The sequence below is a fragment of the Thermosporothrix hazakensis genome, from assembly GCF_003253565.1.
Classification (GTDB): Bacteria; Chloroflexota; Ktedonobacteria; order Ktedonobacterales; family Ktedonobacteraceae; genus Thermosporothrix; species Thermosporothrix hazakensis.
In genome coordinates this window covers 1-191,375 of the sequence record NZ_QKUF01000012.1, presented here as the reverse complement: position 1 = coordinate 191,375, position 191,375 = coordinate 1, and the positions used below count along the sequence as shown (strand labels likewise).

Sequence of the window (191,375 nt, the reverse complement as noted above, 5' to 3'; positions counted from 1 at the left end):
GAGGGCGGAATGCACCCAACCTCGGTGGGGTAAAAGAGTGCAAAGGGGAGGAGTAATGCACCCAACCCTGGTGGGGGTAAGATGCACAAAATGAGAGCGTAATGCACCCAACCCTGGTGGGGTAAAAAGATGCTTTCTGCTGTAGAAATGATAACAATTTCCTCTTTTTAGCTGTTTGGTTTACTGTGGATATATGCTCGAATGTGCCCAACCCTGGTGGGGCTATTTTACCGATCTCATCGGGCCTGTAAGCGCTTGTAAGCCTGCTTTTTTTAGAGAATTATGGAAGCGGATGAACCGAACCCCGGTGGGGTTGCACACAAAAAGAAAAGCGCCAGTCTGCTGACGAACTGACGCTTTAAGGAAGAATATCTGCGCTATTCTTTTGTCTCTTTGGGTGCACGAATGCGACGTTGTCTTTTCCGTGGCGTGTTCATCGCCTGATATTCTTGTATCAATTTGAGAGGGGGAAGAATTTCCCATCGTGAAGCCAGCCAATCTTTACTCCAGCGCGTTTGCTCTTTATTGACTTCAGTCAGGCAAATTTGCTTACCCAAAATTCCCATATTTTCGAGCTTTTGCAGGGCCGCCTCAATACGAGGCACGAAGCGTGAGGTCATATGCCGCTCGTCAACCTCTATCATACTGGAAGCAAGCAGCTCGGACATCGTGATAGGCGTGCTGAAGTTGCCGGTCTTTGCCTGCTCGCGCCAACGTTCAGTCAGATAGAGCGCCAGCCGGAGCGCGTAGCGGTCGTTCTGCGGATTCAGTTTGAAGATCTGGTTATCAACCTCAGCCAGATAGTAGTTCTGGTGTTGCTCATAGGTGCTGATCCAGTCGCCGGGCGAGACCAGAAAGCCGATAATAATCTTTTCGCCTTTGAGCGTCTTGCTGACCGTTGAATAGCGCATGTATGGGCCATCTACCTGAATGGGAACAGATTTCCCACGAATGCTGATCGTGCAATTTCCGCGTACATTACAGGCAGCCAGCAGCGTCATATCCTGAAGGACACGCCGCTTCTGCTCTGTACGATAGCCGTCTGTATATCGCTTGTTGGTTCCTGGATGGGCCACACGGCTATGTTTCTGGATACCCTGCCATTGCAGGATCTCTTCCAGCAAAACGGCCACACTGCCATTTTTAGAGACGCGCTCATTATGACGCCGAATGTTCCAGAGTCCCAGAACGATACGGGCCGTCAGGACGGTGCTTTCACTGAGCTGACGTATCTGTTTCAGAGCCTGTGGTATTTCCAGCGGGCGCTCTGGTGTGCCGAGATACACTTCCAGCGTATTTGAAGCCAGATACGAGATCTCGCCATCTCCCGGACGCCACATGTGTTTCTGCGCCAGCGACGCCTCGCGCACTGCCTGGTCCGGTCGGTAGTTCGTGACCTTCAGCCGATCCATGACATACGGGGTCACGCGATCAAATAGTGAGGCCTCGTGCTCGATTTCGCCTGTTTCCAGAATAGAGGCAATATACTCTGTTGCCTCTTCTTCTGTCATATATCCAGTGATATCGGTAAATGCGCCATCAAAGAGAGAAGAGACCTCGTTCTCTTCCTCGTCTCCCTCTACGATTTCTGCATCTACTACTTGCTGTTGAGGTTCGATGTTCTCCGTTGCTGGCATAAGGTCCAGTTCCTGTTGTTTTGGCTCTTCCATATGTATGATCCCGCTCTACTGCTTCAGGCAGCAGGCAAGTCGCCCTCCTTTCCTGAAATAACCACGGTCTCTTTTTAGCATACCACCAACCCTTCGGGGAGGTAGACTTTTTTCCTGATGCTGCTATTCTCATCTTGAAGGGTAGCATAAAAAGGCTATTGATGTGAACCCTTCTCATACCTTTTGGAGCATGCTTGTTTGCTGAACGACTTTTTCTCTGTCTCAATCTTGTCCGACAAAAAAAGCGAGCGACCTGGGGGAACAGGCCGCTCTGGATGCTGAAAGCTGCTACTGCGAAAAGGTTGTGTTCCATTTGCCCTGGCCGCCGATGATAAACCAGGAGGTGATAGCGGGATCACAGGCAAAATCGAGGCGCTTGACTTGAATGGTGCCGCTCACAGCTCCTGGCCCTGTAAATGCACCTTCGAGTGTGACAAACGGCCTGGGCGAAGCAATCGTACAGGTGCCATTTGTGCCGTTTTCTGTCGTGTATTTCAGCGTGCTCTTGATCACCATTTCTTTATATGTCAATTCGCCGCTTTTATAGGTGAGTTCACAGGAGAGGGTGCGCTGCTCCTGATAGTCTGCTCCGGTATTTTTGGTTGAGCCAGACAGGGTCACAATGTAGGTCTTGCCGGTCCCACATGGATGACCATTAGCCACATTTGGCTGTTGTGGCTGACCGGAAAAATGGAACGTAAGCTGAAAGGCGCGGCTGGTACCCCCATCTTCTGTGTATTGCTGCTGTATCTGAAGTTGAAATGCCGAGGTATTGGAAGGGGAGCCATGTGGGCCGGGTGTGTTTGCCTCTCCAGGAGGCACAATTTGAATCGTGACTCCTTCATCTGTGCTGTTCGCGGTATCCCTGGCCGTCAGCGTATGCTTGCCTGGCTTCCAGCTCTCAGAGATGGTCAGATTGGTGGCGATATTGCCGTTTTCATCACTCCGAACTTCTGCTGTTTGCAGTGGCCTGTTATCCAGTAGAAAGGTGATGGGTGCGTTCGCGGCAAAATACTGCCCGGTAACATGCAGGGTTGTACTGCTTGCACCCGCCGGAGTTGAGCCAATATGATACTTGCTGGTTACGCTTAAAGTTGGCTTCGGTTGCGATAGGAAATAGTAGACGACAGCCGCACCAATGCTTCCCAGAATAATCACTCCTGCAATAATCAGGCTGGTTGCTTTGCCTGCCGGCGTGATGATCCAGGGAATAGTGTTCGTTTGGGACTGTGATTCGGGCGGTTTTGCAGCCTGGGTGTTGGCTGTATTGGTGGAGTCACTGCTTATTTTCTGGCCACAGCGCGTACAAAAATGGGCCGCTGTGCTCTGTTCAGCGCCACATCGTGGACATGTTGCCATACTTCCTCCCGGGTAACCTTCCTGTATTCAGGGTACTCAGCATACTCCTTTGCTACGTGTGCTCTGCTTCCTGTGTGGAATGAAAGGACCATAAGGTTTTTCATGAATAGAACGTACTTCAAAAAAAGATTTTTAGCGACTGCACTAAAAAAGAGGATTCTACGTTTCTTGTGACGAATATACAAACCAGTATACCGGGTGTTGCATGCTGAGAGAAGTGCATTTTTCACAAAACGACTGTTGAGTATTTTGAGGCTTGCATGAAAGCAGAAGGTTCTGTTGCCGCGTCTTTGGTGCTCAATTCAGAAGAGCGTAGGGTCTCTTTCTCCCGCTAAGCATTTCCTATAGTTGTGGGCAGTGCATGGTGATGTGGCTTTCCGGGCTACCTCTTTCCTTTTTGTGCAAAAATGACTACAATAGAGGAGCCATTTTGTTAGAAAGAAATAGTATGTATCGATTATAGAGGAACTGAATTCAAAAAGAACCTCTATAGTGGAAATAGGAAGAGTGATAGCGTTTTATGGAATTAGGCCAAGCGATCCGCCGACGAAGACAGGCTCAAGGATTAACGCTTGAAGAATTGGCCTCGCGGTCCGGGGTCAGCCGGGCAATGCTTTCAGACATCGAGAGAGGGATTAAAAATCCAACCATCAAGGTAGTTAGCCAGATCGCGAAAGCACTGCAATGTACCGTTTCCTTTCTTCTGGGGGAGCAGCCTTTTGAGCCGCGTAGTTCTGTTGAGCTCATCAAGCGGCATGAGCGACAGGTTCTGGTTGATCCTCAGACGGGGATTGCGCGTCAGCTTTTGATTCCAGCGTTGCTACGTAAGGGGTTGGAGGTGCTCTGGTATTCTCTCCCTGCTGGAAAAAAAACCGGCACGTTCCCCCCGCAAAAGCATGGAGTTGAGGGACACCTTACAGTTATACAGGGACATATGCAGTGTACGATTGGTTCAGAGGAAATCGCTGTAGAGGCTGGTGATACGCTCTCTTTTCCCGCTGATGTCTCGTATGCGTTTTATAATCCCGGGCCGGGCCCCTGTCACTACATTGTGATCGTCGATTCTTATGATGCAAAAGTATTCTGACCGCTTTCAGATTTCTCCGTGCCCACGATGATTCTGCTCCTCTCTCGATCAGAAAGAGGAGCAGCGTATTGCTTGCTTCTGCTTGTCTCTTTCAACACCGTTATAGTCGCTCTTTTTCTGCTATAGCGATTCCTCTGGCAAGCGATAGAAGGCCCGCGCGTTCTCGACCCAGAGTTTGCGTTTGGCCTGCAGTGAGAGATTTGAGGTCAGCTCGTCCAGCGTCTCAATCCAGCAGCCATAACTGCATGTCTGGGTCAGTACCGGCCAATCTCCTCCGAATAGCACACGATCCTCTCCGAACTCCTGCAACGCGTAGTGGATATAGGGAGCCAGATCATCAGGTGACCAGAGTTCCAGATCCGCTTCTGTGACCAGACCACTGATCTTACACATCACATTCGGGTAGCCTGCCAGCTCCTTGATGTGCTCATGCCAGGGTTCGAGCTCCTGTCTGAGGATATTGGGCTTGCCACAATGGTCGAGAATAAAGGCTGTCTGTGGGCAGCGCTGGACCATCTTGACCACCGCTGGTAACTGCTGATGAGTGACACAGATGTCAAACGAGAAGTCATATTCCGGGAGTATCTGAAGCGCCCGTATGAAGTCTGGCCGTAGACAAAATTCGGGGTCTTGTTCTCCCTGAAGCAGGCGGCGCACTCCCTTGACACGTGGATCGATAGCCTTCAGTGCTTCCAGATAGGCACGGGCCTGCTCTCCATATTCTAGCGGCGCGTAGGCAACAATCGCCTGTATTCGGGGTTCCTGCCGGGCAAGTTCCGCGATCCATCGAGTTTCCAGCAGGCCATAAGGCTCCTCAACGTCTGCTTGAATAAAGACCATCGCTTCTAGTGCAAGTTCTCGCGTTGCTTCCGCGAATTCAGGCAATCCAAAAGGATGGTTGAGTTGTTCATTCTTGTCAAGCCAGCTCATCCGATAGCGGGTCGGATCCCAGATATGGAGGTGGGCATCAATAAAGGGAAAAGCGGGCATGGCATGTCCTCTCTAGCAGCTTTCCTGCGCTGCATCCTTTCATTCAGCGGCTCTCTACTGCCTCGCTCATCATATGTTGATAATCATCTCCCTGTCAACCAGGATGTTCACTATATCGCAGCAGAAATAAGGTTCATTTCTATTGTTTTTACCGGTAAAGAGGACTACAATAATTTTGTAAAGTTAAATTCGATAATGTTTCTAAAGTATTGTTGTTTCTCTTCTTAAGGGAGGCCCTGTGCCATGCCTGCACTGACCTTTTGTTCCCACTGTGGTGCCGCAAATGAAACAGCCAACGATCACTGTACGGCCTGTCAACAGCCGCTGGCCGCCGAATTGAGCGAGGAAGCCCCGCTTCTCAACGATCGCTATCGCCTGCTTACCATTCTGGGCATGGGCGGCTATGGGGCCGTCTATCGAGCAGAAGATACCTTTCAGGCGAATCGACTGGTTGCGATCAAACAGGTGAGGTTCAGGGGACTCTCCGCCGAGGAACAGATAGAGGCGACCGAGACGTTTCACCGGGAGGTAGAGGTGCTCTCGACGCTCTCGCACCCTCGCTTGCCACAATACTATGAGCAGTTTCAGGATCAAGGAAACTGGTATGTCGCGCTTGAGTATTTGGAGGGGGAGACGCTGGAAGCGCGCATGAAGCAACGGCAGCGTGAGGGACATGATGGGCTGGATGTGGAGGAGGTGGTACGGATTGGCCTGCAACTCTGTGAAGTGCTCACCTATTTACATAACAGGCAACCGGCAGTGATCTTTCGCGATCTCAAGCCAGACAACGTGATGGTGATGGCGGGAAGCGAGGTGGCCCTGATCGATTTCGGGATAGCGCGCCGCTACAAGCCGGAGAAGCAGCGAGACACGATCCCGCTAGGTTCACCGGGCTATGCGGCTCCTGAGCAGTACGGTAAGGCGCAGACCTCACCGCAATCGGACCTCTATAGTCTTGGGGCGCTGCTCTATCACCTGCTGACGGGCTATGACCCTGCCGAGAACCCGTTTTTCTTCCCGCCGATGGAGGAGCGGAAGGCGCCACGCAAGTTACGAGCCTTGATTGAGCAGATGACGAGGCGAGAGCGGGGGCAGCGCCCAAGATCAGCAGAGGAGGTGGCGGAGGTGTTGCGAGGAGTGGCAGAGGGACTTCAGCAGAAGCGGGTGAAGGGAAGGATCTGGGTGCCGCCGCAGGGGAAGCCGCTGCCGGGGACTGGTGGCGGTCAGATCCAGCTTCAACGGCAGTTGCAAACGGCGGCCCGGAGGCAGGCTCGCCGTCAGGTGCTCATCTCGGGGGTTGTGCTCGGGACGCTGGCCTGTACCGGGATCGGTGCATTGATAATGAGTAATAGCATGAAACCGAAGCGGCTCAATGAGAGAAGCACAACAGAGGATCAGATCAATAAGAGAAGCATGGCAGAGGACCGGGATATAATCCTCAGATATGCGGTAAGGACGGCTTATTCTGCTGATCAGCTATATCTGGCAGTGCTTTTATATTATGGTGAATACGGGTACTATATCAATATATATGAGGAGAAAACATTCAAAGAAATAAAGAGATTGAAGGTAGAAGAACGATATCTGGAGTATACAACGCGACTCATCTGGTCCCCGGATAATCGCTATGTGGCGTTCTACTCTGGAAAAGCCTTTCTCTACTGGGATTGGGAAGCGTCGTCTGATCCATCCCCTGTATATATCAATGTTTCTCAATTGGGAGACGAGCGCCGGGGCGTCGGGCAGATTCACGATACCTGGCCCGATAAGGGGAGTGACATTGTTGCGCTCTATGACCATCATCTCCTTGTATTTGATCTCAACGCGGAGAAGCAAAAGGCATATCTCAAATTCTCGGACGGGTGGTATCCTGTCCTCTCCTGTGCCTGGTCCCTTGATAAAGCGGTCCTGGCGATTGTTGACGCAACAGTGGGTGACATGCACTTCCTGGATGTCGAAAGAGGTCGAGTATATGAGAAAATACACATCGCAGCAGCGGCAGGGGCAAATGATGGACAGAGACAGTTCTACTGGACAAAGCACTATTGCGTGCTGTATCTCTACGCTGAAGTTTATCTGATGCCCGCGAAGCAGGTGAGGGAGATGCTCGCGGTCAATACGTTTCTGCATTTGCGGCTCGGGATCAAAACGTTTGCGCTCTCGCCTGATGAGACCATGATTGCGGTCAGCTCCTATGAAGAGGTGCTTGTCTGGCATATCGAGCAACGTCGAGTCATAGTCAGAACGCCGCATTCTGAAGAGAAGCCGCCTGAGTTACACTGGGTTGCCAACAACCGGGAACTATGGTGGCAGAGCGGAGGGAAAGAGCGTTATCTGTCACTTCCATAGGGAGTGTGCCTGTTCCGGTGGCTCATCTCTGCCGAATTCAGGTATAATGGCTGCACACACAAACAGCAACCAACAAACCTCACCCGACACCTCTGAAGGCTCGGGTGCTCAAAGGAGTGCTTGAGAGAATGCGTCACAGCTCATGGCAGAGTGACCAGCGGTACAGGCGTACCGTGATACTGATATTCCTGTTTTTGCCCCTGCTGGTTGTCCTGGTGCTTGGCGGCATCGTCTTTGCGATCGGTTCGCTTTCCAGACAGAACCAGCTTCCGACGTTGGCCCGAGCCGAACAGACCGCCATTTTTCCCGTCTCGGGGACGCTGGAAAATAGCTCGCTTGATCCCGGTCGTATCTTTGATTCGTCGGCGAATTTTGTTTCGCACCTGCTCTATACCGGCCTGGTGCAGCTCGACAGCAAGCAGCAGGTACAGCCACAACTGGCGCAAAGTTTTGATCTGGAAAAGGACGGTGTCACCTGGACCTTCCATTTAAAGCCACATCTGCGCTTTAGCGACGGCTCACCCATTACCGCAGAAGACGTTATTTACAGCCTGGATCGCTCGCTGAAGCCTGATAGCAGAGCCCTCTATGCGCCGCTCTCCTATGGGCCAGCAATCAAAGATGCGGAGAAGCTGCGACAGGGCAAGCTCTCCACGCTGATCGGGGAGAGTCTGTTCGCACCAGACAAGCAGACAGTCAAGATCGTCATGAGTGGGCCGAATCGCTATTTTCTCTCCTCGTTAACAACTGCGAATTCGTTTGTTGTCTCGAAACAGTTTCTTCAGAAATATGGCGAGAACTGGACCACCCATCTGGCCGAGGGCGGCACCTCTGGCCCGTGGAAGCTTGCTCGTATCTCGAATACCGCGATACGGTACCTTGAGCTTGTGCCCAATCCCAACTACTACGGTCAGAAACCAAAGCTGAAGAAGCTGCTGGTCCCGTTCTATCAGAATGCACAGACGTTGTTCCGGGCGTATGAGACCAATCAGATCGATATCGCGCCGGTGCCAGCCGACAAGATGCCGCGTGCACAGCAACACTATGCAAATCAGTTGGTACAGGTGCCAGGGACAACAATCGCCTATTACGCGCTCAACTACTTTACGAAGCCGCTGAACAACATCAAAGTCCGGCAGGCGCTGGCGCTGGCGATAGATAAGGATGCCATCGCGCACAATGTCTATGCCGGAACCGTTATCCCGACCAATCACCTGATTCCGACCGCTATTCCCGGCTATGATGAGAACGTTACCGGCCCGGCAGGCGTCCAGAGCACAAAGGGTGATCCCGCGAAGGCGCGACAGTTGCTTGATGAGGGCTTACGCGAGGAGGGCATGACCCGCGACGTCTTCAAGCAGAAGAATATCTTGCTCGAAGTGGCAACCGGTATTCCTGTTGATGTCACCCTTAAAAATGAGTACACTGCAATCGTCAATATGTGGAAGAAGAACCTTGATATCAGTGTGCCAACCTTTGACGCGCCTACCGATAAATTTGCCCGGGACATCAACAGCGCGGCGAAGGATACCAGCGGCCCGGGCATGTGGCGCTATCAATGGAACTCCGATTTTCCTGATCCACGGGCGGCGCTGGCTTCTCAGTTCGGCAAAGATGCCCCGATCAATAATCAGAACTATGGACAGAATTCCGGCTCGAACCTGAGTGAGCAACAACAGACCCAGAACCTGTTACAACAGGCCGATACCGTCTCCAATCCGACTGAGCGCCATCAGCTCTATCAGACAATTGAGCAGCGCCTGATTAACGATGTTGCCTGGATTCCGCTGTATCAAAGTACCCACACCTTTCTACAGAAGCCCTGCCTTCAGGGGCTGGAAAAGAGCGCCGTCGATACCATTCCGCCCGACGATTGGAGCAAGATCTACCTCTCGGAAGCTGAGCCTTGCGCCACACGCCTCTAAGGCCTCTCAAGGAGCAAAAGCAAGCCCGTCATCATAGCGAGACGGGCTTCTTTGTTTTAGTACCAGCGAATTGGTCCCTGTGCGTTGGGATGGCGGGCAAACGGCGGGTAGGTAATAGGTGCGGGTGGTTGTAGCCTGTTCTTGAGCAGCATCGTGATCAGCAACCCGAACACGAAGCCACCAATATGCGCGAAGTAGGCAACGCCGCCCATGCCCTGCTGGGTGTGGGCCAGTCCTGCGACACCATCAAACAATTGCAGCAGGAACCAGAGCCCGATCAGCAGAACGGCCGGAACCGTGACAATGGTAAAGTAGATGAAGATGAAAACAATTGTCCGCACACCCGACCACGGGAACAGGACCAGGTAGGCCGCCAGCACTCCCGCAATCGCGCCGCTGGCTCCAATACTGGGAACGAGCGAGTCCGGAGCCACAAACACCTGCGTCAAGCCTGCCACCAGACCCGCGAGCAGGTAGAAGATCAGGTACCCGATGTGCCCCATTCTGTCTTCAACATTGTCGCCAAAGATGAAGAGAAAAAGCATATTACCTATAAGATGCATCCATCCTCCATGCATAAACATAGAGGTAAAGAGGGTGATATAGACAGGATCGGGAGTAAGGTTTGTTTGAGGCACACCGCGTGAAATCGCCGCTGGTACAACGCCATAGACAGTGATAAAGCCCTGTACGGCGTCTCCAAGCGAGAGCTCGTAGAAGAAAACAAGCACATTCGCAAGAATGAGGCCCCAGGTCATCCAGGGCACAGAGCGCCGTGGACCGGGGTTATCATGAATCGGGATCATACACTGCTTTCCTTCCTCTATTCGGTGCATTTGACCTTCTACTAAACAACACTCTCTGTCGCTTAAATTCGTTGAGAGCAGTTGAGAGCGGTCACCGGAGGAAGAAAGCGCAGAGACCGCCCACGCGAGGCGATCTCTGCTTGTATGTCTCTCAGTTTAACAGGTTACGAACGGTCAGGCCAAAGCGCTCAACGACCGGTCCGAGGGTTGCCAGCAGGATAGAACCAAGCACCGCCGTAATAATGCAGTTCGTGAGAATCCAGCCAAATACGCCGACGTAGAAGGTGTTCGGTGCGGCAACGCCTGTCTGAACCAGAATGAAATTACCATAGAACGCGCCCAGAATGTTCGGGAGCAGGACCGCGCATACCAGGAAAAAGATAAATCCTTTGATCGTGAAAACATCCTTCCCGATGCTGCTCAAGCCGAGACGCGGGGCCAGCAGGCGATACAGAATCATTGGCAGACCCAGTTGCACCAGGTCCACGGTGCCAAACCATGCTGCTGTTGGGAGTGCCTGCCCGACCAGCAGTCCGGCACCCAGAAAATTACCGATATACGCAATAACGAAAGCCCAACCTCCAAACCAGATTGCGAACGGAATGCCGAAACCAATCGCCAGAAACACGCTGGACACGCCCGGCACGCTTAACGGAGCAGCGTTAATTGCGATCATCGAGAGGACGGTATAGACGGCGGTCGCCACGGCTACACCTACGAGCTGATTGAGCGTCGGCCAGCCGGTGAAGCGCAGACTGTACCGTATGCCGCCTGTATGCTCGTGTTCCACATCAGGAGGCGCTGTGGGGCGCTCTGCTCGGGGCTTGTTGATTGATTCTTCCATGCTGCTTATCCTTTCATCTGCTGTGATTCTGCACATTTCCTATGCAGAGGATATTATAAATGTCTTATACCTGATAATGAAAGAGAATTCAAGATATTTCACTTGAAAACGAGTGCTCATCATGTTTGTCGCGATGAAGCACAAATCTGCGTAAAGTATCTATTTTTGTCAGCATCTCGCGGGTATTACCGACGCTATCGAGGCTGGCAGAGAAGCTCGCCCAGCTTCCCTGACAGTGCTCTCGAATCTCGTCACAAAGCGCCTGTTCATCGATACGCGTCGCGTTACCTCGCTCAATCACAATCGTGCCATTGACCAGAACGGTATCAACAGCACTGCCGTTTTCACAATAGACAAGATGCAAATATGCGTCGCGGAACGGCAAGAAGCTGGTCTGGCTCAAGTCAAGCAGCACAATATCAGCCAGCTTGCCCGCTTCGATGGTGCCGATATCGCCGCTCAGGCCGATAGCCGTGGCTCCGCCGCAGGTGGCTGTATGCAGAATGCTGCTGGCGGCAGGCCACTGCTTATAGTCCAGGTGTGGGAAGTTGTGCATCAGCCCGGTGAGCTTGAGGACATCGAACATGTTCTGATTGTCGTTACTGGCCGCTCCATCGCAACCAAGCGCGATCGTGACACCCATATCCAGCGCCTGACTGAACGGGAAATGCCCGCTTCCCAGGCGCAGATTGCTGACCGGATTATGCACAAGGGTCGCGCCCGTTCGCGCCAGGCGTTCCAGATCGCCGGGATCAAGCCAGATCGCGTGTGCCAGCGACGTGCCGGGTTTCAGCACGCCTTGCTTTTCCAGATAGGCAATACCGCCTTCTCCCAGTTCCTTGTGTATGACCTGTGCCTGTACCTCGGTTTCGACGGCGTGCAGGTGCATCTCGGTCTGGTAGGCTGTTGCCAGATCGAGACAGCGCTGTAGGAGCGTCTCGCTGCACCAGTGAATCCCGCTTGGACCAACCAGACAGCGTAAACGGCCCTGATCGCGATTATGCCACATCTCAAGAAACTGCTCGACTGTTTCGAGCTGTGCATCAATAGCGGGCCACTCCTGGAAGCGGCTGACAAATGGATGATGCGGAAAGTCAATGCCACAGGCCGCGCCATGTTCTAGCACCATGTCCCGATCTTCAATTGAGGGAGCAACAGCGGCCCGAATGCCGATATCATGATAGGCCTGCATGACGGCATCCAGATAGCACCCGGTCACCCCGCTCACGGTCCAGAGGTGGTCCAGTACGGCGGTGGTGCCGCTTTTAAGCATTTCGAGCGCGCCAAGCATTGCACTGAGATAGGCAAGCCGGGGTGTCCATGTGATGCTGCTTCCGAAGAGCGGAATAAGCCACAGTTCGAGAGGCAGTGACGGAGAGGTGGCTTTTAACATGTTTTCCAGGGAGTGCGTATGAGCGTTGATAAGACCCGGGATCGCGAGTCGATTCTTCCCCTCAATCACTTTCTCTACCAGCAGTGGATTATACTTCAAAGTTCCGCTTGCGCCAACTGCCTTGATACGATTCCCCTGTAACAGGATATCCTGTTCCGGTAGAAGGTGTCCCGGAGCGTCAGGAGAGAGAAGTGCACACTGTTGAATCAGAACCAGGGATTCATGTTGCATGCTTTCACCTTTACATTCTACGTTGTTATCGGCTGAGTTGCTCGGCTCGTTCATAGCACTCTGTTGCCTCCTGATGCTTGCCCAGTGCATCCAGCGTCGCACCGCGGTTTGTCCAGCTTTCGGGGTCAGCGGGGTCGAGCTGGATCGCCTGATTGTAGGCGTCGAGCGCGTCTGGGTAGCGTTCCAGCGCGAAGTAGGCGTCTCCAAGTGCCAGCCAGAGCGAGGAGCGGCGCCCGTCCAGTGAGATCGCCTGCTGATAGGCATGAACTGCGCCGTTGTAATCGCGGTTGGTAAAGAGCTTGCCACCGAGCTTCTCCCAATCGTCTACAGGCGAGCGGGGTACGCTTGCGCCCAGGTTATAGACAGCCATCTTCTTTAACTGCTCCACATCGTCCTGCGTCAGTTGGGGGGTGACTTTGGCCCCGAGGAACTGCCGCTTGACTGGAGCCACACCGGGAAAACCGGGCATAGAGCCCGAACGCGCTGTGGGAGCCATGCCGCTCTGTGCAAGCAGCTCATGCAGGAAAATGTCGATGCTGGCAAAGCGCTGTGTGGGCTGTGCGTGCGTCGCACATTGCAGCACGGAGCGCATCACCTCATATTCTTGCGGAAGGAGCAAGCGAGTAAAGAGCTGCTGACAGAGCACACCGAGCATGTATTGATCGCTCAAGGGCGTAACTGCGTCCCAGTACAGCCGCAGCCTGCCCGTTTGCAGACTGGTTTGGGCGATATCGTAAAGTTCGGGCGCGAGATAGGGAACCGCCGGCGGATGCATGCGCCCGAGGCCAAAATCAGCCAGCCAGAGGCGGTCCCTGCCATCGACAAGAATATTGCCGGGGGTGAGCGCTCCATGCACAATATTCTTTTCGTGTGCGGCGCTCAGTGCGGCCCCCGCTTGCTGGATCAGTTGAAACAGGAGTGGGCGCAGAGATGGTGCCTGTCGCTCTTGTGAAACACGCTTTTGCTGCTCATAATGCAGGAGAAGCTGCTGTATGTTGCCGGGCGCATACTGACAGAGCGTTAGAAGATAGACCGCGGTCTCGTTGTAGGTGCTCAGGAACTCATGCAGAGGTCGGGTGCTTGCCTGACGCTGATCGGGCTGCCAGGGTGCGCAACTGAAAACCGCCTGAATCGAGGGATGACGGAGCAAGGTCGCCCGTCGCACCTCGCTACGGGCCTCTTCCCACAGGCTGCTATTCGCTGGATCTGGATACAGCAGCTTGAGCGTGACCGGTTGCTTTGAGCGCACATGAAACGCCAGGTAGGCCCGGCCAAACCGGCTGCTCCCGAGGTGACGCTGTACCTGATAGACGCCCAGTTGAGCGCCTGCTACCAGATGGCCACAGAGGCGGCAGATAATCGTATCGGAGCCCACTGTATGCGCGGGTTGCCCCAGACAGAAAGCCGTGGTTCTCGCCTGTGTTCCCGAGCTAGAATACCCTGAGTTCGGTTGCTTCATAAACATGTTCGCTCCGGCCTTTCCGCGCATTGCATCACTCTGCCCTGCATATCGCCTCGGCGAAAGACGATATGCAGGTTGCACTACTCCTTGCTATTCGGCTGATGGCTTTTTAAACTGGCGAAAATGATCGTACAGGGTAAATGATCCGCCTCCCTGCTGGTCTGGCAGCAGCGAACCGCTTGTCACGCGCTGCTTGCCTCCTCCGTTGGATGAGGTTTCCAGCTCAAAGGGACGCATAGGCGCGGTATCCATAGGGCCTGGCCGTCCCGCCTGCTTCGGCAGCAGCGAGTGTTGCTGTTGAAAGAGCAGGTCGAGCTCGCGGATCATGCGATCAAGTAGCATGCGTTCAAAGCTGGCATGCCCGTTCTGATCGAAGAGCGGAGAGCGACGCACCTCATAGAGCGAGTCACGGAAGCGGCGCAACAGATTGCCCATTGTTTCCAGGTTGCTTGTCTGGCGTCGCTGCTGATTCTCCAGCAGGCGTTGCAGGTGAATCAGGCCGGTGATAATCGGGCGTAACTCGGAGGTGCTTTGTGGTGGCGGCTGATCGAGCGTCCAGGCCGGTTGACCCTGAACAATGCGTTCCAGCGCCTTTTGAATCTCCCGGCTATCGCGTGCCAGCCGGTCGTATCGCATGCCCCGCTCCGACATGGCGCTGAGCCGGTCAAGCATCAGGTTCAGGCTGATCGCGATAGGCAGCAATGGTCCCGGGACGGTCGGAGCACGGGCCGAGAAATCGCCGCGCGCCACACGAGCATGCACTTCTCGCAAAATACCGATGCCCTCTTCAAGCACACGCTTTTCCTGCGCCGTGCGAGTCGCTTCATCGGCCTCGCGCTTTGTCACCTGAAGCTCACGCCGTGAGATGACCAGCTCACCGCGAATCTGCATGGTCAGACGGTTGTTTTCGATCAGTGTCAGCGCCTGACGAATAATGACGATGAGAATCAGGGTCAGGGCTATGATGCAGGCCAGAACAAGCTTATTCCCTCCTTTTGGTGCCACATAGAGCAGCAGCAATGCGCAGGTGAACAGCGCCAGCACGAAGGGGGAAATGGCCTGGATGGTTGCGACCAGTGGCGAATAGCGCCGGCGAAGCGTTATCTGTGAGGCTACAAGCCGCGAGCTGTTTAACGCGTCCTGTCCCTGCTCATGCGCGATACTACGCGGATATTCAATCGCCGCCAGACCGACCAGCGACATGCTGAGCGGCCAGAGGATATCCTGTATGGTGCCGGTATTAAAGCCAGTCGTGATCGAGTAGAAGCCCATCAGGCTATCTGTGATTGCCAGACAGAAGAGGCCCAGGCAGAGCCGCAGAAAGACTGGCTGCTGTTCCCGGTTCGAGAGCGGGCTGAACATCAGGAATGCGCCAACCGCGACCAGAAAGAGATCTCCTGTCGGAAAATAGACGGAGAGGAAGGCCGCGCCGGGACTGGGGGCCTGCGAAAGCCCTGCAATGGCCGGTTCGAGCTGGAAGAACCATGAGAGCGCCAGAGCCGCACCGATCACCGCCAGCGCATCCAGCAGCAGGCGCACTCGTCCGACGGCGGCTTTATTGCGTCGGGTCAGCAGAATTGTGCCCGTCAGGAAAAACGGGTATGAGAGCACAAAGCCGATATCGTAGACCCCTGGATAGGGGACTGCCGAGGAGTCCATGCGCACGTCATAGCTGGTCCAGATGGCCTGGCCACTTGCATAAACGGCGACCGCGATGGCAAGGAAGGTCCAGGCAAAGAAGGAGCGGCGGGCCGCCAGGTAGTCGGCGCGTGCGCTGGCAACCTCGTTCGGACTATGTTTCCAGCCCTCTTTCTGTTGCAGATCGTGCTTTAACAGCCGTGTCAGACGGTACAGACGAAAAGTGATGCGCAAGCAGAAGAAAAGGCCAATCGCCTCACCGGTAAATTGAAGAATATCTGAGGTACTTTTCAGGAAAAAGCTTCTTCCCGGTGTCTGCCCGATCAGGTTCATCAGGATGAGAAAGAAGGCGAAACCGGTAATAAAGCAGAAAACAATCCAGGTGCCGTAACGCTCGCCCCAGAGGTCACGGGCCAGCGCCTCGCCATGAAAGATGTTGGTCTCGTCTTCGGCGTTGTCTATCTGGCTTACTGGTCCCTGAGCAAGCGGCTGAACGTTGAGCATGTCAAGCCCGGATGTTCGATAGAGCGCCTGCCCGCTCTCGTTAAAGCTGATGGGGTTATTTGAAGACATGAGGTTGACCCCCTTTCTGCACCTGCGCTTCTCGCGTCAGGGGTGCGAGCCGTTGCCCGCGTATGCCCTGCAAACGTGACATGACAAGGACCTCTTCCTCTGGTCTCTCGTTTGTTTGCCCGACAAAGGACGTTTCAAAATCAGTGATAATCTCGATCACAGGGATCTGGTTGTATGGATCGTTCAAGTCTATTGGCGGTGTCTGCCTGTTGTCGCTCCTCACTGGACCAGATGCCAGAAAGTTCCAGCGCCCGAGTATCCTGTTCAAATAGCGATCCAACCCAAAGGAAAGCTCTGAATTACTGAGAAAGAGGCCGAGAAAAAAGAGCGCGTACACAAGCGCCAGGCCGATATCTGTTGTGTCCTGGAAAAAAATGGAGCCGCCAAAACCTTTGATGGTTGACCAGACGAAGAGCGAAAAGCATAGACCGATCAGACAGATCGTGTTCATCCAGGCTCCCAGGATCAGACAACAGCCGATGAGCGTTGCCAGCCCCGCCAGCAGCGGTCCAGCTATCTGTGGAGACTGATTGATGGTGTGTTGCCAGAAGGAGAGCCAGACGGCCAACCAGGCCGGTTGATCTGCACTGGCTATTCGCTCCTGTAAGTGAGCCTGAAAGCCGGGCTGCCAGGCAGTAAAGGCATGAAAAAGCCAGATACACCCGAAAAGGATGCGCAATCCTGTCAACCCTTTGACCCGCCATCGTGCCAGCATGGGCGAGACATCCGGCTCTTTTCGGTACGGCAGTTGCTTGTTCACGATGGCCCCCGGTGAGAGAACGGCTGCATGACGCTTGCGGGCACCCGCGGGTCTTTGCTCGTCAAGCTGCCATACAGCCCGATGCTCATCGCACTCTTGAAGCTCTCAAAAAGCCGAGCGCATGGAAGGGGAATGAACCGCTTTACCCTGCTCGAATCGATACCACAGAATCCGAGCGGGCCCTGTCCTGTAGAATGCAGCATGTCTTCCATAGCGCCAACTTCTATGAGTGTTCCGACACTCAGTGTTCGGATGTGCCCCGAGGCGATGTCCTTACAAGAACGCACTACGAAACTATTTGCAGTCACAGCACTATCGGTAGTATAAAGGGTAACAATTTTCACTATCTCCTTCTTTCCTTCCGTGGCTTTCGAGTGCGCTGTATAGTCGGTTGCTCTTCCAGTGTTGGGGGCTTGTATAAGACAGTGAAAAGACATGTATCGAAGCGGGAAGGGCTGTCTGTCAAGCCGGCGAAGTTGATGGCAGAAGATCAGGCTGCGTGGGGTTCTATTGGAGCGTGTGGAAGCCGCTACCTGGCTTGCTGGTATCGTGTGGCCAGGTGAACATGGCTGTACGCCGCATAAAAAGATAGATGATTCTCGCTTGCGCGTATTGAGAAGCGACCTGACTTCGTATTTCGTTGTACATATTCAGAGAAACACTTCTTGAAAAGAGCTATGGCAGTGAAAAAAAGACGTTGTTTTGTCTTATACCAGTCTTATGTAGCACAGTGTCGCACATTTTTTAATATGTTTTTTATACAAAAAAGTAGCATTTCGTTAAAAAATGTGTTATCCTATGTGGAGCAGCGAATATATTCGCTATGTGTAAACCGGAAACGACTTCCATTCGTTGCAGAAGCAAGCGAAAGGGTGGGATGCAACGAGACATAGCGGCTATATTTGCTGCGGGGGCTTTCTTTCAGGCTCCAGAAATGCAACAGTGACAACTTGTGGTGTGGGTAAGCTGTTTAATATAATGTGCTGCAATGTCATACATCTGGAAGTGTAGGGTGTGTGGTCAAAAATGGGGATATTTTTTCGGTGCTACCGAGGGAACCGGTGCACCGAAAGCTGGATAGATGTTTAGCCTTCTTTCTCGCGCTTTTTGTGGCCGGGAGAGTACATCAAAATGTAGCCCGTTTCCAGTATTGAAGAAATCTCAATACCGAAGGTTCGGGTCTTGATCCGGGTACGCGAGAGGACGTTGCGCACAGGTCGCATTTCCTGATCCCATACCCCCTCTTCCTGAGCCTCTTGCAGTCGTTGGCGGCAGCGCTCAATTGCCGCTTCGGTCACTCTTCCGGTGGTGAAGCTGGCGAGGAGCACTTCGTATGGACAATAGTACGGATACGATTCAAGGAGTGGAAGCAGCACACAAATTTCACTGGTCGTAAACTGCTGCTCCATGAGCATATGAGGACGATCATGCATAATGGCGAGGTGGGAAAGTGTGCCCAGTGTCGTATTCAGCGCAAGTGTATGACCCGTTGGTAGCAGCCCTTGCAATGAGAAGTGCAATACCTCCTCTTCCATGTCTTGCACATAGCTCATTGGGGTTTTAACTTTGCGTATTGACACTTTGTGCATACTGTTTCTCCTTTTGTGTGGATTGAACTGTGTTTTTGGTCGTTCCCCGTAAAATAGCTCTCGCACTGGTAGGCCAACCGTTGTGCCTGCCAGTTCGCTGAGAGCCCCTTTCCGCCAGCGCTTTGACCGCTGCTCATTAAGAGTTTGCGGGACGCAGAAGAAGCGATGATGAGCGGAGAGGCGTGCGATCCCGGGATGCGATGAGGTGTGTCCAATGAGCAAGAAGGGTGCCAGTTCAGAGGCCATTTCCCTATGAATGGTGTGCACAAGCAAGTGCCGCAATGGCTCATGCTTTGACACTCCCTCCGCTCCAAAGGGGAGGGATTTATCTTTCAACCGAGGGGCTGGCGCATCATCGCGGCACGCTGTCCAGAAGCGTTTGACGAGGGGCGCTCGCCGGTTCTCATCTGCCCGACGGGATCTATTCATGAAAAAGGTTATAGCACAGGTAGAGCCCCTGTCGGGCGGTCTCCTCGTCCTCTGCCCGGAGTTTGCAATTGCGTCATTCATCACCTGGTTCAATCCCGGATCTTTCTGACGCATTTTTGTAAACCTTCCATTGTTTGCCTTTCGCCCAATATTGAGACGTCGCTAGCACACAGAGATGACCCTACCTGATGTCAAGAGCCAGCCAGTATGGAAAGCCCTCCGTCACTGCGCTTGATAGGTGCTTCCAGGAGAAAAACGCCAGATGGCGCAATTCTGTAATCTGGTACTGGAAATACGATCTATTTATACATTACATGATATATTTGGAAAAATCAATGCTGTCCCGCTTTTCGCTTCTTATTCCTTACTTGAAGTATGTGAATAATCTGTGAAAGAGCATCAGAGGATTCCATTTTCTACTATTGTTGTTTCTTTTTCCTCTATAGTAACTCTTTGAAGCTCCCATTCGCTTTGGTCTGGCTTCAGCGGGTCTTTTCCTCTGGCAGCAGTGCCTTTCTTTCTTGTTTTTGTTGAGTTCGGAGCGCCTGTTATTGCCCCTGACAGGACGTTGTACATGATTTATGCGCAAAAGGAGTCTTGACGAACTTTCGATTACAAACCATACTCTAAATAAAGGGGAGAAAAATTCCAGGAGAAGGATTGTTCCTTCTCAAAAAAAGTGGGGGTACCCCTGATATTCACCCGTTGCCTACCCATTTCTGTCTGGCGAGTATCAGTTCTGTACCTGGTTTTGACCCAATCTCACCCGGTGTTATACCAAGTTTCACAGTTTGGAGTACATTTGTTCATGACCACACACCACCACACTACAGATGTTGCGATTATTGGCGGCGGCGTATCTGGCTGCGCGATTGCCTATCAGTTACGTCAGGCTGGCGTCTCTGTGACGGTAATTGAGCGCGAGGATATTGCTTCCGAGTCGTCGGGCGCGGCGGCAGGTCTCCTTTCTCCCCTGGGAGCGCTGTTAAAGCCATGTCCGCTTACTGATTTGCTGCTGGAAAGCTGGCGGCTTCACCCGCAGATTTTCCCGATTATCGAACAACTGAGCGGTGTCCAGACCGAGTACTATCGCCTCGGCTCTCTCCGCACTATTTCGGCTGGCGATGATCCCGAAATCCTGCGTCAGAAATTACGCTATTGGGAGCAGCTTGGCTTTGCTGTCACCTGGCAGTCAGGCGATGAGGCCCGACAGCGCGAGCCATTGCTTGGATCAGTGGTTGCGGCGGCGGTCTATGCTGAGGATGAGGGGAGCATTCGTTCGCCTCAGGTCACTCGTGCCTATGCCGGAGCTGCTCGTAAGCTTGGCGCAACCTTCTTCGACCATACTGAAGTGACCGGAATCGAGCGCTCGGGCTCACGGGTAACCGCGGTCCACACCTCGCAGGGAACCACCATTTCATGCGGTCATCTGGTTGTAGCCGGTGGCGCATGGTCGGATCGTTGCGGCGAGTGGCTGGATCTGGCAATCCCGGTGCATCCACTGCGCGGGCAGATTCTCTCGTTGCATCAGCCGGACGTGCCCTTGCAGCATATTGTCTTTGGTGAAGGTGTCTACCTGATCCCCAAGCGCGATGACACGATCTATGTGGGGGCGACCGTTGAGCCGGGAAGTTACGAGAAACGTCCCTCGGCGGAAGGCGTTGCCTGGTTGCTCAATAGCGCGATTCGATTGGCTCCAGAACTGGCGAAAGCCTATATTGCAAATATCTGGGTCGGTCTACGCCCGGGGACGCCCGATGGCAACCCGATTCTTGGGACGGCTCCCGGTTGGGAGAATGTGACGCTGGCGACTGGTCATAATGGTGTCGGGTTTGAGCTGAGCGCAATCACCGGCAAGTTGATCGCCGAGCTGATTACAAGCGGTCAGACACCTGAACTGTTGCTTCCGTTTGCGCTGACACGATTCCAGCAGACGGTGTAGCATTTCTTGTAGCACACGGGCGGAGCTGGTTTTTCCTCTCTCTGCCCGCTGTGCCCGAAAAACAGACCAGGTAGAAATTATTCCTACCTGAAAGAAAGAACGCTTCTTCTGGTCTGCCTGTCTCTTCTGCTTACAAGAATCCTCCTCTTTCTTAGCTTTCCTCTGGATTTTTCTCTTCTATCTCGAAGTTGAAAAAGCGCGTGCAGTGAGAGAGACTAGCCATTTTGTATTTTCCTTTGACTATAGCCGCGAAAACGCGTACAGTATCGTTATGTTTTGCGAGTCTATTCATGTGTGAATAGATGTACTTCGGATTCTATCCCGCCTTGTATATCAATGTATAAAAATGTGCAGGTTTATCAAGTGGTAAGGAGACGATGAATATGGAACAAGCAGAGCACAGCTTCCCGGATGAGGGTAGAGATAGTCAGATGGAGGCATATTCCCATTTTAACCAGGGCAGGCTACTGTACGAGGAGGGACAGTACAAAGAGGCGCTTCAAGCCCTACAGCGCGCGATGCGGCTTGCTCCCGATGTTGCACCTATTTATGTCTATATTGGCATGTGTTTTGAGAAGGCCGGGCATTCGGAAGAGGCGCTCAAGCTCTATGAACATGCGCTGACGCTCGCGCCCGAATTCGCCGAGGGCTATTATCATCGTGGCGTTGCTTTGGACACACTTGGTCAACATGAAGCGGCGCTGGAAGCCTATGAAGAGGCGCTTCGCCTGAAGCCCACCGTCCCGGAGTTCTTCATGAAGAAGGCGTTGACGCTTGAGCATCTCGGTCGCGTTGAGGAGGCGCTGGCCGCTTTCGATCAGGCAATCAGCGTTGACCCCGATTATGAGCCTGCATACTATAACAAAGGTGTCACGCTGATGTACCTTGAACGTCACGAAGAGGCCCTTCACGCCTATCAACATGCCGATCAGCTTAAGCCGGACATGCCCGCGACCTTGCTACATAAGGGGCTGGTGCTTGGCAAGCTCGGTCGGTATGAAGAGGCGCTGGAAGACGTGTCACGTGTGATTGCATTGAATCCTGCTGAAATACTGGCCTACTTCCACAGGGGCAAATATCTGGCCGAGCTCGGGCGCTATGAGGAGGCACTGGAAGCCTATGACGAGGTCTTGCGACGGGATTCGACCTTTGTCGAAAGCTATATCTACAGGGGCATTTGTCTGGCCCGGCTTCAGCGGCATGAGGAGGCCTTAGCGCTCTTCAATCAAGCCGTTGAGCTACGCCCCGACGATGCTATGACCTATTACAACCGGGGTCGTACCCTCTATGAGGTTGATCGATATGAAGAGGCGCTGGCCGATTTCAGCCGTGCTGCCGAACTGGACCCGCAGAACGGCAACGCGTTTTACAATAAGGCCGTGCTGCTGATGCTGATGCGACGCTATGAAGAGGCGCTTCCTGAGCTGGATGAGGCGATCCGCCTGCGCCCTGAGGTGGTGGGCTATATCATGAGCCGGGGCACCGCTCTCGAAGCGCTCGGACGCTATGAGGAGGCGCTTGCTGCCTATGAGCGAGCGATTGAGCTTGAGCCCGAAGAGGCAATCGGCTATATCAGAAAAGCCTCGGTTCTCCATGAGCTGAAGCGTTATCAGGAGGCGCTGCTGTATCTTGATCGGGCGCTGCTGTTGCGGAAAGATATCAGCATGGGTTGGTATCAGAAGGGGCTTGTACTCTGGAAGTTGCAACACCTTGACGAAGCGGTCGACGCGCTCAGCAACGCGCTTGAGCTTGAGCCTGAGGCTGTTGATGCCTGGTCGCTGAAGGGACTTGTACTGACGCAGCTTCAACGGCCAGGGGAGGCGCTACTATGCTTTGAGCAAGCCCTTGAGCTTCAGCCCGACAATGCCCTGTTCTATCACTATAAAGCGAACATCTTATGTAATTTGAGTCGCTATGAGGAGGCTATAGCGTGTTTTAAGCAGGCAGTACAACTCAATCCGCATGAGGTTCGCACCTTTTTTACGCTTGGAATGGTGCTGAAGATGCTCAAGCGTTATGAGGAGGCATTGGAGGCCTTTCGACAGGCGATTCGGCTGGCTCCGGCATATGCAGGCGTCTACTTTCATCAGGGGGAAGTGCTTTCCGCATTGCAGCGCTATGAGGAGGCTCTGATAGCGTATAATAAGGCAATAGAGCTTGCTCCTGACTATGCCGGTTTCTATTATGCGAAAGGGCTGACCTTGCAGAAGCTCAATCGCGTGGCCGAGGCAACTGATACACTCTTGCAGGCAGCAGAACGTGATACGCGTTTCGCTCAACCCACTCCCTCGGCACAGGAAGCCTGATGCGGTAAGACAGGATGATTGATACAGGATGTTTATCTTTCACGTCGGTGTATCAATTGCGGCTCAATCTCGTAATGAAGGTAAAAAGAGAGTATGCCGTATAGAATCAGACGACGGAGTAAAGCCGCATATACGACCAGCCGTCTGACCTTAGAAGGCTCACGCAGAATCGGGCTCGGGAAGACGCTCCTCGGGATGCTGCGTAGTCGTTGGGAAGATCTGCTTGACGGTTTCTGGCTGGTTCCCGGGTTGGTCGCCGCTACCGGTTTTTTGCTGGCGCTGGCGCTGCTCGGGCTTGATCATCTGTTTCCTTTTGCCAGGCTGCCCATTGGATTTAGTGGCAGCGCTGCAACCGCACGCTCGTTGCTCTCAACGATTGCGGGCGCATTGATTACCGTTGCTGGTCTTGTCTTCTCTGTGACGATGGTGGCCCTGCAATTGGTGTCGAGCCAGTTTACATCTCGTGCACTACGAGGCATTCTGAGCAATCGCCTGAATCAGGTAGTCACTGGCGGACTGGTGGGCATTTTCACGTACTGCATGTTCATTCTGGTGGCGATTCGTGATAAAGGCGAGGGCGATAGTACCCAGTTTGTCCCGGCGTTGAGTGTCTCAATGGCGTTTCTGCTTGCGTTTGTCGGGTTGATCCTGCTGATGATGTTTATCGGCTATACCTCGCAATCGTTGCAGGTTTCGCACATTACTGCCGATATTGCCGGAAAGACACTGCGTTCCCTCGCACACCGCTATCCCGGCGTCGGGTATGAGCAATGGAATGATGATGGGAAACAGTTGCTCAACGAGTGGGAGAAGAGCGAGTCACCAACAGGCATTTATGCAGCGAGTGCGGGCTATGTTCAGACAATCTCACTGCAACTGCTGGCGAGCGTGGCTCACAAAGCTGATCTGCGGCTCTCGCTGCGCGTTTGCCCGGGCGATTTTGTGACTCCTGAGACAATTGTTGCGGATGTCTGGCCTGCCGATGCTGTCGATACTGCCATTGTGGAGGCGATTCAGAACTGTATCAGCGTCTCTCGTGAGCGGGATATGCTTCAAGATCCCTCTTTTGGTGTTCGCCAGCTCGCGGATATCGCGCTCCGTGCCCTGTCACATGCGATTAATGATCCGACCACTGCTGTACTCGCTATTGGCTATCTGGAGGCCATTTTTGAGCGTATAGCGGGCGAAGATCCCCTTGCGGATATCCTGCGTTTAAAGGGGGATGAATGTGCCATTGTGGCTCGTTATGTGACCTTTGAGGAATATCTTCAGGTGTTTGTCGAGATCGGGCGCTATGCATGGGAGAACGCGCGTGTCGTGAATGTTCTCCTCGACGCTGTTGCCCATATTGCCGAAGCTGTGGTGTCGCATAATCGACCTGAGCGGTTGCTGCTGCTGGGGAGAATCGCGGCTGCCATTGCACTTCCTGCGATCCAGCAGGCAAAGACGACGCTCGATCGGACGAGTATCCGCGAGCATTTGCACAACGTTGAGCGCATTACCGGAACAGAGTCCATTGTCCTTGAGCGGCGGGGGTGATGCTCCCACCGATTGTTGAAGGGGCTGTTGTAATGGAAAAGGGGACTATCTGGGTTGGCGCGTCGGGTTGGGTCTATCCGCACTGGGTCGGCCCATTTTACCCGGCAAAGCGTTCCGAAAGCGATTATCTGGCGTTCTACACGCGCCATTTTCCGACCGTGGAGATCAATCGCAGCTTCTATCGTTTGCCTGAGCGCAGACATTGTGAGGCCTGGGCACGACTGGCCCCGCCCGGTTTCCGGTTTGCGGTCAAAGCCAGCCGCTATCTCACACATATGAAGAAGCTGAAAGACCCACAGGAGAGCCTCCAGCGGCTGGTGACGGCGGCGGAAGGGCTTGGTGAGCATCTGGGACCATTCCTCTTTCAGCTTCCGCCACACTGGCGGGCGAATCTGGATCGCCTGGCTGACCTGGTTGCGCTGCTGCGTTATCCTGCTGCCTTTGAGTTTCGGGATGCTTCCTGGTTTGCTCCCGAGACGCTCTCGCGGCTGTTGAAGGTGCTGGAACAGGCTCCGGTTCCCTGTACGGTGGTGATCGCGGTCGGCGGCTCGCTCCCCACTCCGCCGGATCTTCCCTTGTCTGGTTCCTTTGGCTACTACCGTTTTCATCAGGGGAGCGAGGGCATCGGCTTTTCTGATGAGGAGCTGATGACGTGGGCCGAGCGGCTCCGCAAGGATCGTCGGCGTGAAGCCTATGTCTACTTCAATAACGATCCGAAAGGCTATGCCGTGCGTGATGCCACTCGTTTGCGTGAGCTGCTTGGCCCGCTGGCTGTCAGGCCGTTTGTTCCGGCTAGTGTCGCTGATGGACGGCGTGCTTGATCAGATGATGGGCGCGCGCATGCAGAATATGCATCTCGGGCTTTCGCTCCTGTGGCGTTGTAGCCGTCAATTTGTAGAGCGTTGCCCGAATCTCTTGCAGGCTTTCTTCCAGCGGTGAGAGCTGTTCTGGCCGCTCACCAAGTGTGACCGCCCGCTCAACTTGCGTCAGCACCTCATCGGTATGCTGTTTGAACGCCTCCACTCCGGGAATGGCCGGGCTCTTGGGGTCGGGCAGATGTGCCGCCAGAAAGGTAATGCTATCACAGAGCCGCTGATTATAGGCGACCAGCGCGTAGAAACGCTCGACCGATCCCTGTTGCTTGCGAGGCTCATTGAGCAGGCGCTGAAACGCGGCAGCGGCGTTGATATTCCGTAGATGAGCCTGGGCACTTGCCTGATGAAGATCGGCCCGTTTCTCATGCTTGCCCGCATAGATGTCGAGAACGCAGTGCAAGAAGGAGCGATTCGCGGCCAGCGCTTCAGCGATATACTGCGGCAGGCGCTCGCGCTCCCATTGGGGCCAGAACAGGTAGCAGGCTATCATGGCGATGACGCCACCCATCAGGGTATTCATCATACGCAGCATCGCAATCCCCCAATCACCCGGGTGCCCCAGATCTGTAAGCACTACCATAAAGGGGGTCAGGAAGATGACGAAGGCGCTATAGTTCCTTCTCAGGCGGCTGTAGGCCAGTAAGCAGAAGACCACCAGCAGCGCAAAGAGCAGCAGACGATCTCGAATCGCGTAGGCTACCCATGCGCCAAGCATCCCGCCGAGTACGGTTCCAATGACGCGCTCAAAGACGCGGGTACGGGTTGAGGCAAATTCTGGCTTCAACGAGAGCATCACCGTGAGAGTAAGCCAGTAGCCGTGATCGAGCTTGAGCAGCGAATAGATCACAACGGCCACCGTGGTTGCCACGCTCACGCGAAGCGCATGTCTGAAAGTCAGCGATTGGAAGGACAGATTGTCGCGAAAGAGCGTCCACGCTTCGCGCGGGCCGGTTCGTTTCTTTAAAACTGGCGTTGTAAGCGCTTCCAGCCGCTCATCATCAAGCTGTGCAAGGGTATACATGGCCTCTTCGCCGATCGTGCAGATTTGCCTGAAGATGCGTAGCACTCGCTGGACACTGGCAAGCGCCTGAGTATCTCCTGTCAGCCCGGGCAGCTTCTCGCGGAGCTCCTGCAAGCTGGTTTCCTGGGCGTTGTGCAGTCCCTCCCACTTTGTCATATCTAGCTTGTTCTGTGTAATGCTTTTCGCAAGAAAGGTGCACATGGTGGCGGTCTGTTGCAGGAGCCGCTTCATGGTTGGCCAGAGTGCATAGTTGTGGATATGGTGCTTTGCCCCTTGAATGCCCTCCGCAAGCGCGATAGTGGCATCGAAGAGCCGGTCGGCATCGAGCGTCAGCATGAAGAGCTGTTGCAGGGTGACATTGGAGCCGTTTCGGCTGGCTCGCAATGTCATCACGGTATTATGAGCTCGCTTGTACGCTTCGAGTACAAGCGCTCGCTCGTTCTTGGCGGCATCGTTCCACCAGCGCCCACTTGTGTAGCTGGCACTGCGTCCGGCTTTCAACAGGAAGAGGGCAAGTGAGCGATAGTAGGCCGAGGTTGCCATGCGAACGGGCTTGTAGGGCCTCAGTGGCCAGAGCCAGAGCGAAACAATCATCGCCCAGACACCCCCACATAGAAGCGCGATTCCCTGTTGCAGAGCGATAGCCGGGCCATGAGGTTGCCCCAGAAAGATCAGAAAGGCGCCTGATGTCATCATGCTCACTTTGGCCCCGATATTGCCATAAATGCTGAACATGTTGAGCAAGAACATGAAGAGGAAGGCAAGCGGCACCGCAAGCCAGATTGAGCCTCCGCTGATGGTGCCAAGCACGCCTACAATTGAGATGCTGAGTGTTGCCAGTAGCATCGAGAGCGCCCGCGTGCTGTAGGCTCCACCGACATCTGCGAGCGCCACATACAGGCCTCCCAGAAAGCCGCTGCTCATCATCAGCGGGTTCTTGAGCAGCATGCCAGCAACAATAGGAACGATACAGATAATGGTAAGACGAATTCCATAGGTGAGATCTTGTTTTTGAATATCGAAAAGATAGTTTTTCAATCGCTGTAGAAGAGAGATAAGACGCTTTTTCAAGCGATAAAGCAGTATTGGGAGAATCCTTCTCTGTTTCGTCTGTTTACTGGCTGTTGTTGGTATATCCATTTGCATACTTGTTTCCCGATTGTACCCCTTACCCTTTTTCAATCAATCATTTTACAAAAGAAGAAAGAGAAAATTCCATAAGAAAGACATGCAAAAGCAGCAGATGTGCGCCTCTGCATGACATCATGTGTTCGTTGTTGCTTCTAGAACAGTGCTAGAAAGTGGATAGCGTCATTGCCGTCCCCATGCGCAAGAGGCACTCGCCTGGCACTGGCAGACCTCTTGTGGACAGAATGAACCGGAGAAAAAGCGAAAAGATACCAGATGGTTCTATCGATTAAGAGCGGTTTCGCTGAAGGAGTCCATGAGTGCAACAGGAAGATGTCGTCGCGCTCGCCTGTCCCCCTCCACGTTTTCAGCCTGCTATTTTCGAGCCGCCCTTGTGCCTCGCAAATCCATGCGTTCTCTGCCTTGTGGGTGAACTTTCCCTTCTCATTGTAATACAAATATCGACATAAATGCAAGTCTCTTTCGTTTGAACGTATATCAAATCGTGTCATTGTTCAGCCCGGGAGCGCCTGGCAAGCGGCTATAGTCAAAACGTCCTGTTTGTTGTATGCTGTGAGTGCCAGATAGATATCTATTTTTGAGTATAGGATGGACTATGCAGGAGCTTTTACAGGAGTTGCAGCGGACGCTGCTGACGTCTATTCCGTTTACGCAGCATCTTCATCTAACAGTGCAACGATATGATACACAGGGAGTGGCGCTGGCGGCTCCGCTGGAAGGCAATAGCAACCATGCAGGAACAGCCTTTGCGGGCAGCCTGAACGCTTTGGTGACGCTTTCGGGGTGGGGGATGCTCTGGTTGTTGCTCAAAGAGCTCGCGCTTGATGGCGAGATTGTGATTCAGGATAGCCATTGTGACTATAGAGTTCCGGTGACGCGTGATTTTACCGCCTTCTGCTACAAGCCCGATCCCGCTGCTGTTGCCCGCTTTGGCAAGGTACTGCGAGCCAGAGGGAAGGCGCGTTTAGAGATTCAGAGCGTGATCTATGAAGATGATCGTGTGGCGGTTGCTTTTTCGGGTCGCTATGTTGTGCAGCAGCGGGTTCCACGACGCTAGCCAGCCGCCCGTTTTTCTTATTCCCGCGATTTTTCATCCCCTTCCTCCGTTCTAACGTGATGAGGTACATGAATGGATATGTGTCTGCTTGTCTCTTTCCCCGGGTAGATGGGAGGGAGGACTGTATTTTTTTCTATCTCAGTGAGAATTTGTGAGGAATACCCGCAATTATCCTGAAAAAAAGTTGTTCTATATTGGAGAGGTGTATGCACAAACCTGTTCGACGTTTCTCCGTGCGTATGCTGCCTGTGCTTTGCTGCCTGCTTGTGTTGCTGGCAGGTTGCTCAGGTGTGGGTGATGCCAGCGGCAATAATCAGGCGCCGACGCCGAGCCCGGAGACAACGAAAGCACCGCAGATCACGCCGACGCCCACTGTTGACCCGAATGTGGCCCGCGTGCGAGAGATCATCAAGGGGATGAGTATTGATGAAAAAATCGGGCAATTGATCATTGTAGAGTATATCGGTGCTGGCTATACGCCGGAACTGCAATATATGGTTACAAAGCAGCATGTGGGTGGCTACCTGTATCAAGAGGTGAATCATAACTTTGACGCGCCCAATAATACGATCCAGGCCGTTTCCCAGATGGCAGAGCAGGTGAACAAAGATGCCAAAATTCCGCTGCTCAGCACGATTGACGAAGAAGGTGGCCTGGTAAACAAGCTATCGACCTTCTATGGGGCGAAGCCAAGCGCTCGCGATATGGCTCAATCCGGTGATCCTGAGACCGCTTTCCAGGAGGGCTCAAAGATGGCGAAGGAGATGCTGCAACTGGGTATCTATGGCAACCTTGCCCCGGTGGTTGATGTCGAGTCTGGTTCCCCTCCGTTGCTGGCCTCGCGCACCTTTAGCAGCGATCCAGCTGCGGTTGCAACCTATGCGGGCCGCTTTGTGGATGGCTTGCAGCAGAATGGCGTCATTGCCACGCTGAAGCATTTTCCCGGTCTTGGCTCGCTGACCACCTCCGATGATCCACATGAGACCCTGCCGACGGTGAATCGCTCGCTGGATGATCTTCAGAAGATTGATCTTGCACCGTACAAGGAGCTGATCGCCAAACATAAGCCCGCCATGATTATGACCACCAACGTGGTGACGACCGCACTTGATCCCGAGCTGCCCGCCGAGCTGTCGCCGAAAGTGGTTGACGGCGTGCTGCGTAAGCAACTTGGCTATGATGGCGTGGTGATCACGGATGGACTGTATATGAAGGGGATCTCGAATCGCTGGAATATTGGCGAGGCGTCTGTGCTGGCAATTATTGCCGGAAACGATCTGGTCGAGGGACCCTTTACCTCTGATCAGGTTGCCTCTGTGATTTCCGCCTTCAAAGAGGCGTTGCAAACTGGCCGCCTGACCGAGCAGCGCCTTGACCAATCATTGGAGCGCATTCTGCTGATGAAGCTGCGCTTCAACATGTTGCACTAGCTCTGCTGCCTTCCGGGGGAGGCATTTGCCTCCCTCTACCGGATGTATTTTCGGGGAAAATAGAGCCGGTAGAGAGACACACACCATCGTGTTTGCTTGAGATAGCCGGAAAGGCGTTCGCATCACCGCGCTGTGATAACCGAGATGAGAGGCTACAGCGCTGCCTTGACTGTTTCCTCTGCGGGAAGTCGAAGTTTTTGCAGCTTTGCGGTATTGTTCCTGCATTCTGGCAGCTTTCCCCGACAGAATACCCGAATCCCTGGCTCGATCCTGGAATGTTTGGGAATGTAAATCTCACTCCTCTGCATATCAATCATCAGGATGGCTGGCTCTTCCAGTATATCGGGCTGGACCTGCTCTAGCATCTCTATCATCTCCTCCGCCACCCATCCTTCTGCCCCGTGAGCCTGCGGGCCTAGAATGTTCTCATTTATATGTAATACATGTTGGGGATAGCGTGCCGCCACTGCCAGCAGGCAGCATTGTAGACTATCATGTAATTTCATCGGTCGCATAGCGCCATTACTCCCTTTCCATTCTAGAGTGCATTTGATGCAACAACGGTACTACAAAGAGCAACGTTTACTACATCTGTATCACCTTCCTTTACACTGCGTCGAATGTGCTCCTTGTGACGCTTTATCCTCTCAGAGGCGGAGTACAGGTTTTCTCTCTGCACGATGACAGGGTAGAAGAGGTACTGGCATCAACTCTGGTTACTATCATCTGTAGCTGCCTGACGGGCAACCAAAGCGGAGTAAAATATCCATGTATCCTTATAAAGTGTGTACTCGATGTGACGAAAAGTCAAGTCTTTACTGGATTATAGAGTATGTAAGTATGCAATGCTTTGAATATGATTGATGAGCTATAATAGATATTTACTGGATCGTGTCCTTATGAGTTGCCGTCTTTCCAGACTTTCTTATAGGGACCTGAAGGGGTAGTGTAGAGCGCTCGTTTCTTCCTGTGAATGAACTCGATAATCAGACTATCGAGGATACAGCAGAAGAAGAGAAGATCAACTACGAGTGCAGTTGAAAGAAGCTGTGGGAGTTCCAGCGGAGGATCAGCCGCATTGGAGCTCAACCAGTCAAGTAGCATGGCAAGCATATTGCCTGCGATCAGCCCGATGAGGATGCCTGCCATTGTTACCCGTCGCTTGCGCGTCTCCTCCAGCGGTTCCGGTTTCTCCTGGGCAATGCGCTGATAGCGGCGTACCAGGGGAAGCAGCACAAATAGAGCCGCACCGATACAAAAGAGACCGCTGAGGAACAGGGAAACGGCTGGCGGAATCGTGTTCATGTGATGCTCCTTTCACGTCGCCTGATGTGGGCGCGTGCCGGCTTTCCTTTCTGTCGATTTTTTTCTGTTTTATTATAGGGAGCAGAGGGAATATATAGAGTTAAGTGTATATATCTATCGGTGTATCTCCTTCTTGAACGGTGGAAATGAAGAGGACGCATCACTATTTCCGTTAAGGGAAGAATTGCTGAGAACTGCTGATATCTACCCTAAACTCATGCAAACACGCTTAAAAATAGCAGATATGATATACTGAATACGTTAAGACGTGAATCTGTTTTCGATCTGTGGGAGAAGAGATGATGACCGAGGTAACGCCTTTGCTGCTTACCCTTCAGAGCGTGCTGGATCAAGAGGGAAGCCGTACCGAGAAGGCGCAGCGTGTCGCAGAGCTGATTCGCGTGTCCGGGCACTATCGCTGGGTCGGGCTCTACGACTACCTTGAGGCCGAAGATATGCTGAACCTGATTGCCTTTAGCGGCCCGGCGGCTCCTGCTTTTACCAGCTTCTCGGCTGAGACGGGGCTTGGTGGCTCTGCGATTCATTCCGGGTCTACGGTGATGGTCGGCGATGTGCGGCTTGATCCACGTTATATCACCACTTTTGGCAACACGCTTTCTGAGATCGTTGTACCGATAAAACATCCGATCACCGATCATCCACTTGGCTTGATCGACGTTGAGAGCGAGTGCCTTGATGCGTTCAAACCGCACGATCGCATTTTGCTGGAACAATGTGCGCATGATCTCACCAAACTCTGGACGTAGCTGTCAGTCACTTCCACGTGAAGGAGGAGGCCTGTGTCTGGATTCCCCCGCACCTCAGCCCCCTTCACCGGGGGACTGCTTTAGCTTCCCTGTCCGACACATCAGGGGCAATTGACACGTGCCCCGGTCCTGCCGGATGAGAAGCGTTCTCCGTTTGACGCGTATGGCATTTCAATGCGCAACCAGCTCTTGTTGCATGTCGTCGATGGTATCATCTAAGGAAGAGTGTGTCAGGTATTCTGAAGAGCTTGTTGTTTTTGAGAGGAAGCCTCTGCTTTTCTCTCTTTGACACTCCTATGACGCTGTTGCAGCGGGTCTATTCCTCCCCGGCTTTCAAGCTGTGGGCATAGCTGTGAAGGGATATTGCATGGAACCATTTGCTGTGGGCTCGACTGTTCGTCGTGCTGCTGGCAGTGCAGAGCAGGCGAGCTGTCTTACTATTGCGCTATCGCTCCCTGACTTTTTTACCCGTGAGGCCGTTGAAGGCGCGATGCGTCTTGACCTTGCCCGGCATGAGACCTTTGTGGCCGAGCGAGAGGGACAGATTGTCGGTTTCCTGGTCGCTCGGCGCAAGTCTCAGGCGCTGGCCGAAATTCTCTGGCTTGCGGTCTCCGAGGCATTTCAGCGGCAGGGAATCGGCTCAATGCTTATGATGACGTTTCTGGCCTCCTGTCGGCGTCAGGGCGTTCGCCTGATCGAGGTCAAGACGCTGGCTCCGCTGGCGAATGGTGATAACTATCAGCCGACTCGCGCCTTTTATGAAGCTCATCACTTTGAATGCCTTGAAATTATTGATCCATTCCCCGGCTGGATGCCCGGTAATCCCTGCGCGATCTATGTGCGTACGGTTGATATGCCTCAGCAAGAAGCCAGGCATTGAGCAAGCTCTTAATGCGGATTCAGTGCCAGATGGTGTTGAGGTGAAATAGATTTTTTTTGAAGATTCGAATAATAGAAGAGGAGGCATATTTAAGTAATAGATTTGGCTTTTCGCGTTTTATTCTTATAATTGATGTGGTGGTATCTTTATTCTCTACCCTGATAGGAGGTTTCGGGTGCAGTCATTGTGCGGGCTGTACCACTTGAGGCGGGGCATAGGGAATACGCCGGGGCGCGACACCCTGGTGCATGATTTCCACTTCCTTTCTCCTTACTTAAAAAGGAGGGAGAGCGAGACAAAGACGGCTCGTTCTCCCTTTTGTTGTCTTATGCGGTCGGTGGTGCGTTGTTATCGGGGGCATGGTTGTAGGGATTGCTGTTGTATGGCTGCTGCACAGGTGGCATCATGTGAGCTGGTGTGCGCGGCTTGCCGATTGCTCCCCCAATAGCGCCGACGCCTGCTCCCAGGCCCACAGAAAAAAGCGCCCCGACACTATAGCCGATGATCAGGCCTGTAACGAATGCGTTTTCGAGTGCCTCCTTGCTGGCTGCGTTCCCTTGCGATTGCTGCACAATTTGCGCTGTCTGGCTTGCGAGGGTATGCACCATATCGGGATTGAGCGTTACAAAAAGAATAGAGCCAAGCAGACCGATCAGGCCGCTTACCATTCCTGCTACCAGACCTGCAAGCGTTCCGGTGCTGATCTTACCTGTCTTCCGGGTCGCCAGAAAGCCAGCGAAAAAGAGAACAATGACGGAGATAAGCACGTTGAGCAGCTTCGATACGGGAAGCACCGCGTCAATGAGAAAGACAAAAATGAGCTGGATCGCTCCCAGGATGACACCAAAGAGAGCACCTGTTTGCCAGATGACCCGGCTACGGGGTTGAGTCACAGGGGAATTCACAGTTATTACCTCTTCCTTTTGATGATGGAAGAGTATAAAACAAACAGAAGCAAAAGTAAATATGCTACCTTATTTTTAAGGAAAACCCTTGAAAAGACTACATAAAAAGAGAGGATAAAAACAGGAGGGAATATACACCTCTTCCTGTGCGCATGGTTACCATTGCTTTCAGTGCTCGGGAGTGATTCCTTCCGCATGAGAAGCAGTTTCAGTTGCCTGCTATGAAGGGGCAGAACAAAACCCCGCGCTCGCGAGGAGGCGGGGCGTTCTCTGCTGTATTGTCTTTCATCCTGCTCAAGCGCAGAGAATCTCTCGCTTGCTCTCTTTATGCGACAGGCGTCGGAGGAGCGTCGTTATGGGGTGTGCTTTGTTTGCCGACAACACCACCAATCGCGCCGACTCCGGCTCCCAGGGCAACCAGGAACAGCAGGCCGATAATAAAGGCGATGATCAAACCACCCATGATTGCTGCTTGAATATCGCCTTGAGAGAGGTTGCCGGTGTTTCCGGACTGTTGTACGATGTTTGTTGCTTTCTGAATCAGTTCCGGGTTAACCAGCACCACGATGATAGAGACAATCAGCCCGATAATGCCGCTGATGGCTCCGGCAACCAGACCTGCTAGCGCTCCGGTGCCGACCGTAAAGGTCTTCTGCGCTGCCAGATAGCCGGCAAAAAACAGGACGATAGCGGAGACAATGATATTGATAATCCCCGCGAACGGGATCACTCCATTGAGGAAAAAGAGAAAAACGAGCTGGATCACTCCCAGAATGATGCCGAAGAGAGCACCTATCTGCCAGATCACACGGCTACGTGATTGAGTCGTCGGATAATTCACTTTATACCTCTTTCTTCATACAACAATAGAGTGTAAAACAAGTAAAAATTTTTTTGTATCGTATATATACATACGTCATTGCTCAGGAAACAGTTTCAGTCAAAGCGGTGCATTGCGGGGAGATCAAACATAGTAATTGAATGAAGGAGAACCGGGGTAATAAGCTAGAGTTTTGGCGCTCTGGTTGCTCGATTGTGTCCCATTGAGCCGCCGATAGTCCCGGCGCACAGCCCGAGCAGCAGGCTGATGAGAAAGCCGAGGCCCGCAATCAGCAGCATCGCCGTGAGCAATGGGTCCAGGGGCGTATAGCTTGCTGCCAATGTGCTTTGTAGTTGCTTCTTGAGCATGCTGAGCTGGCTATAGTTGAACCACATCGAGATGAGCGAGACCATGAACGCGATTACTCCCGCGACAAAGCCTGCCCATAGACCCACCCCTGTGCCGGTGCGCGTTCTGCCGGTCTGCCGTGAGGCCAGATAGCCCGCGATCAGGAACAGGAGAAAAGGACAGACCAGGTTAATGGCAAGTGCGTAGGTGCTAATTTGCGGCAGAACCAGCGAGACGAGGATATTGAGCAGAGCAGCAAAGAGCCCGAAAATCAGCCCGAGACGCCATGTAAGCCCACGGGGACCGATATTGATAGGGTTGTTGCTTCGTGATGTTGTGCTCATGGAACTGCGCCCCTTCGCGTGCAATGTGCTGCATAGAGACAGATGCTCTCTTCGATCTAGTTTGAGTATAGCACATGCTGAAAGCGCAGAGGTTCTATCAAGGTAACAAGAGATGCTCTTGCTACCTTGACCGTTTAGAACCAATCACTTGCCGGGATAAAGGTATGATCTGGCGGGAAGAGTATCGAGAGTGCCTGCTGTGCTTCAAACGGCAAGCGCTGGCCTGTCTCGCTCAGCACGTGTTGCAGGGAGCGATAGCCGAACGCCAGTTGCAGGAACAGTTGTGGTGTGAACTGGAGTGCGGGTGCCTGTGCAGCGGTGTCGCTCAACTCGACGCTTCTGCCTGCACAGTGCAGCGTGCAGCTTTCCTGCTCGATGATGAGCGTGATGCTGCCGTTCCAGTGAGCAAGCGAGCGTTCCCAACGCGCCTGAAGCTCTGGAAGGATAGCGTGCAGGAAACCGGCCAGGCTGTTCAGACGGCCCATCCAGCCTGCAAAGCGCTGATGATTGATCTGGGTTTGTACTGACCATTCGTTGGCAGCGAGCTCCTTATGCGGCCCTGTTGCTCTGAGAAGCTGGATCAACCAGTCTGCCATCAGCGAGCGTTGAGGAAGCAGACAGGTGAGCGGCTCGGTGACCTGTGCGCTGCGGCGGTCCTGTTCCTGCAACAGCGCAAGCAGCGCCTCGGGCGTCTCGGCGGCGATTTCCGTGATCCGTTCCGGCTGTTTCTCAGGAGACGTAGCATAGCCCGCGACCTGTCCATCTGGCCTGATTGCAAGCAGGTACTTTTGTGGTGAGAACCGATGCTGGAAGATCTCAAGCGAGAAATCGAAGCTGCCTGTATAGCCCGCGTAGTGCTGCTGATAGAGCGTATACACGGTTGCCGCATCTTCCGCGGTGGCCTGCCGGGTTGTATAGCCGGAGAGCGAATCTGCCCATTGGCGCAGTGAGCCGCGTTCTACCCGTAGCATGGTAGTATCGTAAATATCGATGTAGCCAAAGCGATAATAAAAATTAGGGATACCATCCAGCAGCAACAGTGGAAGGCGGTTCGCGTTGGCAAACTCGATAGCATCCTGCATCAGCGCCCGGGCAACTCCACGCTTGCGATACTCGGGAGAGGTGACGACTGCTCCCAGGCAGCCAGCCGGGATACGCGCTGCGCCCATACGCAACGTGCGTTTGAGGAAAAGATAGCCCCCTGCCTGCTGTCCATCGGCGAATGCGCCGCGCATCATCTCAGGGTAGAAGTCTGGTGCAGCTGTCAGGTAGGTTAACCAGCGCCGCGCGCTTTCCTCCGAGGGTTCGGAAGAGAACGCCCTATCGGCCATATAGACCTGCGTGCGCATTTCTTCAAGGGTGGTAAGGGGACGTACGAGAATCGAATCACTCATATATTGCTTTATTCCTGTATTGCTTTGTTGTTTTCAGGCATGCCTCGGGCTTCAAGCGCCTCTCGAAGCTGTACTGCGATCTGGTCCAGTTCTTCGCGTGGAGGCTCTTTCTCCTCGACAAGCAGGGCAAAGCCATCACCACTAAAGCGCGGAATAATGTGTATATGCGCGTGAAAAACGGATTGAAATGCAACTTCACCTTCGGCCAGAAAGAGATTGAGCCCTTCACAGCGGAGCCCGGAGCGCCTGAGCGCTTTTGCCACCCGCATCGTGACGGCAAACAGGCGTGCGCCGGTTTCTTCGTCCATATCCGTCAGCTTCTCGAAATGCTGTGTGGGAACAATCAGGACATGACCGGGATTGATCGGACCAATCGTCATAAAGGCGCAGACCTGGTCGTCTTGATAGACCATACTCGCCGGTGCTTTTCCTGCAATAATATCGCAGAATATACACTCACTCATGCGCTGCTCCTGTAGAGATGGAATGCGGGAGAGCAAAACGCTCTCAATTTTGCTCTATCATATCATCTTTTGCCGTCTGGTTGCCAGCGCATGGGCCTTCGGTGCGTTCTCGTATCAGTCTGCTGGCATCATCCCAGACGTCGTTGGAGGGGAGCGAACCCAGTTGAGGCGCTTTTTCCATGCGGATATGCTGCAAAAATCCTTTCTGCCGCTGCACCTTGATATCCCAGTAGATAAAGCGACAGAGCAGATGTTTTTCTTCATCGGACAGGGTGTGGAAATAGCGCATACTGAAGCCTGACTCGGTTGCCGGATGATGGACTGTAGGCATTAATCCAAGCGCATGGTAGGCTCCGTCCTGTAAAACATAGGCGCTCAACGGCTTCCCTGTCTTATTGGAGATCGTGACAAAAATCGTGCGATTTCCCTGTTTCTGAATCACAATTGGCGCGAGCTTCATATCCTCACGCGGCTCAAAGCGGGCTCTGTATTCTTCAGCTTGCTGAAACTGTTCAAGCTCATTTGCCGCAAGCAGCAACTCATGAATGAAGTGTTCAAGATAGGTCATTCCGGTATGGTTACGCTCGTACATTCCTAAGGCCTCTTCAGGAAGAGGGGGCATTTTTTTGTCACTCATTCGGCATTCCTTCTTTTTTACTGATAACGAGCGAAAGATCTATCAATAGCGTACGCTATTCTGTGCTTCCTTGCAAGTGTAAGTAGAACGAAACACAGAATAGAGAAAGCGTAATTGCTACAATTTGAATGATTGCTTTGCTTTCTGTGTGGTATGCTGGCAGATCGCTTTCTCTGCAGTATCAGTATCTGGCTGTTCGCTTTCATGGAGAAGGAAGGGTTTGGCGGTGTGTGAGGGCGCAAGCAAAGAGACTTTTACATGTACTTTCGGGCTATATTCTGTCTCATGCACGGGAGGTCTTTTTCCATAAAGCATGCCCTATCTTCCAATCGCCCGGCTGTGCTACAATACTGCCTGATTGGATTCTTGCTTATGACTACTACTAGAAGGAACCGGGTATTATTGGCACCTGGAATCAGAAAGGGATACAGAGTATTTGAGGCAGCAACACGTAGAAAGCAATAGAGAACAACTCGCGCAAGAAAATCACCTGGGGATCTATATGCGGGATGCTCAGGGGAGCGCCCGCCCGACCGGTTTTCAAATCACTATTTTTCTGATTTTTGCCCTGGTTTTTGCCTTTGGTGCGCTCATCTTTCTCATGACGACCGTTTCTGTGCTGCGTATTCAGAACTGGTATCTTGCCGCGGTTGGCCTGGTGGGCACGCTTGTCTGTGGCTATTTTGCCTATACATCGTTTCGTTCTATCTTACGCCGAAAATATAGCCTCTACCTCTATCAACGCGGCTTTATTTTTCAGGAAAGAAGCTTGCTGACGGTATTTCGGTGGGACGATATCAGCGCCATTCTTCATACAGAGAAGCTCGATAACCTGGGCCATACCAATCATGTTTTCGCTTTCCAGCGCAAAGATGGCAAGCAGTTGATGATTGATAACACGTTTGCGGACGTGCTTGAGATCGGTGAGCAGGTACAGCGTGCAGTCAACAAGGCGTTGATCCCTGAGGCGCTGGCACAGTTCAAGGCAGGCAAGGAGCTCCCCTTTAATGGACTGACCGTTTCACAAGCTGGCCTGAAGAAGGGCGAAGAGGTGCTCCCCTGGGATGAGGCGGACGTAGAGATTTTCTCTGAGGTCACGATCTCAAAGAAGGGCGAGAAACGATCATGGTATCAGATGCCGCTTCAGAAGTTTGCAAATGTGCCAGTCTTGATTGCGTTGATTCGTTATGTACGCAAAGGTCAGGAGGATTGGGGCACGCATCTGACGGATGAGGTCTATAGCGATTTTGATGTGATATAGCGCTCGCTTGCCTGAGCAGGGAAAACGTGTCCCTGCTCGGCTTGAGCGGCCATTAGAGCTCGATCTTTGTTCCGAGGACCGTAAGGAATTGTGCCAGCCAGGCGGGATGTGCGGGCCAGGCCGGAGCGGTGACAAGGTTGCCATCGGTGCAGGCTTGATTGGCCTCCAGCGCCTTATAGGTGCCTCCCGCGCGGGTGACATCCGGGCTGACCGCCGGGTAGCAGGAGCAAGTTCTTCCTTCCAGTACGCCTGCTGCCGCGAGCACCTGTGCTCCATGACAGATAGCGGCAATGGGCTTGTTCGCTCGGGCGAAATGGCGCACGATATCCAGCACCTTTTCATCCAGCCGGATATACTCGGGAGCGCGGCCACCCGGGATCACCAGCGCGTCATAGTCTTCTGCCCGCACCTCCGCGAAGGTGGCATTGAGCTGAAAATTGTGACCGGGTTTCTCGCTATATGTTTGATCGCCCTCGAAGTCGTGAACGGCTGTGCGTACCGTCTGGCCGGCTTCTTTGCCGGGACAGATGGCATGAACGGTATGGCCGACGGTCAGCAGTGTCTGGAACGGGACCATGACCTCATAGTCTTCGACATAGTCGCCGACAAGCATTAAGATCTTCTTTGCGCTCATGAAATACACTCCTTGTTGATCGTTCACTCAGGTGGAAACAGGCACGAGCTACAAAAAACAGTAGTTCCCCATATCACTCCCCACTTAAAGTATAGCATATCTGACAGACATCTTTCAGTGCCATAGAGGATGCAGCAGAGAGGTGCTGAAATGGGTATCCCTTCGCAGATACTTTGTAGTGTCGTGTATGTTCAGCATGAGCACGAACGAACAAACAATCTGTGACAGGAAGATGTATCATTGAAGTCTGTTACGCGAAAAGATCGAGTCGGAAGCGAGAAAAAGGGTGCTTTGCGGCTTGACATTCCAGAAAATTGCATTTCCATTTATATAACATTATGCAATTCATCTGTCGCATGTCTGCTCCCTGTTACATGAGAAGCCCTAACTTTAAATAAGACTATGTAAATAACGGTAGTTACGTATTAAAATTATATAAAAAAATGCAAAAGAATAGGAATATTTGCATTAGCCCATTGCCTCTTGTTCACAAAGTGATTAAAATGTTAAATAGCTGTTGTGCAATGACCGCTTTTCAGTTTATCGTAATGTTTGTTCCTTTTGTTTGACTGTCTGTTTCTGTTGTAAGTGGAGGAAAGGAGGGGGTACAGGTGTAAGAAACAGATTTTCCTTTTTTGAGTGTAAAACTACATGTTACACACGAGAAGGGTAAGCTTCGTAGGGATGTTGTGTATTGTATATTCTACATGTCCGATCAGGACCCTTACAGCCCTTGACCGGTGAGATAGTCCATTTTCTCAAAGGATGGAATGCACATGGAACAGATTGCGATTATCGGTATGGCTTGTCGCTTCCCTGGTTCCCCTGATGTACGCTCTTTCTGGCGCTTGCTTCGTCGTGGAGGCTCCGCCATTTCAGAGGTTCCTGCCGATCGGTATAATGTTGATGCGGTGTACGATCCCAGGCCGGCCACACCGGGGAAGATGGTCACAAAGTGGGGTGGTTTCCTCGATCAGGTGGATCAATTTGACGCCGCCTTTTTTGGCATTGCTCCTCGTGAGGCGTCACGCATGGACCCGCAGCACCGTCTGATGATGGAACTGGCCTGGGAAGCTGTGGAAGATGCCGGGCTCTCTCTGGAGGCTCTGGCAAAGGAGCGAGCGGGGGTCTTTGTTGGATCGGCGACAGGAGATTACTGGGATCTTCAGGTGAGCAGACCTGGCGATCTGGATGTGTACGGTGCCACCGGGAGCGCCCGTAGTGGAGTGGCCGGGCGTATCTCTTACGCGCTTGGCTTACGAGGGATCAGCGTTGCTCTTGATACTGCATGTTCATCTTCATTGGTTGCGCTCCATCTGGCCTGCCAGTGTATGCAGGCAGGTTCCTGTAGTCTCGCGCTGGTTGGCGGTGTCTCACTCCTGATTAATCCTGATTATACTATCAGCTTTTCTCAGGGCAATATGATGGCCCCTGATGGCAAATGCAAGACGTTTGATGCCCGCGCAAATGGCTATGTCCGCAGCGAGGGCGCGGGCGTGCTGGTTTTGAAGCCACTGTCCCGGGCGCTGGCTGATGGGGATCCTATTCATGCGATAATCCGAGGGACAGCAGCGAATAATGACGGAAACACCGGTCTCTTTTTGACCCCGAGCATTGAAGGGCAGATGGATGTGTTACAGCAGGCATACGCTGCCGCTGGCGTACGTCCTGCCGATGTCCACTATGTGGAGGCGCATGGCACGGGGACAAGCGTTGGCGATCCTGTTGAAGTGACGGCAATCGGGCGCGTGCTGGGAGAAGGACGCCCGGCAGATCGACCGCTCTATATTGGCGCCGTCAAGACAAATATCGGCCATATTGAAAGCGCTGCCGGTATGGCTGGCGTTATCAAGACCGCTTTGTGTTTGAAATATGGCGAGATCCCCGCGAATCTGAATTTTGAGCAGCCTAACCCCGCGATCCCCTGGGATACGCTCCCGGTTCGTTTGCCGCTTGAACTGACACCCTGGCCCGAACATGAAGGACCGCGTCTGGCCGGTGTTAGTGGCTTTGGCATTGCCGGAACCAATGCACATATTGTGCTTGAAGAACCCCCGAAAAGAGTCTATCCGCACTATGACAAGGAGCAGCCATACCTGCTGACCATTTCCGCTCAATCGGAGCCCGCATTGCATGAGATGGCTCGCCGCTACTACACGTTCCTGCAAGAGGATGAAGGGCGTTCTCTGGCCTTCCACGACATCTGTTATACGGCCAGTGCCCGGCGCACACATCAGGAGCATCGCCTTGCTGTGATCGCACAGTCACATCAGGAGGCACAGGGCAAGCTCGAGGCCTTCTTACAGGGTGAAACGGTGCTTGATTGCCATGCCGGACGCGTGATCGCTGGACATGCGCAGAAGATGGTCTGGGTCTTCCCCGGGCAGGGCTCACAGTGGGTTGGCATGGGTCAGGAGCTGTTTGAGCACGAACCTGTGTTTCGCGAAGTGATTGAGCGCTGCGACCACGTGATGAGCCGGTTTGTTGATTGGTCGCTGATCGAACAATTTCAAAGCGGTGAGGGCATCGCTGCTGAGCGTATCGACATTATTCAGCCTATGCTCTTCGCTCTTCAGATCGGGCTTGCGGCTCTCTGGCGTGCGCGTGGTCTGGAGCCCGCGGCAGTAGTTGGCCACTCTATGGGCGAGGTTGCCGCTGCCTATGTTGCAGGCATTTTGAGTCTGGAAGATGCTGCGCATATCATTTGTGGGCGGAGCAAGTTGTTATTGCGTACCAGCGGGAGAGGGGCGATGGCCTCTGTTGAGCTTTCAATGGAAGACGCTCGTGCCCTGATAAGCGATTATGCTGATCGGGTCTCCATTGCCGTGAGCAACAGCCCGAACTCAACCGTGCTCTCTGGCGATCCTGCCGCATTGCGTGAGATTATTGCGCTGGTGGAACGGCAGAATATCTTTGCTCGCTTTGTGAAGGTCAATGTCGCCTCGCATAGCCCGCAGATGGACCCCTTGCGCGACGACCTGCTGAGGCTGCTTCAGGATATTCAACCCCGTACGGGAAGTGTGCCGCTCTATTCGACGGTGAAAGGCGAGCCGCTCTCGGGCGAGGAGTGCAATGCACTCTACTGGGTGCAGAACCTGCGCGAACCGGTGCTTTATTCGACGATGATTCAGCGCCTTGCACGGGGGGGCTTCGATACCTTTCTTGAGCTGAGCCCGCATCCTGTGCTGGTCGCTCCCACGCGGCTCTGTCTTCAGTTTGCCGGAAAGAGCGGGTTGGTGCTCGGCACATTGCGCCGCGAAGAGCCTGAACGCGCTGCGCTGTTGAACACGCTGGGCTCACTCTACACATATGGCTATCGGCCTGATTGGCTGGCCCTGTACCCGCAGCGTGGGCGCACGGTTGCTCTGCCGCTCTATGCGTGGCAGCGTGAGCGCTTCTGGAATGAGAACCTCGGCGATCCAACCGAGCGCTATTTCCTGCAGCCTGGTGGTGGTCGACGCGCTTCACAGGATGGTGGACATCCTTTGATCGGCAAACCGGTCCAACTGGCACTTCAGCCTGATACCTATGTCTGGGCCTTCACGCTGGATACCGCGAGTGTGCCCTACCTTGCGGAGCATCTGGCCTATGGCACGCCTCTATTGCCTGCTTCTGCTTATATCGAAATGGCGCTGGCGGCCAGTGAACAGATTTTTGGCGCTGCTGGCTCGCATCTGGTGGGTCTCGATCTTGTGAACGCTGTTTTCTTCTCAGATGAGAAGCCGCAAACGCTTCAGATCACGCTTCAGCCAACTCAGGAAGAGCGCCACTTCTTGCTGCAATTCTTGCGGCAGGATGAGGAGTCGAAGCAGTGGGTCACGCTCGGCACTGTACAGGTGGTGCAGGAGGCTATTGAGTCGCCTGGAGACAGGTGTTGGCCATCTCCGATGGAAGCGTTGACAACCTGGGAAGAGACTATTACGGCTGATGATCACTATCGGGGAGCCCGTCGCCGGAATATTACACATGGCACCAGTTTTCAGGGGGTCGCGCAGATCTGGCGGCAGGAGCGCGAGACGATGGTGCAACTGGTCGCTCCTGAGTCGGTGCGCCATGAACTGAGTGCCTATGGGCTGCATCCTGCCTTGCTCGATGCCTGTTTGCAGGCTGTGATTCCGTTTGTGCCCGAAGAACCGGAAGATGAACCCTATCTCCCGGTCTGCTTTGAAGATATTCGTTTCTATCGCCATCCCGATGTGCATGAACCGCTCTGGGTGCACGCCGTTATCAGGGACGCGACCGAGAAGGGACGCTATTCACTTCTCTGCGATCTACATATGCTTAACGAGCAGGGTGAGCTCCTGTTTGAGGTTATGGGCTATGGCCTGCAACGTATGGAGCATACCGCGCCCGAGGTGATCGCGGAGCGCCGTCGACGCTTGCAATATGCGCTGAATTGGGAGGCCTTGCCGCCGCTGTCATGGGACGGTGAGGTTCGGCGGCAGCGCTGGCTGATCTTTGCCGATGCAAACGGCACCGGACAAACGGTTGAACGCTGGTTGCAGGCTGCAGGAGCCTCTGCTGTGTTAGTGATGCCGGGGCAGCAATATCGAAAGATTCAAACAAACATCTATGAAGCCAACCCTGAGGAGCCGGAAACGCTTCGTGCCGTGCTTAAGGACGCCTTCGCACAGCAGAGCTGTCAGGGAATCCTGTACCTGTGGGGGCTGAATGGCGCTCAGGTGGAGATGCCCACATTAAGCGGCATGCAGCAGGAAATAACCATGAGCTGTATGGGGTTGATTTCGCTTGTGCAGGCGTTGCAGGGCTTCCAGAGCGCGGAGTCACCACGGCTCTGGGTTGTCACGGCAGGAACTCAGGTTGTTGAGCGGGAAGATCGGGCCTGCGCTCTTTCTCAGGCGCCGCTCTGGGGTCTGGTGCGCGTGCTTGTCTATGAGCATCCTGACGTCCATTGTTCGTTGATAGATCTGGATGCATTGTTGACTGCTGATAACGTCGCTGCTCTGTTCCGTGAGCTGAGTGCGGATGGCGAAGAAGACGAGCTGGCCTTGCGGGGCGTGAACCGCTATGCGCCGCGCCTGGTCCGCTATCAGCCCGAGAATCTTCAGGAAGAGATGCGGTTCCGTGCGGATGGCTCCTACCTGATTACTGGCGGTCTTGGTGGCGTTGGCCTGCGCCTGGCTCGCTGGATGATTGAGCGGGGGGCGCGACATCTGGTGCTGGTCAGCAGGCGTGGCGTCTCTCCTGAAGTGGAACCAGCCCTTGCCGAGATGAGCGAGATGGGGGCCAGCGTGCATGTGGCTCGCGTTGATGTGGCACAGGAGCAGCAGGTTGTCGATCTGCTGGCCGACATTCGCCGCCAGATGCCGCCGCTGCGTGGCGTGATCCATTGTGCTGTGGTTTTGAATGATAGCACGCTGGTGCAGCTTGACCGGGAGCGCTTCCTGTCTGTGATGGCCGCGAAAGTTGATGGAGCATGGAATTTGCACAAGCACACGCGCTATGAGCCGCTGGACTTCTTTGTGCTGTTCTCGTCTGGCGCTTCGCTGATTGGCTCTCCTGGACAGGGAAATTATGCTGCTGCAAATGCGTTCATTGATGCCCTTGCGCACTATCGGCGTGTGCGCGGCTATCCTGCCCTGACCATCAACTGGGGGCGTTGGGCCGAGGTCGGCCAGGCAACCCTGTTCAATCGTGGCTCGCGGCTCGATCGCGTTGGTGTTGCAAGCATGCGGGCTGCTGATGGATTGGCCGTGTTCGGGCAGATGCTTCAGGATAGCGCAACGCAGGTCAGCGTGATGGCTCTGAATGTGCGCAAGTGGTTGCGCTCGTACAGGCATCTGGAAAAGAGCTCGCTGTTTTGTCGTCTTCTCGAAGAAGAGGCTGAGCCGCAGGAAGAGAACACCCGCAGTCGCTCCCGTCTGACCCGGGAACAGCTTCAGGCGCTTCCACCCGAGGAGCAGCGCCCGGCGGTTGAGGCGTATGTGTGTGAACAGATCGCTCAGGTGCTTGGTCTTTCGGCAACGCGTCTCGATGTCTATCAGCAGTTGAATCGGCTTGGCATTGACTCGCTGATGTCGGTCGAGCTGCGCAACAGGATTAATACTGACCTTCAGGTAACGGTTCCGGTCTCGGTGTTCCTGCAAGGTATTACCATCGATCAGCTTGTCACACAGCTCATCTAAGCCAGACCAATAGAGTTGTGTGATGGGTTCTTGAGTGAGTGTGGTTGGGGGTCAACGGCAGGCCTCCAACCATTTTTCAGACCTGTCGGGCGGTGGCATATCCGTTTTTTGGCTTGCCAGAAAGAAAAGAAGAGTGTCGCTTCCCTACGGAGGCTGGCATAGAACCCCTCTTGTTGCAATCTGATTGCACGGAGAGGTATATACTACCCACCCGCCCTGAGCACGAGGAGGATTGAACGCTTCAGTTCATCCTTCCATCAGGGCCCCCTTTTTCGCTTCGGCGCCACCGTCGGAACCCTCTTTGCCATACTTACACGTCCAAAAAAGCAACGACATCTACCCCAAATTGGAGCGCCTTCCGGGTGATTGAGCGTAAGCACACAGAGTCGATTTACGCAGAAAAAGGGCATTCTGCGCCTTTTCATCCGCTATACTTGCTGATAGACGGGCATACATGGAAAAAGAAAAAACTCGCGTTTCCGTCTATGCCACGAGCGGTACTCGGGAAGGAGTTCACGTATGAAAGCGCTGGCATTTGTTGCCTTTTTACTTAACACGTTCCTGTATGGATCGTACTATGCAGTATCGAAGGGCGCATTAGAACATATAGATCCTATCATCTTTACCTTTTTCGCTTTTGTCTCTCTTTTACCACTTTCAATCTGTGTACTCTTCTACTATCGAAAACAACTGAATCGCTCGGTCATCAAGAGCGGAGTGCTGATGGGAAGCTGTCTCGGTCTGGGTCTCTTTATGCTCTCGATCTCCTTGAAGCACAATAGCGCTACCAGTACGGCCTTCTTCCCTTCGCTGAATGGTTTTCTGGCGGCAGTCGGAACCTGGCTCTTTTTGCGGCAACCGATCTCTAAGGCAACATGGTTTGCCGGGCTGGTCTCCTTTGTTGGGGCCTGCCTGCTTATTTTTAATTCGCCGATGGGACCGGAGAACCTGCGTGGCTCGCTGATTGCCTTCATTGGTGGACTTTTCTGTACATTGTATGTCTTTGTTGCGGATTATGAACAGCGAGATAAGGAGGCTCCCTGGGCGCTTTTCGGGGTCCAGCTTCTTACGATGGCGTTGCTGGCTAACATGATGGCGCTGCTCTTCGGTGATTGGCAGTCGGTGCATCCGTCGTTGCCTGGAGATCTCTGGAGCATCCTGTATGTGGCTTTCGGAACGACCTGTGTGCCCACGCTGGTGACGGTCACGCTCCAGCGCTACATCTCGCCGCTAACGGTTGCCTTTATCTGTGTGCTTGAACCGGTACTGGGGGCGATCTTCTCGCATTTTTATCTTGGGGAAATGCTGCCACTTGATGGATATCTCGGGGGAGCGCTGATTGTGGCCGGGGCGATTATTCACACCTGGGGTACCGCGGAACGGCCTCAGACGCGTCGAGGCCTTCTCTATCTGCGTTTCTCTCATCTGGCTCAGCGCCTCTCAAGGGTGTCTGATAGCTCGAAGAGTGGCCTGTTGCTGCCCCTGCTTGCCTGTGGTATCGGACTGGTTGTCCTGGTGCGTCTGGGAGGTTTCCCGCCGCCCGCCTGGCTGCTGCTTGTGAAGATCTGGCCGACCTTGCCTCAGTACGCCCGGGAACATGGCCTCGCGTTGACGTTGCTGCTGATTCAGTCGATATGCTGGTTGTGTGCCTGGCTCTCGCTGCCGGGTATGGTCTGGCTGCTGATCCAGCGCGTGCGGCGGCTGAGTGAGCCACCAGAGCCGCCGCGCCGTGCGTGGGATACTCGTACCTTGCGACAACTGGGGGTCGCGCCCCGCACGGGAACGGCCCGTACACGCACAACGCCGCTCTATGGACGCTCTCCTCGTCCCGTACAAAAAGGGCAGACGCCTGTCAATCTCAAGTCGCATAAGCAAGCAGAACATCATCGTGTCCTTGAGAACCCGGCCTATCATGAGACCTGAGCCGAAGACGTGCAGCGTCGTTGAGCTCGTATGTGAGCGAGACCGCCAGGTTTTGTGCAGCGGGAAAGAGAAATGAGGGAATCATGAAATACAGTGATAATGGAGATTTCTGCGTTCTCTATATAGAAGCGACCGACGAAAAAGCTGAGCTGCTACAGGTAATCAGTGAGCAACAGAAGCCGGTGGTGCTTGTTCCGGGCAATCAGGCAAAGGTGCCGCGCAGCCCCGACGACTTTTCATCCCTGCGGCATCTCAAGCGACAGTTGAACGTGCCACTGGTCTTTGTGATCCCACACAGTGGGCATCTGACGCAGCTTGCCAGCCGCTTTGGCTTTCCGGTGTATCTCTCAATGGATGCACTGGCGAATGCGCTGGCAGCCGGTCAGTTGACGCGGCAGAGGTTGATTAGTGGCCCTTTGCGCTCTACTGGCCCGCTTAACCAGTATCGTTCGCCGCGTCGGGAGCGTGATTCCGAGCCACTGAAGGCGGAGACGCTGGTACCTGCCGGTTTCCCCTCTACCGATGAGATAGAAGAAGTTGCCTTCGTCGAGCCTCCTTATGAGGAAGAGCCACCGCCGATGATCCAGAAAATACCTCCTCGTTCCGACCCACCATCGAAAAGCGCCGCACCTTCCCGGGCGCGACGGCCTATAGAGCCGCTAGATGAGCCCTTACCGCGTCGGCCTCAGCCGCGCATACCCCGGCAACCGCCAGCCGAGCAGACGCAACCGATGCCAACCATACGGCCCCCTTCTCGACCCCCCTCTGTGAGAGGAGGCAGCCAGCCCTTCCGCCTCTTCATGATCCTGTTTGTAATCGCGCTGACTATCGCGGGGCTTGGCTCGTTCCTGTTCTTTTATAATGGCTTTCCTGATACCCCGGCCTCTCCGGCTGCGCCACAGCGTGTCGGGCATATCTCGTTTATCAGCAGCCGCCAGTTAAGCGAGCGCAGTAATCAGGGCATCTCCGATCAGATCGTTGTTGAGCTCAGCAATATGCCCGCGCCTGCTCCCGGTAAGCGCTATTACGCGTGGCTGCTCGGGGATAAAAACAATGGTGATAACCGTACTGTGCGGCTCGGCGTGCTGGATATCAAGGATGGCAAGACGCGCTTTTTCTACAAGGGCGACCAGAATCATACCAACCTGCTTGCATTCACCAGCCGCTTTCTGATCACCGAAGAAGATGCTACTGTCGCTCCTGTGGCTCCTTCGCCGAGCTTTGATACCTGGCGCTACTACGGCGAGTTTTCGCAGGTGCCGATCAAGTTGCCCCAAGAGGGGAAAGAATATAGCTATCTTGACCATCTGCGTCACCTGCTGGCGAGTGATCCCACGCTGGATAAGCTGGAACTCCCCGGCGGACTGAACGTCTGGTTTTACCGCAATATCAGCAAAATTATGGAATGGTCAACCAGCATGCGCGATTCCTGGGAGGCGCGGCAAGACCCCGACTTTATCCGCAGGCAGACAGCACGGATCCTGCAATACCTTGATGGCTCGCTCTTTGTGAAGCGGGATCTGCCATCAAACGCGCCGCTGCTGGTCGATGAGCGGCTTTCCCATATCGGCCTGCTGGAAGTGGCTGGCCCGACGCAAGATCCGCCGTGCTTCTTCACCCATATGATGACGCATCTGAATGGGCTCCTCCAGTCTCCTGGCGCGGCTTCGACGCTGCGCAAGGATGCGGCCGCGATGGTGGCGGCGCTGAATAATATCAATGGCTGGTTGCAGCAGGTGCGCACCGATGCCAAAACGTTAATAAACATGAAGGATGGGCAAATGAAGCAGGGTAACACTACCCTTTCGTTGATCAACAACATGATCGCGAACGCAACTAATGCCTACAGCGGCCAGCAGGATCCGGCCTCGGGCGAGATGAAGCAGGGTGTTACGTGGCTCTACAACAACATGCAATCGTTGGCAACAATGGACATTGCCCCATATAAAGCACAGTAGCGAAGCAACAGGAGAGCAGTGGCCCGATCTGCTCTCCTGGCTGCTTTATGCAGGGAATCGCAGGAGGTAGCGTATGGAAACGCTGAAAACGTCTTTTGAAAACTATCGCGGCGTGCGGATCGCGCTTTGTCTGGTGTTCCTCCTGGCTGGAGGATTGCTGTACTGGATACCGGGAGGCTTTCCGCCCTGGATGTGGCGCTCGCTCTTTTCAATGCTTCCTCATTTGTCGGCGCTCTGGGAGCAGCGTGGCCCTTCGCTTCTCTATCCTCTGAGCGGGCTTGTGTTGCTGTCGCTCTCGGTGGCGTTGTTCTGGTTCCTCTTCGTGTTCGCCGTCGGGTGGGTTGTACGTTGCTGGTGGCAGCTTCGGGATGAGCGACGGCGCTTTGCTCTGGAGCTGCGAGAGACCGAGCAGATGGCCCGCACAATGGCGGCCCGTGAGCGTGCGAAAGAGGCTCCTGTGCATGTTGCGCAGCCCACCAGACCGTTACAACATGCCGCTGTTAGCGCGTCAAGACCCTCGTTTGGCGCGGCGACGGCCACAGTGGTACAGGAATCCGCTCCGCTGCTGACCGATATCGAGACGAAAAACTCCGATGAGCTGCTTGATCTGGCGCTCCAGCATCCGCAACCGATCGCAAGGCCAAAGACGACCGCGATTCTACCGACCGAGCATATTCGATATGTGGTCGGAATGGGCCTGGATCCCGGCCTGAAGCGGAAGAACGCGCCCAATGAGGATAATATCTTTGCGATGCAGGGTGTGCGTCCCGGCGGGGATGATTCGATTCCGGTAGGGCTGTTTGTGGTGGCTGATGGCATGGGTGGGCATGTGCAGGGACAGGAAGCAAGCAGGCTCGCTATCCAGACGATCAGCGACGTGGTGACGCCCTCCCTGCTGCACAACGCGGGCGAGAACGAGTCCTTCGGTGATATCATAAAAGACGCGGTGCATCGGGCCAACCTTGCCATTTATCGGCGCAATCGCCAGCAAGCGGATATGATGGGGACGACGGTCACAACAGCGCTGCTTGTCGGCACGATGTGCTACATTGTCAATGTGGGCGACAGTCGCACCTATCTCTACCGAGCGGGCAAGGGCCTGAAACAGATCACACGCGATCATTCGATTGTCGCTCGCCTGGCGGAAAATGGCGTGATCGCTCCCGAAGCGATCTACACTCACCCGAAGCGGAACCAGATCTATCGCTGTCTGGGCGATACGGCCACTGCTGAGATGGATTTCTTCCGTGTGCCGTTGCAGGTTGGCGATATACTGCTGTTGTGCTCGGATGGCCTGTGGGAGATGGTGCACGATGATGAGATTGAACGTGTTCTGGCGGCCACTCCAACGGAGGCGGCGCATATCAGTGCGCGGCTGGTGCAGGCGGCGTTGAAAAATGGCGGCGCTGATAATATCGGGTTGCTGGTTGTGTGTGTGCTCCCGGCGGAGGAGCAATAGCAGAGCATCTTTTTCGGGGGTGACAGCGTGAAAGACGTATAGATATCTGTCACTCTTTGCTGGAGAGGTGCGCTGCTTTGAAGCGTTGAAAGTGGAGGACCTGCTATGAAGCATATGCACTACCGCCGCCCACGCCTGGTTCTTTTTCTGCCAGCAGCTATTATTCTGCTGGCCTGTATCATTCTGCTTGTCATTAGCATACTGCATAATATTCACCCGGAGCTGGTTGTCCCGGTCATCTTTCTGGTGCTCAGTCTGGTGAACCTGCATGGAGCCTATTTTCGTTATCATGAAGAGGTCATGCGCGGCGAGATCCCACAATGGCGAGAGTGCCCCCAGATCATGGCCTGTTTTGGCTTCTTCTGTATCGCGGTTGCTTTCTTTCTGGCGCTTGAAGCTCACCGTCTACCGGGCCTGTTGCTCGCGATTATTGCTTGCATTGCCGGTATTGCTCTTCTGTGTTACGCGACTTATCTCGGTGTGCAACGCCTGAAGCAAAAAGAGTAGTATGCCTGCTTCTCTCCTTCTTCTTTTCAATCTTACCTCAACCATTGCTTCCCGTGCTTGAGCGCTGTTCCCTGTCTTTTGAATGAAATTTCTCTCTCCCCCTCATTGTGAGAAATCTCCACGAATTGACGTAATTAAGGATAACGAATGGAGAAGGGTGCTGCACATCTAGCAATGGTGCCTGCGTGTTTTTCATCTTTCTGGCCCCTCTACCTATTGTCATTGAAAGAAAGATTGGTGACACATGAGAAGACGAACGTACACCCTGCTATCTTTTGCTCTTTGTGTGCTTGCGCTGCTTGTCGCGGCATGCGGAGGGAATCCGACAACCCCTGACAACCAGACGTCAGGTGACAAGGCTCCGGACAACAAACAGATCTATATCTATCCGGAGTCGGGCGTTGAGGACATCGCGACGCTAGATCCCGCTCTTGTCAATGATACAGCCTCTGCTGATTCGGTCGGGCAGCTCTTTGCTTCGCTGATTACATTGAATGATGATCTCAAGATTGTAGGTGATCTGGCCCAGGATTGGAGCGTTGGCCAGGACGGCGTAACCTGGACCTTCAAGCTGCGTGATGGTCTGAAGTATAACAATGGGAAGCCCATTACTGCCGCCGACATTGCCTACTCGATGGATCGGTATCTGCAACCCGCAACGAAAGCGCCTCAGGCCTCAAGTCTGGATATGATTAAGGGCTACGATGATCTGATGAAAGGAAAGATCAAGTCAATCATCGGCGTCGGTATCATGGCCCCGGATCCCAGGACGGTCGTGATCGTGACCTCGCAGGATGTTTCCGCCTACTTCCTTTCCAACATTGCTGGCCACGGTGGTACGGTGCCCTTAGAGAAAGATCTTGTCGAGAAATATGGAAACCGCTGGACCGAGCATCTTGATGAGGGGAACATCTCCGGTCCCTGGCTGCTCCACAAGTATAATCGCAAGGTCGACATTCAGTTTGTCCCCAATCCTAACTACTACGGGCCGAAGCCACAGCTCAAGAAGTTGGTCATCGCCTTCTATAAGGATCGCGGTGTTGATTACCGCGCCTATCAGAGTGGACAGCTTCATACAGCGACGGTGCCCGCCCCCAATATCGCGAAAGCCCGCGAGCAGAAGAACGAGTTCCGGCAGGTGCTGAACCAGGTCATCAGCTACTACTCGATGAACTATCTGGTGAAGCCGTTCGATAATATCAAGATCCGGCAGGCATTTGCTCTTGCAATCAACAAGGATGCGCTTGTACATAACGTCTATCGTGATAACGGTATTCCTACCTTCCACCTGGTGCCACAGCGCAACCCGGGCTATAACCCGGATTTGACCGGGCCTGCGGGCGTGACTTCGACGAAGGGCGATCCGCAGAAGGCCAAACAGTTGCTTGAGGAAGGGATGAAAGAGGCTGGCTATACACGCGACACCTTCCCGCAGATCTCTATGACAGTCTCCAAAATCTCTAAGGATATCGATAACGAGATTGCCGCAGTCCAGCAGATGTGGAAGGATGTGCTTGGCATCGAGGTCAAGCTGAACGTGGTGGACTTCAACAAGCTGGTTGCCGACCTGCCAAGCATGATTAACAACTCGAAGGGACCGCAGATGTGGCGCCTGGCATGGAGCGCCGGCACTCCGGACCCGCGTTACTGGACTACTTTCCTCTGGGCAAAAGGCTCAACCAGCAACTACGAGAACTACGGTCAGAACTCTTCAACAACTGCGAAAGAGCAACAAGCCAATCAGGAGGCGATGGCAAAGGCCGACGTGAATCGCAACAGCGAGGAGCGCCTGAAGCAGTACCATCAAATTGAGCAGCAGCTTGTCAATGATGTGGTCTGGATTCCAATCTACCAGCCATATAGTGCGGTGCTGTTCAAGCCGTGCGTGAAGGGCATGCCGAAGGAAGCGACCGGATTGGTTCCCTATAGCCACGATTGGAGCCAGGTCTACATTTCAAATAGCGGCTCCTGCCCGAATGTCTCCAAGTACCAGTAATGGATAGCAGACCCTGCTGTGGGAGAGGGTACCCCGTTTTCGGGGCCCTCTCCTTCTTTCTTATGCAGAGAGAACTCGAAGAGGAGCTGAGAACAGACGAGAACGGTGCTGACGGTACTTTGGTGTTGCCTCGGGCTGGCAATCTGGCGGATAGAGATCTATTGGTGATACACTTTTTTGTATCGATCTGTTGTATCGAACGTATCACTAGAAAAGAGAAAATCCGCCTTATGTATGACGACTATTCTGTTTCGTCTTTTCAGGAGACGCATGAGCTGTTTCGTGAAGCAATCTATGCGACGTCCGGACTGGCATTGCTTCAAGACACCCTGAATGATGAAACGGCTCAGGCGGTGCTTTCGCTGTTCACCGCCTTAGGAACACAGGGCACCGAGGCAACCGAGATAGCCCGGGCGTATGGCGAGGCTTTCCGCATGCTGGCACGCGCGGTCAGCAATGAGGCAGTGCCGACCTTCTCTGACGCATGGCAGGCGTATTTGATCGCTCGTTTGCTGGATAATGAAAACCCGTGGAGCAGGCAAGTAGAGTGTCATGGTGCTGCCGGGGTCTCTCCTGTCTTGCGTGAGCAGGCTCGCCGGGATCTCCGTGCCCTGCAAAAGCTCTTTCAGATCGATGCTGACACGTTGTTGCGCGCTGTCTTGCGCAGAATGCGGGTCTCACTTCCTGTCCTTTCGGATGCCTGGCTTCCCTGGCGCGATCTGGCACCGTTGGGACGCAATGGCGCCCATTCTCCCCGTCACGAGCTGGCACTGATCATCGCGGAAACGAAAGACTGGGGCGAGCTGGTTGAGCCGCTGGAACGCTACTGGTCGCTGCATGGAACCGGACCGCTGGCCCGATATCGTGTGCTGCGCTGGCAGGGGGTGGAAGAGGGACTTCAGGGAATTGCTCATCCCGACCCGATCCAGCTTGCCAATCTCGTGGGGTATGATCAGCAACAGGCCCGGCTCAAGGCCAATACCGAGCGTTTCCTTGCTGGCTTGCCTGCCCATGACACGCTGCTGTATGGCGCTCCGGGAACAGGGAAATCCTCGACGGTGAAGGCACTGGTCAATCACTATGCCGATCGCGGGCTACGGCTGGTAGAGGTGCGCCGCGAGCAGCTTGGCGATCTGCATCGCGTGGTCAGGCAACTACGTGAGAGAGCTCCGCGCTATATCCTCTTCGTTGATGACCTCTCGTTTGAAGAGCATGAGACCGAGTACAAGGTGCTCAAGATGTTGCTTGAAGGCACGGCTGAGGCGCGTCCGGCAAATATTTTGATCTATGCCACGACTAACCGTATGAACCTGATTCGCGAGAACTTTCAGGAGCGCGGCAAGCCCGGCATTGATACCAATTGGCGCGACACGATGGATGAAAAGCAGTCACTGGTTCACCGCTTTGGCCTGCGTGTGACCTTTACTCCTCCTGCTCAGGCCCACTATCTTGAGATTGTTCGTAGCCTTGCTGAGCAGCGTGGCCTTGAGCTACCGGAAGAAGAGCTGTATGAGCGAGCGCTTCGTTGGGAGCGTCAGCATAATGGGCGTTCCGGTCGCGTGGCTCGTCAGTTTGTAGATGATCTGGAAGGCGAACTGAAAGATCGCTAAGCACTGTCGGGTGCCTGATATCTTGTTTTGCTCTCGCCAAACCGATGACAAAGGGCGTGCAAAGGCGCTATACTTGGGAGCATGAGACAAAGCTGCCTCAACAAGATTATCAGGGGGTGAACATGGCTCAAGACGAGTCACGCCAGACAGCGACACAACGGAAACGTGTTGTATGGCCTCATATTTTCTTTGTTCTCTTCGCTCTTTATCTCTGTGCTTATTTACTCTATGACGCCCTTTTGATCCCTCATCGCGCTCCTATTTTGACCGGAGCGAGAAAGCCGCTCAATATTGCGCATCAAGGGGGTGAACTGCTTGCTCCGAGCAATACAATGGCGGCGTTTGATCTGGCTGCTTCTCTCAATGTCGATGTACTTGAGACCGATATCCATATGACAAAAGATGGGCAGCTCGTCTTGATGCATGATGCAACGGTGGATCGTACGACGAATGGTACCGGACGTGTCGATTCTTTTACGCTGGCTGAATTGAAAAAGCTGGATGCCGGCTACAAGTTTGTTGATTTGCAGGGAAACCATAGCTATCGCGGCAAGGGGGTCACGGTCCCGACGCTTGAGGAGCTCTTTGCGAAATATGGCGCTCGCTTCTACTACAATGTCGAGATGAAAGATGCCTACCCGAAGAATGGCCCATCACAGATTGAGGCCAAACTATGGGCGCTGATTCAGAAGTATCATCTTGAGCAACACGTGGTGGTGGCCTCATTCCATCAGAACCTGCTTGATACCTTCGTGAAGCTGTCGGGAGGCAAGACGCCGTTAAGCGCCGGGGAAGATGAAGTTACGCGTTTTGTGATCGCGAATAAGGTTATGCTTCCTTTCTTCTACAGACCCCAGGCCAACGTGTTACAGATTCCGACCGATGAGAAGGGCATCAATCTGATCGACCCGCTCCTGATCGAGCGCGCGCATACTCTCGGGCTTCAGGTGCATTACTGGACAGTTGATGATCCGGCAACGATGCGCAGGGTAATCGAGCTCGGCGCTGATGGCGTGATTACCAACCGCCCGGACCTCTTGAAAGAGGTGCTCGAACAGATGCATCTTCGGTAGCAAACTCCTTTTCCTGTACCTCTTGCGTTAACGGGAGGAGCGTTCAGGCGCTCCTCCTCTTCTTTTTGAGGTGTGAGAGGGGATCCAGTAGCGCGGTTTTTCTCATAGACATCCCCGTTGAAAAAAGAGCTGCGACAACACTATAATAACAGCGGTAGCCTGTTTGCTACCGGCTCTTTTTTTGGCCAATTTTCTGCATACGACCAAGTAAAAGGATGTATCAGATGTTCTCTCTTCACTGGCTCGACCTTTTTGGGACTATCGTGTTTGCGATCAGTGGCGCTTTAACGGCAGGGCGCAAGCGGCTTGATCTCTTCGGCGTGCTGATGATCGCGGCAGTAACGGCGGTGGGTGGGGGCACGGTGCGGGATGTGTTGCTGAGTCGATATCCCATTTTCTGGTTTATGGATAACACCTATCTCTGGTTAAGCGTCGCGGCGGGAATTGCAACCATGCTCTACACGCGCTTCTTTCGGCCTCCACGCACCTCGCTGGTGATTGCTGACGCGCTCGGGCTTTCGACACTGACTGTCATTAATGCATCTATTGCAATCTCATATGGTCTCTCACCTGTAATCCTGGTGATTATGACTGCGCTTTCCTCGGTGGCTGGCGGCCTGATCCGCGATATTCTCTGTGCTGAAATTCCCATGATTTTGCAGCGCGATATCTATATCACGGCTGTCTGTGCGGGAGCAATCGTCTATCTGGTACTGCGGCATCTGGGGTTGCATGAGATCCTGTATAACACGATCACGATGATAACGGTAATGGGGCTGCGGGTCGCGGCTATTTACTGGGATTGGCATTTGCCGCGCTATTATGTTGAGGAGCCACAGATTCGGCGTCCACGAGGCTGATAGAGGAATAGCAGAAGACATGCAGGCAGTATAGAGGATTGATGTTGTATGATGGAGGGAAGCACGAAAGAGTGATTGAGCACCGCCCGACCAGTGGCAGAAAGGCCCGCAAAGATGCAAACGTCTCGTCCAGACAAGTTAACACTGCTGATCTCACTTGTCTCCTTTTTTGCTATTATTCTCACCTTCTGTTCGCTCAGTCTCTCTCTGCTGACACTGGATATGGCGATTGCCTTGATCTGGGGTTTTCAAACAATTCAATATGCAAATGCAGCCGTCACCGCGCATCAGCAAGCCGTGCAGCAGCAGAAAAAGTTCCTCTGGTACAGGCAGCCGCCCGTGATTAACACGCTTGCGTCGCTGCTACTGATGGCCGTCTTCCTCTATCGTGCCTATAACGGCAATCAGCCGAGTTCAGCGATCGCCCTGATTCTCGGCCTGATTCTTGGCGTCTCGCTGTTTGCCTACTCGTTCCGGCTCTATCTCTCGCAGGAGCGAAAGTGAAAAACGGCTGCTGCGTTTAACCGCATCGCTGCTTTTTTGGACGTCCGTCTGAAATAGCCATGTCCTATCTCTGAAATGGCCTTTACGCATGCCACGTCCTCAAGTAAAATAGACCTCTGAACAATGGCTGAAGATGGTATTGTTTAGATAGAGGATGAGAATCAAAAAAGGAGATAGCTATGTCAGAGGAGCAAGAGAAGCAGCGTGTGCCGGGACGATACGGCATAGATGAGATCAAGACCAACAAGCTTGAGCCGTGGCCGAACCCGCATCCCGAGAGCGATTATGTCGTGCACTTCGAGATCCCGGAGTTCACCTGTCTCTGTCCCCGTTCAGGTTTCCCTGATTTCGCGACCTTTGTTATCGATTATGTGCCTGATGCCTCTGTTGTTGAATTGAAGAGTTTAAAGCTGTATATCAATGGATATCGCGACCGCCAGATCAGCCATGAAAGCTCGGTGAACACGGTGCTCAACGATCTCGTTGCACTGCTCTCGCCGCGCTGGATGCGAGTCGTGGGCGATTTTACCGTGCGTGGCAATATCAAAACCATCGTATTTGCAGAGCATGCGAAGGAAGGGTATACCGGTCCTCGTCCCGAATATCGGCGCTACATGCAGCAGGTGTAACTGTAGTATATATCCGTGAAGCGGTATTTTGAAGAAGTGGAGAAGTTCATGTCTGATGCTATGAAAAATACGCGTCGAGCAGTGCTGATTGTCAGTGGCGGCATGGATAGCTGTGTGCTTTCCTATTATTACGCGGCTGCTGGCTTCAACCTGCATCTTCTGTCGTTCGATTATGGACAACGGCATCTGAAAGAGCTGGATTACGCGAAGCGCTATATTGAGCACCTGCGCCAGCGCTACAGCAGCGGCCCGCAGGCGCTTGAGATCCTGCACGAGACGATTGAGCTTCCGATTGCTCGCCTCTCGCCAAACTCGACCTCTGCGCTGCTCAATGCTGATGTGGAGATGCCACACGGCCATTATAGCGACGACAACATGAAGATCACCGTCGTTCCCTATCGTAACCCGAACATGTTGCTTCAGGCGGCTACAGTGGCGTGGAACGAGGGAGCCAGCGTGATCGCCTACGCGGCTCATGCGGGGGATCATTCACAGTATCCTGATTGTCGCCCGGCCTTTGTTGAGGCCTTTAACACCATGCTTGCTCGCTCAATGGATGATAACACGGTGACGGTTGAGGTGCCGTTTATGCGCTTTACGAAAGCCCAGATTGCGCGTCTGGGGGCAAGCCTGGGTGTACCCTTTGAGCAGACATGGAGCTGCTACGAGGGTGGAGAGCAGCACTGTGGTCTCTGTGGCACCTGCGTTGAGCGTCGCGAAGCCTTCTTGCTGGCAGGCGTGCCTGATCCAACCGTGTACGAGCGTGAGCCGGACCCATCGGTTTACGAAAGATAATCCTAGAGGAGCATTATGCCAAGATACGCGATAGTGACACGAGAATTTACATTTGAGGCGATGCATCATTTACCCGGCCATAAGGGAAAGTGCCGCCGTCCTCACGGTCACTCGTATCGCCTGGAAATCTCATTGCGTGGCCCTATTCAGGAGGCGCCCGGCCAGTCCTCTGATGGCATGGTCATGGATTTTGATGATCTGAAGTCGATTGTCAATCGGACGATTATAGAGGAATTGGGGGACTCGGTGCCGCGTGGTCCGGCTGCACAGCCCGTTGAGCGTGGCGGGATGGATCACAACGACCTGAACGCGCTGACCGGGATTCGCACCACCGCGGAAAATCTGGTTCACTGGATCTGGGATGCCCTGGTTGCAGGCGGCGTCTCCGAAGATCTACTGTACCGTGTGCGGCTCTGGGAGACCGCAAAAGGCTATGCCGAGATCACCAGGGCTGAGCGAGGATTGGAGTGAGTATGAGCGTTGCTGTTAAGCGGGCGGAAAAGACAATAGCCGTCTCCGAGATCTTCGGTCCGACGATTCAGGGAGAGGGCGCACTGATCGGCAAGCCAACTGTGTTTGTGCGTACCGGTGGCTGTGACTATCGGTGCCAGCGCTGCGATACGCTCTATGCGGTGCTGCCCGAGTACAAGGGCGATTGGAAGCCAATGAGCGCCACCGAGATCTTTGCCGAGATTCAACGCCTCTCCAAGCAGACGCCAATCCTGGTGACGCTCTCGGGCGGCAATCCTGCCATGCAGCCGCTGGAAGCGCTGATTGATCTCGGCCACGAGGCTGGTTACACTTTTACGATTGAGACGCAGGGGAGTATTGCGCAGCCCTGGTTCGCGAAACTCGACTATCTGACGCTCTCTCCCAAAGCACCGGGGATGGGAAATCCCTGGCCGACGAACTGGGAGCGTCTGGACCGTTGTTTGCAGTATGCGCGTCAGGGCGAGAAGCAACCGGCCATCTGTTTGAAGATAGTCATCTTTGATGAAGTCGATTATGCCTACGCGAAGGAGCTTGCGGCGCGTTACCCCGAGGTTCCGCTGTATTTGCAGGTCGGGAACCATACGCCGCCCCATGTCTCTAATACGATTGACACGGCGGGGCTGCTTGAACGGCTCGACTGGCTGATTCAGCGTGTAACCGAGGACCGATGGTATACCGTTACCGTACTGCCTCAGTTGCATGTGCTGCTCTGGGGGAATAAGCGCGGCGTCTAGACTGTTCTCACGAAAAGAGGTGTAAAGATGGCGCTCTACACGGACGAAGCCCGCGAAAACGGGCAACAGAAGCAGCGGCCTGTGCTGCATGAATCAAAACGCGTTGATTATGGAGCATTGTTGCGCCTGGGTCGCGAGCTGTTGCAGGCGCTTGGTGAAGACCCGGACCGCGAGGGCTTACGCGACACGCCGCGTCGCTGGGCCGATAGCTGGCGTGAATTCATCGAATACGAGCCGGGGGTGACCGACACCTGCTTCTCGTCCGTGTCTACAGATCAGATGGTCTGTGTTTCTGGACTGCGCGTCTATTCCATGTGTGAACACCATCTGATGCCGTTCTGGTGCGATGTAGCAATTGGCTATATCGCTGGCGATCAGGTGCTTGGTCTCTCGAAGTTTGCCCGGATCGCGCATCAATTTGCGCATCAATTGCAGCTTCAGGAGCGGCTCGGTGAGCAGATAGCTGATGAGGTGAGCCGTATTACCGGTACGCCGGATGTTGCTGTTGTGCTGAAAGGTGAGCATCTCTGCATGGTCTCGCGGGGCATCAGAACTCCCGGCATTATGACATCTTCTGTGATGAGGGGTGTGTTTCGGGCGGAAAGTGAAACGCGTCTTGAATTTCTACGCCTGATTGGCTCTTAGGCCGTTTTTCCCTCCCGGGCTTTCTTCGTTGAAGATTGCCCATTTCATGCTCTATATTGAATAGCTAGAAGCACTGAGTGGTATGAAAAAGAAGTATGTCCTGTAACAGGTTTCAGGGAGAGGAGGATATTCCGTTGAAGAGTAGTCAGGTCGATCAAGACGCGCTTTTTTTGCAGGTCCCGGCGGGGCGACGCTATGTGCGCTCGTTCCTGTTCACACGGCGGATCGGGGCCCCGTTCTCGGAGCTCCATCTATTGACGCGTATCCTGCTGATTCTCTGTCTCTCGCTGGCCCAGTTGCGTGCGATCAATGTTGCGCCCTTCGATCCGGTGGCGGCCTGTCTCTTCTGGGCGTTCTCACTGGTGATATTTCTTGGCGCGGGGATGCCCTGGCGGACGGCGCGGTTCTATATTCTCCTCATTCTGCCTGCGCTCCTCAGTATTTTTCTCTCGTGGACGCTCTTTAACCCGGTGCCTGGCAGACTGACGCTGGTCAATGTGCCTGTCTATTCCGGTCATATCGTGCTTGGCTTCGCGGTCTGGCAGGTCATCTGGCTGGCGATCGCGGGCGGCTATTTTCTCTGGCGGCGCGGCCTGTTGCTGGGGATTGCGCTTGCGACAGCGATCACGCTGCTTGTTACGAATCTCTGGTCGCTGCCTTCATGGCCATTGGTGAGTATCCCGTTTTTCCATCCGCTGGCGCTCTATATCAGCGATCAGGGCCTGCTTTTTGCCTTCGTCAAGGTGATTGGCTATTCGGGCATGATGCTGGCAACTATCGCGCTGGTGACATCCAGCCGTGATGCCGAGCTGATCGGCCTGCTTCGGCAACTGCGCGTTCCACAGCCAGTCGTCTTCTTTGTGAGCACTGTCTTTCGCGCGCTTGACCTCGCATTGACCGACTATCAGACCATCAGGCAGGCACAGGTAGCCCGGGCGATTCATGCCCGACCGAGTAGCTTTATTCGTCTGCTTCGCAATCTGGCAAGTACTGCCGTGCCGATGGTTGCCGTGATGATTCGGCGTTCTAGCGAGATCGGCGATGCTTTGCAGGCGAGAGGCTATGGCATTACCCAGCGCTACGAGCCATTTTATGAGGTACAGCCTCTGCGCCCACTTGATTGGGCCGCTCTGCTTGTCTGTGCGATCCTGCTCTTTTTGACTTTTGGACCCCGCTTGCATCTGACGACATGGCTGCTACAGCTCTTGTAAAGGAAAGGGAAGGAAGAAGATGTCTGTCGCTGTTTCGGTCGCGGGCCTCTGGTGGCGCTATCCGACCTTTAACGAGAAGCCGAATCCCTGGACGCTACGCGATATCTCGCTGACCATCAATGAGGGGGAGTGTTTTGGTATTACCGGGCCCAGTGGCGCGGGCAAAACCACGCTCTGCCGTACGTTGATGGGCATTCTTCCCTATTCGGCCCGTCTGTCCACCGAGCAACTACCTTCATATTTTCGTGGTACGGTCGAGGTGCTTGGAGAGCCGATCACCGAGAAGAGCGCCGGACAGCAACAGATAGGCATGGTCTTACAGGACCCCGAGAACCAGTTCCTGCGGATGGATCTGTTGCATGAACTGGGCTTTGGCTTGCAGATTCGCAATCTTCCGCAGACCGAAATCGTGCAGCGGGCTCGCGAGGCGCTGGCAAGTGTCGGGCTGGCGCATCTGTGGCCCGGTGCGGCTTATATTCATCCGGCGGACCTCTCAGGCGGCCAGAAGCAACGGGTGGCAATCGCGGCCTTTCTGGCGCTGCGGCCCCGGCTCTTGATCCTTGACGAGCCGACGAGCGACCTCGACCCGGTAGGCAAGCGGGAGGTGGTGGAGACTATCGCTCGGCTGCGACGCGATTATCAGATGACGGTGGTGCTGGTTGAGCAGGATCCCGACATCCTCTCCGCGTTCTGTGATCGAATTGCGCTGCTGCATGAGGGACATCTTGAGCTGGTTGCGCCTCCCGCCAGGTTCTATGCACAGCGTGAGCTTTTGCAGGAGAGTGGCGCGTCCACGGGCGAACTGGTGCGTATCTCCTGGCAGACAGATCGTATGTATCAGGAGCGCCCGCCGCTGACGCTGGCCGAGGCGGAACAGTGTTTCATGCCGCCGCAGCTCGCACCGAACGTTCCGCCTCCAGTGAGCGAAGTACCGGTCCGGGAGCCGGTAATTGAGGCGTCACATGTGAGCTATCGCTATGAGGAGGGCACGCTTGCGCTGAAAGACGTTTCGGTGTCGTTGTATCGAGGGGAGATGCTGGCGCTTCTGGGGCCGAACGGCAGCGGGAAGACAACCTTCGCGAAGATCCTTGCCGGGATCTATCGACATAGCGGGGGAACGGTGCGGGTGCTCGGGCAGGATCTGACACGTAAACGTGTACGTAAACGGATCCCGCTTTCTGTAGGCTATGTCTTCCAGAACCCGGATCATCAATTGTTCTGCCGCAAGGTACGCGATGAGGTAGCCTATGGCCTGAAGAATCTGGGCGTGCCGCTGGCAGAGCGCCGCCGACGCGTTGAGGCCACCCTTGAAGCCGTGAACTTGACTCAGTATGCGGATGAAGATCCGCTGTTTTTGAGCAAGGGCCAGCGGCAACGGCTGGCAGTGGCAGCGGTGCTTGCGATGGGTCCGGATATTCTGATTGTCGATGAGCCAACGACCGGGCAGGATTTCCGCTCGATCAATGGAATCATGCAACTGCTGTGCGAGCTTCAGCAGCAGGGCAAGACGATTCTGCTGATTACGCATGATATGACACTCGTTGCGGAATACTGTCAGCGGGTGGTGGCGTTTCGTGATGGCTCGCTGGTCTTCACCGGCACGCCCACAACGTTGTTCAGCACGCCCGAACTCTTACAGCGCACGGGCTTACAGCCGCCGCAAGCGGCTGCGCTGGCGAACCGGTTCCGCCAGACACTGCCCGACCTGCCGCCACTGATTACGGTGCGCCAGTGGGTCGAGGCCCTTAAGATCAGCAGTCCCGCCTGAAAGCGCTCGCCCATCGGGCGCTTTTTTCTGCCTCCTGTTGACAGCCAGATGCTGTTGAGATAGAATAAGCCTCCCCCTTCGTTTCTACACAAAAAGGAGTAAGACCTTGACCATGATTTCTTTTGACCACGGCAAGACCCGCTTTCATTGCCGTGTGGGAGGCGTTGCCCTGCACAACGGGCGCGTGTTGCTGAACCGCTTTGAGGATGCCGATTTCTGGTTTCTGCCTGGAGGCCGCGCCGAATTTGACGAGACCTCGCACGAGAGCCTCATCCGTGAGATGCGCGAAGAACTCAACGAGCAGGCGTCTATTGAACGGCTGCTCTGGATCGCCGAGAACTTCTTTCAGGATGGGGAGCGCACGTTTCAAGAGCTCGGGCTGTATTTCTTGATCTCGTTTCCCTCCTCGTCCTCTGTCTATCAGCAGGAAGCGTTTCTCGGGTATGAGAAAGACGTGCATCTGATCTATCGCTGGTTCCCTCTGGATCAGGTCCCCGCGCTCAATCTCAAGCCCGATTTTCTGCGCAAGACACTGCTGGAACTGCCTGAAGCGCCGGTCCACCTGATCGTGCGTGACTAGGAGCGCCAGAGGAAAAGCCGCTGTTCGAGAGCGTCATCCGGTTGAATGCCACAGACAGAGAGGCGTTCGCGGATGCGCTCCCGGGCGGCCTCGGGCTCGATCTGTTTTGCCTGTTCAAAGGCGGAGGGCCAGTATCGTTCTGCCAGATCCCAGATGTACGAATAGGTGCCACGGGTGCGACCGGTCAGATCAACCTTGCAGATCAGGAAGCGCCGCTGTAGCTCCAGCAAAGCCCGCTCGGTGACTGTCTTCATGCTCTTCTCATTGAGTCGAAGTCCGCGCCGCAAGTCGCGTGTGGGCTGAACAGGATTCTCGCTCAGATATTCATAGATGTCGCGCGCCTGCCGCGAGAGCCGCCCATCCAGATAGAGCCGAAACGGGTCGCGCTCGCCTTCTCCGAGGGCCGCGATAAAGTCGGGAAGAAAGTCCGGTGAAAGGAAGCTTGGTTGTCCCGCGATGAGCTTTGCATAGTAGAGCCGCTGTTCAAAGTGGAGGTCATCTTTCCATGTCCAGGTGCGATCAAGCACGCTCCACGCTGTTTCTCCCATATGATCGGCCAGGTTAGGGAAGTCCAGCCGGGAAATCGGCCCCCAGGTACAGAAACCAAGTGTATTCACCAGTGCAACCGCGTCATCAGGTGAGGTGATCGGTCGAGGAAAAAGTGTGTGCCAGTCTGCTATCTTGACCCCCTGTTTCTCGTTCTCTTTACGCTTCAGCATACCAGAAAACATTTGTTCCAGTCAAGAACACAGGACGTTTCGGCGTATCTTCCCGACTGTGATAATCGTGAGAAAGGTAAACGAGCGAATACTGTTGTTTATGAGAAAGGGAATCGTCGTGGGTTTATTAGATCAGAAAGTAGCGCTGGTGACAGGATCAAGTAGCGGTATCGGGAAAGCAATCGTACAGGAGTTTGCCCACGAGGGCGCGTCTGTGGTGGTGCATTACGGGCACAACCGGGAGGCCGCTGAGCAGGTCAAGCAGGAGATCGAAAGTAACAACGGGCATTGTCTGCTGTTGCAGGCTGATCTTAGCGACCCACAGCAGGCGGTCCAACTGGTGAAGCAAACGGTCGAGCATTATGGCACACTGGACATTCTGGTGAACAATGCCGGAATGGAAGAACACGGTACGATTCTGGACGTGACGGAAGAGCAGTTTGAGCGGGTGCTGAGTGTCAACCTCAAGGGGCCGTTTTTTTGTGCGCAGACGGCGGCGCAGGAGATGGTCAAGCGCAAGGTCGCGGGCCGCATCATCAATATCTCATCTGTGCATGAAGATATTCCAATGCCGGGAAATATGGCCTATTGCTGTGCGAAAGGTGGCCTGCGGATGATGATGCGTAATGCCTGTCTTGAACTTGCTCCCTATAACATCACCATCAATAATATCGCGCCGGGAGCCATTCGGACGCCAATCAATGAGAAGACAATGAATGATCCCAATCTGTACAATCAGTTGATCTCAGAAATTCCACTCAAGCGTATGGGAGAGCCGGATGAGGTTGCGAAGCTGGCGCTGTATCTGGCCTCGGATGCTTCCGCTTATGTCACCGGATCGACGTTCTTTATTGATGGTGGCCTGACGCGCTACACGAAGGGACTCTAGCAGCCCGAGGAGGACGTATGCAAGCACACATTCTACGTAACCTGGCGTTGCACCTCCTGGAACACTATGATATCGCGCTCGGGCACCTGGAGCCGCTTGCGGACTATGTGTCTGAACAGCGCTGTATCTACAGGGTTGTCTCGAAAGAGGGCGAGAGCTATATGTTGCGAGCTCTCAAGGGGAACGTGCGTAAGGAGCTTCAGGCCGAGGCGGCGGTGCTGGAATACCTTGATAGACGGGCGTTTCCAGCGCCTCATGTGCTGCTGACGAGGGCCAATGAGCCGGTTTCCTCTCATGGCGGCTGGCACGGCCTGCTGTTGACCTGGATTAAGGGAAGCATGGCCGACTTCTCAGAACAGACGTTGTTGCGGCTTGGTACCCTGCTTGCCCGGCTTCACACGCTCTCACAGCGCGTCGAAACTGAGTCAGATGGGGCGCTTCTGCCCGATTCGCGGCTACGCTCGACCCAGTTCCCACAACGTATTCTCAATCAGGTGGAACAGGAGCTTGCGAGCATGCCGCAAGAGATTCGCCCGTTCTATGGCGAACTGCTGGCCTCGGTACGCCGTATTCAGCATGCCTCGCCAGAACTCCCCGTGACGCTGATTCATGGCGAGTGCTGGCCGCATACCGCGCTGTTACAGGGGCAGGGCGAGCCCGTCCTGATCGATTGGAAGGGTGCGGGGCTGGCTCCTGCGGTGCTGGATGTCGGCTATCTGCTGCTTGCGGCCCATTTCGGCAAGCCACAGCTTCCGGTGATGCAGCCCGATCCCGGCAAAATCACGGCCATTGTGCGTGGCTACTGTCAGGAGCGACGGCTGCTGGATAGTGAGCTGCATGCCCTGCCCGATGCCATCCGCCTTGATATCGCTCAACAGGCTGTACAGCCCGAACTCCGCTTAACGCTGTTCGGGAACTGGCGCGAGAATATTACCCTGCAAAAGTTGCTGGCGCGGTTTGAGGCCAGTGCTGAGATCGCGCGGATCGCGCAGGAACAATTTGCCACAGGATCGGTCGTCTGAAGCCCTGGCGCTTGCCGGGGCCCTCTTTTTTATCCGCTGTCGGATACTTCATAGTTGAGCTGTTAGTTAGTTAACAGCGCCTCATAACGATAACCGTCTATATTACTTTTTGGTGAGAGCAGATACCTGTCACCTTCGTCAACCATTAGGGCATATGATCGGGAAGATTTTTTGCATAGTTTGGTACATGTAGATCTATAAAGCAAAAGACAAATGGAGAAGAAGCTGTAGCTGTATACTGGCTGCTGAGAGACGACATATTCCAGTTGGTTGCCTGAGATGGCGAAAAAGAAGACTTCCCGAATGTTTTGAGGATATGTCGATGTGTCGTCTAGAATCAAGGAGGATATTCCAGGAATGTCGTTGAAAGGACGATGGTACCGCTGGACGTTGTACACGCTTTTGGCGGTGTTTGCTGCCTTACCGCTTGCCGCATGCGGTGATGGCGGAACACAAGCGCAGAACCCGAACCCGACCCCGAACCCTGCGTATCAGCGGGTGCCCTATGATGTTGGTCTCCCCCCTGAGGCCAAGAACGCGCCGAAAGTGGGTGATCTCCCCGGCGATACAATGCTGAATCTGAATATTACCTTTAAGACAGATGATAAAGTGCTGGAACAGCTTGGCGGAGATAAAGCGAAGGATGGGGAGGAAATTGACCTCTCGAAGAAAGCGAACGAGATCGGGATTACCGATCAGGAGTATGAGCAGCTCAAGCAGTTCTTTGGTGTCGATGATGCAAAGCTTGAACTGGGTAAGCTGCATACGAACCTGAAAATGCAGGCGAAGGCCGCCGCAGTAGCGAGCCTGCTGCAAACAAAGTTTGTCTATAAAGAGCTGAAGGGGCGCAAGTTCTTCGCTCCCGAAAAAGATCCGATGGTGCCGAAGTTTGTTTCCGATAAGATCGTTGCCATCACCGGTCTGGAATCTTACAGTAAAGCTCCCAAGCAATCAGCGACCTTCCAGCCGCTGACGCCAAAGAGCACCAAAGTGGCTGATTGTAATGTGCCATCGTCTAAGCTGCTGGTTCCCGAGCAGGTGAAAGCGGCTTATGGCTTTGATCCCAGGTGGACGGGCAAGGGAACGATCATCTACCTGCCTGAGTTTGAGCTGTATGATAAGGCGGGCGTGCAGAACTACCTGGACTGCGTGGGCTACAAAGGGAAGTTCTCCACAATCGATGTAGGCCAGCCGCCAACCGAGGTCGGTCTGGAAGCGACGCTTGATATTGAGATGGTTGCCGGTCTGGCTCCCGAGGCTGATATAGTCGTCTATCAGACCGAGAATAGCGGCTATGCAATGGAAAACGTGTTTCAGCAGATTATCGAGGATGCAGCCAAAACGAACAAGCAACCGCAGATGCTCTCGTTGAGTTGGGGTCTTGCCGAAACCAATGCTTCTCGCAGTCAGGCAAGAGCGATTGCGCAGCAAATCAAGCTGTTGAGCACCACGCACCATATGTCGGTCTTTGTCGCGAGTGGTGACTGTGGCGCGTTCGATGGTGGCGTCTATGGCAATCTGGAAGTGGACTTCCCGGCCTCGACTCCGTATGCGCTTGGTGTTGGTGGCACACAGCTTACCGTCGATGGCAAGGGGCAGCGTATGAATGAGATTGTCTGGGGCAATCCATCCCCCGATAAGGCGGAGTGTAAGAACGATTGGGGTTCCGGTGGCGGTGTGAGCACGGTCTTCGAGCAGCCGAGCTGGCAGAAGGGCGACGGCGTGCAGAACAAGTATTCCAATGGTGGCCGTCAGCTTCCTGATATTGCTGCGGTTGCCGATATGCTGGCCGTCTACTACGAAGGTCAGTGGGGGGGCATTGGCGGTACCAGCGCTGCCGCGCCGATCTGGGCTGCCGCCTTCGCGACTGTCAATCAGGCGTTGGTCGCGAATACTGGCTACTTCTTCTTCGGACCGCGAACCTTTTATGCGGTTGCAGATGACAACGCCTATCATGATGTCGTAGAAGGCAACAACCAGTATTATGAGGCGGCCCAGGGTTGGGACTATGGAACCGGCATGGGAACGCCTGATCTGGAAAAGCTCTACACGGCGCTTGAGAAGCAGGCAAAATCGTAGTACGATTGGTACTACCACAAAGGACGGTGTAGCTCAGAGCGGGCTACACCGTTTCTTTTTTTCATTACAGAAAAATTACGCGAACAGGTTGGCAGGTACCTTGCCATCCCACTCAGTGGGCGCTTCCAGACCAAGTGCCTGAGCGATGATAGGAGAGGTATCACGCAGGTGCATTGGCTCGGTGATCTCACCCGTGCGGATACCGGGGCCGTGGAAGACAAGGAAGGCATTGGTGTCGCTCGGAATATCGCGGCCATGATCGGTCCCATGTCCGCCGTGGTCAGAGGCCAGAATAATCAGGCTCTCGTCCCAGATGCCTGCTTCCTTCATTGCATCGAGTATCACGCCTACACGTCGATCGATATCCTCAAATGTGTTGTAGAAGTGCTCGCTCTGCCAGCCATAGGAGTGGCCTGAGACGTCAATGTCATCCATCTGGACAAAGGTGAACGTTGTCGCTTTGCCATGCTCCTTGATGTATGCGGCAACTTTCAGGTAGAGCTCCTCCATGCTATACTGTGCGAAATAGACATCGAGCGATTGTTCGATGAGCCCGGAGTTGATAGGAGTCCAGTTAACCAGAGATGCCAGCTTTGTGTTCGGCTGCGCTGCGCGAATCACTTTGAAGATAGAGGGATAGGGCGAGTCTTCCGGATATGGTTTGTCGTTAATATTCTCGTTGTTGACCTGATGCTTGTCATAGCCGACACCGTGCAGGATTGAGCCCCACCCCTGGGCACTGATGGCGGGGCTGATATAGGCGTGATAGCTGACCGCGCTCTCCTCAATCAGGCTTTTCATTCTGGGGGTGTTTGCCTGCTGAATGAAGTTCCCGGCTCCGTCCAGACCGAGAAGAAAGACGTGTTTGCATTTCGCTGCCATGTGCTTTTCTCCCTTTCATTGGTGTTGCTGGCGCTCTCACGTTGAGCACGAACGAATTTGACGGTTTCTCATCGCATTCTTAAATTTCGTGATGGAATCACTTGACATGGGACCGGTTTCATTATATCATTTTGAGTGGGACCGGTACCATAGTACTCTGTTCTTAGTATTTTTTTCAGGTGTCAGGGGTGGAATCCTGGATAGAGGGGAAGATAAAAAAGGACGCATGCGCATGAAAGCGAAACTGACGATCCGCGATATTGCTCGTCTGGCAGGGGTTTCTAAATCGACCGTCTCGCGTGTCCTGAATCAGAGTGAGAAGGTTGACCCGGCAACCCGAGCGCGGGTACAACAGGTGATGGAGGAACATGGATATGTACCTAGCATTGCTGCGACCGGGCTTGCAGGGGGGCGCAATCGCCTGATAGGTATTACGCTGCCGTCGTTGGCCTGGCCGATCAGTCTCGAAGTCATTCGTGGTATTGCAGATGTGGTGGAAGAGTCGCCCTATGAAATCATTCTCTACGGAGGTTCCGACAAGGAAAAAGACCCACGGCAGGTGTTGGAGCGCGTACTTGCAACGCATCTCGCCGATGGCCTGCTGACGCTTTTACACACCCAAATGCCACAAAAGATGTTTGAGCTGTACGAGCAAGGGTTCCCGGTCGTTTTGATAAACACAACTGCAATGCGGGTCAACATCCCCTGGGTGGGCATCGACAATGTAGCTGCTGCCCGTACCGCAACCCGTCATCTGCTGGAGCTAGGGCATCGGCGTATTGCCTGTGTTCTGGGCGCAATGCCGTTCGGTTGTATTGAGGACCGATACAACGGCTACTGCCAGGCGCTTGCAGAGGTGGGGCTGACCCCAGATCCCGAGCTGGTTGTCTCCGGTGCTTTTAATGAGGCCGGAGGGGCCGAATGTGCTCGCAAGCTCTTTGCCCTGAAAGAGCGACCAAGCGCCGTTTTCGTAAACAAGGACTCGATGGCCTATGGTTTTATCGAGGAGGCGCTACGGCTTGGCTGGCGGGTTCCAGATGATATTGCGGTTGTTGGCTTTGATGATGTTTCACCTCAGAATGAAGCGCCAGTAGCATTGACAACCATCAATCAGCCATTTGCCCGGATGGGAGCCCGAGGGACCGAGCTTCTACTGGCCCTGATCGAGGAGAAATATCGTGCACTGAAGCAGGGAGGAGAACGAGGGCTGCCTGTTCAGGATATCACTGCCTGGCAGGTGCTGTTACCGACACAACTGGTTGTACGCGAATCGTGTGGGGCGCGTCGGCAGTCGTAGAAGGAGACTATCCTGTTTTTCCTGTTGCGGTGAGTACAGATTCTTGAGCTGTTGACCGGTCTACTGTCCCGGAGACCTGTTCAATAGCGCTATCTATTATTTATTCTTTAACTGCTACACATCGACGTGTAGATACGAAGGAGTTTCACCTGATGAGCCAGTTTCAATTTGAAAACAAACGTTTCAACCGACGTAATTTTATGCAGGCTGCTGGCGCGACAGTGGGCGCTGCAAGCCTCGGTGGATTACTGGCGGCGTGTGGTGGCGGTGGCGCAGGTGCTTCTGATCAAGTGACGGTTACTTTCTGGGACTGGTGGGTTACTCAGGCTCCCTGGGTTGACAACGAAATCAAGCTCTTTGAAAAGGCCCACCCAAAAATCAAGATCAAGAAAACGACTCAGGCAACAGCTCAATATGAGAACCTCCTGAATCTTGCCGCGAAGAATGGAAACCTCCCCGATGTCTTCGGTTTGAAAACCGGTACCACGAAATACCCCGACATGGTTAAGAAGGGCTGGCTGCTTCCTCTCGACAAGTGGGCCGATGACAAATGGCGCAAGCGCTTCCCCGAGGGCTATTTCCGCGAGGGTGGCAACATCCAGCAGGGCAAATTGTATTCTGCTCCTCTGATGGGACCGGCGCCCTGGGTTCAGCTCTATGTGCATAACAGCATTTTCAAAGATGCTGGCCTGACCAACCCCGATGGTTCGGTGAAGCTGCCCAAAACCTGGGACGATGTGACGCATGCTGCAGAGGCGATTGTCAAGAAGAGCGGTGGTAAGGTCTACGGTCTTGGCTTCGGGAACAACGGCTTTGACTTCATTCCCTGGTGGGCCGATGTCTTCCTGTATGGCGCGGGCTCCCCGGGTGCAAGCAACGGCCTGGATTACCGCACCGGCAAGTACGTCTATAGCTCCGACCGCAACTATGAGGACTTCCTGAGCCTCTTCCTTGAGTGGAAGAAGCGCGGCTATATCTACCCGAGCTCTCTGAGTATCTCCGACGAGATCTCCCGTGTGCATTTCACGCAGGGCAAGTTCGGTATGATTGTCGGCGGCGTCTGGAACCAGGGCGGTTGGGACAAGCAGAAGTTCACCGACTACTCCCTGACAACGCTTATCTCGCCGACTGAGACGCCGAAGGGCTATTTCTATCATACTCCTGGCAATATTGATGACAGCATCCAGATCAGTATCTCGAACAAGACCAAGCATCCCGACGAAGCCTGGGCCTGGTTTGAGTGGATCTACAGCCCCGAGGCCGGTCAGCGCTGGGTTGAGATGCGCGAGGGTGTCTCGATTTACCCCGAGAACAACAAGAAAGAGAACGTCAAAGATCCACGCTTTGGCCAGTTCATTGAACTCACCAAACTCACCATCCCTGGTCCGAACCCGTCTGTCCGCAATCCGGCCTGTTCATCAGTAACGATGGACCCGGTGAAGCCGAACTTTGGTGAGACCTGTACCGGCCTCTATACCGGTCAGCTTGGTAATGTCAAAACCGCCCTCTCGGAGCTTGAGGACAAGATGAATCAGGAGTTCGCGAAGGCAATCAAACGCGCTCAGGATCAGGGCCTCAAGGTCAGCGAAAAGGACTATGTCTTCTCAGATTGGGATATCACAAAACCATACTACATGAAGTAGTAGCGCGTTTGTGAGATATGCTGTTCGGTACGCCTGCCCAGCTCTTCGGGCAGCGTACCACCTCGATATGAGAGAGAGGACATTGAAATACTATGGGCATGGCTAGCATTATGGCAAAGCAGAAGGAGAAACGCAAACACCGGGCAAAAGCGGAAGGCAGTCTCTGGCACAAGATTCGCTCAAATCCCTGGTCCTATGTCTATGTTGCGCCGATGTTCATTCTGCTGATGGTCTTCAGCGTCTATCCGATTATCGCGTCAATCATCTACACATTCTATCGCTGGAATGGGATTGGCGACCCCTCCGACTTTGTAGGGCTTGAGAACTTCCAGAAGGTTATTACTGATCCCCTGTTCTGGCAGGCGTTTCGCAACACCTTCATCTACATGCTGGTGCTGGTCCCGATTCAGTTGACGATTGCGCTGGCGCTGGCGCTCGTGTTGAATAATCCGAAACTCCGTTTCTCGACGGTCTATCGTGCGCTGTTTTTTATCCCGGCGGTCACCTCTCCGGCCATTATCGGTGTAGTGATGCAGTTGCTGGTCAGTAACGGCGGCGGCATGTTCAGTCAATGGCTGGTTGAGCACCATATTACGAAAGAGCCGATTGACTGGCTTGGTGATCCGCATTTTGCCCTCTGGATCGTGATTATTGTCGGTATCTGGAATACGCTTGGCTATAACCTGGTGTACTTCCTGGCTGGTTTGCAGACGATCCCGACAGAACTATATGAGGCAGCGCGTATCGATGGCGCGAATAGCGTGAACCGCTTCCTCTATGTGACGGTTCCGCAGTTGCGCTCGGTTGGTCTGGTTATTCTCTTTATGGCGATTCTGGGAAGCTTGCAGGTCTTCGATATGGTACAGGTGCTGACCGGTGGCGGCCCGTTCTATGCGACCGAGGTAGTGAGTACCTATATCTATCGTCTGGCCTTTGGCGGCGGTCTCTCGGTGGGTATGTCGGTACAGCCGAATGTTGGCTTTGCTTCGGCGGCCTCGTTCTTCTACGGCGTTATCCTGATGGGTCTGACGCTGATTCAGATGGCTTCGATCGGTTCGATTGCCAAAAAGCGTGAAGCGGCTCGACAGGAAGCATAAAGAGAAAGGGTGAAGCAAGAGTATGGCTGTATCTGTCTCGACCTCTCGCATGAGCGGGGCGAAGAAGGCAAAAATTTCAAGGACAATCAATGCGATCATCACGCATGCTGTGCTGATTATTAGCGGTCTGGTCTGGATCTACCCGTTTATCTGGACGGTCGCGAACTCGCTGAAGACGCCTGAAGATTTTATCAGCAATAGCCTGAACCTGATCCCATCAAGTCCCCAATGGTCAAACTACACTCAGGCCTGGGAGGAGGCTTCGTTTGGTCAGTTCTTCATGAACACGGCCATTATTACGATAACGAGTGTCTTCTTTACCGTGATTATTACCGCAATGGCGGGCTTTGTGCTGGCGCGAACGTCCTTCCCGGGCAAGAAGCTCATCCTGGGAATCATCGCCGTGACGTTCTTCCTGCCGCATGGCTATACTATCATCCCGATTTTTGATGTGGTCCAGCGTCTGGGGCTGCTGAACACACTGACCGGCATCATTCTGGTGCAGACGGCTGGTGGTATGATCTTCAACACCTTTCTGTTTATGGGCTACTTCTCGACGCTTGACCGCGAGCTCGAATATGCTGCCCGGGTCGATGGGGCAAACTTCCATCAGCTCTTCTGGCGAGTCATGTTTCCGCTGGCGCGTCCAATGATCGCGACGGTTGGCCTCTTTGCCTTCGTGAGCTCCTGGAATAGCTTCCTGATTCCGCTGGTCTTTACGCTTGGTGTTCCCGAGTTGCGCACGCTGGCGGTTGGCCTCTACGCCTTCATCGGTGAGGCCTCGACGGACTGGACGCTGCTGTGTGCGGCTTCGGTGATCGCTTTGCTTCCGATCATTCTGGTCTTTGTTGTGGCGCAGAAACAGATTATTAATGCGGTGGCCGGTGCGGTAAAGTCGTAGTGGCTGTTTGGGAGGAAGAAAGAGGGCGTCGGGCTGCTCCTCTTCCTCTCAAGCTGCGTCTTCCCCTCTCCCTTCCTCCGGGAAAAAGCAAACGTCTGGTCGTCCATACTGGAGAGAGCGCTTCTACTTGCCGCGTCTCTCTGGTAGAGATTCCTCAAAGTGTTAACTATTTGACAGTTCTTCTCACTTATGGTCGAGTATAGTAACATTGTTGATCGTGCTGTGATGGAGAAAAAGGAGGTGGTAGGGTCCACAATGAGCTTTTATTCAAGGAGGAAGAGTTTCGATGTCTTATAAAGCCAGCTTCTGGCGCTGGTCCCTCAGTTCGCTGCTGCTGCTTTTGCTGCTGTTGACCGCCTGTGGTGGCGAGAGCAATCAGGCGCAGCCGACACCCACGCAGAATCCTGCGCTGGAACGCGTGCCATATGATCTGGGTCTGCCCGATGAAGCAAAGAAAGCGCCGTCCGTCGGCGATGTTCCCGGTGATACGCAACTAAAACTGAATATTACCTTTAAAACAGATGATAAGGTTATTCAAGATATTACTGGAAAAGATGGTAAAATAAAAGATGGCGACCAGATAGATATATCAAAAAAAGCGAATGAGCTTGGCATCACCGATCAGGAATATGAGCAGATCAAGCAGTTCTTCGGCGTTCAGGATGCAAAGTTGAAACTTGGTAAGCTCCATACCTACCTGACCGTTGAGGCGAAGGCCGCTTCCATTGCCTCGCTGCTTCAGACGAAACTGGTCTATAAGGAGCTGAATGGGCGCAAGTTCTACATGCCGGAAAAAGATCCGATGCTGCCGAAATTCGTCTTTGAGCGGATTGTCTCTGTGACTGGCCTCGAAACGTACAGCCAGGCCCCGCAGAAAAGTCTCTCGCTTACCCCGCTGACCGCCCGTCAGCCGCAGCTCGATTGTAAGGCGAAAGATGACTGGGTGACGCCGCAGGAAGTGGCGAAGGCCTATGGCTTTGACCATCTCTATGACAAGGGCTGGACTGGTAAGGGTATGACGATTCTGCTGCCCGAATTTGAGACCTATGATAAAGAGGCGGTGGAACGGTACGGGCAATGTGTTGGCTATAAAGGCAAGATCGATGTGGTCAATGTCGGGTTACCGCCCATTGAGGTTGGTGGTGAAGCCACGCTGGATATTGAGATGATTCAGGGTCTGGCACCCGAAGCGAATATTGTGGTTTATCAGGCGATCAATACCCCCTTCAGCATGGAATGGGTGCTGAACCAGATTCTTGATGACTATGCGGACGCCAAAAAGCCAGCGGTCATCAGCTTGAGTTGGGGCAATGCCGAGCATGATAAGGCGACGAGCTCGGTGAGGGCGGTGGCTGAGTCGATCAAGCTGCTGACACAGGCCCGCTATATGACTGTCTTTGTGGCAAGTGGCGACTGTGGCGCGTATGGTGGTGGGGTCTATAAAGAGCTTGCGGTTGACTTCCCATCCTCGGTCCCCTGGTCGGTTGGTGTGGGCGGCACGAAGCTTTCGACCGGGCTGCTTGGTCGCATGAATGAAGCGGTCTGGTCCGATGGCTCCAATACCTCCGAGTGTAAGAATACCTGGGGCTCGGGCGGTGGTGTCAGCACGCTCTTCAAGCGCCCCGAGTGGCAGAAGGGCGATGGCGTGCAGAATGAATACTCCAATGGTAACCGTCAGGTTCCTGATGTATCCGCAGTCGCGATTGACCTGCCGATCATCTTTCAGGGGGCCTGGTACAGTGTTGGAGGCACCAGTGCTGCTACCCCGATCTGGGCAACCGGGTTCTCCCTGCTCAATCAGGGCCTGATCGCAGAGACGGGCTACTACTACTATGGGCCGGATACCTTCTACAAGGCCTCGGAGAATCGCGGCCTGCTGACCAATCCCTTCTTCGATGTGAAGGAAGGCGATAACCTCTACTATAAAGCGGGCGCGGGCTGGGACTATCCCACCGGGCTTGGCACGCCGAACTATCTGGATCTATACCTGATCCTCAAGGGTACGATTCAGGAAGAAAGCCAGAGCTGAGCGCAACAGGAGCAGGTGACGACGAGTCGCTTGCTCCTGTTTATTTGGTTGCTCAGGGAGCGTATCCTATCAGAAAAGTGCTTGATAGGGATATAGCATGGTTGACGGGCAGCATTTTGGATGGTATAGTTTATTCATTCGGTTGAATAATTTTTTTGAGGAAGCATTGTGAGCAGGCATGAGGCAAGGCGTAATGAGATACTGGTAGCGGCGCTTGCGGTGCTGGCTCGCGAGGGAATAGCCGAGACAACAACTCGCAAGATAGCCGCGGAAGCGAACGTGAATCAGGCGATGTTGCGCTACTATTTTGGCAGTAAGGATGAGCTGTTGTTTGCTGTGCTTCGCGAGCTGATGCGCAGGACACAGGACATCGTGCGGCAGGCGGCGCAGGGCCATACCTCCTGGCGGGATGTCATCGCCAACGGCCTGCGCGCCTTCTGGGAGCACGTTGAGCGTGAGCCCGAGCTACAGATTATGCAGTATGAGTTGACCCTGTATGCCTTGCGGCACACGGACTCTGCCTGGCTGGCGCAACAGCAATACAGCGGCTACAGCCGGGTAGTTGAGGAGGCGCTGCGCGACTATATCGCGCCTGATACCTGTTCTCTCTCGTTTTCCGAACTGGCGCGTTTTATTATTGGTGGCCTGGATGGCCTGATCTTGCAATTTATCAGCGATCGCGATCCGGCCCGGGCTCGGCGCGACCTTGAGCATCTGATTACGGCGGTGATTGCGCTTGCTGAGAGCAGGTGAGGAGGGAATCTTCATGCGGGAGCGTCCTCTGACACGGAGCTATGCCTATTATCGCGAGATCTTTCAGGGGCAGCGGATGCCGTTCGCCTTTGTTGACCTTGATCTGTTCGACCGGAATGTACGTACGGCGTTGCGACGCGCTCGCGGCAAGCAGGTACGCATTGGAACCAAGTCGGTACGCTCGGTGGCGTTGCTGCGGCGGCTGCTTGAGCAGGGGTGTCAGGGATGCCTCTGCTTTACGGCGCGTGAGGCGGCTTATCTGGCCTCACAGGGCTTTGATGATCTGGTGATCGCCTATCCGGTCTGGCATCGCGACGATATCGCCGAGGTGGCGCAGGCGGTGAAGGGGGGAGCGCGAATCACGCTGATGGTTGATAGCGTTGAGCATGTGCGGCAGGCGGCCTCAGTGGCTGAGCAACAGGAAACACAGTTATCACTCTGCCTCGATCTGGATATGTCCTCTTCGTTTCCCGGCCTGCATTTTGGAAGCTGGCGCTCTCCCTTGCGCACACCCGAGCAGGTGCGTCCGGTGCTGGATGCGATCAAGAACGCGCCCACCGTGACGCTTGACGGCGTGATGGGCTATGAGGCGCAGATTGCGGGCGTGGGTGACGCAACTCCCGGGCAGGCGCTCAAGAATGCGCTGATTCGCACGCTCAAGCAGCGCTCGATTGCGGAAGTCGCTCGCAGGCGCCAGGAGCTTGTCAGTTTTGTCGAGGGCTACTATGGGCGACCGCTACGCTTTGTCAATGGCGGTGGCACCGGCAGCATTGAGACAACCTGTGCCGAGGAGTGTGTGACCGAAGTGACGGTCGGTTCGGCCTTCTATGCGCCTGCGCTCTTCGACGCCTTCCACTCGTTTCGCTATCTTCCGGCTGCCGGCTACGCGATCGAGATTGTGCGGCGGCCTGCACCCACGCTCTATACCTGCCTGGGAGGCGGCTATGTGGCCTCTGGCGCGGTTGGAGCCGACAAGTGGCCGCGACCTTATTTACCACGTGGAGCCCGTTTCGATAGCCTTGAGGGAGCAGGGGAGGTCCAGACACCGATCTTCTATAAAGGTCCGCTGCCGCTTCGGCTCGGTGACCCGATCTTTCTCCGGCACGCGAAGGCCGGGGAGCTCTGCGAGCGCTTTACCCATCTCCTGCTGGTCAGCGAGGGCCAGATTGTTGAGACCGTGACAACCTATCGTGGCGACGGTCAAAATTTCTTATAGTTTTCCCTCATGAAGGAGCGATTATGGAACAACGCTGGAGCAACTGGTCAGGTTCGGTACGCTGTTCGCCAAAGCAGGTGTTGCGCCCGGAGAGTATTTCCCAACTGGTGCAGATGGTCAAAGAGCACGCAGCGGAGGGACGCTGTATGCGCGTTGTCGGGACAGGGCACTCGTTCACGCCGCTGGTACAAACGGACGATATATTGATCTCGCTGGACGGCTTGCAGGGAATCGAGCAGGTTGACCGTGAACGTGGGACCGTCACCGTGCTTGCTGGCACAAAGCTCAAGCGGCTTGGCGAGGCGCTGTATGCGCATGGACTGGCACAGGAAAATCTGGGCGATATCGATGTGCAAAGTATTTCTGGCGCGATCAGTACCGGGACGCATGGCACCGGGATCGCTTTTGGCACCATCGCTACTCAGGTTGTCGGCCTGACACTGATCACGGCTGCGGGAGAGTTGCTTGAGTGCTCCGAGGAGCAGAATCCCGAGTTATTGAAGGCGGCTCAGGTTTCGCTTGGCATGCTTGGTATTATCGTGAAGGTGACGCTGCGTGTGGTTCCGGCCAGGCGCCTGCACTACGTCAGCCGCAAGATCAGCCTGGACGAATGCCTTGAGAGCATCGACCGCCTCAAGCAAGAGAACAGCCACTTTGAGTTCTACTGGTTCCCCTACACGAAGTGGGTTCAGATCAAGCTGATGAACGAGACCCAGGAGCAGGTGAATGCCGGGAGTATCTGGGCAACAGTCAGCCAGTTGGTGCTGGAGAACGGGCTTTTCTGGCTGCTATCCGAAGCCTGTCGTCTGGTGCCGCTCCTCTGCCCGCTGGTGAGCACAATTTCAGCGTTCGGCGTGCCCGATATTAACGAGGTGAATCACAGCCATCGTGCCTTTGCCACACCGCGTCTGGTGCGCTTTCAGGAGATGGAATACAATTTGCCCGCCGAGCATATGAAGACTGCGCTTGAGGAGATTCGAGACTGTATCAATCAACATCGATTCGCGGTCCATTTTCCCATTGAGTGCCGCTTTGTGCGGGGAGACGATATCTGGCTGAGCCCGGCCTATCAGCGAGATTCGGCCTATATCGCCATTCACATGTATCGCGGCATGGAGTACAAGCCTTATTTCCGCCATATCGAGGAGATCTTCAAGCGCTACAACGGGCGTCCGCACTGGGGCAAGCATCATACTCGGACTGCCGAGCAGTTGAGCGAGCTCTACCCGCGCTGGAACGACTTCCGCAGGGTGCGTGAAGAGCTTGACCCACAGGGCCTGTTCTTGAATTCTTATCTGCGTGAGCTGTTCTATGGGAATTGAGGGATATGGAAGACATATCCCCCAACCCTGTTATGCAGTGGGTTTGCGCGCCTTCACAAAGAAGCGGTGACTGTGCGAAACAATAGAGCCCTCGCGCTGAATGCGCCCATGCGGCTCAAGTAACCGCTCGAAGTATCGTTCAACGGAGAAGTCGGGAATCTGCCACTCGATCACCTTCAAGTAGAAGACGAGCGCGCCGACGTCGTAGAAGCGTGTCACCGGGTAAGCCTCCTGCTGTGTCAGGATCTCGAATCCGGCCTCCTGTAGCTCCTTGACGGCGGTCTCGCAGTTCCAGCCCGCATATTTGGGCTCAGGTGCGCCAAGCATACGATTGAGCTCGATATTGTCGTTTCCGCCGACCTGTTGAGTGACGAAGAGGCCGCCCGGTTTGAGCACGCGCCAGAGCTCACGCGGGTCGAATGCGCCGTGCCGATTGATGACCAGCTCGAAGCGCTGATCCTCGACCGGAAGCGCCCGGTTCTCGTCGTCCTGCACCGCATACACCCGGACGTTGAGCGGCTCCAGGCGGGCTCGCGCTATCTCGATGTTTGGCGGGTAGCCCTCGGTTGCGCAGGTATCGGGTGGGAATGGCTGAAGTGAGGCCAGTAGCTCACCGCCGCCGGTGTCCATATCCAGTAGCGAATGAACGTGCGGCAAGAGTGCTTTTACCTCCTCTCGATACTCCCAGGGGAGGGGCTGTTCATCGTCAGTCATGCGCCCGTTCAGGTGCGAGAAATCCCACCCCGAAAACGGATAGTTGTATTCGTTAACCAGAGAGCGGTAGAACGCTTCGTCTTTCTGTGATCGTGTCATGCTTTTACCTCCTCAAAAACTATTTCGACGCCAGCAGTGAAATTAGTCGAGGAGGCCCGCGAATCAGGTTTTATTGCGGGTGTGCCTGTTTGCTGAATTGCATCTTCTTCCTATTCTCACTTTCTATCGTTAGATGAGCATACACCGATTGTTGCGCCCTGTCAACTGAACAGGTCTTCTGTGTGACGTCCGGGCTATTTCTTGCGGAATGCCTCCCTTGCTCGATATTCTGCCATCAGTTCGGCATGCTCGGGTGATTGCAGACACTCCTGCTGTGCCTGTAGAAACTCCTCGGTCAGCGTGGCGATGTCGTTTTCAAAGGCCAGATCGATCTGACGCTTGGTGTGGTGCAGGGCTGTGAAGGGGAGGGAAAGGAGCTCTTCAGCCAGCGCGTTTGTCTGCTCTTCGAGCTTCTCGGGTGGCGCGACCTCGTGGATTATTCCGAGCCGTTGGCCTTCGGTAGCACTGAAACGACGGCCGAGCAGGCAGAGCCATTTTGCCTGACTGCTGCCGATCAAGCGAGCGAGCCGCATCGGACCAAGTGCTGCCACCACGCCCTCACGAACCGCCGGAATACTCAGCACCGCGTCCTCGGCGGCAATGCGCAGGTCGCAGGCGAGCGCAAGTTGCAAGCCACCACCCAGGCAATAACCATGAATCGAGGCGATTGAGATGGCATTGAGCGCGGAGAGCGCCGTCATGCCGCGTTCCCAGGTGTCGAACCATTCCAGCGGCAGATTTCCATGTGCCAGTTCTTTTGTATCCAGACCGCTACAAAAGGAGCGCCCTTTCCCGCTGACAATAACGACCTGTACGTCTGGTTGCCGCTGCAAATAATCGGTAACGGTGACCAGGTCCTTGACCCAGGCCCAGTTTGCCGCGTTATGCACTTCCGGGCGATTCAGATACAGGCGAGCAAGCGAGCCGCTGACAGCACAATACATTGTTGCCAGTTGCAGTGTCATCATTTTCCCCTTTCACGTTTGTCGATAATATGGGTTGTTTTGCCTTCGGAGCGGGGTAACGTGCCGTACCGATGGAGCTGTACCGAAAAATGAAGCCCTGATGCATTGAGCAGTAATGTGCCGATCGTTTCCTGTAGCTGTTGATGCGCGTCTGGAGAGGCGTCAGGGTCTGCAAGCTCAACCTCAACAGTGACGCTGTCGAGGCTCTGCTGACGCTCTATCACGATATAATAATAAGGAGAGAGCTCGGGAAGCGACATCAGAACGCGCTCTATTTCTGTCGGGTAGACGTTGATGCCCCGGAGAATCAACATATCGTCGGTTCGCCCTTTGATCTGGCTGATGCGCATGAGGGTGCGTCCGCAGGCACAAGGAACGGTATGCAGGGAACAGATATCGCCTGTACGATAGCGCAAAAGCGGCATCCCTTCTCGTGTCAACGTTGTCAGGACAAGTTCACCTTCCTGGCCCGGTGGAAGCGCGTCGCCATTGGCGGAAATGATTTCGGGGTAGAAGTGATCTTCAAAAACATGCAAAAAGCGCGTACCGCTCCGGCGAGCCTCGTCGCGGCTCGCAGGACATTCGACCGCCACGCCGGGGCCGATGATCTCGCTCAAGCCATAGAGGTCGAAGCCGCTCAATCCGAGGCGACTTTCAATCTGCTGTCGTATGGCTTCTGTCCACGGCTCAGCGCCAAAAATGCCATAGCGCAGGCTGGTTGCTTCAATGCCCATTGCTGCCATTGTCTCGCCGATAACCAGCGCATATGAAGGGGTACAGCCGAGCGCGGTTGCCTGCAAATCATGCAGTAGCGTGACCTGGCGTCGGGTGTTGCCGGTCGAGGTTGGAACGACAGTCACTCCGAGCAGTTCAGCGCCGGAATGAATGCCGAGGCCGCCCGTGAACAGGCCGTAGGTATAGGCGTTTACCAGCAGGTCGCCGGGTTGAATACCCATACAGAGGAGCGAACGGGCAGAGACCTCGGACCAGAGCGAGAGATCATGCCGTGTGTAGCCAATGATCTTTGCTCTCCCCTTTGTTCCCGACGAGGCCTGAATCCGAAGGAGCTCCTCACGCGGCACCGAGAGCAGGCCGAAGGGGTAGTGATCAAGCAAGTCGTCTCGGGTTGTGAAGGGGAGCGTGCTGAGTTCGTCGAGACTGGTCAGGGTGTCAGGGGTGATCTGTCGCTCTTCCAGTCTGGTACGATAGAAAGGAACATGCTCATAGACGCGCTTGAGTGTTGCCTTGAGCCGCTTGAATTGGAGATCGCGGCGTTCATCGGGGGAGAGAAAATCTTGTTGTAAGAGCGCTTCAAGCAACATAAAGAGAATCTCCTGTAAAAAGATGCGCTTGCGCCTTCTCAAAGGGTGCGAGCGGGGTTGGTCTCAAGAGCTCAACTGTATAGATTAAGGTTTGTAGTATTTCACGCAATAATATCTTTTAAAAACAGTATACCTGTTTTTGGCAAAAAATGTTAATATGGAAATGAGGTACTTGCTTTTGAGAAGGCTCCCAATGCGGCCTGAACGTATTTTTCCCGGGACGAAAAAAGTCCTCTCTGTGCCATTCCGGGAGAAAGGGCGTATACTGTCACCACACTCTAGCATGACACCATAAAAGGGGAGTATATGACGGCAGTTGAATGGAAGACAAAGCGGCTCTGGCTGGTGCGGCATGGTGCGACGATCTGGAATACGGAGCGCCGTTACTGTGGTTCCAGCGACATTCCGCTTTCGGAGGAAGGACAACAGCAGGCGCTCTGGCTCGGGCAACGCTTGCGCTCGGTCTCCTTCTCGACCATCTACTATAGTCCAACCAGGCGGGCACGAGCCACTGCTGAAGCGATTGCCAGTGCGCACCGGGAGCCGCTGCACCTGCACGTGGACGATCGCTGGCGCGAGATTGATTTTGGTCCCTGGGAGGGCCTGACCTATGCTGAGATCACGGCGCGCGATCCCGATTACCCGGGCTTTTTTAGCGTGCCTCAGCGCTATGTTCCTCCGGGGGCCGAGTCGCTGGAAGCGGTGGTGCAGCGGGTGCAAGAAGGCCTTGACGCGCTGGTGCGTGCGGATGAGGCGTCCTGCTTGCTTGTCGGGCATGGTGGCTCGTTGCGGTTGTTGCTTTGCTTGCTGCTGGATATGCCGCTTGAGCAGCAATGGCGTTTTCGACTTGATCCCGGGTCGCTGAGCGCGGTTGAGCTTTTCTATCAGGCCGAGACCAGACCTCAGGCGACCTTAATCTTACTGAATGAACAACAAAAGGTGGAGAATCCTTGATACATCTATTGCGCGAGCAATGGGGCGAGTTGCTTGGAGCTTTGCGCTTCCTGACGACGCTTCCCTTGCCGCATGAAAAAGAGACGAATGAATGGCGACTGGGAGGCGGTTTCTTCCCGCTTGTCGGGCTGTTGCTTGGTGGCTGCCTGTCCATCCTCGCCTTGTTGCTTGGCTGGCGGCTCTCATATCTGCCTCTGACTGCGCTTCTGATCGTGGCTGAGATCGTGCTGACTGGTGGGCTGCACCTTGACGGACTGATGGATAGCTGTGACGGCCTCTTCGGCGGGCATACACGTGAGCGTAGATTGGAAATCATGAAAGATAGCCGGGTGGGAAGTTTTGGCGTGCTTGGGGCGATCTGCGTGGTGCTGCTCAAATGGGCCTGCCTGACGGGCCTGCCCGTGACCCGCATGGTTCCCGCCCTGCTGATGACCCTGACTATGTCGCGTTGGATGATGCTGCTGGCGCTGTTTGCCTATCCTAATGCCCGACCTGAAGGCATGGGAGATGCCTTTCGCCAGCGTGTCACGCGTGGAACACTGATTCTGGCGGGAGTGACGGCGCTGGCAGTAACGCTCATCGTGGGGTTCTTTCTTGGCCCGTGGGGCTTCCTGAAGGGGCTACAGGTTTTCTTGCTTGGCACTGGCTTTGCCTTTGTGCTTGGCTGGCCGTTTTATCGGATGATTGGTGGCCTGACCGGTGATAGCTATGGGGCCATTGTCGAGCTTGCCGAGGTGGCGCTACTGCTGCTGTTCCTCTGGCTATAGAAGAAGGAGAAGAGTGCTATGAGTGAGCCTGTCAAGCCGCCGCGCCTGATTCTGGTTCTTGGGGGAGCGCGGAGCGGCAAGAGTTCCTATGCCGAACTGCTCGCGGCACGCAGCGGGTGCCCGGTTGCCTATATCGCAACGGCGACCGCCGATGATAACGAGATGCGTGAGCGGATCAGACGGCATCAGGACGCGCGTCCAGCGGAGTGGGTGACCATTGAGGAGCCATACGATCTGGAGGCCGCGTTTCGGCGAGGCTGCGAGCGGGCCGATGTGGTGTTACTGGATTGCGTGACACTCTGGGTCTCGAACTGGCTCCTGCGCGATGGGAGGCTTGTCGAGGGGGAGCAGGCGACGGCTGAAGCGCTGTTCAATACAGAGATAGTGCAACAGGTTGACAAGCTGCTGCGGGCCTTTGCCGAGGCCGATGAAAGCAAGCGGCTGATCCTGGTCTCTAATGAAGTGGGGCTCGGGCTGGTGCCTCCCTATCCTATCGGGCGGGTGTATCGTGACACACTCGGCAGGGTCAATATGCGGCTTGCGCGTGCCGCTGATGCGGTGTATCTGCTGGTCGCCGGGCTTCCTCTGGATGTCAGGCGTTTGCGTGCAGAGATGCCCTGGTGATAGAATAATCTGGATAATTGATATTTGCTTTGTCGGGTGGCCTGCAAGAAGCAGGCAGAATAGGGAAGCCGGTGTGAATCCGGCACAGACGCGCTACTGTGACTGGTGAGCGCCCCGTCCTCTCGTTGATATGAGAGCAATGCCACTGAGCGAAAAGCTATGGGAAGGCAGACGGGGAGCGTTTGGAGCCAGAAGTCAGGAGACCTGCCCGAGAAAGGGAATGCTCACGATCCTTCGCGTCAAAGGGAGCGAACCGAGCGCATACCGATAGCTTGTGAAGGCAGAAGGTGCTTCACGGCTCACTTTACCTGTGCTCCAGAAGACGTGAGGTGACGGCGGGCGAAGGATTTTCAGTGGAGGGTTTCGTTTTATGTCTACCCGTCTCATCTCGTTCCGTATTTCTCTTCTTTTCCTGCTCACTCTCGTGCTGGCTGCCTGTGGCGGTGCTCAGCAGACAGTGGACAGGCCTGCTACCACGCCGACGGTGGCCGCAACGCCTGCGGTCGATGATCGCGGAACGCCGATTGTTTATCCTAAAACCGCACCACAGCGCATTATCTCGCTGGCCGCGAATACCAGCGAAATGCTCGGTGCGCTTGGCTTGCAGGATAAAGTCGTTGCAGTCGATAACTACACTACCTACCCCAAAGAGCTGACTTCAAAGCCGCGCATCTCGGATGCAATGGGCAAGTACAACATCGAGCAGATTACAGCCCTCAAGCCTGATCTGGTGCTGTCTCATGGCGGAATAACCCATGAGGTTGATGATAAGCTGCGTGGTCTTGGCCTCAACGTGGTGGATCTCCCGGCAGTGGACTTCACAAAATCACTTGAGCAAATTCTGATTGTTGGCAAGCTGACACACACCGAACAGAAGGCACAGGAGGTCTATGAGCAGGCCACGAAGGAGCGTCAGGACATCATTCAGAAGGTCGCAGGCACGGAGAAGCCAAAGGTACTGCTTGAGGTGGATAACAGCACGGCGGGCAAGCCCTTTGTCTTCGGGAAGGGGTCTTTCGGTGATGAGATGCTGCGCGATGCGAATGCAATCAACATCTTTGCAGATAATAACAGCAACGGCGGCTATCCTCAGGTGACCGATGAAGCGATTATTCGCGCAAACCCGGCGTATATTATTCTGACCGAGGACCCGAAATATGGTGGTGATCCCTCGCTCGTCTATAAGCGCCCGAACTGGGGAGGCATTCAGGCTGTGAAGGAGAAGCAGGTCTATCATGTGAACGTGAATATCACGCAGCATGCCGGGCCGCGTCTGGTGCAGGGTCTGCGCTGTATTGCTCAGATTGTCCATCCTGATAAGTTTACCGAGAAGCTTCCGCAGTATTGTTCGGACACGATCTAAGCTCGCTGGCAGGGAAGGCGCGTTCTTCCCTGCATTTCTTTTCTTGAAGGGAGTGAAGTGCATGAACGAAGAAACGAGAGCACAGCAGCGAGAGCGCTATAAAGAGGAACTCAAGCAGAGCAAATCGGCAATCAAGAAGGGGCTGGTGATCGTCAATACCGGCAATGGCAAGGGCAAGACGACGGCGGCTCTCGGGCAGGTGTTTCGGGCCTGGGGGCAGGGCATGCGCGTCTGTATCCTGCAATTTATCAAGGCCAGCACGGCGAACTGGGGCGAAGAGAAGGCCGCGCATCGTCTGGGCATCGAGGTTCACCCTCTGGGCAGTGGCTTCACCTGGCTCTCAAAGGATATCGAGAAAGATAAGCGGCTGGCTCGCGAGGGATGGGAACTCTGCAAGCAGAAGATCCTGTCTGGCGCTTATGACCTGATCGTGCTTGACGAGATGACCTACGTGCTGACCTATGGATGGATTTCCTGGGAAGAGGTGCGCGAGATCTTTGACCGACGTCCCGAAGGGCTGCACCTGATCGTCACCGGACGCGATGCGCCGCCCGAGCTCATTGACTATGCCGATACCGTTTCAGAGGTTCGGGAAGTCAAGCACCATTATCTCAAAGTCAAGTCGCAGAAAGGAATCGAGTTCTAGTGATACATCGCTGGATGATTGAACTGGCGGCGCTGCTTGTGGCACAGGGGCTCGATCTGCTAGGAGAACCTCCGTTGTCGCTTCATCCAGTTGTCTGGTATGGAAAACTGATTCGCGGGCTGGAAAAGCGAGCGCCCGGGCAACCGGGAGCACAGTTGTGCTATGGTGTCCTGATGCTTGTGCTGGCTGCCCCCTTTGCTCTGGTCCCTGCCTGGATTGTACAGCGGCTTGCGAAGCGGGTTCGTCATCGTGGCGCTGTGGGGATTGTGCTGTATGGGTTGCTGATCGGGGCGGGCCTCAAGCCATTTTTTGCGCTGCGGATGCTGGTTGATGCGGGTGCTGAGGTACGGCAGGCCCTCGAACGCGATGACATCATTGCGGCTCGGGAGGCGCTGCGGAGCCTGGTGAGCCGTGATCGCTCCCGATTGGACGCGGAGCTTGCAGGCGCGGCGGCTATCGAGTCGCTGGCCGAAAACCTCAGCGATTCGGTGGTTGCGCCACTGTTTTATTATGCCTGCTTTGGCCTGCCGGGCGCGGCGCTCTACCGCCTGGTCAATACCTTCGACTCAATGATAGGCTATCGCGGCACGTATGAGTATCTGGGCAAAGCGGCGGCCCGCCTGGATGACCTGCTCAATCTGGTGCCCTCCCGCCTGACTGCTAGCCTGATTGTGCTCTGTGCTCCCCTGTTTGGAGGAGATCGACGGCAGGCGTGGCGCATCTGGCGGCGTGACGCCCGCAACACGGCGAGTCCCAATGCCGGACATCCGATGGCGGCTGCTGCCGGAGCGCTCGGGGTGCGGTTAGAGAAGGTCGGGCACTATGTTCTAGGGGAGAAGCAAAAGGAGCTGACGCCGCTGCACATTCAACGCGCCGAGCGGATGGTCTGGCTTGTGGGCGGTGGTGGCCTGCTGCTTGCTCTCTTGTGGAGGCAGGTATGCATGAGAAACCGCTAATGCATACAGTTATGCACGGGGCGCTTGATTTTGCGGAACTGGAACGGCTGGGCCTGCATCCCGACGCGGTTCTTGATTGTAGTGTGAACTCGAATCCCTATGGCCCATCACCTCGGGTTCGGGAGGCGCTTCGTTCCCTTATCCCTGAACGCTACCCGGATCGGGATTGCCTTGCGCTGAAACGGGCGCTGCTCGCGACCGATCTGGCAGATATTCCGCTTGCGCCTGAAATGCTGGTTTGTGGCAATGGGGCAAGCGAACTGATCTGGGCGCTTGCTCGCACCTTTCTGTATCCCGGTGCGAAGGTAGCGCTTTTCCCTCCGACCTTTGGAGAGTACAAAGCTGCCTCTGAGGCGGTAGGTGCGACTATTCTCACGTTCCCGGCATGTGAGGAAGCGGCCTTTCAGCTTGATGTGGAGGCGGCGTGTACCTGGCTTGAGCGGCAGTGCCCGGCGCTGGTCTGGCTCTGTAACCCGAATAACCCGACAGGGGCTCTCCTGACCGGGGAACAGCTTTTCCGACTTACACAATCCTGCACTGCCTGTAACGCGCTACTGGTGATCGACGAGTCCTATTATCGTTTTGTCGTGCCTGAAGCTACGAGTGCGGCTCTTCCGCTGCTGGCCGGTCCACTTGCCGAGCATGTGGTGGTGTTGCGCTCGATGACGAAAGATTACGCGCTGGCTGCGTTGCGGCTCGGCTATGCTGTACTGCCTCCTGAGCGGGCGCGCCAGCTTCAAAGTTACCTGCCCTCATGGAATGTCAATGGCGCGGCACAACTGGCGGGCGTGGCCGCCCTTGCGGATCGTGATCACCTGGGGATGACGATGAGCGCGCTTGCTATCGAACGCGAGCACTTTTTTCGTGCGCTGGCACGCTGGCCGATGATCCCTTCACACACGCATTACTGTCTGCTTGATGTTGGGTCAGCGGTCGAGGTGCGGCAGTGCTTGCTGCGAAAAGCGATTCTGGTTCGTGATTGTACATCGTTTGGCCTGCCACGCTATATCCGGGTGGCAACGCGGCGACAGGACGAGTGGCCGCGCCTGGTTGCTGCATTGCAGGAGATCATATGAGGCTAGCAAAAACACTGATGATTCAAGGAACAGCCTCGACAGTTGGCAAAAGTACGCTGGTAACGGGGCTCTGTCGGCTGTTCGCGCAGGAGGGGCTACGCGTAGCGCCATTTAAAGCGCAAAATATGGCCCTCAATTCTTTTGTGACCGCTGATGGTGGCGAAATAGGGCGTGCGCAGGCAGTCCAGGCCGAGGCTGCTGGAATTGAGCCCGCGGTTGAAATGAACCCGATTCTGCTGAAACCCGAGGGCAATTCGCGCAGTCAGGTGGTGATGCTTGGTCGTCCGCTGCGTCGGATGGAGGCGCAGGAGTATTACAGGCATCGTACCGGTTTTCGTGAGGTGGTGCAGCGCTCGCTTGAGGCGCTTCGGCAGCGTTTTGATCTGGTACTGATTGAGGGCGCGGGAAGCCCTGTCGAGCTGAATCTTGCGCAATATGATCTGGTGAACATGGCGGTGGCTCATCTGGCAGATGCTCCCGTGTTGCTGGTTGGCGATATTGATCGTGGCGGAATCTTTGCCTCTTTGCTTGGTACGTTACAGCTCTTCAAGCCAGAGGAGCGGGCGCGAGTGAAAGGGTTGATTATCAACAAATTTCGGGGAGATCTGGCGCTCTGGCGTGATGGGGAGCGCTTGCTTGCGCGCATGGCTGACATGCCGGTACTCGGGACTGTCCCCTACTATACCGACATTGCGATTGCTGAAGAGGATTCCGTCTCACTTGAGCGGGGAACGAGTCTCTTACAGCGGCCTCAAAAGCGGACCCGAGCCGTGGATATCGTTGTTATTCGTTATCCCTATTTGAGCAACTTCGACGAATTTGACGCACTGGCTGCCGAGCCGCAGGTGCGCCTCTCCCTGGTAGGGAGTCCGGAGGAGCTTCCAGAGCGGCCCGATCTGATTATCTTGCCCGGCAGTAAAAACACACTCTCAGATCTTGGCTGGCTCTGGCGTAGCGGACTGGCGTTGCAGATTCGACATCATGCCGCGCAAGGAGCCGCGTTACTGGGAATCTGTGGCGGTTATCAGATGCTAGGCGAACGGGTCTGCGACCCCGAGGGGGTGGAGAGCGCTCCGGGAACGGTTGAGCCCGGGCTGAATCTGCTGCCCGTTGAGACCGGCTTTGTCTCGCTTGAGGAGAAGGTGACACAGCAGAGCCGGGCGCGGATATTGACGAGACGCGGTCTATTTGCGGCTCTGGACGATAGTGAGTTACAGGCCTATCAGATTCATGCCGGGCGCACCCGGGCCCCCGAGAACCCGCTTTTTGGCCTTGTACAGGGGGAAACGGATGGATGGATCAGCGCGGATGGATGGAAAGCCGGATGCTATCTCCACGGTCTGTTCGAGAACGAGGCATTCAGGAAAGCGGTGATACAGGCGCTCTGGAAGCGACGCTATACGCAGGATGAGCCGCAGCCAGATACAGCCTTCAGTCGACAACAGGAATATGATAAACTGGCGGCTCTGTTGCGTCAGCACCTTGATCTGAAGCTGCTCTATCGTATTCTTGAGGGCAGAGAGGGTTAGAAACAGGGTTTTCATGCCCGATTGGCAGCCGTGCGATCTCATTCAGAATAGCAGGTTGAGTAGAGAGAGAGTCCCCGAACCCACCCTCCCCGACTTCCGGTATCAGTCCTCCACGCGGTAGTGAACAGTGCGCGATGCCCGGTACTCTTGTCACAATGCCGGACGGTAACAATGAAAATGTGCCTCGTCCTCTGGGCACACTCAAAAGTGCCTTATAACCCTAAGGCGGGGTTTGTGGTCGCTACTGTGCACAGAAATCGGGTACCGACTTTCTCTCTCTAGTCGACCAGCTCGGTGAGCCAGTTTTTTTCCTGAATGGCTGTATCGAGCTCACGTCGACGGCGTGCGATCTCATCGGCCTGCTTGCGGAGCGCCGCGACATCGACGGTTGCGACTTTGCGGATCTCAGCGTGACCATAGCGGTCGGTTCGATCCGCAGCGGTATTTGCCGCTTCATGCAGGAAGGTATATTCTTTTGAAAGGATATCGCGGCGGGCCAGTGCCTCGGTCAGGGTCTGGTGCTCGTCGAAGCGCGTTTGCAGGTTTGTCTTATTAATGCGCACGATCAGCGTCTGCAATTCCTGGAGCAAGCGGCTATACTCGGCCCGGAGTTCCTGTGGATCTTCAGGCGGGGTGTCGCCTTCCTGCACAAGAACGGACTGCAACATACGAGAATGCAACTGCGCCAGTCGCTTTTGAAGATCGGCACGGAGAACAAGCGCTTCTGCGAGCTTCATAGGTCATTCGTCTCCTGATTCGATGTCTATTTTGTGAGAGTTACTGAAAGAAAATTTTTGAAAAAGAGATATGTTGTAATTCGTCAATGAGGATAGTATAGGGGAAGAAAAGGCGCCTGTCAAGCCAAAACAGGGGGGAGAGGGAAAGAAAGGCCATCTCCTCGATGATGACCTTTCTTTTCCGGTTTAGTGCGCGCTCATGGCGAGTTCTTTGGCCTGCTCGGTGTTGATCTCCGAGCGCTTCGGGGCTCGAGCCAGGAAGGCACCCAGGAAGCTGAGCAGGGAGGCCACCGCCGCGGCCCACCACGTGGCGGTAAAGGCATGCGTCATTTGCGCCTTGAACTCGTGCTGGATCTGCGAGTTGATATCCTTCAATTCAGTGCGAATGGCATTGCGCTGCTGTTCGGGGACCTGTGGCGGCAACTGATCGGCCAGTTTGGTAAGATCAAACTGATTCGATGAATTGCCTCCAGATGCGCCTTCTCGATAGTTGCTACTATTCGTTTTGGCGCTCTTGAGCCCCTGAACAATGCCATCACGCATTGGCTGAGGCAGTTTGGTATCTGCCTGCACAATGGAAACAGCGTTTGTGCTGGCCTGCTGCATATTGGCTTGAATCTGGCCGGTAAAGAGGCTGATCAGGACCGCGACGCCGAGACTGAAGCCAATCTGGCGGAACGTGTTGAAGATGCCGCTTCCCACGCCCAGTTTCGTGCGAGGTACCTCGGAAAGCACGATTGCCGGGAAGGCCTGGAAGACAAGTCCCATCCCTGCGCCAAAGAGGATCCCACGCCAGACGATATCAAGGTAGCTGGCATCGGGTGTCAGCAGGGCAAATGTCACCAGACTGACGGTAAGCAGAAAGGTGCCGATCAGGCCCAGGATCTGCGGGTTTGTTCTGATGCGCCCGGCGATAGCCGATACGACAAAGCTCGCCAGCGGGAACGGGATCAAGGCATAGGCCGCGCCCAGTTCGTCATAGCCAAGCAGGTTGACGAAGTAGAGCACCAGAATCAGTGAGCCGCCCTGCATCGCGAAGCCAAACAGGAACATCACCACGTTGGTCGCGCTGAAGCTCCTCCGTTTGAAGAGACTGAAATCTACAATCGGGTAGCGCTGACGCAGTTCTACCAGGACAAAGAGCGCCAGCAGCACCACGGTCGCGACCAGGAGCCCGATGATCGTTGGCGAACTCCAGCCCCAGTCATTGCCCTGCATGATTGCCAGCACCAGACAGAAGATGGTGCCGGAGAGCGTCAGCACGCCCGCAACATCGACGGCCTTACTTGTGTTATGATCGCGGTTCTCGGGCACGAAGAGGGTAACCATGACCAGGCCAACCAGACAGAACGGCAGGTTGACGAAGAAGATCCAGCGCCAGTCAAAATTCTGAATCAGGAAACCACCAAGCACTGGACCGGCAGCGGCAGCCAGACCCGATGAGGCCCCCCAGACGCCCATTGCAGCCCCACGCTTCTCGGCGGGAAAGATGGCCGTCACCAGAGCCAGACTGACCGCGTTCATCGACGAAGCGCCGATGCCTTGAAGGGCGCGGAAACCAATCAGCCAGTTCACGCCGGGTGTCCCTGTCCATCCCCCAATGGTGCCGGAAAGGGCGCATAACAGCGAGGCCAGGCTGAAGACGATCATTCCAAACATGAAGATGCGCTTGCGCCCGTACTGGTCGGCCAACCGTCCCATCGTGACCAGCAGCACGGCGAAGGTCAGACTGTAGGCGTTCAGAGCCCAGGTCACAGTGGTGAGATCAGTCTGTAATTTCGTCTGTATGTCTGGAATTGCGATATTCATAATCGTGGCGTCGAGCAAGGCCATAAAGAAGCCAAAGAGCAACGACACGAGTGCCAGCCAGGGATTGACAGTCCTACCCCCAGGAAGCGTGAAGCCCGCTTCTGCTGGCTGGTTTGTATTGCTTTGCATGGTGTGAGAGAACTCCTTCAGTTCGCAGGGTCTACTATTGATACATTGCTATGTTTGAGTGCGCGCCTGCAATTCATTTTGAATTTCGGCACGCAGCTCTTGCGCCCATGCAAGCTCAAGCTTCCATTGCTTGAGAGAATGATTGCTCATCGTGAGTGCATGTTGAGAAAGGACAGGAGGAAGCTCATTTCGACAAAGAGCCCCAACTTTTTCCGAATAATGTTCAATATGTTTCTGACAATATTCAATATAATCTTCTACCAGAAACAATTGCTCCTCAGGCGGCAAAAAGGGAAACCAGGCGACCTTCTGCAAAAAGAATCGCTGGTAGTCGTACTGGTGGGACCGGGTGTCCATTAAGAGATCATGGAAACGCTTGCGGCCTGCATCCGTGATCTGATACTTGCGTGCCTGACGCTCGCCACTGCCCTCGTTTTCCAGGCATATAATCAGGCCTTCCTTCTGCATCTTATTGAGCAGCGGATACAGACGTCCGTGGCTGATCCTGGTAAAGGGGCCGGTTGCTTTCTGGATTACTTTACTGATCTTGTAGCCGTGAGCGGGGTGCAGCATCAGAACACCCAGGATGATAAGCTCATAATGCATTACACTCTATCGATGTATTCCTTTCTCCTGCCATATAGGTCATGGTGACATGTCACTGTGACATAGTATAGGCGAAAAAAAAGCCCCCTGTCAAGAGTATACAGGGGCTTTCTGGCTAGCGTGCTAGCTCTTTTGGCGGGAACAGGGTGCGATAGATCATATCGGTGATGGCGTCGATCAGGCGTTCTGTGCCCACTTCCGAGGGGACGACGATGCTCATGGTGTCGAACAGGGATAGGAGCACCAGCGCAGTGGCCTCAATATCGAGATCAGGCCAGGTCCTTCCTCGCTCGACGGCAACCTGAATCTTCTTCTCAAGCTCTTGAAGAATATACTCTCGAATCAGCCGCTGGTAGGGCTCCAGACTTTGATCTTGCGTGACCAGTTCGTGCCAGACCTGCCGTAAGCGCATATTCGCCTGGAGCAGCGCCGCGCTGACTGCCGTGCGAATGGTGGCGCGGTAATCGTCTAAGCTGAAATCCATGTCGATCAGGCGGATATGGCTGAAAATCTCCTCAAGTTGTTCGAGAAAGATGGCGATCAGCACCTGTCGTTTGTTGCGGAAGTAGCTGTAGAATGTGCCCACGCTGACCCCCGCGGCCTGCGCGATCTCGTCGGCGGTGGTGCCAATATAGCCCTTCTCGATGAAGAGAGGCACTGCGGCCTTGAGCAGTTCTCGGCGCTTTTCGCGGCTACGCGCTTGCTGCGGAATACGGGGAAAATCCTGATCCTCAAACAGAGATGCTGCTAACTGGCGGAATGAGTCCTGTTCGACGATGTGTTCCTTTTTGTCTTGCATAGTGTGCTACCTCGATCTAGTGTGGATGCCTGACGCCACAGGAAGTTTTCAGCGCAAAGTATAAGGCGCTTTCCTTTCCTCTGTCAACCAAAGCAGAAATATGAATATGACCTCATGTTCCTATTGAAATCCGGTCAAAAATAAGCTATACTCCTCGATGTGGAAGAAAACATGAGGTGAGCCTCAGATTTCAGTATTGATTCTAGCACAAATTGGTCCAAACAACGAAGCAAAAAACTGTAGTGGGAAGGTGATTTTTCGTGAAGAAGCAGCTTTTGTTACACCCGCTTACCTGGATCGTGCTGGTGGTCGCCGGACTGGTCACGCTGGCGATCCCCGCGAGTTATCTCGGCGGCTTGCTCGATCCAGAGGGAAATATGCAGGATTTTCCGATTTTGATTGCCAATGAAGATCATGGCGCAAAGCTCGATGGCAAACAGATCAACCTCGGAGACAAGATTACAGAGAAGATCAAAGATATCAATAGCAAGAATAATAAAGATGCGAATAAAATCAAGTGGATTGAGGTCAAGAATCGTCAGGCTGCGCTCGATCAACTGAACAATGATGAAGCATATGCTGCAATTGTCATCCCATCTGATTATACGTCTCGGATTGCGCAATTGCGTGATCTTAAGAAGCAGAACAAGAAAGAGCCCGTCACGCTTGAGGTCCTGACCAACCACGCTGCCGGAAGTATTGCCGGTTCCGAAGGTGAGAAGATTGCTCAGGGGGCCGCGATGAAGGCAACGAACGACGTGTTGACAGCTCTTCCTGCTATCAAGCCTGCTGGAATCAAGTTGAAGACCCCGCAGACCCCGGCAGAATATCAGCTTTTCCAGCAGCAGTTGATGACGGACCCGCAGGGCGTGATCAAGGCGCAGGCAACCGAGGCCGCGAAGCAAGCCGCTGACCAGACAAAGCGCATTGCCGAAATTCAGGGACAGCTTCAGAAGTCTGTTATTCCGACCGTGACTGACGCGGAGCCGACCGGAGCGAAATCAGGGCATGGTATCGGTGCGTTCTACTTCTCGCTGATGCTCTCGCTGATCGGCTACCTGGGCACCACCATCATTCATCTGGGAACCGAACTGGTGATCGGTCGAATTGAGGTTGATGTCTTCGGCAAAGCGATTCGCTTCCCGCGCGGCCAGATTTCGCCGCTGCTGCTCTGGTTCAGCAAGCTGGTGCTGGTTGTGATCCTGGCCGTTGTCATGGGTCCTGTGCTTACCTGGCTGGCTGTGAACTGCTTCGGCATGCCGGTATCCGATGGCGTGAAGCTTGGCTGGTTCTCGATCCTGGGTATCGGCGCGATCGGGCTGATTACGCTGGCGCTTGCGACCGGCTTTGGCGAGATCGGCGTTCTGCTGGCCCTCTTCCTGACGACGATCCTGGGCGTTCCGGCTGCGGGCGGTATCTATCCGCTGCAAATGGTTCCCGATTTCTTCCGGGCGCTGAGTGGCTGGTTGCCGTTGCGCTATCTCTCTGACGGTCTGCGCTCGCTCGTCTTCTATAATGCAAGAATGGAGGCCGGTCTGAGGAGCGCGATTACCGTTACGAGCATCTATGCAGGCATAGGTTTTCTTCTCAGTCTGGTGTTTGCCGCCATCTCGCAGTTTGTTGCCTCGCAGGGACGCGAAACGGTTCAACAGGCTGCGTAACCCGTCCCATCTCCGGTTTTTTATTCAGTGGGTGACTCAATGGCGAGTCTCCACTGAATTTTTTTTGGTTCTCATGCTGAAGCAGGCATACAGGCCACTCACCAGCACAAGCAGGGCAGAGACGCCAAGCAGCGTATCATAGGGACCGAAGTGGAGACCCAGAAACGAGGCGTCCAGGTGATAGAGATAGTGGCTGATGAGAAAGCCCGCCAGAGGCGCTGAGATCAGTTGTGCCAGCCGCATGCCTGGCTCGATCAGGGCAAAGACACGCCCGAGATACTCGCGTGGTACCAGCCGCATTGCCAGAGGCGAGACTGAGGTATTGAGAAACGAGTTACAGATACCCGTGAGAAAGGTCAGCAGAAACGCCGGAAAGAGGCTGGTTGAGCGTGAAAAGAGCAGCTCGAAGATGCCCATCAGCACCAGGCCACCCTGAAAGGTGCGCAGCGCTCCGAGCCGTCTCAAGCCCCACGTTGCGCTGAGCGCTCCGAGGAGCAGACCCGCGCTACCAACCGCTTCAAACTGCGGAAAGAGGGCGGGCGCGGCGTGCAGGCTATGTTCAAAAAAGAACGGGCCCAGGGTGTTGGTAATGCCACCTCCAAGCATCAATAGAAAGAGACTGACGAGCACACAACGTAACGTCGAGTTCCCTGTCACGTAGCGAACGCCCGACGTAAATTCCTGGAAAAGCGAGGCCTGTTCGCTGCGCTTCGCTTCGGCGGGAGCCTGTACCGCCAGAATGCAGCAGAATGAGATCAAGAACGAGCCCGCATTGATGATAAGCGCCCAGACAGCTCCAGCGCTAAAAAAGAGGATCCCTGCAAGCAGCGGAGCGAGTATCATAAAGGTGCTGTTACTGCTATAGATCATGCTGGATGCTTGCTCGCGTCGCTCGTCCGGGACGATATCGCGGTTCAGGGTCGCACGCGCAGGGGAGAAGAGCAGCGTGCAGAGGGTGCAGAGAAAGATATCTCCATAGATACAGATGAGCTGCCAGAGCGGGTCGAGCCGCCCTGGAATGACACCTGAGACGGGGAGCAACAACAGAATCAGCGCCGCCCGCAGAACATCCATCAGCAGCATGGTGCGACGCTTGTTCCAGCGATCAACGAAAACCCCGGCAATGGGACCAAAAAGGAACGTAGGCAACGCGATACAGAGTTCGAGCACTCCGGCTGCCAGCGGTCCCCAGGCTTGATTGTGCCCTATCTGATAGCTGATCCAGAGCAGAAGGGTCGAGCTAAAAACAAAATCCCCGAAGTTGGAAATAGAAATACCTGTCCAGTACAGGGCGTAGTTGCGGTTAATCAGCAGGCGGGTGAACCAGCCCCGGGGAGCCGTTTCGGCGCTCATGAAAGACCTCCTAAAAACAGGTAGAAAGACTGGCATATATCGTATGTTCGATTGATCTGGATTGTACCATGAAATTAGTACATATGGGAAGAGTGGTTCTATGATACTATGAAGGAGAATGGACAGGCCGCCTCTGAGGTGGCGAGCAAGCAGAAAAAGCAAGACAGGGATGATTGAGATGCAACCTGATTACGAACTGGAAGAAACAATGAGGCTGGAAACGCCTGAGCAGTATAAGGCGCTTGGTGAGCCGCTTCGCCTGCAAATCATCAATTTGTTGCAAGAGCGAGCGGCCACCACGATTCAGCTTGCAGAGGCGCTGCAACTACCGACCAGTACCGTGGCGCATCATCTTCAGGTGCTGGTAAAGGCTGGACTGGTCAAGGTGGTACGTACCCGGCAGGTACGGGCTATTACCGAGCGATATTATGGCAATGTAGCGCGCAGTTTTCTCGGCATTGTTTCCAGAGAAAGCGAGATGAAGGGTGTTGCCCGCGAAATGCATGGCGCGGTGCTGGCTGAGGTCTTCACCGCCATGCAAGAAGACACGCAGAGCGGGCTTGTTCACACGCTTGCCCGGGTGCCAATGAAGCGACGTCGAGAGTTTATCGAGCGTCTGGACGCCCTGGGAAAAGAGTTTGAGCAGGCTGCTGAGGCCGATAGCGACATGTGCGCGTTTCTCGGGGCGATCTATACTGTTCGTCTGCCGCAGCTCCGTCAGGAGGAGGAGAGTGATGATACAGTATGATATAGAAAGGAGCGCGATACACCACTAGTCCTAATGAAAGGGACCGAATGTTGACGGGGGGAAGGTCCGGCCCTATAGTTACTATGGGAAGCGATATCAAGAGCGATATCGGGAGTTCTCTCAAGAGCTGTAGCAAGAGCTGCACACAGCATGGTGAATACAGGCATAGTATTGTTTCTTATTTTGTGTTACTACGTTTCAGGAGAGATGGAGCGCTGTGAATCAGGGAGAGCAGAAATTTTTACACACTTCTGCCGAAATACCGGCGAGGGCGCTGGTCGGGCGGAAATTTGGACGCTATCGCATTGAACAACTGCTCGGGAAGGGAAGCCTGAACGCGGTGTATCTTGCGCGGCAGGAGATGCCCGTGCGTGAAGTGATGATGACGGTTTTCCTGTTACCGCCAGACTGTGCGCGCCCGCTTCAAGAGCGCTTCTTCCAGCGTTTTGCCAGAATCAGCGCCAGAATTATCGGCTTACAGCATCAACATATTTTACCGATTCTGGATTGTGGCATTCAGGATGAGTTTCCCTATCTTGTCACGCCCTTCCTCAACAGCTATACGCTGGCAAGCATCCTGAAGAAGGGACGGCTGGCTCCCGATCAGGCGTTGCGTATCCTGCAACCGCTGGCGGAGGCGCTGGAATACGCGCACCGTCTGGGGGTGATTCATAAGGCGCTGCGCCCGGTGAATATCTGGCTGGATGAGCGGCAGCAGGTGCAGATAGCCGGCTTCGGGTTGGTGGATATTCTGGCGGTACAGGGCATTATCGAGCCACTAACCGGCCCATACGACCATCTCTGTAGCCTGTCAGGTAGTTTTCTTGGCGCTCCTGAATATATCGCTCCTGAAGTGGTGCTTGGCAAGCCGGCGGGCGTGAGCTCCGATGTTTACTCGCTTGGCGCGATTCTCTTCGAGATGCTCAGCGGCAGGCCGCCTTTTAGCGGGAGCGATCCCTTTGAAGTGGCGCTGATGCATGTCCGGCAGCCAATGCCCTCCCTCAGTGATGTTTGCCCTGATCTGCCTGCCAGCCTTGATCTGGTGGTACAGCGTGCGCTTGAGCAGGACCCCGAGCGGCGCTTTCAACAGGCGGGCAAGCTATCCCGTGCGTTGACCCGCGTCCTGAACCTGATCGCCGTTGCTGAGCAGAGCAGCGAGTACCCGGTTGTGGCAAAGTCAAAAGCGCCAACCACAAGAAGCGAGACGCAGCCTCTCAGGCGGATTCCATCGCAGGGCGTCATTCCAAATCGAGTCTCAGCCTCTGGCCTGCATCCCTCCTGGGCCACAGTGACGACCTCGCTTACGAAGGTCAGGTTGACTCATGCGTCCGAAGCGACAACGCAGCCATCCACGCAACGGGTGCAGCCATCACCGGCGCAGCCCCCGAGGCAGCAGCCTGATACGCGGCCGCCCGCTTCACGTCGGAAGGGGATCGCTCGGCGTAGAGTGATTGCGGCGCTTGCGACTGGTGGTGTTTTGCTTGCAGGCGCTCCCTTCGCTGCCTATTTCCTTCAAGGCAAGCTCCAATTTTCCTCGGAAAATACCTCAGCGCATAATGCCGAGCAGCAGGCCGCCATGCCCCCGGGCGTCATCGGCATGAGCGACCAGCAAAAGTTCAACTCGGCGAAAGAGTTCGTCAACGAGAAGGACCACAAGCCAGGGATTCTTGTGCGCTTGAACGATGGAAACTTTGTTGCTTATGAGAGCGCCTGTACCCATGAAGCGGGCGCGACCGTGCACTATGATCCCGAGAAGCAGATGTTGATTTGCCCGCGCCATAATGCCGCCTTTGATCCTTATGACAATGGGAAAGTGTTGCGGGGCCCGGCAACGAAGCCGCTGGTAAAGGTCCTTATCCGTGTGAATCCCGATGGCACCATCACCAATGACTGAGGAAAGCGGCACTTTTGCAGCATTGAGCAATAGAGATACGTATGAGTTTTTAGAGAATAATCAGGGGAAATCCTGACCGTGGAGAGACCTGTCAGGCTGCCTCTGATGCGGTATCAGGCATATAGAAAAAGCGTGATGGATGCGGATGCCAGATCCAAAAGCAAAAAAATCTGTCTCCTATTGATAGGTATGAATCGTAACATAAATAGAAATGATGAGGGATGCCAAAGAGCAGGGAAAACATCTTTCATCAGAAAGGTGTGGTGCTATTTGGCACTCATATTCTGATCAATAGTTTTGACAGAATTGCTCATTGGAGAAAGGAAAGGGTAAACATTATGGTTTCAGCAGTGATTATGGCTGGAGTACTTGGAACTCTCTGGGCATGGATTGTCTGGATTGTGATTGGTGGTATTGCAGGCGCTATTGCTGACCGCATTGTGCAGGGGGATCGGTTAGGAATTCTCGGTAACATTATTCTCGGTATCGTTGGTGGTCTTCTCGGCGGCATTATCCTCGGGCTATTCGATCTCGGTGGACAGGGGATCATCTGGACATTTGTTACAGCCCTGATAGGTGCAATTATTCTCTTGTTGATCGCAAAAGCAGTTATGGGTGGTGTTGGTGGTCCGGCTCGTCGTCCGTAATGAGAAGACACATCAGACACAGCGAAGGGCTTCTCCTGAAAAAGGAGGGGCCCCTTTTTTATGATCTGGTGGAACAGTTGGCCGGGGAAGCTACCAGCAAGACAGTGCGATTGGTCATAGCCGCAAGAAAAAGCCGCCTCCGCAAAGAACGAAGGCGGCCTTGTTTTCTACCTATCAGATTTAGTGATCGAGCTCGAAGCCAGAAAGGTTGATACCGAGATCGGGCAGACCGTCTCGTGAGGTATCTTCCACGAACTGGATCTTCTGCTCGTCCTCATTCAGGACCTCAACGTTAATGGCGAGCGCCTGAAGCTCTTTGACCAGAACCTTGAAGGATTCGGGCACACCGGGCTCCACAATCTGCTCACCCTTCACGATGGCCTCATAGGTCTTCACACGACCGACGGTATCGTCGGACTTCACGGTCAGGATCTCCTGAAGCGTATGGGCTGCGCCATAAGCTTCAAGGGCCCAGACTTCCATCTCACCGAAGCGCTGACCACCGAACTGGGCTTTACCACCGAGCGGCTGCTGGGTGATCAAGCTGTACGGGCCAGTCGAGCGGGCGTGAACCTTATCTTCGACAAGGTGGGCTAGCTTGAGCATGTAGGTGTAACCGACCGTGATCGGGTGATCAAACGGCTCACCGGTACGACCATCATACAACTGAACCTTACCACTCTCAGGGAGTCCAGCACGCTTGAGGAGCTCAATGATATCCTCTTCGGTTGCGCCATCGAAGACCGGGGTTGCGACTTTCAACCCGAGTTCATGCGCGGCCCAACCAAGATGGGTCTCCATGATCTGACCGATATTCATACGGTGAGGCACACCAAGCGGGTTCAGAATGATATCGACCGGGGTGCCATCGGGCAGGAACGGCATGTCCTCAACCGGCAGCACGCGCGAGATAACACCCTTATTTCCGTGGCGTCCGGCCATCTTGTCGCCAGTACCGATCTTTCGTTTCTGGGCGACGCTTACGCGGACCACCTGATTGACACCAGGGGAGAGCTCATCGCCAGCCTGACGCGAGAAGACCTTGACCGAAATGACCTTACCATGCTCACCGTGAGGCAGACGCAGCGAGGTGTCTTTTACTTCGCGGGCCTTCTCACCGAAGATTGCACGCAGGAGTTTCTCTTCTGCGGTCAGCTCGGTCTCACCTTTTGGTGTGATCTTACCAACCAGAATATCCTGTGGGCCAACTTCCGCGCCGACATAGACAATACCGCGCTCGTCAAGGTGGCGCAGCGCCTCCTCACCGACGTTCGGAATATCGCGGGTGATCTCTTCGGGACCAAGCTTGGTGTCGCGGGCCTCCGTTTCGTACTCGTCAATGTGGATTGACGTGAAGAGGTCTTCGCGCACGATACGCTCACTGATCAGGATCGCGTCCTCGAAGTTACCACCTTCCCAGCTCATAAAGGCAACCAGAATGTTCTGACCCAGAGCCAGTTCGCCATCTTCCGTCGAGGAGTTGTCGGCGATAACCTGACCCTTCGAGACATAGTCACCCTTCTTGACAATCGGGCGCTGGTTGATGCAGGTGCCGTTGTTCGAGCGGGCATACTTGCGCAGCACGTGAGTGTGCAGCTTGCCATGCTCGTCGATGATCTCGATCTTTTTGGCTGTGGACGAAACCACTTCACCGGCTTCCTCAGCCACAACGACCTGACCGGAATCGATCGCAACCTGACGCTCAATACCCGTACCGACGATCGGAGCCTGCGGGCGCAGCAGAGGCACGGCCTGACGCTGCATGTTCGCACCCATCAGTGCTCGGTTCACGTCGTCGTGTTCCAGACAGGGGATCAGAGCACTGGCAACACTGACGGTCTGGCGTGGCGAGACGTCCATATAGTCAATGACGGAGGACGAAACCTCAACGATATCACCACCATAGCGGGCAAGCACGCGAGCCTCGGCGAACTCGTTGTTCTCGGTCAGAACCGCGTTTGCCTGGGCGATGTAGAAGTTCTCCTCATCGTCGGCGGTGTGGTACTCGATTTCCTCAGTGACGAACGGGCGCACTTTCACCTGTGTGCTACCGAGGAGTGCCGAAAGCTTCTCGAACAGTTCCGGCGTCACGCGTACCGGCGTGCGGGCCTTGTACAGCACCTCGCCATCGGCAGTGACGATGTCTTCGCGCTCGCGTCCATAGATACCCTGTAGCTCGTGGCCAATCAGGCGGCGATCATTGGCGGCGATGCGCTTATAGACCTTGCGGTATGGCGTCTCAATGAAGCCATAGTCATTGATCTGTCCATAGGTTGCAAGGTTGCTGATCAGACCAATGTTTGCACCTTCCGACGTCTCAATCGGACAGATACGGCCATAGTGCGACGAGTGAACGTCACGAACCTCGAAGCTTGCGCGCTCACGCGAAAGACCGCCAGGGCCCATTGCGGAGAGACGGCGCTTGTTGTCGATCTCGGAGAGCACGTTCACCTGGTCCATGAACTGCGAGAGTGGGCTACCACCGAAGAACTCGCGGATCGAGGCAACAACCGGACGGATGTTGATCAGCGCGTTCGGTGTGGCCTGATCGGGCTCCTGAATGCTCATGCGCTCTTTGACGACGCGCTCCATACGCTGCAAGCCAACACGGAACTGAGCCTGAATCAGCTCACCGACGCTGCGCACGCGGCGATTCCCCAGATGGTCGATGTCATCGGGGCGCCCACGGCCATTGTTCAGTGCGATCAGGCGGCGCACGATGTTCACGATATCGTCCAGTGTCAGAATGCGGTAGCTCTGCGGTGTGGACAGATCGAGCTTGCGGTTGAGCTTGTAGCGACCAACCTTGCCCAGATCATAGCGGCGCGCATTAAAGAAGAGGTTGCGCACCAGCGAGCGGGCATTGTCCAGCGTGGCAGGATCGCCCGGGCGCAGGCGCTTGTAGAGCTCAAGCAGTGCCTCTTCTTCGGTCTTCACTGGATCGCGGTCCAGCGTGGCCTGAATATAGCGAATATTTGGATTGTTGTCTACTTCTGCAAAGGCATCGAGGATACCCTGATCGGTGGCAAGGTTGACCTCTTCAGAATGCCACTGCTCTTTTGCCAGCGAACCGATGGCGCGTAGCAGCGTCGTGACTGGAATCTTACGCTTGCGGTCAATTTTGACGGAGAGCAGATTTTTATTGCTGGTTTCAAACTCCAACCACGCCCCGTGATTCGGAATGACCTTCGCGGCAAAGAGCCGCTTCCCTGTGGTGGCATCCTCATCAACCGTGTAATACACGCCGGGAGAGCGGACAAGCTGGCTGACGACAACACGTTCGGCACCGTTAATAATAAAGGTACCGGCCTTTGTCATCAGCGGAAAGTCTCCCATGAACACATCTTTTTCGATGATCTCGCCTGTCTCTTTGTTAATTAAGCGTGCCTTAACTGTGAGAGGCGCGGCATAGGTCGCATCGCGTTCGCGGCATTCATCCTCCGAATATTTCGGCTTGCCGAATGGCTCAGGAGGAACGATAAATTCCAGACTCAGATTCTTGCCGGTGAAGTCCTCAATGGGGGAAATTTCCTCAAAGAGTTCCTTCAAGCCCTCCTGCTTAAACCACTCAAAAGAGTCTATCTGAATCTGGATAAGATTCGGCATTGGCCGGATTTCGGGAATGCGGGCGAACGAGACTCGTTCAGGGAGAATAGGAGTTTTTACACTTACTGCCATGTAGATGTTCTCCTTTAACCTAGTTGCCGGAATTGAAAGCGTACGAGAGACACAGAGATGCAAGCCTCTCAACAGCGTGAAATGAAAGGTGTAAGCTCATGCGATTACGGTGAGTTCTCTTCTCTTCTATAATAAAGAAGCTCCTGTTGGTTCCTGACCTTCAAGATGCAAACGCTTTGTGACCGGAGGAGAGATAAAAAGAGGCTCTGCAAAACATCATGAAACGCTCCCCCTGTCCTTCAGGACCAGGAGAACGCGGGTTCCTTGGAAATTTTTGTGTGTTCATGACGCCACAGTTGCCCTGCTTAATGATACCCTCAAACGTCACAAAAAACACCGTACTTTCGGACGATGTTTTTTTCTCAAAAGTATGCTATAATAGAAACAAACAAAGACCTGTAAGGGGAAACCTGCGGGTCTTCTCCTTTTTTGGATAGTGAGGTGAGTGCCCGATCAGGTCATACACAGCCATGAGCGACCCTTTGCAGGCGCTCTGGTTTGACTTCTGTGAAAAGCTCGATAACACAATTTCCCCTAAGCCTCTATTATATCCTATATGGCAAGGGCTGGCGATACCCCCGGGTAATGATTCCTACTCCCTCTCCCTGACCTGTAAACCCGCTTCCTGGGCGCTCCCGCTGCTTTCCCGTCTGAAAAAGATTCTTAGAGGTGGAAAGAGCCGCGAGGGCCATGTTTCGATACAACGCCATCGGTCCGGTTGACAGGTGTGGCTGCACGGCTCCCGAACGCGCCTGTCCGAATAACTCCTCCTCGGGAGCAGCAGCGCGCAGACGACACGTCCAGATATTCGCAAATGAAAAATCGATGCGCCAAAAAGGCAGGGCCTGCACGTTTAGTATTGTGCGTCCCATAGGTAATAGGCTAAAGTAGTATGGAGTTGATGTGTTGAAAGGCTTATGGTGACTTATGAGACCACTCCAAAAATGCGATCTTGTGATGAAAGGCGGGATTACAAGCGGGATTGTATATCCTCCGGTAATCTTGCAGTTGAAGGATCGGTACATTCTGCGCAAAATTGGCGGCACCTCTGCCGGGGCTATCGCGGCCACAATTGCGGCGGCGGCAGAATATTGCCGCGATCAGGGCGGTTTCGAGTATGTGGAAAAGATGGGGCAGTGGCTTGGCTCCGGGCGAAACCTGCGCAACCTCTTTCAGCCCGAGCGTGAAACGCGTCCGCTGATGACGATTGTTGATGCGTTTTTCCCCCCTGTCGCGCCTTCGGCAACGGCGGATAAGAAGCAGCGTCCGCCGCGGCGCTTGTGGTCTGGTGTGTGGCGGCTCTTCTTCCTCTGGTGGGTTCGCTATCCTGTCCTGTCCCGAGGTGTGCTGTTTGGGCTGGTGGGTGGCATGCTGCTGGCAGGGCTCTGTGCCTTGATTGTGCTCGGGTTGATCTCGCTGTTTGATCGCAGCGGGGCTCTCTGGCACCAAACGGTGTTCTGGAGTGTCTGGCTGGTGCTCGGGCTGGTGTTCGGACTGGTTGGCTTGCAGATTGGTGGGATCCTCCACGCATTGCGGCAGCTTCCACAACATGGGTATGGCATCTGTTCCGGCTACTCCCCTTCCGGCGACGAGCGGGTGCTGATGAACTGGCTTGCCCGCTGTCTGGATGGTATGCTTGCCGGGGGACGCGAGACGGTGCTGACCTTTGGCGATCTCAAACGCAATCGGGGCCGTCGTGACGAGGCCGGCAAGCCAGAGAGCATTGAATTAAGCATGGTCACAACCAACCTGAGCCAGGGCCGACCCTATGTGTTGCCCAACGAACTGAAGGGCTTCATCTTCTGTGCTGATGAGATGCGGCGCTACTTCCCGGAACCTATCGTTGCGCATATGGTGCAGTATGCGGGCCGCTTTGACGGCGATAACGAGCTTTCGGCGCTGGCGCTCCCTGAGGGCTACCACTTTCTGCCTGAAAAAGAGCAGCTTCCGGTGCTGGTTGCCATGCGTCTGAGTCTGAGCTTCCCATTACTGCTCAGCGCGTTGCCCTTCTATACCATCCGTTCATCTGCCCTGCAAGAGCTGTTGCGGGGAGACAGGGAGCGGCTTGAGCCTGCCGATTTGCAGCAGAACTGGTTCAGTGATGGCGGCATCTGTAGCAATTTCCCAATTGAGTTTTTTGATTCCTGGTTCCCGCATTATCCGACGTTTGGTATTAATCTGCTCTCACTCTCAAAAGAGCACTTTGTCAAGATGGATCAGGGGAGCCCACGCAGGCGCCTGCGCAGGCAGTTGTTCTCTGCCCTTGACCATCGACCGAATCGGAAAACCCTGCTTGACGAGCGCGATGATGTGCATCTGCCGCATCCGCAGGAGCTTCAGGATCCTGAATGGAACGAGCTCGAAGGCATCGACTCGTTTCTGTCGGCGGTGATCGGTACCGGGCTTGGCTATCGTGATACCCTGCAAGCAGCGCTTCCAAGCTACCGTGAGCGTATCGTACAGATCAGATTGAGCGACGATGAGGGCGGCATGAATCTGAATATGCCTCCGGCAACCATCAAGGCGATTGTGGAGAAGGGGCGCCGGGCCGGTCAGTTGCTTACTGAGTTCGATATGGAGCAGCATCGTTGGGTGCGCTTCCAGGTGCTTATGGCGCAGCTTGAGCAGAATCTGTCCGCGATGAATGAGGCAATGCATGAGGATGAGATGCGTCAACTGTTCCGGGAGGTCTGGAGCTCGCCTGATTTCCCGTATCAGCGCTTACGTCCCTGGTGCGAGAATGCTGAGACCCGGCTGATGGAGCTACACGAGTTGGTTTCTCACTGGCGCAAGCTGGCGGCAGAGCGCGGCGTTGCTTACCACTTCTCTGATGAGCAAACTCCACGGCCGCGCCCGGTCATGCGGCTGACAACCGAGCTTTAAGCAAGCAGGTAGAGAAGCGGCGAAGGCTTTCTTCGTCGCTTTTTTGTGGTTTCCTGTTCTATAAATACTGCAAAACTCACAGCTTTAGCCTGGCTTGCGCCAGCGCTCGCTGATCAACAGAAAGGTAAATACCTCTCTATCGGGATTAGAAATTTTTAGGGGCAATAACAACGCTGCTCATCTGGCTTGAGAGCGATCAAGAAGAGATAAATACTGTAATAGAGAAGAAAAATAGGGTATACTTATACTGACGGGAATTATATGACAGGAAAGAGGGAGGGGAACATCATGTTTGCGTCGGTGTAGAGGCTGGTGCTACAATGTGGCCTTGTATGTGCCATAGAATACACGCTTTGGCTCTAGCTTTGCTGCGTGAATGCTTTGCTGTGGCGGCGCGGTGAAACAGGGTGCTAGACTGCCCGCATGGTTTGACTTGCCAAATCGAGCAAGCCGGCAATGAGGACATACTTTTTTTCTGGTGGGTATGGCGGAGGGGGTTCCTCAACTTCACGCAGGCACTACCCGGATGTTTTGAAGATAGGCGAGGAAAGGATTTACCTGCTATGAAGCCATACCGAGTGCTTCTCTTTGACCTCGATGGAACGTTGACTGATCCCAAACCGGGCATTACTCGTTCTGTTCAGCATGCTCTGAAACGCATGGGGATTGTTGAAAATGATCTTGATTCGTTAGTCCCCTTTATTGGGCCTCCTTTGAGCGATTCATTTCAATACTTTTATGGAATGGACGATAGACAGGCGCGACAGGCTGTCGAGTTCTACCGTGAATACTTTGCTGTGCGCGGATTGTTTGAGAACGCGGTTTTCCCTGGTATTGTCGAGTTGCTGCAAGAGCTCCAGATGCAGGGAACGCGTCTGATGGTGGCAACCTCAAAACCGACGACGTTTGCACTGCGCATTCTGGATCACTTCCAGCTTTCTCCGTATTTCGAGTATATTGCGGGGAGCGAGCTTGATGGCTCACGAGTCAAGAAGAGTGAGGTCATAGCGCATGTCCTGACAGAACGTTCACTGTATGACAAGACCGAGATTGTTATGATTGGAGACCGAGAGTTCGATATTGTGGGAGCGCAGAAAAACGGCCTGGACTCGATCGCGGTTAAGTATGGGTATGGCACGGCCCAGGAACTTGAGTCAGCCCGGCCCACCTATATTGTGGAGACCGTCCAGGAACTCGCGGATCTGCTGGCCGAGCGTGAATTGGTCTCCTGAACAGGTGTGGAGAGGAAGATAACCGCTTCCTCTCCTCCCAGCTCATTATTGAATAGTCGCTGTGGCCGGCACGATTAATGAGATATTTTCATCGGCGACCCGGGCAAAAATGGGGGTCTGTCCACGTACTTCCCCGTCAAGTGTGGCGTCATGTGGCGCTCCCTCAACGTCGATGGTCACGCTCTTTGCCTTGAAGTGGTGAATGCCAGGAACGTCGGTCAATTCGGCTGCCAGCAGTTCGGGGTATTGTGCATGCCAGCTCTGTTCATTGGGGGGCTGATGGTCCTGCCGGGTGAAGAAGCGAGCCACACGGAACATCAATTGATCGAGGCTGATATCTTCGACTACCACGACATCAAGCAAGCGATCTTGCAGGCTGACTCCGGGCACGGTTGCTTGCAACATGCCCCAGAAAATGGGGGCGTTGACGACGGTTGCCTGTGCGGCCCGACAGCGGAGCATGACGGGTTTGCTGTAGATTTCGAGCGGTGCGCCCGGCGTGGGATGGTAGGCTACACCTTTCAACTGTATCACCACATTGATCGGCGAGTAGTTGCGCACTGCCTCCATCACGGCGACGGGATAGGTCATCGGGCCGAACTGCTGACGTATATCGCGGTTGGTTGCCAGCCGAGCAAATGCGACATTCAGCCCGACGGTTAACGCGTGAGTGAAGTACATCTTCTCCTGCGGGGGGATGACGATGTTCTCTGTGGGGTGCGGCTGTTGCTCTGCGGGCTGTGCCACGCCCAGATCAATCTTTTTGATAATGCCTGTTGCAACCACTTCTGCGGCACGAACCGGATCAATAGGAATGCCAACCGTGCGCGCGACATCGTTGGCGGTGCCAAGCGGGATAATCCCGAGCGGGAGCTGCGTGTTGACCAGGTGAGCCGTCACGCCGCCTACCAGACCATCCCCTCCGGCTGCAATGACAAGCTCAATTCCCTCTTCCTGCCATTTCTGGCCCTGCTTTGGAAGCGTGTCCAGCTCAGTTATGGGAAAGTGGTCTACGACGTCGATGTTGTTCTGTTGGAGCGCCTCAAGAGCCTGATTCAGTTGTGCTGAACGGCCCGAACGGGGGCTATGAATAACGATTCCTCTCTTCATCTTCTGTACCCGTCTGCCCTCTCCTTCTATTGGGTAAAAATGTGCTCTATTTTGTCCTGATTTGCTGCTAGTATAACGTATAGGATAGCGAACTCGCAATCAGTATTCTATGAAGAAAGGACGTAGAAATCATATGTTTCTCAAAGCCTGTTTGAACGGAAGCCGGACTGCGGGGGAACATCCCACGGTCCCGCTGACGCCTGAGCAGCTTGCGCAGGATACTATACAGACGGTAGCAGCAGGGGTACAGGCAGTGCATCTGCATGTGCGTGCGGCAGATGGCACACAGACGCTCGATCCTGACGACGTTGCTCGCACGTTGACCACGATTCGCGCTCGTTGTCCTGGGGTTCCTCTTGGAATCAGTACCGCAAGCTGGATAGAGCCGGACCCGGCGCGGCGTCTGGAGCTCGTTCGTTCCTGGACGGTCCTGCCTGATTTTGCCTCGGTCAATTTCGTGGAGCCGGGAGCGGTCGAGCTCTGCATGACGCTGCTTGAACGGGGTATCGGAATCGAGCCAGGCCTGGGGAGCAGTGAGGATGCTCGATTGCTGCTACGCTCGGGATTGGCCTCGAGTTCGGTACGTGTGTTGCTGGAACCGGAGGAACAGGAGCTTCCCGAGGCGCTGCATGTGACCTCGGAGATGTTGCGGCTGCTGGAAGCGGGCAGCGTGACCTGTCAGATTCTGTTGCACGGATTTGAGCGAACGGCCTGGCCACTGCTCGAAGAGGCGGCGCGGCGGGGGTTGGCCTCGCGCATCGGGCTTGAGGATACGCTGTTGCTGCCAGATGGGCGACAGGCACGAAGTAATGAAGAGATGGTAACAGCGGCACGGCGGCTTTGTGCTCCATATGAATAAGGCATCTGCTGAAAGAGAGCCTTTTGTTCTGAAGAGCCTGTAGAGCAATGGGCACTTGTGGCAGGGAGTGTTAAAGCACTCCCTGATACAGCATGTCAACGTCCAGTTCCAGATCAAGGACCTCAAGCTGTATGGTCCCGGCTTCATATATTTCCTGCTTCCAATCAGTGTCGCGGCGATAGACCTCGATTTGCTGCTTGCCCTGACTTGCCAGGATGAAGACTTGCAGGCTGGCACAGCGTTTATACCGCTCGAACTTCTCGGTTCTGTCGTAGTGCTCCGTGCTTGGAGAGAGCACCTCAATGACGATGAGCGGAGAAATGCCCTTCTTTCCGGGCTTGCGATCCCCCAGATCACAGGTGACGACCACATCGGGAATGACGGGCGGCTGGTTATCGGGGATAAAAACATGTCGCCCTGCCTGTACAGAGCAGGGACCGCCGCGGCGGAGCTGACTGGCAAGGTCAACTAAAAAGTGACTCGTTAGCTCGCCATGACTCCAACTGGAGCCGGTCATATCGATAATGATCCCGGATCGTGTTCGGGGATCGTAATTGATCAGTTCGTAACGATATGGTTGCTCGCCGCTGATAAGGCGCTCAAAAGCCTCAAGTGTTGCGGGAACACCGTGCATTATCTCAGATGAGTGTGGTTGTTGAGCCATTGCTAACCCACCTTCTCTCAGGGGCTGACCAGGGAGCAAAAAGGCACTCCTCGGATATTATATCCGACAGATTTTCTATGCACCCTGCTTGCCCTGTGTACATGCCTTCCCACACGCTGTTGCTGCCAGGCAGGCGACAGGTACGAAGTAATGAAGAAATGGTAACAGCGGCATGGCGGCTTTACTCCGCATATGAGCGAGTTTAAGGGCGACCTATGCTACAAGCATAGCTGATCCCTTGCTGTTCGTTTTGGGCACTCTTTATACTACCTGTCAGGTGATCGAATCACACTACCAGAGTTGAAAGGAAGCGCCTTCATGCGTGTATTGATCCTGGGCGGTACAGGTTTTATTGGGCCGTCTGTGGTACGTCGTTTATATGAGCGCGGTCACGAACTGACCCTTTTCCATCGGGGACAGCATGAGATCGAGACCCCGGCAGAGGTTCGACATATTCATTGTGATCCAACCAGGCAGCCGGTAGAGGCTCTCCCGGAGTATCGCGAGACCTTGCGCGAGCTGGCACCCGATGTCGTGCTATATATGGTGCCGTGGTCCGACCGAGATAGCCGTATCCTTGTTGAGACGATTCGCGGAATAGCCCGGCGTGTCGTCGGGATCAGCAGTCAGGATGTGTACCGTGCGTACGGTCGGCTGCATGGGACGGAGCCGGGACCAATCGAGCCGGTTCCCCTGACCGAGGATTCGCCATTGCGCGAGAAGCTGTACCCCTATCGCGACCCGAACAGCAAGCAGACAGAGTATCCTTTGTTTGATATGGGAGCATATGACAAGATTCTTGCCGAGCGGGTCCTGATGGGCGCTTCAGAGCTTGCGGGTACGATTCTGCGGCTGCCGATGGTTTATGGTGAGCGAGATACGCAGCACAGGCTCTATCTCCATTTGAAGCGGATGGATGACCAGCGCCCCGCTATTCTGCTTGATAAGGGCCTTGCTCGCTGGCACTGGACGCGCGGGTATGTCGAGAATGTGGCCGAGGCGATCGCGCTCGCTGTCACCTCAGACCAGGCAGCCGGGCGCATCTACAACGTTGGTGAGCCGTTCACGCTTTCGTTTGCCGACTGGATCCAGACGCTTGCGAAGGTGGTTGGCTGGCAGGGCGATATTGTCACGTTCCCCCGAGAGAGTATGCCACCACAATTGCTTTTCCCGGTCAATACCGATCAGGATATTGTGACCGATACCTCGCGTATTCGAGTGGAACTTGGCTATCAGGAGCCGGTGGGGCTGGATGAGGCGCTTCGGCGTACTGTAGCCTGGGAACGCGCGAATCCACCACAGGGACTTGACCCACGCCTGTTTGATTACAAAGCGGAGGATGAGCTATTGCGCTCTCGTCACTAACAAAAAAGAGCCGTGGCACGAAACAGGTGCCACAGGCTCTCTTCTATCGATGAACGGGCTCCGCTTCCGGTGTGGCATGATAGCGGCGTCCTCGCCACTCAACGCCCTTGCCCGTCAGAATGCGTAGTCCCGATTGTCCCAGAATTCCCATAAAGATCAGCCCTGCCAGCGGGTGCGTCAGGGTGTAGCGTTCGGGAATGCCCGTGTTTTGATTGAGCCAGCTTCGATAGAGCCCCAGAGGCAACAACTCACAGAGGCTGACCGCCAGAGCCGTCTTGCGCCAGCGTCGCGAGAGGAGCAGCAGCGGCAACAGGAACGGCATCACCGTGACCATAAAGAGCCCCACAATCTGAACAAAGAAGAACGGGACGCCGCCCCGATTGCCCAGATAGGAGTTCTTCAGCCAGCCGCGCCAGATCTCCCGGAAGCTCCGATACATGCGCACACTGACAAGCTGCCGGCCATCTAGAAAACGAATGCGGTAGCCATTCTCTTTTACGGTGCGGGCCAGCATCAGATCATCAACCAGTGTGTTGCAGAGTTCGGGCCGGGCAAAGCCGCCAAGCGTCTCATAGACCTTGCGCCGAATCAGGATAAATGGTCCTGCTGCCAGCGCGATAGGGCTGCCTGGATTGTTGACCTTGCGTGGCGGGTACAGCATACTGATCCCCATATAGGCGAGGGGCATCAGCGTTTTCTCCCAGAACGTCGGGAGTTCCTGTGCCACACCAAGCGTGTAGAGGTCGATGCGTTCCTTGAGCGCCTGGTTCACTGCGGTTCGCAGCGCGTATGACTGATGATAGGTATCGGCGTCGGTAAAGAGCAGCCATTCGCCGCGAGCCTCCTGGGCGCCGCTGTGCATGGCGTGCGGCTTGCCTGTCCATCCGGCAGGCAGATCACGCAATTGCAGGACATAGAGCCGGTCGGCTGCTGCCGGATGGTTTCGCCCGATATCCTCAAGAATTTTGCCTGTAGCGTCGGTCGAGCCGTCATTCACCACGATGACCTCAAAATGCTCATAATCCTGCTCAAGCAGCGATTCGACGCAGCGACGGATATTGAGCTCTTCGTTGCGAGCTGGCACGATAATCGAGACAAAGGGCTGTTGTGCGGGCTGCTTGCCTGCGGGCAACGGGTAGACATGGTCATTTTTGCCCGGCAGGGTGCGCCACCAGTTATAGAGATAGAATCCCGCGACTCCCAGTGCATGTGACCATAAGAGAAAGCGCGGAAGCCGCCCACGCGATTGGTGCTGTTTCTTCATACAAACATCCATCAAGAGTTTTTGATGTTATCCATTGTTGGCTTGAGATGACAGAGCAAAAGGGCCCTTGTTTCTTTTTTGGAGGGAAAGAGACAGGGACAGGTTTCATGAATGCACTTGAGCAGGTACATATGCTCTCCTGTTCAAGATTATAGCGCATGAAGAGGGAGCTGAAACCAGAAGGTAGCCCCTTTGCCGGGGGTGCTCTCAACCCCAACCTGTCCACCATGCCCTTCAATAATCACACGAGTGACATACAATCCCAGACCCAGACCATGCGAGAAACCGGGGGGTGCCTGGATGTATTCCGAGCAATAAAAGCGCTCCCAGATCCGTTCCTGCTCGAAGCCCGGTAGCCCGGGCCCCTCGTCATGCACCTGTACGTGTACCTGATCCGTTTCAACGCGGTGTAACGAAAGCGTGATTGGCTGATCGGCAGGAGCAAAGCGCAGCGCGTTCGAGAGCAGGTTCAGGACGACCAGCGAAATGCGCGCCTCATCAATGAACAGGGGCAATTGATCGCACTCGGGTTCAAGGGACAGCAGGAAATGATGATCAGGGTGGAGCCTGCTCTGTTCCTCAAGGAGAGAGCGCAGCAGCTCGGTCAGATCACATTCGGTGAAATCGTACGTCAGCTGGCCGGTCTGGATGCGGATTGTCTCAACCAGATTGTCCAGCGTGAGCGTCAACGCGCTGATGTGTGCAAGGGAGCGAGTGCATCGCTGCTGCAACAAACGGAGCGTGCGCGTACTGGGTGGCGCTTGCAGACTTTCCTGAAGCACCTGCGTGTTCAGTGACAACGAGGTCAGCAGGGAGCGCAGGCGATGGCTGATCATCGTCAGTGTATCTTCGTCGGGGGTCTGCGTCTCATCAGTGTGGGCAGGCTGGATCTTCTGCGCAAGTTGCTGACGTTCCGCCTCGCTCTGGGCCAGCGCGATACCACCAAGCAAGAGCAGCAGCGTTGTGCTTTCAGCAAGTTGATAGAACGCTTCTGGACGAAACAGGCAGGTGAAACAGAGAAAGAGCGTTATTTCTCCGGTGACGATGGCAAGCAGCGCGGGCCCTGTTCCCCAGAGAAAGAGCGTGCCCCCGGGGGGAAGCAGAAAAAGGAGTAGAGAGAGAAGAGAGAAGTCGGGAAAGAAAAGCGAAAGCAGGCAATAAGAGCCCGCTGTCACTCCCAGAGCAATGCAGCAGGCACTTTGTGGACGTTGAAACACGGCAGGGAGCCAGGGAGGGCTTGCGGTGTGGGTGCGCAGCCAGACAACAAGCGCCCTGAAGAGGGAAAGAAGGGTGACTGATAGTTGACCGAATGAAGCTCTTTTTCCGCTCGGGTATTCCATTCCTGATCTCCAGACATATCTTTCTCCTGGCAGAACGGGCCGGAGCAAGCACAAATATCAGATAGGAGTGCCACTGAGGACATTCCAACGTTCTTTTGAGTCACGTTTCCGTAGCGCGCTCATGTATCACAGTCTATCATTTTTTCTGCTTTTCAGGGAAAGCACGAAAAAGCAGCTAGAAGAGCGCTGCTTCTCTCAGTAATACGGATGTTCCAGGGCTCAGGTTCAGTCCGTCTGGAAGTGGTGCGCTGGAAGAGGAGATTAAGAGGCGTTGCGTTTGGCAGCCGAGTGATATTTCTCGGCGATGGCGCGGGCGGTGAGCGAGACTGCCGCACGGACCTCTTCGGGGGCCAACACGGTTGCATCAGTACCGAACGAGAGGACATACGAAACCGCTGACTCGATTGAGGATGCCTGCACCTGCACCACAATGCTTCCGTTGGGTTGGGTGGTGAGGATGGTATAGCGACCTTCAAGGCGTTGCCTGGCCTCGGGCGTGATCTCAAGGCGCATGGTCAGCGGCTGTTGAAACCCTTCAATCAGGGCGCGTTCACTTTTCCAGTAGGTTTGCAGGTCAAAATCGGGGTGTGGATCGGCTCGTAGTTCGAGAACTTTCAAATTTTCGATATTGCCAACGCGAAAGGTCTGGTACTTCTTGCAGGTGTGGCAGTATGCGACGAGATACCAGACGCCCGTGCGAATATGGCGCAGCGAAACCCCTTTAAATACCAGCCCGATGGGATCGACGCGCCGCCACTTGACGCCCGCACCATCCACGCAGGAGATGCAGGGATAGCGAATCTCGATCTGTACGGTTCCAAGCAGGGCCGAGCGTATGCTTTCCAGATAGGTTGTTTTATTTGGGCCACTACACCATGCGCTGGTATCAAAGAGAATGCGTTCCCGGGCGGCGCGAACGTCGGAACGATATTCCTCCGGGAGCGTTGCTTCCAGCTTGATGAGCGCTCGATGGAGCCCGTCATCTCCGGCGAAGAGGCTATAATTGCCTGCGATGTCGGTGCTGAGGATCAGGGAGACGGCTTCCTCTCGGGTGAAAATCGTCGAGTCAAACTGATAATCCTCGGGCAGATAGTATCCGCCGCCCGGGCCATAATCCATAGAAATGGGGACATGTGCCAGCGAGAGGGTATTGATGTCTCGATAAATAGTTCGGGTAGAAGTACCTAAAATATTTGCGAGGCGTTGAGCCGTCATTTTTCCGCGTGCCTGAAGCAAGAGTGTAATGGCAACAAGGCGCTCTATCTTTTGCATAGCCTATATTATGCGTCAAGGCCGGGATAAAAACAAGGTAGAGCTTTCTCAATATTTCGTGTTCCACCCCGTTTTATCTCGAAATGAGAGCGCTGCAAGGAATCTTCCGGGTATCTTTTTCAGCGTGCTGATTTTTCAGGTATTTTTTCGATGGAGCTGAATGGATTGAGTAGGAAAATGCTACTAGAAAGCTTTTCTTTTTCGCAAGGAGACCGTAAGCTTAGTGTGCGTGCTATTTCTTCAAAAGAAGGATCTGTGACTCTATGCGGTGCGAGCTGACCGCGTGGGATGATGATGAGTAACAGGGTATATCTACTCTATCATCGATGATGTCTATGCAAGGAGAAAATGAATGCAGCAGTTTTATGAGGAAGGCTATCAGGAACAGGCGGCAGAAGTGGTAGAACCCACCGCTACCCAACAATCTGTACAGCAGCCTGTCATGCAACCATCGTTTCGCTGGCCTCGCAATCGTTTCCTCATCGCTCTTGGTTCCCTCCTCGTGCTTCTGGTCCTCAGTGTGTTTATCTCTGTCTATTTTCTTTCTTTTGTAGGTGCTGCTGCCTCTTCCTATACTCTGACGCCTGTCCTCTCTCCTCTGTTGTATCTGGTCGTGTTTGGGGCCGTGATCGGCGTGTTTGGCTGGCTCGGTTTCTATGCTGAGCGTCGGCAGGATGCCGAATATCAATCGGCGATCCAGATGCGCGATGGCAAGGTGATTGAGCCCCCTCGCTCTGAGCCTTCTTTTCTTCAGCGCCTGGCGATCCTCATTCTGATGTTTCTGATGACGTTGCTAACAGTCATGAACGGCGCTCTCTTTATGAGTGAGCTGGTGTTGGCTCAGCGGATGATTACAGTGGGATCGGCTATACTTGTGATCGCGTGTCTGGTTGAGTTGTTTTTGGGCGCAATATGGGTTACGTACCAGTTCTTGCGACGCCGCTCCTCTTGAGTGAGATGCGTGCCTTTCTGTACTGGCGTGACGGGCGTACAGGCCCGAAAGGGCTATTTTTTGTTCTGGTATCCTGTCCAATAGTACAGAATTGATCGCCGCGTAAAAAATCTTGCGAATGACTGACAACATTCTGTCACCCTTTTCTCGCTACACTTTATCGGGGAAGATGAATGGTTGTAGAGTAAAGGTTTTCTACCGGCGCGTCAAGAAAGGATTTAGCACGCAATGCCTTCAAGAGAAGCCCGAAAGTCGTTATCCTGGTATCTTAGTGCATTTCGATTCAACATTCGTATTCTTTTTCGTATTGTAGGTCTTTTGCGCCCTTACTGGTTGTGGGCGGTGGCGGCTGTACTCTGTTTGCTGCTGGCTACGGGCGCTTCATTGGCGGTCCCAAAGTTGCTGGAATGGGTGATTGACGTAGGTCTGAGAACTGGCAACATGAGTGATCTCTTGCTGGCCGCCGGAGCAATTCTGGTGGTCAGTATTTTGCGTGGTGTCTTCTCCTATGGGCAGGGGTACTACTCGCAGGGTCTCTCAAACCTGGTCGGGTATGATCTACGCGATAAGCTGTACAATCACCTGCAACTCCTGGACTTTGCCTTTCATGACGACTCAGAAACCGGTCAGTTGATGTCAAACATGACGGTTGACATCGAAGGCGTACGCAACTTTATTCCATTTGGTCTGTTGCGGGCCATCCTGGCGCTTGTCTACTTTGTTGCGATTACCGTGATTCTCTTTCTTCTGGACTGGCGGCTAGCGCTGGTCATGATGGCTTTTATTCCATTCATGATCTTCTTCACAAGCCGCGTTGGTGTCCACATCAGGCCGGTCTGGCTCGCGGTTCAGAGGGAAAATGGTATCCTGAGTACAGTGATGCAGGAGAGTCTGAGCGGTGTTCGTGTCGTCAAATCGTTTGCGCGCGAAGAGTTTGAAATTGATAAATTCGATAAGCAGAATCAACTGCTGCGCAATTATAGCCTGAAGGCCATGCGCTTTATGGCCTGGAACCAGCCGCTGTTGCTCTTTGCGCTGAACGTCATTACTGTCATTGTGGTCTGGGTTGGTGGTATTGCCGTTATTGATCACAAGCTCACGATTGGTGTGCTGGCTGCGGTTGTGCAGTACGCCCTGTTAATGGCAACCCCAATTCGTACCTTCGGCTTTATGATTAACTGGCTCATGCGTGGTCTGGCCTGTGGTGAGCGTATCTTTAATATTCTGGATACGAAGCCGAAAATTCAAGATGCTCCCAATGCTGTTGAACTCAAAGAGGTAAGAGGCGACATCAAATTTGAGCATGTTTCGTTCTCTTATCAAAAAGGACCTGAGGTTCTGCACGATATCAATGTTGATGCAAAGGCCGGTCAGATGGTTGCGTTGCTTGGTCTCACCGGGAGTGGTAAGAGCACGCTGCTGCATCTGTTACCGCGCTTCTACGACGTCTCCGAGGGTCGAATCACTGTTGATGGTCATGATGTGCGCGATGTGACGCTGTCATCCCTGCGTCGCAATATCGGGCTGGTGCTTCAGGATGTCTTCCTGTTTAACGCGACCATTCACGATAATATCGCCTTCGGTGTGGATGACGCGACCCGTGAGCAGGTCATTGAGGCGGCCAAAATTGCCCGTATCCATGACTTTATTATGACTCTGCCCGATGGTTACGAAACCTGGGTTGGTGAGCGTGGTGTGACGCTTTCTGGCGGTCAGAAGCAGCGTATCGCCATTGCCCGTACGCTGATGCTGAACCCGCGCATTCTGGTGCTTGACGACTCAACGTCCAGCGTGGATATGGAGACCGAGTACCTGATTCAGCAGGCGCTCGATGCAGTGATGAAGGGACGCACTACGTTTGTTGTCGCCTCGCGCTTGCGCACGATCAAACATGCCGATCAGATTCTTGTGCTGGAAAATGGGCACATTGTGGAGCGCGGCACCCACGATTCGCTGATTGCGCTGAAGGGGCGCTACGCCCGCCTGTATGATCTTCAGTTGCGCGATCAGGAAGAGTTTGAAGAGCGTATGGTCCAGCATGATGGGACCCAGTTTACCAGAGCTGCCCGGGAGGAGCATGAGTTTCCCGAGCGTGAGCAGATCAGGCAGAGGGAGGTGACACGGTGAGCACCCGCGCAGTCAAACGATCCGAGTTATATGAAAAGCTGGCAGCCCGCCACACCTGGAAAGAAAACAGTCTGGCAAGTTCAGACGAAGATATCAATTCAAAGTTTCAATGGAAATCACTGGGTGTTTTTATCCCGTTTGTTGCCGAGTACAAGTTTCAGGCGATCGCCAGCGTCATATTGATGCTCATTTATACCGGCCTCAATATCGCGAACCCGTTTCTGATCGGTCTGCTGATTGACGACTACATTCAGAAGCGTGACCTTGCGGGTCTGGGCTGGATGAGCGGCCTGCTGCTGGTTCTCAATGTGGCGATGTGGCAGGCGCAGTACTGGCAGATCTGGAGTATGTCGTGGGCCGGACAGCAGGCACTGTATAAGATCAGCTCGCACATGTATCGGCATCTACAGCGGCTCTCTCTGAGCTTTTACGATCATACCCAGATCGGGCGTGTGATGTCGCGTCTCCAGAGCGATATTGATGTGCTTGAATCCATTCTGAGCTCTGGCTTGCTCTCAATGCTTGCTTCGCTGGTTGCGTTGATCGGTATCATCGGAACCATGCTAGCGATGAACGTCAATCTGGCCTTGCTCTGCTTTACCGTGATTCCGGTTATGTTTGTGATTGCCTTCTTCTGGGCTCGCTACTCTCAGCGCTCGTTCCGCCTGACACGCTCGGCAATCTCGCTGGTGAACGCGACGCTTCAGGAGAACATTTCTGGTATCCGCGTGATTCAAAGTCTGGTGCGTGAGGGGCGCAATAGCGAGGAGTTCGACGAGCTCAACCGCTATAACCTCGACACGAACCAGCATGCAACCGCTATCTCGTCGCTGATCTTGCCGCTGGTTGAGGTCGTAGCTGCGGTGGCGACTGTGCTGGTCGTGGTCTTCGGTGGCATTCAGGCGGCGCAGGGCTCGCTGGCGATTGGTACGCTGGTTGCGTTCACGCTCTACATTAACCGCTTCTTTGATCCGATTCGTGATCTGAGCATGCAGTACAACCAGTTGCAGCGTGCTGGTGTTGCTGCCGAGCGCATTTACCATATCCTGAGCGTACCCGTTGAGATCAAGGATAAGGAAGATGCCTATGAGTTGCCTCAGGTTCGAGGCGATGTGAAGTTTGAGAATGTCGTCTTCCACTATAGCGAGGAGCATCCTGTGCTGCGCGGCCTGACGCTGGAGGTGAAAGCCGGTCAGACGGCGGCCATTGTAGGGCCGACCGGAGCCGGTAAAAGCACTATCATCAGCCTGCTGACGCGCTTCTATGACATCAAGGGTGGGAGCATCCTGATTGATGGACATGACATACGCGATGTCACGCAGGAGTCGCTGCGTAAACAGGTCGGCGTCGTGCCTCAGGAGCCCTTCCTGTTCACCGGCACGATTCGCGAGAATATTCGCTATGGCCGCCTGGAGGCGACCGATGAAGAGGTTGAGGCTGCTGCAAAGGTTGTCGGAGCGCACGAGCTGATTCTGCACATGGAGAACGGCTACGAGACGATGATCCGCGAGCGTGGGCGTAACCTCAGTATGGGACAGCGGCAGTTGATCTCGTTCGCCCGTGCTTTGCTGGCTGATCCACGTATCCTGATTCTCGACGAGGCCACAGCAAATATCGATACATTCACAGAAATGATCGTGCAGGAAGGGCTGCGTAAGCTGTTGCACGGGCGTACCGCCTTTGTGATCGCGCACCGACTGTCAACGATCAAGAACGCTGATCTGATCGTGGTCTTGCAAAAGGGCCAGATTGTCGAGCAGGGCACACATGATGAACTGCTGGATCGCAATGGAGCGTATGCGTCACTGTATGCGATGGGCTTCCGCCATACCGGTTCATCCGAAGAAGAGCCGGCAGCCGTCTAAATGCTCTTTTTCAAAGGGGTCGGGTGCAAGTTCGCTTGCATCCGGCCTTTTTTTGTCCTATCCTGATGAGAAAACGAGGGGAGGTTCCCGCATGACGCTCCGTTCGCCTGTGATCCCGCCAAAGGCTCGCCTGCATCCCTGGTCTGCCGCGCAGTTGACGGCTCAGGAGAGGTATGAACAGATGCTGATCGAGGGGATGCGCTTTGATGGCCAGGACGCCCGCCTGCTTCATTTTGAGCAGACACTGTGCCGGGATACTGGCTTGAGAGGTGTTGTGAGTGAGGGTATTCAACTGGTTGATTGCAGACTGGTTGATTGTGATCTGGCGAATGCTCGCTGGAGCAACGGCGGTCTGCATCGTGTCATGTTCCAGAAGTGCCGTATGACCGGTTTTATCGGTACAGAGAGCCTCTTTGAGGAGGTGCTGTTTCACGATTGCATGCTTGATCTGGCGCTGTTTCGCTATGCTGTCTTGCGTCATGTGCGCTTCAAAGACTGTTTATTGCAGGAGGCCGACTTACAGGGCGCGAAGCTCACCGATGTTCGGTTTGAGGGATGCTCGCTTGCGCAGGTGCAGTTGTCACAGAGCCGTTTGCGCGACGTCAATATCGCGGGCTGTGCGATTGACGGGCTACACATCGGGATGAGCGAGGTCGCGGGATTGACGGTTGATCCGGCACAGGCGCTTGCACTGGTTCAGCTTTTCGGGGTGAAAATAGAGTGGCCTGCCTAATGCACGGCCACTCTACAAACGGTGGTGGTGGAATTACCGGTACCGACTGGCATCGGCACAGGGGGTCTCTGTGGAAATGTATATCTTCGACCAGTTATCGGGCGGAATCAGATCGAGCGCGTTGCGTTTGAAGCCAATCAAACAGGGCTTATGGACCGCGACCGACTTTGCCTGCTGGATCGGAATCCAGGCGGCTTCATCCACAAGCTGCTGTTCTGCCTGATTATACATCTGCATGCGTTTCGCGTTGTCATGCTCGTAGTCTGCTTTCTTCATCAATTCCTGATTTTGACGCTGTGCAGGTGTTTGCCCATAATTCCAGTAGTTATTGTTGGAACCGGCACCAAATTGCAGGGTCAGCCAATCCTGTGGATCGGGGTAGTCGGCTGACCATCCGCCCTGCCACATCATCATTCCTTTTGAGCTATTGATAGTGCTGTTCAGATTGCTCAGGAAGCGGTTCCAGTCGATGTTGTCAATCAGCACTTTGACCCCAAGCACGTTCTGCCACATCTGTTGTTCCGCTTCGACTGCCTGCTTGCCTGTACTGGTGCTATAGGTGGTTGTATATTTGATTTGCGGGAAGGTTGAGCGGGTGTAGCCTGCCTCTTTCATGCCCTCCTCGAAAAGTTGCTTTGCCTTCTTCTGATCGCCGCGTAGCGTGTTCACGCCCGCAGGCCCGGTGAGCTTCTCGTTATAGCCGGGCTGGCCTCTGGGGACAATATGGTTTGTCGGGATGCCGGTGCCCTTCTGGATGTTGTTGACAATCTGTTCTTTGTCGAGGGCCAGCGCGAACGCCTGCCGAATCTTGATATTGTCAAAAGGTTTGGTCAGGTAGTTCATGGTGATGTAGTAGCCGGCAAGCTGCGGGTACTCCTCGAACTGCTTCTTGGGCAGATCCTGTGCCTGAGAGATCTTCTGTGGGGGCACATTGACGAAATCCACCTGATTACTCTGATAGGCGTTGTAGGCGGTGTCGTTGTTCTGATAGAAGGCGTGGACGATTTTCTTGAGTTGTGGCTTCTGCCCATAATAATAGGGGTTTGGCTCATAGATCGCTGTCTGCCCGCGTGTGTATTTGGACATGCTGAAGGGGCCGCTGCTGCCACCTTCGCCCACATGTTCGGTCCAGGAGTTCCCGTATTTATCGATCAACTTTTTGTTTACCACGGCAGACGTCGGGTAGGTCAGGGATTGCAGAAAGTATTGTGCTCTGGTGCCTGCAATGATCTTAACGGTCTGGGGGTCGGGAGCAAAGAGGCTGTGATTGATCAGGCTATTGAGTTTGCCTGCATTGAACTTGTCTGCGTCTTTAATCAAGCCCATATAGACCGTGGCAATAGACGACTTTGTTTTCGGATCGAGCGCCCGATTGATGCTATAGACCACATCTTCGGCGGTGAGCGGTGAGCCATCGCTGAATTTCAGGTTGGGTTTGAGCTTGAATGTATAGGTGGTGCCATCGGAAGCGACATCATAGCTCCGGGCAAGCTGTGGCTTGACGTTCAGGTCGTCGTCAAACGCTAATAGACCGGTATAGAGCAACTGAATGGCCTGGTTGGAGATAGTATCATTGCCAAGCGCCGGATCGAGCGTTTTATAGTCATTGACGCCCGCAATGGGCATCACAAATACTTGCTTATCGTCGCTCGCTTTTTTCGTCGAGACCGACTGCTGTGTTGTGCCTCCGCAGGCTCCCAGAAGAAAAACCATGAGCAGGAGCGTAATTGGTGCAGCTTTTCTCAATGAAAACGTCTGTGGCTTCATATCAGACTGCTCCTTATGTGCAATGCAGTGAATTTAAAATGCGCCCTCTATAACTATTGTAAAGGTCCCGGTATATATTGAATATGGCTGATAAAGAGGATAGACAGGCGCTGCACATATGAGGCAGGCAGAAAAAAATCTCCTCCCCCGCGAAGAGCGAAGAGAGGAGATTCACCATCGGGCCGAAAAAGAGAGCTCGGAATTGAGAGGAGACTACAAACGATAGCCCTCTTCTCCGTGCACGGCCACATCCAATCCGGCTTCTTCATCCTCGGGCGAGACGCGCAAGCCGAGCGGAGAAAGAAGCTTTAGCAGAATGAATGTGACGACAAACGCGTATACCATCGTGACAGCCACAGAGAGAAGCTGTATGCCGAGCTGTGTTGGATTGCCGAAGAGCAGTCCGTTATTGCCCGCGCTGTTGATGACTTTCTCGGCGAAAATGCCGGTCAGCAGCGCTCCGACAACGCCTCCCATACCATGTGCCGCGCAGACATCCAGCGTGTCATCAATCTTTGTTTTCTTGCTGCGCAGGAGCAACATCACATAGGTGACGACGCCCGCGATAATGCCAATCGCGATACTTGCCATAGGGCCAACAAAGCCGCTTGCGGGCGTAATCGCGACCAGGCCACAGACCGCACCGGTTGCCGTTGCCATCGCGCTTGGTTTGCGATGCTCAACCCAGCTCAGCAGCATCCAGGTCAAAGCGGAAGCCGCCGCTGCCGTATTCGTGACGACAAATGCATTCACAGCCAGCGCTCCGGCTGCCAGGGCGCTGCCAGCGTTAAAGCCAAACCAGCCAAACCAGAGGAGCGCGGTGCCGAGCAGCACAAAGGGCACGTTGTTCGAGGCGAGTGGTTGGCCCTGCTTGAAATCGCGGCGCTTCCCGATGACCAGCGCTGCCGCCAGACCGGCGAATCCGGCGCTAATATGAACGACGGTGCCGCCCGCGAAATCGAGCGCTCCCAGGTTGCGCAGCCAGCCGCCAACGCCCCAGACCCAGTGTGCGATAGGATCATAGACAAGCGTGCTCCACAGGATGACAAACAGAACCAGTGTACGGAAACGAATGCGTTCTGCGAAGGAGCCAATAATCAGGGTCGGGGTAATAATTGCGAAGGTTGCCTGAAACGCCATGAACGCCAGATGCGGAATGGTGCCTGCATAATCGGGGTTAGGTGCGTAGCCCACGCCTGCCAGACCAAAGAAATTCAGGCTACCGATGATACCGCCGACATCCTTGCCAAATACAAGACTATAGCCGAAAAGAACCCATTGAATGCTGACGATGCCGAGAATAAGCAGTGATTGCTTGATCACGCTGACGACGTTTTTGCTTGTGACCATGCCGCCATAGAAGAAGCCAACGGCGGGCGTCATCAGCATCACCAGCGCGGTCGCAATCATGACCCACGCCGTATCACCCGTGTTGATCGCGGAGCCAGGAGTGCCTGCTGATGCTCCTGCGAACAGTTTGGACAAAATGCCCACTGCAACCCCTACCGCCAGCGTCAGGATGACTGCCAGGCCAAACGAGCGGTAGACAGATTGTGATTGTGCCAGAGAGGTGGCCGGTTTTCTCGGTGTTTCAACTACTGCCATGTGTTACCCTCTTTGCTTCAACTTCTGAATACGCCTTTTGTTCCAGTTGACAAAACGGCAAAAGTTTTCCCTGTGCAGCGCCATTGCCAGACAGGGAAAGCCTTTTGTTCAGGAGGACTGCTGATCCGCACACCAGCGGGCGAGAGGCATCGTCGCCGAGATGTGTACCGATTGTATTGGTACACTTTGTGTACTCTGCACAAAACCACTGTATGAGTCTATTGTACTGAGCAGAGTAGGGGAAGGCATTGCAAAAAATGTATGAATTATTTGCTGGGTTTTCTGTGCAAAATGCACAATTGGCAGTGGGTACGGGGAAAGAGTGTAAAGACAGGAAGCAACAGGAGGAAAGAACCTGCATGCCTTAAGGGGAGGGAGCCTCTGCGGCGCAGAGGCACGCTTCTCCTCCCCGGCGCATGCCTTGAGGGGAGGAGATTAGTCGAGGAAATCCTTTAGCTGCAAGCAGCTCTTTGAATGGCGCAGCTTCCTCAGTGCGCGTGCCTCAATCTGGCGTGCGCGCTCGCGTGACAGATGCAACTCCTGTCCGATCTCTGCCAGCGTGCGGCTTCGACCATCAAGCAGACCGAATCGCTGCTGAATGACATAGCGCTCGCGGTCAGAGAGAATCGATAGCGCCGTATCGATCTGTTCGCGCAGTTGACGATGCGTTGTCACCTCGGTTGGAGATGGGGCAACGGAATCCTCCACAAAGTCACCAAGCTCGTTATCGCCTTCCTCACCAATTGGTGTTTCAAGGCTGATTGGCTGCTGGTTGGCCTTAATCAGATCCTGTACATGCTCGACGCTGGTGCCCATGCGAGAGGCGATCTCTTCAGCCGTCGGTTCGCGCCCGAGCTCCTGGAAGAGACGAGAGCTGACACGCATGGTGCGATTGATCGTCTCAACAAGGTGTACCGGGAGGCGAATCGTGCGACCCTGGTTGGCAATGGCGCGGCTGATAGCCTGCCGAATCCACCATGTTGCATAGGTGCTGAACTTAAAGCCCTTTGTGTAATCAAACTTCTCCGCTGCCAGCATCAGGCCGCTGTTGCCTTCCTGAATCAGGTCAAGCAGTGTCAGGCCGCGCCCCTTGTACTTTTTGGCGATGCTGACGACAAGACGCAGGTTGGCCTCGATCAGGCGGCGCTGTGCCTCTTCAGCCTGTGCCATGATATGGCGATCGGGTGCGGTCTTCAGCAGCTCGGCGCTCTCGCGCTCAAGGCGACCACGCTCCATCATCTGAGCAAGACGAATCTCTTCCTCTGCGGTCAGCAGCGGAGTGCGGCCCATCTCGCGCAGATACCAGCTCAGAGAATCATCAACGCCGGCTTCGACGCTGGCTGCAATCGCATCGGCATCCAGATGCGGGTTCAGCAGTTCATCATCGTCAATAAAGTCATCATCCTGCTCCTCATCCTCATCAAGCAGGACGTCGGCATCAAGGTCAAGCTGATCGTCATCGAGGTCGGTTGCCGTATCCTCGGTTGTTGTTGTTTCGAGAAGATCTATATCTGATGTAAGCATTGAACGCTTCTTCTGCTCTTTTGGCTTCTCAATGAAAGAAATTGCCATAAAAGTTCTCCTTAATTAGACAGCAAGAAAGACAATCATTCCTAAATACATAATCGAGGAAGGGTGGGTAAATAAATAGAGTATGACAATGGTACCATCAAAAGGCAACGATCATCTTTCTGTAAAGATGCTTCGTGTTTCTATTGTAGCCATACGGCCAGAACGTTAACCTGCTAACCAGACACAACACCTGCAAACTCTATATCCGTTCTTCCGGCTTACAAACCTTCCAGACAGGAGTAAGGAAGGACTAGAAAACGTATGGGTGAATGGTCGGCTGTCAGAGGAATGGACGCTGTTCTTCAGTAGCTCAAAAACAGGTTGTATTTTCGAGCCCCTTCGCTCCATCCATTATAACACATACGGCTAATTATATATTCCTGTAGAGAGAATAGGAAAAATTGGTTACCTTGCATCCCTGAGATCCCGAAAAACCTTCCAAAAGAGAGAAACGTTTTACTGCGCAAGGAGTCACATATGCAAGGACCTTTTTTTCTCTCGCTTCAGCAACAGGCTGAGGCTGAGGGCAAGATCTGTGTTGTTGGTGCCCTGATTCTTGATCGGCAGGGACGCATTTTTGCACAGCGTCGTAGCATGTCTCGACGGCTCTTCCCGGGCTGCTGGGACATGGTGGGAGGCCATGTCGAAACAGGGGAAACGCTCCTCGACGCGCTTCGACGCGAAATCCAGGAAGAAACTGGTTGGACCCTGGCCTCGGTTGTCTCCCTGATCGCTATTTCCGATTGGAACGTTGATGGTTGGCACCGCGAGTTCGATTTTTATGTTGAGGTAGAAGGTGATCTGACACACCCTGAACTGGAATGGAACAAACATACCGAATATCGCTGGCTGTCGGCTTCTGAGCTGGCTATCCTGGAAGAGAATCGCCGGCCCGCGTATCCCGGGTGGCAAGACATCGCTCGCAAAGCCATTGACGCCTGGGAAAGCCGCAGAAAAGAACAGGCGTAATATGGCTTATTCCGCTTGTTCAATGGGTCAACTGGTAGGCGCACTCCAGTACCTGTTGCACAAATGCGCCTATTGCGGGCTCCGTTGAAGCTCGAGGTCCGGCAACATTCAAGCGCTGAATGTTGTAGGTCTGCAAGAAGGCAAGCAGGCGCGTGGCTGGATTCTGTTGTCTCTCTGTTTGATACAGATGCAGATATGGCCTCCGGTACTTTCTGGCTAGCCGGAGCGTCAGCAGCGTGCCCCCGGTCAGATGCGGAGAGAGCGAAAACAGGACAGTGCCATCTGAATCGCGCACGTTCCACTCGGTGCGTTGTGCATAGGAGGATGTCGGGGTTTCCTGAAGCTCATAGCGTGCATCCAGAGGGCCATCTTCGGCCAGACGACCGGCAGGACACCAGCCCCCATACGGAATATGGTGCGCCATTGCCCAGTCAAGTGCGGCCCGATCGGCGCCTGTTTGCCCTCCGGAAACAATATATGTTACTGTCCAGAATACCACAACAACGCTCCTTTTCTCTCTCTAGATATATTGTATCGCTCAACAGGAAGAAAAGGCAAGGGTGCGAAACGTGCAGAAGGGCCACTCACCGAGAGCGGCCCTTCTGTTTCGACGAATGAGGTATCGTTTAGTGCCGGCGCGCAAATCCGCCAGACACGGCACGCAGAATCGCGATCAGGACACATGCACCGATAAAGGCGATGATGATCGTACCAACGATGCCGCCCGCGCTAATGCCAAGCAGGCTGGCAAGGAAACCGCCTATAACCGCGCCGATAAGTCCAACGACGATATCACCGATAATCCCGTATCCGCCACCACGCATTACGAAGCTTGCCAGTGCACCAGCGATCAGACCAACAAGCAGCCACCAGAGAACATCTGTTAACGTAACTGCGGCTAAAACGGTTGCGAATGTCATCATAACGTATATACCTCCTTATATCACGATCGGATGAACAAAGGAACTGAACTCCGATTCGTGTTATGTCCATATGTTCGTCTTTGCAAAGAACGAGCGCCTTCAACCTCTTTTCGTTGCTTTCGTTCGTTCTCGCAATGTGCTTACTGCTATTTGTACGATGTGGTGAGAAAGACCGTTTCACAAAAATCGCCTTTTTTTGGGGGGAATCGCAGTCCTCAGTATCTCTTAACCTGATCTTAAGCTTTTTTAACGTTGCGCAGGAGTACTTGAAGCGGCTCGTGAGGCGGAGGGATCAGTCTTCTTGCTCTTGCTCGATGGTTTCTTGCGCTTCCTGTAACCAGTTCAAATAGGTTTTTTCTAACGCGATAGCAAAGCGCGTAATCAGGCGAAAATAGATGTCTGGCTCGGCGGGTGCGGCGTATGGATCGGGGCGACCACTGGGCTGGTGGGGCTGGTTTGCCGGTGGAATCAGGCTGGCGTTCTGGCGGTGGGCAAGCAGGCGCTGTTCATGGAAGCGAATACCCTCGCGTATGTTGGCGAGCAAGGCTTCAGGTGAGCCAAAAGAGCCAAAAAGCAGCTTGAGCAGCAGTTCATCGCGCAACTGAAAGAAGGTCGGGGGCTGCGTTTGCCAGTGTGCAAGCGCTTCTCGACCGGCTTCAGTCATCGAGTAGATCTTGCGGTCGGGTCTGCTTTCCTGCTCTTCGCGCTGCATCTCGACCCAACCGAGTTCTTGCATGCGCTTGAGCTCCTTGTAAATCTGGCTCTGGGTCGCTCCCCACATTGGCGAGAGAATATGGTCAAACATGCGTTTGAGGTCATAGCCAGTCATGGGCCCACAGAAGGCCAGCAGACCAAGCACACCATAGGTTATCGGGTACGCTTCCGGGCGCTCCATCTCTTTCATCTCCCCTGTTCTGATTGTAGCTTATGCTATCACGCCGCCTGTTTTCTTGACAAGAGCCTCTGCTTTGTTGTATATGAAGTTATATATCTTGAAGTCATATGACATGAAAACAGAGGAGTGAAAACCAATGCGTTTTGTTCGTGGTGTGTTTCTTGCAGCGGGAATGTATGGCTTGTTGTTGTGTGGCTCGCTCATGTTCGCCGAAGGTCTGATCGGTACGATGACGCCGCCCGCGCTCACTCATCCAGAGTATTTCTATGGATTTTTGAGTATCACGGCGATGTTTCAAATCCTGTTTTTGCTCATCGCGAAAGATCCGCTGCGTTATCGGTCTCTCATGCCGCTTGCGATGACCGAGAAGTGGGCTTATATGCTTGTTCTGGCGCTGCTTTTTGCCCTCCAACGTCTCCCGGCCTCGGTGTTGATTTTCGGGCTGATTGATGCCTTGCTTGGCGTTCTGTTTCTGGTTGCTTTTTTGAAACTGCCTGCCCGAACTCTTTCTGAACAGCCTGTTTTGTGAGAAGATAGTGAGGAGGGGGTAGCGTCGCCCCGGAGAACCATCTATGAGCCGTGGGGAAGCCTGCTCGCTTCTCCCGGCTGACAGGCGCGTGAACCGCCGTAGCCAGATCTTCCCGGGAAACATGGGTGATAATGGTCGCTCATCCTTCAGGGAAGAGGCAGAATTCCTATGCTTTGAGTGGGGAGGTGTTATTTTTTATGCAGACTCTGCGTACTTGTGCTATTTATGGGCGAACAAAACTGCTCCATTGCTGCATGCTGTTGCTGCTCTTGAGCTTGCTGGCTGCCTGTGGTGGGTTTCCTGGCGAGGGCGCTGCGGTGGGACAAACCCCCGAACAGGGGGGCGACAATCCTGGCTCCTCGCCTGATTATGTGACGCAGCAGGTAGGTCCGCTAACCTCTATTTTGATGATCGATGCCACGCAGGGCTGGGCGTTGACGAAAGATGCCATTCTAAAGACGACGGATGGTGGTATACACTGGATAAATGTCTCGCCTGCTGGCACGAAGGCCGGAGACTACTCGATCGCGAAAGGCACATTTAAAAGCGTGTTGCAGGGTTGGGTCGCAAGCGTCAGAGAGGATCAGGTGCGAGTTGAGCGGACCGACGATGGTGGTAAGAGCTGGAAAGGCGTGACGCTGGCGGCGAGCGCTCCCAAAACGGTTGACGCGCCTGCGTTTCTGGATAATCAAACTGGCTGGCTGACTGTGATGGGAGCTCCCGAGAAGGGGAATCAGCCGGTTGAGCTGTTCGCGACCACTGACGGGGGCATGCATTGGAAGAAGATTGCTCGCTCCGGGGAAAAGAACAGTCTTCCCAAAGAAGGACTGAAAACAGGCATTACCTTCAAAGATGAGATGACCGGCTTTCTGACGCTTTCGGCTTCCTCTGGAAGCTCGAAAGATCCGGGCCTCCTGGTGACACGTGATGGAGGCGCGACCTGGAAGAAAATGCCTTCTCCGTCGCTTCCATCAGCTCTCAAGAAGGTATCATCGCTCGGGATGATGCCGCCTGTGTTCTTCGGTGAGCTTGGGTTTCTTCCGGTACGGGTTGCGACCGATGATGGCAAGTATCATACGCTCTTCTACCGGACAAGTGATGGCGGCGGCCAGTGGATTGCGACCAGTCCGCTTCAGATTACTGCTGGTGCGGTTTTTGTGCTTGATCCCTATCATCTGTGGGTTGTCGATAGTCAGACGAATCAGTGGTACAGCACTGTTGATGGAGGCGCGAACTGGAATCAGGGGCCGACCGCGCCTGCAACGATCCGCGAGATCAGCTTTATTGATGCCCGGCACGGCTGGTCGCTTACTGATACCGAACTGTTGCATACGGAAGATGGAGGTGTGACCTGGAAACCGCTTCAGTATACGATGATGCGCTGATCTTCCGGAAAGAAAAAGCGGCTCTTGCCCTGTGCGGAGCCGCTTTTTGCTGCCTGATGATTTACTACTCAACCGTCAGACGTTCGTATAGAGTTTGTCTTGGTATTAAGATAGAGTGATCGTGTTTTCGAGCATAGGAAAGGGAGATACTGATGAGCGGGCAGAATGCCATGTTTCCCCAGGAAAACATCTCGCGGCAACAGAATACTGATCCTCGTGAGCAGCGGGGCACTGCATACGATGCCTGTAGTGAAGGGGTGCGTCTGGAGCCGGGAGCCGAGCAGTTTCACGAAACCTTGTCGATGGGGGAAAAGGTCAATCCGCCTCAAACCTCGTTCTGGCGGTGGGTGATTATTGCTGTTGTTTGTATTATGGTTGCATCTTTTCTCTGGAATATTCTAAGTGCCATTTTCGGCTCTCTTCTGGCTCTTCTGGGCATTGCTGCCGCTTTTATCGGAGTCAGTCAGCTTTTCGTGCGAGCGATCCCTGATGAGCCGCGCCGTTTTGCGGTACAGGAGCGGGCTCGTCTGGTGTTGCGGAACCCGGTTGGTAGCACGCGGATTCGCCGGGGGAACGTCTCTGAGGTTGAGATCAAGGCGGTACGCTATGTGAATGGCTGGCTCGGAAAAGATCAGGAGGGTGCCATTGAGTATACCCAGGAAGGGGATACCATCAGGGTGACTGTCCAGAGTCGGTATCGCTGGTCGCCTCTGGGAGGCTTGCGCAATGCCAACTTTGAAATTGTCGTGCCAGATAGCAGCGATCTCCAGATAGAAAGCAATGTTGGCCCGATCACGATTGAGGAGGTCAACGGAATTTTCCAGTTGAAGACGAACACCGGCCCGATCAATGTGCGCCGGGCAACGCTGGGAAGCGGTTCCTCCCTTGTCACGAATGTGGGGCCGGTTGAGGTCAGGCAGGCCAATTTGACGGGGAACGTGAACGTGCGCAGTGATGTGGGGCCGGTGAACTTTCATGGTGTGCTGGAACCGCATGGCTCGTATCGTTTTGCCTCATCTGCTGGCCCTGTGGCGGTGGCGGTGGCGGGCAATCCGGCCTTGCAGATCAAGGCGAAGACGGATGCAGGCCCGATCAATAATCAGTTCGGAGCGACAGAGGTTGGTCCCGCTCCTCGTGCGCTGCTAGAGGTGCAAACGAATCTCGGGCCGATCGATATTCGGAAGGGCTAAGCAGAGACATCCGTCACCGGTGGCCGGGTGGCGGATGTTTTTTCTGTTGTTCTTCAGGAAGGCTTTGAGCGCAGGCTTTCGAGCAGCTCTATATAGTGCGCTCGATCCAGCGGCAGGGTCACTTCGTGCTGCCTCCGGCCTGAATAGATGATAGCGTTGGCAAGTTCCAGCGACATGCGCCCCTGAATCCCCGCATTGAGCAGATCCTGCTGTCTGATTGCCTGTTGAAACGCTCGATAGACTGCCGTATGGTCTCCCTGGCCGGTGGGAAGATCGAGGTGAAGCGGCTGCGCAGCAGGAGCACCGAACGGATCCTGACAGGTCGCAATATAGCTGTCTACATCCTGTTCCAGTGTCTCTACCATGAGCTGACCCCGGCTCAATTCAAGCCGTCCCCGCGTCCCGACCAGCTTGAGCCGTTCTGCGACATCGGCTTCAGCGGTGCTGAGGTGCAGAAAGCCAAGCGTTCCTTCAGACCATTCAAGGAGCGCCTGAGCAGTATCTTCGACCTCAATCGCATGCTTGCGGGTGCGGGTCCAGGCGGTGAGGCGCTCGGGCAGGCCAAGCAGGTAACAGAGCAGATCGAGATGGTGAATCCCTTGATTCATCAGGACACCGCCGCCCTCGCCTGCCCAGGTGCCACGCCAGGGCGCCTGCTGATAGTAGCTTGCGGGGCGCGGCCATGAGGCAGTAAGCTCGACGCGTGTGATGGAGCCGAGCCGCCTTTCTTGAAGCAGTCGTGCGATTGCCTGGATCTCTGGGCGGTAACGATGCTGAAATACAACCCAGAGTAAACGTTTACTTTCGGCGGCAGCGGCGATCATTGCGTCTGCCTCGCTAATATGGACTGCCATCGGTTTTTCGACCAGTACGTGACAACCTGCCCGCAAACAGGCGATGCTGATTTCAGCATGGAGCGGATGGGGGGTCAGCACGACCGCGACATCAGGCTGAACCTCGGTTAGCATGGTGCGGTAGTCGGTATAGAGTGGACAGTGGAGTTCGGCGGCGCGAGCGTGTCCACGCTGCTCGTCTGGCTCAGCAATTGCAACAATCTGGATCTCCGGGTGTTGCAGGCCCGGGCGGTGAGCGGAAAAGACCTGAGCGCCAGCGCCGATAATGACATACCGTTGCACAAATTCCTCCTGCTTTACAGTTCGATCTCTGCCTGCTGACAGAGCGTACGAAGGGCTGCCAGCGATTCGCGGGTTGCGAGTTCCGGGCCGCCTGTCGGGTGCTGATAATGCGTTTCCAGCGAGAGGACGCCTGTATAGCCGTCTGCTGCCAGGGCGCGAAGCTGGTCTTCATAGGCAATCGTGTCGCTTCCCATCTTGACGAAGTGCTGCTCGTGGTCAACATCCTTGAGATGGACGTGTACAACGCGCTCGCGCACGCATTGATAGCCGTGCGGGTAGGGTTGAGAGCCGAGTTTTGCTTCATTGCCGGGATCCCAGATCACGCCGAAGGCTCGTGAGGGGATGCGCTGAAGCAAGGGCGCTGTCTCCGCGCCGGTGCCGAGGTTGCATTCGTGCTCGTTCTCCAGCGCCAGTGTGACGCCGGCTTCCTCTGCTCGTCTGGTTGCCTCCACCAGCAGGGAAGCGAGTTTTTCCTGGACGCTTGCTGGATTGGGAAGCCGCCAGAAAGAGAACGTGCGTACCAGCGGAGCTTGAAACAGGCGGGCAAGCTCAAGTGAGCGCTCAAAGATCGCCCATTGCGTCTCCTCACTATCAAACTCGGAGCGTGACCCGTTCAGCCAGAAGTGGCACTTGAGGAACGGGGAGGCGATGCAACATACCTGCATTCCGGCTTGATCCAGAGCGGCCTTGATGCGTTTGAGGCTGTTTCCATCGTGGAAGACAATGTTATGGCCGTCGATGCTGCGAAGTTCTACCGTATTCACCTCAAGTTCACGGCAGACCTGAAGGGCGTGTGTGAGATCCTGCGCAATCTCGTCGGTGATGATTGCAAGACGCATAAGCAAGTATATCCCTTCTTCATGCGGATAGAAAACATTTACTGCCTGTGTACAGTGTAAAAGCCTGCGGCGCGCTCTGTCAAGCAAGCGGCGAAGAAGGGAACGAGCGACAGGAGAGAAACAAGCCCTCTTGCCGCTCTCTACCACCATTCTGATAGCAACTATTTCGATATCAATTGTTCGCGATGGAGGTGCGCGTAGAAGGTATACTTGTGACCGCTATAGATCGAGGCCGCGTACTCGATTGGCTGCTTGCGCTCGGTATATGTTGTACGACGAATGTAGAGGACGGGACTACCGACCGCAATGCGCAACAGGCGGGCCTCTTCTGAGCCTACCAGCCCGGCTTCAAGCTCCTGATCGGCTTCAAGGGGTGGGTATCCGTATTTCGTTTCAAGCAGGTAATAGAGAGAATAGTTGTTCAGGTCATCTTCAAGCAGCTTTTCGCAGCCAATAAAGGACACGAACGAGGTTTCCAGCGCCAGTGGGTCATCATCGGCCATGCGGAGTCGATGGAGGCGGAAAACCTTATCTCCGGGTCGAATATGCAGATGTGCGGCCACCGTCTCATCTGCGGGCCAGAGACGAGCTGAGAGGACCTTTGTGCCAGGTTTATAGCCGCGTGCTCGCATATCCTCATTAAAGCCTGTCAGCTTTGTCAGTTGCTGCGTGATGCGGTTGCGGCTCACAAACGTGCCACGCCCCTGTTCGCGATAGAACAGGCCTTCATTGACCAGCTCTGTGATTGCCTGGCGGGCGGTCATGCGGCTGATGCCATACTGTTCACTTAATTCGCGCTCAGAAGGAATCAGGTCGCCCGGCTTCCATTCGCCCGAGAGAATCTTTTCCCGCATGATCTCTTTAAGCTGGTAATACCTGGGAAGCGGACTGTTTCTAAAAATGGTGTTCATAGTATCTGGTATCCATCCCATCTGGTGGTGCAGCTAAAGCTGACTGGACATTTTTTTACAATAGACGATATGTGTTCCAGCCAATAGAAGAGAACGAAAAAGAACCACCTTTTAGATTATAGTCGATAGTTTGTTGAAAAAGAAATTGTGAAATGCTGAAAGCGTGATAATATCTGCATGATTATAGCTCTACACTATAGCACGTTCGTGTGGCGTTGTGTGCTATGATGGCAAAAGTGTCTATGTGGCAGGTGTCGCCATCGGAAGGGTGAAAAAGAAGGTAGAGCCCTTGCCGGGCGTGCTCTCAAGCCAGACATGCCCGCCATGACGATTAATTACCTCTTTCACCAGATACAGCCCGATGCCGAAACCGCTCTGCCCTTCATCAACGTTGTTGGCGCGATAGAAGCGCTTGAAGATCAGCGGAATCTCGTCCGCCGGGATCCCGATACCCTCATCTTTCACCCAGAAAAGGAGCTCATCCGAAGGGGGATCGCCGCGCCGGAGGCCGATTTCCACGTGTGTGCCCGGCGAGCTATATTTCACTGCATTATTGATGAGGTTATTCAAGCTCTGGACAATGCGTTCCTCATCGACATTGGCGATAAGCGGTTCATTTTCGTCGATTCCTTCCAGCGTGAGCGAAAAGTGGTGTTGCCGCGCCATCACTTCCTGTCCTCGGAGCACATTGTGTACCAGCGTCAGGATGTTGCAAGGGGAGCGGCGCAGGAAGAACTGCGATTGCTCAAGACGCGAGATATCGAGCATCTCTTCGATCAGGTGCGTGAGATGCTCACTCTGCTCCGCAATGCTGTTCAGTGCGTACTCGACAACCGGTTCAAGGTGCTCATGATCCTGCTGTGCTTTCAATTGCAGGATTTCGGCGAAGCCCTGAATCACGGTGACAGGCGTGCGGAGCTCGTGATTGGCAATTGAGAAGAACTCGTTTTTGTGCTGCTCTACGGTTTTCTGTGTAGTGATATCCTGAAAAACAATGACTGCTCCCGTCATGATTCCATCCTCATTATAGAGGGGGGCGCACGAAGCCAGCGTGATGAGTTGAGAGTCATCGGCGCGAACGACCAGCGTTTCTTTACTGGTGATCGTTTCACCGCACAGGGCTCGAATGACGATCATGGACCAGGGTAGTAGCGTGCGCCCACTGACGGTGAGTTTCTCCTGTGCCAATGGAGGCCGTAACAGATGCAGCGGCTTTGAGGTCAGTTCCTCAAGTGAGAAGCCAAGCATCTGAGCGGCGGCACTGTTCGCATAACTGATGGTGCCGCTGGTGGTTTCTGCGATTAGAATACCCTCTGGAAGCTGGTCCAGCACGGCCCGCATACGATTATGTTCGTTGTCGAGTGCTTTATGCAGGCGGGCATGCACAAGGGCAGAGGCGATATGGGTGCTGCTCCCCTGCAACATCTGGAGCTCCCATCCGTTTTCCTTGATCGGATGGTTAAAAGACGCGACCAGAGCGCCTTCAAGGTTCCCCTGATACCAGAGAGGAATATAAATAAACCCATGTACTCCAGCGCCCATATACGGGTTCTCTTTGGTCATCGCTGTGGCCTGTAAATCAGCCACAAAGACGGGTTCTCGCACCTGCAAGATTGGCTGTGAAACAGGCAGAGGACTGCTTTCGTAGGGCACAAACGGGAGATCCGGGTGTGTAGCCGGGCAATTCGGGGCGCTGCGTGAGCTCACCTTGCGCAGGGCTCGTTGAGCCTCCGCAGCGGTATACAGGCAGATATGAGCAGGACGAATATAGCCATAAATGATATCCAGCGTTGTCTGACTGATCTGCTTGACATCGAGTGATTGGCGTACACTTCTGGCGACCTGATCGATTGCCCCGAGCCGCTGTAGCTCTGCTGCCACCAGTGAATGTGACTCTGAGATGCGCTCGGGCTCGGTTTGGCGTTGTGCTTCTATTTGAGGCGTGATGTCATATGCGGTGACAAGCAGATAGGGGATTGAGCCATCCTCATGGGTGATGGGGGTTACCGACAGGTGCCAGTATGATGTTCGTGCGGATGTGGTGACGCTAAATTCGTCGTTGCGATAGGGAACGCTACTCTGATAGACCATTTTGAGTATATCGATAATATGGGGAATATCCATGCGCTGGCACCACTCAGCGAAGGATTCACCGAGCGGAAGCCGGGCCTCCGGGGCCTGGCTCCGAAGCAGAAATTGTCTGTATGCTGCATTGGCCTGAAGCAGCCGAAAATGTGGCATCTCAATCAGCGCTATTCCAACTGGCGTGTGTTCGAGCATGAATCCCGCGTATTTCTCTATCTCTGCTTCTGCTCCGGCAGAAAACCCCATAAGCGTACTCTTTTCTTTCTATCTATGGCTGTGACGTCTGAAATAATACGAATACTGTAATCTAATCAACAATGAGAGCATGTGTCAAGTGTATAGGAGCGCTTGCGGTAACAGAGACGCAACCATATTCAAACGGAATACAATCCCTCTCTTTTCAGAGTAGCTCATGCTACAAGTCTCTCTGTAACAGTGCGAGAAATGCCCGGGAGGCGCGTGACAGGCGTCGCTGCCGGGGATAGGCAATATAGAGCTGGCGTACAAGCTGAAAGTCGCGTAGCGGCACAATATGCAGCAGGCCAGCGGCGACCTCAAGCTGTATGGTGTGAGTAGAAACAAAGGAGATACCAAGTCCTGCTGCGACCGCCTTTTTAATGGCCTCGGTACTGCCAAGCTCCATAAAAGGTGTAACCGGTGGCAGGTTGCGTTCTGTCAGTGCTGCTTCAAAGGCTTCGCGAGTTCCCGAACCCTGTTCCCGAACGAGAAAAGGGGCCTCCAGAATGTCATGCAGGGAAAGCGCTTCCCGCTGTGCAAGCGGGCTCTCGGGAGCGGCGATCAGGACCAGTTCATCCGCCTGCCAGACTTCGCTGGTGAGCTCGGGGTGCGTCACGCTGCCCTCGACCAGGGCCAGTTCAACCAGGTTGTTCAGGAGATGGCTCTGAATCAGATCGGCATTGGCGATGTCCAGCGAGAGTTCAATGCGAGGATAGCACGCCCGATACTGACCGAGCACCTCGGGCAACAGATAGATCCCGATGGTGGTGCTGGCTCCGAGCGCGAGCCGCCCGCGTTCAAGATCGCGCATTTCAGCAAGGTGTGTCTCAACCTCATCGGTCAGGGCAAAGATGCGCCGTGCGTAGTCATAGAGAATCTCACCAGCTTCGGTGAGATAAATTTTCCGCCCGATTTGAGAAAAGAGAGAGAGACCGAGACTCTTTTCAAGCTCACGGATCTGCTTTGAAACGGCTGGCTGGCTGATATAGAGATCCTCGGCGGCGCGAGTAAAGTGTCTGTGCTCGGCCACCTTCTGAAAAATGAGGAGGTGGTTGAAATTCATCTACTCTTTTCTCCCCAGATGATAACTTCAAGTTATGGAATCAGTATACAACATGTATTGGATTTATGGCTCGGGTCACTGTAAGCTAGTGAGCAAGCAATGAACATCATGGATGGGAGAAACTGAGAGTGCAGACAACGGAAAAACAACCTGCTTCGGGGGGAACCTGGGTCTCGTTCGGCCTGGGACTTGGCATTACTGTAGTTATCGGGTTGGTGGCGATGGGGCTGGCCTTGCTGCCTGGCCTTGCGGTGATGGGTGCTTTAACGATCGCGCTATTGCTTGGCTTGCTCTGGCGGGCCACGCTTGGACTACCAAAAGCATACGCAGGAGGAGTACGCTTCTCTGCACAAAAATTACTACGCTACGGTATCATTTTGACGGGTGTACGGCTCAATTTTACTCTGCTGGCAAGTGGGGGCATTCGGATCTTCTTGCAAGATCTCGCGCTGATTCTGCTGGCCTTGCTGCTCTTTCCCTGGCTTGCGCATAAGCTTGGTTTGTCGAAGCGGCTGGCCTTTTTGATGAGTGTGGGTCAGGCTATTTGTGGCGCGTCGGCGGTTGGTGCAATGGCCGCGGCGCTTCCTGACTCAGAGGATGATGATGTGTCGCTTGCGGTTGCTATCTGCGGCCTTGTCGGCACGCTTGGTGTGCTGGCCTTCGTCTTTGGTGAACAAATCTTCCACCTGAGTGCTCAGGCATATGGCCTGCTTTCGGGCTCGATACTACATGAAATCGCGCAAGTGGTAGCGGCTGGTCCCGCGGCTGGTCCTGCGGGAGCGGACATCGCACTTGTGACCAAACTGACACGCGTGGTGTTGCTGGCTCCGATCGCGATTATTGTCGCCTTCGGGTATGCATGGAAGCAGGGCGGCAAGGGAACGCGCATGAGCTGGAAAAAGCTGCCTATTCCCTGGTTTGTGCTTGGCTTCCTGGTTGTCGGAGTAATTACCTCGTTTGGAGTCTTCTCCAGGCCAGTGATTGACGGAGTCCTTCAGGTGAGCACGTTCCTGATGGTGGCTTCAATGGCGGCGATGGGGCTTCAGGTCGATCTCAAGGTGATTCGAACGACGGGCCTGAAAGCGGTCGGTGTGGCCGTGCTGCTCTTCGCGATCCTGCTGATGGCGAGCGCGGCTCTGACCTTCGCTTTTGTCTGATTTTCTGATAAGAAACAGGGGTTCTCTCCGAGAGAGCCCCTATTTTTGTGTACGCATCATCCTTTTAAAAACCGGGGAAGTGCCTCAATCGAGCTTGCCGAATGCCTGTAGCACAAGCAGGTTCTGTACAGTGATCCAGCCGCGCCAATGATTGCTATAGGGACTAGGCCAGCCTCCATCTTCAGCCTGCTCGTTTGCCAGATCTTGAAGCCGCTGCTCAATCAGTGTGGGTGGGAGGAGGCGCGCAACAGAGCTTTCCGGGCTGCGCACAAACGAAAAGAAATGGTCCCCGTCAAGCGAGTCTGCCTGCCGAATCAGCCACCAGGCAACTCCTGAGGTGTAGAGATCGCGCTGCGGGTGATCCCATATGGGGAAAAAGTAGTACGCATATGGGCGTACGTTATAGTATTCGTCTCCTGTCAGATCATGAACATTCCCCAGGTTGGCAAACAGTTCCTCTACCCGCCTGTGAAGCTGTTCTGAACCCGATCCCAGTTCTTTGAGTAACCCGCTGATCGTGCAGGATGGATTGAGCGAGGGCCATTCCCAGTGTTGGAACCAGGGGGCCAGTGGGCTTTCGTAGACCTCCGGGCTGAAGCGCCAGTTCCCTGTTTCGTCCTGTGTCTGCTCAAGATAGGCTACCGTTCGCTGAACCATCGGGTGCTCAGGTGGCACATTGGCCTGACGATAGATCAGAAGCGCAAGCTCTGTCGCAAAGGGATTGCTGACCGATATCCGGTTCAAGACCATGACCAAAGCCACCATCGGTGTTCTGATACTGGCTCAGGGTGTTGAGCAGGGCGTCCTGCGATGCATCTGTTCTCATGAAATGATAGGCAAAGCGTGCCTGATCGATCGGGCGACCATTTTGGGTAATGAAATGATAGGCCTTTTCAAGGCGTGCGTGCATAGTCATCTCCTTCTTTTTGCGTGCTTGCGTTCTGTTTATGAACATTGTAAGGTTGAATGTGGCTAGAATCGGTCCTATTTGAGAGCGTTTGTGCAAAGGAGGGAGCTGGTTGTGTATTCACCCGTGTTACGTTTATTAACGGTTTTAAATATTTTGCAGTCCCGTTCAGAAGTGACGGCGGCGCAACTGGCCGAAAAGCTTGAGGTCAATCAGCGAAGCGCCCGCCGCTATATCACAATGCTTCAGGGTATGTGTTTCCCGATAGAGGCGCTCAGGGGGCGCTATGGTGGCTATCGCTTGTGTCCCGGCTCCCGACTCCCGCCGCTGATGTGGACTGAAGAAGAGGCGCTGGCGATTACGCTCGGTTTGCAGGTGGCGCAACAGATGGGCGTCGCGGGGTCGGTGCCAACCGTTACCGGAGCACTGGCAAAAGTAGAGCGTTTGCTACCAGAGCGGCTCCGGGAGCAGGTGCAGGCAGTTCACGAGATGGTAAGCTTCAATCTCAAGACCAGAGTTGAGGGGCAGGTTCCTGACTTCATGCTGCGCTTCAGCATGGCTGCATATCGCGGCCAGCGCCTGTTGATACGCTACCAAAAAGGGACGGAAGCGACAAGTACGCGTCTGTTTGACTGTTATGGCGTGGTGCATTGGGGGAATCGCTGGTACGCGGTCGGCTTCTGTCATCTCAGGAATACAGTGCGTATTTTCCGAATCGACAGGGTTATTGGTATTGAAGAGCAAAAAGTGTATTTAAAAAGCCAGATAGCTTCAATGCGCTAGAATATGTTATTCAAGAATTCGCGGCGATACCTTCGCACTGGTATATCGTTGTATTGTTGCAAGCGCGCATGGAGCAGCTTCACGACCGGGTTCCGCCGACTTATGCAACGCTGGAAGCGACCGAGGATGGAGTGTTGTTGCGAGCGTATGATGACAGTCTGGATCATATGGCGCGTTTCCTGGTTTCGCTCGGGTGCCCGTTCACGATCATGCAGCCTGTAGCGCTGATCGATGAGATGCGTTCTCTGGCCGAGAAGCTGGCTTTGCAGGCCGATCAATCACGCTCTGTAACCATCACAAACGAGTGAACGTGTGATGGGTAGTTGAAATGGGTGCATCACTATTTGTAGAGTCAGCATCTATTCGAGATGCTATAGTGAGCACCACTATTCAAACAGAACTGCCTGAGTGTTGAGCGAAGGAGAGAAAGTATGCAGTGGTATTGTGCTTTTACATGGTATCCGGGCACAACCCGTGAGCAGGTAGCACAGCGCACCGTTGAGCTGCACGATGCGGGTTCAAACCATCCCGAGCGTATTCGTGGCTGGTATAATCTGGCCGGTGGTGGCTCTGGCTTCTTGCTTGTTGAAACGGAAAGTCCCCAGGAGCTGACGGCCTTCCTTCAACCATATATGGACTTGATGAGCTTTGATGTACGGGCTGTCTATCCGCTAAATTATCAGGAAGAGATTGAGCATCTGCGCGAGGCGTCAAAGAAGCAGGTTGTGAAACAGAGAGCGTAGCTTGAGCGTTGTATCCGGGTTCCCGCATATGGGGCCCGGATTTTTGCTGTTTTGGGCCAGACTATGGGTCCGCTCTCTCTGCGGTTGCCTGCTCTTCTCTCTCAGAAATATGTACATATTCATATGAGTATCCCTTATTGATGGTGAGAAATAAAAAAGAGCTGAAATTCATCAATTCTACTCATGCGTGAAAAAGAAAGCTATGCTAGGATAAACATGCATTCAGAGAGCACGAATACATTTTGCTCTATTCCTTTCCTTTGCGCTTGCCGCATGTTGTTGCTTGTAGACATACTTGAAACTGTATTGAAACAAAATGAGTTGTATTGGAACATGTGAATTCAGGAGGTTTGTTCTCCACTATGAGGAAACGCGTCATAAGTGTTGGTATTCTCGGCCTGGCGCTGCTCTCGGCGCTCGGTTGGGTGGTTTTTCAGACGCTTGCACCCGGCAAGGCGGCGAGCGGAAAGCTGATAAAAGTACAGTATAAGGTTGGCTCTGGCACCGTTGCAGATACGGTGATTCATCCAGTGTTGCGTATTGTGAACGAAGGCCCGGAGGCCGTTGCATTGGATGAGCTGAACCTGGCATACTGGTTTGAAGGTATTTCTCCAGAGGATTTGCAGATTCAATGCATCCGTGCCCCGAAAATTGGTTGTGATAACCTCAAGCCAAATCTGCAACAATTGAAGTCCGCACTGCCCGGAGCCGATTCGGTTCTGAAGCTCGGCTTTGTGAAGGGGCTGCTTGAGGGTAATAGCGACAGTGGCGATATCGAATTGCAGATTCGCTCAAAAAACCAGAAGATCCAGTTCCAGCAGTCGAAAGACTATTCGTATAATGCAGCATTACTTGACTTCGGCGATAACGACAAGATCGCACTGTACCGAAAGGGTCTCCTGATCTGGGGCCAGGAACCAACTGGCTTGCTGAACGGCAAGACCGATCCTTTGAAAGAGCTTGATACGCTGAATACCGATGATCTCGGGTTGCAAGTTCAGTATCGACCTCTGGTCAGCGATGCACAGACCGCCACCATTGTTGCTGATATTATTCTGGAAAATACCGGCGCCAAAGATATTCCTTTCCGCTCAATCTCTCTGCGTTATTATTTCACGCGGGATCATTCGGTACAGCCAACCGTGAGCCTTGAGGGTAGCGGCCTTGAGAAGAGTAAGGCTGTCGCGAAGATGAAGGCGATGGCTCAGCCAACCGAGCTGGCTGACAGCTATACTGAGATTACTTTTAACAGCCAGGATATGCTGCAAGGCAAGCAGTTCACGCATTTTCGTATGCGGATTGCTGGCCACGATGTCGAGCCATTCTCGCAGTTAAACGATTATTCCTTCAGTCCGTTGACTGTCGCGACCGCCTGGAAGAATATTACGGCCTATGTAGACGGCCAGCGGGCCTGGGGAGCGGAACCCCACTAGGACTTGCTCTGTAACTTCCACTGCGGTGAGAACGCTATCTTTTGCGGCAGGATAGCGTTCTCTCTTTATTTGTTTTGCGCTCTGCCACTTATTGACGCATGTCGAGTATAATGGAGAAGAAATCAAGCAATCGAGGAAGCTATCTATGCACATACGAAGCGCAAAAAAAGAAGATTCTATAAAAGCTGCACAGCTTATTTATTCAGCCTACCATGAAATCGCGAATCTCATTACCGGTGAGGATGATGAACACGCTATTCTGGCGACCTTGCAAACCTACTTTGAGCAGGATGTGAACCGCCTGAGCTATCGTAATACACTGGTTGCCGAGGTGGATGGACAGGTTGCGGGCATTCTGATTGCCTATCATGGAAGTGACGAGCTGCAGCTTGACGTGCCGATTGAGCGCTATCTACAACAGAAGTTCGGCAAAGCTGTGACATTGCCCCGCGAGGCCGAAGATGATGAATTCTATGTGGATGCACTGGCAGTCGATCCAGCATTCTCCGGGCGTGGCATCGGGACGGCGCTACTGACAGCAGTAGAGAAGCTCGCGCAGGAGCGAGGGTATCCAAAGCTTTCGCTGAACGTTGAGCTGAGCAATGAGGGCGCGCATCGGCTCTACAGGAAAGTCGGGTATCAAGAGCATGGTACCTGGAAGATAGGAAAAGACACCTTCTGGCATATGCTCAAACTGGTCGAGTCCGGGGCATAAACTATAGAACGAGCGGAACGAGTCGTGATGGCGTTCGCAGCTCGTTTTTTGTTGTGCTTTCGCATATTTCTTTATAATGGGAGTCAGAAGGAGAGTATGCAGAATGAGTATGCGTTTTCGCTTACGGAAGCCGCGAGAGCACACCCTGGCCGAGCGCCTTTTGCAGCCCTTTCAGGAGTTTCTACAGACGAAAACATCGGGCGGTATTCTGCTTGTTGGCTGTACGATTATTGCTCTCCTCTGGGCAAATTCTCCCTGGGCCAGCAGCTACCCCCGCTTCTGGGAGAGCCACCTGAGCATCTCGCTTTTTGGCTTTGTCCTTGACGAGTCGCTTCACACCTGGATAAATGATGGCTTGATGACGTTTTTCTTTCTTCTGGTCGGTCTGGAAATCAAGCGCGAACTGCTGGTAGGTGAGCTTTCAAGCGCTCGTCAGGCCGTGCTTCCGTTGCTGGCAGCTCTTGGCGGGGCTATCTTTCCGGCGCTTATCTATACAGGTTGGACGCTTGGCACAGATGCGTTGCGCGGGTGGGGCATTCCAATGGCGACAGATATCGCTTTCGTGCTTGGGATTCTGGCCCTGTTGGGAAACCATATCCCACAAACGCTCAAGATCTTCCTGACGGCGCTCGCGATTGCTGACGACCTGCTTGCAGTGACGGTGATTGCCATTTTCTATACATCGAATCTCTCCTGGGTCGCTCTGGGAGCGGCAGTGCTCCTGTTTCTCTTCCTGGTCCTCATCAATGCTCTCGGGGTGCGTCACTGGCTGACGTATGCGCTGCTTGGCCTGCTGCTCTGGTTTGCCGTCTTTCTGTCGGGGGTGCATGCGACCATCGCGGGCGTGCTGCTGGCCCTGACTATTCCCGCTCGTTCTCGTATTGCGTCTACGACCTTCCTTCGGCAGAGCCGCGAGGTGCTTGATGAGTTCGAGCAGGCTTGCGCACCGGGAACAGGCCTCTATATGGATAATCGCCAGCAGACGGCGGTGCAGGCGCTTGAAACGGCTTGTGAGCGGATTCAAACGCCGCTTCAACGAATCGAGCATGCGCTGAATGATCCTGTCTCATATGTGATTGTGCCGCTGTTTGTGCTGGCGAATGCGGGTGTGAACCTGAACCCCGGCGAACTGGGGTTGTCCCTGTTCAGCCCGGTGAGCCTGGGCGTTGTGACCGGGCTGGTGATTGGCAAGCAATTGGGTATTACGCTGCTCTCCTGGCTGGTTGTCAGGCTGCGTTGGGCCGAGCTGCCTGAGGGCGTAACTTTCCGGCATATTTATGGCGTTGGCTGGCTGGCTGGCATTGGCTTTACCATGTCTCTTTTTATTGCCGAGCTGGCTTTTAGCAGCGCGTATGAAACCCTGTTGAAAGATGCCAAAGTAGGCATTCTGCTTGCACTGTTGCTCTCGGGAGTGATCGGGTATTTGCTGCTCCGCTGGCTCCCCGGGCGTTGACTCACGCTGTTTTGGGTTCGACGGGAAGTCCTGCGTCTACCCATGCTTGCCAGCCACCAGCGAGCGCATAGGAATGGGTCCAACCGGCCTGTTGTAGCTCGTGCGCCACACGGGCGCTTGTTTCTTCATTTGGTCAGGTACAGTAGGGAATTAGCCAGGCAGTCAGGGGCAGATTGAGCTGCCGGACCTGCTCTACAGCGTGATCCGGATCGATTCGCAGCGAGCCCTTTGCCCGTACGTCGCTTTTCTCATATGATCTCGTCTTACGTGCATCAATAAGGTAAATATTCTTTCCATGCTTTTGTAATCTCTGTATCTCATCGAGCGTGAGGCGATCCGGGATTGCTTGTTTCCCCCTTTTCATGGCGATCTGTGCCTGTTCTCGTGGCATAAACTCTACCACCTGCTTTGTTGATGCAGGCTGCTCGCTTGCCTCTTCTGGTACGTGCGGTGGTTGCGTGTCGCGTGTGTGCGAATTGCGGCGCACAATGAAGGATGATGAGCCACCATGAACAAGAATGGAGAGGAGCACAACGACCGAGGTGATCTCGAAAAGCTGCTCTCCTGCTGAAATACCCGAGAAAACCGGTAACAGGACCAGCAGTAACGAACTGAGGCCACGCGGGCCAAACCATGAGATCAAGAGCCGCTCCTTGCGCGTCATCCGCTCGCGAACCAGGGAGAGTAGCAGCGAGAAGGGGCGCACCAGGAGAGCACAGATGGTGAACAGGATCAGCGGCAGACTCAAAATCGTCAGGCCGCTCCAGATCAGGGATGTGCCAAACAGAACAAAGGTGAAGAGCAGCGTCAACTCGGCTGTTGTCTCGCCATACTCCAGGAAGCAATCACACATTTCGACATCCAGCGCGGCGATGACAAAACCCGCGGCAAAGGCGGCCAGAAAGCCACTGCCGTGTACAGCTTCCGCGGCGGCATAGGCAGTGAACGCGATGCCAAGTGAGTAGAGGGACTCATATTCGCGCCGAATCCCGATATTACGCCGAATCACAGCCATTGTCGCCACGCCACAGACGCCTATCAGGATACCCGCGCCAGGACCAAGCACAAAGAGATCAAGCGCAATTCGTGCCCACTCGCTCGCTGTCTGGGGGGCTTTCTCCTGCAGAAAGGTCATTGCTACCAGGACGATTGGCAGCAGCACAATATCGTTCAGACCGCTTTCCAGGCGGAGCCCCTGCTTGACGTTGGATGGAACGTTGCCCAGGCGCAGGAAGCCGCGAAGCAGGACCGGGTCAGTCGAGGCCAGTGCGGCCCCGATCAGGATTGAGGCAGGAATGGAGAGGTGCAGAAATGCCCAGGCCAGTAGCGCGACCAGAGCCGCGGTGAGCAAGGTTCCAGGACCGAGAATCAGCAGGGTGAGACGGCTTGAACGGCGCACTTCTTCCAGATCAAGCGCGATTGCGTCGGTAAAAAGGACAAGCACCAGGCTGAGTGTTGCCACGATATGTAAAATAGGCGATGTCAATGTAACGTCGAATACGCCCAGGCCGGCAGGTCCGATGATTGCGCCCATCAAAAGAAAAACGGCTATCTGAGGAAAGCCGCTCCGCTCTATAAGCCCTGAGAGCAATGCTGCAATGATAATGACACTGCCCACCAATGCAAGTATTGTCACCAGTGATTCTGTACTGAGTTCGCTCAATCCTGTGACCCCCATAGATCGCGATAAAGTCAAGAGAGATGTTCTTGTCTCATGGTAGAGAATAGGATGATTTCCCTTGCCACTATAGCGTGAAATATTCTTTTCTGTCAATCGCTTGCTTGCTTAAAAGGGGCATTCTGCTGATAGCATATCTCGTATGTGCAACCTTAGCTATATAGCCCGATAGTCCCTATTTCAAGGGAGAATCGGCTGAAAATGTCCCTTTTCATTCACTGCATCGAATACTATTATAGAGTAGCAGGAGAGGTTCGATGTATGAGCTTAAGAGAGGTTGGTTATGGAGTCTGAAGCGTTTTCGGAACTGGTTACCTCGTTGATGCAGCGTGTTTTTGCCCTGGTACAGGCCTGTCCGCCCGGACGCGTTACCACGTATGGATGGCTGGCGAAAGCAATCGGATATCCGAAGGGATCACGTATGGTCGGGTGGATAATGCACGAGGCAAGTGGTGGGGTGCCGGCACAACGGGTCATTAATAGTAAGGGTGAGCTATCGGGGAGCTGGGCTTTTGGCGAGCGAGGGAAGATGCGCCGCCTGCTTGAAGATGAGGGTGTTGTTTTTTCCGCGAACGATCGGGTAGACGTGAAGCGCTATGGATGGGACCCTCTGCGCGATCTGAGTGAGGACGAGCGGGAGCGGATCTTTGCGGAGGCGGCAGCACTTCCCGTGACGGTCAGTCGGCGCTTGCTGTTGCTTTTGCGCACCGATGCGGCCTCGCCCCTGCGCGATCAGGCATAGGGAAAGGCCGCACACGCGACCTTTCCGATAGGGCTACTAGCCCTTGTAGCGGACGCGGTCTTCATAGCGCCGTTGCAGAGTCAGGTTACGCTCGATGCCGCCCTGAATGTTGTCTGAAACAAAGACAGGAAGCTCCACGCCGCGAGCTTGCAGAATGCCGATAATCTCTGTATTGAGCGCCTGAGCGATCAGGACACCAATGAGTGTGGAGGCGGAACTGATCTGCTCTCCGCTGGGAAGCGAGATCAGCGTATCGCCATGTTCCGTGCAGTTATCGATCACGATGTCGGCAACTTCATAGAGCTTTTTCCCTGAGGGATGGCGTGAAGGTGTCTTCCGGGTATGCTTGAGCGAGGTCAGGGCGATAAGCTTGTGCTCGCGCTGCTTGATCTGGAGCGCATATTCTACTATAGCTGCATTGACGCCCGATTGTGAGGCGATGATAAAGACGTCCTGTGGCTCGATGGTGTGGCAGTGCAGGAGCGCTTTGCCTGCCTCCTGATCGCGTTCGCATTCAAGGCTACGAGCGCGCTCTATTGGCCAATCACCATAGAGAGCGAGATCTTCAAGGTCGATGCGGTTGATCGGGGCAAGGCCGCCCGCTCGATGCACGAATTCGGCGGCAAAAGCGCGTGAGTGGCCCGATCCAAAGGTATGGATGACTCCGTTTTGTTCGATACTGGTCGCGCAGAGGAGTGCCGCTTGATGGATTGCTTCGGCCTGCGTTTCGATGACCTTGGCCATCAGCACCTGCGTCTGCTGCCAGTAATAGTGAGCGTTTATCTGTGAATGACGCGTCTCGGTCATGTGATCGGTTATCCCTTCTGGTGTATTGGCTCTATTATACTGCGATTGCGGGGGAGTGGCGAGTCTTTCTCTGCACAGGCTGAAAAAGGAGCTTTATGCTTGTTTACGATGTTCAAGATGTGGTAAAATATTATCCTGGCCAAACAAAAGCGGCGAATGAGCATATTACATTGCAAATACAGGAAGGAACAATTTTCGGTATTCTTGGCGATAATGGTGCGGGAAAAAGTACGCTGATTCGTCAGATGGTCAACCTTTTACAGAGCACATCAGGCTCTATTAAGTTCTACGGGCATGAGCTGAAGAACAATCCACAGCTTGTACCGCAACTGGTCGGGTACATGCCGCAGCGCTATGAGGCTTTGAACAACCTGACGGTAGACGAGGCCCTCTACTTTACCGCGCACTTGCGAGGCATGACCCGCAATGATGCCCGTCAGGAGCGCGAGCGGCTGCTGAAGCTGTGGCAGATCGAAGATTTGCGCCATAAGTACAGTTCGCGGCTCTCGGGTGGTCAACAGCGTATTGTGCGGCTTGCGGTCGCTGCTGCGGGCAGGCTGCCCGTGCTGATTCTGGATGAGCCGACCAATGATCTCGACCCATTGCGCCGCAAAATGGTCTGGGATATCCTGCGCCAGTTGAATGCTGATTCTGGGACAACGATTATTTTTATAACGCATGATGCAATTGAAGCCGAAAAGATTGTCCAGCGGATTGCGATTCTGCATGATGGTCGCCTCCTTGTTGAAGGCTCGCTCAGTGAGCTCAAGCAGATTGTCGGAAAGAAGATGCGGCTCGAATTGACCTTTACGCCGGGATTACCGCCCACACTTCCCGAGGGTCTGATGCCTTATGAGGTGATGCCCGGACGCTGGCTGGTGATGTTGGATTGGGAGCAGGTGGGACCAGTGTTGAGCGCCCTTGCGCGGGAATACTGTGATGATGTTCGTCTCTATACCGCAACGTTGGAGGATATCTATCTGCATTATGTCACAGCCTGAATCTTCGCTCCCCCGCATCTACAAGCGCCCGTCATTGTTGACGCAATTGTTTGATATCTTCTTGATCGAGTTGACAAACTGGCGCTGGTCCTGGCGCGGCATGTTGATTACCGGGACCATAGCTCCGCTGTTTTCGCTGCTGGCTTTGAGCATTTTTGCCCGCGATTCGGGACCATATTCTCTGAGCTATGTGCTGGTGGGTAATATTGTCTTCTCGTTGCTGTTCAACACAATGGACAATATCAGTTCGCACGTGCTCTTTATGCGCAGGCTTGGGATGCTCGATTACTTTGGCACGCTTCCGATCTGGCGCCCCATACTGATCTTTGCGATTCTGCTTGCCTTTCTGCTGCTGGCGCTGCCCTCGCTGGTGGTGATGATCGTGCTTGGCTCTTTGATCTTGAATCTACCGTTGCATATAAGCCCGCTGGTGGTGCTGGTGGTGCCGCTCTGTGCCGTGCCGCTTGCGGGAATTGGCGCCATTATTGGCTCGCGGATCCGATCACCACAGGAAGCAAGTGCGATCTCGATCGTGTTGATCTTTCTGCTCTCTGCGTTGGGGCCGGTTGTGATCCCACCGGAGCGTCTGCCGTCTCTTTTTAACCTGCTTGGTCGCTTGAGCCCGGCTACCTATGCCAGTTCGGCGCTGCGACAGGTCTTGCTCGGGCCGATTACGGGACAGCTTGCGATTGATATCGGTGTACTGATCGGCTTCTCACTGATACTGACCCTGATCGCGAGTCGGCTGATTGCCTGGAAGGAGCAGTGAAAAAAGAGCGACAGAAGGTGTCTCCGCCGCTCATTCAGCTTGCTTTAGAAGAGCTCTTCTGGATGCTCTTCAACCATCATGTGTACAAATTCACCGAAGAGGCTGTTTGCCCACGCGAACCATGCACGCGAGAATCGGGATGGATCGTCCGGGTGGAAGCTCTCATGCATATAGTCAGTATCTGCGGTAGTGGTCTCAAGCATGTGAAGCAGCTCTTTGCGCTCTTCGGCGCTGGTAGAGGTGAGCCCTTGCATGCTAAGCGCGATATGCCAGATAAAGCCATGCTCGGTGTGCGGGCTGCCGATGCCGCGAGCCAGCTTCCCTTCAAAGTAATAGGGGTTCTCCTTGCTCAGGATGAAGCGGCGTGTGTTCTGGTAGATCGGGTCATCGACTGGTCGATAGCCAAGATACGGGATCGAGAGCAGGCTTGGCACATTCGCATCATCCATCAGATTGTAGTTGCCGTAGCCATCGGTCTCGTAGGCGTAGATGCGACCGAAGCGCGGGTGATTGACGATGCCATAAGTCTGGATGCCGTGCTCGATGTCCTTCCGCAAACTTTCGGCCTGTAGAGCCAGCTCGCTATCATGGTAGACTTTGTTTGCCAGCTCGATCATGTAGCCGAGAATCACGACAGCAAACATGTTCGCCGGGACCAGATAGCCGAACGTGCAGGCGTCATCGCTTGGGCGGAAGCCGCTCCAGACCATGCCAGTAAAGTTGGTGCGGGTGCCTTTGCCCTCAAAGGGAAGCGTATCGGTAGCGGGACCAACATTCCGAATAAAGCGGTACTCTGAGCGGCTATCGTGTTCTTGCTCGATCTTCATTATTTTGATGATTTGCCAGAGCATTGTGTGTACAAGATCGTCGCATACCTGTGGATCGTTGGTGGTTTTCCAGTAGGTATAGAGCAGCTTCACGGGATAGCAAAGCGAATCGAGCTCGAATTTGCGCTCCCAAACCCAGTGGCCTGCCGGTGGGAGGTCGGCCTTGTGGAAGCCATTGTTGTTTGCTTCGCGGTTAAAGGCATTAGCATAGGGATCTTTCAGAATGTAGGAGGCCTGGCGGCGGATCACGCCACGCAGCATGCGTTGAAGATTGGTATCCTCGTTTGCCAGTTTGATATAGGGATTGACCTGTGCTGAGGAGTCACGCAGCCACATGGCTGGAATGTCGCCGGTAATCACAAATGTGGTGCTGTCATCGAGCTCCTCGACAGTGGTTTCAAGGGTATTCGGGAAACATTGCGCAAACATCTGCGCGAGATGTGGACGATGTTCGAGTTTTTGGCGGATGGTCTGTATGAGTGAATCAACAGACTGATAATGTGTCACGACTTCTCTTTCTACCTTCCTGAAGAATATCTTGTTCGCCAGAAATAGTGAACAATGTGAACAATGCCTGACCGTTCAGCCAAGCATTGTTATAGTATAGCCATCTCGCTCTTGAATTGCCAGTGCCGCTTGTGGCCTGGAGCCGCTAGCGATATTGATTGCTATCATTCGTTTTCGGGTTGATGATCTGACCGAAGCCGCTTTCTGGCTTGCCTTTCCCCTTTGCCGCTGTCTTTTCGGCTGCTACATCTGGGTGTTCAGGCTGCTTGCTTGCCTGCTCCTGGTCTTTGCCCGTTGCCATTTCGCGGATCTTCTCCGGGCGCGGAGGCAGGTAGCCGGGTGCTTGCTCTTTTTTCTGCTGCTTTTCGTCTGCCATCGTTGTCTGCTCCTTTCCAGCCATCTTTTTTTGCTCTCGGGCAAAATTGGCTGTTTTTTGTGTCCCCAAATGGCAAGTCCATCGTATCTAATAGTAGAGAATGAAATGTGGCTGCATGCCAGCATTATCTTGTACGTTTTCTATAGACACGTTCGGGACGAAGCGACGTTTCAGGGCGGGCGCTATTCGCTTTTTGTGGGATCATCGCGCTGACTGGCGGAACCTATGAAGGAGGAATGAACCCGCTCCCCGACGCGTCGGGCTGAAAATGGATGTATACAATCTCAGAGCAAAAGAGAATATTTGCTTGAGAAGCATAGAGATAGAGGAAGAATATGGTTGAAACACGGAAAGCTATCTTTATTCATAGTCCGGGGTCGGGGCGCTCGGATGAACTGGACAACGCACTTAACATGCTGCAAGATGCTGGCATTGAGATTGTGGAAAAGGCTGCAATTGATGAGCTTGAGGACAAAGATCGGCTTGCTCAACGCTGGATAGAGGCCGGTGCAACGATCACGATTGCTGCGGGTGGCGATGGACTGGTAAGCGGCGTGACAGGGATGATTGCGGGTCATGAACTGGCACTCGGTATTATGCCGCTTGGTACTGCGAACGATGTCGCACGTTCGATTGACATGCCGCTTGATCTCAAGGAGGCGGCAGAGGTGATCGCGCATGGACCAGTGCGACAGCTTGATCTCGGGGTGATGCTTCCAGGAGAGGCAACTTCTTCGCTTGCGTCTGACGAGTTGTTAAAGCAAGGAAAGCCCTTTGCCCATGCGCTGACAATGGGTTTTCATGCCCATTTTTCGACTCTGGCGACAGATAAGGAACTACGCGAGCAGTTTGGCAAGCTGACGTATCCCGTTGCTATTATGGAGGCCGTCAAGAACTATCAGCCAACCGAGATTGAACTGCGTTTTGATGGTCTGCTGATCCGTGAGCGGCCCGATGCACAACCGAAACAGATGGAGCAATCAGTTACGTTGCGCTGTAAAGCGGCACAGGTCACTATCGCGAATGCAAATGTGTTCTGGGGTGCATTGGAAGCGACATTGCCGGGTGAGAATAGCTTGCGCGATGGCCTGCTTGATGTCGTTGTGATGGAGGATGCCCGGCTCGATCAGTTGCTTGTGCGCATTACGCGCTTCTTTAGCCGAACAGAACATACCTTTGTTGACCATGACGATGAATGGCATGCCCGGTATCCGGAGTTGCTGCGCGCTGAATTGACCGATATTCCTGGAATGCATCATCTGAAAGCGCGTGGAGTGCAGGTACGTACGCGCGATGGAAGCTATGATGTTGCGCTCGACGGCGAAGTGTGTGCAAAGACACCGCTCTGGGTGCGCGTTCTTCCGCGTGCGCTGCCTGTGATTGTGCCTGAGCAGAAAAGAGAGCAGGCCTGAAGACCTGCTCTCGATACAGTACACCGTGGCAGTGAAGGGAGTTATCTGGCTGCCTTTCCAGATGGTTTCTCCGAAGAATGGCCCGCCTGATGTGGCTGTAGCGTGTCTTCAAGCGACTCGGCGATATGTCGTGCCTCTTTGAGAGCGATGCTCTCGCGCTCGTTCTCGAAGTCCGCTCCCAGATCTCCCGGTTTCCCTTTGACTAGACAGGCAAGTGCTGCAATCAGACAGGCGACAGCGGAGACATAGAATGCGATGTTCAGCCCGAACATAAAGGGGCCCGCAATGGTGTTCGGGAAGAAGCTCTTTCCGAGTAGCTCGGCCTGATTGGCTGCTGGCAACTGATGCAGGATTGAAGGTGTCAGCAGCGTTTGCATCGGGTTGTAGCCGAGGAAAGCTGCGAACAGGGCGGCAATCGGCGGCAGGTGCGCGATCTGGTGTGCAGTCGCTGCGGCAATGCTGTTTTGCATCAGGCCCTTAGAGAGAGCGTCAGGCAGCGACGCCGACAGACCGGCTGTCACGATGCTGAAGAACATGGTCATACTGATCACGTTCGCGGCGTTCATAAAGGTCGAGCGCATGCCGGAAGCCGCTCCACGCTGGTTTGCTGGAACGCTGTTCATTATCATGGCCGCGTTTGGTGAGGCAAACAGTCCCTGTCCAACGCCCATCAATACCAGGATCAGCGCGAACCAGATGTAGTCAAAGTTGGGTGGAAGCAGCGTCAGCAGAATGAAACCAACTACCTGAAGCAGCATTCCAACGGTTGCGAAGATTCGCGCCCCGAAGCGATCCGAGAGCATACCGCTGATTGGACCCATGATGATGAAGCCAAGCATCAGCGGCAGCATATAGATCCCCGCCCATAATGGCGTATCTTCGTAGCTGTAGCCGTGCAGCGGAAGCCAGATTCCCTGTAGCCAGATGATCAGGATGAACTGAAGACCACCACGCGCCAGACTTGACAGGAACTGGCTGAGATTCCCATAGGAGAACAGACGATTCTTGAAGAGAGATAGGCGGAACATCGGGTCCGGAACACGCAGCTCGATCACGATAAAGGCGACGAGCAGCAGCACCCCGAGCGCCATTGTGACGATCACAAAGGGATTCGTCCAGCCCATCGGGTCGTTTCCATAGGGCTCAATGCCGTAGGTCGCGCCGATCAGCAGGATGGTCAGGCCCAGAAAGAAGGTGATATTTCCAGCCCAGTCGATATGTTGCTTGCCTCCGCTCTGGCTGGTCTCGCGCAATTGGAGATAGGCCCAGATGGTGCCGAAGACGCCGAATGGTACGCTGACCAGAAAGACCATCCGCCAGTTAATTGCGGCGAGTAACCCGCCAAGAATCAGGCCGATGATCGAGCCAAGCACCGCCGATATCTGGTTGATACCAAGCGCCATACCACGCTGCTGGATGGGGAAGGCATCGGTCAGAATAGCGGTACTGTTGGCAAAAAGAAAACTCGCTCCAACAGCCTGGACGAGTCGGAAAATAATCATCTCAACCGCGGCCATATTGCCTGAGCCGGGAGTGATAAAGAGAAGAATACTTCCAACAGTGAAAACAGCAAAACCAAGATTATACAGCTTGACGCGCCCGAACATATCTGAGATACGACCAAGCGAGACCACAAGCGTGGCCGTAATAATCATATAACCGAGGAGAAGCCAGATGAAGTAGGGTGTTTCTTCGGGTGCGAGTGGATTGATACCAATTCCGTTAAAGATTGCGGGTAATGCGATGAGAACAATACTGGAGTTAATAGTTGCCATCAGGGTTCCCAGGGTTGTATTTGACAGCGCTATCCACTTATACCCCGGGCCGGGGGCGGCCTTTGCCTGCCTGCTTAACGTCATTCCACACTCCTTTCACGCCACCTGAGCAACAACCTGGAGAAGCAGGTTGTTGCTGGCAGTACATTTTGTAATTGTTGGTTGATTCCTTCCATCCTCACTCCTTTGTAGCATGCTGAGGAGCGGCACTTCTGGAAATGCCTGCTCACACATAGTCATAGAGAGATATGCATATTCATAAATGATAAAAAATGCGGCGTGCAGACCTCAGCAGTCGGAATCGTTGGAACTGAAAATTGCCTCGCTTTTCCCGCTGAAGGCGCACGAAAGGTGAGTTGATGGAGTTTTCTACAATCGTCTGTCGCATATAGGAAAGTCGAGTTTTCCTTCCCCTCCTCTATTGTACTCTTGCTCCCTGATAAAATCCAATATATACTTACATATGAAATTGATAGGATGACATGTATAGATTCACTGGGATATGGTATGGATCTGCTTCAATTGCGCTATTTTCAGACTGTGGCTCGTCTTGAGCATATCACAAAGGCGGCGCGGGAACTCTCGATTGCACAGCCATCACTCAGCCAGACTATTGCACGGCTAGAAGAGGAACTGGGGGTTCCTCTCTTTGATCGAGAGGGGCGGCGCATTCGCCTGAATCGCTTTGGCAGGGCTTTCTTGCACCACATTGATCGGGCGCTCAAAGAGATCGAGGCAGGTAAGGCAGAGGTGGCTGACCTCGCTGGCCTGGAACGGGGACAGGTAACGCTCGCGTTCACCCTGACGCAGCTTGTGCCCGATCTTCTCAGTGCTTTTCTGGCGCAATATCCACAGGTCCATTTTCGGCTCTTCCAGCAGCATTCCCCTCAGCAGGCGCTGTATCAGCTTGAAAACGGTGAAATTGACCTCTGTATTTCGTCGCCGCCGATCATGCATCCCGGCATAGAAAGCGCTCCGCTCTTCACCGAAGAAATTTTCCTGGTTGTGCCACGCACGCACCGGCTGGCCACGGAGGAGAGCGTCAGGCTGCAAGATTTCGCACATGACCCCTTTATCGGCCTCAAGTCGGGTGATAGCTGGCGCGAACTGACCGATAGCTTCTGTCATCGGGCGGGCTTTGAGCCAGTTGTGGCGTTTGAGGGCGATGAATGGGGAACCATTCGCGGGCTGGTCAAGGCCGGGTTGGGCGTTGCTTTCCTGCCTGCTTCCTCATGGACGGGACTGTATGAGCCAGATGTTGCGTTGATGCGTATTGAAGAGCCGCTCTGTATGCGTCGGGTCGGGCTGGCATGGCGCGAGGAGCGTTATCTATCGCTGGCTGCCCGAAGCTTTCGGTATTTCGTCATTGAGTATTTTTCGCAACTCGAACGAAGCGGCCTGTTTAGCGCTGTTTCCTGATGTGTGGTGCTGGCTTCTGGCGCAGATCATAGAGGGGCCGCCCGGCTCGGGAGATGATAAAGGCGGCAAGCGTCTGAACAACCTCCTCATATTGGTGGGGGCTCTGGAGCGCTTTTCCCGCGAAGGTGAAACGGTGCGCGGCCCGGGGATCAAGCGTGGCATGCCAGTAGATGACGTTTTCCCCGTCGGATAGCTCAAAGCCGTATTGCGTTTTCCACTCCTGTGGGTTGGAGAATGGCAGGATAGTGACCATCGCGAAATAACGAACATCCTTCCAGCGCATCGATACGGTATCGCTTCCGTAGCTGGCGACGATCATGTCACGCGTGACCTTGAGCGAAGGCCAGATGTAGCGCTCCGCCACCGATTTCTGAACCCGGGACGCCGCAGTGAGTGTCAGCACGAGTAGAACAACGCTGAAAAGTATCGGCAGCGAGAGTAACCAGGCGGGCAGATGTTGCAGCCCGATAAGCAGCCCGACTCCTCGTAACACCAGGAGGAAGCCGAACACTGCGCAAACCCCAATGGTCTGGATGAGGGAGAGTGGCTTGAGAGCTGACTTGAGCGCGAATGGCTGCGGAAGCGAGCTCAGCGACACATCTGAGAGTGGCGCTGCGAGCAATTGCGGATCTCGCTTGAGCGCTTTCTGTCGTAAGACATGCAGGTTTCGCTTCTCGGTGGAGTGCCGTTTCAGCAGATAGAGCGGGAATGCGACTCCCAAAAGCAGCCAGAACAGCCCAAAAACTGCCAGAAAGAGCAGCGCAGGGGAGAAGAGCGTTCTGAAGGTCATATAGTCATAGGCATAATTTGCGTCCAGCAACACACCAGCAAGCAGCAGACCTCCAAAGAGGGCGTAGATTAACGCACTCCATAGATAGATTTCTCTGAGAGGATGGTATCCCCGAAACATTATCTTCTCCTTTCCTGCGTTTTATGTCCATTTCCACTGTTCAAGCTGGTTCTTCTCGTTGATTGCTAGAATAACGCTACTGTCTCCAGTCCAGGCAAGCTTGCGAATGCCCAGGGGCATCTGACCGCGATAGATGCTATCGAGCTGCCGCTGTTGTTGTGTGTCCCAGACATCAATCTTCCAGATATTCGCGTTGCTTTTATATGCAATCGCAAGGTGCATGCCGTCGGGAGCCCAGGCAAAACTGCAATCGCTTCCGATCTCTTTGCTGATCGAAAATGCTCGGCTGCTTGCTGTGTCGAGAATATGCAGTTGGTTGTCGGTGTAGGCGGCGATCTGCTGCCCGGTTGGCGACCAGGCAACGGCTGCTGCGGTGGTAAATTTGCCATCGAAGAACGCTTCACCTACAACCTCATGCCTGGCAACATCCCACACACGCACGCCCCAGTGGTCCTGACCCTCTTCGGGAGCGCTTTGGGTACGTCGCACCAGTAGCGCCAGATAGCGTCCATCCTGGGACCATGCCAGGGTACGGAGCGTGAGCGCCGGCTTCTCTTTCGTACAGACCGGCTGCTTGAGAAGCGGCTTCATCAGGGCTACATCCCAGATTTCAAAGCTGGCAAAACTGACAAAGGCGACGCGCAGAGCGTTGGGTGACCAGATAGCCTGTTGAAAATAGAGGCTTCGATCTCCTGAACGCGCGTAGACCTTGCGCTGCGCCTGCACATCCCAGACAGCGATCTCGTAGCGTTCCTCGGCCTCCTGAGCCTGTTGACAGAGCACATACCTGTTTCCCGGCGACCAGACGATTTCCTGAGTGAGCGGACCCGTTGCCAGCACCCGTGTGATTCTCTGCTGTCCGTAATCCCAGATGCTGACGCGGGCCCCGGCGGACTCTTTCTCCGCCGGATGGATGATCGCGACCGAGGTCAGATCAGCCGACCAGCCAAACGGCGCCCATTGATCCGCTGATGGGAAATCCTTGATTCGGGCGGCAAGTGTGATGCTTTCTGCCAGCTTGCTGACACCCAGTCCACCAAAGAGCAGCGCGGCACCACCGCCAAGCAGGCCCCAGAGCAGCTTTCGGCGATTGGGATGTATGGGCGTGATGGAGGGCTTGTTGTTCTGGCGTGGCTCACCCGCCTGGTCCGCGTGCAGGGGAGCCTGACAGTGCACACAGTGCTGGCTACGAAAGCGGTTGATCGTGCCACAACGACTACAGATAATATTGGACTGCATACTCTTCTCTACTTTTTCGGGGTGCTCTTCCCGATACATACTGGCATGATACAGGTTGCTCAAGAACAAGATGCAAGGCAATGCAATGGCATATCGCCCGGGTACTGTGCTATAGACTACTGCAAATTGACTGAAAAATCCAGTCTCTTGATGGTGCAAGCCCAAAAAAAGGGACCGAACCGTTACAGGTTCGATCCCCAAGAGCTTCTTGATGATGCGGGTCACCAGCGTTAGCGACCAAACTTCGCCTTTTCCATCTTGCGCAGCGGATAGTACAGAATGGAAGCGACGATCACGGCCAGCGGGAACCCGATGTCAGCGTCGGCCAGCAGATGAGATAGCGGTCCCTCGTAGCCGATCACCGATGCCTGGTTGATTCCCAGGACGGCGATACCAATGCTGATGATGAAGGTGACAAGAGCCGCGATACCAACCGGAAGCTTGCTCGGGTTGTCGCAATCCTCGACGGGATATGCTCCCTTGCGCATTGCGTGCTCGATCAGGATGATCGGGGTCCAGACACCAAGCCAGTAGGCGATCAGCAGCAGGAAGCCCTGCAAATTCAGGCTGAAGTTGCCGTGCAGGACGAACGCCAGTCCGGTGTAGGCCAGCGCACCAACCGCAGTGAGAATCCAGCGCTTGACCGATTTCAGGCCGAGCACCTGCATCGATAGGCCGAAGCTGTAGTCACTGAGCACGTTGTTCGCGATCACGCTGAGTGCGAGCAGCAGTAGCACGACTGTGGTGAGAGCGTTCTGCCCGAGCGCGTTGATGACCAGATCGCCGACTGTATCCCCCTTGACGCCTGTGGTGAGCAGCAGACCGATGACCTCAAGCAGGACACAGGGAATCATGATACCCAGAAATGAGTAGGTGAAGACCCTGCGCGATGAAGCGGAGGCGGGCATGTGGCGGGTGTAGTCTGCCGCGTAGGAGGACCAACCGATTGCGTTTCCGAAGATTGCGCCACCAAATGTCAGGATCCCCGAGAAAATCATCATGCCACCCTGAGCAGTCATTGGCTGGTTGATGTTGAAGTGGGGAGCCGCAGCGATGGCGATGTAGAGGTAAATGGCGATGACGGGAATCCAGGCGAAGCGCTCAAAACTGTGGACGATAAAGTAGCCGAAAATACTGATAAGAGCAACGATAACGATGATACAGAGCAGGGCAACCCACCAGGGAATTGCGTTTCCGGTCACTGAGACGATCAGGTCTGCACCGAGTGAGGCGTTGACGGCGCTCCAACCGATACACGCCAGACAGTTGAGCAGGGCGGGCAGTTTGATCACGTAGGGACCGAAGGAGAACTGAGCCAGCGGGATCTGGGCAAGGCCGGTCTTGGGACCAAGCGTCGTCATAAAGGAGACCGGAATAACTGCCAGTGCGTTAAAGACCAGGATCACGGCCAGCGACAGCCAGAAACCAAGCCCGTAATAAATATTCAGCATTCCGATAGCAACCGTAGCGACGACCGCGTTTGAGGAAAGCCAGATCCACATGGTATCCCGGAGTTGCGTATGCTGACGATCATCTTCAGGCACTCGCTCAATGCCGATTGCCTCGAATGCTGTCGATTTTTCCGGGGTCTTTTCCGATGAAATGCTAGACATGGTTACGTGCAACACGCCTTTCTAAATACTTAGAAATGCCAGTAATGAAAATGATGAGGACAGAACGCGCATCCCGACTTCTACGGAAAGTAGAAGCCCGATACTCGAATCAGCCCGTCAAATGAACAAAAAGTTCATAAGTCAAATGATACTGGATAGACAGCATAGAGAAAAAGAGTTTACAAATTAGCAGGCATTCTTCAGGGTTATGAAGAGCCGTCACAATACATAGTACCAGTATATTGGTATTATTGCAATGGGTACTTCGGGATAGGTAGATACGAATTTCCCCCTATTCTTGACAAAAATGATAGTTTGCAGGCATTCTGTTAAGGGTGTAAACTATGAGGGAGGCTAGAGTAATGGTAAAATGTGTAATATGGCATTTCTTCCAATGATAAAAAAACTCCTATTACATCAATATTTTTTACATAGCCTTTTCCTGAAATGTGTACGCTTGTTTTGTAAATTGACGTTCTCAGCTTTTTGTGTATCTGCTCAAGGAGAGCTGTACGTATGTTTAACCCACAAAACGGACAGGATCGCGCCCCTCAGGCACCCTTGCGCCCGGGTGGCGGCCAGTTCTCTGCCCCCAAAGCGCCTCCCTTGCCCGGAAGAGGAGCTGCCGGTGCAGTGCCTCGTCACTTTATTGTGCGGCATCTCTGGTTTATGGGCGCTTTCTTTATCCTGTTCCTGGCCTATCTGATTTTTCTGCAAACGCGCAGTGATATTACGCAAAATACAGTCCTGCGCGGTATCAGTGACCTGTTTGTGCTGACTGGCGCCGTGATTGGTGCGGTAACCAGCCTCTATGTGGCCCTCTTCAAGGTGCGTAAGGCTCATCAAACCTCGCCAGGGGTAATGACCGGGCGCGGTTGGATTGCCTGGACCTTCATTGGTGCTGCTATCACCTCGTATGCAATTGGACAGGCTATCTGGACCTGGTATGATTTCTCGGTTCCTTCTGAACTTCTGCCTTATCCTGCCGCTTATGATATCTTCTACATTCTGGTGTATCCTTTGAGCTGGGTGGGTGTGGCGCTGCTGATTCCGCGTAGCAGTTCAGGGGCACAGCGAACGCGTCTGCTGATTGATGCCGGTATTGCTGTTGCCTCTATTGTTGCTATCTCCTGGTATTTTGTGCTCGGACCAAGAATCGCGGTGTTAAGTGGTTCGCTCAATGCCAAGATTGTCAGCCTTGCCTACCCGATCGGTGACCTGTCGCTCTGTATCGCAGCGGCTCTGCTGTTGTTCGGCATCTCAGGTGGGCATACGCTGCGCTCCTCGATTCGCTGGTTGACGATTGGTGTTACCTGGCTGGCTATTACCGACTTCCTGTATGGCTATCTTCAGATGGTGGGTACCTACCATACAGGCCTGATACAGGATATTGGTTGGCCAATGAGCTGGCTGTTTCTGGCCCTGGCCGCCTATGAGTACACACGCGACCTTGCCTCGCTGACCGGGCAGCGCGTTGAGGATGCTTCAACGTCTGGCAGACTCAGCACTGTGAGTGCCGTCAGCCGGGCAATTGCCCCGACGCTCCTGGCTGTGCTGACCTGTGCGCTGCTGATCTTCGGTGTGGCGATCCCCGGCAACGCGCCGTTTGTGCAGGTGTTTATTGTCTGTGCCGCACTCTTGCTCTTCCCGCTTGTGCGTCAGATATTGACGATCATCGATAACATGCTGCTGAATGAGCGCTTGCGCACGGCTCTGGACCAATCACAGCAGGCTTTCCAGCAGAGTCAGCAAGACCTGCTGAATACAAGCATGCGTGCGGAGCAGTATGAGGAGCTGCGTGCCGGTATCGAAAACATTCAGGCAGTGCATGCACAACTGGCAAAAGGAGATCTCAGTACACGAGCGGAGGCTGAGGGACCGCTGGCCCCTGTCGCTCACAGTCTGAACCTGCTGATTGAGCGTATGAACCGCTGGGCTCAGTATGCGCAGGTCAATAAGACGCTGGAGCAGGAAGCGACCTTGCTCAATCGCGTGCTGGAGAATCTGAGCGAAGGAAACGTGACCGTATCGCTTCCCACCGCTCGGAGTGGTCGTTCAACGGGTCATGCGCTGCTGGCTGTCATGCGTTTGCAGAATCGCCTGACAATGCGTTTTGGCCGCTTGCGCGATCTGGCTGATCTGGCGCAGAAGAATTGCCTGATGACCGCCGAGGTAATTCAGCGCTTGAAGCAGGTATTGCAGAGTGGAAGCTTCTCGCGAGAGCAGGCGATAGCACTTCAGGAGGGCGTTCAGCTTTTCGAGCGCAGGCTTGCGAATATGCAGCAGTTGATGCAGGAGTTGCGCCAGCAGGTAGATCTCTATCATCAACCCTCGCATCCCGATGGGGTTGAAGGCCGACTGATTGGCGGCAGATAAGCCGTGTTTATGAGGGAGTGCATTCAATGCTGGTAAGAGAGAGGATAGCATCTAGATCATGATGATGTGTCTGAATCCTCAAGGTGCTCATCGCAACGAATATGCTATGCCGGGGAGCAGAATATGCATGTTTCCCGGCTGCGGTTATCTTTTGCATGGAGCCCGATTTGATCGCTGGAGAGTGACCACATTGCTTGGTCGCTCCTCTGTGGCTGATCTCTATGGCGCTGTAGTAATGCCCGAGGTAGGAAGCAGCCTTCCTCTATATGATAAAGTATTGATAAAGGTGTTGCGTTCACCCCGTCCCGACGCTATTCCTCAGGTTGAACGACTGGTTCAGTTGAAACACCCCTACATTCACCCGATTGTGGCCGGGGGACTGGTTGAAAATGATAACACCCTGTACTTGCTTGTTCCCTTCGAGGAGCGAGGAAACCTGTGGCCCTATACCCGACAGGACCGGCGGCTTCCTACGGGGATGGTTGCAAACCTGATGCGTCAGCTTGCCGAGGGCTTGCAATATGCCCACGATCAGGGGATTGAGCATGGGCGAATCAAGCCTGAAAACTGTCTGGTTGTTACGCCATCGAAGGTGCAGTTGAGTGATTTCTATAACCTGCTGCTCGCCCGAGAGGCGCTATCGTTCGGGCAGATTGACCCAACCGCTGATATTGCCGCGTTGGCGTTGCTCGCGTATCAGTTGTTCAGTGGCGCGCATCCCTTTTCGGGGGCGCTTCCTATGCCCGGAAGAAGCATGTCAGGCGTGCTCTATCGTCCACTGAGGGAGTTCCGCGCTGACCTTCCGCCCCAGATTGATGAAATATTGCAGCGAGCCCTGATGCCCTCGGGATATGACCGCTTCCCGCGCGTCAGCGTCTTCGCGCAGGCCCTTCATCAGGCTGTCGAGGGACGAAAGAGTACAAGCGGGCCGATGGCCTTTCCGGTACAGACGCGCTCCTCTTCTCAGGAACTCGCGTCCAGCTTCCGCAAGCAGGTTGTGGGGCCGCCGCAGAAGATTATCGAGCTCTGCCAGCTTCCGGGACACACATCACCGATTCGCACGATGGCCTGGGCCAGCGATGGCACGCACCTTGCTTCGGCCTGCGATGATCCAAACATTCGCCTCTGGCGTATCAGGCAGCGCATTGGCACGCCGCTTGGCATGCTGAGCGGCCACACGGCGAAGGTGCTGGCGCTGGAATGGTCTCCGCAGGGGGAAGTGCTGGCATCGACATCCGCTGATGGAACGGTGCGGCTCTGGGACGCGCTTGCCCCGGTTGTGTCTGCTCGTGCGCGGGCGGCCTGGCTCGGGCATGATGGCGCAATCCCGGCTCTGTGCTGGTCGCAGGATGGCACCTATCTTGCGACGGGTGGCGCTGATCGCGCTATTCGGATCTGGCAGATGGGTGGCGATGTGCTGGCGGCCTGGATTGCTCATGGTCGTGGCGGCGTCACCGCGCTTTCCTGGTCTCCTGACGGTCGATTTGTGGCCTCGGGAGGAGCCGATCAGGCGGTATATGTGTGGGATCCGGTGAGCGGAAACCGTGTCTTCAGCCTTGTTGAACATAGCGACGAGATTCGTACCATTTCGTGGAGTCCTGATGGCTCATTTCTGGCAACGGTGGCCGGGAAGAAAGATCAGCGCGTTTGCCTGTGGAGTACCCAAAACGGCCAGTTGCTTGCTCAGTTACGGGGCCATGCGCGAGAAGTGGTGGGCGTCTTCTGGGATCCTCGTCAGGCGAACTGGCTTGCAACTATCGGTGCTGACCGCACGCTCCGCTTCTGGAGCACACGCAATCCTGTACCGGGGACACCGCTCCATGCGTTGCAGCTTCCTGTGAGTGTGAGCGCGAGTGCAGGCCCGACCGGCACGTACATGCTTGCGCTTGGCAAGGAAGATATGCAGGTAGGCATCTTCCAGCTCTCCTAGTTGAAAGAAACAATTGCTAGAAAGGCAATACGTATTTTTATGGGGAATACTTTCACCTATGCTTGTTCGGTCTATGGGGTACAGCTTTCCACTGCGGAGCGTCGCACCCTGATTCAGGTGGCGCGTGGCAAGCACCCGGCCGATCTGGTATTTCGGAACGGTCGCATTGTGAATGTCTTTACCAACGAGATCTATGAGGCGGACGTTGCGGTCTGGAAGGGCTATATTGCTGGTGTTGGCCCGCAGGGCGCGTACAACGGCGAGCGCGTGATTGATCTGGAGGGACAGTATCTGGTTCCCGGGTTGATCGAGGCTCACACGCATGTTGAAGATGCGCTGCTGGTTCCGGGTGAGTTTGCCCGGGCGCTTGCACCACACGGCACGACAACCTGTATCAGCGACCCGCACGAGATTGCCAATGTATCCGGTATGGTGGGCATGCGCTGGATGCTTGAGGCTGCGAAAGGGATTCCGTTGCGCTTGATGTTCACGCTGCCTTCCTGTGTGCCCGCAAGCCCGTTTGAGAATGCTGGTGCGTCACTGAAGGCCGAGGATTACAGCGAGATTGCTGGTGAGCCCCGAATTGCCTCTGTGGGCGAGGTGATGAACTATCCTGGTGTGCTTGAGGGCGACAAGGTGCTGCTTGATATGATCGAGCTCGGGAAGCCGGGCAAGTTCGCACAGCGTGGTCTGGCGGTTGATGGACACTCGCCCGAGCTCTGCGGGCTGGATCTTTGCGGCTATGTCGCTGCCGGGGTTGAGGCTGACCATGAAGCGGTTTCGGCTCAGGAGGCTCTGGAAAAGGTGCGCCTGGGTATGTGGCTCTGGATTCGTGAGGGCTCAACGCGCAACCTGGATGATCTGCTCCCGGTTGTGCTGGAACATCTACCGGAGCGCTCTGGCTTTGTCGCTGATGATCGTACTCCTGGCGACCTGCTGCGTGATGGCGACCTGGATCATATCATTCGGCTGGCGGTCAAAAAGGGACTTGATCCGATTCAGGCGATCAAGATGTGCAGCCTGCATCCCGCGACCTATTTTGGCTTCCGTGATCGCGGTGCGATTGCTCCCGGCTATCTGGCTGATCTGCTGGTTGTACCTGATCTGCATGACTTCCGTCCGCGTCAGGTCTATGTCGGTGGTGAGCTGATTGCAGAGAATGGTGTTGCGCTCTTTGAGGCTCCTGCGCTGCCCGCCAACTGGGAAGAAACGGTCGGGAAGACGGTGCAACTGCGTGATTTCAGCGTTGAGCGGCTGCGCCTGTCTGGCTCCAGCGGCAAAGCCCATGTGATCGGTCTGGTGAAAGATCAGATTGTGACGGAAGATCTCTTGCTTGATGTCACTGCCCGGGATGGTGTGTTGCCGTCCGAGCCGGAACGCGATCTGCTCAAAATCGCCGTCGTTGAGCGCTATGGCCGTGGACGCGTTGGGGTCGGTCTGCTGCATGGTCTGGGGCTGAAATCGGGCGCTATCGCCTCTTCTGTGGCCCATGACGCACATAATATTGTGGTGGTTGGCTGCAATGACGAAGATATGGCGCTGGCGGTCCGCGAGATTGAGCGGCTACAGGGCGGTCTGGTGATTGTGGACAATGGGCAGGTGGTTGATAGCTTGCCGCTGCCAGTCGCGGGCATTATGTCGCCGTTGCCTGTGGAGGAGGTTGCCGAGAAACTGGAGCAGCTTGATCGCAAGGTTGCCGAAATGGGCGTCGGGATCTCGCATCCGTTCGGCTTCCTGTCATTCCTGGCCCTGAGCGTGGTGCCGAAGCTGAAAATCACTGATCTGGGCTTGCTTGATGTTGATGCATGGGAGATCATTTCGATTCAATAGCTCTAAGAGAAGTTTTGAGGGAGTACGACAGGTACTCCCTCTTCTTTTGTGCTGACAGGCCAGTTTCTTCGGCTGGATATGACTTTTCGCCATGAATATCCCCTTCTCTCTCTTGAGCGTTGTATACTGAAAAAACGGCTTGATCAAGAAGAGAGAGTGTGAGGCGATACTATGGCTCGGAGTCTGACTGTCTATCATCTTTCGTTTACAACTGAAACGGTCACGCCGCTTGAGACCGACGAGCATTGTGGCGCGGCATTACGTGGTAATGTCTATGAGTCGGTATGGAGGCGCTTTTGTACGAATAAGGCCTCGCCTTCCTGCGCTGCCTGTGAGTTGCACACGGCTTGCCCGGTAAGCGCGCTGGTGGCGCCCCTGCGTGAGGAAAATACCTGGGGACGTGACGTGCCTCGCCCTTACCTGATGATGCCGCCGCTCGAGGGTGCGCGTCGTTATGAGACGGGTGAGCGCTTTCGCTTTGGGATGACGCTCTTTGGCTCGATTATTCGGCTGCTGCCCTATATCATGATAGCTGTGCCCGGCATCGAGGCGGCGGGCGTGGGCAAGCGCATACAGGAGCTTGAGGGCAGGCGGGGACGCTTTGAGGTTTGCACGGTCGAGAGCCATCACCTCTTTACTGGAGAGCGTCAATTGCTGTATGAGAGGGGAACGGTTGTAGCGGTGCAGCCGGCGCTTGCTATCACAGCGGAGGATGTCCGGGCTCGCGCGGAGCAGTTTCACCCCGAGCGCCTGACCGTGCATTTTCTGACGCCAACCCGCATCGTGGATAAGGAGCATCTGGTGCGGCGTCCGACCTTTCGCCCTCTGGTGCAGCGCTTGCTTGAGCGCCTGATTGCACTTGAAGAGGCGTATGGCGAGGGCGTGGAGTCGTCATATGCACGTATGAGTTCAGAGGAGCGGCGGCAATTGTTGGCGCGTGCAGAGGAGGTGATATGTTGCGAGGATGCGACATACTGGGATGATCTGAAAAGCTACTCCCGGCGGCTCGGGCGCAAGACGCCGCTTGGAGGCTTTGTCGGGCGCGTGACCTTTACGGGTGAACTCATCCCTTTTCGGGAGCTGCTGGCCTGGGGCGAGCTGATTCATGTTGGTAAAAGCTGCGTCAAGGGTAATGGCTGGTACCGGATTGAGGGATAGCCGTTTGATCCGCTCAGGATACTGGCAGGCGTCTTCATTGATAACGCTACATCGTGTTTTTCCCGCTTGCTTGACGGTGTAGTGTTTTTCTGGTATGCTCGACGAAATAATTCTCAAAAACGAGAAGTACAGAAAAGGGGGTGATAGTCATGATTTTGCATCAGCTAAACCTCAGATCGAGTTACTATTGTTCTTCACACAAGGAGCAAAAACATGAAATTACATCCCCTGACTTCAGAGCAGTTGGAGACATTTCTTCAGCTTGCCGTCCCCTCTGAGCATGTGGAGGATGTGCGGCGCTATGTTGAAAATATGCTCGCACGCGATTCGATGCGCCTTGACTGGTGTTTTCTGGTCGAGGATGCGGGCTCACTGATTGGTACCGTCGCCTTCTGGAAACTTCCCTCACAGCATGTCCCTGCCAGTCTGGTTCTGCTCTCGCTGCCCTGGGAGCGTGAGGACGTATATACCCTCGGAGAGCACCTTTTTGCTCTGCTGCTCCCACAAATGCGATCGCTTGGCGCGAAGATGATTGATCTTGTGATCGATGAGCCCGCCTGCTCTCCCCAGTGGCAGTATGCGCCCGAGCGGAGAAAGGAGCTTTTTCAGCGGCTTTCCTTTCGCCTGGATCGCGTGACCATGCGCTTTGAGCGCTCCGCTGGTGCCCTCCCTCTGGTGCCCGATCGTCTGGTGTTTCGCTCACTGGATGAGGTCGGGGAAGCCGTTTTTATCGATGCGATTGAGCAGGCTTCGGCCCATACCTTTGATCGCTATATCCAGCAAGAGCGGGAGCTTCTGGGGGCAAGGGAACAGGCGCGCATGTTCTTTGAGGATATGCAAAGTATGGAGTACAAGCCGCAATGGTGGAAGGTGGCCTATGTGCCGGATGGAACGCTTGCAGGTTTTGTGCTACCTGCTCTGGCGCCTGCGTTTGGGACGATCGCCTATATCGGCGTGCTGCCCGCGCATCGTGGTCAGGGATACGGATATGATTTGCTTGTGCAGGGCACGCAAACACTGATTGATGCCGGGGCGCATGTGCTGCGAGCCGATACCGATATCAAGAATGAGCCGATGGCGCGTACTTTTCGGCGGGTGGGGTATCGCCAGTTCGCGAAGCGGACTGAGTTCAGCCTGAAGCTTGCCAGCGGGAAATAAATCGCAAGAAGCAAGCTATAAAAACGCTGCTCTCATACCGAGAGCAGCGGGTACACCGGCTCAGAAGCCCTCGAAATGCAGACATTCGGGGGCTACCGAATCCGAGGTGAGTGCTTTTTACTGTTTGGCGCTGCCACCCATGATACGGGTCAGCTTGGTGCCGCAGACGACACAAGCACCTTGCATGGCGGGGCGACCATTTTTCATCGTGATCTGATGAGCATCCTTCATCTCACGTTTCTCTTTGCACTTTACACAATAGGCGGTCTCTGCCATCCTCTTGTTTCCTCCATTTATATAAGCATTCTGGCTTTCAAATAAAAGCCATTTACTACATGGTACGCGATAATTGCCCCGATCAGTTTCATTCGGGGGAAACTCAACCATTTTGGGCTATTCCGTTGCTCAACAGGTTCATGTGGAGGAAAGCGGAACGACTGGTAGTAGAGAAAATTCCACTGCTTATGCAGCATATTTCATAAATAAGATCGTGGATACGTGCCGGGAAACGCGCTCAGAATCACATATGTGCAAGCGTCATTCCAGGGCGAAGGTTGACCGGGCCTTGACAGAAGGGCCCTGACTCGGGTATAGTATAAAATGAAATATTGAGATATGAGTAATATGCTGGTACCGTCGGACAGGCGGAAACCGGTATATGGGTATACCTTACCCTGTCAAACACTTCTGGACACATGGCTGTTCCTTTGCTACCTGGCAGATGGGCGCTATGGGCGTGAAGTGAAAAATCCTCCGCTTTTTATACATCAGGCGGAGTGTGAAAATTGAATATGTATCAAGGACAGTGATTTGAGAAGTCCTGAGCCATTCGATGAGAAAGGCTTAGGGCTTTTTTGTTTTGTTGCGATGCTGCGCCGTTGTTCGGGGTCGTAAGCGTGCATTGTTGCCGCTACGCTTCGGGCGGATTCAAAGGCGAAAAGAAGGAGATACAGGGAGAATGCAAAAACCCTCTCTTACGCAATTGCAAGAACAACAATTTGATGTTGTCGTCATCGGTGGTGGCGTGATTGGTGCCGGGATTGCTCGTGATGCCTCGCTTCGTGGCCTGCGAGTAGCCCTTTTTGAGAAGGATGACTTTGCGGCGGGCACCTCTTCCACCTCGACGCGTCTGGCTCATGGGGGCCTGCGCTATCTTGAAATGCTTGACTTTGGGCTGGTTCGGCAGGATCTTGGGGAGCGCGAGAAGCTGCTGCGGATCGCTCCGCATCTGGTGAAGCCGCTACGCTTTGTGGTGCCGCTCTGGTCGCGCAACTGGTTTTATCGTACCAAGCTCAAAATAGGTATGATTTTGTATGATCTGCTTTCGTATGATAAGAGCCTGCCCAATCATACCTTCTGGAATCGGGAGGAGTTGCTTCAGCGTGAGCCAATGCTGAACCCGGATGGCTTGCAGGGCGCGCTCTGTTATTATGACGCTCAGATCCCTTCAACCGAGCGCCTGGTGCTTGAAAATGTGCTGGATGCCGCCGAACATGGGGCACAGATCTGGAATCATACAACCGTGACCGGCCTGCTCCGCAGCGGCGATCAGGTTTATGGCGTGCAGGTGCGCAATGAGCAGAGCGGCGAGACAGCAGACGTTCGGGCGCGACTGGTCATCAACGCTGCCGGTCCCTGGCTCGATGGTCTTACCACGAAGCTGCTTGACGAGCCAAGCCACAGGGTGCGCATGACGAAGGGCATTCACTTTACCGCACCTCCGGCCTGTAACCATGCGTTGGTGTTGTTCGCGCAGCAGGATAACCGTCTCTTTTTCGTGATTCCCTGGAATGGCTATTCGTGGGTTGGTACAACCGACACCGACTACAACGACTCTCCTGATAAGGTGCGGGCAAACGGCGAAGATGTCGACTACCTGCGCGACTCGGTAGAAACCTTCCTGCCCGAGGCCGATTGGGAGCAGATCTACTTCACAACGGCGGGCCTGCGGGCGCTGGTGCGCAAGGAAGGCGTGAGCGAGTCAGCGGTGTCGCGAAAGCATGCGCTGGTCGATTTCAGCAAGACCGAGGGACTGAACGGCATTATGTCTGTAGTTGGCGGCAAGCTGACGGCGTATCGTGGCATTGCCGAGGAAGCGGTTGACATGGCCTGTAAGAAGCTTGGCGTCTCAAAGCGCTCTCAGACGGCCAGAGTACCATTGCCCGGCGCGCGTGTGCAGGAGCATAGCAGTACCCATGACAAGATGCTTCGTGAGCTGCAAGAGCGGATCTATAGAGCCGGTGCCGGGCTGAACCTGAGTGACCAGCAGATTGATTACCTGCTGCATCTCTATGGCCTCTACACACTGGATCTCTTTGAGCTTGCGCGTACGCGTCCAGAGCTGGCCGAGCGGATTCATCCGAACTACCCCGACATCCGGGCACAGATTGTGCGAGCCATCACCGCCGAGTATTGCACTATGGTTGATGATTTCATCTTCCGGCGCACTATGCTAGGCTTCTCGGAAGATCAGGGCAAAGAGGCGCTGCCCGTCATTCTTGATGAGATGGGCAAGCTGTTGAACTGGACGGCTCAAGCTCGGCAACGACAGGAAGAGCGCTATCAGTGGGCAATCAGAAAAAGTCAGGCCTTCCGCGAGGAACTGAAGCCGACGACGTCACAGGCACAGGTCTCGTTATCGCATAAATAGCACATCGAAGAACGCCCGGGGAAAACATGCCGGGCGCTCTTTTTTTTGGTTCTGCTTGAACATGTTTCGTGATAAAAAAGGAAGCGTCCGGCGAACCAGACGCTTCGAGCATGCGTAAAGAGGACAACTGTTATTGGACAGACGGCTCGTGCGAGCGTTCGCGTACAGCCTCGCCTTTTGTTTCAGTATCGCCAGATTGTCCCATATGGCGCGCTGCCAGCACCTTGCTGATTGAGAAATCATAGATGAGAGCGCCGATGATACCGCCAACAATCGGGGCAACGATAGGAATCCAGGTGTAGTCGTTCAGTGCCCCGAAGCCACCGCCTACCAGCGCCATCCACAGGCGTGGGCCGAAGTCACGGGCAGGGTTGATTGCATATCCAGAGTTCAGGCCGAACGATGCACCGATTGCGACAATCAGGAAACCAATGATCATCGGGTTCAGGTTTGCCTGTACGGGCTGATTGCGTCCGTCGGTAATCGCCAGGATCAGACCGACCAGGAGCGCGGTGCCGATCAGCTCGGTTCCGAAGGCGCCGAACACGCCGACAAAGTCCTTCTTCCCGGTGTAGAAGACGCCGCCAACCTGACTGACGGTGTTTGCATCGAGCGCTTTTCCGCCGAGTGCGTGGTCAATCGCACCTTTGTAGACAAAGTAGAGAATCCCTGCGGCAACGAACGCGCCAACAACCTGCGCCACGATGTAGGGAATGACTTTCCGCCAGGGAAGCCGCCCGGTGACTGCCTGCGAGATCGTTACTGCCGGGTTCAGGTGGGCACCACTGATCGCGCCTGCAACGTAGATACCGAGCATGACTGCCAGACCCCAACCCAGGATAATAACAACCCATGAGTTCGCGAACGGCGTTGCGGCCCCGTTCGGGCCAGTGTTTGTGAAGAGCTGGAATGTCGCGACACAGCCATCACCGAACAGAATCAGGACCAGTGTGCCGAAAAACTCGGCGAGGGCCTCGCCCCAGGTTCCGGCCAGCGGCGAACGCTTTGCAATACTAGCCATAAATACCTTCTCCGTTTCTGTAAGAGGACAAGAAAAAGACGCTGAACAAAGGGAATGCGGAGACCGGCCCGCGTTGCAGGCCAGCCTGACGCAACCGAAAAATTATCGCTGTTCCCAATTCAGAGAGCGCTCAACGGCGCGTTTCCAGCCCGAGTAGAGCTCTTCACGCCTCTCTGCACTCATCTGCGGCTCAAAGGTGCGATCAATGGCCCACTGGGCGGCCACTTCCTGCTTGCTGCTCCAGAAGCCAACGGCCAGACCTGCCAGATAAGCCGCACCAAGCGCGGTGGTTTCGGCCACTTTCGGCCGCTGGACAGGAACGCCGAGAATGTCGGCCTGGAACTGCATGAGCAGGTTGTTGACGACCGCGCCGCCATCAACGCGCAGCGCCTTCAACTCAACGCCGCTATCGGAGCTCATGGCTTCCAGCACGTCGCGGGTCTGGTAGCACATGGACTCAAGCGTTGCGCGGGCAACGTGACCCATCGTGGAACCGCGAGTCAGGCCCATAATTGCGCCACGTGCGTAGGGGTCCCAGTGGGGAGCGCCCAGACCGACGAAGGCAGGAACCAGATAGACCCCACCATTGTCCTCGACGGTCGCGGCCAGCGGCTCGACTTCTGCGCTGCTATGGATCGCTTTCAGGCCGTCACGCAGCCACTGCACGGCTGCGCCAGTGACGAAAATGCTGCCTTCGAGCGCGTAGGTGACTTTGTTATCGGTTTTCCAGGCGATGGTAGTCAGCAGGCCGCAGTTTGAGGGAACGGCCTGAGCGCCGGTGTTCATCAGCATGAAGCTGCCGGTGCCATAGGTGTTCTTCGCCATGCCAACTTCATAGCAGGCCTGACCGAATGTGGCTGCCTGCTGGTCGCCCGCGATACCGGCAATTTTGATCGGCGCGCCGAAAAATTCGGGGTCCGTCTCGCCGTAGATTTCGCTGGACTGACGCACTTCGGGCAACATGGCGCGAGGAACACCCAGTTCCTGAAGGATGACATCATCCCAATCGCCCTCATAGATGTTGTAGAGAAGGGTTCGGGAGGCGTTTGTTGCGTCGGTGATATGTACGCGTCCTTTGGTTAAACGCCAGATGAGGAAGGTATCCACGGTGCCGAAAAGCACTTCGCCACGCTCGGCTTTTTCGCGCACACCCGGGACATTATCAAGAATCCATTTGACTTTTGTACCAGAAAAATAGGCATCCGTCACCAGTCCGGTGCGTTTGCGGATCTCCTGATCAAATCCCTTTGCCTTGAGCTCATCACAGATAGGTGCGGTCAGGCGGCTCTGCCAGACGATTGCGTTACAGACGGGTTTGCCTGTCTCTTTTTCCCAGACAAGGGTTGTTTCACGCTGGTTGGTAATACCGATAGCCGCCACGTCGGCAACTGATGCCCCTGCCTTCTTCAGAACGTCCTGGGCCACGGCTAACTGACTTGACCAGATATCTTCGGGGTTATGCTCAACCAATCCGGGTGCCGGGTAAATCTGGGGGAATTCTTGCTGTGCAACGCTCACGATTGCTCCATCGTGATCGAAGAGGATTGCACGTGAACTGGTTGTTCCCTGGTCAAGGGCAAGCACGAACTTAGCCATACAACATTGTCCTTCTTTCTATACATTGATTAACAACGATGTACAAAGTAGCGGGAAGCTACAGCGCTTCCATTCTATGACAACAGGTGTACCTGTCGTCCCTATCTGCTCTCTGGATAGCTTGCGGTCGATGCTATCTCTCCTGTTTCAACGAGCGCATTCAAGGCCAGAGATCTGCCTGGCTGACTGCAACACCCTGTGCTCCGGCTTTGAGAACCGCCTGCACCTGTTGCGGGGTGTAGATCAGTCCAGAGGCCAGGAACGGGAGCGGAAATGGAAATTCCTGTAAGTGTGGAACTACCAGCGCGGGTGAAATATCGAGCAGGTCTACATCGGCCAGATTGACGGTTGTTAACGATGCCTGAAGACCAGTCGAGTCAACGGCAAAAACGCGCTGGACCGTCTGAAAGTGAAGAGCCTTCCCCATAGTGAGCACGCGCGGATTGTTAGAGACGATGCCATGAACGTGACAGCGTTCGGACAGATATGCAAGGCCATCGGCATCCGCATGGACGCCGTCAATCTGATCAATATTGACGTACACCAGCAGCCCTTGCTGATGCGCCCGTTCAATGCGGGGGGCAAGATCGAGCAGATTGCAATGGCGTAGCACGACTGCCTTCACCTGAGGATGTTCCATAAACTGTGTCAGTTGCACAGCATTCTCGACAACCGGAATGATCTTCGCGGTTATCGAGGGAGGAAGCGACGTTTTAGCGGCTTTTATATCCATGCGCATCTCTCCTGACAGTAAGCAAGCAATAAGCTCTAAGCCTTATAGACTTGCGGCCAGAACTTCTCATCTCACTGTCCTGCGCACACGCTATAGGGGCACGTAGTCTTGTTTTCTTTCAATCCACAGGGGCTTGCGAGACCGCTGCGGATGTTCTCCTCGCCTGAGGAATGCAGGGAAAAGGCTTTACTGGCGCTGCGTCTCTTCTAAGAAAAAAGTACACATAACAGCGCAAAAGCCTGACAGCTACACGTTATAGCTGTACAATAGGGCGTTTGTAGACTATAATATAGTCCATTCACGCTCTCTTTGTCAAGGGCTATCTGGCAAAAACTCAAGAGAAAACTCCTGCTTGCTCTTGTATGATGAAATGAGAAGGAGGTGACAGGGGATACTGCTATGAGGAAAGAAGATTTTGTCAAGCTGGCGAGCCGCTATCCGCTGGCCGCGGCCATGAAAACGAGCAAGGATATGGAGCTTGCTCTGACGTCTCGGGCATCACTGCTCTTTGTGCTGCGCGGCAATGCATTTCATCTCGAACCCTATATCGAGCGCGTGCATCAGCAGGGCAAAGGTGTGGTTGTCCATATCGATTTAATTGGTGGGGTGGGGAAAGACCGAGCCGGGATCAAGTATTTGCGCAAAATTGGCGTGGATGCCATTATCACCAGTCGCTCCCAGTTGATTGCGGCGGCTCGTGCCGAGGGCCTGCTGACGATTCAGCGCCTGTTGCTGCTGGAAGATTCGGCGCTGGAACGGGGGGTTCGCACGATTGCCCATGCATCCCCTGATTTTGTCGAGGTGTTACCCGGTATTATTTTTCCTGAAGTGGCTGCTACACTGCGTTCTCTTCTGCCCGGTCCCTTTATCGCTGGCGGCTTTATCCGCACGCCCGAAGAGGTCAGGCACATTCAGGCCGCAGGTGCTATCTTATGCAGCAGCAGCACTACGAGTCTGTGGAATGACCTCTCCCTGTGAACTGCCTTTTGTCGAAAACGGGCAGAGCCGACATGTTTTGCCCGGCTTCGGCGCTTTTCCCCCTGAAATCGCTTCTCTGGCCTTGCGAATACCTTAAAAAAGCACGCTTGCTCTCTAGACTGCCTGTGCTGTGATAAGGTATCATTGGTAATGAATAGGTGAAATAGGGCAGACTATTCGATCTGGCTGAGAAATCAGGAGGAAAAAACTCTCACTCCGTTCAGGACACGCAGGGAAGAACATGCCGTCGGGCAGGAAGCCCTGAGAGTTCTTTGACGTACCTGACATTTCTACATGACGAAAGGATTTCTAAACACATGTCCCTTCTATCAGAGGACCCTACCGTAGGGATGACGGTAGATGAGCTCATTGGACAAGTGCTCTCTGTAGGCTTCCCGGGGACGACGCCAACCGCTGAGATTCTCGATTTGATTCAGAAGCATCATGTTGGCTCTATTATGCTTTTTGCACGCAATGCTGAAGATGTGCACCAACTGCGCAATCTGACTCGCAGTCTGCAAACGAGCGCACGGGAGGCCGGGCACCGCTTCCCGCTGTTGATCTCCAATGACCAGGAAAATGGCATGATTCAGCGTCTCGGGCGTGGCTCAACCATCTTTCCGGGAAATATGGCGCTAGGCGCAATCGATTCAGAGCAGATCGTCTATGATGTGGCTCAGGCTGTGGGGCAGGAGATGAAAGCTCTGGGCATCAATATGAATTTTGCTCCCGTCATCGATGTCAACAATAATCCCGACAATCCCATTATCGGGAATCGCGCTTTCGGCGAGGATCCAATGCAGGTCGCTCGTCTGGGCGTGGCGACCGTAAAGGGGTTTGCCAGCGCGGGCGTGATTACCTGTCTGAAGCACTTCCCGGGTCACGGTGATACGGCGGTCGATTCTCACTATGCACTGCCAACTATTCTGCATTCGTTGGAACATCTGCAACGCGTTGAGCTGGTTCCTTTCCGCTATGGCATTGAGGCCGGTGCCGATGCGGTCATGACCGCTCATATTTCCTTCCCCGCCCTGACCGGGGATGAGTCGTTGCCTGCAACGCTCTCTTCGCATGTGCTGCAACATCTGCTTCGTGAGCAACTGGGCTTCGGCGGACTGGTTGTGACTGACTGTCTGGAAATGGATGCCATTATTGATACGGTCGGTATCGAGGCCGGTACGGTTGATGCGTTGAAGGCCGGGTCCGATCTGCTGCTGATCTCGCACACCTACTCGCGGCAGCTACAGGCGGTTGAGGCGATTCGCCGGGCGCTGCAAACCGGCTATCTCTCGGAGGAACGCTTGCGCGAGGCTGCCGGGCGCGTCTTGCGGCTCAAGGCCCGGGCTCTGTCCTGGGAAGAGGCGCTGACAAACGATCAGGCTATGATCTGTGTGGGCAGCGATCTGCATCGTGAGCTGAGTGAGAAGGTCTACGAGCTCTCGACGACGCTGGTCAAAGATACGAAAGGGCTGATCCCGCTGAACCTCAAGCCCGAGCAGCGCATTCTGGTGGTGTATCCGCGCAAAGAGGCGTGGTCTCAGATCTCCGACCGGGTGTACCCGATTGCGCTGCTAGGCGAGTATATTCGTTTACGCCATGCAAATGTGCGCATACTGTGTTTCGATCCAACCGCAATCAGTAGCGCCTACCGGGAGATTCAGCGGGCGGTCCATGAAGCGGCTCTGGTCATTATGGTGACGGTCAATGCCAATCTCGATCCACAGCAGGCTATGTTGATGCAGGAAGTGTTGCAATCGAACAAGCCTGTCATTGGTATTGCCGGCATGTTCCCCTATGATCTGCTGGCTTTTCCGCGTCTTAGCACGTACCTGACAACCTATGAGTATACTCCGCCCGCTCTGGAGGCTCTGGCACGGGTTCTTTTTGGCGAGATTGCTCCTCAGGGGCAGTTGCCGGTTTCGCTGCCCGATATCCCGCCGGGGCGCAAGCGCTTCTCTTTTGGCTTGCAGTCGTCTAGAGTACAGGACAAGCTGGAATTACAGGAAAAAGAGGCAGGATAGTCTTCTAGATCGAACACGCTCTTCTCCGCTTTCAGGGGAAGAAGAGCGAGAGAAGGAATGGAAGGTGAAAAGAGTCCCGGCAGTTCGACCGGGACTCCAACAGAAAAAGATGAGGGGAAACTATCTTTTATCGGAGGGGCGGTAGCCTACCCGCTCCAAAAACGTATGTGTTACCTTTCCCCGATGCAAGAAATAGATTTTGCAGGCGTAGTATCTCTCGTCTCGTCCCGCACGCAAATAGGCCTGCCGCGCCTCCTCAGGGTTGTTGCCCTCGAATAGAACGAGATCTCCCGCTTTGATAGTGTATTCATATCTGGATTCATATGCTTCGCTCTTCATGACTTCCTCCTGACAACATGTTGGTATAAGGAGGGATGCGTGATCCCTCCCACTACGAATACACGGCTTGAGGGAAGTCCCCTCATAGGTGGAGGTGGTTTCGCATTATGTAGAGCTCTTGCAAGGGGCGATAAAAGCAGACTCTACAGGTTCCCGAAAGGGGAATGTTGTAACATGATATCTGAATGAATGAATACAGGTCCATGCTGCCACAGAACTCGCAGCGCTGATACTGCATGTGTCGAATGACGCCGGCAAGCGCCGCCTGCATCTCGCGGTGCGACTGCGGGTAGTGCTGGGGCAGCGTGGCGGCGTACTCTCGGGTATACCCCACCAGCGCGGCCACTTCCCCTTCACTCACTTTCAGCTCGACGGGCTCCGACGCGTCCTCGATCCTCACAAGGCTCATCTGGTGATAAAGACTCTGTAAAAAGCTGTTTTGTGGCATCTTTGCCAGAAGTGCTACTAGCACTCCTTTTAACAAGCGAAATTCGTGAACGGGCAATTTCATCTTACAATCTCCTCTTCATCTTTTATAAGCCACTCCTTTGTGTTGCCCTCTACCTTCTATGATACTTATCTATCTCGCTTCTGCCAACAATCTTCTCTGCACCCTGCACTTTTAGCTCATACAATGCAAAGAGCTTTGTGATATACTATGAGGAGTGGAAAGTGTTCAATGCTTAGAAGGTTGGTTTCTATGTTGGAGTGGAAACAGATAGCAACGACGCTTAAAGCGTATAAGCAACGGCAAAGAATCTCATATCCGGCCATTGCCCGGGCTCTCGGCTTGAAAGAGCGACAGGTGTATTACATCTTTCAGGGCAAGGGTGACCTTCTCAATTCCTATGCTCTGTTACGCCAGCTCTCGCAGGTCCTTGCTATTCCTCCCCACCTCCTGGGACTCTCGCTGATCGAGCGTCCCCCGATCGAGATCGGGCGTGAGATTGCGAAGCGACGCAAAGCACGCAGGATCTCACAGGAGGCGCTGGCGGAAAAGATGGACCGCTCTGTTGAATTTGTATCACGGCTTGAAAACAAAGGGGAAGGACTCGACAATATGCGCAGACGAAAGGCTCTCTCTTTGCTTCTGGGAATTCCACCCACTCTGATGGGTCTGGCTGATGCCTCGATCCCGATGAAACAGCTCGTGCAGAAGGTGGATATGCAAATGTATCAAGATAGACTCGATACATTGTACAAAACGTATTATTACAAGGGAGCGTCCGCGCTTCAAGAGGTAGAGCAGCAGATAGCGCAGCTCAAGTTGCTTGAGCAGGACAGCGAGACCAGAACCATGCTCTACCGCTATCACGCTCTGGCGCTGCTCATTGCCCGCGAGGACTATAACTTTCATGCCATTCATGTCCACTCCCAGGCCTGCATTGATCTCGCGGGCGATAGCGCCATCAAGCGCGCGCTCGCCCACTACCACCGTGCCGAGGCCTTCCGCGAAATCGAGCTGTATGGCGAGGCTGTCACGCAGATCGGCCTTGCGCTCAAGATCAACCACCTGCCGCTGAATATCCTCTATCGCCTGGCACTGGAAGCCGGTACGATCCACTACAGCGCGCCTCCGGGCATCGGTGAGGGCACCCATTATGGCGCGAAAATGCTCTCTCGGGCGGAAAAGCTCTTTCCCCAGGTTGCAGGTTCAGTTGACAGCATTAGCCAGCTCCCCATCTTGGGGGAGGACTTTCTTGCCTTGCGCCGCACGATGGCCCTCGTCAATGACCCCTCCGCCTGCGCTCAGGCCATTGAGGAAGCCCGAGAGCTGTCAAAGGTGATGCCACGTCGTGCCATGATCCTTGATACCTACGAGGCAGATCTTGCCGCCAAGAAAGGCAATATCGAGGAAGCGCTGCTGCTCACGGCCCGTGCTGAGCAAAAGGCCCGCGAAATGAAATCGCAGCTTAACCTTGCCCGTGTGGCACGCGTGTATGAGGAACTCAAACAACAACAAATGTAAACATATTGGCCGGGAGTATGAGAGGCTCCCGGCTTCTCCCGAGAGGAAAAGCAAGTTCAGAGGCCGCCCGGCGTGCTCTCAGGAAGGCAATATTCTAGTATAGAGGCAGCGATCCTTCCGCAAGGAATAATGAAGAAAGGAAGCAGGCATATATGTCGAAAATAGTCGATGGCGAGGAGTATCTAGAAACTGAAGAGGTAATGGAAGAACTTGCTGCATCAAAGAAACTTTTCTATACGAGTATCAAACCCAACCTTCAGGCGTACCGCTTCGAGGGGAAGAAGAAACCCTGGTACAGGAAAAGGGATGTGCTTGCCTTAAAAGCCGGGAAGCCGCTTCGTAAAGCATCTATCGCCATTACAGGGATGTTTGGTAGCTGGACGGCTTTTGCTCGGGCGCAGTATGGGGCAGAGACAGAGCTTCGGAGCATTGAGGTGACGACGCTTCCTGAAGACGCTGTAGAGCGGTTTCATCTCCCTGCCGATCAGCAATTCGTCAAGCGCTCGCGTTTGAGCAGGATAGACCGTACCGTGATTTGCGCATGGGATACCTACTATCCGGTGGAGCTGGTCAGAGACATCATAGAACCCTTGAAGCAGGGTACAGTAGACCACATTGTTGAATATATCAGAGAGAAGCACGGTCTTGTCGTCGGGCGTGCGAAAGACATCTACAGCGCTCGCATGACAACGCTCGATGAACAAAATCTCTTTCAACTTCCTGCCGATGAGCCGGTACTTATCTTGCAGCGGGCATCCTATACGAGAGATAAGCAAACGCTCATCCTGTTCTCTGACATGGTTCTTCTGGGAAACTGGTTCGTTCATCAGCATGAGTATGATGTGTCCATCGGGCAGAGAACGAGAACCAGCCTGTTAACCAGCGAAGAAGTCCTGTAGCATACGTTTTTGCTCACTGTAACTGATAAGCAGCACATACAATTGTATCAAGTCTGTATCCGACATGCATTAAAAAGCCCCTGACGTACGCCAGGGGATGAAGCTCGCTTGAGAGGAGATCCCATCGGTGCTAGTGGGTCCAGGGATCGAGTTTGAGCCGTGCGGCTACCTCAGGTGTTGGTGCGGGATACACGCGTTCACGAGGCACCTGAAGCTGTGCAAGCGCGTTCGCCTGAACGAAGGCTCGCTGCTCTGCAACAAAGGCAGAAATATCTTCTATCGCCGCAATCTCCTCTTTCGCGTAACGGGCAAGCGTGTTTCCACGTAATCCCAGTTGTAGAGCGCGTCGGGGAAGACGATCGCCATTCGGAGCATGATCGGGGTCCCATTGCAAGACGACCTGAGAGTGATGTAATTGCTCGTACCATGCGGCCTCATCGGGATAGATGTCGGAGCGATAGGACGAGTGAACCGCTTGCGTGAGCAGCTCATCAAAGAAGGCGCGTTTCAGCGAGATCGCAAGCACGACCTCCTGCTGTGGCGATGTGCCCCATTTGCTGCGATACATCATCCAGAGAAAGTTTGGCTTGATCCAGCTCGTGCGCTCCAGGCGGAATTCGCCACCAAAATAGCCATGAGTTGCCGCAAAATGGCCGATAGCGGGCTTGTAGGCCTGATAGACGACTACACACTGCTCATCATATTGCGCGAGGATGTGGCGTCCCTCTTCGGGCCATTTGTCGAGTTGTTGAAGATAGGAAGTTGTTTGAAGCTGCATCGTATGTCTCCAGAGAGAAAAAAAGAAGCGCCGCGGCGGGCAAGCGCTTCTTTCATAACAAACAAACGCCATGAAGCAAGGAGGAGTTGATGAGAACGTTATGGTTTACAGGACCATTGTTTCCAGGTGTATCCGTCGTTCTTGAAAAGATAGTATGCGGCCTGTGCATTTGCGGTCGGATCGAAAATACTCTGTCCCGCGTAGGGAGTACCTGCCCAGGTGCCCGGCATGATCTGGAACAGTCCTGAAGCGCCGGACGGATTTTGTGCATTTGGATTCAGCCCGGACTCACACTGAGCGACACGGATCGCGGCATCTCCATAGGAGCCGAAAACCGAGAGAATAATAGATTTGATGCCTTCGGGGCCGCTGACCGGTGGTGGTGTGGTTGCGACTGGAGAGGGTACCTGTGTCGGGCTTGGCTCGGGTGATGGACTTGGCGTCGGGCTTGGTGTCGGCGTTGGCAACAGATTTTCCGCAGTGCTGATAGTGTCGTCCTGTTGCATCTTGACGCCGGGATTATCGGGCATATCGAAGGGCAGGGTTGTCATATGGGTGGTGCGTGGTTCGGTGCTCTTTGGTGTGGGAGCAGGGGTCCCTCTCGATGCGAAGAGGCTGAACCCGGTTCCCAGAGCGGCAACTACCACGGCTGCGAGACAGGTCAGCAGGATGTGGCTCTTTTTAAAGCCTTTGAAGCCCTGCTGTTGCGCGGTCGTCCTCTCATTCTTATGTTCTTTCAACATTGCTCCTTTCTGAAGTCAGGCGTTGCGGTAATCCTTGCTACAGAACTCAGTATGCCTGCCATGCGTTGATGCGTTCTGTAACACCATACAGCGAAAATCAACTTCGATCAATGAAAGCGTGCGAAATATAGCCAAAATTAACCAGATAGTTCAGCAGAAGAAGTTTTTGTAGAAGAAACAGCAGAACGAGCAGGACCTTCTGTCAGCGGCGAAGCAGAAGGCCCTGCATGGGCTACAATTGCTTGAGGTATGCGCCAATCAGGCGGGCCGCGGCTGCCGCACCCTCTTCTTGCTGTAGCTGCTTGCTCACCTCGACTGCTCTCTGCTTGAGTGCCTGATCTGTGCGCAGCGTTTCGAGGGCGGTCATCAGGGTCTGGGCATCCAGTTTGCGATAGGAAAGCGGTTCCATTCCGGCCCCGAGGGCGGCGATGCGAGCGGCCCAGAAGGGCTGATCGACGCGATAGGGGATAGTCAGCGAGGGGACGCCATGACGCAGGCAGGCCCCGCTGATATAGGAACCCGCGTAGTGCACGGCTGCCGAGACACGTGGAAGCAACCACTCATAGGGCACTGGCTCGCTGACAAGCACGTTCTCGGGAAGCTCCTCTGCCGGAAAGACGCCGTTCTGAATCAAGATAGCGCGGATGCCGCTTTTTTGCAGCGCTTCGGTAAAGCTGCGGACGATGCGCCGAATGGAGGTCGGTGGCATGCTGCCGGGATGGATCAGGACAGGCGGGCCCTGCTCAAGAAACTGCTCAAGCTCTCGCGAGGGCTGCCAGTTCTGCGGCGCGGGCTGGAACCAATAGCCGGTTACGTGCACGTTCTCCTCCCAATGAGCCGGGACTACCAGCGGGCTGAAGCCATAGAGAATCGGGGCTCCGCTCTGGCGCTGCCCGACAAACGGGGTACGCGCTCCCCGATACGCACGTAGCCCGAGCGACTTCCGCCGCCACTTGTTAATAAGCGAGCGGGTAAAGAACCAGGACAGCGAATCCAGGAGCGAATAGGAGAAGGTGTTGTAACCGGGCCCCAGAGGGAGCGCGGGCATTCCCTGAGCCGGGAAAGCGTCAGTAGGCGTCAAATAAGGCTGCGTTAACGCGGGAATCGCGGGAACCTGAAGCTTTTCTGCGATATGGGGAGCCGCGAGCGTGGTTGCGGACGAATAGACCAGCACATCGGTGTTTTCCGAGAGCTGGTAGGCGGTATCGAGCAGCGCCTGAAAGAAGACCCGGCGGGCGTTCTGCCGTCCTTCGCGCTGCATCAGCTCGCGCACAACCTCCTGAAGTGGCCTTCCGGTCGTGACACAGCGTAGATCGTAGGATTCAACAAAGCTTCTGAGGTCGTTGGTGGTGCCAACCGAGACAGGAAAGCCTTCTTGCTTGAGGTGGGTCGCAAGGGAAAGATATGGTTGCACATCATCACGCGTACCCATCGCAAGGATACGGACGCGCTTGCTGGACATAGAGATCTCCTTTGCATTGGTGCCATTTCTGACATTGTATTACAGAGTTGAAAAGGATTCCTCTATTGTAGGCCAGGGGCGACGATGGCGCCAGAGGGAGAAGGAAGCGAGCGGAGAGGGCTCGCTTCCCGAGAAGTGAGCTAGTGTACAGACGATGTTGTCTTGCAGGGTGCTTCGGGTTGCGGGAACGAGAGGGCAGGGCCAAAGACTTCCAGGTGAATCTGTGACGCAGGGTGGTTGATCTCCTGCAACATCGAAAGGACCGCCGTCATAAAGGGGCGTGGCCCACAGAGGTAGACATCCATATGCTGTCCAGCATGCTCCCGAAGCCAGTCGAGCGTGATGCGTCCCGCTGTGATGCCGGCCTGTCGATCTGCGTCGGTGCAGCGTTCATAGAGCGTCGTGGCCGAGAACGAGGGATGTGCGGCGACCAGCTCGTTGATTTCCTCACCGAAGGCATGATAGGCTTTTTCGCGTACGGCATGTAAGAGCGTGACCCGGCGTCCCGGGTTCTCTTCAGCGATCGCTCGTGCCATGCCAAGCAGCGGCGTAATGCCCACGCCACCGGCCAGCAGCAGCACGTCTGTGGAGGCATGGGGATCAAGCGTGAAGGCGCCATAGGGGGCACTGATCTCGATGCGATCACCCTCATTGAAATCGTAATGCAGTGAGGAAGAGACAATACCGGCTTTTTCAGTGTTGTCGCGTTCCAGCTTTACCCCGATGCGATAATAGGATTTTCCGGGAGCCGAGATCAGGCTATACTGGCGCAGGTGGCTGTAGCCATCTTTCTGCACTTTGACGGTAATGTACTGCCCGGGCTGATGCGTCATGATCGGCTGGCCGTCCTCTGGCTCCAGGGTGAGCGAGAGAATGTCTGTGCACTCCTGGACCTTGCGGCGAATGATGAACGGGCGAAAGCCGGTCCAGCCGCCCTTGCTCCCGGCAACCGAGCGGTAAATATCCTGCTCCATCCGAATGAAGTAATCAGCGATGACATCATAGGCCTTGAGCCAGACGCGCTCAACCTCAGGGGTGACGGCATTTCCCAGAACGTCTTTGAGAGCCAACGTGAGATACTTGCCAACAATCGGATAATGCTCGGGCTGTACATTCAGGCTGCAATGCTTATGCGCGATATGCTGCACGACAGGCTCGATAGCATCCAGGTTGTCGATATGCGCGGCTGCGGCATAGACGGAGCTTGCCAGTGCCTGCTGCTGGAGACCATCGCGCTGGTTCGAATGGTTGAAGATATTCAAAAGCTCAGGATGTGCTGTAAACATCATGTTATAGAAACGAGTCGTAATCTCTGACCCGTGTGCTTTCAAGACAGGGACAAGTGATGCAACAAGTTGGATCTCTTCTCTCTGTAAGGCCATGTCTCTGAGTCCTTTCTAAAGATGTATCTTATATATATCTTACAATCGAAACTATATCGCATTTTGATAAGCTGATGCAAGGGGTAGAAAGAATGAAACCAGAAACGTATAATAGTGATCATTGAATGGCTGGCGGCACTGCAAACGGGTGTGAAGAGGAAAAGCCTGTATTCAACATGAGAAGATGCTTTATAAAGAAATAAGGGAGCAAATGAAAAGGAATGCGACTGACGTACCAAACAGATTACGCGTTGCGAACCTTACTGTATCTTTCCTGTCTTCCTGAAGGGAAGTTAGCGAATATCCAGGAAATCGCGACAGTATATGCAATATCGCAGAATCATTTAATGAAAATCGTGCATAAGCTGGGAAAACTGGAATATATTGAGACGATTCGGGGTCATAAAGGCGGGCTTCGATTGAAGAAGAAGCCGGAAGAAATCAATATCGGGGCGTTGGTTCGCATGACAGAGGAAGATTTTTACATTGTTGAATGCTTTCATCAGCAAACAAACCGCTGTCTGCTCTCGCCGGTCTGCCAGTTGCGGGGAGTTTTCCAGGAAGCAATGGCCGCCTTCTTTCGGGTACTGGATAACTATACGCTTGCAGACCTTATTCAGGATCGTGAGATGTATGAACAGCTTTTTGAGCAAAAGCTTATAGAAATATCATGAAACCGGGCTCATTTTGTGAGCATTCTGTGATGTCCCTTTGTCTGCTATAATGGGAGTTCCCGAGAAGAACGTGTCAAAGCGCGCATTCTGTTAACTGCCTAACAGCCTGTCTGCCGCAAGGGTGTTATGCTGCGACAAGAGTACGGGCGTCTCTTTGACCTCCGTATTTCAGGGAAGAAAGAAAATCAAGGGGGTTCCCATGCGACAAAAAGGGCATCTGTTCCGGTGGCCCGGTTTGCTCCTGCTGTTCGTGCTGCTGGTTCCACTGCTGGCAGCCTGTGGAGAGGGCGACCAGAGCAATCAGCCAAAGCCAACACCGAACCCTGAGTTTCAGCGTGTTGCGTATGATATCGGCCTGCCTCCCGAGGCAAAAAAAGCGCCTGTTGTGGGCGATGTGCCTGCCGACACACCGATTGATATCACCGTGATGTTCAAGACCGATGATAAGGTTCTGGATGAGATCGGAGGTGATGGCAAGGGCAAGCCCGGCGACTCTGTTGACCTTGACAAAGAGGCGAAAAAGCTTGGCATTAGCGATGAAGATTATGCGCTGGTAAAGCAATATTTCGGCGTTGATAATGCAACCTTAGAGCTTGGAAAGCTGCACACCACGCTGAAAGTCAAAACGAAGACGGGTTCTCTGGGGAACCTGCTGCAAACGAAGTTCGTCTATCGCGAGCTGAACGGGAAGAAGTTCTTCGCACCCGAAAAAGACCCGATGATCCCCAAATTTATTCTTGACCGTGTTGTCGCTATTACCGGCCTGGAAGATTTCAGTCAGGCTCCTCAAAAGTCGGCTTCATTGAAGCAGTTCAAACCTCTATCGGCGAAGCAGTTACAGAAGAACCAGGCAGGCTGTGATGTTCCGCCCGAAATCGTGAATTGGAACACGGTTGCAGGCGCCTATGGGCTTGCAGGCTTTTATCAGAACGGCTGGACTGGTAAGGGGGTCACCATCTACCTGCCCGAGTTTGAGCCCTTCAATCCCGATGATGTCAGGCCGTATCTTGACTGTGTTGGCTATCGGGGCAAGCTGACCGTGACCACGGTTGGACCGGCTCCTGACCATGAGAGCTCACATGATGCCGATTACGGTTTCGAGACGGTGATGGATATCGAGATGATCGCCGGTCTGGCTCCTGACGCGGATATCAAGGTGTACCAGTCGCGAAATACCGGCTATGCGATGGCAAACGTGCTGAATCAGATCAGCGAGGACAGCGAACAGGATAAGAATATTCAAATGGTCTCGCTGAGTTGGGGGTCTGCTGAGGCGCAGGTAGTGCAGAGCCAGATTGACGCCGAAACGGAGGCCATTCGCACCCTGACACAGGTTAACCATATGAGCGTTTTCGTCATCAGCGGCGATTGCGGCGCATATGGGAGTATGTCAAAATATGATAAGCTGGATGTGATTTTTCCGGCTTCGGTGCCCTGGGCGATCGCGGTTGGCGGCACGCAGCTTACCTCGAACGGAAATGGCCGCGCAAGCGAGGTGACATGGCGTGACCCGAATCCTGATCCAGCGGCCTGTAAGAATACCTGGGGCTCCGGTGGTGGCCTGAGCACGCTCTTTGACCGTCCAAAATGGCAGCAGGGAGCCGGGGTCCAGAACAAGCAGTCGAACGGTAGCCGCCAGTTGCCCGATGTGGCTGCGGCAGCAACCAATCTTGCCATTCATTATCATGGGCAGTGGTACACCGGCTTCGGTACCAGCGCAGCTACGCCGATCTGGGCTGCCACCTTTGCCGTGATCAATCAGGCGCTGGCCCATAATACCGGTTACTTCTTCTACGGCCCCTCGACACTCTACCAGGCAGCCAGTAAGAGCGGCGGAGATCCTGCTTTCTACGATATCGTTGAGGGCGATAACCTGTACTATAAAGCCGGTCCGGGTTGGGATTTCACGACCGGGCTTGGCTCGCCCAATACCAGCAGGCTGTATGATGTCCTTACAGCCATGCTGAAAGACATGAAGAAGTGATGATATTGTGAGAAGAGGGGGGCCAGCGAGCTCCTCTTTTCTCTTCTGTCAGGAGGCAAACACTATGGGCGGGTTCCGCCTGTCAAAATTATTTCTCTTTCTTTTCCCTGTCTTTCTCCTGATACGCCTTTTCCTGCCTGCGGGCAGTGCGAGGGCAATGGATATTTTTATCAAGGATACGGCAAAGATTCTGGAAAGCGATCGAGTGCAGCAGGAGGCGGCGAAACTGCCCTATCATGTGCTGCTGTATACGGCAAAGGAGTTACCAAAAAGCGGCAGAAGGCCCCTAGCTTCAGCCAAGGGGATGGATGGCGCAGGAAGCTAGCAGAGGCAGAACGTTCCCCTTCGCTTGACAGAAGACAATCGTTGTGTTAGGATACGCGAAGATAGTGAGGACGAACAAGGAGCAAGGGATGCTGATCTACGAATACAAGCTCGATGGGTCGAAGGCGCAATTCGCCGCCATCGAGGAAGCCATCCGCACCACCCAATTCATTCGCAACAAATGCCTGCGCCTCTGGATGGATGCACGTGGCGTCTCCAGGAATGATCTGCAGCGGTATTGCGCTGTGCTGGCCAGACAGTTCCCTTTTGCGCTCTCCCTCAACTCGCAGGCCCGGCAAGCTGCCGCTGATCGGGCGTGGGCTGCCATCTCCCG

Annotated in this window: 159 protein-coding genes, 1 pseudogene and 1 riboswitch; of the genes and pseudogenes, 91 read left to right on the top strand and 69 right to left on the bottom strand. The window is 54.4% G+C overall.

The features are described 5' to 3' along the window. Positions 1–377 precede the first annotated feature (377 nt). Together EI42_RS17800 and EI42_RS17795 are read right to left on the bottom strand one after the other, a co-directional pair. Entirely contained in the window at positions 378–1,670 is a 1,293-nt protein-coding gene (locus tag EI42_RS17800) for a hypothetical protein (protein ID WP_111323976.1), read from the bottom strand. A 288-nt stretch (positions 1,671–1,958) separates the two neighbouring features. Further along, positions 1,959–3,029, bottom strand: a complete 1,071-nt coding sequence (locus EI42_RS17795; RefSeq protein WP_111323975.1) for a zinc ribbon domain-containing protein — start codon at positions 3,027–3,029, stop codon at positions 1,959–1,961. Positions 3,030–3,549: 520 nt separating this feature from the next. Between EI42_RS17795 and EI42_RS17790 the strand changes: the two genes are divergently transcribed. Beyond that, positions 3,550–4,116, top strand: coding sequence for a helix-turn-helix domain-containing protein (locus EI42_RS17790; protein WP_111323974.1), 567 nt, complete (start codon positions 3,550–3,552; stop codon positions 4,114–4,116). A gap of 120 nt (positions 4,117–4,236) precedes the next feature. On the opposite strand, the gene EI42_RS17785 is transcribed toward EI42_RS17790, so the two are convergent. Further along, on the bottom strand, positions 4,237–5,106 hold the full coding sequence (locus EI42_RS17785; RefSeq protein WP_111323973.1) for an amidohydrolase family protein: 870 nt from the start codon (positions 5,104–5,106) through the stop codon (positions 4,237–4,239). Between the two features lie 243 nt (positions 5,107–5,349). Here EI42_RS17785 and EI42_RS17780 point away from each other — a divergent pair, with 243 nt between their 5' ends. Both EI42_RS17780 and EI42_RS17775 read left to right on the top strand, forming a co-directional pair. Next, positions 5,350–7,455, top strand: coding sequence for a serine/threonine protein kinase (locus EI42_RS17780; RefSeq protein WP_111323972.1), 2,106 nt, complete (start codon positions 5,350–5,352; stop codon positions 7,453–7,455). A gap of 128 nt (positions 7,456–7,583) precedes the next feature. Further along, entirely contained in the window at positions 7,584–9,380 is a 1,797-nt protein-coding gene (locus tag EI42_RS17775; RefSeq protein WP_111323971.1) for a peptide ABC transporter substrate-binding protein, read from the top strand. A 56-nt stretch (positions 9,381–9,436) separates the two neighbouring features. Here the strand turns inward: EI42_RS17775 and EI42_RS17770 are convergent, their stop codons facing one another. From EI42_RS17770 to EI42_RS33915, 7 genes are all read right to left on the bottom strand, one after another. After that, the gene (locus EI42_RS17770) at positions 9,437–10,186 is read right to left on the bottom strand and encodes a rhomboid family intramembrane serine protease (RefSeq protein ID WP_111323970.1); all 750 of its coding nucleotides are present in this window, start codon (positions 10,184–10,186) and stop codon (positions 9,437–9,439) included. Between the two features lie 151 nt (positions 10,187–10,337). Beyond that, on the bottom strand, positions 10,338–11,030 hold the full coding sequence (locus tag EI42_RS17765; protein WP_111323969.1) for a hypothetical protein: 693 nt from the start codon (positions 11,028–11,030) through the stop codon (positions 10,338–10,340). A gap of 88 nt (positions 11,031–11,118) precedes the next feature. Further along, on the bottom strand, positions 11,119–12,654 hold the full coding sequence (locus tag EI42_RS17760; RefSeq protein WP_170142721.1) for an amidohydrolase family protein: 1,536 nt from the start codon (positions 12,652–12,654) through the stop codon (positions 11,119–11,121). A gap of 25 nt (positions 12,655–12,679) precedes the next feature. Beyond that, entirely contained in the window at positions 12,680–14,113 is a 1,434-nt protein-coding gene (locus tag EI42_RS17755) for a serine/threonine protein kinase (RefSeq protein WP_170142720.1), read from the bottom strand. A 93-nt stretch (positions 14,114–14,206) separates the two neighbouring features. Next, on the bottom strand, positions 14,207–16,327 hold the full coding sequence (locus tag EI42_RS17750; protein ID WP_111323966.1) for a hypothetical protein: 2,121 nt from the start codon (positions 16,325–16,327) through the stop codon (positions 14,207–14,209). Continuing rightward, positions 16,314–17,087, bottom strand: a complete 774-nt coding sequence (locus EI42_RS17745; RefSeq protein ID WP_137686023.1) for a DoxX family protein — start codon at positions 17,085–17,087, stop codon at positions 16,314–16,316. The genes EI42_RS17750 and EI42_RS17745 overlap by 14 nt, the downstream gene beginning before the upstream one ends. 1,085 nt (positions 17,088–18,172) lie before the next feature. Next, positions 18,173–18,976: a hypothetical protein gene (locus EI42_RS33915; RefSeq protein ID WP_246046264.1), complete on the bottom strand. Its 804-nt coding sequence runs from the start codon at positions 18,974–18,976 to the stop codon at positions 18,173–18,175. Between the two features lie 937 nt (positions 18,977–19,913). On the opposite strand from EI42_RS33915, the gene thiO reads away from it, so the two are divergent. From thiO to EI42_RS17715, 4 genes are all read left to right on the top strand, one after another. Next, on the top strand, positions 19,914–21,047 hold the full coding sequence (gene thiO, locus EI42_RS17730) for a glycine oxidase ThiO (RefSeq protein ID WP_111323963.1): 1,134 nt from the start codon (positions 19,914–19,916) through the stop codon (positions 21,045–21,047). A 383-nt stretch (positions 21,048–21,430) separates the two neighbouring features. Further along, positions 21,431–23,353, top strand: a complete 1,923-nt coding sequence (locus EI42_RS17725; RefSeq protein WP_170142718.1) for a tetratricopeptide repeat protein — start codon at positions 21,431–21,433, stop codon at positions 23,351–23,353. A 93-nt stretch (positions 23,354–23,446) separates the two neighbouring features. Further along, positions 23,447–24,892 carry a DUF2254 domain-containing protein gene (locus EI42_RS17720; protein WP_111323961.1) on the top strand — a complete coding sequence of 482 codons (1,446 nt, stop codon included), beginning with the start codon at positions 23,447–23,449 and terminating at the stop codon, positions 24,890–24,892. 32 nt (positions 24,893–24,924) lie between these two features. Then, positions 24,925–25,713 carry a DUF72 domain-containing protein gene (locus EI42_RS17715; protein ID WP_111323960.1) on the top strand — a complete coding sequence of 263 codons (789 nt, stop codon included), beginning with the start codon at positions 24,925–24,927 and terminating at the stop codon, positions 25,711–25,713. Here the strand turns inward: EI42_RS17715 and EI42_RS17710 are convergent. After that, complete coding sequence (locus tag EI42_RS17710) at positions 25,685–27,859, bottom strand: FUSC family protein (protein ID WP_211326235.1); 2,175 nt, start codon at positions 27,857–27,859, stop codon at positions 25,685–25,687. The two genes, EI42_RS17715 and EI42_RS17710, sit on opposite strands and share 29 nt — an antisense overlap. Before the next feature lie 673 nt (positions 27,860–28,532). Here EI42_RS17710 and EI42_RS17700 point away from each other — a divergent pair. Then, positions 28,533–28,994, top strand: coding sequence for a YiiD C-terminal domain-containing protein (locus EI42_RS17700; RefSeq protein WP_111323957.1), 462 nt, complete (start codon positions 28,533–28,535; stop codon positions 28,992–28,994). 206 nt (positions 28,995–29,200) lie between these two features. Then, complete coding sequence (locus EI42_RS17695; RefSeq protein ID WP_111323956.1) at positions 29,201–30,424, top strand: glycoside hydrolase family 3 N-terminal domain-containing protein; 1,224 nt, start codon at positions 29,201–29,203, stop codon at positions 30,422–30,424. A 152-nt stretch (positions 30,425–30,576) separates the two neighbouring features. Here the strand turns inward: EI42_RS17695 and EI42_RS17690 are convergent, their stop codons facing one another. Then, positions 30,577–30,939 (bottom strand): hypothetical protein, encoded by a 363-nt coding sequence (locus EI42_RS17690; RefSeq protein WP_111323955.1) that lies wholly within the window; start codon positions 30,937–30,939, stop codon positions 30,577–30,579. Positions 30,940–31,321: 382 nt separating this feature from the next. Continuing rightward, positions 31,322–31,729 (bottom strand): hypothetical protein, encoded by a 408-nt coding sequence (locus tag EI42_RS17685; protein ID WP_111323954.1) that lies wholly within the window; start codon positions 31,727–31,729, stop codon positions 31,322–31,324. A gap of 299 nt (positions 31,730–32,028) precedes the next feature. Between EI42_RS17685 and EI42_RS17680 the strand changes: the two genes are divergently transcribed. Then, positions 32,029–32,496, top strand: a complete 468-nt coding sequence (locus EI42_RS17680) for a GAF domain-containing protein (protein WP_111323953.1) — start codon at positions 32,029–32,031, stop codon at positions 32,494–32,496. Positions 32,497–32,863: 367 nt separating this feature from the next. Further along, on the top strand, positions 32,864–33,376 hold the full coding sequence (locus tag EI42_RS17675; RefSeq protein WP_111323952.1) for a GNAT family N-acetyltransferase: 513 nt from the start codon (positions 32,864–32,866) through the stop codon (positions 33,374–33,376). 326 nt (positions 33,377–33,702) lie between these two features. Here EI42_RS17675 and EI42_RS17670 read toward each other — a convergent pair whose 3' ends face one another. From EI42_RS17670 to EI42_RS17645, 6 genes are all read right to left on the bottom strand, one after another. Next, a complete protein-coding gene (locus EI42_RS17670) occupies positions 33,703–34,269 on the bottom strand; it encodes a DUF4199 domain-containing protein (RefSeq protein ID WP_211326234.1) in 567 nt (188 codons plus the stop codon). 337 nt (positions 34,270–34,606) lie between these two features. Then, positions 34,607–35,122: a hypothetical protein gene (locus EI42_RS17665; RefSeq protein ID WP_111323950.1), complete on the bottom strand. Its 516-nt coding sequence runs from the start codon at positions 35,120–35,122 to the stop codon at positions 34,607–34,609. A gap of 164 nt (positions 35,123–35,286) precedes the next feature. Next, a complete protein-coding gene (locus EI42_RS17660) occupies positions 35,287–35,793 on the bottom strand; it encodes a hypothetical protein (RefSeq protein WP_111323949.1) in 507 nt (168 codons plus the stop codon). Between the two features lie 134 nt (positions 35,794–35,927). Then, positions 35,928–37,187 (bottom strand): GNAT family N-acetyltransferase, encoded by a 1,260-nt coding sequence (locus tag EI42_RS17655; RefSeq protein WP_111323948.1) that lies wholly within the window; start codon positions 37,185–37,187, stop codon positions 35,928–35,930. A gap of 8 nt (positions 37,188–37,195) precedes the next feature. Continuing rightward, positions 37,196–37,651, bottom strand: a complete 456-nt coding sequence (locus EI42_RS17650; protein ID WP_111323947.1) for an HIT family protein — start codon at positions 37,649–37,651, stop codon at positions 37,196–37,198. A 43-nt stretch (positions 37,652–37,694) separates the two neighbouring features. Next, on the bottom strand, positions 37,695–38,288 hold the full coding sequence (locus tag EI42_RS17645) for a hypothetical protein (protein ID WP_111323946.1): 594 nt from the start codon (positions 38,286–38,288) through the stop codon (positions 37,695–37,697). A 436-nt stretch (positions 38,289–38,724) separates the two neighbouring features. Here EI42_RS17645 and EI42_RS17640 point away from each other — a divergent pair, with 436 nt between their 5' ends. After that, positions 38,725–39,549 carry a DUF6585 family protein gene (locus EI42_RS17640; RefSeq protein ID WP_111323945.1) on the top strand — a complete coding sequence of 275 codons (825 nt, stop codon included), beginning with the start codon at positions 38,725–38,727 and terminating at the stop codon, positions 39,547–39,549. Between the two features lie 52 nt (positions 39,550–39,601). Here EI42_RS17640 and EI42_RS17635 read toward each other — a convergent pair whose 3' ends face one another. After that, positions 39,602–40,183, bottom strand: a complete 582-nt coding sequence (locus EI42_RS17635; protein WP_111323944.1) for a DJ-1/PfpI family protein — start codon at positions 40,181–40,183, stop codon at positions 39,602–39,604. Positions 40,184–40,959: 776 nt separating this feature from the next. Between EI42_RS17635 and EI42_RS17630 the strand changes: the two genes are divergently transcribed. The 18 genes from EI42_RS17630 (at position 40,960) to EI42_RS17545 (ending at position 65,073) form a co-directional block, all read left to right on the top strand. Beyond that, positions 40,960–46,329, top strand: a complete 5,370-nt coding sequence (locus tag EI42_RS17630; protein ID WP_246046263.1) for a type I polyketide synthase — start codon at positions 40,960–40,962, stop codon at positions 46,327–46,329. A gap of 519 nt (positions 46,330–46,848) precedes the next feature. Further along, positions 46,849–48,252 carry a DMT family transporter gene (locus tag EI42_RS17625; protein WP_111323942.1) on the top strand — a complete coding sequence of 468 codons (1,404 nt, stop codon included), beginning with the start codon at positions 46,849–46,851 and terminating at the stop codon, positions 48,250–48,252. 83 nt (positions 48,253–48,335) lie between these two features. Next, positions 48,336–50,210, top strand: a complete 1,875-nt coding sequence (locus tag EI42_RS17620; RefSeq protein WP_111323941.1) for an anti-sigma factor — start codon at positions 48,336–48,338, stop codon at positions 50,208–50,210. 73 nt (positions 50,211–50,283) lie between these two features. Further along, a complete protein-coding gene (locus tag EI42_RS17615) occupies positions 50,284–51,669 on the top strand; it encodes a PP2C family protein-serine/threonine phosphatase (RefSeq protein WP_111323940.1) in 1,386 nt (461 codons plus the stop codon). A 105-nt stretch (positions 51,670–51,774) separates the two neighbouring features. Further along, positions 51,775–52,176: a hypothetical protein gene (locus EI42_RS17610; RefSeq protein WP_111323939.1), complete on the top strand. Its 402-nt coding sequence runs from the start codon at positions 51,775–51,777 to the stop codon at positions 52,174–52,176. A gap of 244 nt (positions 52,177–52,420) precedes the next feature. Next, complete coding sequence (locus tag EI42_RS17605; RefSeq protein ID WP_111323938.1) at positions 52,421–54,172, top strand: peptide ABC transporter substrate-binding protein; 1,752 nt, start codon at positions 52,421–52,423, stop codon at positions 54,170–54,172. 230 nt (positions 54,173–54,402) lie between these two features. Continuing rightward, complete coding sequence (locus EI42_RS17600) at positions 54,403–55,782, top strand: ATP-binding protein (RefSeq protein WP_170142717.1); 1,380 nt, start codon at positions 54,403–54,405, stop codon at positions 55,780–55,782. A 122-nt stretch (positions 55,783–55,904) separates the two neighbouring features. Next, positions 55,905–56,855, top strand: coding sequence for a glycerophosphodiester phosphodiesterase family protein (locus tag EI42_RS17595; protein WP_170142716.1), 951 nt, complete (start codon positions 55,905–55,907; stop codon positions 56,853–56,855). A gap of 224 nt (positions 56,856–57,079) precedes the next feature. After that, positions 57,080–57,715 carry a trimeric intracellular cation channel family protein gene (locus tag EI42_RS17590; RefSeq protein WP_211326232.1) on the top strand — a complete coding sequence of 212 codons (636 nt, stop codon included), beginning with the start codon at positions 57,080–57,082 and terminating at the stop codon, positions 57,713–57,715. 114 nt (positions 57,716–57,829) lie between these two features. Next, positions 57,830–58,219, top strand: a complete 390-nt coding sequence (locus tag EI42_RS17585) for a hypothetical protein (RefSeq protein WP_111323934.1) — start codon at positions 57,830–57,832, stop codon at positions 58,217–58,219. Positions 58,220–58,398: 179 nt separating this feature from the next. After that, entirely contained in the window at positions 58,399–58,848 is a 450-nt protein-coding gene (queF, locus tag EI42_RS17580) for a preQ(1) synthase (protein WP_111323933.1), read from the top strand. Between the two features lie 48 nt (positions 58,849–58,896). Beyond that, on the top strand, positions 58,897–59,643 hold the full coding sequence (gene queC, locus EI42_RS17575; RefSeq protein ID WP_211326231.1) for a 7-cyano-7-deazaguanine synthase QueC: 747 nt from the start codon (positions 58,897–58,899) through the stop codon (positions 59,641–59,643). A gap of 15 nt (positions 59,644–59,658) precedes the next feature. Further along, positions 59,659–60,114 carry a 6-pyruvoyl trahydropterin synthase family protein gene (locus tag EI42_RS17570; protein ID WP_111323932.1) on the top strand — a complete coding sequence of 152 codons (456 nt, stop codon included), beginning with the start codon at positions 59,659–59,661 and terminating at the stop codon, positions 60,112–60,114. Positions 60,115–60,116: 2 nt separating this feature from the next. Then, positions 60,117–60,869, top strand: coding sequence for a 7-carboxy-7-deazaguanine synthase QueE (gene queE, locus EI42_RS17565; protein WP_111323931.1), 753 nt, complete (start codon positions 60,117–60,119; stop codon positions 60,867–60,869). 27 nt (positions 60,870–60,896) lie between these two features. Then, positions 60,897–61,514 carry a GTP cyclohydrolase I gene (folE, locus tag EI42_RS17560; RefSeq protein WP_111323930.1) on the top strand — a complete coding sequence of 206 codons (618 nt, stop codon included), beginning with the start codon at positions 60,897–60,899 and terminating at the stop codon, positions 61,512–61,514. A gap of 134 nt (positions 61,515–61,648) precedes the next feature. Beyond that, positions 61,649–62,725, top strand: coding sequence for an energy-coupling factor transporter transmembrane component T family protein (locus EI42_RS17555; RefSeq protein WP_170142715.1), 1,077 nt, complete (start codon positions 61,649–61,651; stop codon positions 62,723–62,725). Positions 62,726–62,744: 19 nt separating this feature from the next. After that, on the top strand, positions 62,745–64,493 hold the full coding sequence (locus tag EI42_RS17550; protein ID WP_111323928.1) for an ABC transporter ATP-binding protein: 1,749 nt from the start codon (positions 62,745–62,747) through the stop codon (positions 64,491–64,493). Positions 64,494–64,605: 112 nt separating this feature from the next. Next, positions 64,606–65,073: an NUDIX hydrolase gene (locus tag EI42_RS17545; RefSeq protein WP_111323927.1), complete on the top strand. Its 468-nt coding sequence runs from the start codon at positions 64,606–64,608 to the stop codon at positions 65,071–65,073. Here the strand turns inward: EI42_RS17545 and EI42_RS17540 are convergent. Then, positions 65,070–65,792 carry an AlkZ-related protein gene (locus EI42_RS17540; protein ID WP_137686021.1) on the bottom strand — a complete coding sequence of 241 codons (723 nt, stop codon included), beginning with the start codon at positions 65,790–65,792 and terminating at the stop codon, positions 65,070–65,072. The genes EI42_RS17545 and EI42_RS17540 overlap by 4 nt on opposite strands. A gap of 118 nt (positions 65,793–65,910) precedes the next feature. Between EI42_RS17540 and EI42_RS17535 the strand changes: the two genes are divergently transcribed. The 3 genes from EI42_RS17535 to EI42_RS17525 all read left to right on the top strand — a co-directional run bounded on the left by EI42_RS17535 (position 65,911) and on the right by EI42_RS17525 (position 69,782). Then, the gene (locus EI42_RS17535; RefSeq protein ID WP_111323925.1) at positions 65,911–66,681 is read left to right on the top strand and encodes an SDR family NAD(P)-dependent oxidoreductase; all 771 of its coding nucleotides are present in this window, start codon (positions 65,911–65,913) and stop codon (positions 66,679–66,681) included. A gap of 17 nt (positions 66,682–66,698) precedes the next feature. Next, positions 66,699–67,703 (top strand): phosphotransferase enzyme family protein, encoded by a 1,005-nt coding sequence (locus EI42_RS17530; RefSeq protein WP_111323924.1) that lies wholly within the window; start codon positions 66,699–66,701, stop codon positions 67,701–67,703. A 357-nt stretch (positions 67,704–68,060) separates the two neighbouring features. Further along, the gene (locus EI42_RS17525; RefSeq protein WP_111323923.1) at positions 68,061–69,782 is read left to right on the top strand and encodes a S53 family peptidase; all 1,722 of its coding nucleotides are present in this window, start codon (positions 68,061–68,063) and stop codon (positions 69,780–69,782) included. A 75-nt stretch (positions 69,783–69,857) separates the two neighbouring features. Here the strand turns inward: EI42_RS17525 and EI42_RS17520 are convergent, their stop codons facing one another. Continuing rightward, positions 69,858–70,664, bottom strand: coding sequence for an alkaline phosphatase family protein (locus tag EI42_RS17520; RefSeq protein WP_111323922.1), 807 nt, complete (start codon positions 70,662–70,664; stop codon positions 69,858–69,860). Between the two features lie 232 nt (positions 70,665–70,896). Here EI42_RS17520 and EI42_RS17515 point away from each other — a divergent pair, with 232 nt between their 5' ends. The 8 genes from EI42_RS17515 to EI42_RS17480 all read left to right on the top strand — a co-directional run bounded on the left by EI42_RS17515 (position 70,897) and on the right by EI42_RS17480 (position 80,922). Continuing rightward, entirely contained in the window at positions 70,897–71,961 is a 1,065-nt protein-coding gene (locus tag EI42_RS17515; RefSeq protein WP_170142714.1) for a LacI family DNA-binding transcriptional regulator, read from the top strand. Positions 71,962–72,113: 152 nt separating this feature from the next. After that, positions 72,114–73,604 (top strand): ABC transporter substrate-binding protein, encoded by a 1,491-nt coding sequence (locus tag EI42_RS17510; protein ID WP_111323920.1) that lies wholly within the window; start codon positions 72,114–72,116, stop codon positions 73,602–73,604. 110 nt (positions 73,605–73,714) lie between these two features. Beyond that, positions 73,715–74,701 carry a carbohydrate ABC transporter permease gene (locus EI42_RS17505; RefSeq protein WP_249033466.1) on the top strand — a complete coding sequence of 329 codons (987 nt, stop codon included), beginning with the start codon at positions 73,715–73,717 and terminating at the stop codon, positions 74,699–74,701. A gap of 22 nt (positions 74,702–74,723) precedes the next feature. Then, positions 74,724–75,602: a carbohydrate ABC transporter permease gene (locus tag EI42_RS17500; protein WP_111323918.1), complete on the top strand. Its 879-nt coding sequence runs from the start codon at positions 74,724–74,726 to the stop codon at positions 75,600–75,602. A gap of 286 nt (positions 75,603–75,888) precedes the next feature. Continuing rightward, the gene (locus tag EI42_RS17495) at positions 75,889–77,631 is read left to right on the top strand and encodes a S53 family peptidase (RefSeq protein WP_111323917.1); all 1,743 of its coding nucleotides are present in this window, start codon (positions 75,889–75,891) and stop codon (positions 77,629–77,631) included. A gap of 168 nt (positions 77,632–77,799) precedes the next feature. After that, positions 77,800–78,384: a TetR/AcrR family transcriptional regulator gene (locus EI42_RS17490; RefSeq protein ID WP_170142713.1), complete on the top strand. Its 585-nt coding sequence runs from the start codon at positions 77,800–77,802 to the stop codon at positions 78,382–78,384. Positions 78,385–78,397: 13 nt separating this feature from the next. Next, positions 78,398–79,600 carry an amino acid deaminase/aldolase gene (locus tag EI42_RS17485; RefSeq protein WP_211326230.1) on the top strand — a complete coding sequence of 401 codons (1,203 nt, stop codon included), beginning with the start codon at positions 78,398–78,400 and terminating at the stop codon, positions 79,598–79,600. 23 nt (positions 79,601–79,623) lie between these two features. Beyond that, on the top strand, positions 79,624–80,922 hold the full coding sequence (locus tag EI42_RS17480) for a D-arabinono-1,4-lactone oxidase (protein ID WP_111323915.1): 1,299 nt from the start codon (positions 79,624–79,626) through the stop codon (positions 80,920–80,922). Positions 80,923–80,952: 30 nt separating this feature from the next. Here EI42_RS17480 and EI42_RS17475 read toward each other — a convergent pair whose 3' ends face one another. The 3 genes from EI42_RS17475 to EI42_RS17465 form a co-directional block, all read right to left on the bottom strand. Continuing rightward, on the bottom strand, positions 80,953–81,735 hold the full coding sequence (locus EI42_RS17475; RefSeq protein ID WP_111323914.1) for a class I SAM-dependent methyltransferase: 783 nt from the start codon (positions 81,733–81,735) through the stop codon (positions 80,953–80,955). Between the two features lie 194 nt (positions 81,736–81,929). Further along, positions 81,930–82,703: an enoyl-CoA hydratase/isomerase family protein gene (locus EI42_RS17470; RefSeq protein ID WP_111323913.1), complete on the bottom strand. Its 774-nt coding sequence runs from the start codon at positions 82,701–82,703 to the stop codon at positions 81,930–81,932. Continuing rightward, positions 82,700–84,022, bottom strand: coding sequence for a phenylacetate--CoA ligase family protein (locus EI42_RS17465; protein ID WP_111323912.1), 1,323 nt, complete (start codon positions 84,020–84,022; stop codon positions 82,700–82,702). Before EI42_RS17465 ends, EI42_RS17470 begins: the two co-directional genes overlap by 4 nt. Before the next feature lie 306 nt (positions 84,023–84,328). Here EI42_RS17465 and cobC point away from each other — a divergent pair, with 306 nt between their 5' ends. From cobC to EI42_RS17425, 8 genes are all read left to right on the top strand, one after another. After that, positions 84,329–84,976: an alpha-ribazole phosphatase gene (cobC, locus tag EI42_RS17460; protein WP_111323911.1), complete on the top strand. Its 648-nt coding sequence runs from the start codon at positions 84,329–84,331 to the stop codon at positions 84,974–84,976. Continuing rightward, on the top strand, positions 84,973–85,743 hold the full coding sequence (gene cobS, locus EI42_RS17455; RefSeq protein WP_111323910.1) for an adenosylcobinamide-GDP ribazoletransferase: 771 nt from the start codon (positions 84,973–84,975) through the stop codon (positions 85,741–85,743). Before cobC ends, cobS begins: the two co-directional genes overlap by 4 nt. An 18-nt stretch (positions 85,744–85,761) precedes the next feature. Next, positions 85,762–86,367 carry a bifunctional adenosylcobinamide kinase/adenosylcobinamide-phosphate guanylyltransferase gene (cobU, locus tag EI42_RS17450; protein ID WP_111323909.1) on the top strand — a complete coding sequence of 202 codons (606 nt, stop codon included), beginning with the start codon at positions 85,762–85,764 and terminating at the stop codon, positions 86,365–86,367. Between the two features lie 17 nt (positions 86,368–86,384). After that, positions 86,385–86,593: riboswitch (cobalamin riboswitch) on the top strand. Positions 86,594–86,737: 144 nt separating this feature from the next. Beyond that, a complete protein-coding gene (locus EI42_RS17445) occupies positions 86,738–87,730 on the top strand; it encodes an ABC transporter substrate-binding protein (RefSeq protein WP_111323908.1) in 993 nt (330 codons plus the stop codon). Between the two features lie 61 nt (positions 87,731–87,791). Next, on the top strand, positions 87,792–88,376 hold the full coding sequence (gene cobO / locus EI42_RS17440) for a cob(I)yrinic acid a,c-diamide adenosyltransferase (RefSeq protein WP_111323907.1): 585 nt from the start codon (positions 87,792–87,794) through the stop codon (positions 88,374–88,376). Continuing rightward, positions 88,376–89,332, top strand: a complete 957-nt coding sequence (cbiB, locus tag EI42_RS17435; RefSeq protein ID WP_111323906.1) for an adenosylcobinamide-phosphate synthase CbiB — start codon at positions 88,376–88,378, stop codon at positions 89,330–89,332. Before cobO ends, cbiB begins: the two co-directional genes overlap by 1 nt. Beyond that, complete coding sequence (locus EI42_RS17430; protein ID WP_211326229.1) at positions 89,332–90,408, top strand: pyridoxal phosphate-dependent aminotransferase; 1,077 nt, start codon at positions 89,332–89,334, stop codon at positions 90,406–90,408. Before cbiB ends, EI42_RS17430 begins: the two co-directional genes overlap by 1 nt. Next, positions 90,405–91,937 carry a cobyric acid synthase gene (locus tag EI42_RS17425; protein ID WP_111323904.1) on the top strand — a complete coding sequence of 511 codons (1,533 nt, stop codon included), beginning with the start codon at positions 90,405–90,407 and terminating at the stop codon, positions 91,935–91,937. Before EI42_RS17430 ends, EI42_RS17425 begins: the two co-directional genes overlap by 4 nt. Before the next feature lie 278 nt (positions 91,938–92,215). On the opposite strand, the gene EI42_RS17420 is transcribed toward EI42_RS17425, so the two are convergent. The 4 genes from EI42_RS17420 to EI42_RS17405 all read right to left on the bottom strand — a co-directional run bounded on the left by EI42_RS17420 (position 92,216) and on the right by EI42_RS17405 (position 96,017). After that, positions 92,216–92,674: a DIP1984 family protein gene (locus tag EI42_RS17420; RefSeq protein WP_111323903.1), complete on the bottom strand. Its 459-nt coding sequence runs from the start codon at positions 92,672–92,674 to the stop codon at positions 92,216–92,218. Between the two features lie 186 nt (positions 92,675–92,860). Further along, positions 92,861–94,612 (bottom strand): MFS transporter, encoded by a 1,752-nt coding sequence (locus EI42_RS17415; protein WP_111323902.1) that lies wholly within the window; start codon positions 94,610–94,612, stop codon positions 92,861–92,863. A 48-nt stretch (positions 94,613–94,660) separates the two neighbouring features. Further along, the gene (locus EI42_RS17410) at positions 94,661–95,218 is read right to left on the bottom strand and encodes a PadR family transcriptional regulator (RefSeq protein ID WP_111323901.1); all 558 of its coding nucleotides are present in this window, start codon (positions 95,216–95,218) and stop codon (positions 94,661–94,663) included. Positions 95,219–95,333: 115 nt separating this feature from the next. After that, positions 95,334–96,017: a TetR/AcrR family transcriptional regulator gene (locus EI42_RS17405; RefSeq protein ID WP_111323900.1), complete on the bottom strand. Its 684-nt coding sequence runs from the start codon at positions 96,015–96,017 to the stop codon at positions 95,334–95,336. Between the two features lie 260 nt (positions 96,018–96,277). Between EI42_RS17405 and EI42_RS17400 the strand changes: the two genes are divergently transcribed. Then, positions 96,278–97,678 (top strand): YhgE/Pip domain-containing protein, encoded by a 1,401-nt coding sequence (locus EI42_RS17400; RefSeq protein WP_111323899.1) that lies wholly within the window; start codon positions 96,278–96,280, stop codon positions 97,676–97,678. 36 nt (positions 97,679–97,714) lie between these two features. Here the strand turns inward: EI42_RS17400 and EI42_RS17395 are convergent, their stop codons facing one another. Further along, positions 97,715–99,031 (bottom strand): MFS transporter, encoded by a 1,317-nt coding sequence (locus EI42_RS17395; protein WP_170142712.1) that lies wholly within the window; start codon positions 99,029–99,031, stop codon positions 97,715–97,717. A gap of 169 nt (positions 99,032–99,200) precedes the next feature. On the opposite strand from EI42_RS17395, the gene EI42_RS17390 reads away from it, so the two are divergent. From EI42_RS17390 to EI42_RS17380, 3 genes are all read left to right on the top strand, one after another. After that, positions 99,201–99,779 carry an ArsR/SmtB family transcription factor gene (locus EI42_RS17390; protein ID WP_111323897.1) on the top strand — a complete coding sequence of 193 codons (579 nt, stop codon included), beginning with the start codon at positions 99,201–99,203 and terminating at the stop codon, positions 99,777–99,779. 217 nt (positions 99,780–99,996) lie between these two features. Continuing rightward, the gene (locus tag EI42_RS17385; RefSeq protein WP_111323896.1) at positions 99,997–101,673 is read left to right on the top strand and encodes a protein kinase domain-containing protein; all 1,677 of its coding nucleotides are present in this window, start codon (positions 99,997–99,999) and stop codon (positions 101,671–101,673) included. A 338-nt stretch (positions 101,674–102,011) separates the two neighbouring features. Next, on the top strand, positions 102,012–102,320 hold the full coding sequence (locus tag EI42_RS17380; RefSeq protein ID WP_111323895.1) for a GlsB/YeaQ/YmgE family stress response membrane protein: 309 nt from the start codon (positions 102,012–102,014) through the stop codon (positions 102,318–102,320). 180 nt (positions 102,321–102,500) lie between these two features. On the opposite strand, the gene rpoB is transcribed toward EI42_RS17380, so the two are convergent. Continuing rightward, positions 102,501–105,998: a DNA-directed RNA polymerase subunit beta gene (rpoB, locus tag EI42_RS17375; protein ID WP_111323894.1), complete on the bottom strand. Its 3,498-nt coding sequence runs from the start codon at positions 105,996–105,998 to the stop codon at positions 102,501–102,503. A gap of 545 nt (positions 105,999–106,543) precedes the next feature. Next, positions 106,544–106,870: a hypothetical protein gene (locus EI42_RS33350; RefSeq protein WP_211326228.1), complete on the bottom strand. Its 327-nt coding sequence runs from the start codon at positions 106,868–106,870 to the stop codon at positions 106,544–106,546. Between the two features lie 55 nt (positions 106,871–106,925). On the opposite strand from EI42_RS33350, the gene EI42_RS17365 reads away from it, so the two are divergent. Beyond that, positions 106,926–108,881, top strand: a complete 1,956-nt coding sequence (locus tag EI42_RS17365; RefSeq protein WP_111323892.1) for a cell division FtsX domain-containing protein — start codon at positions 106,926–106,928, stop codon at positions 108,879–108,881. Positions 108,882–109,444: 563 nt separating this feature from the next. Further along, the gene (locus EI42_RS17360; protein WP_111323891.1) at positions 109,445–110,113 is read left to right on the top strand and encodes an HAD family hydrolase; all 669 of its coding nucleotides are present in this window, start codon (positions 109,445–109,447) and stop codon (positions 110,111–110,113) included. A gap of 45 nt (positions 110,114–110,158) precedes the next feature. On the opposite strand, the gene EI42_RS17355 is transcribed toward EI42_RS17360, so the two are convergent. After that, entirely contained in the window at positions 110,159–111,223 is a 1,065-nt protein-coding gene (locus EI42_RS17355) for a diacylglycerol/lipid kinase family protein (protein WP_111323890.1), read from the bottom strand. 133 nt (positions 111,224–111,356) lie between these two features. On the opposite strand from EI42_RS17355, the gene EI42_RS17350 reads away from it, so the two are divergent. Then, positions 111,357–112,082, top strand: a complete 726-nt coding sequence (locus EI42_RS17350; protein ID WP_111323889.1) for a 3-keto-5-aminohexanoate cleavage protein — start codon at positions 111,357–111,359, stop codon at positions 112,080–112,082. 70 nt (positions 112,083–112,152) lie between these two features. Here EI42_RS17350 and EI42_RS17345 read toward each other — a convergent pair whose 3' ends face one another. After that, positions 112,153–112,746 carry a Uma2 family endonuclease gene (locus EI42_RS17345; protein ID WP_111323888.1) on the bottom strand — a complete coding sequence of 198 codons (594 nt, stop codon included), beginning with the start codon at positions 112,744–112,746 and terminating at the stop codon, positions 112,153–112,155. 318 nt (positions 112,747–113,064) lie between these two features. Here EI42_RS17345 and EI42_RS17340 point away from each other — a divergent pair, with 318 nt between their 5' ends. Continuing rightward, positions 113,065–114,111, top strand: a complete 1,047-nt coding sequence (locus EI42_RS17340) for an NAD-dependent epimerase/dehydratase family protein (RefSeq protein WP_111323887.1) — start codon at positions 113,065–113,067, stop codon at positions 114,109–114,111. A 43-nt stretch (positions 114,112–114,154) separates the two neighbouring features. Here the strand turns inward: EI42_RS17340 and EI42_RS17335 are convergent, their stop codons facing one another. The 3 genes from EI42_RS17335 to EI42_RS17325 all read right to left on the bottom strand — a co-directional run bounded on the left by EI42_RS17335 (position 114,155) and on the right by EI42_RS17325 (position 117,987). Continuing rightward, the gene (locus EI42_RS17335) at positions 114,155–115,375 is read right to left on the bottom strand and encodes a glycosyltransferase (protein ID WP_170142711.1); all 1,221 of its coding nucleotides are present in this window, start codon (positions 115,373–115,375) and stop codon (positions 114,155–114,157) included. A gap of 149 nt (positions 115,376–115,524) precedes the next feature. Continuing rightward, a complete protein-coding gene (locus tag EI42_RS17330) occupies positions 115,525–116,715 on the bottom strand; it encodes a sensor histidine kinase (RefSeq protein WP_111323885.1) in 1,191 nt (396 codons plus the stop codon). Positions 116,716–116,976: 261 nt separating this feature from the next. Then, positions 116,977–117,987, bottom strand: coding sequence for a helix-turn-helix transcriptional regulator (locus tag EI42_RS17325; protein WP_111323884.1), 1,011 nt, complete (start codon positions 117,985–117,987; stop codon positions 116,977–116,979). Between the two features lie 352 nt (positions 117,988–118,339). On the opposite strand from EI42_RS17325, the gene EI42_RS17320 reads away from it, so the two are divergent. From EI42_RS17320 to EI42_RS17305, 4 genes are all read left to right on the top strand, one after another. Beyond that, complete coding sequence (locus EI42_RS17320; protein WP_111323883.1) at positions 118,340–118,939, top strand: hypothetical protein; 600 nt, start codon at positions 118,340–118,342, stop codon at positions 118,937–118,939. A 228-nt stretch (positions 118,940–119,167) separates the two neighbouring features. Then, positions 119,168–121,066, top strand: coding sequence for an ABC transporter ATP-binding protein (locus EI42_RS17315; RefSeq protein WP_111323882.1), 1,899 nt, complete (start codon positions 119,168–119,170; stop codon positions 121,064–121,066). Continuing rightward, positions 121,063–122,931 (top strand): ABC transporter ATP-binding protein, encoded by a 1,869-nt coding sequence (locus EI42_RS17310; RefSeq protein ID WP_111323881.1) that lies wholly within the window; start codon positions 121,063–121,065, stop codon positions 122,929–122,931. The genes EI42_RS17315 and EI42_RS17310 overlap by 4 nt, the downstream gene beginning before the upstream one ends. 91 nt (positions 122,932–123,022) lie before the next feature. After that, the gene (locus EI42_RS17305; protein ID WP_170142710.1) at positions 123,023–123,664 is read left to right on the top strand and encodes a pentapeptide repeat-containing protein; all 642 of its coding nucleotides are present in this window, start codon (positions 123,023–123,025) and stop codon (positions 123,662–123,664) included. Between the two features lie 33 nt (positions 123,665–123,697). On the opposite strand, the gene EI42_RS17300 is transcribed toward EI42_RS17305, so the two are convergent. The 3 genes from EI42_RS17300 to EI42_RS17290 form a co-directional block, all read right to left on the bottom strand. Further along, on the bottom strand, positions 123,698–125,431 hold the full coding sequence (locus EI42_RS17300) for a peptide ABC transporter substrate-binding protein (protein WP_111323879.1): 1,734 nt from the start codon (positions 125,429–125,431) through the stop codon (positions 123,698–123,700). A gap of 213 nt (positions 125,432–125,644) precedes the next feature. Continuing rightward, positions 125,645–126,868 carry an ammonium transporter gene (locus EI42_RS17295; protein ID WP_371859990.1) on the bottom strand — a complete coding sequence of 408 codons (1,224 nt, stop codon included), beginning with the start codon at positions 126,866–126,868 and terminating at the stop codon, positions 125,645–125,647. Between the two features lie 603 nt (positions 126,869–127,471). Continuing rightward, the gene (locus EI42_RS17290; protein WP_111323878.1) at positions 127,472–128,608 is read right to left on the bottom strand and encodes a sigma-70 family RNA polymerase sigma factor; all 1,137 of its coding nucleotides are present in this window, start codon (positions 128,606–128,608) and stop codon (positions 127,472–127,474) included. 477 nt (positions 128,609–129,085) lie between these two features. Here EI42_RS17290 and EI42_RS17285 point away from each other — a divergent pair, with 477 nt between their 5' ends. Continuing rightward, positions 129,086–129,577, top strand: a complete 492-nt coding sequence (locus tag EI42_RS17285) for an NUDIX hydrolase (RefSeq protein WP_111323877.1) — start codon at positions 129,086–129,088, stop codon at positions 129,575–129,577. 19 nt (positions 129,578–129,596) lie between these two features. Here EI42_RS17285 and EI42_RS17280 read toward each other — a convergent pair whose 3' ends face one another. From EI42_RS17280 to EI42_RS17270, 3 genes are all read right to left on the bottom strand, one after another. Beyond that, positions 129,597–130,076 (bottom strand): putative molybdenum carrier protein, encoded by a 480-nt coding sequence (locus EI42_RS17280; RefSeq protein WP_211326227.1) that lies wholly within the window; start codon positions 130,074–130,076, stop codon positions 129,597–129,599. A gap of 127 nt (positions 130,077–130,203) precedes the next feature. Next, the gene (locus EI42_RS17275; protein ID WP_111323876.1) at positions 130,204–130,500 is read right to left on the bottom strand and encodes a GlsB/YeaQ/YmgE family stress response membrane protein; all 297 of its coding nucleotides are present in this window, start codon (positions 130,498–130,500) and stop codon (positions 130,204–130,206) included. Positions 130,501–130,792: 292 nt separating this feature from the next. Continuing rightward, positions 130,793–131,404: a PadR family transcriptional regulator gene (locus EI42_RS17270; RefSeq protein ID WP_111323875.1), complete on the bottom strand. Its 612-nt coding sequence runs from the start codon at positions 131,402–131,404 to the stop codon at positions 130,793–130,795. A gap of 127 nt (positions 131,405–131,531) precedes the next feature. Here EI42_RS17270 and EI42_RS17265 point away from each other — a divergent pair, with 127 nt between their 5' ends. From EI42_RS17265 to EI42_RS17255, 3 genes are all read left to right on the top strand, one after another. Beyond that, complete coding sequence (locus EI42_RS17265; protein ID WP_111323874.1) at positions 131,532–131,924, top strand: hypothetical protein; 393 nt, start codon at positions 131,532–131,534, stop codon at positions 131,922–131,924. Positions 131,925–132,121: 197 nt separating this feature from the next. Beyond that, the gene (locus EI42_RS17260) at positions 132,122–133,309 is read left to right on the top strand and encodes a WD40/YVTN/BNR-like repeat-containing protein (protein WP_111323873.1); all 1,188 of its coding nucleotides are present in this window, start codon (positions 132,122–132,124) and stop codon (positions 133,307–133,309) included. Between the two features lie 152 nt (positions 133,310–133,461). Further along, positions 133,462–134,499: a DUF4097 family beta strand repeat-containing protein gene (locus EI42_RS17255; protein WP_111323872.1), complete on the top strand. Its 1,038-nt coding sequence runs from the start codon at positions 133,462–133,464 to the stop codon at positions 134,497–134,499. A gap of 53 nt (positions 134,500–134,552) precedes the next feature. Here EI42_RS17255 and EI42_RS17250 read toward each other — a convergent pair whose 3' ends face one another. The 5 genes from EI42_RS17250 to EI42_RS17230 form a co-directional block, all read right to left on the bottom strand. After that, positions 134,553–135,635 (bottom strand): Gfo/Idh/MocA family protein, encoded by a 1,083-nt coding sequence (locus EI42_RS17250; RefSeq protein ID WP_111323871.1) that lies wholly within the window; start codon positions 135,633–135,635, stop codon positions 134,553–134,555. A 14-nt stretch (positions 135,636–135,649) separates the two neighbouring features. After that, positions 135,650–136,474, bottom strand: a complete 825-nt coding sequence (locus EI42_RS17245) for a sugar phosphate isomerase/epimerase family protein (protein ID WP_170142709.1) — start codon at positions 136,472–136,474, stop codon at positions 135,650–135,652. Positions 136,475–136,635: 161 nt separating this feature from the next. Next, positions 136,636–137,385, bottom strand: coding sequence for a GntR family transcriptional regulator (locus tag EI42_RS17240; protein WP_111323869.1), 750 nt, complete (start codon positions 137,383–137,385; stop codon positions 136,636–136,638). Between the two features lie 240 nt (positions 137,386–137,625). Beyond that, on the bottom strand, positions 137,626–139,716 hold the full coding sequence (locus EI42_RS17235; protein WP_111323868.1) for an ATP-binding protein: 2,091 nt from the start codon (positions 139,714–139,716) through the stop codon (positions 137,626–137,628). Between the two features lie 169 nt (positions 139,717–139,885). Further along, a complete protein-coding gene (locus EI42_RS17230; RefSeq protein WP_111323867.1) occupies positions 139,886–140,770 on the bottom strand; it encodes a LysR family transcriptional regulator in 885 nt (294 codons plus the stop codon). A gap of 128 nt (positions 140,771–140,898) precedes the next feature. Between EI42_RS17230 and EI42_RS17225 the strand changes: the two genes are divergently transcribed. Then, positions 140,899–141,927, top strand: coding sequence for a YeiH family protein (locus EI42_RS17225; RefSeq protein WP_111323866.1), 1,029 nt, complete (start codon positions 140,899–140,901; stop codon positions 141,925–141,927). A gap of 84 nt (positions 141,928–142,011) precedes the next feature. Here the strand turns inward: EI42_RS17225 and EI42_RS17220 are convergent, their stop codons facing one another. Further along, a complete protein-coding gene (locus EI42_RS17220) occupies positions 142,012–142,677 on the bottom strand; it encodes a hypothetical protein (protein ID WP_111323865.1) in 666 nt (221 codons plus the stop codon). Next, positions 142,592–142,837, bottom strand: a complete 246-nt coding sequence (locus EI42_RS31975) for a hypothetical protein (protein ID WP_137686020.1) — start codon at positions 142,835–142,837, stop codon at positions 142,592–142,594. Before EI42_RS31975 ends, EI42_RS17220 begins: the two co-directional genes overlap by 86 nt. 111 nt (positions 142,838–142,948) lie before the next feature. Between EI42_RS31975 and EI42_RS34390 the strand changes: the two genes are divergently transcribed. From EI42_RS34390 to nhaA, 6 genes are all read left to right on the top strand, one after another. Continuing rightward, positions 142,949–143,617: a helix-turn-helix transcriptional regulator gene (locus tag EI42_RS34390; RefSeq protein WP_170142708.1), complete on the top strand. Its 669-nt coding sequence runs from the start codon at positions 142,949–142,951 to the stop codon at positions 143,615–143,617. Between the two features lie 53 nt (positions 143,618–143,670). Then, on the top strand, positions 143,671–143,925 hold the full coding sequence (locus EI42_RS34385) for a WCX domain-containing protein (RefSeq protein WP_443098322.1): 255 nt from the start codon (positions 143,671–143,673) through the stop codon (positions 143,923–143,925). 123 nt (positions 143,926–144,048) lie between these two features. Beyond that, positions 144,049–144,360 carry a DUF3303 domain-containing protein gene (locus EI42_RS17200; protein WP_111323861.1) on the top strand — a complete coding sequence of 104 codons (312 nt, stop codon included), beginning with the start codon at positions 144,049–144,051 and terminating at the stop codon, positions 144,358–144,360. A gap of 362 nt (positions 144,361–144,722) precedes the next feature. After that, complete coding sequence (locus EI42_RS17195) at positions 144,723–145,793, top strand: cellulose binding domain-containing protein (protein WP_111323860.1); 1,071 nt, start codon at positions 144,723–144,725, stop codon at positions 145,791–145,793. 145 nt (positions 145,794–145,938) lie between these two features. Continuing rightward, positions 145,939–146,508, top strand: a complete 570-nt coding sequence (locus tag EI42_RS17190; protein WP_111323859.1) for a GNAT family N-acetyltransferase — start codon at positions 145,939–145,941, stop codon at positions 146,506–146,508. 103 nt (positions 146,509–146,611) lie between these two features. Beyond that, entirely contained in the window at positions 146,612–147,961 is a 1,350-nt protein-coding gene (gene nhaA / locus EI42_RS17185; RefSeq protein WP_211326226.1) for a Na+/H+ antiporter NhaA, read from the top strand. Position 147,962: 1 nt separating this feature from the next. Here the strand turns inward: nhaA and EI42_RS34910 are convergent, their stop codons facing one another. Then, positions 147,963–148,070, bottom strand: a complete 108-nt coding sequence (locus EI42_RS34910; protein ID WP_371859944.1) for a rhodanese-like domain-containing protein — start codon at positions 148,068–148,070, stop codon at positions 147,963–147,965. Between the two features lie 24 nt (positions 148,071–148,094). Beyond that, positions 148,095–149,624, bottom strand: coding sequence for a cation:proton antiporter (locus tag EI42_RS17180; RefSeq protein WP_170142707.1), 1,530 nt, complete (start codon positions 149,622–149,624; stop codon positions 148,095–148,097). A 298-nt stretch (positions 149,625–149,922) separates the two neighbouring features. Here EI42_RS17180 and EI42_RS17175 point away from each other — a divergent pair, with 298 nt between their 5' ends. Then, positions 149,923–150,381, top strand: coding sequence for an MGMT family protein (locus EI42_RS17175; RefSeq protein ID WP_111323857.1), 459 nt, complete (start codon positions 149,923–149,925; stop codon positions 150,379–150,381). 36 nt (positions 150,382–150,417) lie between these two features. Here EI42_RS17175 and EI42_RS17170 read toward each other — a convergent pair whose 3' ends face one another. Beyond that, entirely contained in the window at positions 150,418–151,188 is a 771-nt protein-coding gene (locus EI42_RS17170; RefSeq protein ID WP_111323856.1) for a sugar isomerase domain-containing protein, read from the bottom strand. A gap of 95 nt (positions 151,189–151,283) precedes the next feature. Here EI42_RS17170 and EI42_RS17165 point away from each other — a divergent pair, with 95 nt between their 5' ends. Together EI42_RS17165 and EI42_RS17160 are read left to right on the top strand one after the other, a co-directional pair. Next, positions 151,284–152,189 (top strand): ABC transporter ATP-binding protein, encoded by a 906-nt coding sequence (locus EI42_RS17165; protein ID WP_111323855.1) that lies wholly within the window; start codon positions 151,284–151,286, stop codon positions 152,187–152,189. Next, entirely contained in the window at positions 152,176–152,958 is a 783-nt protein-coding gene (locus EI42_RS17160) for an ABC transporter permease (RefSeq protein ID WP_111323854.1), read from the top strand. Before EI42_RS17165 ends, EI42_RS17160 begins: the two co-directional genes overlap by 14 nt. Before the next feature lie 44 nt (positions 152,959–153,002). On the opposite strand, the gene EI42_RS17155 is transcribed toward EI42_RS17160, so the two are convergent. Together EI42_RS17155 and EI42_RS17150 are read right to left on the bottom strand one after the other, a co-directional pair. Beyond that, positions 153,003–154,292, bottom strand: a complete 1,290-nt coding sequence (locus EI42_RS17155) for a glycoside hydrolase family 125 protein (protein WP_211326225.1) — start codon at positions 154,290–154,292, stop codon at positions 153,003–153,005. 145 nt (positions 154,293–154,437) lie between these two features. After that, positions 154,438–154,668 (bottom strand): hypothetical protein, encoded by a 231-nt coding sequence (locus tag EI42_RS17150; protein ID WP_111323853.1) that lies wholly within the window; start codon positions 154,666–154,668, stop codon positions 154,438–154,440. Positions 154,669–155,003: 335 nt separating this feature from the next. On the opposite strand from EI42_RS17150, the gene EI42_RS17145 reads away from it, so the two are divergent. Further along, the gene (locus EI42_RS17145) at positions 155,004–156,080 is read left to right on the top strand and encodes a diacylglycerol/lipid kinase family protein (RefSeq protein WP_111323852.1); all 1,077 of its coding nucleotides are present in this window, start codon (positions 155,004–155,006) and stop codon (positions 156,078–156,080) included. A 41-nt stretch (positions 156,081–156,121) separates the two neighbouring features. Here the strand turns inward: EI42_RS17145 and EI42_RS17140 are convergent, their stop codons facing one another. Continuing rightward, positions 156,122–157,939 (bottom strand): MFS transporter, encoded by a 1,818-nt coding sequence (locus EI42_RS17140; RefSeq protein WP_111323851.1) that lies wholly within the window; start codon positions 157,937–157,939, stop codon positions 156,122–156,124. A 423-nt stretch (positions 157,940–158,362) separates the two neighbouring features. Between EI42_RS17140 and EI42_RS17135 the strand changes: the two genes are divergently transcribed. Continuing rightward, positions 158,363–159,274, top strand: a complete 912-nt coding sequence (locus tag EI42_RS17135; RefSeq protein WP_111323977.1) for a LysR family transcriptional regulator — start codon at positions 158,363–158,365, stop codon at positions 159,272–159,274. Here EI42_RS17135 and EI42_RS17130 read toward each other — a convergent pair. From EI42_RS17130 to EI42_RS17120, 3 genes are all read right to left on the bottom strand, one after another. Then, a complete protein-coding gene (locus EI42_RS17130; protein ID WP_111323850.1) occupies positions 159,258–160,184 on the bottom strand; it encodes a hypothetical protein in 927 nt (308 codons plus the stop codon). The genes EI42_RS17135 and EI42_RS17130 overlap by 17 nt on opposite strands. 21 nt (positions 160,185–160,205) lie before the next feature. Then, positions 160,206–161,423, bottom strand: coding sequence for a WD40 repeat domain-containing protein (locus tag EI42_RS17125; protein ID WP_137686018.1), 1,218 nt, complete (start codon positions 161,421–161,423; stop codon positions 160,206–160,208). Positions 161,424–161,653: 230 nt separating this feature from the next. Continuing rightward, positions 161,654–163,036, bottom strand: coding sequence for a purine-cytosine permease family protein (locus EI42_RS17120; protein ID WP_111323848.1), 1,383 nt, complete (start codon positions 163,034–163,036; stop codon positions 161,654–161,656). A gap of 516 nt (positions 163,037–163,552) precedes the next feature. Here EI42_RS17120 and EI42_RS17115 point away from each other — a divergent pair. The 5 genes from EI42_RS17115 (at position 163,553) to EI42_RS17095 (ending at position 171,488) form a co-directional block, all read left to right on the top strand. Continuing rightward, positions 163,553–165,412, top strand: a complete 1,860-nt coding sequence (locus EI42_RS17115; protein ID WP_111323847.1) for a hypothetical protein — start codon at positions 163,553–163,555, stop codon at positions 165,410–165,412. Between the two features lie 127 nt (positions 165,413–165,539). Continuing rightward, positions 165,540–167,342: a protein kinase family protein gene (locus tag EI42_RS17110; RefSeq protein ID WP_170142706.1), complete on the top strand. Its 1,803-nt coding sequence runs from the start codon at positions 165,540–165,542 to the stop codon at positions 167,340–167,342. Between the two features lie 39 nt (positions 167,343–167,381). Then, positions 167,382–169,172 (top strand): adenine deaminase, encoded by a 1,791-nt coding sequence (ade, locus tag EI42_RS17105; RefSeq protein ID WP_137686017.1) that lies wholly within the window; start codon positions 167,382–167,384, stop codon positions 169,170–169,172. A 171-nt stretch (positions 169,173–169,343) separates the two neighbouring features. Further along, positions 169,344–170,330, top strand: coding sequence for a CRISPR system precrRNA processing endoribonuclease RAMP protein Cas6 (cas6, locus tag EI42_RS17100; RefSeq protein WP_111323844.1), 987 nt, complete (start codon positions 169,344–169,346; stop codon positions 170,328–170,330). 213 nt (positions 170,331–170,543) lie between these two features. Next, positions 170,544–171,488 (top strand): GNAT family N-acetyltransferase, encoded by a 945-nt coding sequence (locus EI42_RS17095; RefSeq protein ID WP_111323843.1) that lies wholly within the window; start codon positions 170,544–170,546, stop codon positions 171,486–171,488. Between the two features lie 117 nt (positions 171,489–171,605). On the opposite strand, the gene EI42_RS32635 is transcribed toward EI42_RS17095, so the two are convergent. Then, a complete protein-coding gene (locus tag EI42_RS32635; RefSeq protein WP_170142705.1) occupies positions 171,606–171,764 on the bottom strand; it encodes a DUF5679 domain-containing protein in 159 nt (52 codons plus the stop codon). Between the two features lie 682 nt (positions 171,765–172,446). Between EI42_RS32635 and glpD the strand changes: the two genes are divergently transcribed. Further along, entirely contained in the window at positions 172,447–174,138 is a 1,692-nt protein-coding gene (gene glpD, locus EI42_RS17090; protein ID WP_111323842.1) for a glycerol-3-phosphate dehydrogenase, read from the top strand. A 130-nt stretch (positions 174,139–174,268) separates the two neighbouring features. Here the strand turns inward: glpD and EI42_RS17085 are convergent, their stop codons facing one another. From EI42_RS17085 to EI42_RS17075, 3 genes are all read right to left on the bottom strand, one after another. After that, positions 174,269–175,159: an MIP/aquaporin family protein gene (locus tag EI42_RS17085; RefSeq protein ID WP_111323841.1), complete on the bottom strand. Its 891-nt coding sequence runs from the start codon at positions 175,157–175,159 to the stop codon at positions 174,269–174,271. 102 nt (positions 175,160–175,261) lie between these two features. Next, a complete protein-coding gene (gene glpK / locus EI42_RS17080; RefSeq protein WP_111323840.1) occupies positions 175,262–176,755 on the bottom strand; it encodes a glycerol kinase GlpK in 1,494 nt (497 codons plus the stop codon). Positions 176,756–176,915: 160 nt separating this feature from the next. Then, complete coding sequence (locus tag EI42_RS17075; protein ID WP_170142704.1) at positions 176,916–177,488, bottom strand: glycerol-3-phosphate responsive antiterminator; 573 nt, start codon at positions 177,486–177,488, stop codon at positions 176,916–176,918. 399 nt (positions 177,489–177,887) lie between these two features. Here EI42_RS17075 and EI42_RS17070 point away from each other — a divergent pair, with 399 nt between their 5' ends. After that, the gene (locus tag EI42_RS17070; protein WP_111323838.1) at positions 177,888–178,466 is read left to right on the top strand and encodes a glycerol-3-phosphate responsive antiterminator; all 579 of its coding nucleotides are present in this window, start codon (positions 177,888–177,890) and stop codon (positions 178,464–178,466) included. 317 nt (positions 178,467–178,783) lie between these two features. Beyond that, positions 178,784–180,487 (top strand): beta-N-acetylhexosaminidase, encoded by a 1,704-nt coding sequence (nagZ, locus tag EI42_RS17065; RefSeq protein ID WP_111323837.1) that lies wholly within the window; start codon positions 178,784–178,786, stop codon positions 180,485–180,487. 120 nt (positions 180,488–180,607) lie between these two features. On the opposite strand, the gene EI42_RS17060 is transcribed toward nagZ, so the two are convergent. Both EI42_RS17060 and EI42_RS17055 read right to left on the bottom strand, forming a co-directional pair. Next, entirely contained in the window at positions 180,608–180,826 is a 219-nt protein-coding gene (locus EI42_RS17060) for an SH3 domain-containing protein (protein WP_111323836.1), read from the bottom strand. An 82-nt stretch (positions 180,827–180,908) separates the two neighbouring features. Continuing rightward, positions 180,909–181,337: a hypothetical protein gene (locus tag EI42_RS17055; protein WP_111323835.1), complete on the bottom strand. Its 429-nt coding sequence runs from the start codon at positions 181,335–181,337 to the stop codon at positions 180,909–180,911. Between the two features lie 189 nt (positions 181,338–181,526). On the opposite strand from EI42_RS17055, the gene EI42_RS17050 reads away from it, so the two are divergent. Next, positions 181,527–182,795: a helix-turn-helix domain-containing protein gene (locus EI42_RS17050; protein ID WP_111323834.1), complete on the top strand. Its 1,269-nt coding sequence runs from the start codon at positions 181,527–181,529 to the stop codon at positions 182,793–182,795. Between the two features lie 152 nt (positions 182,796–182,947). Next, positions 182,948–183,694, top strand: coding sequence for a UTRA domain-containing protein (locus EI42_RS17045; RefSeq protein WP_111323833.1), 747 nt, complete (start codon positions 182,948–182,950; stop codon positions 183,692–183,694). A 130-nt stretch (positions 183,695–183,824) separates the two neighbouring features. On the opposite strand, the gene EI42_RS17040 is transcribed toward EI42_RS17045, so the two are convergent. The 4 genes from EI42_RS17040 to hmpA form a co-directional block, all read right to left on the bottom strand. Then, entirely contained in the window at positions 183,825–184,472 is a 648-nt protein-coding gene (locus EI42_RS17040) for a DUF4291 domain-containing protein (RefSeq protein WP_111323832.1), read from the bottom strand. Positions 184,473–184,570: 98 nt separating this feature from the next. Beyond that, positions 184,571–185,215, bottom strand: coding sequence for a transglycosylase SLT domain-containing protein (locus tag EI42_RS17035; RefSeq protein ID WP_111323831.1), 645 nt, complete (start codon positions 185,213–185,215; stop codon positions 184,571–184,573). Between the two features lie 232 nt (positions 185,216–185,447). Further along, positions 185,448–186,677 carry a glycosyltransferase gene (locus EI42_RS17030; RefSeq protein ID WP_111323830.1) on the bottom strand — a complete coding sequence of 410 codons (1,230 nt, stop codon included), beginning with the start codon at positions 186,675–186,677 and terminating at the stop codon, positions 185,448–185,450. Between the two features lie 140 nt (positions 186,678–186,817). Further along, a complete protein-coding gene (hmpA, locus tag EI42_RS17025; protein WP_111323829.1) occupies positions 186,818–188,059 on the bottom strand; it encodes an NO-inducible flavohemoprotein in 1,242 nt (413 codons plus the stop codon). 221 nt (positions 188,060–188,280) lie between these two features. On the opposite strand from hmpA, the gene EI42_RS17020 reads away from it, so the two are divergent. From EI42_RS17020 to EI42_RS17005, 4 genes and pseudogenes are all read left to right on the top strand, one after another. Next, positions 188,281–188,733, top strand: a complete 453-nt coding sequence (locus tag EI42_RS17020) for an RrF2 family transcriptional regulator (protein ID WP_111323828.1) — start codon at positions 188,281–188,283, stop codon at positions 188,731–188,733. A 199-nt stretch (positions 188,734–188,932) separates the two neighbouring features. After that, positions 188,933–190,717 carry a S53 family peptidase gene (locus EI42_RS17015; RefSeq protein WP_111323827.1) on the top strand — a complete coding sequence of 595 codons (1,785 nt, stop codon included), beginning with the start codon at positions 188,933–188,935 and terminating at the stop codon, positions 190,715–190,717. A 157-nt stretch (positions 190,718–190,874) separates the two neighbouring features. After that, positions 190,875–191,042 (top strand): hypothetical protein, encoded by a 168-nt coding sequence (locus tag EI42_RS32630; RefSeq protein WP_170142703.1) that lies wholly within the window; start codon positions 190,875–190,877, stop codon positions 191,040–191,042. An 88-nt stretch (positions 191,043–191,130) separates the two neighbouring features. After that, a pseudogene (locus tag EI42_RS17005) lies at positions 191,131–191,375 on the top strand (RNA-guided endonuclease InsQ/TnpB family protein); the annotation flags it as partial.

Bases quoted from the DNA above. Each gene is read 5' to 3' on its own strand.
- EI42_RS17075 (WP_170142704.1), bottom strand. From the start codon at position 177,488: ATGGATATAAAAGCCGCTAAAACGTCGCTTCCTCCCTCGATAACCGCG.
- EI42_RS17795 (WP_111323975.1), bottom strand. From the start codon at position 3,029: ATGGCAACATGTCCACGATGTGGCGCTGAACAGAGCACAGCGGCCCAT.
- nhaA (WP_211326226.1), top strand. From the start codon at position 146,612: ATGAGTATGCGTTTTCGCTTACGGAAGCCGCGAGAGCACACCCTGGCC.
- EI42_RS17680 (WP_111323953.1), top strand. From the start codon at position 32,029: ATGATGACCGAGGTAACGCCTTTGCTGCTTACCCTTCAGAGCGTGCTG.
- EI42_RS17380 (WP_111323895.1), top strand. From the start codon at position 102,012: ATGGTTTCAGCAGTGATTATGGCTGGAGTACTTGGAACTCTCTGGGCA.
- EI42_RS17790 (WP_111323974.1), top strand. From the start codon at position 3,550: ATGGAATTAGGCCAAGCGATCCGCCGACGAAGACAGGCTCAAGGATTA.
- EI42_RS17720 (WP_111323961.1), top strand. From the start codon at position 23,447: ATGCCGTATAGAATCAGACGACGGAGTAAAGCCGCATATACGACCAGC.
- EI42_RS17040 (WP_111323832.1), bottom strand. From the start codon at position 184,472: ATGCAGCTTCAAACAACTTCCTATCTTCAACAACTCGACAAATGGCCC.
- EI42_RS17550 (WP_111323928.1), top strand. From the start codon at position 62,745: ATGTCTGTCGCTGTTTCGGTCGCGGGCCTCTGGTGGCGCTATCCGACC.
- EI42_RS17055 (WP_111323835.1), bottom strand. From the start codon at position 181,337: ATGAAATTGCCCGTTCACGAATTTCGCTTGTTAAAAGGAGTGCTAGTA.
- EI42_RS17260 (WP_111323873.1), top strand. From the start codon at position 132,122: ATGCAGACTCTGCGTACTTGTGCTATTTATGGGCGAACAAAACTGCTC.
- EI42_RS17300 (WP_111323879.1), bottom strand. From the start codon at position 125,431: ATGAAGCCACAGACGTTTTCATTGAGAAAAGCTGCACCAATTACGCTC.
- EI42_RS17610 (WP_111323939.1), top strand. From the start codon at position 51,775: ATGAAGCATATGCACTACCGCCGCCCACGCCTGGTTCTTTTTCTGCCA.
- EI42_RS17510 (WP_111323920.1), top strand. From the start codon at position 72,114: ATGAGCCAGTTTCAATTTGAAAACAAACGTTTCAACCGACGTAATTTT.
- EI42_RS17015 (WP_111323827.1), top strand. From the start codon at position 188,933: ATGCGACAAAAAGGGCATCTGTTCCGGTGGCCCGGTTTGCTCCTGCTG.
- EI42_RS17415 (WP_111323902.1), bottom strand. From the start codon at position 94,612: ATGCAAAGCAATACAAACCAGCCAGCAGAAGCGGGCTTCACGCTTCCT.
- EI42_RS17585 (WP_111323934.1), top strand. From the start codon at position 57,830: ATGCAAACGTCTCGTCCAGACAAGTTAACACTGCTGATCTCACTTGTC.
- EI42_RS17360 (WP_111323891.1), top strand. From the start codon at position 109,445: ATGAAGCCATACCGAGTGCTTCTCTTTGACCTCGATGGAACGTTGACT.
- hmpA (WP_111323829.1), bottom strand. From the start codon at position 188,059: ATGGCCTTACAGAGAGAAGAGATCCAACTTGTTGCATCACTTGTCCCT.
- EI42_RS17325 (WP_111323884.1), bottom strand. From the start codon at position 117,987: ATGCAAAAGATAGAGCGCCTTGTTGCCATTACACTCTTGCTTCAGGCA.
- nagZ (WP_111323837.1), top strand. From the start codon at position 178,784: ATGTCCCTTCTATCAGAGGACCCTACCGTAGGGATGACGGTAGATGAG.
- EI42_RS17355 (WP_111323890.1), bottom strand. From the start codon at position 111,223: ATGAAGAGAGGAATCGTTATTCATAGCCCCCGTTCGGGCCGTTCAGCA.
- EI42_RS17335 (WP_170142711.1), bottom strand. From the start codon at position 115,375: ATGAAGAAACAGCACCAATCGCGTGGGCGGCTTCCGCGCTTTCTCTTA.
- folE (WP_111323930.1), top strand. From the start codon at position 60,897: ATGGCGCTCTACACGGACGAAGCCCGCGAAAACGGGCAACAGAAGCAG.
- EI42_RS17095 (WP_111323843.1), top strand. From the start codon at position 170,544: ATGAAATTACATCCCCTGACTTCAGAGCAGTTGGAGACATTTCTTCAG.
- EI42_RS17780 (WP_111323972.1), top strand. From the start codon at position 5,350: ATGCCTGCACTGACCTTTTGTTCCCACTGTGGTGCCGCAAATGAAACA.
- EI42_RS17625 (WP_111323942.1), top strand. From the start codon at position 46,849: ATGAAAGCGCTGGCATTTGTTGCCTTTTTACTTAACACGTTCCTGTAT.
- EI42_RS17285 (WP_111323877.1), top strand. From the start codon at position 129,086: ATGCAAGGACCTTTTTTTCTCTCGCTTCAGCAACAGGCTGAGGCTGAG.
- thiO (WP_111323963.1), top strand. From the start codon at position 19,914: ATGACCACACACCACCACACTACAGATGTTGCGATTATTGGCGGCGGC.
- EI42_RS17520 (WP_111323922.1), bottom strand. From the start codon at position 70,664: ATGGCAGCGAAATGCAAACACGTCTTTCTTCTCGGTCTGGACGGAGCC.
- EI42_RS17085 (WP_111323841.1), bottom strand. From the start codon at position 175,159: ATGGCTAGTATTGCAAAGCGTTCGCCGCTGGCCGGAACCTGGGGCGAG.
- EI42_RS17505 (WP_249033466.1), top strand. From the start codon at position 73,715: ATGGCAAAGCAGAAGGAGAAACGCAAACACCGGGCAAAAGCGGAAGGC.
- EI42_RS17650 (WP_111323947.1), bottom strand. From the start codon at position 37,651: ATGAGTGAGTGTATATTCTGCGATATTATTGCAGGAAAAGCACCGGCG.
- EI42_RS17125 (WP_137686018.1), bottom strand. From the start codon at position 161,423: ATGCAGTCCAATATTATCTGTAGTCGTTGTGGCACGATCAACCGCTTT.
- EI42_RS32635 (WP_170142705.1), bottom strand. From the start codon at position 171,764: ATGGCAGAGACCGCCTATTGTGTAAAGTGCAAAGAGAAACGTGAGATG.
- EI42_RS17530 (WP_111323924.1), top strand. From the start codon at position 66,699: ATGCAAGCACACATTCTACGTAACCTGGCGTTGCACCTCCTGGAACAC.
- EI42_RS17240 (WP_111323869.1), bottom strand. From the start codon at position 137,385: ATGAACACCATTTTTAGAAACAGTCCGCTTCCCAGGTATTACCAGCTT.
- EI42_RS17060 (WP_111323836.1), bottom strand. From the start codon at position 180,826: ATGAAGAGCGAAGCATATGAATCCAGATATGAATACACTATCAAAGCG.
- EI42_RS17770 (WP_111323970.1), bottom strand. From the start codon at position 10,186: ATGATCCCGATTCATGATAACCCCGGTCCACGGCGCTCTGTGCCCTGG.
- EI42_RS17200 (WP_111323861.1), top strand. From the start codon at position 144,049: ATGCAGTGGTATTGTGCTTTTACATGGTATCCGGGCACAACCCGTGAG.
- EI42_RS17345 (WP_111323888.1), bottom strand. From the start codon at position 112,746: ATGGCTCAACAACCACACTCATCTGAGATAATGCACGGTGTTCCCGCA.
- EI42_RS17410 (WP_111323901.1), bottom strand. From the start codon at position 95,218: ATGCATTATGAGCTTATCATCCTGGGTGTTCTGATGCTGCACCCCGCT.
- EI42_RS32630 (WP_170142703.1), top strand. From the start codon at position 190,875: ATGGATATTTTTATCAAGGATACGGCAAAGATTCTGGAAAGCGATCGA.
- EI42_RS17755 (WP_170142720.1), bottom strand. From the start codon at position 14,113: ATGAAGCAACCGAACTCAGGGTATTCTAGCTCGGGAACACAGGCGAGA.
- EI42_RS17405 (WP_111323900.1), bottom strand. From the start codon at position 96,017: ATGCAAGACAAAAAGGAACACATCGTCGAACAGGACTCATTCCGCCAG.
- EI42_RS17320 (WP_111323883.1), top strand. From the start codon at position 118,340: ATGCAGCAGTTTTATGAGGAAGGCTATCAGGAACAGGCGGCAGAAGTG.
- EI42_RS17470 (WP_111323913.1), bottom strand. From the start codon at position 82,703: ATGATGACACTGCAACTGGCAACAATGTATTGTGCTGTCAGCGGCTCG.
- EI42_RS17160 (WP_111323854.1), top strand. From the start codon at position 152,176: ATGTCACAGCCTGAATCTTCGCTCCCCCGCATCTACAAGCGCCCGTCA.
- EI42_RS17475 (WP_111323914.1), bottom strand. From the start codon at position 81,735: ATGACACGATCACAGAAAGACGAAGCGTTCTACCGCTCTCTGGTTAAC.
- EI42_RS17715 (WP_111323960.1), top strand. From the start codon at position 24,925: ATGGAAAAGGGGACTATCTGGGTTGGCGCGTCGGGTTGGGTCTATCCG.
- EI42_RS17600 (WP_170142717.1), top strand. From the start codon at position 54,403: ATGTATGACGACTATTCTGTTTCGTCTTTTCAGGAGACGCATGAGCTG.
- queF (WP_111323933.1), top strand. From the start codon at position 58,399: ATGTCAGAGGAGCAAGAGAAGCAGCGTGTGCCGGGACGATACGGCATA.
- queE (WP_111323931.1), top strand. From the start codon at position 60,117: ATGAGCGTTGCTGTTAAGCGGGCGGAAAAGACAATAGCCGTCTCCGAG.
- EI42_RS17540 (WP_137686021.1), bottom strand. From the start codon at position 65,792: ATGCTGAAGCGTAAAGAGAACGAGAAACAGGGGGTCAAGATAGCAGAC.
- EI42_RS17245 (WP_170142709.1), bottom strand. From the start codon at position 136,474: ATGCGTCTTGCAATCATCACCGACGAGATTGCGCAGGATCTCACACAC.
- EI42_RS17220 (WP_111323865.1), bottom strand. From the start codon at position 142,677: ATGGTCTTGAACCGGATATCGGTCAGCAATCCCTTTGCGACAGAGCTT.
- EI42_RS17170 (WP_111323856.1), bottom strand. From the start codon at position 151,188: ATGACCGAGACGCGTCATTCACAGATAAACGCTCACTATTACTGGCAG.
- rpoB (WP_111323894.1), bottom strand. From the start codon at position 105,998: ATGGCAGTAAGTGTAAAAACTCCTATTCTCCCTGAACGAGTCTCGTTC.
- EI42_RS17340 (WP_111323887.1), top strand. From the start codon at position 113,065: ATGCGTGTATTGATCCTGGGCGGTACAGGTTTTATTGGGCCGTCTGTG.
- EI42_RS17190 (WP_111323859.1), top strand. From the start codon at position 145,939: ATGCACATACGAAGCGCAAAAAAAGAAGATTCTATAAAAGCTGCACAG.
- EI42_RS17775 (WP_111323971.1), top strand. From the start codon at position 7,584: ATGCGTCACAGCTCATGGCAGAGTGACCAGCGGTACAGGCGTACCGTG.
- EI42_RS17445 (WP_111323908.1), top strand. From the start codon at position 86,738: ATGTCTACCCGTCTCATCTCGTTCCGTATTTCTCTTCTTTTCCTGCTC.
- EI42_RS17140 (WP_111323851.1), bottom strand. From the start codon at position 157,939: ATGACGTTAAGCAGGCAGGCAAAGGCCGCCCCCGGCCCGGGGTATAAG.
- EI42_RS17035 (WP_111323831.1), bottom strand. From the start codon at position 185,215: ATGTTGAAAGAACATAAGAATGAGAGGACGACCGCGCAACAGCAGGGC.
- EI42_RS17695 (WP_111323956.1), top strand. From the start codon at position 29,201: ATGCACAAACCTGTTCGACGTTTCTCCGTGCGTATGCTGCCTGTGCTT.
- EI42_RS17750 (WP_111323966.1), bottom strand. From the start codon at position 16,327: ATGTCTTCAAATAACCCCATCAGCTTTAACGAGAGCGGGCAGGCGCTC.
- EI42_RS17270 (WP_111323875.1), bottom strand. From the start codon at position 131,404: ATGAAAGAGATGGAGCGCCCGGAAGCGTACCCGATAACCTATGGTGTG.
- EI42_RS17700 (WP_111323957.1), top strand. From the start codon at position 28,533: ATGCAGGAGCTTTTACAGGAGTTGCAGCGGACGCTGCTGACGTCTATT.
- EI42_RS17145 (WP_111323852.1), top strand. From the start codon at position 155,004: ATGGTTGAAACACGGAAAGCTATCTTTATTCATAGTCCGGGGTCGGGG.
- EI42_RS17030 (WP_111323830.1), bottom strand. From the start codon at position 186,677: ATGTCCAGCAAGCGCGTCCGTATCCTTGCGATGGGTACGCGTGATGAT.
- EI42_RS17615 (WP_111323940.1), top strand. From the start codon at position 50,284: ATGGAAACGCTGAAAACGTCTTTTGAAAACTATCGCGGCGTGCGGATC.
- EI42_RS31975 (WP_137686020.1), bottom strand. From the start codon at position 142,837: ATGCACGCACGCCTTGAAAAGGCCTATCATTTCATTACCCAAAATGGT.
- EI42_RS17150 (WP_111323853.1), bottom strand. From the start codon at position 154,668: ATGGCAGACGAAAAGCAGCAGAAAAAAGAGCAAGCACCCGGCTACCTG.
- EI42_RS17305 (WP_170142710.1), top strand. From the start codon at position 123,023: ATGACGCTCCGTTCGCCTGTGATCCCGCCAAAGGCTCGCCTGCATCCC.
- EI42_RS17165 (WP_111323855.1), top strand. From the start codon at position 151,284: ATGCTTGTTTACGATGTTCAAGATGTGGTAAAATATTATCCTGGCCAA.
- EI42_RS17485 (WP_211326230.1), top strand. From the start codon at position 78,398: ATGCGGGAGCGTCCTCTGACACGGAGCTATGCCTATTATCGCGAGATC.
- EI42_RS17255 (WP_111323872.1), top strand. From the start codon at position 133,462: ATGAGCGGGCAGAATGCCATGTTTCCCCAGGAAAACATCTCGCGGCAA.
- EI42_RS17465 (WP_111323912.1), bottom strand. From the start codon at position 84,022: ATGTTGCTTGAAGCGCTCTTACAACAAGATTTTCTCTCCCCCGATGAA.
- EI42_RS17800 (WP_111323976.1), bottom strand. From the start codon at position 1,670: ATGGAAGAGCCAAAACAACAGGAACTGGACCTTATGCCAGCAACGGAG.
- ade (WP_137686017.1), top strand. From the start codon at position 167,382: ATGGGGAATACTTTCACCTATGCTTGTTCGGTCTATGGGGTACAGCTT.
- cobO (WP_111323907.1), top strand. From the start codon at position 87,792: ATGAACGAAGAAACGAGAGCACAGCAGCGAGAGCGCTATAAAGAGGAA.
- EI42_RS17655 (WP_111323948.1), bottom strand. From the start codon at position 37,187: ATGAGTGATTCGATTCTCGTACGTCCCCTTACCACCCTTGAAGAAATG.
- queC (WP_211326231.1), top strand. From the start codon at position 58,897: ATGTCTGATGCTATGAAAAATACGCGTCGAGCAGTGCTGATTGTCAGT.
- EI42_RS17390 (WP_111323897.1), top strand. From the start codon at position 99,201: ATGATTGAGATGCAACCTGATTACGAACTGGAAGAAACAATGAGGCTG.
- EI42_RS17595 (WP_170142716.1), top strand. From the start codon at position 55,905: ATGGCTCAAGACGAGTCACGCCAGACAGCGACACAACGGAAACGTGTT.
- EI42_RS17430 (WP_211326229.1), top strand. From the start codon at position 89,332: ATGCATACAGTTATGCACGGGGCGCTTGATTTTGCGGAACTGGAACGG.
- EI42_RS17685 (WP_111323954.1), bottom strand. From the start codon at position 31,729: ATGAACACGATTCCGCCAGCCGTTTCCCTGTTCCTCAGCGGTCTCTTT.
- EI42_RS17290 (WP_111323878.1), bottom strand. From the start codon at position 128,608: ATGGCAATTTCTTTCATTGAGAAGCCAAAAGAGCAGAAGAAGCGTTCA.
- cobU (WP_111323909.1), top strand. From the start codon at position 85,762: ATGAGTGAGCCTGTCAAGCCGCCGCGCCTGATTCTGGTTCTTGGGGGA.
- EI42_RS17070 (WP_111323838.1), top strand. From the start codon at position 177,888: ATGAGGAAAGAAGATTTTGTCAAGCTGGCGAGCCGCTATCCGCTGGCC.
- glpK (WP_111323840.1), bottom strand. From the start codon at position 176,755: ATGGCTAAGTTCGTGCTTGCCCTTGACCAGGGAACAACCAGTTCACGT.
- EI42_RS17570 (WP_111323932.1), top strand. From the start codon at position 59,659: ATGCCAAGATACGCGATAGTGACACGAGAATTTACATTTGAGGCGATG.
- EI42_RS17605 (WP_111323938.1), top strand. From the start codon at position 52,421: ATGAGAAGACGAACGTACACCCTGCTATCTTTTGCTCTTTGTGTGCTT.
- EI42_RS17115 (WP_111323847.1), top strand. From the start codon at position 163,553: ATGTTTAACCCACAAAACGGACAGGATCGCGCCCCTCAGGCACCCTTG.
- EI42_RS17050 (WP_111323834.1), top strand. From the start codon at position 181,527: ATGTTGGAGTGGAAACAGATAGCAACGACGCTTAAAGCGTATAAGCAA.
- EI42_RS17045 (WP_111323833.1), top strand. From the start codon at position 182,948: ATGTCGAAAATAGTCGATGGCGAGGAGTATCTAGAAACTGAAGAGGTA.
- EI42_RS17265 (WP_111323874.1), top strand. From the start codon at position 131,532: ATGCGTTTTGTTCGTGGTGTGTTTCTTGCAGCGGGAATGTATGGCTTG.
- EI42_RS17110 (WP_170142706.1), top strand. From the start codon at position 165,540: ATGTTTCCCGGCTGCGGTTATCTTTTGCATGGAGCCCGATTTGATCGC.
- EI42_RS17020 (WP_111323828.1), top strand. From the start codon at position 188,281: ATGCGACTGACGTACCAAACAGATTACGCGTTGCGAACCTTACTGTAT.
- EI42_RS17275 (WP_111323876.1), bottom strand. From the start codon at position 130,500: ATGATGACATTCGCAACCGTTTTAGCCGCAGTTACGTTAACAGATGTT.
- EI42_RS17135 (WP_111323977.1), top strand. From the start codon at position 158,363: ATGGATCTGCTTCAATTGCGCTATTTTCAGACTGTGGCTCGTCTTGAG.
- EI42_RS17590 (WP_211326232.1), top strand. From the start codon at position 57,080: ATGTTCTCTCTTCACTGGCTCGACCTTTTTGGGACTATCGTGTTTGCG.
- EI42_RS17420 (WP_111323903.1), bottom strand. From the start codon at position 92,674: ATGAAGCTCGCAGAAGCGCTTGTTCTCCGTGCCGATCTTCAAAAGCGA.
- EI42_RS17395 (WP_170142712.1), bottom strand. From the start codon at position 99,031: ATGAGCGCCGAAACGGCTCCCCGGGGCTGGTTCACCCGCCTGCTGATT.
- EI42_RS17630 (WP_246046263.1), top strand. From the start codon at position 40,960: ATGGAACAGATTGCGATTATCGGTATGGCTTGTCGCTTCCCTGGTTCC.
- EI42_RS17425 (WP_111323904.1), top strand. From the start codon at position 90,405: ATGAGGCTAGCAAAAACACTGATGATTCAAGGAACAGCCTCGACAGTT.
- EI42_RS17765 (WP_111323969.1), bottom strand. From the start codon at position 11,030: ATGGAAGAATCAATCAACAAGCCCCGAGCAGAGCGCCCCACAGCGCCT.
- EI42_RS17175 (WP_111323857.1), top strand. From the start codon at position 149,923: ATGGAGTCTGAAGCGTTTTCGGAACTGGTTACCTCGTTGATGCAGCGT.
- EI42_RS17195 (WP_111323860.1), top strand. From the start codon at position 144,723: ATGAGGAAACGCGTCATAAGTGTTGGTATTCTCGGCCTGGCGCTGCTC.
- cobC (WP_111323911.1), top strand. From the start codon at position 84,329: ATGACGGCAGTTGAATGGAAGACAAAGCGGCTCTGGCTGGTGCGGCAT.
- EI42_RS17230 (WP_111323867.1), bottom strand. From the start codon at position 140,770: ATGAATTTCAACCACCTCCTCATTTTTCAGAAGGTGGCCGAGCACAGA.
- EI42_RS17645 (WP_111323946.1), bottom strand. From the start codon at position 38,288: ATGAGTGACAAAAAAATGCCCCCTCTTCCTGAAGAGGCCTTAGGAATG.
- EI42_RS17635 (WP_111323944.1), bottom strand. From the start codon at position 40,183: ATGAGCGCAAAGAAGATCTTAATGCTTGTCGGCGACTATGTCGAAGAC.
- glpD (WP_111323842.1), top strand. From the start codon at position 172,447: ATGCAAAAACCCTCTCTTACGCAATTGCAAGAACAACAATTTGATGTT.
- EI42_RS17235 (WP_111323868.1), bottom strand. From the start codon at position 139,716: ATGGGGTTTTCTGCCGGAGCAGAAGCAGAGATAGAGAAATACGCGGGA.
- EI42_RS17525 (WP_111323923.1), top strand. From the start codon at position 68,061: ATGTCGTTGAAAGGACGATGGTACCGCTGGACGTTGTACACGCTTTTG.
- EI42_RS17480 (WP_111323915.1), top strand. From the start codon at position 79,624: ATGGAACAACGCTGGAGCAACTGGTCAGGTTCGGTACGCTGTTCGCCA.
- EI42_RS17495 (WP_111323917.1), top strand. From the start codon at position 75,889: ATGTCTTATAAAGCCAGCTTCTGGCGCTGGTCCCTCAGTTCGCTGCTG.
- EI42_RS17315 (WP_111323882.1), top strand. From the start codon at position 119,168: ATGCCTTCAAGAGAAGCCCGAAAGTCGTTATCCTGGTATCTTAGTGCA.
- EI42_RS17690 (WP_111323955.1), bottom strand. From the start codon at position 30,939: ATGCGACCGATGAAATTACATGATAGTCTACAATGCTGCCTGCTGGCA.
- EI42_RS33350 (WP_211326228.1), bottom strand. From the start codon at position 106,870: ATGGGACGCACAATACTAAACGTGCAGGCCCTGCCTTTTTGGCGCATC.
- EI42_RS17330 (WP_111323885.1), bottom strand. From the start codon at position 116,715: ATGGAATACCCGAGCGGAAAAAGAGCTTCATTCGGTCAACTATCAGTC.
- EI42_RS17760 (WP_170142721.1), bottom strand. From the start codon at position 12,654: ATGCAACATGAATCCCTGGTTCTGATTCAACAGTGTGCACTTCTCTCT.
- EI42_RS17675 (WP_111323952.1), top strand. From the start codon at position 32,864: ATGGAACCATTTGCTGTGGGCTCGACTGTTCGTCGTGCTGCTGGCAGT.
- EI42_RS17785 (WP_111323973.1), bottom strand. From the start codon at position 5,106: ATGCCCGCTTTTCCCTTTATTGATGCCCACCTCCATATCTGGGATCCG.
- EI42_RS17620 (WP_111323941.1), top strand. From the start codon at position 48,336: ATGAAATACAGTGATAATGGAGATTTCTGCGTTCTCTATATAGAAGCG.
- EI42_RS17350 (WP_111323889.1), top strand. From the start codon at position 111,357: ATGTTTCTCAAAGCCTGTTTGAACGGAAGCCGGACTGCGGGGGAACAT.
- EI42_RS17500 (WP_111323918.1), top strand. From the start codon at position 74,724: ATGGCTGTATCTGTCTCGACCTCTCGCATGAGCGGGGCGAAGAAGGCA.
- EI42_RS17660 (WP_111323949.1), bottom strand. From the start codon at position 35,793: ATGAGCACAACATCACGAAGCAACAACCCTATCAATATCGGTCCCCGT.
- EI42_RS17725 (WP_170142718.1), top strand. From the start codon at position 21,431: ATGGAACAAGCAGAGCACAGCTTCCCGGATGAGGGTAGAGATAGTCAG.
- EI42_RS17365 (WP_111323892.1), top strand. From the start codon at position 106,926: ATGAGACCACTCCAAAAATGCGATCTTGTGATGAAAGGCGGGATTACA.
- cas6 (WP_111323844.1), top strand. From the start codon at position 169,344: ATGGCTCGGAGTCTGACTGTCTATCATCTTTCGTTTACAACTGAAACG.
- EI42_RS17545 (WP_111323927.1), top strand. From the start codon at position 64,606: ATGATTTCTTTTGACCACGGCAAGACCCGCTTTCATTGCCGTGTGGGA.
- EI42_RS17120 (WP_111323848.1), bottom strand. From the start codon at position 163,036: ATGTCTAGCATTTCATCGGAAAAGACCCCGGAAAAATCGACAGCATTC.
- EI42_RS17515 (WP_170142714.1), top strand. From the start codon at position 70,897: ATGAAAGCGAAACTGACGATCCGCGATATTGCTCGTCTGGCAGGGGTT.
- EI42_RS17130 (WP_111323850.1), bottom strand. From the start codon at position 160,184: ATGTTTCGGGGATACCATCCTCTCAGAGAAATCTATCTATGGAGTGCG.